Annotated in this window: 215 protein-coding genes, 1 tRNA gene and 1 pseudogene (3 of these 217 only partly in view); 95 read left to right on the forward strand and 122 right to left on the reverse strand. The window is 71.6% G+C overall.

All coding sequences use genetic code 11. The features are described 5' to 3' along the window. Window positions 1–136, forward strand: partial view of a VOC family protein gene (locus ACZ7PG_RS23565; RefSeq protein WP_470241244.1) — the 3' portion only. 218 nt of this gene lie to the left of the window's left edge; 136 of the gene's 354 nt are visible here — the last part of the coding sequence; its start codon lies off the left edge, out of view; its stop codon occupies window positions 134–136. A 3-nt stretch (window positions 137–139) separates the two neighbouring features. Here the strand turns inward: ACZ7PG_RS23565 and pdxR are convergent, their stop codons facing one another. After that, on the reverse strand, window positions 140–1,525 hold the full coding sequence (gene pdxR, locus ACZ7PG_RS23570) for a MocR-like pyridoxine biosynthesis transcription factor PdxR (RefSeq protein ID WP_470241245.1): 1,386 nt from the start codon (window positions 1,523–1,525) through the stop codon (window positions 140–142). Between the two features lie 47 nt (window positions 1,526–1,572). On the opposite strand from pdxR, the gene ACZ7PG_RS23575 reads away from it, so the two are divergent. Beyond that, window positions 1,573–2,031, forward strand: a complete 459-nt coding sequence (locus ACZ7PG_RS23575) for a carboxymuconolactone decarboxylase family protein (protein WP_470241246.1) — start codon at window positions 1,573–1,575, stop codon at window positions 2,029–2,031. Window positions 2,032–2,159: 128 nt separating this feature from the next. Here ACZ7PG_RS23575 and ACZ7PG_RS23580 read toward each other — a convergent pair whose 3' ends face one another. Further along, window positions 2,160–3,620, reverse strand: a complete 1,461-nt coding sequence (locus tag ACZ7PG_RS23580) for an MFS transporter (protein WP_470241247.1) — start codon at window positions 3,618–3,620, stop codon at window positions 2,160–2,162. 86 nt (window positions 3,621–3,706) lie between these two features. Between ACZ7PG_RS23580 and ACZ7PG_RS23585 the strand changes: the two genes are divergently transcribed. Beyond that, window positions 3,707–4,081, forward strand: a complete 375-nt coding sequence (locus ACZ7PG_RS23585) for a MarR family winged helix-turn-helix transcriptional regulator (RefSeq protein ID WP_470241248.1) — start codon at window positions 3,707–3,709, stop codon at window positions 4,079–4,081. Between the two features lie 16 nt (window positions 4,082–4,097). Here ACZ7PG_RS23585 and ACZ7PG_RS23590 read toward each other — a convergent pair whose 3' ends face one another. The 9 genes from ACZ7PG_RS23590 to glyA all read right to left on the reverse strand — a co-directional run bounded on the left by ACZ7PG_RS23590 (window position 4,098) and on the right by glyA (window position 15,194). Further along, a complete protein-coding gene (locus ACZ7PG_RS23590; protein WP_470241249.1) occupies window positions 4,098–5,477 on the reverse strand; it encodes a S1C family serine protease in 1,380 nt (459 codons plus the stop codon). Between the two features lie 114 nt (window positions 5,478–5,591). Further along, window positions 5,592–6,107: a cyclodeaminase/cyclohydrolase family protein gene (locus tag ACZ7PG_RS23595; protein ID WP_470241250.1), complete on the reverse strand. Its 516-nt coding sequence runs from the start codon at window positions 6,105–6,107 to the stop codon at window positions 5,592–5,594. Between the two features lie 17 nt (window positions 6,108–6,124). Continuing rightward, window positions 6,125–8,560, reverse strand: coding sequence for a GcvT family protein (locus ACZ7PG_RS23600; protein WP_470241251.1), 2,436 nt, complete (start codon window positions 8,558–8,560; stop codon window positions 6,125–6,127). A gap of 30 nt (window positions 8,561–8,590) precedes the next feature. Further along, entirely contained in the window at window positions 8,591–9,433 is an 843-nt protein-coding gene (gene purU, locus ACZ7PG_RS23605) for a formyltetrahydrofolate deformylase (protein WP_470241252.1), read from the reverse strand. Then, window positions 9,430–9,897 carry a sarcosine oxidase subunit gamma gene (locus ACZ7PG_RS23610; RefSeq protein WP_470241253.1) on the reverse strand — a complete coding sequence of 156 codons (468 nt, stop codon included), beginning with the start codon at window positions 9,895–9,897 and terminating at the stop codon, window positions 9,430–9,432. The genes purU and ACZ7PG_RS23610 overlap by 4 nt, the downstream gene beginning before the upstream one ends. Further along, entirely contained in the window at window positions 9,887–12,424 is a 2,538-nt protein-coding gene (locus ACZ7PG_RS23615) for a 2Fe-2S iron-sulfur cluster-binding protein (protein ID WP_470241254.1), read from the reverse strand. Before ACZ7PG_RS23615 ends, ACZ7PG_RS23610 begins: the two co-directional genes overlap by 11 nt. Further along, window positions 12,421–12,699 carry a sarcosine oxidase subunit delta gene (locus ACZ7PG_RS23620; protein ID WP_470241255.1) on the reverse strand — a complete coding sequence of 93 codons (279 nt, stop codon included), beginning with the start codon at window positions 12,697–12,699 and terminating at the stop codon, window positions 12,421–12,423. The genes ACZ7PG_RS23615 and ACZ7PG_RS23620 overlap by 4 nt, the downstream gene beginning before the upstream one ends. A gap of 9 nt (window positions 12,700–12,708) precedes the next feature. Continuing rightward, the gene (locus ACZ7PG_RS23625) at window positions 12,709–13,923 is read right to left on the reverse strand and encodes a sarcosine oxidase subunit beta family protein (RefSeq protein ID WP_470241256.1); all 1,215 of its coding nucleotides are present in this window, start codon (window positions 13,921–13,923) and stop codon (window positions 12,709–12,711) included. Next, window positions 13,920–15,194 carry a serine hydroxymethyltransferase gene (gene glyA, locus ACZ7PG_RS23630; protein ID WP_470241257.1) on the reverse strand — a complete coding sequence of 425 codons (1,275 nt, stop codon included), beginning with the start codon at window positions 15,192–15,194 and terminating at the stop codon, window positions 13,920–13,922. The genes ACZ7PG_RS23625 and glyA overlap by 4 nt, the downstream gene beginning before the upstream one ends. A 58-nt stretch (window positions 15,195–15,252) precedes the next feature. On the opposite strand from glyA, the gene ACZ7PG_RS23635 reads away from it, so the two are divergent. Further along, window positions 15,253–15,900 (forward strand): GntR family transcriptional regulator, encoded by a 648-nt coding sequence (locus ACZ7PG_RS23635; RefSeq protein ID WP_470241258.1) that lies wholly within the window; start codon window positions 15,253–15,255, stop codon window positions 15,898–15,900. A gap of 6 nt (window positions 15,901–15,906) precedes the next feature. Here the strand turns inward: ACZ7PG_RS23635 and ACZ7PG_RS23640 are convergent, their stop codons facing one another. Both ACZ7PG_RS23640 and ACZ7PG_RS23645 read right to left on the reverse strand, forming a co-directional pair. Further along, entirely contained in the window at window positions 15,907–17,028 is a 1,122-nt protein-coding gene (locus ACZ7PG_RS23640; RefSeq protein WP_470241259.1) for an aromatic ring-hydroxylating oxygenase subunit alpha, read from the reverse strand. 260 nt (window positions 17,029–17,288) lie between these two features. Continuing rightward, window positions 17,289–17,867, reverse strand: a complete 579-nt coding sequence (locus ACZ7PG_RS23645; protein ID WP_470241260.1) for a TetR/AcrR family transcriptional regulator — start codon at window positions 17,865–17,867, stop codon at window positions 17,289–17,291. Window positions 17,868–17,958: 91 nt separating this feature from the next. Here ACZ7PG_RS23645 and ACZ7PG_RS23650 point away from each other — a divergent pair, with 91 nt between their 5' ends. The 6 genes from ACZ7PG_RS23650 (at window position 17,959) to ACZ7PG_RS23675 (ending at window position 24,830) form a co-directional block, all read left to right on the forward strand. Next, window positions 17,959–19,386 carry an aldehyde dehydrogenase family protein gene (locus ACZ7PG_RS23650; RefSeq protein ID WP_470241261.1) on the forward strand — a complete coding sequence of 476 codons (1,428 nt, stop codon included), beginning with the start codon at window positions 17,959–17,961 and terminating at the stop codon, window positions 19,384–19,386. Window positions 19,387–19,422: 36 nt separating this feature from the next. After that, window positions 19,423–20,991: an amino acid permease gene (locus ACZ7PG_RS23655; protein ID WP_470241262.1), complete on the forward strand. Its 1,569-nt coding sequence runs from the start codon at window positions 19,423–19,425 to the stop codon at window positions 20,989–20,991. 9 nt (window positions 20,992–21,000) lie between these two features. Then, entirely contained in the window at window positions 21,001–22,659 is a 1,659-nt protein-coding gene (gene betA, locus ACZ7PG_RS23660) for a choline dehydrogenase (RefSeq protein ID WP_470241263.1), read from the forward strand. 184 nt (window positions 22,660–22,843) lie between these two features. Next, entirely contained in the window at window positions 22,844–23,164 is a 321-nt protein-coding gene (locus ACZ7PG_RS23665) for a bifunctional 3-phenylpropionate/cinnamic acid dioxygenase ferredoxin subunit (protein WP_285475999.1), read from the forward strand. Next, the gene (locus tag ACZ7PG_RS23670) at window positions 23,161–24,291 is read left to right on the forward strand and encodes an NAD(P)/FAD-dependent oxidoreductase (RefSeq protein ID WP_470241264.1); all 1,131 of its coding nucleotides are present in this window, start codon (window positions 23,161–23,163) and stop codon (window positions 24,289–24,291) included. The genes ACZ7PG_RS23665 and ACZ7PG_RS23670 overlap by 4 nt, the downstream gene beginning before the upstream one ends. A 38-nt stretch (window positions 24,292–24,329) precedes the next feature. Further along, window positions 24,330–24,830 carry a putative immunity protein gene (locus ACZ7PG_RS23675; protein WP_470241265.1) on the forward strand — a complete coding sequence of 167 codons (501 nt, stop codon included), beginning with the start codon at window positions 24,330–24,332 and terminating at the stop codon, window positions 24,828–24,830. 5 nt (window positions 24,831–24,835) lie between these two features. On the opposite strand, the gene ACZ7PG_RS23680 is transcribed toward ACZ7PG_RS23675, so the two are convergent. Genes ACZ7PG_RS23680 through pdhA form a run of 6 tightly spaced genes read right to left on the reverse strand, consistent with a single transcriptional unit; the run spans window position 24,836 to window position 30,728 of the window. Continuing rightward, a complete protein-coding gene (locus tag ACZ7PG_RS23680; RefSeq protein WP_470241266.1) occupies window positions 24,836–25,861 on the reverse strand; it encodes a class I SAM-dependent methyltransferase in 1,026 nt (341 codons plus the stop codon). Between the two features lie 45 nt (window positions 25,862–25,906). After that, window positions 25,907–26,893, reverse strand: a complete 987-nt coding sequence (locus ACZ7PG_RS23685; protein WP_470241267.1) for a hypothetical protein — start codon at window positions 26,891–26,893, stop codon at window positions 25,907–25,909. Then, on the reverse strand, window positions 26,890–27,438 hold the full coding sequence (locus ACZ7PG_RS23690) for a hypothetical protein (protein WP_470241268.1): 549 nt from the start codon (window positions 27,436–27,438) through the stop codon (window positions 26,890–26,892). Before ACZ7PG_RS23690 ends, ACZ7PG_RS23685 begins: the two co-directional genes overlap by 4 nt. Window positions 27,439–27,494: 56 nt before the next feature. Continuing rightward, a complete protein-coding gene (locus tag ACZ7PG_RS23695; protein WP_470241269.1) occupies window positions 27,495–28,670 on the reverse strand; it encodes a dihydrolipoamide acetyltransferase family protein in 1,176 nt (391 codons plus the stop codon). Then, window positions 28,663–29,658: an alpha-ketoacid dehydrogenase subunit beta gene (locus ACZ7PG_RS23700; RefSeq protein WP_470241270.1), complete on the reverse strand. Its 996-nt coding sequence runs from the start codon at window positions 29,656–29,658 to the stop codon at window positions 28,663–28,665. Before ACZ7PG_RS23700 ends, ACZ7PG_RS23695 begins: the two co-directional genes overlap by 8 nt. After that, entirely contained in the window at window positions 29,658–30,728 is a 1,071-nt protein-coding gene (gene pdhA, locus ACZ7PG_RS23705) for a pyruvate dehydrogenase (acetyl-transferring) E1 component subunit alpha (protein WP_470241271.1), read from the reverse strand. The genes ACZ7PG_RS23700 and pdhA overlap by 1 nt, the downstream gene beginning before the upstream one ends. Before the next feature lie 98 nt (window positions 30,729–30,826). Between pdhA and ACZ7PG_RS23710 the strand changes: the two genes are divergently transcribed. After that, a complete protein-coding gene (locus ACZ7PG_RS23710; RefSeq protein WP_470241272.1) occupies window positions 30,827–31,330 on the forward strand; it encodes an Lrp/AsnC family transcriptional regulator in 504 nt (167 codons plus the stop codon). Window positions 31,331–31,748: 418 nt separating this feature from the next. Further along, window positions 31,749–34,340, forward strand: a complete 2,592-nt coding sequence (locus tag ACZ7PG_RS23715; RefSeq protein WP_470242390.1) for a glycoside hydrolase family 3 protein — start codon at window positions 31,749–31,751, stop codon at window positions 34,338–34,340. A gap of 40 nt (window positions 34,341–34,380) precedes the next feature. Here the strand turns inward: ACZ7PG_RS23715 and ACZ7PG_RS23720 are convergent, their stop codons facing one another. From ACZ7PG_RS23720 to ACZ7PG_RS23730, 3 genes are read right to left on the reverse strand one after another with little or no spacing between them, the layout of a single operon-like run. After that, window positions 34,381–35,829 (reverse strand): sugar ABC transporter ATP-binding protein, encoded by a 1,449-nt coding sequence (locus tag ACZ7PG_RS23720; RefSeq protein ID WP_470241273.1) that lies wholly within the window; start codon window positions 35,827–35,829, stop codon window positions 34,381–34,383. 1 nt (window position 35,830) lies between these two features. Then, window positions 35,831–36,877 (reverse strand): sugar ABC transporter substrate-binding protein, encoded by a 1,047-nt coding sequence (locus ACZ7PG_RS23725; protein WP_470241274.1) that lies wholly within the window; start codon window positions 36,875–36,877, stop codon window positions 35,831–35,833. Then, entirely contained in the window at window positions 36,819–37,862 is a 1,044-nt protein-coding gene (locus ACZ7PG_RS23730) for an ABC transporter permease (RefSeq protein ID WP_470241275.1), read from the reverse strand. The genes ACZ7PG_RS23725 and ACZ7PG_RS23730 overlap by 59 nt, the downstream gene beginning before the upstream one ends. A 105-nt stretch (window positions 37,863–37,967) precedes the next feature. On the opposite strand from ACZ7PG_RS23730, the gene ACZ7PG_RS23735 reads away from it, so the two are divergent. The 5 genes and pseudogenes from ACZ7PG_RS23735 to ACZ7PG_RS23755 all read left to right on the forward strand — a co-directional run bounded on the left by ACZ7PG_RS23735 (window position 37,968) and on the right by ACZ7PG_RS23755 (window position 42,754). Beyond that, on the forward strand, window positions 37,968–38,711 hold the full coding sequence (locus ACZ7PG_RS23735) for an SDR family NAD(P)-dependent oxidoreductase (protein WP_470241276.1): 744 nt from the start codon (window positions 37,968–37,970) through the stop codon (window positions 38,709–38,711). Window positions 38,712–38,729: 18 nt separating this feature from the next. Beyond that, a complete protein-coding gene (locus ACZ7PG_RS23740) occupies window positions 38,730–40,106 on the forward strand; it encodes a GMC oxidoreductase (RefSeq protein ID WP_470241277.1) in 1,377 nt (458 codons plus the stop codon). A 53-nt stretch (window positions 40,107–40,159) separates the two neighbouring features. After that, window positions 40,160–40,930: an IclR family transcriptional regulator gene (locus ACZ7PG_RS23745; protein WP_470241278.1), complete on the forward strand. Its 771-nt coding sequence runs from the start codon at window positions 40,160–40,162 to the stop codon at window positions 40,928–40,930. Window positions 40,931–41,006: 76 nt separating this feature from the next. After that, window positions 41,007–42,556: pseudogene (locus tag ACZ7PG_RS23750) on the forward strand (DUF885 domain-containing protein). 102 nt (window positions 42,557–42,658) lie between these two features. After that, window positions 42,659–42,754, forward strand: a complete 96-nt coding sequence (locus ACZ7PG_RS23755) for a hypothetical protein (RefSeq protein WP_470241279.1) — start codon at window positions 42,659–42,661, stop codon at window positions 42,752–42,754. A 106-nt stretch (window positions 42,755–42,860) separates the two neighbouring features. Here ACZ7PG_RS23755 and ACZ7PG_RS23760 read toward each other — a convergent pair whose 3' ends face one another. The 3 genes from ACZ7PG_RS23760 to ACZ7PG_RS23770 form a co-directional block, all read right to left on the reverse strand. Further along, window positions 42,861–43,286 (reverse strand): hypothetical protein, encoded by a 426-nt coding sequence (locus tag ACZ7PG_RS23760; RefSeq protein ID WP_470241280.1) that lies wholly within the window; start codon window positions 43,284–43,286, stop codon window positions 42,861–42,863. A gap of 7 nt (window positions 43,287–43,293) precedes the next feature. Next, on the reverse strand, window positions 43,294–43,782 hold the full coding sequence (locus ACZ7PG_RS23765; RefSeq protein WP_470241281.1) for a hypothetical protein: 489 nt from the start codon (window positions 43,780–43,782) through the stop codon (window positions 43,294–43,296). A 99-nt stretch (window positions 43,783–43,881) separates the two neighbouring features. After that, entirely contained in the window at window positions 43,882–44,994 is a 1,113-nt protein-coding gene (locus ACZ7PG_RS23770; protein WP_470241282.1) for a PucR family transcriptional regulator, read from the reverse strand. A gap of 115 nt (window positions 44,995–45,109) precedes the next feature. Here ACZ7PG_RS23770 and ACZ7PG_RS23775 point away from each other — a divergent pair, with 115 nt between their 5' ends. Then, the gene (locus tag ACZ7PG_RS23775) at window positions 45,110–45,970 is read left to right on the forward strand and encodes an esterase/lipase family protein (protein ID WP_470241283.1); all 861 of its coding nucleotides are present in this window, start codon (window positions 45,110–45,112) and stop codon (window positions 45,968–45,970) included. A gap of 4 nt (window positions 45,971–45,974) precedes the next feature. Here the strand turns inward: ACZ7PG_RS23775 and ACZ7PG_RS23780 are convergent, their stop codons facing one another. Beyond that, window positions 45,975–49,112, reverse strand: coding sequence for a GH92 family glycosyl hydrolase (locus ACZ7PG_RS23780; protein ID WP_470241284.1), 3,138 nt, complete (start codon window positions 49,110–49,112; stop codon window positions 45,975–45,977). Between the two features lie 157 nt (window positions 49,113–49,269). Here ACZ7PG_RS23780 and ACZ7PG_RS23785 point away from each other — a divergent pair, with 157 nt between their 5' ends. Both ACZ7PG_RS23785 and ACZ7PG_RS23790 read left to right on the forward strand, forming a co-directional pair. Beyond that, complete coding sequence (locus tag ACZ7PG_RS23785) at window positions 49,270–49,965, forward strand: response regulator transcription factor (RefSeq protein WP_470241285.1); 696 nt, start codon at window positions 49,270–49,272, stop codon at window positions 49,963–49,965. After that, window positions 49,955–51,859, forward strand: coding sequence for a sensor histidine kinase (locus ACZ7PG_RS23790; protein ID WP_470241286.1), 1,905 nt, complete (start codon window positions 49,955–49,957; stop codon window positions 51,857–51,859). The genes ACZ7PG_RS23785 and ACZ7PG_RS23790 overlap by 11 nt, the downstream gene beginning before the upstream one ends. 1,743 nt (window positions 51,860–53,602) lie before the next feature. Here ACZ7PG_RS23790 and ACZ7PG_RS23795 read toward each other — a convergent pair. The 9 genes from ACZ7PG_RS23795 to ACZ7PG_RS23835 form a co-directional block, all read right to left on the reverse strand. Next, complete coding sequence (locus ACZ7PG_RS23795) at window positions 53,603–54,430, reverse strand: carbohydrate ABC transporter permease (RefSeq protein ID WP_470241287.1); 828 nt, start codon at window positions 54,428–54,430, stop codon at window positions 53,603–53,605. Beyond that, complete coding sequence (locus tag ACZ7PG_RS23800) at window positions 54,420–55,304, reverse strand: carbohydrate ABC transporter permease (RefSeq protein WP_470241288.1); 885 nt, start codon at window positions 55,302–55,304, stop codon at window positions 54,420–54,422. Before ACZ7PG_RS23800 ends, ACZ7PG_RS23795 begins: the two co-directional genes overlap by 11 nt. Continuing rightward, window positions 55,301–56,593 carry an ABC transporter substrate-binding protein gene (locus ACZ7PG_RS23805; protein WP_470241289.1) on the reverse strand — a complete coding sequence of 431 codons (1,293 nt, stop codon included), beginning with the start codon at window positions 56,591–56,593 and terminating at the stop codon, window positions 55,301–55,303. Before ACZ7PG_RS23805 ends, ACZ7PG_RS23800 begins: the two co-directional genes overlap by 4 nt. Before the next feature lie 73 nt (window positions 56,594–56,666). Then, entirely contained in the window at window positions 56,667–57,722 is a 1,056-nt protein-coding gene (locus ACZ7PG_RS23810) for a LacI family DNA-binding transcriptional regulator (protein ID WP_470241290.1), read from the reverse strand. Window positions 57,723–57,770: 48 nt separating this feature from the next. Further along, the gene (locus ACZ7PG_RS23815) at window positions 57,771–59,390 is read right to left on the reverse strand and encodes an FAD-dependent oxidoreductase (RefSeq protein ID WP_470241291.1); all 1,620 of its coding nucleotides are present in this window, start codon (window positions 59,388–59,390) and stop codon (window positions 57,771–57,773) included. Between the two features lie 208 nt (window positions 59,391–59,598). Next, window positions 59,599–60,750 (reverse strand): 4-hydroxybenzoate 3-monooxygenase, encoded by a 1,152-nt coding sequence (locus ACZ7PG_RS23820; protein ID WP_470241292.1) that lies wholly within the window; start codon window positions 60,748–60,750, stop codon window positions 59,599–59,601. Between the two features lie 71 nt (window positions 60,751–60,821). Further along, complete coding sequence (locus ACZ7PG_RS23825; RefSeq protein ID WP_470241293.1) at window positions 60,822–61,559, reverse strand: IclR family transcriptional regulator; 738 nt, start codon at window positions 61,557–61,559, stop codon at window positions 60,822–60,824. Between the two features lie 46 nt (window positions 61,560–61,605). After that, entirely contained in the window at window positions 61,606–63,372 is a 1,767-nt protein-coding gene (locus ACZ7PG_RS23830; protein WP_470241294.1) for a chitinase, read from the reverse strand. A 437-nt stretch (window positions 63,373–63,809) separates the two neighbouring features. Beyond that, window positions 63,810–64,361 carry an AAA family ATPase gene (locus tag ACZ7PG_RS23835; RefSeq protein WP_470241295.1) on the reverse strand — a complete coding sequence of 184 codons (552 nt, stop codon included), beginning with the start codon at window positions 64,359–64,361 and terminating at the stop codon, window positions 63,810–63,812. A 282-nt stretch (window positions 64,362–64,643) separates the two neighbouring features. On the opposite strand from ACZ7PG_RS23835, the gene ACZ7PG_RS23840 reads away from it, so the two are divergent. Then, complete coding sequence (locus ACZ7PG_RS23840; protein WP_470241296.1) at window positions 64,644–65,066, forward strand: hypothetical protein; 423 nt, start codon at window positions 64,644–64,646, stop codon at window positions 65,064–65,066. Here ACZ7PG_RS23840 and ACZ7PG_RS23845 read toward each other — a convergent pair. The 3 genes from ACZ7PG_RS23845 to ACZ7PG_RS23855 form a co-directional block, all read right to left on the reverse strand. Continuing rightward, window positions 65,044–66,873, reverse strand: coding sequence for a serine/threonine-protein kinase (locus ACZ7PG_RS23845; RefSeq protein ID WP_470241297.1), 1,830 nt, complete (start codon window positions 66,871–66,873; stop codon window positions 65,044–65,046). The genes ACZ7PG_RS23840 and ACZ7PG_RS23845 overlap by 23 nt on opposite strands. After that, window positions 66,870–67,676: a hypothetical protein gene (locus tag ACZ7PG_RS23850; RefSeq protein WP_470241298.1), complete on the reverse strand. Its 807-nt coding sequence runs from the start codon at window positions 67,674–67,676 to the stop codon at window positions 66,870–66,872. Before ACZ7PG_RS23850 ends, ACZ7PG_RS23845 begins: the two co-directional genes overlap by 4 nt. 256 nt (window positions 67,677–67,932) lie before the next feature. Then, window positions 67,933–68,379 carry a hypothetical protein gene (locus ACZ7PG_RS23855; RefSeq protein ID WP_470241299.1) on the reverse strand — a complete coding sequence of 149 codons (447 nt, stop codon included), beginning with the start codon at window positions 68,377–68,379 and terminating at the stop codon, window positions 67,933–67,935. Between ACZ7PG_RS23855 and ACZ7PG_RS23860 the strand changes: the two genes are divergently transcribed. From ACZ7PG_RS23860 to ACZ7PG_RS23880, 5 genes are all read left to right on the forward strand, one after another. Then, complete coding sequence (locus tag ACZ7PG_RS23860; RefSeq protein WP_470241300.1) at window positions 68,372–68,620, forward strand: hypothetical protein; 249 nt, start codon at window positions 68,372–68,374, stop codon at window positions 68,618–68,620. The two genes, ACZ7PG_RS23855 and ACZ7PG_RS23860, sit on opposite strands and share 8 nt — an antisense overlap. A gap of 78 nt (window positions 68,621–68,698) precedes the next feature. After that, window positions 68,699–69,481 (forward strand): ArsR/SmtB family transcription factor, encoded by a 783-nt coding sequence (locus ACZ7PG_RS23865; RefSeq protein ID WP_470242391.1) that lies wholly within the window; start codon window positions 68,699–68,701, stop codon window positions 69,479–69,481. A 204-nt stretch (window positions 69,482–69,685) separates the two neighbouring features. Beyond that, window positions 69,686–70,843 (forward strand): EfeM/EfeO family lipoprotein, encoded by a 1,158-nt coding sequence (locus ACZ7PG_RS23870; RefSeq protein ID WP_470242392.1) that lies wholly within the window; start codon window positions 69,686–69,688, stop codon window positions 70,841–70,843. Window positions 70,844–70,901: 58 nt separating this feature from the next. Continuing rightward, entirely contained in the window at window positions 70,902–72,140 is a 1,239-nt protein-coding gene (locus tag ACZ7PG_RS23875; RefSeq protein WP_470241301.1) for a Dyp-type peroxidase, read from the forward strand. A gap of 30 nt (window positions 72,141–72,170) precedes the next feature. Next, window positions 72,171–73,793, forward strand: coding sequence for a phospholipase C (locus ACZ7PG_RS23880; protein WP_470241302.1), 1,623 nt, complete (start codon window positions 72,171–72,173; stop codon window positions 73,791–73,793). A 56-nt stretch (window positions 73,794–73,849) separates the two neighbouring features. Here the strand turns inward: ACZ7PG_RS23880 and ACZ7PG_RS23885 are convergent, their stop codons facing one another. The 6 genes from ACZ7PG_RS23885 to ACZ7PG_RS23910 are packed head-to-tail and all read right to left on the reverse strand — an operon-like array spanning window position 73,850 to window position 78,343. Next, window positions 73,850–74,350 (reverse strand): alpha/beta hydrolase family protein, encoded by a 501-nt coding sequence (locus ACZ7PG_RS23885; RefSeq protein WP_470241303.1) that lies wholly within the window; start codon window positions 74,348–74,350, stop codon window positions 73,850–73,852. Then, on the reverse strand, window positions 74,347–74,766 hold the full coding sequence (locus ACZ7PG_RS23890; RefSeq protein ID WP_470241304.1) for an ATP-binding protein: 420 nt from the start codon (window positions 74,764–74,766) through the stop codon (window positions 74,347–74,349). Before ACZ7PG_RS23890 ends, ACZ7PG_RS23885 begins: the two co-directional genes overlap by 4 nt. 20 nt (window positions 74,767–74,786) lie before the next feature. Continuing rightward, complete coding sequence (locus ACZ7PG_RS23895; protein ID WP_470241305.1) at window positions 74,787–75,146, reverse strand: STAS domain-containing protein; 360 nt, start codon at window positions 75,144–75,146, stop codon at window positions 74,787–74,789. Between the two features lie 46 nt (window positions 75,147–75,192). Beyond that, window positions 75,193–75,633 carry a response regulator gene (locus ACZ7PG_RS23900; RefSeq protein ID WP_470241306.1) on the reverse strand — a complete coding sequence of 147 codons (441 nt, stop codon included), beginning with the start codon at window positions 75,631–75,633 and terminating at the stop codon, window positions 75,193–75,195. Next, complete coding sequence (locus ACZ7PG_RS23905) at window positions 75,630–77,150, reverse strand: sensor histidine kinase (RefSeq protein WP_470241307.1); 1,521 nt, start codon at window positions 77,148–77,150, stop codon at window positions 75,630–75,632. The genes ACZ7PG_RS23900 and ACZ7PG_RS23905 overlap by 4 nt, the downstream gene beginning before the upstream one ends. Beyond that, window positions 77,147–78,343, reverse strand: a complete 1,197-nt coding sequence (locus ACZ7PG_RS23910; RefSeq protein WP_470241308.1) for a PP2C family protein-serine/threonine phosphatase — start codon at window positions 78,341–78,343, stop codon at window positions 77,147–77,149. Before ACZ7PG_RS23910 ends, ACZ7PG_RS23905 begins: the two co-directional genes overlap by 4 nt. Window positions 78,344–78,539: 196 nt before the next feature. On the opposite strand from ACZ7PG_RS23910, the gene ACZ7PG_RS23915 reads away from it, so the two are divergent. After that, window positions 78,540–78,887 carry a hypothetical protein gene (locus ACZ7PG_RS23915; RefSeq protein WP_470241309.1) on the forward strand — a complete coding sequence of 116 codons (348 nt, stop codon included), beginning with the start codon at window positions 78,540–78,542 and terminating at the stop codon, window positions 78,885–78,887. Here ACZ7PG_RS23915 and ACZ7PG_RS23920 read toward each other — a convergent pair. From ACZ7PG_RS23920 to ACZ7PG_RS23935, 4 genes are all read right to left on the reverse strand, one after another. Next, entirely contained in the window at window positions 78,874–80,097 is a 1,224-nt protein-coding gene (locus ACZ7PG_RS23920; protein ID WP_470242393.1) for an RNA polymerase sigma factor, read from the reverse strand. The genes ACZ7PG_RS23915 and ACZ7PG_RS23920 overlap by 14 nt on opposite strands. Next, complete coding sequence (locus tag ACZ7PG_RS23925) at window positions 80,094–80,432, reverse strand: YciI family protein (RefSeq protein ID WP_470241310.1); 339 nt, start codon at window positions 80,430–80,432, stop codon at window positions 80,094–80,096. The genes ACZ7PG_RS23920 and ACZ7PG_RS23925 overlap by 4 nt, the downstream gene beginning before the upstream one ends. A 79-nt stretch (window positions 80,433–80,511) precedes the next feature. Next, window positions 80,512–81,564, reverse strand: a complete 1,053-nt coding sequence (locus tag ACZ7PG_RS23930; protein ID WP_470241311.1) for a DUF6801 domain-containing protein — start codon at window positions 81,562–81,564, stop codon at window positions 80,512–80,514. Between the two features lie 65 nt (window positions 81,565–81,629). Then, window positions 81,630–82,856 carry a DUF6801 domain-containing protein gene (locus ACZ7PG_RS23935; RefSeq protein WP_470241312.1) on the reverse strand — a complete coding sequence of 409 codons (1,227 nt, stop codon included), beginning with the start codon at window positions 82,854–82,856 and terminating at the stop codon, window positions 81,630–81,632. A 317-nt stretch (window positions 82,857–83,173) separates the two neighbouring features. Between ACZ7PG_RS23935 and ACZ7PG_RS23940 the strand changes: the two genes are divergently transcribed. Both ACZ7PG_RS23940 and ACZ7PG_RS23945 read left to right on the forward strand, forming a co-directional pair. Further along, entirely contained in the window at window positions 83,174–83,737 is a 564-nt protein-coding gene (locus tag ACZ7PG_RS23940) for a hypothetical protein (protein ID WP_470241313.1), read from the forward strand. Then, window positions 83,734–84,918, forward strand: a complete 1,185-nt coding sequence (locus ACZ7PG_RS23945) for a lipase family protein (RefSeq protein ID WP_470241314.1) — start codon at window positions 83,734–83,736, stop codon at window positions 84,916–84,918. Before ACZ7PG_RS23940 ends, ACZ7PG_RS23945 begins: the two co-directional genes overlap by 4 nt. Here ACZ7PG_RS23945 and ACZ7PG_RS23950 read toward each other — a convergent pair whose 3' ends face one another. Beyond that, a complete protein-coding gene (locus tag ACZ7PG_RS23950; protein ID WP_470241315.1) occupies window positions 84,919–85,512 on the reverse strand; it encodes a hypothetical protein in 594 nt (197 codons plus the stop codon). Window positions 85,513–85,551: 39 nt separating this feature from the next. Between ACZ7PG_RS23950 and ACZ7PG_RS23955 the strand changes: the two genes are divergently transcribed. Then, window positions 85,552–86,085, forward strand: a complete 534-nt coding sequence (locus tag ACZ7PG_RS23955; protein ID WP_470241316.1) for a GtrA family protein — start codon at window positions 85,552–85,554, stop codon at window positions 86,083–86,085. Here ACZ7PG_RS23955 and ACZ7PG_RS23960 read toward each other — a convergent pair. Next, window positions 85,975–86,670, reverse strand: coding sequence for a GNAT family N-acetyltransferase (locus ACZ7PG_RS23960; protein ID WP_470241317.1), 696 nt, complete (start codon window positions 86,668–86,670; stop codon window positions 85,975–85,977). The two genes, ACZ7PG_RS23955 and ACZ7PG_RS23960, sit on opposite strands and share 111 nt — an antisense overlap. A gap of 611 nt (window positions 86,671–87,281) precedes the next feature. Further along, complete coding sequence (locus ACZ7PG_RS23965) at window positions 87,282–88,478, reverse strand: PucR-like N-terminal domain-containing protein (protein WP_470241318.1); 1,197 nt, start codon at window positions 88,476–88,478, stop codon at window positions 87,282–87,284. Between the two features lie 196 nt (window positions 88,479–88,674). On the opposite strand from ACZ7PG_RS23965, the gene ACZ7PG_RS23970 reads away from it, so the two are divergent. The 4 genes from ACZ7PG_RS23970 to ACZ7PG_RS23985 all read left to right on the forward strand — a co-directional run bounded on the left by ACZ7PG_RS23970 (window position 88,675) and on the right by ACZ7PG_RS23985 (window position 93,945). Beyond that, on the forward strand, window positions 88,675–89,883 hold the full coding sequence (locus ACZ7PG_RS23970) for a PucR family transcriptional regulator (RefSeq protein WP_470241319.1): 1,209 nt from the start codon (window positions 88,675–88,677) through the stop codon (window positions 89,881–89,883). A 335-nt stretch (window positions 89,884–90,218) separates the two neighbouring features. Continuing rightward, window positions 90,219–91,151, forward strand: a complete 933-nt coding sequence (locus ACZ7PG_RS23975; RefSeq protein ID WP_470241320.1) for an alpha/beta fold hydrolase — start codon at window positions 90,219–90,221, stop codon at window positions 91,149–91,151. 216 nt (window positions 91,152–91,367) lie between these two features. Beyond that, complete coding sequence (locus ACZ7PG_RS23980; protein WP_470241321.1) at window positions 91,368–92,723, forward strand: PucR-like N-terminal domain-containing protein; 1,356 nt, start codon at window positions 91,368–91,370, stop codon at window positions 92,721–92,723. A 28-nt stretch (window positions 92,724–92,751) separates the two neighbouring features. Further along, window positions 92,752–93,945: a PucR family transcriptional regulator gene (locus ACZ7PG_RS23985; RefSeq protein WP_470241322.1), complete on the forward strand. Its 1,194-nt coding sequence runs from the start codon at window positions 92,752–92,754 to the stop codon at window positions 93,943–93,945. A gap of 150 nt (window positions 93,946–94,095) precedes the next feature. Here the strand turns inward: ACZ7PG_RS23985 and ACZ7PG_RS23990 are convergent, their stop codons facing one another. From ACZ7PG_RS23990 to ACZ7PG_RS24050, 13 genes are all read right to left on the reverse strand, one after another. After that, window positions 94,096–99,087 carry an acyltransferase domain-containing protein gene (locus tag ACZ7PG_RS23990; protein ID WP_470241323.1) on the reverse strand — a complete coding sequence of 1,664 codons (4,992 nt, stop codon included), beginning with the start codon at window positions 99,085–99,087 and terminating at the stop codon, window positions 94,096–94,098. A gap of 191 nt (window positions 99,088–99,278) precedes the next feature. After that, window positions 99,279–99,878 carry a hypothetical protein gene (locus ACZ7PG_RS23995; protein WP_470241324.1) on the reverse strand — a complete coding sequence of 200 codons (600 nt, stop codon included), beginning with the start codon at window positions 99,876–99,878 and terminating at the stop codon, window positions 99,279–99,281. Beyond that, window positions 99,875–100,372: a hypothetical protein gene (locus tag ACZ7PG_RS24000; RefSeq protein WP_470241325.1), complete on the reverse strand. Its 498-nt coding sequence runs from the start codon at window positions 100,370–100,372 to the stop codon at window positions 99,875–99,877. The genes ACZ7PG_RS23995 and ACZ7PG_RS24000 overlap by 4 nt, the downstream gene beginning before the upstream one ends. Further along, window positions 100,369–101,475 carry an MlaD family protein gene (locus tag ACZ7PG_RS24005; protein WP_470241326.1) on the reverse strand — a complete coding sequence of 369 codons (1,107 nt, stop codon included), beginning with the start codon at window positions 101,473–101,475 and terminating at the stop codon, window positions 100,369–100,371. The genes ACZ7PG_RS24000 and ACZ7PG_RS24005 overlap by 4 nt, the downstream gene beginning before the upstream one ends. Then, window positions 101,475–102,446 carry an MCE family protein gene (locus ACZ7PG_RS24010; protein WP_470241327.1) on the reverse strand — a complete coding sequence of 324 codons (972 nt, stop codon included), beginning with the start codon at window positions 102,444–102,446 and terminating at the stop codon, window positions 101,475–101,477. Before ACZ7PG_RS24010 ends, ACZ7PG_RS24005 begins: the two co-directional genes overlap by 1 nt. Continuing rightward, entirely contained in the window at window positions 102,443–103,441 is a 999-nt protein-coding gene (locus ACZ7PG_RS24015; RefSeq protein ID WP_470241328.1) for an MCE family protein, read from the reverse strand. The genes ACZ7PG_RS24010 and ACZ7PG_RS24015 overlap by 4 nt, the downstream gene beginning before the upstream one ends. Next, entirely contained in the window at window positions 103,441–104,451 is a 1,011-nt protein-coding gene (locus ACZ7PG_RS24020; protein ID WP_470241329.1) for an MCE family protein, read from the reverse strand. Before ACZ7PG_RS24020 ends, ACZ7PG_RS24015 begins: the two co-directional genes overlap by 1 nt. After that, complete coding sequence (locus ACZ7PG_RS24025; RefSeq protein WP_470241330.1) at window positions 104,448–105,464, reverse strand: MCE family protein; 1,017 nt, start codon at window positions 105,462–105,464, stop codon at window positions 104,448–104,450. The genes ACZ7PG_RS24020 and ACZ7PG_RS24025 overlap by 4 nt, the downstream gene beginning before the upstream one ends. Then, entirely contained in the window at window positions 105,461–106,651 is a 1,191-nt protein-coding gene (locus ACZ7PG_RS24030) for an MCE family protein (RefSeq protein WP_470241331.1), read from the reverse strand. The genes ACZ7PG_RS24025 and ACZ7PG_RS24030 overlap by 4 nt, the downstream gene beginning before the upstream one ends. Continuing rightward, window positions 106,648–107,463, reverse strand: coding sequence for an MlaE family ABC transporter permease (locus ACZ7PG_RS24035; protein ID WP_470241332.1), 816 nt, complete (start codon window positions 107,461–107,463; stop codon window positions 106,648–106,650). Before ACZ7PG_RS24035 ends, ACZ7PG_RS24030 begins: the two co-directional genes overlap by 4 nt. Next, window positions 107,464–108,249, reverse strand: coding sequence for an MlaE family ABC transporter permease (locus tag ACZ7PG_RS24040; RefSeq protein ID WP_155541429.1), 786 nt, complete (start codon window positions 108,247–108,249; stop codon window positions 107,464–107,466). Beyond that, window positions 108,246–108,974 (reverse strand): hypothetical protein, encoded by a 729-nt coding sequence (locus ACZ7PG_RS24045; protein WP_470241333.1) that lies wholly within the window; start codon window positions 108,972–108,974, stop codon window positions 108,246–108,248. The genes ACZ7PG_RS24040 and ACZ7PG_RS24045 overlap by 4 nt, the downstream gene beginning before the upstream one ends. Window positions 108,975–109,023: 49 nt before the next feature. After that, window positions 109,024–110,565 (reverse strand): DUF6801 domain-containing protein, encoded by a 1,542-nt coding sequence (locus ACZ7PG_RS24050; protein ID WP_470241334.1) that lies wholly within the window; start codon window positions 110,563–110,565, stop codon window positions 109,024–109,026. A 253-nt stretch (window positions 110,566–110,818) separates the two neighbouring features. Between ACZ7PG_RS24050 and ACZ7PG_RS24055 the strand changes: the two genes are divergently transcribed. Continuing rightward, window positions 110,819–111,751: an ATP-binding cassette domain-containing protein gene (locus tag ACZ7PG_RS24055; protein WP_470241335.1), complete on the forward strand. Its 933-nt coding sequence runs from the start codon at window positions 110,819–110,821 to the stop codon at window positions 111,749–111,751. After that, window positions 111,748–112,581: an ABC transporter permease gene (locus tag ACZ7PG_RS24060; RefSeq protein ID WP_470241336.1), complete on the forward strand. Its 834-nt coding sequence runs from the start codon at window positions 111,748–111,750 to the stop codon at window positions 112,579–112,581. Before ACZ7PG_RS24055 ends, ACZ7PG_RS24060 begins: the two co-directional genes overlap by 4 nt. On the opposite strand, the gene ACZ7PG_RS24065 is transcribed toward ACZ7PG_RS24060, so the two are convergent. From ACZ7PG_RS24065 to ACZ7PG_RS24085, 5 genes are read right to left on the reverse strand one after another with little or no spacing between them, the layout of a single operon-like run. After that, window positions 112,578–113,684, reverse strand: a complete 1,107-nt coding sequence (locus ACZ7PG_RS24065; RefSeq protein ID WP_470241337.1) for a glycosyltransferase — start codon at window positions 113,682–113,684, stop codon at window positions 112,578–112,580. The genes ACZ7PG_RS24060 and ACZ7PG_RS24065 overlap by 4 nt on opposite strands. Next, window positions 113,681–114,457: an alpha/beta fold hydrolase gene (locus ACZ7PG_RS24070; protein ID WP_470241338.1), complete on the reverse strand. Its 777-nt coding sequence runs from the start codon at window positions 114,455–114,457 to the stop codon at window positions 113,681–113,683. Before ACZ7PG_RS24070 ends, ACZ7PG_RS24065 begins: the two co-directional genes overlap by 4 nt. Beyond that, a complete protein-coding gene (locus ACZ7PG_RS24075) occupies window positions 114,445–114,729 on the reverse strand; it encodes an acyl carrier protein (protein WP_470241339.1) in 285 nt (94 codons plus the stop codon). Before ACZ7PG_RS24075 ends, ACZ7PG_RS24070 begins: the two co-directional genes overlap by 13 nt. Further along, complete coding sequence (locus ACZ7PG_RS24080) at window positions 114,726–118,553, reverse strand: beta-ketoacyl synthase N-terminal-like domain-containing protein (protein ID WP_470241340.1); 3,828 nt, start codon at window positions 118,551–118,553, stop codon at window positions 114,726–114,728. Before ACZ7PG_RS24080 ends, ACZ7PG_RS24075 begins: the two co-directional genes overlap by 4 nt. After that, window positions 118,547–124,384: an SDR family NAD(P)-dependent oxidoreductase gene (locus ACZ7PG_RS24085; RefSeq protein ID WP_470241341.1), complete on the reverse strand. Its 5,838-nt coding sequence runs from the start codon at window positions 124,382–124,384 to the stop codon at window positions 118,547–118,549. The genes ACZ7PG_RS24080 and ACZ7PG_RS24085 overlap by 7 nt, the downstream gene beginning before the upstream one ends. 215 nt (window positions 124,385–124,599) lie before the next feature. Between ACZ7PG_RS24085 and ACZ7PG_RS24090 the strand changes: the two genes are divergently transcribed. After that, the gene (locus ACZ7PG_RS24090; RefSeq protein ID WP_470241342.1) at window positions 124,600–125,388 is read left to right on the forward strand and encodes an SDR family oxidoreductase; all 789 of its coding nucleotides are present in this window, start codon (window positions 124,600–124,602) and stop codon (window positions 125,386–125,388) included. A gap of 1 nt (window position 125,389) precedes the next feature. Then, window positions 125,390–126,364, forward strand: coding sequence for an aldo/keto reductase (locus ACZ7PG_RS24095; protein WP_470241343.1), 975 nt, complete (start codon window positions 125,390–125,392; stop codon window positions 126,362–126,364). On the opposite strand, the gene ACZ7PG_RS24100 is transcribed toward ACZ7PG_RS24095, so the two are convergent. The 3 genes from ACZ7PG_RS24100 to ACZ7PG_RS24110 all read right to left on the reverse strand — a co-directional run bounded on the left by ACZ7PG_RS24100 (window position 126,356) and on the right by ACZ7PG_RS24110 (window position 131,078). After that, window positions 126,356–128,965: a CHAT domain-containing protein gene (locus ACZ7PG_RS24100; RefSeq protein WP_470241344.1), complete on the reverse strand. Its 2,610-nt coding sequence runs from the start codon at window positions 128,963–128,965 to the stop codon at window positions 126,356–126,358. The genes ACZ7PG_RS24095 and ACZ7PG_RS24100 overlap by 9 nt on opposite strands. A gap of 90 nt (window positions 128,966–129,055) precedes the next feature. Continuing rightward, window positions 129,056–129,238, reverse strand: a complete 183-nt coding sequence (locus ACZ7PG_RS24105) for a hypothetical protein (protein ID WP_470241345.1) — start codon at window positions 129,236–129,238, stop codon at window positions 129,056–129,058. Between the two features lie 691 nt (window positions 129,239–129,929). Next, window positions 129,930–131,078 (reverse strand): serine hydrolase domain-containing protein, encoded by a 1,149-nt coding sequence (locus ACZ7PG_RS24110; RefSeq protein WP_470241346.1) that lies wholly within the window; start codon window positions 131,076–131,078, stop codon window positions 129,930–129,932. 101 nt (window positions 131,079–131,179) lie between these two features. Here ACZ7PG_RS24110 and ACZ7PG_RS24115 point away from each other — a divergent pair, with 101 nt between their 5' ends. The 5 genes from ACZ7PG_RS24115 (at window position 131,180) to ACZ7PG_RS24135 (ending at window position 134,833) form a co-directional block, all read left to right on the forward strand. After that, a complete protein-coding gene (locus ACZ7PG_RS24115; protein WP_470241347.1) occupies window positions 131,180–131,602 on the forward strand; it encodes a hypothetical protein in 423 nt (140 codons plus the stop codon). A gap of 30 nt (window positions 131,603–131,632) precedes the next feature. Beyond that, window positions 131,633–131,995 (forward strand): VOC family protein, encoded by a 363-nt coding sequence (locus tag ACZ7PG_RS24120; protein ID WP_470241348.1) that lies wholly within the window; start codon window positions 131,633–131,635, stop codon window positions 131,993–131,995. 81 nt (window positions 131,996–132,076) lie between these two features. Next, on the forward strand, window positions 132,077–133,747 hold the full coding sequence (locus ACZ7PG_RS24125; protein WP_470241349.1) for a hypothetical protein: 1,671 nt from the start codon (window positions 132,077–132,079) through the stop codon (window positions 133,745–133,747). A 15-nt stretch (window positions 133,748–133,762) separates the two neighbouring features. After that, entirely contained in the window at window positions 133,763–134,158 is a 396-nt protein-coding gene (locus ACZ7PG_RS24130) for an NUDIX hydrolase (RefSeq protein WP_470241350.1), read from the forward strand. Between the two features lie 306 nt (window positions 134,159–134,464). Further along, on the forward strand, window positions 134,465–134,833 hold the full coding sequence (locus ACZ7PG_RS24135; protein WP_470241351.1) for a VOC family protein: 369 nt from the start codon (window positions 134,465–134,467) through the stop codon (window positions 134,831–134,833). Window positions 134,834–134,846: 13 nt separating this feature from the next. Here the strand turns inward: ACZ7PG_RS24135 and ACZ7PG_RS24140 are convergent, their stop codons facing one another. Both ACZ7PG_RS24140 and ACZ7PG_RS24145 read right to left on the reverse strand, forming a co-directional pair. After that, a complete protein-coding gene (locus ACZ7PG_RS24140) occupies window positions 134,847–135,569 on the reverse strand; it encodes a dihydrofolate reductase family protein (RefSeq protein ID WP_470242394.1) in 723 nt (240 codons plus the stop codon). Between the two features lie 217 nt (window positions 135,570–135,786). Then, on the reverse strand, window positions 135,787–136,086 hold the full coding sequence (locus ACZ7PG_RS24145; protein ID WP_470241352.1) for a YciI family protein: 300 nt from the start codon (window positions 136,084–136,086) through the stop codon (window positions 135,787–135,789). 212 nt (window positions 136,087–136,298) lie between these two features. Between ACZ7PG_RS24145 and ACZ7PG_RS24150 the strand changes: the two genes are divergently transcribed. Genes ACZ7PG_RS24150 through ACZ7PG_RS24170 form a run of 5 tightly spaced genes read left to right on the forward strand, consistent with a single transcriptional unit; the run spans window position 136,299 to window position 140,961 of the window. Beyond that, window positions 136,299–137,207 (forward strand): hypothetical protein, encoded by a 909-nt coding sequence (locus tag ACZ7PG_RS24150; protein WP_470241353.1) that lies wholly within the window; start codon window positions 136,299–136,301, stop codon window positions 137,205–137,207. 33 nt (window positions 137,208–137,240) lie between these two features. Next, window positions 137,241–138,422, forward strand: coding sequence for a pyridoxal phosphate-dependent aminotransferase (locus ACZ7PG_RS24155; protein WP_470241354.1), 1,182 nt, complete (start codon window positions 137,241–137,243; stop codon window positions 138,420–138,422). A gap of 11 nt (window positions 138,423–138,433) precedes the next feature. Beyond that, window positions 138,434–139,363, forward strand: a complete 930-nt coding sequence (locus tag ACZ7PG_RS24160; protein WP_470241355.1) for a phosphotransferase enzyme family protein — start codon at window positions 138,434–138,436, stop codon at window positions 139,361–139,363. Between the two features lie 28 nt (window positions 139,364–139,391). Next, complete coding sequence (locus ACZ7PG_RS24165) at window positions 139,392–140,081, forward strand: TetR/AcrR family transcriptional regulator (protein ID WP_470241356.1); 690 nt, start codon at window positions 139,392–139,394, stop codon at window positions 140,079–140,081. A 28-nt stretch (window positions 140,082–140,109) separates the two neighbouring features. Beyond that, the gene (locus tag ACZ7PG_RS24170; RefSeq protein ID WP_470241357.1) at window positions 140,110–140,961 is read left to right on the forward strand and encodes a TIGR03620 family F420-dependent LLM class oxidoreductase; all 852 of its coding nucleotides are present in this window, start codon (window positions 140,110–140,112) and stop codon (window positions 140,959–140,961) included. 10 nt (window positions 140,962–140,971) lie between these two features. On the opposite strand, the gene ACZ7PG_RS24175 is transcribed toward ACZ7PG_RS24170, so the two are convergent. Beyond that, the gene (locus tag ACZ7PG_RS24175; protein ID WP_470241358.1) at window positions 140,972–141,688 is read right to left on the reverse strand and encodes a nitroreductase/quinone reductase family protein; all 717 of its coding nucleotides are present in this window, start codon (window positions 141,686–141,688) and stop codon (window positions 140,972–140,974) included. Between the two features lie 171 nt (window positions 141,689–141,859). Continuing rightward, complete coding sequence (locus ACZ7PG_RS24180; RefSeq protein WP_470242395.1) at window positions 141,860–142,696, reverse strand: hypothetical protein; 837 nt, start codon at window positions 142,694–142,696, stop codon at window positions 141,860–141,862. Window positions 142,697–142,757: 61 nt separating this feature from the next. Here ACZ7PG_RS24180 and ACZ7PG_RS24185 point away from each other — a divergent pair, with 61 nt between their 5' ends. Both ACZ7PG_RS24185 and ACZ7PG_RS24190 read left to right on the forward strand, forming a co-directional pair. Next, window positions 142,758–144,281: an AMP-binding protein gene (locus ACZ7PG_RS24185; RefSeq protein ID WP_470241359.1), complete on the forward strand. Its 1,524-nt coding sequence runs from the start codon at window positions 142,758–142,760 to the stop codon at window positions 144,279–144,281. A gap of 34 nt (window positions 144,282–144,315) precedes the next feature. Beyond that, complete coding sequence (locus ACZ7PG_RS24190) at window positions 144,316–144,618, forward strand: hypothetical protein (protein ID WP_470241360.1); 303 nt, start codon at window positions 144,316–144,318, stop codon at window positions 144,616–144,618. Here the strand turns inward: ACZ7PG_RS24190 and ACZ7PG_RS24195 are convergent. The 8 genes from ACZ7PG_RS24195 to ACZ7PG_RS24230 all read right to left on the reverse strand — a co-directional run bounded on the left by ACZ7PG_RS24195 (window position 144,615) and on the right by ACZ7PG_RS24230 (window position 151,681). Beyond that, window positions 144,615–145,718, reverse strand: coding sequence for an epoxide hydrolase family protein (locus tag ACZ7PG_RS24195; protein ID WP_470241361.1), 1,104 nt, complete (start codon window positions 145,716–145,718; stop codon window positions 144,615–144,617). The genes ACZ7PG_RS24190 and ACZ7PG_RS24195 overlap by 4 nt on opposite strands. Then, window positions 145,715–146,251, reverse strand: coding sequence for a dihydrofolate reductase family protein (locus tag ACZ7PG_RS24200; RefSeq protein ID WP_470241362.1), 537 nt, complete (start codon window positions 146,249–146,251; stop codon window positions 145,715–145,717). The genes ACZ7PG_RS24195 and ACZ7PG_RS24200 overlap by 4 nt, the downstream gene beginning before the upstream one ends. A gap of 24 nt (window positions 146,252–146,275) precedes the next feature. Next, a complete protein-coding gene (locus ACZ7PG_RS24205; RefSeq protein ID WP_470241363.1) occupies window positions 146,276–148,591 on the reverse strand; it encodes a molybdopterin-dependent oxidoreductase in 2,316 nt (771 codons plus the stop codon). After that, complete coding sequence (locus tag ACZ7PG_RS24210) at window positions 148,588–149,613, reverse strand: LLM class flavin-dependent oxidoreductase (protein ID WP_470241364.1); 1,026 nt, start codon at window positions 149,611–149,613, stop codon at window positions 148,588–148,590. Before ACZ7PG_RS24210 ends, ACZ7PG_RS24205 begins: the two co-directional genes overlap by 4 nt. Next, complete coding sequence (locus ACZ7PG_RS24215; RefSeq protein ID WP_470241365.1) at window positions 149,610–150,101, reverse strand: SRPBCC family protein; 492 nt, start codon at window positions 150,099–150,101, stop codon at window positions 149,610–149,612. Before ACZ7PG_RS24215 ends, ACZ7PG_RS24210 begins: the two co-directional genes overlap by 4 nt. A 69-nt stretch (window positions 150,102–150,170) precedes the next feature. After that, on the reverse strand, window positions 150,171–150,674 hold the full coding sequence (locus ACZ7PG_RS24220) for a winged helix-turn-helix transcriptional regulator (RefSeq protein WP_470241366.1): 504 nt from the start codon (window positions 150,672–150,674) through the stop codon (window positions 150,171–150,173). Window positions 150,675–150,706: 32 nt separating this feature from the next. Further along, entirely contained in the window at window positions 150,707–151,282 is a 576-nt protein-coding gene (locus ACZ7PG_RS24225) for a GNAT family N-acetyltransferase (protein ID WP_470241367.1), read from the reverse strand. Window positions 151,283–151,291: 9 nt separating this feature from the next. Then, the gene (locus ACZ7PG_RS24230) at window positions 151,292–151,681 is read right to left on the reverse strand and encodes a cupin domain-containing protein (protein WP_470241368.1); all 390 of its coding nucleotides are present in this window, start codon (window positions 151,679–151,681) and stop codon (window positions 151,292–151,294) included. Window positions 151,682–151,724: 43 nt separating this feature from the next. Between ACZ7PG_RS24230 and ACZ7PG_RS24235 the strand changes: the two genes are divergently transcribed. Then, window positions 151,725–152,690, forward strand: a complete 966-nt coding sequence (locus tag ACZ7PG_RS24235; RefSeq protein WP_470241369.1) for a helix-turn-helix domain-containing protein — start codon at window positions 151,725–151,727, stop codon at window positions 152,688–152,690. On the opposite strand, the gene ACZ7PG_RS24240 is transcribed toward ACZ7PG_RS24235, so the two are convergent. Further along, complete coding sequence (locus ACZ7PG_RS24240; protein ID WP_470241370.1) at window positions 152,687–153,271, reverse strand: TetR/AcrR family transcriptional regulator; 585 nt, start codon at window positions 153,269–153,271, stop codon at window positions 152,687–152,689. The two genes, ACZ7PG_RS24235 and ACZ7PG_RS24240, sit on opposite strands and share 4 nt — an antisense overlap. Window positions 153,272–153,335: 64 nt before the next feature. Here ACZ7PG_RS24240 and ACZ7PG_RS24245 point away from each other — a divergent pair, with 64 nt between their 5' ends. Next, window positions 153,336–153,797, forward strand: a complete 462-nt coding sequence (locus tag ACZ7PG_RS24245; RefSeq protein ID WP_470241371.1) for a GNAT family N-acetyltransferase — start codon at window positions 153,336–153,338, stop codon at window positions 153,795–153,797. A gap of 122 nt (window positions 153,798–153,919) precedes the next feature. Beyond that, entirely contained in the window at window positions 153,920–154,852 is a 933-nt protein-coding gene (locus tag ACZ7PG_RS24250) for an NHL repeat-containing protein (protein WP_470241372.1), read from the forward strand. Here ACZ7PG_RS24250 and ACZ7PG_RS24255 read toward each other — a convergent pair. After that, window positions 154,792–154,965 (reverse strand): hypothetical protein, encoded by a 174-nt coding sequence (locus ACZ7PG_RS24255; protein WP_470241373.1) that lies wholly within the window; start codon window positions 154,963–154,965, stop codon window positions 154,792–154,794. The two genes, ACZ7PG_RS24250 and ACZ7PG_RS24255, sit on opposite strands and share 61 nt — an antisense overlap. Before the next feature lie 440 nt (window positions 154,966–155,405). Between ACZ7PG_RS24255 and ACZ7PG_RS24260 the strand changes: the two genes are divergently transcribed. After that, complete coding sequence (locus ACZ7PG_RS24260; RefSeq protein ID WP_470241374.1) at window positions 155,406–155,753, forward strand: hypothetical protein; 348 nt, start codon at window positions 155,406–155,408, stop codon at window positions 155,751–155,753. A 62-nt stretch (window positions 155,754–155,815) separates the two neighbouring features. Here the strand turns inward: ACZ7PG_RS24260 and ACZ7PG_RS24265 are convergent, their stop codons facing one another. Then, window positions 155,816–157,300 (reverse strand): FGGY-family carbohydrate kinase, encoded by a 1,485-nt coding sequence (locus ACZ7PG_RS24265; RefSeq protein WP_470241375.1) that lies wholly within the window; start codon window positions 157,298–157,300, stop codon window positions 155,816–155,818. 96 nt (window positions 157,301–157,396) lie between these two features. On the opposite strand from ACZ7PG_RS24265, the gene ACZ7PG_RS24270 reads away from it, so the two are divergent. From ACZ7PG_RS24270 to ACZ7PG_RS24285, 4 genes are all read left to right on the forward strand, one after another. Next, window positions 157,397–158,392: a LacI family DNA-binding transcriptional regulator gene (locus ACZ7PG_RS24270; RefSeq protein ID WP_470241376.1), complete on the forward strand. Its 996-nt coding sequence runs from the start codon at window positions 157,397–157,399 to the stop codon at window positions 158,390–158,392. Between the two features lie 238 nt (window positions 158,393–158,630). Beyond that, window positions 158,631–159,992: an MDR family MFS transporter gene (locus ACZ7PG_RS24275; RefSeq protein ID WP_470241377.1), complete on the forward strand. Its 1,362-nt coding sequence runs from the start codon at window positions 158,631–158,633 to the stop codon at window positions 159,990–159,992. A gap of 83 nt (window positions 159,993–160,075) precedes the next feature. Next, entirely contained in the window at window positions 160,076–161,572 is a 1,497-nt protein-coding gene (locus ACZ7PG_RS24280; RefSeq protein WP_470241378.1) for an alpha/beta hydrolase, read from the forward strand. A gap of 81 nt (window positions 161,573–161,653) precedes the next feature. After that, on the forward strand, window positions 161,654–162,466 hold the full coding sequence (locus ACZ7PG_RS24285; protein ID WP_470241379.1) for an SGNH/GDSL hydrolase family protein: 813 nt from the start codon (window positions 161,654–161,656) through the stop codon (window positions 162,464–162,466). Window position 162,467: 1 nt separating this feature from the next. Here the strand turns inward: ACZ7PG_RS24285 and ACZ7PG_RS24290 are convergent, their stop codons facing one another. Beyond that, entirely contained in the window at window positions 162,468–163,253 is a 786-nt protein-coding gene (locus tag ACZ7PG_RS24290; protein ID WP_470241380.1) for a DeoR/GlpR family DNA-binding transcription regulator, read from the reverse strand. A 200-nt stretch (window positions 163,254–163,453) separates the two neighbouring features. Beyond that, window positions 163,454–163,675: a hypothetical protein gene (locus ACZ7PG_RS24295; RefSeq protein ID WP_470241381.1), complete on the reverse strand. Its 222-nt coding sequence runs from the start codon at window positions 163,673–163,675 to the stop codon at window positions 163,454–163,456. 136 nt (window positions 163,676–163,811) lie between these two features. Here ACZ7PG_RS24295 and ACZ7PG_RS24300 point away from each other — a divergent pair, with 136 nt between their 5' ends. Then, window positions 163,812–164,252 (forward strand): GNAT family N-acetyltransferase, encoded by a 441-nt coding sequence (locus ACZ7PG_RS24300; RefSeq protein WP_470241382.1) that lies wholly within the window; start codon window positions 163,812–163,814, stop codon window positions 164,250–164,252. Between the two features lie 2 nt (window positions 164,253–164,254). Here ACZ7PG_RS24300 and ACZ7PG_RS24305 read toward each other — a convergent pair whose 3' ends face one another. Together ACZ7PG_RS24305 and ACZ7PG_RS24310 are read right to left on the reverse strand one after the other, a co-directional pair. Further along, entirely contained in the window at window positions 164,255–164,815 is a 561-nt protein-coding gene (locus ACZ7PG_RS24305; protein WP_470241383.1) for a hypothetical protein, read from the reverse strand. Window positions 164,816–164,916: 101 nt separating this feature from the next. Further along, complete coding sequence (locus ACZ7PG_RS24310; protein ID WP_470241384.1) at window positions 164,917–165,612, reverse strand: SDR family oxidoreductase; 696 nt, start codon at window positions 165,610–165,612, stop codon at window positions 164,917–164,919. 104 nt (window positions 165,613–165,716) lie between these two features. Here ACZ7PG_RS24310 and ACZ7PG_RS24315 point away from each other — a divergent pair, with 104 nt between their 5' ends. The 3 genes from ACZ7PG_RS24315 to ACZ7PG_RS24325 all read left to right on the forward strand — a co-directional run bounded on the left by ACZ7PG_RS24315 (window position 165,717) and on the right by ACZ7PG_RS24325 (window position 168,231). Beyond that, window positions 165,717–166,631, forward strand: coding sequence for a LysR family transcriptional regulator (locus ACZ7PG_RS24315; protein ID WP_470241385.1), 915 nt, complete (start codon window positions 165,717–165,719; stop codon window positions 166,629–166,631). A gap of 194 nt (window positions 166,632–166,825) precedes the next feature. Further along, entirely contained in the window at window positions 166,826–167,971 is a 1,146-nt protein-coding gene (locus ACZ7PG_RS24320) for a lytic transglycosylase domain-containing protein (protein ID WP_470241386.1), read from the forward strand. A gap of 5 nt (window positions 167,972–167,976) precedes the next feature. Then, on the forward strand, window positions 167,977–168,231 hold the full coding sequence (locus tag ACZ7PG_RS24325) for a hypothetical protein (RefSeq protein ID WP_470241387.1): 255 nt from the start codon (window positions 167,977–167,979) through the stop codon (window positions 168,229–168,231). A 398-nt stretch (window positions 168,232–168,629) separates the two neighbouring features. Here ACZ7PG_RS24325 and ACZ7PG_RS24330 read toward each other — a convergent pair whose 3' ends face one another. Then, window positions 168,630–169,400 (reverse strand): TetR/AcrR family transcriptional regulator, encoded by a 771-nt coding sequence (locus ACZ7PG_RS24330; protein ID WP_470241388.1) that lies wholly within the window; start codon window positions 169,398–169,400, stop codon window positions 168,630–168,632. 67 nt (window positions 169,401–169,467) lie between these two features. Here ACZ7PG_RS24330 and ACZ7PG_RS24335 point away from each other — a divergent pair, with 67 nt between their 5' ends. Continuing rightward, complete coding sequence (locus ACZ7PG_RS24335) at window positions 169,468–169,881, forward strand: DnaJ family domain-containing protein (RefSeq protein ID WP_470241389.1); 414 nt, start codon at window positions 169,468–169,470, stop codon at window positions 169,879–169,881. Here the strand turns inward: ACZ7PG_RS24335 and ACZ7PG_RS24340 are convergent. Both ACZ7PG_RS24340 and ACZ7PG_RS24345 read right to left on the reverse strand, forming a co-directional pair. After that, complete coding sequence (locus ACZ7PG_RS24340; RefSeq protein WP_470242396.1) at window positions 169,864–170,514, reverse strand: YidC/Oxa1 family membrane protein insertase; 651 nt, start codon at window positions 170,512–170,514, stop codon at window positions 169,864–169,866. The genes ACZ7PG_RS24335 and ACZ7PG_RS24340 overlap by 18 nt on opposite strands. A 63-nt stretch (window positions 170,515–170,577) precedes the next feature. Beyond that, a complete protein-coding gene (locus ACZ7PG_RS24345; RefSeq protein WP_470241390.1) occupies window positions 170,578–170,850 on the reverse strand; it encodes a DUF6412 domain-containing protein in 273 nt (90 codons plus the stop codon). 94 nt (window positions 170,851–170,944) lie between these two features. Between ACZ7PG_RS24345 and ACZ7PG_RS24350 the strand changes: the two genes are divergently transcribed. From ACZ7PG_RS24350 to ACZ7PG_RS24370, 5 genes are all read left to right on the forward strand, one after another. Next, entirely contained in the window at window positions 170,945–172,066 is a 1,122-nt protein-coding gene (locus ACZ7PG_RS24350) for a metallophosphoesterase (protein WP_470241391.1), read from the forward strand. Between the two features lie 97 nt (window positions 172,067–172,163). Next, window positions 172,164–172,823: a DUF998 domain-containing protein gene (locus tag ACZ7PG_RS24355; protein WP_470241392.1), complete on the forward strand. Its 660-nt coding sequence runs from the start codon at window positions 172,164–172,166 to the stop codon at window positions 172,821–172,823. Then, window positions 172,820–173,611 carry an alpha/beta fold hydrolase gene (locus ACZ7PG_RS24360; RefSeq protein ID WP_470241393.1) on the forward strand — a complete coding sequence of 264 codons (792 nt, stop codon included), beginning with the start codon at window positions 172,820–172,822 and terminating at the stop codon, window positions 173,609–173,611. The genes ACZ7PG_RS24355 and ACZ7PG_RS24360 overlap by 4 nt, the downstream gene beginning before the upstream one ends. Beyond that, entirely contained in the window at window positions 173,611–174,120 is a 510-nt protein-coding gene (locus tag ACZ7PG_RS24365; RefSeq protein WP_470241394.1) for an O-acetyl-ADP-ribose deacetylase, read from the forward strand. Before ACZ7PG_RS24360 ends, ACZ7PG_RS24365 begins: the two co-directional genes overlap by 1 nt. A gap of 28 nt (window positions 174,121–174,148) precedes the next feature. After that, entirely contained in the window at window positions 174,149–174,796 is a 648-nt protein-coding gene (locus ACZ7PG_RS24370; protein ID WP_470241395.1) for an HAD family hydrolase, read from the forward strand. Here the strand turns inward: ACZ7PG_RS24370 and ACZ7PG_RS24375 are convergent. After that, window positions 174,782–175,249, reverse strand: coding sequence for an NUDIX hydrolase (locus ACZ7PG_RS24375; RefSeq protein WP_470241396.1), 468 nt, complete (start codon window positions 175,247–175,249; stop codon window positions 174,782–174,784). The two genes, ACZ7PG_RS24370 and ACZ7PG_RS24375, sit on opposite strands and share 15 nt — an antisense overlap. 113 nt (window positions 175,250–175,362) lie before the next feature. On the opposite strand from ACZ7PG_RS24375, the gene ACZ7PG_RS24380 reads away from it, so the two are divergent. Continuing rightward, on the forward strand, window positions 175,363–175,794 hold the full coding sequence (locus ACZ7PG_RS24380; protein WP_470241397.1) for a DoxX family protein: 432 nt from the start codon (window positions 175,363–175,365) through the stop codon (window positions 175,792–175,794). A 25-nt stretch (window positions 175,795–175,819) separates the two neighbouring features. Here ACZ7PG_RS24380 and ACZ7PG_RS24385 read toward each other — a convergent pair whose 3' ends face one another. The 5 genes from ACZ7PG_RS24385 to ACZ7PG_RS24405 all read right to left on the reverse strand — a co-directional run bounded on the left by ACZ7PG_RS24385 (window position 175,820) and on the right by ACZ7PG_RS24405 (window position 180,951). Next, a complete protein-coding gene (locus ACZ7PG_RS24385) occupies window positions 175,820–176,422 on the reverse strand; it encodes a GTP-binding protein (protein ID WP_086674902.1) in 603 nt (200 codons plus the stop codon). Then, window positions 176,403–176,774: a DUF742 domain-containing protein gene (locus tag ACZ7PG_RS24390; RefSeq protein WP_155541361.1), complete on the reverse strand. Its 372-nt coding sequence runs from the start codon at window positions 176,772–176,774 to the stop codon at window positions 176,403–176,405. The genes ACZ7PG_RS24385 and ACZ7PG_RS24390 overlap by 20 nt, the downstream gene beginning before the upstream one ends. Beyond that, window positions 176,771–177,190, reverse strand: coding sequence for a roadblock/LC7 domain-containing protein (locus ACZ7PG_RS24395; RefSeq protein WP_284745731.1), 420 nt, complete (start codon window positions 177,188–177,190; stop codon window positions 176,771–176,773). The genes ACZ7PG_RS24390 and ACZ7PG_RS24395 overlap by 4 nt, the downstream gene beginning before the upstream one ends. Next, the gene (locus tag ACZ7PG_RS24400; protein ID WP_470241398.1) at window positions 177,190–179,697 is read right to left on the reverse strand and encodes a sensor histidine kinase; all 2,508 of its coding nucleotides are present in this window, start codon (window positions 179,695–179,697) and stop codon (window positions 177,190–177,192) included. Before ACZ7PG_RS24400 ends, ACZ7PG_RS24395 begins: the two co-directional genes overlap by 1 nt. 597 nt (window positions 179,698–180,294) lie before the next feature. After that, entirely contained in the window at window positions 180,295–180,951 is a 657-nt protein-coding gene (locus tag ACZ7PG_RS24405; protein ID WP_470241399.1) for a transcriptional regulator, read from the reverse strand. 197 nt (window positions 180,952–181,148) lie between these two features. Here ACZ7PG_RS24405 and ACZ7PG_RS24410 point away from each other — a divergent pair, with 197 nt between their 5' ends. After that, window positions 181,149–183,005: an AMP-dependent synthetase/ligase gene (locus ACZ7PG_RS24410; RefSeq protein ID WP_470241400.1), complete on the forward strand. Its 1,857-nt coding sequence runs from the start codon at window positions 181,149–181,151 to the stop codon at window positions 183,003–183,005. On the opposite strand, the gene ACZ7PG_RS24415 is transcribed toward ACZ7PG_RS24410, so the two are convergent. Then, window positions 183,002–183,901 (reverse strand): SDR family NAD(P)-dependent oxidoreductase, encoded by a 900-nt coding sequence (locus ACZ7PG_RS24415; RefSeq protein WP_470241401.1) that lies wholly within the window; start codon window positions 183,899–183,901, stop codon window positions 183,002–183,004. The two genes, ACZ7PG_RS24410 and ACZ7PG_RS24415, sit on opposite strands and share 4 nt — an antisense overlap. Window positions 183,902–184,287: 386 nt before the next feature. On the opposite strand from ACZ7PG_RS24415, the gene ACZ7PG_RS24420 reads away from it, so the two are divergent. Together ACZ7PG_RS24420 and ACZ7PG_RS24425 are read left to right on the forward strand one after the other, a co-directional pair. Beyond that, complete coding sequence (locus tag ACZ7PG_RS24420; protein ID WP_470241402.1) at window positions 184,288–185,502, forward strand: MFS transporter; 1,215 nt, start codon at window positions 184,288–184,290, stop codon at window positions 185,500–185,502. A 330-nt stretch (window positions 185,503–185,832) separates the two neighbouring features. After that, a complete protein-coding gene (locus ACZ7PG_RS24425) occupies window positions 185,833–187,305 on the forward strand; it encodes a sensor domain-containing diguanylate cyclase (protein ID WP_470241403.1) in 1,473 nt (490 codons plus the stop codon). Here ACZ7PG_RS24425 and ACZ7PG_RS24430 read toward each other — a convergent pair. Further along, a complete protein-coding gene (locus ACZ7PG_RS24430) occupies window positions 187,283–188,179 on the reverse strand; it encodes a hypothetical protein (protein ID WP_470241404.1) in 897 nt (298 codons plus the stop codon). The two genes, ACZ7PG_RS24425 and ACZ7PG_RS24430, sit on opposite strands and share 23 nt — an antisense overlap. 162 nt (window positions 188,180–188,341) lie before the next feature. Here ACZ7PG_RS24430 and ACZ7PG_RS24435 point away from each other — a divergent pair, with 162 nt between their 5' ends. The 3 genes from ACZ7PG_RS24435 (at window position 188,342) to ACZ7PG_RS24445 (ending at window position 193,028) form a co-directional block, all read left to right on the forward strand. Next, window positions 188,342–190,504, forward strand: a complete 2,163-nt coding sequence (locus ACZ7PG_RS24435; RefSeq protein WP_470241405.1) for a phospholipase A2 — start codon at window positions 188,342–188,344, stop codon at window positions 190,502–190,504. Between the two features lie 144 nt (window positions 190,505–190,648). Further along, complete coding sequence (locus tag ACZ7PG_RS24440) at window positions 190,649–192,304, forward strand: LCP family protein (RefSeq protein ID WP_470241406.1); 1,656 nt, start codon at window positions 190,649–190,651, stop codon at window positions 192,302–192,304. Between the two features lie 253 nt (window positions 192,305–192,557). Then, on the forward strand, window positions 192,558–193,028 hold the full coding sequence (locus tag ACZ7PG_RS24445; RefSeq protein ID WP_470241407.1) for a helix-turn-helix domain-containing protein: 471 nt from the start codon (window positions 192,558–192,560) through the stop codon (window positions 193,026–193,028). A 57-nt stretch (window positions 193,029–193,085) separates the two neighbouring features. Here ACZ7PG_RS24445 and ACZ7PG_RS24450 read toward each other — a convergent pair whose 3' ends face one another. Beyond that, window positions 193,086–194,543: a flavin-containing monooxygenase gene (locus tag ACZ7PG_RS24450; RefSeq protein WP_470241408.1), complete on the reverse strand. Its 1,458-nt coding sequence runs from the start codon at window positions 194,541–194,543 to the stop codon at window positions 193,086–193,088. Window positions 194,544–194,657: 114 nt separating this feature from the next. On the opposite strand from ACZ7PG_RS24450, the gene ACZ7PG_RS24455 reads away from it, so the two are divergent. Next, window positions 194,658–195,215 carry a TetR/AcrR family transcriptional regulator gene (locus tag ACZ7PG_RS24455; protein ID WP_470242397.1) on the forward strand — a complete coding sequence of 186 codons (558 nt, stop codon included), beginning with the start codon at window positions 194,658–194,660 and terminating at the stop codon, window positions 195,213–195,215. A gap of 209 nt (window positions 195,216–195,424) precedes the next feature. Next, window positions 195,425–195,886, forward strand: coding sequence for a hypothetical protein (locus ACZ7PG_RS24460; protein WP_470242398.1), 462 nt, complete (start codon window positions 195,425–195,427; stop codon window positions 195,884–195,886). Window positions 195,887–195,890: 4 nt separating this feature from the next. Here the strand turns inward: ACZ7PG_RS24460 and ACZ7PG_RS24465 are convergent, their stop codons facing one another. After that, on the reverse strand, window positions 195,891–196,112 hold the full coding sequence (locus ACZ7PG_RS24465) for a DUF3618 domain-containing protein (protein WP_470241409.1): 222 nt from the start codon (window positions 196,110–196,112) through the stop codon (window positions 195,891–195,893). 116 nt (window positions 196,113–196,228) lie between these two features. Between ACZ7PG_RS24465 and ACZ7PG_RS24470 the strand changes: the two genes are divergently transcribed. After that, window positions 196,229–196,302, forward strand: a tRNA-Leu gene (locus ACZ7PG_RS24470). A 160-nt stretch (window positions 196,303–196,462) separates the two neighbouring features. Here ACZ7PG_RS24470 and ACZ7PG_RS24475 read toward each other — a convergent pair. Further along, window positions 196,463–197,410, reverse strand: a complete 948-nt coding sequence (locus ACZ7PG_RS24475; protein WP_470241410.1) for a saccharopine dehydrogenase family protein — start codon at window positions 197,408–197,410, stop codon at window positions 196,463–196,465. A gap of 70 nt (window positions 197,411–197,480) precedes the next feature. Here ACZ7PG_RS24475 and ACZ7PG_RS24480 point away from each other — a divergent pair, with 70 nt between their 5' ends. Further along, window positions 197,481–198,398: a helix-turn-helix domain-containing protein gene (locus ACZ7PG_RS24480; RefSeq protein WP_470241411.1), complete on the forward strand. Its 918-nt coding sequence runs from the start codon at window positions 197,481–197,483 to the stop codon at window positions 198,396–198,398. Between the two features lie 8 nt (window positions 198,399–198,406). Beyond that, on the forward strand, window positions 198,407–199,156 hold the full coding sequence (locus ACZ7PG_RS24485; protein ID WP_470241412.1) for an NAD(P)-binding domain-containing protein: 750 nt from the start codon (window positions 198,407–198,409) through the stop codon (window positions 199,154–199,156). On the opposite strand, the gene ACZ7PG_RS24490 is transcribed toward ACZ7PG_RS24485, so the two are convergent. Continuing rightward, the gene (locus ACZ7PG_RS24490) at window positions 199,150–200,229 is read right to left on the reverse strand and encodes an aldo/keto reductase (RefSeq protein ID WP_470241413.1); all 1,080 of its coding nucleotides are present in this window, start codon (window positions 200,227–200,229) and stop codon (window positions 199,150–199,152) included. The genes ACZ7PG_RS24485 and ACZ7PG_RS24490 overlap by 7 nt on opposite strands. Before the next feature lie 141 nt (window positions 200,230–200,370). Between ACZ7PG_RS24490 and ACZ7PG_RS24495 the strand changes: the two genes are divergently transcribed. The 5 genes from ACZ7PG_RS24495 (at window position 200,371) to bcp (ending at window position 203,739) form a co-directional block, all read left to right on the forward strand. Beyond that, window positions 200,371–201,264, forward strand: a complete 894-nt coding sequence (locus ACZ7PG_RS24495; protein WP_470241414.1) for an AraC family transcriptional regulator — start codon at window positions 200,371–200,373, stop codon at window positions 201,262–201,264. Window positions 201,265–201,313: 49 nt separating this feature from the next. Further along, the gene (locus tag ACZ7PG_RS24500) at window positions 201,314–202,201 is read left to right on the forward strand and encodes a hypothetical protein (RefSeq protein WP_470241415.1); all 888 of its coding nucleotides are present in this window, start codon (window positions 201,314–201,316) and stop codon (window positions 202,199–202,201) included. Window positions 202,202–202,335: 134 nt separating this feature from the next. After that, the gene (locus ACZ7PG_RS24505) at window positions 202,336–202,518 is read left to right on the forward strand and encodes a hypothetical protein (RefSeq protein WP_470241416.1); all 183 of its coding nucleotides are present in this window, start codon (window positions 202,336–202,338) and stop codon (window positions 202,516–202,518) included. A 192-nt stretch (window positions 202,519–202,710) separates the two neighbouring features. Continuing rightward, on the forward strand, window positions 202,711–203,250 hold the full coding sequence (locus ACZ7PG_RS24510) for a hypothetical protein (protein ID WP_470241417.1): 540 nt from the start codon (window positions 202,711–202,713) through the stop codon (window positions 203,248–203,250). A gap of 15 nt (window positions 203,251–203,265) precedes the next feature. Next, window positions 203,266–203,739: a thioredoxin-dependent thiol peroxidase gene (gene bcp / locus ACZ7PG_RS24515; protein ID WP_470241418.1), complete on the forward strand. Its 474-nt coding sequence runs from the start codon at window positions 203,266–203,268 to the stop codon at window positions 203,737–203,739. 95 nt (window positions 203,740–203,834) lie between these two features. Here bcp and ACZ7PG_RS24520 read toward each other — a convergent pair whose 3' ends face one another. From ACZ7PG_RS24520 to ACZ7PG_RS24530, 3 genes are all read right to left on the reverse strand, one after another. Further along, the gene (locus tag ACZ7PG_RS24520; RefSeq protein WP_470241419.1) at window positions 203,835–204,044 is read right to left on the reverse strand and encodes a hypothetical protein; all 210 of its coding nucleotides are present in this window, start codon (window positions 204,042–204,044) and stop codon (window positions 203,835–203,837) included. Between the two features lie 74 nt (window positions 204,045–204,118). Next, entirely contained in the window at window positions 204,119–205,879 is a 1,761-nt protein-coding gene (locus tag ACZ7PG_RS24525) for a sensor histidine kinase (protein ID WP_470241420.1), read from the reverse strand. After that, on the reverse strand, window positions 205,869–206,561 hold the full coding sequence (locus tag ACZ7PG_RS24530) for a response regulator transcription factor (RefSeq protein WP_470241421.1): 693 nt from the start codon (window positions 206,559–206,561) through the stop codon (window positions 205,869–205,871). Before ACZ7PG_RS24530 ends, ACZ7PG_RS24525 begins: the two co-directional genes overlap by 11 nt. A gap of 79 nt (window positions 206,562–206,640) precedes the next feature. Here ACZ7PG_RS24530 and ACZ7PG_RS24535 point away from each other — a divergent pair, with 79 nt between their 5' ends. From ACZ7PG_RS24535 to ACZ7PG_RS24550, 4 genes are all read left to right on the forward strand, one after another. Continuing rightward, window positions 206,641–207,678 (forward strand): efflux RND transporter periplasmic adaptor subunit, encoded by a 1,038-nt coding sequence (locus tag ACZ7PG_RS24535; RefSeq protein WP_470241422.1) that lies wholly within the window; start codon window positions 206,641–206,643, stop codon window positions 207,676–207,678. Further along, window positions 207,675–208,346 carry an ABC transporter ATP-binding protein gene (locus ACZ7PG_RS24540; RefSeq protein WP_470241423.1) on the forward strand — a complete coding sequence of 224 codons (672 nt, stop codon included), beginning with the start codon at window positions 207,675–207,677 and terminating at the stop codon, window positions 208,344–208,346. The genes ACZ7PG_RS24535 and ACZ7PG_RS24540 overlap by 4 nt, the downstream gene beginning before the upstream one ends. After that, window positions 208,343–209,506 carry an ABC transporter permease gene (locus tag ACZ7PG_RS24545; protein WP_470241424.1) on the forward strand — a complete coding sequence of 388 codons (1,164 nt, stop codon included), beginning with the start codon at window positions 208,343–208,345 and terminating at the stop codon, window positions 209,504–209,506. The genes ACZ7PG_RS24540 and ACZ7PG_RS24545 overlap by 4 nt, the downstream gene beginning before the upstream one ends. Before the next feature lie 176 nt (window positions 209,507–209,682). Next, window positions 209,683–210,105: a hypothetical protein gene (locus ACZ7PG_RS24550; RefSeq protein ID WP_470241425.1), complete on the forward strand. Its 423-nt coding sequence runs from the start codon at window positions 209,683–209,685 to the stop codon at window positions 210,103–210,105. A gap of 9 nt (window positions 210,106–210,114) precedes the next feature. Here ACZ7PG_RS24550 and rdgB read toward each other — a convergent pair whose 3' ends face one another. From rdgB to ACZ7PG_RS24575, 5 genes are read right to left on the reverse strand one after another with little or no spacing between them, the layout of a single operon-like run. Continuing rightward, window positions 210,115–210,723, reverse strand: coding sequence for an RdgB/HAM1 family non-canonical purine NTP pyrophosphatase (gene rdgB, locus ACZ7PG_RS24555; protein ID WP_470241426.1), 609 nt, complete (start codon window positions 210,721–210,723; stop codon window positions 210,115–210,117). Beyond that, window positions 210,720–211,496 carry a ribonuclease PH gene (rph, locus tag ACZ7PG_RS24560; RefSeq protein ID WP_155541338.1) on the reverse strand — a complete coding sequence of 259 codons (777 nt, stop codon included), beginning with the start codon at window positions 211,494–211,496 and terminating at the stop codon, window positions 210,720–210,722. The genes rdgB and rph overlap by 4 nt, the downstream gene beginning before the upstream one ends. Before the next feature lie 24 nt (window positions 211,497–211,520). Beyond that, window positions 211,521–212,288: an MBL fold metallo-hydrolase gene (locus ACZ7PG_RS24565; RefSeq protein ID WP_470241427.1), complete on the reverse strand. Its 768-nt coding sequence runs from the start codon at window positions 212,286–212,288 to the stop codon at window positions 211,521–211,523. A 29-nt stretch (window positions 212,289–212,317) separates the two neighbouring features. Then, window positions 212,318–213,124: a glutamate racemase gene (gene murI / locus ACZ7PG_RS24570; protein WP_470241428.1), complete on the reverse strand. Its 807-nt coding sequence runs from the start codon at window positions 213,122–213,124 to the stop codon at window positions 212,318–212,320. Continuing rightward, window positions 213,121–213,765: a rhomboid family intramembrane serine protease gene (locus tag ACZ7PG_RS24575; RefSeq protein WP_470241429.1), complete on the reverse strand. Its 645-nt coding sequence runs from the start codon at window positions 213,763–213,765 to the stop codon at window positions 213,121–213,123. Before ACZ7PG_RS24575 ends, murI begins: the two co-directional genes overlap by 4 nt. 92 nt (window positions 213,766–213,857) lie before the next feature. On the opposite strand from ACZ7PG_RS24575, the gene ACZ7PG_RS24580 reads away from it, so the two are divergent. Then, the gene (locus tag ACZ7PG_RS24580) at window positions 213,858–214,706 is read left to right on the forward strand and encodes an arylamine N-acetyltransferase family protein (protein WP_470241430.1); all 849 of its coding nucleotides are present in this window, start codon (window positions 213,858–213,860) and stop codon (window positions 214,704–214,706) included. Here ACZ7PG_RS24580 and ACZ7PG_RS24585 read toward each other — a convergent pair. Beyond that, window positions 214,696–215,418, reverse strand: coding sequence for an aspartate/glutamate racemase family protein (locus ACZ7PG_RS24585; RefSeq protein ID WP_470242399.1), 723 nt, complete (start codon window positions 215,416–215,418; stop codon window positions 214,696–214,698). The two genes, ACZ7PG_RS24580 and ACZ7PG_RS24585, sit on opposite strands and share 11 nt — an antisense overlap. A 10-nt stretch (window positions 215,419–215,428) precedes the next feature. Here ACZ7PG_RS24585 and ACZ7PG_RS24590 point away from each other — a divergent pair, with 10 nt between their 5' ends. Next, window positions 215,429–216,256, forward strand: a complete 828-nt coding sequence (locus ACZ7PG_RS24590) for an MBL fold metallo-hydrolase (protein ID WP_470241431.1) — start codon at window positions 215,429–215,431, stop codon at window positions 216,254–216,256. Between the two features lies 1 nt (window position 216,257). Here ACZ7PG_RS24590 and ACZ7PG_RS24595 read toward each other — a convergent pair whose 3' ends face one another. The 3 genes from ACZ7PG_RS24595 to ACZ7PG_RS24605 form a co-directional block, all read right to left on the reverse strand. Beyond that, window positions 216,258–217,208, reverse strand: coding sequence for a PLP-dependent cysteine synthase family protein (locus ACZ7PG_RS24595; protein ID WP_155541332.1), 951 nt, complete (start codon window positions 217,206–217,208; stop codon window positions 216,258–216,260). A 3-nt stretch (window positions 217,209–217,211) separates the two neighbouring features. Next, a complete protein-coding gene (locus tag ACZ7PG_RS24600; protein ID WP_086679767.1) occupies window positions 217,212–217,484 on the reverse strand; it encodes a MoaD/ThiS family protein in 273 nt (90 codons plus the stop codon). 67 nt (window positions 217,485–217,551) lie between these two features. Beyond that, window positions 217,552–217,959, reverse strand: a complete 408-nt coding sequence (locus tag ACZ7PG_RS24605) for a M67 family metallopeptidase (protein ID WP_284749739.1) — start codon at window positions 217,957–217,959, stop codon at window positions 217,552–217,554. Between the two features lie 71 nt (window positions 217,960–218,030). On the opposite strand from ACZ7PG_RS24605, the gene ACZ7PG_RS24610 reads away from it, so the two are divergent. Next, a complete protein-coding gene (locus ACZ7PG_RS24610) occupies window positions 218,031–218,408 on the forward strand; it encodes a hypothetical protein (protein WP_470241432.1) in 378 nt (125 codons plus the stop codon). A gap of 1 nt (window position 218,409) precedes the next feature. Here the strand turns inward: ACZ7PG_RS24610 and ACZ7PG_RS24615 are convergent, their stop codons facing one another. From ACZ7PG_RS24615 to clpS, 3 genes are read right to left on the reverse strand one after another with little or no spacing between them, the layout of a single operon-like run. Further along, entirely contained in the window at window positions 218,410–219,390 is a 981-nt protein-coding gene (locus ACZ7PG_RS24615; RefSeq protein WP_470241433.1) for a P1 family peptidase, read from the reverse strand. Next, complete coding sequence (locus tag ACZ7PG_RS24620) at window positions 219,387–219,944, reverse strand: DUF2017 domain-containing protein (protein ID WP_155541329.1); 558 nt, start codon at window positions 219,942–219,944, stop codon at window positions 219,387–219,389. Before ACZ7PG_RS24620 ends, ACZ7PG_RS24615 begins: the two co-directional genes overlap by 4 nt. Next, window positions 219,941–220,240: an ATP-dependent Clp protease adapter ClpS gene (gene clpS, locus ACZ7PG_RS24625; RefSeq protein ID WP_470241434.1), complete on the reverse strand. Its 300-nt coding sequence runs from the start codon at window positions 220,238–220,240 to the stop codon at window positions 219,941–219,943. The genes ACZ7PG_RS24620 and clpS overlap by 4 nt, the downstream gene beginning before the upstream one ends. A gap of 74 nt (window positions 220,241–220,314) precedes the next feature. Between clpS and ACZ7PG_RS24630 the strand changes: the two genes are divergently transcribed. The 3 genes in view from ACZ7PG_RS24630 to ACZ7PG_RS24640 are tightly spaced (at most 14 nt apart) and all read left to right on the forward strand, a layout consistent with a single transcriptional unit that may run on beyond the window. Beyond that, window positions 220,315–221,619 (forward strand): nicotinate phosphoribosyltransferase, encoded by a 1,305-nt coding sequence (locus ACZ7PG_RS24630; RefSeq protein ID WP_470241435.1) that lies wholly within the window; start codon window positions 220,315–220,317, stop codon window positions 221,617–221,619. A 14-nt stretch (window positions 221,620–221,633) separates the two neighbouring features. Then, window positions 221,634–222,212, forward strand: coding sequence for an isochorismatase family protein (locus ACZ7PG_RS24635; RefSeq protein ID WP_470241436.1), 579 nt, complete (start codon window positions 221,634–221,636; stop codon window positions 222,210–222,212). After that, window positions 222,209–222,844: the 5' portion of a bifunctional 4-hydroxy-2-oxoglutarate aldolase/2-dehydro-3-deoxy-phosphogluconate aldolase gene (locus ACZ7PG_RS24640; protein ID WP_470241437.1), read on the forward strand. Its footprint extends 12 nt past the window's final position; 636 of the gene's 648 nt are visible here — the first part of the coding sequence; it begins with the start codon at window positions 222,209–222,211; its stop codon lies off the right edge, out of view. The genes ACZ7PG_RS24635 and ACZ7PG_RS24640 overlap by 4 nt, the downstream gene beginning before the upstream one ends. Next, on the reverse strand, window positions 222,843–222,844 hold a 2-nt sliver of the coding sequence (locus ACZ7PG_RS24645) for a choice-of-anchor P family protein (RefSeq protein ID WP_470242400.1). 616 nt of this gene lie beyond the right edge of the window; only 2 of the gene's 618 nt are visible here; its start codon lies beyond the right edge, outside the window; only part of the stop codon is in view: it crosses the right edge, with 2 bases visible at window positions 222,843–222,844. The two genes, ACZ7PG_RS24640 and ACZ7PG_RS24645, sit on opposite strands and share 14 nt — an antisense overlap.

The following is a 222,844-nucleotide window of genomic DNA, read 5'->3' on the forward strand; positions in this document are numbered from 1 at the left end:
CGACGCCATGCTCGCCCAGCTCCGCGAGAAGGGCGCCGACGTGGCCGAGGAGACCCAGGACATGGACGGCGTCGGCCGGTTCGGCTGGGTCACCGATCCCGAAGGCAACCGCATCGAGCTGTGGCAGCCGGCCTGACCGTCACGCGGGTGGCAGCGCGCGGCACAGCGCGTCCACCGCCGCCGGGTACGCGTGTTCGGACGGGGTCGCGTAGCCGACCACCAGTCCGTCCATTGTGGACATCGTGCTGGCCGGGTGCCGGAACGCCGCCAGGCCGTCGAGCGCGAGTCCTTGCCACGTAGCGGCTTTCACCGCGGACCGCTCGGTGCCGGGTGGCAGCCGCAGCACCGCGTGCAGGCCCGCGGCGATGCCGGTCGGCACCACGTGCGGTGCCCGTTCGGCCAGCGCCCCGACGAGGAGGTCGCGGCGGCGCCGGTACCGCTGGCGCATGCGCCGGATGTGCTTGTCGTACGCGCCCGAGGCCAGGAACTCCGCCAGCGTCAGCTGGTCCAGCACGCCCGCCCACGCCTCGCGCTCGCCCTTCACCGCCAGCACCGCGTCGACGAGGTGCTCCGGCAGCACCAGCCAGCCGAGCCGCAAAGCGGGTGACAGGCTCTTGCTCACCGAACCGGCGTAGACGACGTGCTCGGGGTCCAGGCCCTGGACCGCGCCGACCGGCTTGCGGTCGTAGCGGAACTCGCCGTCGTAGTCGTCCTCGATGAGCAGGCCGCCGGTCGCGCGGACGTGGTCGACCACCGCGGTCCGGCGGTCGTGGTGCAGCGGGCCGCCGGTCGGGAACTGGTGGGCGGGGGTCAGCAGCACCGACGGCACGTCCAGCTCCGCGACGCGGGCACCTTTCTCGTCCAGGGCAAGGGGAATCGTCTCGACGCCCGCCGCGGCGAGGATCGCGCGGTGGAACGCCAGGCCGTACGCCTCGACCGCGAGCGGGCCGGGCAGGACCGCCGGGAACAGCAGCCGCAGCGCGTGCGCGAACCCCGAGCACACGACGATCCGCTCCGGCGCCGTCCGCACGCCGCGGGCCCGCGCGAGGTAGCCGGCCAAGGCCTCCCGCAGTTCGCGCCGGCCGCGCGGGTCGCCGGGGCCGAAGGCGTCGTGCGGGGCGACGCTCAGCGCGCGGCGCGCGGCGGCGAGCCATTCGGGACGCGGGAACGACGTCGCGTCCGGCTGACCCTGGCGCAGGTTGTACCGCGGCGCCGGAGCACCCGGAGCGGTCTTCGGCGTCCGGGCGGCCGGGAGCGGCTCGGCCCGTGAGGCGACGCGGGTGCCGGAGCCCTGGACGGCGGTCAGCCAGCCTTCGGCGACCAGCTCGGCGTAGGCGTCGGCGACGGTGTTGCGGGCCAGCCCGAGGTCGGCGGCCAGCGACCGGTAAGGCGGGAGCCGGGTGCCCGGGGCGAGCCGGCCACCGCGGACGGCGTCGCGCAGCGCGGTGATGAGCGCGGCCCGTTTGCTCCCGCCCGCCAGCTCCAGGTGGAGGTCGACCCCGGAATTGACCCACGAATCTGCCACGGAAATGCACCCTACACGGCGGTCAACCGGGCCCTAGATTTCTGGTCATGACGAACTCCCGCCTCAACTTCGCCAAGTCCGCCCCCAAGGCCTTCAAGGCCCTGATCGGCTTCGACGCCGCTGCCCGCGCCGGCCTCGACCCCGCGCTGGTCGAGCTGGTCCAGATCCGCGCGTCGCAGCTCAACCGCTGCGCCTACTGCCTGCACATGCACACCTCGGACGCCCGCAAGGCCGGCGAGAGCGAGGAGCGGCTGCACATGGTCGCGGTGTGGCACGAGGCCGGTCACTTCTTCAGCGAGCAGGAGCAGGCGGCGCTGGCCCTGACCGAAGCCGTGACGCTGATCGCCGGCGGTGTCCCCGACGACGTCTACGCCCGGGCCGCCGGCCAGTTCGGCGAGGAAGAGCTGGCCCAGCTGCTCGCACTGATCTTCACCATCAACACGTGGAACCGCATCGCCATCACGACGGCGAAGGTGCCCGGCACGGACGAGCGGGTGGCCCGGTGACCCGCCGGCCGGGCGCGGTGACGGCCCTGGCCGCACTCCGGTTCAGCGGTTCCCGGCGGGCCGAGGTCGTCCCGGCGTGAAATGCGGAAGAGCCACCATCCCCCGAGATGGTGGCTCTTCCGCTTCCCTCAGTCCGCGAGAGCCAGCAGGTCCTCGCGCTCGACGATTTCTTCTTCGACGGCTCGCTTCCGGGCCACCAGGCCGCTGATCGCGATCAGCAGGCCCAGCACCGCGATGCCGGTGACCACGCTCAACGCCGGCGTCAAGCCGGTGAGCAGCGCCGCCGGGGAGGCCTCACGGCCGCCGTTGGCGGTCAGGACCGCCGTCACCACCGCGAGCCCGATCGCGCCGCCCACCTGCAGGGACGTGTTCAGCAGGCCGCCCGCCAGGCCCTGCTCGCTGTCCGAGATCCCGGCCGTGGCCTGGATGTTGAGCGAGGAGAACGCCAGCGTGAAGCCGATGCCGAGCAGGATCATGCTGGGCAGCACGAAGGCCGCGTACCCCGAGTGCTCGTCCACCCGCAGGAACAGCGCGTACCCCAGCACGTGCGCGACGACGCCCGCGAAGATCGTGCGCGGGGTGCCGACCCGGTCGATCAGTGGCTCGATGCGCGGGGAACCGAACGCCACGATCAGCGCCGCCGGCAGGAACCCGAGCGCGGTCTGCAGCGCCGACCAGCCGAGCACCCGCTGCAGGTACAGCATCACGACGAACTGGAACCCGATGTACGCGCCGAAGAACAGCGCGCCGCCGAGGTTCGCCCTCGCGAGCGGTCCCGAGCGAAGAATTCCCAGGCGCAGCAACGGGTGACTGCTGCGCTTCTCGATGACCACGAACGTCACCAGCAACGCGAGCGCGACGGCGAACGTGATCAGCGTGCGCGGCGCGGCCCAGCCGATCTCGGGCGCCTCGACGACGCCGAACACCAGCAGCAGCGAGCCGGCGGCGCCGGTGATCGCACCCGGGAAGTCGTAGCCGCGGCCCTCTTCCCGCGCGTAGCTCGGGATCAGCTTCCACGCGGCGGCGAACGCGACCAGCGCGATCGGCGCGGGCAGCAGGAACGTCCAGCGCCAGCCGACCTCGGTCAGCAGGCCGGAGAACACCAGCCCGGCGGAGTACCCGCTCGCCCCGAACACGGCGAAGATGCTGATCGCCTTGTTGCGGGCCGGGCCCTCCTGGAACGTCGTGGTGATGATGGACAGCGCGGCCGGGGCGGTGAACGCGGCGGCCAGGCCCTTGATGAAGCGGCTCGCGATGAGCAGCGCGCCGTCGTCGACGAGCCCGCCGAGCAGCGAGGCCAGCGCGAACACGGCGACGGCCACGAGGAACACGCGGCGGCGGCCGAGCAGGTCGGCGGTGCGGCCGCCGAGCAGCAGCAGCCCGCCGTACCCCAGGACGTAGCCGCTGACGACCCATTGCAGCGCGTTGGTGGACAGGCCGAGGTCGGCCTGGATCGCGGGGAGCGCGACCCCGACCATCGACACGTCGAGCGCGTCGAGGCCGATGACGATCGAAACGGTGAGCAGGACACCCCAGAGACGTGCGTCCCACCGGGTCGAGGTGGTGGACAAGGACACGGAAGAGCTCATGTCGGCGACAGTACATGCACACGCATCTAATGTCTAAGCATTTAATGTATTTGCATCTGATGTGCGTGCATGCTAAGTTGGTCGCCGTGAGCGACGTCGCTGAACAAGGTCTGGTCCAGGAGTGGCACGAGTTGCTGGCCCGCTACTCGGCCGTGTTCACCGCGCTCGAGTGCCGCCTGCAGGAGCGCCACGGGATCGGCGCGAACGAGTTCGAGGCCCTGGAACGGCTCGCGACCTGCGACTTCAAGTGCCGCTCGGCCGACCTCACCGGCGCCATCCACCTCAGCCAGAGCGCCACCTCGCGGCTGGTCGCCCGCCTCGAGAAGGAGGGCCTGGTCGAGCGCGCGCTGTGCGAGCTGGACCGGCGCGGCATCTTCGTCACCATCACCGACGCCGGCCGGGAGCGGTACCTCGCGGCGAAGCGGACGCACCGCGAGGTACTCAACGAGACCCTGCGCTGAGAGACACTGCGCTGACTCAGCCCACGGGCCCTTCGGCCGCCGCGACCTGAACCTGCTGCTGACCGCCGCCGGCCGCGCTGGTCACCGTCAGCGTCAGCTTGTCGCCGGGGTGGTGGGTGTCCATCACGTTCGTCAGCGCCGTCGCCGAGTCGATCGCCTTGCCGTCGATCGCGGTGATCACGTCCCCGGCCGCGAGACCCGCTTGCTGCGCCGGCCCGCGCGCGACGACGTCGCGGATCCGGGCGCCCTGGCCGTCGGAGACCGAGACGCCGATGAACGCCGTCTTGCCGATGTGGATCTTGTCCGACGCCGTGCCCGCGACGATCCGGTGCGCGATGTCGACGGCCTGGTTGATCGGGATGGCGAAGCCCTGGCCGGTGCCGCCGTTGCGGCGCCCGTTGAGCTGGTAGCCGGTCGATGCGGCCGTGTCGACGCCGATGACCTGCGCGTTCGCGTTGACGAGCGGGCCACCGGAGTCGCCGGACTCGATGTTCGCGCGGACCTGGATCAGCCCGGTGAGCTGCTCGGACGACCCGCTGGACTCGTCGGAGGCGGTGATCGACTGGTCGAGCGCGGTCACCGTGCCGGGTGCGGGCACGGGGTCGCCGCCCTTGCCGCCGGCGTTGCCGAGCCCGAGGATCTGGTCGCCGACCTTGACCGTCGACGAGTCGCCGATGCTCGCGGTGGGCAGGCCGGACGCGTCTTCGAGCTGGATGACCGCGATGTCCTCGCTGCGGTCGTAGCCCACGACGTGCGCCTTGTACGTGTCCCCGGTGCCGATGCTGGTGACCTTGATGCTGGTCGCGCCGGCGACGACGTGGTTGTTCGTCAGCACCTCGCCGTCCGAGGTGAGAACGATGCCGGTGCCGGCCGCGGCGGCGCCCTGCAGGCCGAGCTCGGTGTTGACGTTGACGATGGCCGGGTTGACCTTCGCGGCCACGGCGTCGGCGTCGAGTGCGGTGGCCGCGGCGCTGGGCTGCCCGGAGAAGCCGAAGTTCTGGTTGCCGCTCGCGGTCGGGCTGTTCGTGGAGATGAGGTGCCCGATGCCGAGCCCGGCCACGACGGCGAGCGCGACCGCGACGACGGCGACCGTCAGCGCGCGGAGCGGCCGCCGCCGCGGGGGCGGCGGGACGGGCGGCGGGTAGCCGTAGCCCGGCTGCGCGTACTGCGGCGGGTACGGACGTCCCCACTGGTCACGGGCCTGGCCGTACTGGTGGTCGTACGGCTGCTGCCCGTAGAACCGCTGGTCCTGGGGGTACGGCTGCTCCTGGGAGTACTGCCGGTCCTGGGGCTGCTGCCCGTAGTACTGCGGCTGGTCGTAGTAGCCCTGGCCCGGCGGGTAGTGGCCGTACGGGTACTCGCCGCCACCCTGCGGTCCTCGGTCGTACTCGCTCATGCACAGCTCCAGCCCTCGACAAGCCTCCGGCCGCTCCAGGATTCGCCTCGATCCTGAGAATTTCCTGGCGCCGTTCCATGGAGTTGCTGTGGATATACCCGCGAGGAGGAGCCGTTACGCCGGGACCACCGCCCTCCGGACACTGGCGGTCAGACGGTCCGCGCGCTCGGTCACCGCGGCCACCTCCAAGGGGGCCACTCCGGCGTGGATCTCGATACTCACCCCGGCCGTCATCGCCGCGGCGCGGGCCGCCTCCGCGACCGCCGCCAGGTCGGTGGCCACCAGCGGGTCCGGTGGCACCCGGTCCGCGAGGTCCAGCACCGCCGCCGCGGCGGTGATCACCTCGGCCGCCGGTTCGCACGCGCGCCGGCGCGCTTCGGCCACCGCCGAGTCCCGCGCTTCACCCGCCGGCCGCCGGAGCGCCCGGGTGAGGGTGGCCGCCGCGTGCGCTTCCTTCTCCGCCAGCCGCAGTGCGTGCATGCTCAACGCCCGGGCTTCGCGCCCGTCGGGCGACGCCTTGCCGACCAGCGCCGCGGCCTGGGCGACGTGCAGCGCCGCGGTCGCCCCGCCACCCGGGGAAGCGTCGGAGGCGAGGGCCTTGAGGAAGTCGCTCATGATCTGATCACGCATGGGCTGTGCCTTTCCACCTAGCGCCGGATCCGTTCCATGCCGGGGTCGACCAGCGGCTCGGCGGCCACGGTGGCCGCGACCCGGCGGCCGAAGTACTCGATCTCCACCCCGCTGCCGACGTCGGACGACGCCGGGAGCCACGCGTACGCGATCGGCCGGCCGATCGTGTAGCCGTACGCCGCGCTCGTGACGTAGCCCGCCGCGACCCCGTCCACGAACACCGGTTCCTTGCCCAGCACGACCGTGCGGCCGTCGTCGATCGTCAGGCACCGCAGCCGCCGCGACGCGGTGTCCTCGCCGCGTCCTTCGATCGCGTCCCGGCCCAGGAAGTCACCCTTCGCCGGCCGCACCGCGAAGCCGACCCCGGCTTCGTACGGGTCGTGCTCGGTCGTCATGTCGGTGCCCCACAGCCGGTAGCCCTTCTCCAGCCGCAGGCTGTTGAACGCCGCCCGCCCGGCCGCGATGACGCCGAGGGGCTGCCCGGCCGCCCACAGCGCGTCCCACAGCCGCAGGCCGTTGTCCGCGCTGGTGTAGATCTCCCAGCCGAGCTCGCCCACATAGGACAGTCGCATCGCGACGACCGGCACCCCGGCGATCCGCGCCCGGCGGGCCCGGAAGTACTTCAACCCGTTGTGCGAGAAGTCTTCCCCGCTCAGCGGCTGCACGAGGTCACGCGCCAGCGGGCCCCAGACGCCGATGCAGCACGTCCCGCCGGTGATGTCCCGGACCTGCACCCCGGCCGGCGCGTGCTTCACGAGGTGGTCGACGTCGATGTTCCCGTTGATCCCGGCCTGGAACAGCTCCGGCCCGAGCCGCGCGACCGTGACGTCGCTGCGGACGCCGCCCGCCTCGTCCAGCATCAGTGTGTAGGTGACCGACCCGACCGACTTGTCCAGCTGGTTGGTGGTCAGCGACTGCAGGAACTCCAGTGCCCCGCTTCCGCTGACCTCGACGCGCTTCAGCGGCGTCATGTCGTACAGCGCCACCCCGTTGCGCGTGTGCCACGCCTCGGCCGCCGCGATCGGCGAGTGGAACTGCGCCGACCAGGCGTCCCGCGCCGGCGGCAGCGCGTCGTGCGGCAGCTTCTTCAGCAGCGGCGCGTTGGCCTCGAACCAGTGCGGCCGCTCCCAGCCGCCCGCCTCCAGAAACACCGCACCGAGCTCGCGCTGCCGGGCGTGGAACGGCGACACGCGCAGGTCACGCGGGGAAAGCTTGGGCTGCAACGGGTGCAGGATGTCGTAGACCTCGACGAAGTTCTGCTGTGAAGTTTCGCTCACGTAGGAAGGCGAAAGCTGGACGTCCTCGAAGCGGTGGACGTCGACCTCGTGGACGTCCACTTCGGACTGCCCGTCGACCAGCAGCTCGGCGACGGCCTTGGCGATGCCCGCGGAGTGCGTCACCCACACCGCTTCGGCGAGCCAGAAGCCGCGGACGTCGGCGGACTCACCGACCAGCGACTGGCCGTCCGGGGTGAAGGAGAAGATCCCGTTGAAGCCCTCTTCGACCTTGGTCTGCCGCAGCGCGGGCAGCAGCAGCTTGCTCTCCTCCCACGACGGCGCGAAGTCGTCTTCGGTGAAGGGCAGCATCGACGGCATGGCCGTCTCGGTCACCGACGGGTCCAGTGTGGACTCTTCGACCGGCATCGGCCGGTGCGCGTAGGAGCCGATGCCGATCCGGTCGACGTGCTCGCGGAAGTAGAGGTCCTGGTCCTGGTGGCGCAGGATCGGCAGGCTCGCCTCGACCGCTTCGCTGTTGCGCCCGACCAGCTCGTCGACCCGGCCGGTCTTGACGTACTGGTGCGCCAGCGGCAGCAGCGGGACGTCCATCCCCACCATCGCGCCGATCTCGCGGCCCCAGAACCCGGCGCACGACACCACGACGTCGGCCGGGAAGTCGCCCTGGTCGGTCCGGACGCCGGTGACGCGGCCGTCCGCTTGCAGGACGTCGGTCACGCGGGTGGACCCGACGAACCGAGCGCCTCGCGAGGTGGCCCGCTCAGCCAGCACTTCGACGGCCTTCGCGGCGCGCGCCAGCCCGTCGGTCGGCGTGTGCAGCGCGCCGAACACCTGCGAGCCGTCGAGCAGCGGCCACCGGCGGACGCACTCCTCGGCGTCGATGATCGAGCCCGGGACGCCCCACGACGTCGCCCAGCCGTGCTTGCGCTTGAGGTCCTCCCAGCGCGCCGGCGTCGTCGCGACCTCCATGCCGCCCACCTGGAGGAAGCAGTCCAGGTCCAGCAGCTTCCCGACCGTGTACTTGGCGAACTCCGTCATGCTCTTGGAGGTGTTGGTCTGGAACACCAGGCCGGGCGCGTGCGACGTCGAGCCGCCGGTGCGCGGCAGCGGGCCCTGGTCGAGGACGGTGACGTCGGACCAGCCCCGGGTGGTCAGCTCGTCGGCCAGGTTCGCGCCGACGATGCCGGCGCCGATGATCACGACTTTCGGTGCGCTCATGGCGGAACTCCTAACCTCAGGGAAGACGGCTCACCTAAAAACAACTGTGCTGTTGCCGTTGAGCAGGACGCGGCGTTCGCAGTGCCAGCGGACCGCGCGGGAAAGGGCGAGGGCTTCGGCGTCGCGGCCGACGGTCACGAGCTCGCGCGGCGAGTACGTGTGGTCAACACGCGCGACCTCCTGCTCGATGATCGGGCCCTCGTCGAGGTCGGGCGTGACGTAGTGCGCGGTCGCGCCGACGTACTTGACGCCGCGGTCGTAGGCCTGGTGGTAGGGCTTGGCGCCCTTGAACCCGGGCAGGAACGAGTGGTGGATGTTGATCGCGCGGCCTTCGAGCTTCTGGCACAGCTCGTTGGACAGCACCTGCATGTACCGCGCGAGCACAATGAGGTCCACCTCGTACTCCCCGACCAGGTCGAGCAGCCGCTGCTCGGCCTCCGGCTTGGTCTCCGCCGTGACCGGGACGTGCACGAACGGGACTCCGGCCGCCTCGGCCATCGGCCGCAGGTCCTCGTGGTTCGAGACGACCACCGCGATCTCCGCACCGAGGCCGCCGGCGCGCCAGCGGAAGAGCAGGTCGTTGAGGCAGTGCCCGAACTTCGACACCATCACCAGCACCCGCGGCGGCGTCCCGTCGGAGAACCCGAACTCCATCCCGAAGTGCCCGGCCACCGGCGCGAACGCCCGCGTCAGGTCGTCCACTGTGGAGTCTTCGGTGCACGTGAAGGACGTGCGCAGGAACAGCGAGCCGCGGACGTCGTCGTCGAACTGCTGGTGCTCGACGATGTCGCAGCCCTGCCCGACGAGGAACGTCGTGACGGCGTGCACGATGCCCGAGCGCTCGGGACACTTGAGCGTCAAGGTGAAGGTCACGAGACGTACTCCAGACTCGCGTCGGCCAGCCAGGCGTGGAAGTAGTCCGAAAAGGACTGTCGCACGAGGACAGTGAAGCCTTCTTCCCGGACCATGAGCACGATCCCGGTGCGCGCGAACAACGTCTGCACGCAGGTTCCTGGCGGCGCGACCTCCAGGTCGAGGGAACACCCGTGGGCCAGGACGTCCCGCGCGTGCTCCCCGGTGAGCCGCACGACGTTGCGCTGCGCCGAGACATCCACGACGGCGTCGCTTTCCCGGGAAAGCGATGCTTCCAGCTCGGCTTGGCGGCCGGGTTCGGCGAGCACGAGGTACTCGTCGGGACCCATCCAGAGGATGTCGACGCCGTGGCCGCTGGTGAACGTGCACGGCCCGGGCAGGTCGACGCCGAGGAGGGCGTGCCCGTCGCGGAGGCGCACGGTGAGCTGGGTGCGGAACGGTTCTTCGACCGCTTCAGCCGTCACGGCGGGCTCCTTCCTTGTCGAAGAGCACGGATTCGGTCACGGTCACCGGCATGACGTCGTCGCCGACCGGGACGTACAGCGTTTCGCCGACGCGCTCGCGTCCGGAGCGCACCAGGGCGAGCGCGAACGTCCGGCCCAGCGCGGCGCTGTCGTAGCTGGAGGTGACGTGGCCGAGCATCCGCACGGGAGGTTCGGGCACGACTTCGCTTTCGATGATCTGCGAGCCTTCCGGCAGCAGCACCGACGGATCGACCGGCAGCAGGCCGACCAGCTGCTTGCGGTCCGGGCGGTTGTTCTCGGCGCGGGCGAAGGACCGCTTGCCGAGGAAGTCGACCTTCTTCTTCGAGACCGCCCAGGACATCCCGAGGTCCTGCGGCGTCACCGTGCCGTCGGTGTCCTGGCCGATGATCGGGTAGCCCTTCTCGGCGCGCAGGACGTGCATGGTCTCGGTGCCGTACGGCGTGGCACCTTCGTCCACTATGGACTTCCAGAGCGCGAGCCCGTACCACGAGGGGACGTTGATCTCGTAGGCCAACTCGCCGGAGAAGCTGATCCGGCAGACGCGGGCGGCGATCCCGGCGACCTCGGCGTCGTGCCAGGTCATGAACCCGAAAGCCTCGTTGGAGACATCAAGGTCCGGCGCCAGGCGGCCGAGGACTTCCCGCGAGCGCGGACCGACCAGGGGGATGGTGGTCCAGTGCTCGGTGACCGACGTCGCGTAGACCCTCAGGTGCGGCCACTCCGTCTGGAGCCACTCCTCCATCCACTCGAGGACCATCGCCGCGTTGCCGGTCGTGGTGGTGACGAGGAACCGGTCCTCGGCGACCCGGATGACCGTGCCGTCGTCGATCACCATGCCGTCGACGCCGCACATCACGCCGTAGCGGATCCGGCCGACCTTGAGGTTGCTCATCATGTTCGTGTAGAGCATGTCGAGGAACCAGCCGGCGTCCGGACCCTGGACGTCGATCTTGCCCAAAGTGGACCCGTCCATCATCGCGACGTCGGTGCGCGCGGCGCGGCATTCGCGCAGGACAGCGTCGTGCATCGACTCGCCCCGCCGCGGATAGTACCTCGGCCGCTTCCACTGTCCGACGTTCTCGAACTCGGCACCGTGCTCGACGTGCCACGGGTGGATCGTCGTGACGCGCACGGGATCGTGCAGCTCACCGCGGTTCCGGCCGGCCAGCGCGGCGAACGACACCGGCGTGTAGGGCGGCCGGAACGTCGTCGGGCGCTGGGTCGCCAAGTCGACACCGAGCGCTTCGGCGGTGATGCCCGCGGCGAGCATGCCGGACGTCTTGCCCTGGTCGTGCGCGGTGCCGATCGTCGTGTAGCGCTTGATGTGCTCCAGCGACCGCAGCCCGGCGCCGGTGGCACGCAGGACGTCCGAGACGGTCGCGTCCCGCTGCTGGTCCACGAACCTGGTGTCCACATCGGACTCCGGGGCGGGCACCTGCCAGAGGATCTTCGCTTCCGGCAATCCCTCGCCCGCCGCCGCGCCGACGACGCTGACGTTCGGCAGGTCGCCGTCCGGGACGTAGGAACCGAGCTCCGGCGCGTACCGGAGCTTGCCCCGGGCCTGGCTGAACAGGTGCACGGCCGGGTTCCAGCCGCCGGACACGAGCAGCAGGTCACACGGCACCCGCTCCCCCTCCAGCGAGCCCAGCGGAGCGACGTGGGCGGCGGTGATGTGGTCGTCGCCGTCGGTGCCGATGACGCCGTAGCCTTCGCGAGCGTCGACGATCCGTACGATCTCGGCCCCGGCCTCGGCCAGTTCGGAGGCGGCGGCGAGCGCGGAGTCGTTGGTGGTGAACACGACCACGCGCTGCCCGGCGAGAACGCCGTAGCGGTTCAGGTACGTGCGCGCGGCCGAAGCGAGCATGATGCCGGGCCGGTCGTTGTCCGGGAACACGATCGGCCGTTCGTGGGCGCCGGTCGCGATGACGATCTTCTTCGCGCGGATCCGCCAGACCCGCTGACGCGAGATCCGTTCGGGCGCGGCGGGTTCACCCCGGCGCTCCAGGGCGAGCACGAACCCGTCGTCGTACACGCCGAACGCCGTCGTGCGCGAAAGGAACCGGACACCTTCGGGCGCTTCGCCGTCGGGCTGGTCGTCGACGAGCAGCACACGCCCTTCCGCGGAGGCAGCGGTCGCGCGGCCCGCGGGCCCGGCACCGATGACCAGGACATCGCAGTGGGCGTGCTTAGCGTCGTAGCGGGCCGGGTCCGGCTCGGCGGCGAGCCGCCCCTGACCGGACAGGCCGCGCGCGACCAGACCGTCGTACAGCTCGACGGTCGTCGCGCTGAGCATCGGCTCCGGGAACGGCTTTTCGATCTGCACCAAGGCGTTCGAGTCCTCGACGCCGGCGCCGGCGATGCCGCGCGGCCGGCCGTACTTGATGCTGGTCGCGACCCGGTGGATACCGTTGGCCAGCAACGCGGAAGCCAGGGTGTCACCGAGGAACCCGGTCAGCTCGCGGCCGTCGAAGGTGAACTTGAGCGGGACGCCGGACAGTCGGGTCACGAGATCACCGGCCTGGGCTCGTCGAGGCGGTAGACCGCCTTCAGGTCGTGGGTGCGGGTGTCGCGGACGGCGTTGAACCAGCGGCGGCAGCCCGCGGAGTGGCTCCAGCGCTCGGCGAAGGGCCCGCTGGGGTTGTCGCGGAAGAAGAGGAACTTCGCCCACTCCTCGTCCGACATCGCGGCCGGATCCGCGGGGTAGGCGACGTGCGCCTGGCCGCCGTAGTGGAACTCGGCCTCTTCACGCGGCCCGCACCACGGGCAGGGGATCAGCTGCATCAAAGACTCCTAGTGCGCGACGGCGGCGGCGCCGTGCTCGTCGACGAGGGCACCGGTGGTGAACCGGTCGAGCGTGAACGGTTCGGCGTACTCGTGCGGCTTGCCCCGCGCGATGGTCGCCGCGAAGACGTCTCCCACCCCCGGCGTGGCTTTGAAGCCGCCGGTACCCCAGCCGCAGTTGAGGAACAGGTTCTCGACCGGGGTGAGCCCGACGATCGGCGACGCGTCCGGGCTGACGTCGACGATGCCCGCCCACGTCCGCAGCAGGTGCGCCCGCGCGAACACCGGGAACAGCTCCAGCGCGGCGGCCATCTGCTCCTCGATGATGTGGAACGCGCCGCGCTGGCCGTAGCCGGTGTAGCTGTCGATGCCGGCGCCCATCACGAGCTCGCCCTTGTGCGCCTGGGAAACGTAGACGTGCACGGCGTTCGACATGACGACCGTCGGGTGGATCGGCTCCAGCAGCTCGGACACCAGAGCCTGCAACGGGTGCGAGACGAGCGGCAGGTCGAGGCCCACCATCTTCGCGAGTACCGACGAGTGCCCGGCAGCGCACAGCGCGACCTTGCCCGCGGCGATCCGGCCCCTCGACGTCTCGACCGCGGTGACCCGGCCGTCCACTGTGGAGATGCCGGTGACCTCGCAGTTCTGGATGAGGTCGACGCCCAGCTCGTGGGCCGCCCGCGCGAAGCCCCAGGCGACGTAGTCGTGCTTCGCGATGCCCGCGCGCGGCTGGAAGGTCGCGCCGAGCACCGGGTAACGCACGTCCGGGGAGACGTTGACGATCGGGCAGATCTCCTTGACGCCGGCCGCGTCCACCCATTCGGCGTCGATGCCGTTGAGCTTGTTGGCCTCGACGCGGCGGACGCTGTCACGGACGTCCTGCAGCGTGTGCGCGAGGTTCAGCACCCCGCGCTGGCTGAACAGGATCGGGTAGCCGAGGTCCTCTTCGAGCCCTTCCCACAGCTTGAGGGAGTGCTCGTAGATGCCGGAGCTCTCGTCCCAGAGGTAGTTGGAGCGGATGATCGTGGTGTTGCGGGCCATGTTGCCGCCCGCGAGCCAGCCCTTCTCCAGCACGGCGACGTTCGTGATGCCGTGCACCTTGGCCAGGTAGTACGCGGTGGCGAGGCCGTGCCCGCCGCCACCGACGACGACCACGTCGTAGGCCTTCTTGGGCTCGGGGTTGTCCCAGAGGAAGTCCGGGTGCTCCGGCAGGTCGGTCATCGGGTCTCCTCCCCGGGGTACAGCGGGAACGCCTCGGCGAGCGCGGTGACGCGGGCCCGCAGCTTCTCGACGTCGCAACCGGGCTTGAGGGCCTCGGCGATGACGTCGGCGGCTTCGCGGAACTCGGCGTCACCGAAGCCGCGCGTGGCCAGCGCCGGGGTGCCGATCCGCAGGCCGGAGGTGACCATCGGCGGCCGCGGGTCGAACGGGACGGCGTTGCGGTTCACGGTGATGCCGACCTCGTGGAGCCGGTCTTCGGCCTGCTTGCCGTCCAGCTCGGAGTCGCGCAGGTCGACGAGCACCAGGTGGACGTCGGTGCCGCCGGTCAGCACGGAGATGCCGTCTTCGGTCAGCAGCCGTTCGGCCAGGAGCTTCGCGCCGCGCAGGGTCCGCTGCTGGCGTTCCACGAACGCCGGCTCGGACGCCATCTTGAACGCGACGGCCTTGGCGGCGATGACGTGTTCGAGCGGACCGCCCTGCTGGCCGGGGAACACCGCGGAGTTGACCTTCTTGGCCAGCGCGGGTTCGTTCGTCAGGATCACGCCGCCGCGGGGGCCGCCGAGGGTCTTGTGCGTGGTGGTCGTCGTGACGTGCGCGTGCGGCACCGGCGACGGGTGCAGGCCCGCGGCGACCAGCCCGGCGAAGTGGGCCATGTCGACCATGAGGTACGCGCCGACCTCGTCGGCGATCTCCCGGAAGCGCGCGAAGTCCAGCTGACGCGGGTAGGCCGACCAGCCGGCGATGATCAGCTTCGGCCGGTGTTCCTTCGCGAGGCGCTCGACCTCGGCCATGTCGACTCGAAAGTCCTTTTCGGACACTTCGTACGCCGCGACGTCGTAGAGCAGGCCGGAGAAGTTGATCCGCATACCGTGCGTCAGGTGGCCGCCGTGGGCGAGCGAGAGGCCGAGGATCTTGTCGCCGGGCTTGATGAGCGCGGCCATCGCGGCCGCGTTGGCCTGCGCGCCCGAGTGCGGCTGGACGTTGGCGAACCCCGCGCCGAACAGGGCCTTGACCCGGTCGATGGCGAGCTGTTCGAGCACGTCGACGTGTTCGCAGCCGCCGTAGTAGCGACGCCCGGGGTAGCCCTCGGCGTACTTGTTGGTGAGCACCGAGCCCTGGGCCTGGAGCACGCTGAGCGGGGCGAAGTTCTCGGAAGCGATCATCTCGAGCGTCGACTGCTGGCGTCGCAGCTCGGCGCCGATCGCGTCGGCCACGGCCGGGTCGTAGTCGGCCAAGGACCGGTTGAGCACGGGGTCGATCGTCGCGGTCATCCCAAAACTCCGTCTGGTCGACTTCTGATATATCAATCGTCGATGTAGGCTAAGCGGCGTGCACCCCCAGGTCAATCCCCCGTCGCTCGCGGAACAGGCGTACCGCTTCATCCGCGACCGGCTCGTCATGCTCGACATCCCCCCGGGCTCGCCCCTCAACGAGGACGAGCTCGGCACCACCCTCGGCATGGGCCGGACGCCGATCCGCGAGGCGCTGAAACGCCTCGAGTCCGAACGGCTGGTCGTCGCCTACCCGCGGCGCGGGACGTTCGCCACCGACGTCCACATCTCCGACCTCGCGCACATCTCCGAGGTGCGGCGCACGCTGGAGCCGATGGCGACGGCCGCCGCGGCCGGGCGCGCGACCGACGCCGACCGGGCCGCCCTGACCGAGCTGCGCGCGCAGCTCGACGCCGGCGTCCCGGCCGGGGACAACGCCGAGCTGCTGCGCACCGACCTCGCCCTGCACCGGGCGATCTACCGGTGCGTGCACAACCCGTTCCTCGAGGACACGCTGATCCGGTACGACAACCTCGCGACCCGGATCTGGTGCGTGTTCGTGCCCCGGCTGTCCGGGATGGCCGGCCACGTCGACGAGCACGTCCCGCTCCTCACCGCGATCATCGAGGGCGACGCCGAGAAGGCGGCCGCGCTGACGCTGGAGCACGTCACCGGGTTCGAGGCCGCCATCCGGGCGCTGATCTAGCCGTTTTCAGACGCCGAGCCGGCCGCGGACCCAGTCGTGGAACTCGCCGATGTGGTGCTCGCTGGGCACGAGCACCCCGCCGCCGGCGTAGGAGCGTGAGTCCATGGCGAGCTGACAGCGTTCGCACGCCTCGAAGTCCTGCAGGTTGACGCGGTGGAACAGCTCGACCGAGCGCGTGAGGTCGCGGCCGGACTCGACGACGCCGGGCAGGTAGAGCCAGTCGCAGCGCACCAGCGTCCGGTCCGGGGCCAGCGGGAACATCCGGTGCAGGATCACGTGGTCCGGCACCAGGTTGACGAACACCTGCGGGCGGATGGTGATGGCGTAGTACTTGCGGTCCTGGTCCTCGGTGACGCCGGGCAGCCGGTCGACGCCCTCGCTGCCGTCGATGGTGAAGCCCCGGACGTCGCCGCCGAACTCCGCGCCGTGGCCGACGTAGTACTGCGCGGCGTACCCGTCCGCGAACTCCGGGAGGACCTCGGTGAGCTCGGGGTGGATCGTCGCGCAGTGGTAGCACTCCATGAAGTTCTCGATGATCTGTTTCCAGTTCGCCTTCACGTCGTACTCGATGCGCTTGCCCAGCGCGAGGCCGTCGACGCCGTAGGCCTCGATCGCCTCGGCGCCGCCGAGCCGTTCGGTGACCGCGGCGACGACGCTGCCGTCGAACGGCGGCGGCTCGTCGGCCAGGCAGACCCAGGCGTACCCGAGCCACTCCCGCAGGTGGACGCGGGTGAGGCCGAAGGTGGTGCGGTCGACGTCCGGCATCCCGGTGAGGTTCGGCGCGGCGACCAGCTTGCCGTCGAGGCCGTAGGTCCAGGCGTGGTACGGGCACTGGAAGGCGCGCTTGACGGTGCCGCTTTCGGACGTGCAGAGCCGCGCGCCGCGGTGGCGGCAGACGTTGAGGAACGCGTTCAGCTTCCCGTCCCGCCCGCGCGAGACGAGGACGCTCTCCTTGCCGATCTGCACGGTCTCGAACGACCCGGGCCCGACGAGGTCGGCGCTGCGCACGGCGCAGAACCAGTCGGCCTCGAAGATCTTCGCCTGCTCCAGCGCGAAGATCGCCGGGTCGGTGTAGTAGCTGCCGGGAAGCGTGGCGAGCAGGCTCGGCGGCAGATCGGTAGTGGTCACCGGCGTGGTCCTCTCCGCGGATCAGTTCGGGAGTTGCGCAGAACGCGTCTTGTTGCTCACTCCGGAACAGAGTGACTGCCACCCAGACCCGATGTCAACCCACGTTTTTCACTGCCCACCACCGGTTTCGGGACACACGCGTGATTGAGCGGGCATCACCCGTGTCCAGACGGGCATCACGTGTGATTGGGCGGGCATCAGGCGTGATGCCCCTCCAATCACGCGTGATGCCTCTCCAGACACGCGTGTGTCCCCTTCAGTCACATGGCGGGGCCGTGGATGGCTCGGCGGAAGAGGGTTTCGATCTCGTCGCGGGTCGGGCGGGGGTCGGCCAGGGCCGCCTGCATCAGGAGGCCGCAGAACAGGCCGGCCAGGAGGCGGCCGGTCAGGGGGTCCGTTCGGGAGCCGAAGAACGCGATCAGCGCCTCGTCCCAGGCCGCGCTCGCCGCCCGGAGCCGGGGACGGTGCAGGGCCGCGACGTACAGGTCGTACTCGACCACCGTGTCCCGGTACTGCTCGTTGATGTACCCCATGACGAGGTCGGCGAGCGCCGCGGCGAAGTCGGCGTCCGGCGCGAGCGCCGACTCCCACTCCTTCAGCGCGTGGACGTTCTTCTCGGCCGCCTCGTGCAGGGCGACCTCCAGCAGGTCGTCCAGCGTCGCGAAGTGGTAGGTCGTCGAGCCGAGCGGGACGCCGGCCGCCGCGGCGACCGAGCGGTGCGTGAGCCCGTCGATCCCCCGCTGGGCGACCACCTCGATCGCCGCCTTGGCGATCCGCGCCCGCCGTTCGGGGTCGTTCGGACCACGGCGCCGCGTCGCGCCGGGTTCGCTCTTCGCCATCAAGCCCCCTTGTGGACATCTGTACACGCTTCGCGTACAAATGTACGCACTCCAGGCACTGAGCAGCCACTACCGATCCGGGAAGGGCCGCATGACGGACCGCTACCTCGACGTACTGAACCCCTCGACCGGCCAGGTGATCGAGCAGGTCGCCGTAGCCGGGCCCGAGGAGGTCGACGTCGCGGTCAGAGCCGCGAGGAAGGCTTTCGACGACGGCCCGTGGCGCCGGACCACCGCGACCGAGCGCGGCGAACTGCTGCGCAAAGTAGCCGACCTGCTGGTCCGCGACCGCGAGGAACTCGCCCGCACCGAGAGCCTCGACACCGGCAAGACGCTGGGCGAAGGCCGCATCGACATCGACGACGTCACGAACGTCTTCCGCTACTACGCCGACCTCGCCGGCAAGGACGCCGGACGCCTGGTCGACGCGGGCAGCGCGACCGTCGTCAGCCGGATCGTGCACGAGCCGGTCGGCGTCTGCGCGCTCATCGCGCCGTGGAACTACCCGCTGCTGCAGATGTCGTGGAAGGTCGCGCCCGCCCTGGCCGCGGGCAACACGATCGTGCTCAAGCCGAGCGAGGTCACGCCGCTGACCACGATCAAGCTGGTCGCCCTGCTCGAAGAGGCCGGCACGCCGCCCGGCGTCGTCAACCTGCTGCTCGGGCCGGGCCACGTCGGCGCCGCGATGGTCGAGCACCCTGGCGTCGACCTCGTCTCCTTCACCGGCGGCTACGCGACCGGCGAGAAGATCATGACGGCCGCCGCGAAGGGCGTCCGGCGAGTCGCGCTGGAACTCGGCGGCAAGAACCCGAACGTGGTATTCGCCGACGCCGACTACGACACCGCGCTGGACTACGCGCTGATGGCCGCGTTCGTCCATTCGGGACAGGTCTGCTCGGCGGGCGCGCGCTTGATCATCCAGGATGGGATCCATGACCGGTTCGTGGCGGACCTCGCCGCGCGCGCCGACCGGATCCGGGTCGGCGACGGCCTCGCCCCCGCGACCGAGACGGGCCCGCTCGTCTCGGCGCAGCACCGCGCCAAGGTCGAGGGGTACATCGAAAGCGCTCTCAAGGAGGGCGCGACGCTCCGGGCGGGCGGCGAACGGCCCGAAGGACCGGAGTACGAAAACGGTTTCTTCCTGCGGCCGACCGTGTTCTCCGGCTGCACGAGGGACATGGCGATCGTCCGGGAAGAGGTCTTCGGCCCGGTCGTCACCGTGGAACGCTTCACCGAAGAGGCCGACGCGATCGCGCTGGCCAACGACACCGAGTACGGGCTCGCCGGAGCCGTGTGGACGTCGGACGCGTCCCGCGCCCAGCGGGTCGCCGGGGCCCTGCGCCACGGCACCGTGTGGATCAACGACTACCACCCCTACCTGCCGCAGGCGGAGTGGGGCGGGTTCGGGAAGTCCGGCATCGGCCGCGAGCTCGGACCGTCCGGGCTGGCGGAGTACCAGGAGCACAAGCACGTCTACCAGAACATCGATCCGGTTCCGCAGCACTGGTTCAAAGGCTGAAAATCCCTCCCCCACCCACGATGTGAGGACGTAGCCATGACCACGCAAGAAAAGCCGGCGGGCGGGGGGCCTGCCCCGGACGACAGCTCCGACCTCGAGAAGTTCGGCTACCGCCAGGAGCTCGAACGCTCCCTGGGCTCCTTCTCCAGCTTCGCCGCCGGGTTCTCCTACATCTCGATCATGACCGGCGTGTTCCAGCTGTTCTTCTTCGGCTTCGCCTCGGGCGGACCGGCGTTCATCTGGACCTGGCCGCTGGTCTTCCTCGGCCAGCTCGCCGTCGCGCTGTGCTTCGCCGAGCTCGCCGGCCAGTTCCCGCTCGCCGGGTCGGTGTACCAGTGGGCGAAACAGATCGCGAAACCCGCGACGTCGTGGCTCGCGGGCTGGATCATGATCATCGGCGCGATCGTGACGGCGGGCGCCGTCGCGGTCGCCTACCAGATCATCCTGCCGCAGGTCTCGACCGCGTTCCAGATCGTCGGCAGCGACTCCGACGCCGGACTTACGTCGACCCCGGGCGGCGCGCAGAACGCCATCATCCTGGCCCTGGTGCTGGTCGTGTTCGCCACGATCGTGAACGTCATCGGCGTCAAGCTGATGGCGAAGATCAACAACTTCGGCGTCGCGGTGGAGCTGTCCGCCGTCATCCTGCTGATCATCGCGCTGGCCATCCACATCAAGCGCGGCCCGCAGGTGGTCTTCGAAACGCACGCCACGGGTGACGGTCACTCGCTCGGGTACCTCGGGGCGTTCCTGGTGGCGTCGCTGATGAGCGCGTACGTCTTCTACGGCTTCGACACGGCGGGCTCGCTCGCCGAGGAAACCACGCAGCCGCGCAAGCACGCGCCGCGCGCGATCCTGCGGGCGATCACGGCGTCGTTCATCGTCGGCGGTCTGGTGATGCTGGTCGGCATGATGGCCGTCGGCGACATCAACGCCGACGAGCTGAGCACCTCCGGCATGCCGTACCTGCTGAAGAGCACGCTCGGCGAGGGGCTCGGCGACGCCTTCCTGATCTGCTCGGCGATCGCGATCACGGTGTGCTGCCTCGCCGTGCAGACCGCGGCGATCCGGATGGCGTGGGCGATGGCCCGCGACGGCCGGCTGCCGTTCAGCAAGGCCATGGCGAAGGTGTCGCCGCGGTCGAAGACGCCAGTCCTGCCGGCGCTGCTCACCGGCGGCCTCACCGTCGTGGTGCTGCTGATCAACCTGGGCAACCAGCGGGCGTTCTTCATCCTGACCTCGACCGCGATCATCCTGTTCTACATCCCCTACCTGATGGTCACCGGCCCGTTGCTGCTGCGCCGCCTGCGCGGGCAGTGGCCGCGCCCGGACCACGGCCCGTACTTCAAGCTCGGCCGCTGGGGCACGCTGGTGAACCTGGTCGCGGTCCTCTACGGCGCCGGGATGACGGTCAACCTGATCTGGCCGCGCGCCGAGGTGTACGGCGACGACCACTGGTACTTCCAGTGGGGCGCGGTGATCGTCACCGGGCTGATCGTGATCATCGGTGCGATCATGCTGTACGTCCGGCGCCGCACCTGGGGTTCCTCGCACACGAGCCCCGAACACATGCCCGACAACGCTCCGGATTCGCTACCCGGCTGAGGAGGACCCATGAGTTCCGATGCGTATGACTTCGTCATCGTCGGCGGCGGTTCGGCGGGCTGCGCGCTGGCGAACCGGCTGTCGGCGGACCCCTCGAACAAGGTCCTGGTCCTGGAGGCCGGGCGGGCCGACTACAAGTGGGACGTCTTCATCCACATGCCGGCCGCGCTGACCTTCCCGATCGGGTCGAAGTTCTACGACTGGGGTTATCGCAGCGAGCCCGAGCCGCACATGAACCGCCGGCGCATCTACCACGCACGCGGCAAGGTGCTCGGCGGGTCGTCCAGCATCAACGGGATGATCTTCCAGCGCGGCAATCCGATGGACTACGAACGCTGGGCCGGCGACCCCGGAATGTCCACTTGGGACTTTGCCCACTGCCTACCGTACTTCAAGCGGATGGAGAACTGCCTCGCCGATGCCCCCGACGGGCAGTGGCGCGGCCACGACGGGCCCCTGGAGCTGGAGCGCGGTCCGGCGTCGAACCCGCTGTTCCAGGCGTTCTTCGACGCCGCCGAGGAGGCGGGCTACCCGCGCACCGACGACGTCAACGGCTACCGGCAGGAGGGCTTCGCGGCCTTCGACCGGAACGTCCGGAAGGGACGGCGGCTGTCCGCGGCGGGCGCGTACCTGCACCCGGTGGAGAACCGGCCCAACCTCACGGTGAAGACGCACGCGTTCGTGTCGCAGATCCTCTTCGAGGGCACGCGCGCGATCGGTGTCGAGTACGCCGAGGGCCGGGGCATGCCGGGTGAGGTGTACGGCAAGGAGATCATCCTCTGCGGCGGCGCGATCAACAGCCCGCAGCTGCTGCAGCTCTCCGGCGTCGGCAACGCGGGCGACCTGGAGAAGCTCGGCATCGACGTCGTCAAGGACCTGCCGGGTGTCGGCGAGAACCTGCAGGACCACCTCGAGGTGTACATCCAGTACTCCTGCAAGCAACCGGTGTCGATGCAGCCGTCGCTGGCGAAGTGGAAGCGGCCCTTCATCGGGGCGCAGTGGCTGTTCCTGCGGTCCGGGCCGGCCGCGACCAACCACTTCGAGGGCGGCGGGTTCGTCCGGTCCAACGACGAGGTGAAGTACCCGAACCTGATGTTCCACTTCCTGCCGGTGGCGATCCGCTACGACGGTTCGGCACCCACGGAAGGCCACGGCTACCAGGTGCACGTCGGCCCGATGTACGCCGACACCCGCGGCTCGGTGAAGATCACCTCGACCGACCCGCGGCAGCACCCGGCGCTCAAGTTCAACTACCTGTCCACGGAGAACGACCGCAAGGAATGGGTCGAAGCCGTGCGGGTGGCTCGGAAGATCCTCAACCAGTCCGCGATGGACCCCTACAACGACGGCGAGATCTCGCCGGGGCCGTCCGTCGAGACCGACGAGGAGATCCTCGACTGGGTCGCCAAGGACGCCGAGACCGCGCTGCACCCGTCGTGCACCGCGAAGATGGGCGTGGACGAGGGCTCCGTCGTCGACCCGCAGACCATGCGGGTGCACGGCACCGAGGGCCTGCGCGTCGTCGACGCGTCGGTCATGCCCTACATCCCCAACGGCAACATCTACGCGCCGGTGATGATGACCGCCGAGAAGGCGGCCGACCTCATCCTCGGCAACACCCCGCTCGCCCCGATCAAGACGCCGTTCTACCGGCACGGGGAGAACTAGCCCGGACGTCGTAGCGCCCGTACCGCCATCCTCGGTACGGGCGCATCGCGCGTGCCCGGATTATCCGTTAGCGGGTAACGGAAACTACCCGGCCGTAGCCCCTTGACGACGCGCTTCACGGGACTCAGACTTTGTTGCGGATCACAGTCGATGTTCCTCAATGCGCAACTGTCTCGGAGGACTCATGATTCGCGCATGCACGGTGGACGAGCTGCCCCCGGGTGAGTCCGTCCGGATCCCGGGGTCGCCCGCCATCGCGGTGTTCAACACCGAGGACGGCGAGCTGTACGCCATCGACGACACGTGCACCCACCAGGACGCTTCCCTGGCCGACGGCTGGCTCGAGGGCTGCTTCGTCGAGTGCCCGCTGCACGCGGCGCTGTTCGACCTGCGCACGGGCGTGCCGAGCTGCCTGCCGGCGAAGGAGCCGGTGCGCACGTACTCGGTCCTCGTCGACGAAGGCGTCATCTACGTCCAGGGCGTGGCTCGCGAGGACGCCGCGTGAAGCGCATCGCGGTCGTCGGCGCGTCGCTCGCCGGGGTCCGCGCCGCGCAGGAGCTGCGCGCCCAGGGCTACGACGGCGGCATCGTGCTGATCGGTTCGGAGGCGCACCTGCCCTACGACCGGCCGCCGCTGTCCAAGGCGTTCCTCGCCGGGACGGCGTCGCAGGCGTCGCTGGAGCTGCTCGACGCGGGCGACCTCGCTTCGCTGGCCTTGGACTTCCGTCTCGGCGTACACGCCACGGCTCTGGACCCGGCCGCGCGCCGGGTGCTGCTGTCGGACGGCGGGTCGGTCCACGCGGACGGCGTCGTCATCGCCACCGGCGGCCGGGCGCGCACGCTGCCGGGCTTCGAAGGCGCCCACACCCTGCGGACCCTCGACGACGCTCTCGCATTGCGCGCGGCGCTGGTGCCCGGAGTGCGGGTGGCGATCGTCGGCGCCGGGTTCATCGGGGCCGAGGTGGCCTCGACGTGCCGTTCGCTGGGCCTCGACGTCGTCGTCTTGGAAGCTTTGGCTGCTCCCCTGGCGCCGGTCCTGGGCCCGGAGCTGGCCGCGGTGTGCGCGCGCCTGCACGCCGACCACGGCACGGACCTGCGCTGCGGCGTCCGGGTCGAGGGCATGTCCGAGGCGGGCGTCCACCTGGCCGACGGGTCGCTCGTCCCGGCCGACGTGGTCGTCGTGGGCGTCGGCATGACCCCGGCGACCGACTGGCTGGCGGGGTCCGGGCTGACCGTCTCCGACGGGGTGTGCGTGGACGCGGGCCTGGTGACGGAGCTGCCGTCCGTGGTCGCGGTCGGCGATGTGGCCCGGTACGCGGGACGGCGGCACGAGCACTGGACGAACGCGTCGGAGCAGGCGCCGGTCGCGGTGGCGAACCTGCTCGCCGGGCAGACGTCGCGCACGTACTCGCCGAGCGGGTACGTCTGGTCGGACCAGTACGCGGGGACCCTGCAGCTGGCCGGGCACCCCCGCCCGGACGACACGCTTTCGGTGGTCGACGGCGACCTGTCGTCCTCGTCGTTCGCGGCGGTGTGGCAGCGCGACGGCGCGACGGTCGGCGTGTTCGCGCTGAACAACGCGAAGCTGTTCAACCGCCTGCGCCGTCCGCTCCGGCAGCCGGCGGTCGTCTGAAAGTCTCAACCGGCTGTTCAGAGATACGCTTCACCCACATGGAGCTGACTCTCGACGAGCTGCGGGCGTTGACGGGCTGGGCCGCCGACTGCGCTTCGCGAGCGCTGCCGCTGTACGAAACCCGCGTACCCGGCGATCCCCGTCCGGCTTCCGCGATCTCCGCGGCACAGGAGTTCGCTTCGGGCGCTGCGCGGACAAAGCTGCTTCGCACGGTGGCGTGGGCGGCGCTGAAGGCGGCGGGCGAGACTTCCGACCCCGCCGCTTCCGCCGCCGCACGCGCGGCCGTCGGCGCGGCGGGCGCGGCTTACCTGCACCCGCTGGCGTCGCCGCACCAGGTGAAGCACATCGTCGGCCCCGCGCAGCAGGCAGCGCTGGCGTGCGAACTCGCCGGCGGTGACGCGGACGCGGAGATCCGCTGGGCTCTCGACCACGCACCGCCGGCGGTCTCCGACCTCCTCCGCCGCTTCCCGCCCGGCAAGCCGGGCAAGTCCCGGCTCGGCGAGCTGCACCGGCAGCTGGAGTCCGCCCTCCGCGCCTGACTCCCTCAGGTGAGGGTGGGACGTTCCACGACCACGGTGGCCATCAGGGAGTGCCCGGTACCGAGGCCTTGCTGGGCTTGCTGTTCCCACGCGAAGAGCGACGTCGCCAGCTGCTTCGCGCGTTCGGGCGAGCGCACGTCTCCGGTGGCGATGATCCGGTTCCAGCGTTCGGCGAAGGCCGCGAAGAACAGTTCGACCGGCCGGGGCGCGGTCCCGGTGGGCGGCTCGAACCGCAGCCGGGCGGGGTCGACGTCGGTGGTGCCGCGGGCGAGCTCGTTGAGGAGGGTGCGGTAGGGCGGGATCGCCGGGTTGAAGGCGAGGGTGGCGGTGTGCCGGCCGGCGAGGATCGACCGGTCGGTGAACGTCGTCCCGCTCAGCCGGGCCCGGGCCCGGATCGCGGCTTCGACGAGCGCCGCGTCGAGCGACCCGCGGTCGAAGAAGCTCATCCGGTCGTGGAGGGTTTCGGTTGCGTCCTCGAAGAAGCTCATGTTGTAGGACCAGCGGGTCTCCGGCCACTTCGGCGTCCACTCGACGGAGTAGCGGCCGAGGACGTCGACGACGAGCACGGCGCGGTCGCGGGTCTCGACGATCCGCCGCATGACGCCGGTCAGGACCTCGACGACGTCCTCGTGGGGAAGGTGGGAGTAGGGCACGCCGCAGGAGAGGTAGAGGTCGAAGTCGCCCGCGGGCAGTTCGGACCGCATGTCCGCGACGACGAACTCCGCCCGCCGGCCGGCGTGCAGGGCGCGGGCCGTGTCGACCATGTCGGGGTCGATGTCGACACCGAGGTAGTCGAGGGTGTGCTCGCCGGTCAGCGGGGCGAGGGCGCCGTGCCGCTCGGTCAGCAGCGCCAGGCCGTCGCCGGTGCCGCACCCGACGTCGAGCACCCGCAGTGGCCGGCCGGGCGCACGCGGGATCCGGGAGAGGGCATCTCGCAGTACTCGGTGGGTGACCACTTCTTCGAGCATCGTCTTGACCGGATCACGCCTTTTGGGCGAGGTGTAGTGGGCCGTCGCGTCTCGGTAGGACATGATCGAAACGTAGTTCATCGCCGTCGCCGGCCGGTGCGGATTCGGCTAGAGGGCCAGCTCGTCGAGATCGGACTCCAGCCTCGCCCGCCAGGTCCAGCGGCGTTCGGTCGTGTCCGCGTCCTCGCCGGCCGGTGGGCCCAGCGGCAGCGCCGGGTCCTTGATCCCGAACGTCACCCGGTATGCCAGCACCGACGCCGCCGTCCGGATCCACGCGTCGCCGGACGCCCCGGGCGGCGGGGCGACCCCCAGCGCGTGGCCGAACCACGCCGGCAGCAGCGCGTTCGAGCCGAGCGCGTCCGTGATGCGGGTGCGCAGCCGCACCTGCAGGTCGTGCCACGCTCGCTCGGCGCGTTCCAGCTGGGGCATGATCCGCGCCTCGACCGCGTCCGCCTCGCGCAACGCCAGCTTCGCCTGGTCCGCCGCCGCAATCGCCGCCGGGATCTCCTCGTCCAGCAGCGTCCGGCGCCGCGTCGACAGCGCGCGGAACGTCGACTCCGCGTCCCCGCGAGCGCGGGACGCGCGATCCGTCGACGCCAGCACCCGCATCACCTCGACCAGGTCGGCGTCGCACCGGGAATGGGCCGCCCGCACCGAATCCAGCCGGAGCAGCTCCTGCTCATGCCGGGCGCGCTGCTCCTTCGTGACGAGCTCTTTGTGCAGGTCGTCCCAGCGCGCCGCCTCGGCCGCGAGCGCCCGGGTCTCGGTGCCGACCTCGTCGAGGTTGATCCGCGGCACGCCGTCGGCCACGCGCACCGCGCGCTCCAGGGCCTGGACCTGCTGGCGCAGCCGTTCGAGCTGCCGGCCGAGCAGGTCGATGCGGTCCTCCTGCCGGTCGCCGCCGCTCCGCTCGACGCGGTCGGTGAGGTCGGCGACCTCCTGCCGCACGCGGTCGTCGGACTCCTCGACGGCCGCACGCAGCCCGTCGACCGCCGCGAACAGCTCGTCGAGGTCCTGCCGCGTCGAGTCGACGGGCTCGGCGTACTCCTGCGTGAACTCGGGATCGTCGCCGTAGGTCGCGTAGCCGTGGCTCACGGGATCCGGCCCTCCCGCCACAGCAGCCCGCACGTGGCCGCGACGCCCAGCGCCGTCAGGATCGTGGCGACGACGGCCCCGGACCACGGCACCAGCGCGCCCACCAGCAGCGCCGCCGTGACGCTGCCCGCCCACGCCGCCCGCGTCCGCTCGCGGATGACGTCGCCGACGCGCCGGACCGGGGCGAAACCGATCCACAGGCCCGCCGCGAACAGCGGGACGAGCGCCGGCAGCCACACCGGGGACAGCACGTCGAACAGCACCATCGCCGCGGCGGCCAGCGGCACCAGCACCGGCGCGGCCGCGAAGTAGACGACCGCGCGCTGCGTCGCCGCGTGCCGCGACTCGAGCTCGGCGTTCGCGAGCCGATGCTTCGCGTCGTCGAACGCCACCTCGGAGTCGAGCAGCCGGTGGGCCGTCGCGACGAGCTCGTCCATCGCCTCGACGTCGGCGGGCGGGGTCGCCAGCCCGCCGCGCAGGTCCTGCTTGAGCCGGCCCACGCGCGCTTCCGCCTGGTCCCGGTCGTGCTGGGCTGGAGTCGTCACGCGAACACTTTAAGTGCCACAGCCGTCACCACCGACTCACTGCGCACGGTGAGTCGCTACAGGTCGCCCAGTGCCGTGACCGGCGATTCGACACAGTCCGCGACGAACCGCAGGAACCCGCCCGCCGTGCCACCGTCGCAGACGCGGTGGTCGAAGGCCAGCGTCAGCTCGCAGACCTTCCGGACCGCGAGCGCGCCGTCGACCACCCACGGCCGGTCGATGATCCGGCCGATGCCGAGGATCGCGGCTTCGGGGTGGTTGATGATCGCGGCCGAGCCGTCGACGCCGAAGACGCCGTAGTTGTTCACGGTGAACGTCCCGCCGGTGAGGTCCGCGGGCGTGAGCTTGCCGTCGCGCGCGGTGCGGGCGCGGTCGCCGATCGCCGCCGAGAGGTCCCGGGTCGACAGCTCGCCGGCGTCCCGCACGACCGGTACGACCAGTCCGCGGTCGGTCTGCGCGGCGAACCCGAGGTGGATCTCGTCCAGCAGGACGATCTCGTCGCCCTCCACGCGCGAGTTCAGCTCGGGATACTTCTTGAGGCCCGCGACGGCGAACCGCGCGATCAGCCCGAGCAGGCTCACCGGCCGGTCCGTCTTGGCGTTCAGCGCCGCCCGCGCGGCGACCAGCTCGGACGCGTCGACGTCGACCCAGACCGTGGCTTCGGGGATCTCGCGCCGGGACGTCGTCAGCTTGTCGGCGACGGCCTTGCGCACGCCGGTCAGCGGGATCCGCTTGCCCTTGGCGACGGGCTTCTCGAGCGCCGCCTCGACGTCGGCGCGGCGGATGATCCCGTCCGGGCCGGTCGGGGTGAGCTTCGCGAGGTCGATCCCGTTGTCCGAAGCCAGCTTCCGGACGAACGGCGAGATCACGCCGGGCGCCTTCGCCTTGGGGACCGGGGCTTCCACGCGCCGGACACGCTTGCGCCGGGTCGTCGGTGCGGTGCCGTAGCCGATGAGGACGTTGCCGCTGCCGGACGACGTCGTCACCCCGGGCTCGGCGAAGCCGCCGACGGACAGCAGCGGCGCGCCGACCGGCAGCAGCTGCCCCGGCTCGCCGTGCAGCGCGGACACCACGCCGGCGAACGGCACGGGCACCTCGACCGCGGCCTTCGCCGTCTCGACCTCGACGACGATCTGGTCGACCTTGACCGTGTCGCCGATCGCGACGTGCCAGTTGAGGATCGCCGCCTCGGTCAGGCCCTCGCCGAGGTCCGGCAGCAGGAAGTCAGGCACCGGCCACCACCGGGGTGTCGGCCCACTGCAGGCGCGCGATCGTGTCGAGGATCCGGTCGACGCCGGGCAGCATGTGGCGCTCGAGCTTCGGCGCCGGGTAGGGGATGTCGAGCCCGGTCACGCGCAGCACGGGCGCGTGCAGCTGGTGGAAGCACTGCTCCGTGACGCGAGCGACGACCTCGGCGCCGTAGCCGCCGAAGCCGGCGGCCTCGTGGACCACCACGGCCCGCCCGGTGCGGCGCACGGACGCCGTCACGGTCTCGTCGTCGAACGGGCTCAAGGAACGCAGGTCGACGACCTCGACGTCCCAGCCCTCGTCCTTCGCGGCTTCGGCGGTCTCCATCGCCGTGGCGACCATCGGGCCGTACGCGATGAGCGTGACGTCCTTGCCGGTCTTGCGCACCACGGCCTGGTCCATGGCGGGGCCGGTGCGCGTGAAGGAGACCTCTTCACCGGACCAGTAGCGGGCCTTCGGCTCGAGGAAGACGACCGGGTCCGGCGACTCGATGGCGTCGCGGAGCAGGTCGTAGGCGTCCTGCGCGGTGCCCGGCGTGACGACGCGCAGGCCCGGCGTGTGCGTGTAGTAGACCTCGCTGGAATCGCAGTGGTGCTCGACGCCGCCGATGCCGCCGGCGTAGGGGATCCGGATGACCATCGGCAGTTCCAGCGCGCCCTTGGTGCGGTTGCGCAGCTTCGCGACGTGCGAGGTGATCTGCTCGAACGCGGGGTAGGCGAAGGCGTCGAACTGCATCTCGACGACCGGACGGAAACCGCCCATCGCCATCCCGACGGCGAACCCGACGATGCCGGACTCGGCCAGCGGCGTGTCGAAGCAGCGGTCCTCGCCGAAGTCGGCGGTGATGCCGTCGGTGACCCGGAAGACGCCGCCCAGCGTGCCGACGTCCTCGCCGAAGACCAGCACGCGGTCGTCGTCCTTGAGCGCGTCCCGCAGGGCCGCGTTGAGCGCCTGCGCCATCGTGGTCGTCATCAGGCCTCCAGCTCGGCCGCGACCATCGCCCGCTGGCGCTGCAGCTGACGGGTCGGCTCGGCGTAGACGTGGTCGAACAGGGACATCGGGTCGAGCTCGGCGTCGGCGTTCAGGGTGTCGCGGACGGACTGGGCGAACTCTTCGGCTTCCGCTTGGAATCGCTCGACGTCGTTTTCGGTCAGGTCGTCTTTCAGGTAGGTCCCGAGCCGCTTGAGCGGGTCCGCTTCGCGCCACTTCGCGACTTCGTCCGCGTCGCGGTAGCGGGTGGCGTCGTCGGCGTTGGTGTGGGCGTCGATGCGGTAGGTGTGGGCCTCGACGAGGACCGGGCCCTTGCCTTCGCGCGCGTGCTTCACGGCGTCGTCGAGGACGGCGAGGACCGCGACGGCGTCGTTGCCGTCGACCTGCTCCGAGCGCATGCCGTAGCCGATCCCCTTGTACGCCAGCGCGGGCGCGGCGCTCTGCTTCTCGAAGGGGACGGAGATGGCGTAGCCGTTGTTCTGCACGAAGAACACCACGGGCGCCTTGAAGACGGCGGCGAAGTTGAGCGCCTCGTGGAAGTCGCCTTCGCTGGTGGCGCCATCCCCGATGAGCGCGAGCGCGACAGCGTCTTCACCGCGTCGCTGCATCGCGTGCGCGAGACCGGTGGCATGCAGAGTCTGCGTCGCGAGCGGAGTGCACTGGGGCGCTACGCGCGTCTCGGCGGGGTTGTAGCCGCAGTGTGCGTCGCCGCGAAGCAGCGTCAGGACTTCGCCGGGCTTCAGGCCGCGCGCGACGAGCGCGACCGAGTCGCGGTAGGTGGGGAAGAGCCAGTCGTTGTCCCGCAGGGCGAGCGCGGCGGCGACCTGGCAGGCCTCCTGGCCGGCGCTGGAGGGGTAGACGGCGAGGCGGCCCTGCTTGGTGAGGGCGGTCGCCTGGACGTCGAACCGGCGGCCCAGAACCATCAGCCGGTAGGCGGCTTTCAGGCGGTCCTTCGCGGGCTCGGCGTACCGGCCGTGCCGGTCGGCGCGCGTCCCGTCCTCGGCGACGAACCGCACCGGCGTCGTAGACGGCAGGAGGGTTTCCACGGGCACCACCTCTCGCAGACATATGATGCTCGAATGGTGGTTCTCGGCGGCCTTCTGTTCAAGGGTTGGGCGAAATGAGCGACAAACAGTCTTTTCAAGGGCCAATGGGTGACCAAACGTCTTTCCCGACGTCGGCTGTCCCCGGCCTCGCGGGACGAACGGCCCCGGCCCTCGACGAGGTCGACCGGGCGATGCTGGCGGAACTGTCGTCGGACGGCCGCCTGGCGGTCCGGGCGCTGGCCGAAAAGCTGCACATCTCGCGCACGAACGCGTACGCACGGTTGGAGCGGTTGATGGCGGAAGGGGTGATCACGGGCTTCGGCGCGCGGATCGACCCGCGGCGGGCGGGCCTGGGCACGTCGGCGTACATCATGGTGACGGTGGAGCAGACGTCCTGGCGCACGATGGCGACGGACCTGCACGAAATCCCGTACGTCGACCACGTGGCCCTGGTGGGCGGCGACTTCGACATCCTGCTGCTGGTCCGAACCCCGGACAACCAAACCCTCCGCGACGTCGTCCTGGAGCGCCTGCAGGCCCTGGAGGGGGTCCGGTCGACGCGGACGTGGCTGATCTTCGAGGAGCTGCCGGGCTCGGTCCTGCACTGACCGCCGTGTCGACCCCCCAATCACGCGTGATGCCCCTTCAATCACACGTGATGCCCTCCCAATCACGCGTGATGCCGCTTCAAGCACGCGGCCAACGCGGCGCGAGGGCCGACTCGCGGCCGCGTTGAGCCGGACGTCCACCCCGTATCACCCGCACGGACGCATCCTCGCGACCGCCGGGCAGAACCCTTGCCCCGCAGTGCCCTTGACCTTCACCGGCGCACCGGCTAGGCGTGGCCACCCTCCTGCCGACTCTTATTTTATGTCGAGAAATAACCAGCTCGAAACCTATTGACGCCGTCCCCTTCGCCCGGTGAGGATCGGCCGGTCCGCCGCCGTTCACCGCAGAATGGACCAGACCATGGCCAGAAGATCACGCGCGTGGTCCCGTGCGCGCCGAAGTTCGCTCGTCACCCTGATGAGCCTGAGCCTGCTGGGTGGGATCGCCCAAGCGACGCCCGCCCAAGCAGACGCACCGGCCCAGCCCGTCATCGGCCAGCCTGCCAAGGACAAGAACGGCTGCGCCAAGATCGAGAACAGCCTGCCGACCCTGGCGGACTGGCCCAAGGTCGACAGCCGGCTCAAGGGGAAGGCCGGCGACGAGGCGCGCGTCGCCCAGATCCTCGCGGGGATGACCCTCGAGGAGAAGGTCGGGCAGATGACGCAGCCCGAGATCACCTCGATCACCCCCGACGAGGTCCGCCAGTACGCCATCGGCACCGTCCTCAACGGCGGCGGCGCGTGGCCCGGCGGCAACAAGCACGCCACCCAGCAGGACTGGCTGAACCTCGCCGACGCCTACTGGAACGCCTCCAAGACCAGCCGCACGAAGATCCCCGTCATCTGGGGCATCGACGCCGTGCACGGCAACAACAACGTCTACGGCGCCACCGTCTTCCCGCACAACATCGGCCTCGGCGCGGCGCACGACCCGTGCCTGGTGCGCGACGTCGCCGGCGCCACCGCGCGCCAGGTCCGCGCCACCGGCCAGGACTGGGCCTTCTCGCCCACCCTCGCCGTCGTCCAGGACGACCGCTGGGGCCGCACCTACGAGGGCTTCTCCGAGGACCCGCGGATCACCCGCTCCTACGGCTACGAGGACATCAACGGCCTCCAGGACGGCGCCACCAGCCGCATCGGCTACAACGGCGTGATCGCCACCGCCAAGCACTTCATCGGTGACGGCGGCACGATCAAGGGCCAGGACCAGGGCGTCAACCCGTCGTCCGAAGCCGACATGATCAACATCCACGGCCAGGGCTACTACGGCGCGCTCGCCGCCGGCTCGCAGACCGTGATGGTCTCGTTCAACAGCTGGACCAACCCGGACCTCGGCATCAACGAGGGCAAGCTGACCGGCAGCGACAAGGCCATGAACGAGATCCTGAAGGGCAAGATCGGCTTCGACGGCCTGGTCGTGTCCGACTGGAACGCCATCGGCCAGGTCCCCGGCTGCACGAACTCCTCGTGCCCGCAGGCGATCAACGCCGGCATCGACGTCGTGATGGTGCCCGCGGACTGGAAGGCGTTCATCACCAACACGATCGCCCAGGTCCAGAGCGGCCAGATCCCGATGTCGCGGATCGACGACGCGGTCACTCGCATCCTGCGCGTCAAGGTGCGCGACGGCCTCTTCGAGTCGCAGAAGCCGTCCGACCGCTCGTACGCCAACTCCGACGAGGCGCTGAAGGACAACTGGCTGGCCCGCGACGCGGCCCGCGAGTCGCAGACGCTGCTGAAGAACAACGGCAACGTGCTGCCGCTCAAGCCGAAGTCGAAGGTCCTGGTGGTCGGCAAGAGCGCCGACAACATCTCCAACCAGACCGGCGGCTGGACGCTGAGCTGGCAGGGCACCGGCAACACCAACGCCGACTTCCCGAACGCCACCTCGATCCTGACCGGCATCAAGCAGGACCTCGGCGACGCGAACGTCACCTTCGACGCCACCGGCAGCGTGGACCCGAAGGGCTACGACGCCGTCATCGCCGTGATCGGTGAGACGCCGTACGCCGAAGGTGTCGGCGACCTGACCCGCAAGACGCTCGAGGCGTCGAAGCTCTACCCCGAGGACCTGGCCGTGCTGGACAAGGTCAGCGGCAAGGGCACCCCGGTCGTCACCGTGTACGTCGGCGGCCGCCCGCTGTACATGAACAAGGAGATCAACCGCTCGGACGCGTTCGTCGCGGCCTGGCTGCCCGGCACCGAGGGCGGCGGCGTCGCCGACATGCTGGTCAAGGGCAAGGACGGCACGGGCTACCAGGGCACGCTGTCGTACTCGTGGCCGAAGAGCGCGTGCCAGTCGCCGCTCAACCCGTGGTCCCCGGACTACGACCCGCTGTTCAAGCTGGGTTACGGCCTGAAGAGCGGCCAGCGCGTCACGATCGGCCAGCTGGACGAGACCCCCGGCCCGGCGACCTGCGGGTCCACCGGCGGCGGTGGGACGGCGACCGAGGACCTGTCGATCTACGACCGCACGGATGTGGCGCCGTACACCAGCCAGATCGGCTCGGCTTCGAACTGGGGCGGCACCGTGATCGGCCCGGACGGCACGGCCGACCACCCCGAGATCAACACGGTCCCGACCGACGTCAACGTGCAGGGCGACGGCCTGAAGGCGACCTGGACGGGCACCGGAGCGGCCCAGCTCTACATGCAGAACACGGCGGGCACGAACGACCTGCGCAGCTATCTCAACGCGGACGGGGCGCTGGAGTTCGACACGACCGTGCAGCAGGCGCCGGTCAACCGGACGGTGATCAGCATGCACTGCGTCTACCCGTGCTTCTCGGAGGTGAACGCGACGAAGCTGTTCACGGATCTCGCGGGCGGCCCGAAGACGACGGTGAAGATCCCGTTGTCCTGCTTCAACAACGGGCTGGACTTCGAGCACATCAACACGCCGTTCCTGGTGTACACGGACGCGGCGTTCCAGGCGTCGTTCGCGAACGTGCGCTGGGTCCCGAACGGGGCAAAGGATCCTGATGCGAGGCCTTGTTCGAGCTTGACCTAGGTATCCGGCCGGGCCGGGAGCGCGAAGCTCCCGGCCCGGTTCACGTTCCGGCGTTCATCGCCACGCTCAGCGCCCGCTCCGACAGCTCCGACCGCGTCAGCCGCGCCACCACCCGGCCCCGCTGGAACACCAGCACCCGATCACAAAGCTCGCACAGCTCCACCAAATCCGTCGACGCCAGCACCACCGCCTTCCCGGCCACCGCAAGCGACATGATCACCGCGTGCATCTCGGCTCGGGCGCCGACGTCGACTCCGCGGGTCGGGTCGTCCAGGACCAGGAGCACTGGGTCCGCCTCCAGCCACTTCGCGAACACCACCTTCTGCTGGTTGCCGCCGGACAGCGTGGCCACCAGGTCTTCCGGGCCGCCGCGGATGCGCAGCCGCTCGATGTGCCGCTGAGCGGCCGCCACGTGGGACGCTCGGCGCAGCCACCACCCGCCGCGGCCGGCGCCCAGCCAGGCGGCCGCGCTCGTGTTGCGCCACACCGGCTGGTCGAGCATCAGCCCGTAGCGCTTCCGGTCGCTCGGGACGAACGCGATCCCGGCCCGGACCGCGGCCCGCACCGAGCGCGGCGCGGGGCGGCCGCCGATGTGGATCCGGCCGTGGGACGGCGCCCGCCCGGACAGCGCGGCCAGTACCTCCAGGTGTCCCGCGCCCTGCAGGCCGGCCAGGCCGACGATCTCGCCCTCCGCCACGGCGAACGCGGGTTCCTCGACCACGACCGCGGGCGGCCGGGGCCGGGGCGGCGGACGAGAAGCGACGGGCACCACCACGCGGTCCCCCAGCATCGCCGCCACCACGCCGTCCAGGTCGACCGACGCCGTCTCCACGCCCGACAACACCGACCGGCCGTCGCGCAGCACCGTGATCCGTGACGCGATCCGCAGCACCTCCTCCAGGAAGTGCGACACGTACAGCACCGCCACCCCGCGCGCGAGCAGCCGGCGCAGCACGCCCATCAGCCGCGAGACCGCCTCGGCGGGCAACGCCGACGTCGGCTCGTCCAGGACCAGCACCGCCGGGTCCCGCAGCAGCGCCCGCCCGATCTCCAGCAGCTGCTGGTCCGCCAGCGACAGCGAACCGGCCCGGGCGTCCAGCGGGACGTCCAAGCCCAGCTCCGCCAGCACCGGCGCGGCGAGCGACGCCATCCGACGCGGGCTCAGCAGCAACCCCCGCCGGGGCGCTGAAAGCGGGAACAGGTTCTCCAGCACCGTCAGATCGGGGAACACCGCCAGCTCCTGCGCCACCAGCGCGACCCCGCGGCCGACCGCGTCGCGCGCGGAAGAGAACGCCACCGGCGAACCGTCGAGCGCGAGCGAACCCGCGTCCGGCCGCAGCACGCCGGAGAGGATCTTCACCAGCGTCGACTTGCCCGCGCCGTTCTCCCCGACCACCGCGTGCACTTCGCTGCGCCGCACCGATATGTCCACTTCGGACAGTGCGGTGACGCCGCCGTAGCGCCGGGTCAGGCCGGTGGCGCGCAGCACGTCAGCGAGCCTCGGCCAGCGGCCGCATCGACGCGGCGGGGTTGGCCAGGATCCGGTCGATCTCCGGCTTGTAGAAGTCGTACGCCGCCTGCGTGGACGTCTGGCGCTTGAGCACCGCGTCGATGTTCGACGAGTCGACCACCAGGCCCGGCATCCGCAGCCACCCCTGCGGCAGCGGCTTCTTCTCCTTCACCGACCGGATCAGCAGCGCCGTCACGACGTACCCCTTGAGGAAGTGCTCCGGGTCGATGGTGACGAAGTCGAGGCCGTCCTTGACGCCCTGCAACGTCTTCGCGTCGACGTCCGCGCCCGCGACGAGGTACTTGCCGTTCTCCGTCTGCTTGATCTTCGCGAGGTCGTAGCTGTCCGCGTCACCGACGCCGAGGAACGCCAGCGCCGACGGGTTCGCGTGCACCAGCGCGGCCCACGCGCCGTAGTTCTGGTTCGGGTCGCTGTAGGTCTGGAACGGGCCCAGCGTCTTGATCCCGGGCGCCTTCGCGGCGAGCGTCTCCTTGATCCCGCGAGCGCGGCTGTCCAGCACCGGCGTCCCCGGGTTCGGGACGCCGACGACGACCGTCCCGGACGGGTTGGCGGGCAACCGCTTCAGCAGTTCGGACGCGAGCTGGACGCCGAGGTCGTAGTTGTCGTTGCCGACGTAGAACGTGATCTTGCTGCCGTCGGTGGGCGCGGTGTCGAGCGCGACCACCGGGACCCCGCGGTCGATCGCCGTCGCGGCCGGCCGGGTGAAGATCGGCGGGTCGAGGTTCTCCAGCACGACGCCGTCCGGGTTGGTCTGGGTGAGGTTGGTGAACAGCTGCTGCTCGGCGGGACCGTCGGTGTTGGGCGGCCCGACGGCCTTGAAGTCGACGCCGCCCTCGTGCTGGGCCGCCGTTTCCGCGCCCTCGACCATCTCGTGGGCGAAGTTGAGGCTGATGTTCGCGACGGCGATGCCCATCTTCAGCTGACCGCCGCCGCCCGAGTTGCCCGAGCTACCGCAGGCGCTCAGCGTCAGGCACGTGATCAGGATCAGGATCGGGGTGCGTTTCATGTTTCCTCCTCGAGCGGGGGAACAGGCCGTGACCGCGCGTCCGGCGCAGCACGCTGTCGAAGGCGACGGCGACCAGGATCACCGCGCCGGTGGCGAACGTCGTCCAGTTGATCGGCACCTGCAGGAACACCAGGCTGGCCGCGACGGTGGTGAGGATGAGGTTGCCGAGCACCGCGCCGGGCACCGAGCCGCGCCCGCCGGCGAGCGGGGTGCCGCCGATGATGCAGGCGGCGATCGCGGTCAGCTCGTAGCCGTTGCCGACGGTCGGGTCGCCCGCGGTGAAGAACGCCAGCCCGAGCACGGCCGCGACGCCGCCCATGAACCCGGACAGCCCGAGCGCGGCGATCCGCGTCCGGGCGATCGGCAGGCCGCTGAACTCGGCGGCGTCCGGGTTCGACCCGACGGCTCGCACCCGCGCCCCGAACCGGGTCCGGGTGAACACCACCGTGAGCGCGATCGTCGCGATGAGCAGCACCCAGACCGACGCCGGCATGCCGGCCAGCTCGCCGCCGAGCACGCTGAAGAACGGGTGGTCCAGCGGCATGCCGCTGATCTGCTTGCCGTCGGCCAGCGCGAGCGCGGCGCCGCGGAAGAGCAGCGCGGCGGCGAGGGTGACGATGAACGACGGCAGCCGCAGGTACGTCGTGATCGCGCCGTTGAGGCAGCCCAGCACGGTCGCGACCACCAGGATCGCCGGCAGCGCGAGCCACGGCGACCAGCCGTCGCGGATCAGCACCGCACCCAGCACGATGCCGAGCGCGTACTGCCCGCCCAGCGACAGGTCGACCTCGCGCATCGCGAGCGGGAACACCATTCCGCAGGCCATCAGGCCGACGTAGACCGAGCTCTGCGCGGTGGAGAGCAGGTTGACCGGGCGCAGGAAGTCCGGGTGCGCCAGCCCGACGACGCCCACCAGGACGGCCAGGACCAGCACGACGCCGAGCTCGTCGCGCAGGACGTGGCGGTACCACGGGGGCGTGGACATAGCCGCGAAGGTCACCAGCCGGGCCCGGGTTCGGCAAGACGCGCGTTTCGGTGGGTGAAACGGTGACCTTGTCGCGACCCGGCGACGGGCGCCACGCTGCCCGTCATGCCGTCCACCAGCCGGGTCGCCGTCGTCACCGGGGCCGCGCGCGGGCTCGGCCAGGAGTTCGCCGTGGCGCTCGCCGGGCTCGGCCACCGCGTGGCCGGCTGGGACGTGGACGACCAGGCCGAGACGGCCGCGCGGGTGGTCGCCGCGGGCGGGGAGTTCCTGCCGGTGACGGCCGACGTGACGCACCCGGTCGCCGTCGAAGCCGCCGTGGAGCAGGTCGTGGCCGCGTTCGGCGCGCTGCACATCGTGGTGAACAACGCCGGGATCTACCCGCCGATCGCCTTCGACGAGACCACTGTGGACGATTGGCGCGACGTCATGCGCCTCAACCTGGAGGGCCCGTTCCTGGTGACCCGGGCCGCGCTGCCGCACCTGCGGGCCGCCGGCTGGGGCCGGGTGGTGAACATCGTGTCGGCGGTCGTCTTCCTCGGGCCGCCGGACCTGGTCGCGTACACGACGTCGAAGGCGGGCCTGGTCGGGTTCACCCGCGCGCTGGCCAACGCGGTCGGCGCGGAAGGCATCACGGTGAACGCGATCGCGCCGGGACTGACGACGACCGCGACGGCCGCGCGCACGACCGGCGCCGAGGGCGGCTTCGAACGGGTCCGGGCGAGCCAGGCGGTGCCGCGCACCGAAAGCCCGGCGGACCTGGTGTCGACCCTGCGGTACGTGTGCGACGAGGGCAGCGGGTTCCTGACCGGCCAGACGCTGAACGTCGACGGCGGTTCGGCGTTCCATTGAGTGCACCGAGGGGGCCGCGTGAGCCAGTTGCTGGGCGCCGGCGAGGCCGCCGTGGTGACGCGGGTCTGCGAGCTGCTCGTCCCCGGCTCGGCCGCCGCCCGGCCGGACCGGTACCTCGCCGCGACCCTGCCCGCCCTCACCCCCGCCGAGGAGGACGCCGTGCACGCGGCGATCGGGCTCATGGCCGGCGTCTCGGACGCGCCGGCCCTGTCCCGGCTGGCCGGCAGCGCCGCCTTCGACCGGTTCCGGCGCCTCGCGATCGAAGCGGGCTACGGCGACCACGCCCCGCCGGGACGGCGCGGCCCCGACCGGGCGGACGTCGTGGTCGTCGGCGGCGCGTCGATCGCCGCCGACCTGGCCGGGCGCGGTGCCGACGTGCTGCTGGTCGACGGCACCCCGGCGCCGGCCCGGTTCCTGTCCACTGTGGACGAAGAGCCGATCGGGCCGCCCACCGCGCCCGGCCCGGCGAAGGCCGAGCGCGCGCCCGCGTCCGACGTCGCGAAGTTCCACGAGCGCACCGGGCTGCTCGGCGCGGCGGGCCCGTTCGGGCCTTCCGACCTCGAACCGTGGTACGAACGGCCGGTGCCGGCGTCCAGGGCACGGGTGCGCCGGCGGCACGAGGTCCGGCGCGTCCTGGTCGACACGTCGGGGCCGCACCCGAAGGTCACCGGCGTCGCCTACACGTGCGACGGGGGCGACGGAGTGCTGCTCGCCCCGGTCGTCGTGCTCGCCGCCGGCCCGCTCGCGACGCCCCGGATCCTGTTGCACACCCACGAAACCGCCGAGATCGACTCACCGTCGTCGCGGCTGACCGGACGGACGCTGGGCCTGCGTCCGGCCCGGCTGGTGTACGGCCTGCTCGCCCGGTCACCGGACGCCCGCGCGGGCGCCGGGTTCGCCGTCGAACCGGCCGCGCTGCCCGGCCCGGTCGACTTCGCCGCGAGCCTGGTCGACACCGGCCACCGGCCGCTGTGGGGCGGGCGGCTGGCCGAGGTCGTGCGCGGCCATCCGGGCTGGACGGGCCTGCGGGTGCCGGTCACCGACGACAACACCGCCGTCGCCGGCCTCGGCGCCGGGGGCGAGGTCGTCGTGGGCAAGCGGTTCTCGACGGCCGAGCGGCGACGGCTGGCCGCGGCGCTGGAGTTCGCGATCGACCACCTGCGCGCGGCCGGGGCCCGTGACGTCGTGTGGAGCGGCCTGTTCGCGGCGCACCCGCAGGGCGGCGCGCCGATGGGTGACGACCCGGCCCGGTCGGTGGTGGGCCCGGACGGGCGATCCCACGACGTCGACGGCCTGTACGTCGCCGACGCGTCCCTGCTGCCGGCCGTGCTCTCGGTGGCCCCGGACCTGACCGTGCGCGCGCTCGCCGCGAAGGTCGCCGAGGCGATCCGGTGACCGCTCGGCTCAGCGACGTTGCCTCCCCGCCGCCACCGGATCATCATCACGGGATGAGCGGCCCGCCGAAGTCCGTGCTCGCCCGCGGCCTGACGTTGCTGGACGCGTTCGCCTCGGCCGACACGACGCTCTCCCTCGCCGAACTGACGGCACGCACGGGCCTGCCGAAACCGACGGTGCACCGGCTGGCCGCCGAGCTCGTCGGCTGGGGCGGGCTGGAGCGCACCGACGGCCGGTACCGGCTCGGCATGAAGCTGTTCGAGCTCGGCCAGCGCGTGCCGCGGCGGCGTGACCTGCGGGAAGCCGCGCTGCCGTACCTGGAGGACCTGTACGAGGCGACGCACGAGAACATCCACCTCGCGGTCCAGGACGGGCCGCACACGCTGTTCCTGGAGAAGGTGAGCGGCCGCCGGTCGATGCCGATCGAGTCGGAGGTCGGCGGGAAGCTGCCGCTGTACTGCACCGCGACCGGGAAGCTCTTCCTCGCGCTCGGCTCCCCCGACTACTTCCGCCGGGTCGCCGTGGCCGGGCTGGCGCGCTGGACGCCCCGCACGATCGTCGCGCCCGGGCGGCTGCGGCAGGAGCTGGCGCGCGCGGCGGAGAGCGGGTACGGCGTCAACCACGAGGAGTACGAGGTCGGCGTGTCGGCGGTCGCCGCGCCGGTGTTCGACGCCCGGCGCCAGGTGCTCGCGGCCCTGTCGATCACGGGCAACGCGGCGAAGCTGGACCTCGACCGGCTGGCCCCGGCGGTGCGGACCGCGGCGCTCGCGCTGTCGCGGGAGCTGGCGCTCGCCCCGGTGCGAAATCCCCTGGATCGCGGGTGAGCGGCGCCGACAGAATGGGAAGATGACCTCCGCCGCCGCGCTCGCGGACGAACTGCTGGAAGTGCTGGCCACCCTGATGCCGCTCGAGGCGACCTTCGTGGGCATCACCGGTCACGACGCCGACCTGCCGGATCCCGGCGAAGCCGCCCAGCGGGAGATCCGCGACCGGGCCGCCGGCATCCTCGCGCGGGCCCGGGCGTCGGCGGACGCCGACCGGGTGACGCTCGGCGTCGTCGTGCAGCAGGCCGAGGCCGTCGTCACCCAGCTCGACGCCCGGACCGTCGAGTTCACCTTCGCCGACCCGATGTTCGCGACCGGGATCAGCCACCTCACCTTCCTGCCGCAGCTCACGCCGTCCGGCGAGCGGGCCGAGGAGGACTACCTGGCGCGGCTGGCCGCGCTCCCCGCGTTCTACGAGGCGTTGGCGCAACGCCAAGGAGACGGGCTTCGCGCGGGACGGACGCCGGTCGACCGCAACGTGGGCAACGCCATCGCGTTCCTGGACCGCTACCTCGCGCAGGAGGAGCTGTTCGCCCAGCCGCTGACCGGCGGCCGAGGCGAGCGGCGTGACCGGCTGGTGGCCGAGGTGGTCCGGCCGGCGTTGGCGCGCTACCGCGAGTTCGTCGCCACCGAGGTCGCCGGGAACGGCCGTCCCGGCGACCGGCCGGGACTGTGCTGGCTCGAAGACGGCGAAGCGCACTACGCGGCGTTGGCGCGCATGCACACCACCACCGACCACACGCCGGAAGAGCTGCACCGGCTGGGCCTCGAGGTGCTCGCCGGGCTCGAAGCCGAGTACGCCGAGCTGGGCGGCCGGGAGTTCGGGCTGACCGACCCGGCCGCCGTGCGCCGCCGGCTGCGGACCGACGAAAGCCTCCGCTGGCGTGACGCGGAGGAGATGCTGGAGACCGCGCGACCGCCGCGGCGCCGGACTGGTTCCACCGGATACCGCGCGCGGAGTGCGTGGTGCGAGCGGTCCCCGAGGCCGACGCGCCCGTCGCCGCTCCGGCGTACTACTTCCCGCCCGCCCTCGACGGCTCGCGCCCGGGCATCTACTTCACCAACACCCACGAGGTGCGCACGCGCGACCGGTTCATCGCCGAAACGGTGGCGTTCCACGAAAGCGTGCCCGGCCACCACTTCGAGACATCGCTGGCGCTGGAGCTGACCGACCTGCCCCAGCTGCGCCGGATCGCGCCGGTGACGGCGTACAGCGAGGGCTGGGGCCTCTACACCGAGCGGCTCGCGGACGAGATGGGCCTGTTCTCCAGCGACCTCATGCGGCTCGGCATGGTCGCGGAGGACTCGGTCCGCGCCGCACGGCTGGTGGTCGACACCGGCCTGCACGCTCTGGGCTGGACGCGCGAGCAGTGCGTCGAGTTCCTCCGCGCGCACACCGTGCTGAGCGAGGTCGAGGTCCAGACCGAAACGGACCGGTACATCGAGAGCCCCGGCCAGGCGCTGGCCTACATGACGGGGAGGCTGGAAATCCTGCGCCTGCGCCGGTACGCCGAGGAGAAGCTCGGGGAAGCGTTCGACATCAAGGACTTCCACGACGTGGTCCTGGGCGGCGGCCCGCTGCCGCTGAAGGTGCTGGGCGACGTGGTCCGCGCCTGGGCCGGGTAGCGCGGAGTCCGTGCCCCGCCGGCCGGTCGCCAGGCTGCCGAGATCAGTCGGCGAGGAAGGGTCTCAGGGTGAAGCTGCTGGTCACAGGTGGGGCGGGCTAACGTGCGCGGCTCCCTCGCGCTGCTGGAGGCCGCCCGCGCGGCGCGTGTCCGGCGCATGATCTTCTCGTCGACCGGTTCGATGAAGGCGACGCGGTGATCACCGTCGCGAGCGGCGAGAAAGCCCGGAAGGAGCTGGGGTGGCAGCCCGGCCGGCCCGACCTGCGCGACATCGTCGCCGACGCCTGGAGCTTCCACGCCCACCGCTAGTGCTGCATGCCGTAGGACTTCTGGCACGGGTAGCCGTCGCCGGTGGCCGACCAGCTCGCCGGGTAGCCGTTCTGCGCCCAGGCCGCGTACGCCTGCGCGTAGCTGTACCCGGTGGCGTGCAGCCACTGGCACGGCGTCTGGTTCGCGCCCGGGGTGATGGTGATCCAGGGCTGGGCGTAGATCCAGCTCGACTGGGCGTACCACTGGCCGCTCGCCGGCGCGTACACCTTTTGCGGCGCCACGGCGGTCACCGTCTGCGTCGGCGGGGGTGCCACGGTGACGGTCGGCGTACTCGGTGCGGTCGTGACCACGGTCTGGATCCCCGCGGGAACGGCGTTCCCGGCGACCGGCACCCCGCACGCGGCGAGGGCGAGCACGGCGGACAGGGCGGCGGTGGCGGCGGTGGCGCGGAAAAGGCGCATGGCTGGCTCATTTCGTGCGGGTCATGTGGCTGCCGGCGATGACGCCGCCGGAAACGGTGTAGGTGCCGGAAAAGGTCCGGGTGCTGCCATCGGTCTGGACGGCGGACAGCACGACCGACACCGTGCTCCCCCGGACGCCCGTGACGGTCACCGTGTCCCACGACGTCGTCGCGAAACCGTTGACGTACTTGGTGTACCCGCCGCCGCCGGCGATGCGGCTGCCGCCGAGCGACCACGCCGTGGCGAAGTCACGACGGTTGATCGCGTCGTAGTACGCGACGACCGTGCGCGCCTCCGCGGTGTCGGCCGGTGCGACGTACACCGGCGGTTGCTGGACGTACACCGTCCGCGGCGCCGCGGGTACGGCGACCACGGTCGTGCTGGTGGCCGGCGCCGGCGGCACGGCGACCGGCACCGGCACGCCGACGACCGGCGTTCCACAAGCGACAGCACAGACCGAGACCAGGGCGACGACGAGAATTCCGGCGGCTTTCATGGGAATCAACTTCTTCCGTCTCCGCCCCCTGAAATCGGCGGCGCGGACGATTCCGCAACAGATCCGCGAGAACGCGACGCAAGCGTTACCCCGTGGAATTCACCCGTTCTGGCGGACGATGTCGTAAGCCGTCATCGCGGCGGCCAGGTGGCGGGCGTCCGCGGGGCGTGTCGCGTCGTGGCCGGTGATCAGCTGGATGCGGCCCAGCCGGTAGGTCAGCGTGTTGCGGTGGATGTTCAACGCCGTCGCCGCCTCGCCGCGGTTGTAGTCCGATGTCACGAACGCGCGCAGGGCGTCGATCAGGTGCGGGTGGTCCTCGAGCGGGGCCAGCACCAGAGCGAGCGCTTCCCGCGCCGGGCCCGGCCGCGCGAGCTGGTACTCGATGGCCAGGTCGGCGAGCCGGTACAGCCGGGCCGGACGGCGCAGATTCTCCGCCAGGGCGAGGATTTCCACGGCTTCCGCGTGCGCGGCCGGGATGTCCACTCGCGACGGAGCGTGCGAAACGGCCGCCATGCACGGCCGTCCGCAGATCCGGTCGACGCGCGCCGCCAGAGCGTCGACGTCGGACTCCGGCGGCACGAGCAGCACACCTCCGTCACCCTTGAACGTCACCAGGGCTTGACTGTCCAAATCGGACCGGACCGCGCGGAAGAGGTCCGTCGCCGCCCGGGAGCCGGCGTCTGCGGGCAGCGTCGGCAGGTGGAACACGACGACGTGGTAGCTCTCGGCGAGACTGCGGTCCCGCACCGGGCGGCCGGCGAGCAGGCTGGCCGCGAGGTTCTGGCGGTCCTCGCGCCGCTCCCAGTCGAGGTCGTCGCGCTCGCGCAGGTACGCCTCCGCGACGCGCGGCATCACCTCGCCGAGGAAGTCGAGCATCCGGGCGCCCAGCGTCCGGCGGTCGCCGTCCGCCAGCTCCCACGCGACGCTCGCGGCCAGCGGGTACACCTTCAGCACGGCCTCGAGCGGCAGGCCGTCGCGCGCCCGCTCCGCGCCCCACGCGATCGGCAGGGCGAGCTCCTCGGGGGTCGGGCGGCGGTTCTCGGCGACCGTCGTCAGGAACAGCTCGAACACCGCCCGCGCGTTGGCGACCAGGTCGCCCTCCAGGACCGTGGCCGGCAGCAGCCGGTACGCCGGGATCTCGGCCGCGCAGCGGGCCATCATCGCGGCCGCGATCTCACCCGATCGAGGGAACAGCTCGGCCACCGGATCCATGCCACATTGTCACCATGCACAAACGGCCGCGGCAAGTTTCTGCGCGTTCTGCCAGCAGACAGCGTTGATCAGCCGGCGCATGCTGTGCATACCAACCAGACGAAGGGACTCGGCAATGGCGCGGGGAACGAAACGATGGCTGGCCGGGCTCGGCATCGCGAGCCTGCTCGCCCTGGGCGCGGCGGCGCCGGCCCAGGCGGCCGGCGGCGGCAACAACGACTTCGGCTGCCGCCCGGGCGCGGCCCACCCGAACCCGGTCGTGCTGCTCCACGGCACCTTCGCCACCTACTACGAGGACCTCAACTTCCTCCAGGCCGACCTGGCCGCCCGCGGCTACTGCACGTTCTCCCTGACCTACGGCGCCTACCCGCAGTTCCCCTTCGTCGGCGGGCTGAAGCCGGTCGCGGAGTCGTCGCTGGAGATCAAGAACTTCGTCGAAAAGGTCCGCGCGGCCACCGGCGCGGCCAAGGTCGACGTCGTCGGCCACTCCGAAGGCGGCCTCCAGTCGATCTACCTGGCCAAGATGCAGGGCATCCAGAGCGAGATCGGCAAGGTCGTCGCGATCGCCCCGCCGACGCACGGCGCCAACGCCTCCGGCCTCCTGACGCTGGCCTACACCGTGCTCGGCAAGTCCACCTGGGACACCATCGTCAAGACGATCGGCCTGCCGATCTTCGCCGACGAGCTGGACGGCGGCGCCGCGATCGTCGCCCTCAACACCGGCCCGGTCGCCCAGCCCGGCATCGACTACACGATCATCACCTCGCGCTACGACGAGCTGGTGACCCCGACCGAGACGTCGTTCATCCGCGAGCCCGGCGTGCACAACCGCTACGTCCAGGACTCGTGCCCGTTCGACCCGGTCGGCCACATCGGCGAGGCCTACGACCTCAACGTGTGGCACCTCGTCCGCAACGCCCTCGACCCGGCGAACGCCACCCCGATCAGGATCTGCGCGGTGGGTTCGCCGGGCTGAGGGGTCAGGCAAGACCGATCGCGAACACGTGCAGGTCCGCGTCGGACGGCAGGGTCACCGAGGCGATCTGCTTCCCGGCCGGGGCGTCGAACGGCGTCGTCGCGTAGACCGACGCCCCGCCGCCCTGGCCGCCCGGCTGGTTGCGGTGGTCCGTGCGGGCCACCAGCGTGTTGCCGAACACCGGATCGGTGCCGCCGCCCGGGAAGACCCAGTCGCCGAACGACAGGTCCGCCGGGGCGGTGGTGCCGTCGGTGAAGGTGACCGTCGCGGTGCCGCGGTGGTCCCCGTTGGACGCGGTGCCGACGAACGACAGGCGGGTCCCGCTCACCTGGATCGTCTGCCCGGCCGCGACGACGTTGTCCGGCCGCCCGGCCGGCGCGGCGGGCCAGGTGAACGTCGTCCCCACCGCCTGCGACGCCTTCCCGCCGACCAGGCCCGCCGTGGCCAGGGCCTGCCGCGAGAGGCTGTTCCCGGCGCCGTCGATGTCGGCCGAACCGGTGTCGCCGTCGTCGGAGATGCCGACGTTCGCGTACGCCGCCGCCAGCCCGCCGGGCGGCGCGACCAGCACGATCACCGACCCGGGCACCGACGTCGAGCCGCCGCGGACGGTCACCGGCACCTGGTAGTAGCCCTCGGGCGTCCCGGCCGCCACCGACACGCTCAGCTTCGCGGTGCCGCTCCCGGTCCGGTCGTCGAGCCGGAGCTGCCGGGGGCCGGTGACCGTGATCCCCGCCGGCGCCTGCGTGGACACGTCCAGCACCCGGTCGTGTCCGCCGAGCCGCTGCCCGCTCACGGCGGCCACGCCGCTGGTCCCGGGTGCGACGACGACCTGGTTGGTCGCCGACGTCAGGAACGGCTTCTCGTTGTCCTGATAGGACGGTGGGACGGACCCGGCCGCCCACCGCTTGTCCGGAGTGGACACCAGCGAGAAGTCCAGCCGCCCGCCGTCGCGCGCGGTGTTCGCGGGCAGGTACGTGCGGTCCCAGCCACGGCCGTTCAGCGACAGGTCGTGCACGTACGTCGCCGGCGCCTTCGGCGCGTGGATGTCGATCGTCCGTCCATTCGGGAGGGACAGCACCGCCCGCTCGAACAGCGGGCTGGCCACGACCAGGTCCGGCGTGCCCGGGGTCGCCGGGTAGATGCCGAGCGCGGCCCAGACGTACCACGACGACTGCGCGCCGAGGTCGTCGTTGCCCGGCTCGCCGTCCGGGGTCGCGCTGAACAGCGTCGTGGCGATCTCGCGGACCACCTGCTGCGTCTTCCACGGCTGCCCGACGTGGTTGTAAAGGAACGGGACGCCGAAGTCGGGCTCGTTGCCGGCCCACATGTTCGGCTCGTTCGGGCCGACGTTCAGCTTCTGGAAGAAGGTGTCCAAACGGGACGCGACCGCCGAAGGACCACCCATCGCCGTGACGAGACCGGCCGGGTCCTGCGGCACCAGCCAGGTGTACTGCGCGGCGTTGCCCTCGTCGAAGCCGTCCTGGCCGAACTTGCCGGGCGGCGGCGGCACGTACGCCGGGCCGTCCGGGAAGCGCCCGTCCTGCGCGCGCGGCTGGAGGTAGCCGGTCGCCGGGTTGAAGATGTTCTGCCAGTTCTGGCCGCGCTTGGTGAACTCGCGCGCGACGTCACGGTCGCCGATGCCCTGCGCGAACTGCGCGATGGCGAAGTCGTCGATCGCCCATTCCAGGGTGATCGACGCGCCGACGCGGGCGTGGTCACCACGCGAAGCGTCGTTGTTCGGCATGTACCCGCGGGCGACGTAGTCCGCGATGCCCCAGCGTTCCTGGTACGCGCCTGGAGTGTTGTCCACCGAAGTCGCACCCTTGACCAGGTACTTCAACGCCGTTTTGACGTCGAAGTCGCGGGCGCCGAACGCGTACAGGTTGGAGATCAGCGCGACCGAGCTGTCGCCGGTCATCTGGCCGGTGTAGGCGTTCGCCATCGGCCAGCGCGGCCACCAGCCGCCCTGCACGGCGTCGTTGGTCAGCGACTGCGCCATGTCGCTGGCTTCCTTCGGGAACAGCATGGCGTGCAGCGGCGCGAGCGAGCGGTAGGTGTCCCAGTCGGAGAAGTTCGCGTACTGGTGCCGGCCCTTCGGCAACGTCCGGATCTGGTTGTCGAAGCCGATGTACCGCCCGTCCACGTCGTCGAACGTGTTGGGGTGCATCAGCGAGTGGTACAGCGCGGTGTAGAACGTCTTGAGCTGCGCGGTGTCGCGACCCACGACCCGGATCTTGCCGAGCGCCTGCGTCCACTTGTCGCGAGTGGACTTCCGGACCGACGCGAAGTCGAAGCCCGGGACTTCCGCGGCCGCGTTGGCCTTCGCACCGTCGACGCCCACATAGGACATCGACACCTTCGCGTGCACCACGGCCGCCGAACCGAAGGTCAGGTAGGCGCCCGCACGAGGCGAGTCGACGCTGTCGGTGTCCGGCTTCACCGAAGAGCCGTCCCAGGTCCCGTGCGCGGTGAACGGCTGGTCGAAGGTGACGTCGTAGTAGACGGTGTACTTGTTCCCCTTGCCGCAGAAGTTGCCGGTGGTCGCCGACCCGCTGACCTCGCGGTCGCCGGTGATCTTCAGCGTGGCGGCGGAGTTCCCGGCGAGGCTCGCCCCGCCCTTGACCAGCACCTGCGGCGTCGAGCCGGCCGGGTAGGTGAACGTCGCCAGCCCGGTGCGGGTCGTCGCGGTGAGCTCGGCCCGGACCTTCGAGTCGGCGAGCGTCACGGCGTAGTAGCCGGGCTCGGCCTGCTCGTCGTCGTGGGTGAAGTGCTCGGTGCGGTCCCAGGGCGCGCTGCCGACGTCGCCGGTGATCGGCAGGATCGGCACGTCGCCGAACGCGTTGCAGCCGACCGAGGCGTGATCGAGGCTGAAACCTCGGATCTGATCGGAGTGGTACTGGTAGCCGGCGTAGGCGCCCTGCGTGTCCGGCGAGAACTGCATCATCCCGAACGGGGCCGCCGGGCCGGGGAAGTTGTTGATTTCGCCGACCGAACTGCCGCCGCGGCCCGTGCCGATCAGCGGGTCGACGTAGGCCGAAGGGTCGCCGACCAGCGGTGACATCGTTGTCGGCGCCGCTGAAGCGACGCCGGGTACCCCGATCACCGCCGTCGCGACGATCGCCGCCATGAACCTGTACCGCACCCGGTGCCTCCCAGAGCTGACAGACCTGTCATCCGACCTTTGCCTGTGCCCGGGGCCGGGGTCAACACTTTGACAAAGACCTGGCTCGTGCCCTCAACGTATGAAGATCCGGTCAGGATCGGGTGGCGACGGTGTCAGGGCGCCTAACCTCGACGCGGTGTGCGCACGTGTACTGGTCGCCGAGGACGACGAGAAGCAGGCCGAGGTGCTCCGGCTCTACCTCGAAAGCGAGGGCCACACCGTCGTGCTGGCCCCGGACGGCCGGGCGGCGCTGGACGAAGCCCGCCGCGACCGTCCCGACCTGCTGGTCCTCGACGTGATGATGCCCAAGGTCGACGGCCTCGACGTCTGCCGCATCCTGCGCGGCGAGTCCGACGTCGCGGTGCTGATGCTCACCGCCCGCGCGACCGAGGACGACCTGCTGCTCGGCCTCGACCTCGGCGCCGACGACTACCTGACCAAGCCCTACAGCCCGCGCGAGCTGATGGCCCGCGTCCGGACGCTGCTGCGGCGCACGGCCGTGCGCGACGAACCCCCCGACACGGCGTTGCGCGCCGGCGCGCTGCGGCTCGACCCGGTGCGACATGAGGTGTCGATCGACGGCCGCCCGGTCGAGACGACGCCGGGTGAGTTCCAGCTGCTCGAGACGCTGATCCGGCAGCCGGGCCGGGTGTTCACCCGCCGGCAGCTGCTGGAGCTCACCCGCGGCGACGACCGGTTCGTCAGCACCCGGATCATCGACGTCCACGTGCTCAACCTGCGCAAGAAGCTCGAGCCCGACCCGCAGAACCCCGTCTACCTGCGGACCGTGTTCGGCGTCGGGTACAAGCTGACGGCGGACGATGACGCCTAGTTTTCCGCTGCGACGCAGTCTCGTCGTCCGGCTGACGGCGGTCTCCCTGCTGATCGCGCTGGGCTCGATCGCCGCGACCGCGTGGCTCGCCGTGCAGACGACCACCCGCGCGATCCAGCAGGAACAGGGCCAGGCGCTCTCCGGCGACGCGACCATCTACACCGAGGTGCTCGGCTTCGCGGCGGCCAACCACACCTGGGACCAGGTCGGGCCGAAGCTGAAGACGCTGTCCGAGCAGACCGGCCGGCGGATCGTGCTGACCACCCTCGACCGGCACGTCCTCGGCGACTCCGGCGGCGCGCCGGTCACCCTGCCGGTGAAGGCGACGGCGTCGGTCGACCCGCTGCACGTCGACCCGGTCCTGCTGCCCCAGGCCGGCACCAGCGGCATCGACCCGCGCGCGGTGGGCCCGTTCCGGCTGCCGCCGAAGGAACGCGACGACCTCGACGGGCTGGCCAGGAAGGCCGTCGCCTGCCTCGACTCGCTGGGCATCACCGGCCAGGTGCGGGAGTCCGCGAGCGGGCGCGCGCAGCTCACCGGGGCGGACCCGCTCAGCGTCCGCTACTTCGCGGCCAAGTGCGGGGTCTACGAGCTGGCCACGCCGACCCCGACCGAGGACGCCGCGCTCGGCAGCCTCAACGACGCCGTGAACCGCTGCCTGCGGAACCAGGGCGCGGATCCGGTGAAACTGGACCTCGACCTCGAGATCCTCGCGACTTCCGACCCGGGACCGAGCCAGGGCTGCCTCGACTCCGCCCGCCGCGAGCAGCTCACGCCGTTCGTCGCGCCGCCCGCGCTGCTGTTCACCCTCGGGCCGAGCGGGTCGCCGCTGCCGACGTTCACGCTGTCGCAGGAGAACCTGACGCGGATCCTCGCGGTGACGGGCGGCGTGCTGCTGCTGGCGGCCGCGATCACCGTGCTGGTCGCGCGGCGGCTGGCCCGGCCGCTGCGCGCGTTGACGGAGGCGGCGCAGCAGGACCGGCCGGCACCGGTGAAGTCCCGCGACGAGGTCGGTTACCTCGCCACCGCGTTCAACGACCTCACCGCCCGGCGCGAACGCATCGAGGAGCAGCGCAAGGCGATGGTCAGCGACATCGCCCACGAGCTGCGCAACCCGCTCAACGTCATCCGCGGCCGGCTGGAGGCCGCCGAGGACGGGCACCTGCCGTTCGACCACGCGCTGAGCGCGTCGCTGCTCGAGGAGACCGTGCTCCTGCAGCACATCGTCGAGGACCTGCAGGACCTCGCCGCGGCCGACGCCGGCCGGCTGCGGGTGCACCCGGAGCTGCTCGACGCGGCCGAGCTGGCCGGCCACGTCGCCGCCGCGCACGCCGACCGGGCCGCCGCGGCCGGCGTCACGCTCACCGTCTCGCCCCGCGGCGAGACCGGGCTGGCGGCCGACCCGGTGCGCCTGCGCCAGATCGTCTCCAACCTGGTGACCAACGCGGTCCGGCACACGCCGCCCGGTGGCCGCGTGACGATCCACGTCTCGTCCACTGTGGACGAGGTGGTGATCGCCGTCGCGGACACCGGCGCGGGCATCGCCGCCGCCGACCTGCCGCACGTGTTCGACCGGTTCTGGCGGGCCGAGAAGTCCCGCAGCCGCCAGACCGGCGGCAGCGGGCTCGGCCTCGCCATCGTGCGGCACCTCGTGGAGGCGCACGGCGGAACGGTGACCGTCGAGTCCGAAGTGGACGACGGATCGACGTTCACCGTCCGGCTACCGAAGCCGGATCTCCGTGGTGAGGGTGCCGGGGTGCGGGACGCGCAGGACGTGCAGCCGCCGGGCGCCGTCCCGGAGGAAGGTGACGGCGGTGGCGGTGACGGTCGCGGCGAGGGCGGTGCCCCAGCCGATCGTGATCGTCGTGCGGCCGCGGCGGATCGTCAGGCCTGACGCCGTCGCGCTCGCGTTGACGCCGTGGGCGACCGGTGTGCCGTCGGAGAAACGCACGTCGTCGCCCGGGCGCAGGACCAGCGGGACCTGCTCGGTGAGCGGCGTCGTGCCCCGCACCGCGCGGGTGACGGTGTCGCGCGTGATCGTCAGGTCCGTGCGGATCCGGGTGTCCAGGCCGTACCGGACGACGACCGGCGCGGCGCCGGGCACCTTCCGGCTGCCGTCCCACACGCGGTCGCCGATGGCGTAGGTCGCGTCCAGCAGGCCGCGGGCGTCCGGGCTGCCGTTGGGCAGGAGACTCGCCCAGCACTGCGTGTCGTCCTGTTGCGAGTGGACGACCATGCCGGCCGACGGGTGCCACAGCATGCCCTGCGCGCCCCGGACGTAGGTCGACGGCCGCGTGCCCCAGAACCCGGCCAGGTACAGCTGTGGCCGCCGCACGTAGACGTAGGTCTGGTTCAGCTCGACGTCCCGGCGCTGCACGGCGAAGTCGTTCGAGCGCAGGTACGGGAGCTGCCGGATCGACGCCTGCTTCTCGCCGTGCGACGGGAAGGCCTCGCCGTACGACACGTGCGCGAGGATGCGCGGCGAGGTGTCCTGTTTGGCCGGTCCGACCGCCGGGCCGGGCACCTTCGCCCACTGCCTGCGCGTCTCGGCGCGGTCCTCGCGCGTGGTGAAGAACGCGGCCAGGTCCGGGACCTCCGGCACGAACAGCGAGGCGAGGTTGGTCCGGTCGGGATCCGGGATGACGTCGTCGTAGTAGGAGACGTGGGTGCGGCTCGACGTCGCGACGTAGGTCAGCGAGCCCGAGCCGTCCGGTTCGCGGACGACGTTGTAGCCGAACCAGTCCGCGAACTTCCGGGCCATCCCCACGACCGTGCGGTTGCGGGTGAGCGCGTAGATCTCGGCCAGCTCCGGCAGCATCACCTCGAAGTTGTAGTTGACGTCCATCCCGGTCGGCTCGTAGAAGAAGCCGGCCGGGCTCTGGCCGTTCACCGCCAGGAACTCGATCCGGTCGTGCAGCTGTTTCGAGAGCACGGCGTCCGGGTTCAGCTTCAGCGCCAGCTGCGACGACGACAGCCCGGACGTGTTCTGGTTGGCGAACTCGATCGGGTGGGCCCAGATCGGGTTGGCCGGGTTCAGGAACCACGTCATGCCCAGGTGCAGCGAGGCTTCGAGGTCGGCCCGGCGAGCGGGCAGCGCGTTGACCTGACGCAGGTTGGCCAGCGTCTTCGCGAGGTAGCCGAGGCCGAACCCGGTGGCGGCCTTGGACTTCTCGGTGATCGAGTACTCCGGGAACGAACCGTCGGCGTGCTGCAGGTTCAGGTAGTGCGCGATCGCCGCGTCGAGCCGGTTCCGCAGCGCCGGGTCCAGGTGGTACGGGTTCCACGGCCGCCGGTTCGCGTAGAACCAGCTCAGCGTGTAGACGTGCTCCTGGACGCGGGCGTTGTACGGCTCGCTCGGCGTCCGCCACCAGCCGCCGCCGAAGAACCCCAGGGTGGCGGGATCGGTGCTGACATCGTTGACAATGCCCGGCAAAATGGCGAGGTAGGGCGCGAAGCGCTGCTCCGCGGGCGTGAAGAGCCGCCGCACCGGGGCGCCGGGCGGCAGCGGGGCGAGCGGCGGGTACGGGCCCACCGGCGGGGGCACCGCGGCGGACGCGGTCCCGGCACCGACGATGCCGAGCGCCGCGGCGGCGGTGGCCCCGCCGAGGAAGGTTCTGCGATCGATCACAACTGCCTCCTAGCCTTTGAGGCCGCTCTGGGCGAGCCCTTCGACGAACTGGCGCTGCGCGATGATGAACACGACCAGGACCGGCACGACCGTGGTGGTCGCGGCGGCGAGCTGGACGTTCCAGAGGTGACCGCCGTAGACGTCGACGTACTGCGTCAGCGCCACCGGCAGCGTGAACATGTCCTTGTCGGTCAGGTAGACCAGCGGTTCCAGGAAGAAGTTCCACGTGTTGAGGAACGTGAAGATGGCGACCGCGGCCAACGCGGGTTTCGCGATCGGCATAGCGACGCGGCGGTAGAGCCCGAACCGGGACAGACCGTCGAGCCGGCCCGCTTCTTCGAGCTCGCCCGGGATCGTGATGAAGAACTGCCGCATCACGAACGTCGCGAGCACGCTCGGCGCGCCGAAGATCGGGACGACGATCAGCGGCCAGTGCGTGTTGGTCAGCCCGAGGTCGTCGACCAGCCGGAACAGCGGAATGATCGTGACCTCGCTCGGCACCATCAGCCCGATGAGGATCAGCCCGAACAGCTTCTCGCCGCGGAACCGGATGCGCGCGAACGCGTACCCGGCGAGCGAGGAGAAGAACATCGTGCCGAGCGTGACGAGTACGGCGATGTAGAGACTGTTGAAGTACTGCTGCGCCAAAGGAAAGTCGGTGAACGCGGCCTTGTAGTTCTCCCAATGCGGCTGGTTCGGGAACAGCTTCGGCGGGTACGCGAGCACCTCGTTGGCCGGCAGCAGCGACGCCGTGATCATCCACCAGGTGGGGAACACGAACGGCACGGCCAGCACGACCATCACGACGTAGCTCGCGATCTTGGCCCTACGACTCATGGAACACCCACCGCTTCCGCATCCGCCACTGCAGCAGCGTGAGCACGAGGATGACGAGGAACAGCACGACGGCCAGCGCGGAGCCGTAGCCGAGGTCGTGGTTGGCGAAAGCCTGCTGGTAGAAGTAGAACACCAGCACGTTGGTGCTGTCGGCCGGCCCGCCGAGGGTCAGCACCTGGATCTGCGCGAACACCTGCAACGCGCCGGCGACGGTGATGATCGCCGTCAGCAGCGTCGTCGGGCTGATCATCGGCAGGATCACCGACCGGAACCGCCGCCACGGCCCGGCACCGTCCAACTGCGACGCCTCCATGATGGACGTCGGAATGCCTTGCAGGGCAGCGAGGAACAGCACCATGTTCAGCCCGACGTTCTTCAGCACCTGCACCACGATCACCGAAAGCATCGCGGTGCCGTTGCCGCGCAGCCAGTTCGGCCCGTCGATGCCGACGGTCTGCAGCAGCGCGTTGATCCCGCCGTTGTCCTGCAGGAGGAAGTTCCAGACGATCGTCCACGCGACGAGCGTGACGACCACCGGCGAGAAGAAGACCGTCCGGAACACCGTGGTGCCGCGCAGCTTCAGGTTGAGCAGCAACGCCAGCGACAGCGCGAGCGACAGGTTGAGCACGACCAGGCCGACGCAGAAGATCGCCGTGGCGCGGGCGACCTTCGGCGCGGTCGGGTCGTCGAAGAGCTTGGCGTAGTTGTCCGCGCCGGCGAACGCCGATGTCCCGGCCAGCAGGTTGACGTCCTGGAAGCTGTACCAGACGACCGCGGCGAGCGGCGCCACGACGAAGGCGAGGAAGCCCAGCGCCTGCGGGGCGATGAAGATCCACCCCGCCAGCGCGTCGCGCTTCTTCGACGTCAACGTCATTGGCTCAGCGCCGGGTCGATCGCCTGGCAGACACCGGCCAGCGCGGCGGGCACGTTCGCGTCCGGCTTCCACATCGGGTCCAAAGCGGACTGGACGAGCGACGCGATCCGCGCGCTCCCGGTGTGCGACGGGAGCACCGCGCCGGTCTTGATCCCGTTGACCACGACGTTCTGCAGCTGTTCCTGGCTGAACAGCGGGTTCGCCTTGGCGAGGGTGGCCGCGTTGAGCAGGCTGTCACGGGCGGGCGGGAAGTACTGGCCGAGCTTCGCCGAGTTGGCCGGGTTGGTGAAGAACGCGAGGAAGTCCGCCGCCGCCTTGGCGTGCTTGCCCTTTACCGGGACACCGATCCCGGCCTGGCCGATGACCTGCGCAGCCGCCTTCGGCCCGGCGGGCAGCGGGACGATGCCCCACTCGAACGGCTTGGCCTTGAGCAGCCCGGCCCGGCTGATCTGCGCGATGGTCAGGCCGCTTTCGCCGGCGAAGAAGTCCGCCGTCGTACCCGGGCCCGGCAGCGCCTTGTCGGTGAAGATCGCCTGGTGCAGGAACGTCATCGCGGACGTCATCTCGGGGCTCGCGAACCCGCAGGTCTTGCCGTCCGGGCCCCACGCGTCGGCACCGAAGCCGCGCCACACCGAGGCCAGCAGCACCCACTGCTTGTATTCGAACTCGCGGATCACCAGGCCGGCCTTGCCGGTGTCCTTCGCGGCGACCTGGGTGGCGATCTGCTTGGCGGCGTCCCACGTCCACCGTCCACTCGCGAGCAGCTGGTCGGGCGTCTCGGTGATCCCCGCCTGGGTGAGCAGGTTCTTGTTGTAGAACATGCCGAACGGCGAGGTCGAGAACGGGTAGGCGTAGAGGCCGCTGTCCTTGGTCCACAGCTTCGTGGCCGACGGGACCAGCTCGCCGGCGTTGTACCCGGCGGCCGCGTCCAAAGTGGGCTTCAGGTTCGTGAGCGCGCCGGACTGGACGAAGTCAGGCGCGTCGCGTTCGAGGATCCACGCCAGGTCCGGCGGGTTGCCGCCGGAGAGCTGGGTGGTGAGCGCGGCCGAGTAGGCGCTGGTGTCCCCCGGGACGACGTCGAACTTGACCGACGCGATCTCCGGGTGGGCCTTGCGGTACTCGGTGGCGATGGAGTCGAAGAGGGCGAGCTGGTTCTTGTCGGTAGTCCAGACCGTCATGCGCAGCGCGATGTTCGTGTCGTCGCCGGCGCCGCCGGAGCAGGCGGTCGAAGCCAGTGCGACGGCGGACAGGGCCGCGGCGGCGAGCAGCCGGGTTCTACGGTAGGCCACGATGCCTCCTGGTTATTCGAATTAGCAGGGACGGTAAGCGTCGCCCCGTGCACTGTCAACAGGCCGTTCGGCCTCAGCGGGAGTCTGGTGTGGAGGGTCCCGTCGCGGTGGCGCCCTCGTGGATCTTGCACGGCAGGAGCAGCTGGCGCGACCGGGGGTTCTTCAACAGCTCGACGAGCACGCGCACGGCGTGCACGCCCATTTCGTGGCGCGGGATGCGGAACATCGACCAGTCGGTGGCGGTGCTCGGCACGGCGTGCGCGTGCGGCTGCTGCGACGGGTCGGCGTCGCCCAGCACCACGATCGAGAGGTCCGCGGGCACGTCCAGGCCGAGGTCGTGCGCGCACGCGAGGATGGCGTCGGCCATCGCCGAGCTCTCGACGAGCAACGCCGTGACGCCGGTGTCGAGCACCTGCCGCAGCGCGATCGCCGGGTCCTCTTCGAGGAACACCAGCGGCGGACGGCGTCGCTTGCGCGCCGCCGCTTCGTACCCGCTGCGGCGATCGAGCGTCGGCTCGTTCTCCTCGGTCACGCTGAGCAGGCCGATCCGCCGGTGCCCGAGGGCCCACAGCCGGTCGTGGACCTCACGGGTCGCCGAGACGTAGTCCGCTCCGACGTAGCTGATCGGCCCGGTCGGCGACTCGCGGCGCCCGACGAAGACGAACGGGAACTGCTCCTCGACGAGCTGCGCGAGCTCCTGCGGGTCGTTGTGCCGGCCCAGCAGGATCGAGCCGTCGGCGATGCGCAGCCGGTTCGTGCCCGCCTCGTAGATGCGGCGGCGCCCGTCGCGGCGGCCACCGCTGGTGAACAGGAGCAGGTCGAAGCCCTGTTTCTCGGCCTCTTCCTCGATGCCGAGCAGGAACGGCCGGTAGAAGTCGGCCACCCCGGACGGGAACACCGACTCGTAGGTGAAGACGCCGAGGATCTGGTTGGTCCCGCCGCGCAGCCGGCGGCCCATGATGTCCACGGTGTACCCGGTCTCGCGGAGCACCTGCTGCACGCGGTCGCGGGTCTCCGTGGTGATGCGCAGGCTGTCGGAGCCGTTGAGAACCATGGACACGACGGCCTGCGAGACGCCGGCCAGGCGCGCCACCTGGGCCTGCGTGACCCGGCCCGAACCCGCCGTCATCCGTGACTCCCTCCGGCTCGTCTCCGCCAGACCTTACCGGCGGCCGCATCAGTAGCCCCGCACTTCCGGCCAGCGGCGTTCCACCCCGGCGTGGTCGAGCATCCGGGCGAAGTCCTCGAAGTGCCGCGGGTCTTCCCGCACGGCCCGCGGTTCGACGTCCTCGCCTATGGCGAACGCGGCGAGCAGCCCGGCGACCTCGCCGATGTTCCACTCCACCGGGTGCAGCCGGAAGCAGCCGTTGGTGATGTGCGTGGTGCCGATGTTCTTGCCGGCCGGCAGCAGGTTCCTGGTGCGGACCGGCAGCAGCGCGCCCAGCGGGATCTCGTACGGGACGCTCGCGACGTCGATGTAGTTGTCCCCGCCGGTCGAGGGGTGCAGGTCGATCCGGTAGCTCCCGACCCCGACGGCGTCCTCCCGGCGCACGCGGCCGTCGACGCCGAGGATCTCGGCCGAGACGTCGTGCTCGGTGACGGTCGTGACGGCCTTGATGCGCCGCGCTTCGCGGACGTACGCGGACTTCGCGAGTCCGTCCTTCGTGTCGGTGACGTCGGGGCGGAGCTTGAGCCCGGGGAAGCCGGCGCCGCCGTCCGCGCGGGGCGCTTCGGTCTGCAGCCAGTACAGGACGGACAGGCTCAGCTGCTTGGCTTCGTAGTGCGCGGTCGCCACGTCGTCCTCGGTCGTGTGGCCGGGGATCGTGAGCGCGGGCTTGAGCCAGTAGTCGTTGAGGGGCCAGTTGACGAGCGTGATGTCGGAGTCGAACGCGCCGTCGGTGTGGAGGTTGCGGGCGAGGATGCGGCGGAAGGCCCACAGCTCCTTGTCCCCGGCGTCGGCGCTCTGGTCGGCACTGACGGCCAGCGGGTCGCCGGGCGGGTTGGGGACGAAGGTGCGTTTCCCCGGTTCGAGCGTCCGGGGGTCGGGCGCGACGAAGCCGAGCAGCGGGCCGGGCCAGAAGTCCGGCTGGTAGTCGCGCCAGAAGCCGTACATCGCGGGCTTGTCGATGACGTGGTTCTCCCCCTCGTGGTGGGAAACCGCGAAGCAGTAGGTGATGCCCTGGAGGTTGGCCGGGGCGGCTTCTTCCGGCGCGTGCGGTTCGCCGTGCTCACTGCGGGCTTCGGCGCCGGTGACGTGCTCGGTGCCGGTGAGCGGCAGGAGGTCGCCGTTCTCGGTGGCGTCGAGGACGTACTGGGCCTTGACGGTGACTTTGTCCTGGCCGCTTTCGAGCACCACGGCGTCGACGCGGTCGTGCGTCGTGTGCGCCTCGACCGGCCGGTGGTTACGCAGGACGTGGATCCGCCCGGCGCTGACGTGCGGCGCGAGCATGGCTTCGATGACGGCCAGCGCGACGCGGGGTTCGCCGCAGAGCTTGCTGACCCGTCCCGCGCCCGGGTTGAGCTCCGGCCGCTTCGCAGCCTCGGCGCGCAGCGGGTAGTGCCGGCGGTAGTGGTCGCGGATGCCCTCACGCAGGTCACGGTAGGTGCGGGTGGAGCCGAACCGCTCGATCCAGGGGTTCTCGTCCGGCGGCACGGCCTGGGCGGTGAGCTGGCCGCCGAGCCAGTCGGTCTCCTCGGTGAGCACGACCCGCCGGCCGTGACTCGCCGCGGCCAGCGCGGCGGCGACCCCGCCGAGTCCCCCGCCGACCACCAGAATCTCCGTGTCCAGTTCCCTCATGAAGCCTTCCCCGGCGCTGATAATTCGAATTACTACGCGGGTATGGTGCGCTGGGACCAGGCCGGACGTCAAGAGCCAGATTGTGCGCGAAGAGGCATCACGCGTGATTGAGCAGGCATCACGCGTGATCAGACGGGCATCAGCGCGATGCCCCTCCAGACACGAGTGATGCCTCGCTGATCACGCGTGATGCCCCTTCCGTCACGGGTTACAGGGGGATGCCGGAGTAGTTGTCGGCCAGTTCGGTCGCCGCGGACACCGAACTCACCGTGCGACGGAGCTGGGCGAGCTGGAGCTGGGCGTCGAAGTCGTCGCCGTGGCGGTGCAGCATCGACGTCATCCACCACGAGAAGTGCGTGCAGCGCCAGACCCGCCGCAACGCCGTCTCCGAGTACGCGTCGGCCAGCGTGTCATCGCCGCGGAAGGACGCCGTCAGCGCACGGGACAGCAGAGCGACGTCCGCCACCGCCAGGTTCAGTCCCTTCGCGCCCGTCGGCGGCACGATGTGCGCCGCATCCCCGGCCAGGTAGAGGTTTCCGTGCCGCATCGGCGTCGACACGAAGCTCCGCATCGGCAGCACGCTCTTCTCGGTGATCGTGCCGGTCCCGAGCGTCCAGCCGGAAAAGGCGAGCCGCGTCGACAAGGCCGTCCAGATCCGGTCGTCGCTCCACTCGGCGATGTCCTCGTCCGGCGCCACCTGCAGGTAGAACCGGCTCACCCGCGGCGAGCGCATGCTGTGCATCGCGAAGCCGTCCGGGTGCCAGGCGTAGATCAGCTCGTCCGCCGACGGCGCGACGTCGGCCAGCACGCCCAGCCACGCGAACGGGTACGCCCGCTCCGAGACCTGAGCGTCCGGAATGGACAGCCGGCTCGGCCCGTGGAACCCGTCGCAGCCGACGACCACGTCCGCGTCGACCCGCCGCGCCGCACCGTCGGCGTCCACGAAGGTCACGGACGGCGAGCCCGTCACGTCGTGCAGCTCGACGTCCGACGCCGAGTAGTACACCGGACGGCCCGCCTTTTCCCGCGCCGCCATCAGGTCCTTGGTGATCTCGGTCTGCCCGTAGATCGTCACCGGCCGGCCGACGAGGTCGACGAAGTCCAGGTGGTGCCGCTCGCCGGGCCACTGCAGGTGGATGCCGCGGTGCTCCATGCCCTCGACGTCGAGCCGCGCGCCGAGCCCCACCGAGCGCAGCAGCTCGACCGTGCCGGCCTCGAGCATCCCCGCGCGGATCCGCGCCTGGACGTGCTCGGCCGTCTGCCGCTCGACGAGCACCGAGTCGATGCCTTCGAGGCCGAGCAGGTGGGACAGCAGCAGCCCGGCCGGGCCGGCGCCGACGATGACGACCTGGGTGCGCACGGCAACGTCCTTTCACGCGAGGAGAGCCCGAGCATCTCCCCGCCGGCCCGCGCACTCCAGGCCATTCTCATTCAGTGAGAGAGTGTCCGCGAGATTCCGCGCGCCGCGGCGCGCAACGCCGGGATCTGCATCCGCGCCGAGTCGTCGTTGGGCACGATCACCGACAGCGCCGCGACGACGTCGCCGCCCGGCCCCCGCAGCGGCACGGCGATCCCCGTTGTCTCTTCGTCGATGAAGCCCGCGCAGTACGCGTAGCCGTCTCGCCGGACGTCGGCGAGGAAGCGCCGCAGCCGCGCCGGGTCGGTCAACGTCGTGCGCCGGAAAGCCTCCAGCGGGCCGGCCAGCACCTGTTCCTGCAGGTCAGCGGGCGCATGGGCGAGCAGCACGAGCCCGGACGACGACGCGTGCAGCGGCAGCCGCCCGGCCACGCGCGTCACGTTCACGATCGCGCCGGGCGCCGAAAGCCGCTCGACGAACAGCACCTCGCGGTCCTCAAGCACGGCGAGCTGGGTGTGGTGCCCGACGACGGCGTGCAGGTCCTCCATGAACGGCATCGCCGCTTCGCGCAGCCCCAGCGTCGGCGACGCGCGCGACGCGAGCTCCCACAACCGGACGCCCACGCGGATCCTCCGATCGGGGTCGCGCCGGAGCCAGCCGTGCCCGACCAGCTCCTCGATCAGCCGCGACGCCGTCGCGACGTGCAACCCGGCCCGCCGCGCGATGTCGGTGACGCGCAACGCGGGCGCGTCCGGCTCGAACGTCTCGAAGATCCGGACGACGCGCGTCAGCACGGAGTCGCGTTTCACCACGTCAGGCAGTGTGCCCCACCGCGGGAGCGGGGCACACCGCGACGCGTCACGGCAGCGAGTTCAGGAACGGCTCGTGGCTGTTCTGGAACTCCCAGTTGTAGTACTTGTCCCAGTTGATCGACCACGTCATCAGCCCGCGCAGCGCCGGCGACGTCCCGCCGCGCAGCGTGTACGAGCCACAGCCACTGCCCTTGACCAGGCAGTTGACCGCCGTCTGGACGTCCGCGGGCGAGGTGTAGCCGTTGCCCGCGCTGACCGCCGCCGGCAGCCCGACCGCGATCTGGTCCGGCCGCAGCCCGGGGAAGAACTGCCCGGTGTTCGCGACGGTGAAGCCGGCCTTGAGCATGTCGGTCATCGCGATGTGGAACTCGGCGCCGCCCATGTTGTGGTACTGGTTGTCGAGCCCCATGACCGGGCCGGAGTTGTAGTCCTGGACGTGCAGCACGGTCAGCGAGTCCCGCAGCGCGTGGATCACCGGCAGGTAGGCGCCGGTCCGCGCGTCACCGGCGCTCGTGCCGCCGTAGAACTGGTAGCCGACCTGCACGAAGAACGTCTCCGGCGCCATGGTGAGCACGAAGCCCGAGCCGTACTTGGCCTTGAGCGACTTCAGCGCGGAGATCAGGTTGACGATCACCGGCGTGGTCGGGTTGCGGAAGTCGGTGTCGCCGGCGTTGAGCGAGAGCGAGTGGCCCTCGAAGTCGACGTCGAGGCCGTTGAGGCCCCACTTGTCGATGATCGCCGAGACGGAGCTGACGAACTTGTCGCGCGCGGCGGTCGTCGTCAGCTGGACCTGGCCGTTCTGACCGCCGATGGAGATCAGGACCTTCTTGCCCTGCGCCTGCTTGGCCTTGATGGCGGCGGTGAAGTCGGCGTCGCTCTCGACGTTCGGGCATTCGGTGGCCGGGCACCGGTTGAAGCGGATGTCCCCGGAGGTGACGGACGTCGGTTCGCCGAACGCGAGGTCGATGATGTCCCAGGCGGCGGGGACGTCGGCCATCCGGACGTAGCCGGAGCCGTTCGCGAAGCTGGAGTGCAGGTAGCCGATGAGCGAGTGCTTCGGCAGCCCGGTGTCGACGCAGCCGCTGGTGGTGGCGCTGGTGGTCGCACTCTTCGGCGACTCACCGGCGGAGTTGTACGCGGCGACGGCGTAGCTGTGGGTTGTGCAGGCGGTCAGGCCCGAGATGGTGGCACTGGTGCCGGTCGTCGTCGCGACGACGGTGCCGCCTTCGTAGACGCGGTACCCGGTGACGGTCCCGGCGGCGGCACCCCAGCTCAGGGCGATGGAGGTGTTGGTGATGCCGCCGGTGGCGGGGGTCCCGGGCGCACCGGGCGTACCGGGGGTGCTGCCACCGGGGCCGTCGAGGACGACGTCGTCGGCGTAGTAGGTGCCGGCGCCGTACCAGCCGTGGAGGTAGAGCTGGGCGGAGGTCTGGTTGCCGGTGGTGAAGGTGAGCTGCAGCTGGTTGTAGGCGCCGGAGTTGCCGGACCAGGTGGAGGCACCGCCGGTGATCCCGAGGTAGACGGGGTTCCCGCGCACCCATGCCGAGACGGTGTAGGTGGTGTTCGCCTGAACGGACACGGTTTGCGCGCACTGGGCGTAGTCGGCGCCGACGGGGGTGCCGGCGAGCGCGTAGCCACCACCGTGCACGGGTGAGCTGACGGTGGTGGCGTTGGCACAGGTCCAGCCGGAGAGCGAGCCGGCTTCGAAACCGGGGTTGGTGAGGAGGTTGGCGGCCTCGGCATTCCCGGTCATCAGACCGGAGAGCGCGAGCACGAAGGCGGCGAGGGTTGCGGACAGTCTGGAACGCCTCATCGGGTCCTCCAGTCGGGGAGTTACCGATATTGTCTAGACCAATATGTAAAATGTCCAGACCAGCCGAGGGTGATGGGCGGCTTCGGGGGCTATCGCGAGTGGCCTCCCCGGGTTTCCCGGGCTCCCCCGCCGCTCTGCCCGGCTCGCCTGGCCTCCCGCGCCTGCCCGGCTTGGGCATCTGGCTGACCGCCCGGGCACGCAAGCCGACCATCCGGCACGCGAGGCACGCGAACCGGCCATCGCGGCACGCGTGCGGCCAGGCAACGTCCCTCAGCGCCTTCGCCTTCGCCTCCACCAAGCCCGGAAGCCACACCCCTCGGCACCTCGGCAACACCCGCGCCGGCACCCCGCCCCTCGACCACCCGCCAGCACCGCCTCCGGAGGCCACGCCCCTCAGCGCCTCGGCAACACCCGCGACCCGCGCCGGCACCCACCCCTCAGCAGCCCACCAGCAACTTCGCCACCACCCGCGTCCGCCCGGCCCTCGCCCGGTCGATCACCTGGACGCTGCTCCACCCCACCGGCACCCGCGACGCCAGCAACGCCTCCCGCCACCGCCCGGCCCGCCGCACATGCCGGGCGAACGACCGCGGCCGCACCACGCGGCCGCGGCTTCGCTGACCGGCCAGCGCCTCCGCTGCCGTCACGTCCAAGAACAACAGCCGCACCGGCCGGCCGCTCACCGCTCCCACCAGCGCCAGCAACGCCCGGGTCGAAGCACGCGTCGACGGCTCGTGGACCACGAGCGGCCCCGGCGCGCATGCCCGGCGGACCACCCGGGCGCGGTGCCACGCGTGGACCACCGGCCGGTAGCAGCGGTACGGCACCGACGGCACCGCCGCCGCCAGGCGGGCGCGGACCTGGTCGGAATCCAGCACCACCAGGCCGGGCGCGGCGTGGTTGAGCATCGTCGTCTTGCCCGCGCCCGGCAGGCCCGCCACCACGAGCAGGTCGCGGGGCCCGAGCTCGATCACCGTGGTCTCGCTCATGCCCCGACAACGCCCGGGAAAAGGTAATGGTTCCTTTACCTAAAGCTCACGGAGTGTGACCAAACCAAACGCGGACTCGACCGTGCGGCCCGCGCCACCCGGAAAGACGACCCGATGTCACCTCCCGTGCGGGAAGTCACCCACTCGCCTGAAAACCCATGCGCGGCAAGGCATTCGTCGTTCCGGAACCGCTTCGGGTGAAGATCGTCCGCAGCCCTTCCCGGCGTCCGGATTTTCCCTATCTTCTGGAAGGGACGCACTGCTCGAACAGGGGAACTCGACATGACCCAGTCGCTGGAACTCCCGGTCCAGGAATTCTGTCTCGATTGGACGCTCACCGGCGACGACGGCGGCCGGGTCGGGATCACGCTCTCCGGGCAGGTCTCCCTGCTCGACAACAACCGGTTCTACAAGATCGACGGCGTCGTCTACGTCACCGAGGGCGACGCCGACATCCGCGCGGTCGGGAACCCGTGCCTGTCCGTGCGGCGCAACGGCGTCGAGAAGACCGGACGCCAATGGGGCTGGGAGATGTGTTCGGCCCGCAAGCGCCTCGGCGCGCTGAACACGATGGAAGGCTACTTCGTCCGCACCGGCTACTGGGCGCCCGCCGACCGCGCCATCCAGCTGAGCCTCTGCGCCGAAACCGGGTGGAGCCGGCGCAAGAGCTACAGCCCGCACGTCACCGTCCGGATGGTCGACTGACCACTGTGGACGCCCGGCGCCGCGCCGCCGCGACCACGAGCCCGGCCGCGACCGCGCCCGCCACCGCGCAGCCGGCGCCGAACCCCGGCGACGGTTCGTGCACCCGCAGCACCGACACGCACAGCCACGTCACGGCGCCGAACAGCAGGCCCAGCACCGGCCCGCCGACCGACGCGCCGCGCCAGCGGTGGCCGTTGCGGATGGTCCGCAGTCCGGACTCGAGGTAGGCGAGCGCGAACAGCGCCAGGATGAGACTGCCCGCGCCCATCGCGCTGGCCAGCGGGTGTTGGCTGGTGAGGAGCGTGAACGTCTGCGGGACGGGCCCGGTCTGCACCGTCGCCGTCACCGCGCCGCCGACGACCCACCGCGCGATCGCCGGCAGGGTGAGCTGCGCGGTGAAGCCGTTGCCGGCCGCTTTCGCGTCGGTTTCGGCCGAGCCGAGCGGGATCCCGGCCGCGGACAGCGTGAGCGTGATGTGCCCCGGGTTGCCGGTGCCGGCCAGCGCCAGCGGCTTGCTGAGGTCCACCTCGACCGGCGTCGTGACGGGCTGGGTGCCGAGGAGCAGCGTCGGGGACGCCTGGTGCGGCAATCGTTCCGGGTTGAGCAGCGCGAGGACGACCAGCACGATCGCGGCCGCCGCCGCGGCCAGCCGCAGCCACAGCACCGCGGCCTTCGAGCCCGCCGGACCGGAGCCATCGCCCGTCCAGCCCCCGCTCGGGCCGGAACCCGAGCCGTCACCCGCCCGACCGCCGCCGGCCGGACCGGAGCCGTCACCAGCCCAGCCGCCGGACGGCCCCGAACCCGTGTCCGGCACCCCGCCGGGCGCGACCAGCGTCGCGTTCGGCCCCGACGGCCGCTGGACCGGCCGCGTCCGGGCCTCCCCCGGCGGCGCCGGCGCGGTGGGCGAGTTCAGCCCGGCGATCACCCGCGGCGTCAGGTGCAGCACCGGCACCCCGGACCGCTCGAGCCAGCCCGGCCCGTAGACGGCGGTGGCGGCCCCGGCCAGGTCGGCCGCGAAGGACTCGACCTCGCGATAACGCGAATCGAGCTCGCGCGCGAGGCTGCGCATGATCACGCCGGCGATCGGCATCGGGACGCCCGCGATCGGCCGCGGGTCGGTGAACATGTGCTGGCGCATCATGCTGATCGCGCCGCGCGTGTTGTCGAACGGCAGCTGCCGGGACAGCAGTTCGTAGAGCACCGTGCCGGCCGCGTAGACGTCGGCCGCCGGGCTCAGCGCGTTGCCCATCGCCTGTTCGGGCGCGATGTACGCCGGGGTCCCGAGGATTTCGCCCCCGTGCGTGACGAGCGTGGCACCCTCGCTGATCACCCGCGCGATGCCGAAGTCCGCCACCTTCACGACGCCCTGCATGTTGAACAGCAGGTTCCGCGGCTTGACGTCGAGGTGCAGCACGCCGGCCCGGTGCGCCGCGTGCAGCCCGGCGAGCATCGCCAGGCCGATCGCGCACGCCTGCTCGCCGCTGACGCCGCCGCCGTGGAACCGGCTGTGCACGGTGCCGCCGTCGAGCCGTTCCATCACCAGCAGGTGCTCGCGGCCGGTGCGGACGTAGTCGTACACCGGGACGATGTGCGGGTGGTCCAGGCTGGCCAGCACGCGGGCTTCGCGGTCGAACAGCTCGCTGCTCGCGGCGTGGTTGAGCACGTCCCACGGCAGCTGCTTGATCGCGACGCTGCGTCCCAGCGTCCGGTGCGTCCCGGCGAACACGACGCCCATGCCGCCTTCGCCGATCTCGGCGCCGATGTCGTACTGCGGCAGCGCGGCGACCAGTTCGGCCGGTGCGCTCATCGGGTGAATTCCTGCCTGGGCGGGATCGCCATCCGGACGGTGGTGTCGCGGCCGGTGTCGTCACCGCCGGTGACGACCGGCGGCGGCGCCGGGTGCGGCGTCAGGTAGCCGAGCAGGAACGCGATCGCCGCGGCGCCCAGCACCACCGGGATCTCGATCGCCGGCTCCGGCGGGACCAGCCGCAGCACCGACAGCGTGATCACCGCGACCAGCCCGGTGCCGAACCCGGCGGGCAGGAACCGCAGGCCGCGACGCCAGCGGTTGGGGGCCAGTCGATGCCGGGCGAGCGCGAGCAGCGCGGTCAGCCAGGTGAGGACGGTGAGCACGAGCATCGCCAGGCCGAAGACGCCGTAGACCGACCAGAAGGACCCCCGGACGTCGGCGACCGTCGTCGCCTCGCCGAGCGTCGCGCGCTGGGCGTCGAGCAGCTCGACCGACGACGGCAGCAGCCCGGTCGCCTGTCCGGTGAGATCGCCGAGGTCCAGCACGAACGTCCGGGTGACCGAGCCCCGCGCCGGTACTTCGAACGGCGCGGTGGTGTCGTAGGCGAAGAAGGTGAGGGCGAGCGCGACGCCGGAGAGCCGGACGCTGCGGACCTTGACCGGGGCGCTGCCGGAGTTGGTGGCCACGACCTGCACCTCGACCTGCTTGGCCGGGTCGATCGGGACCGTGGCGTCGGCGATCGGCCGCCGGTCGATCGTCACCTGCACGCCGAGCGAGCCCGCTTCGGCCGATGCGGGTGGCGCGCCGAGCAGCACCCCGCACAAACCCAACGCAACCCCCGCCGCGATGACACGTCCCATTGGGCATCCCCTACTTGCGTTATCCGACTGGTCCGGAATGCTACAGCGAGCACACACCGGGGAGGGACGTCCCAATGCGAATCGTGGTTCGGCTGTTTTTGGGTACCGTGACGGGAACGCTGCTTCTCCTCGCGTTCATGAGCACGGGTAATGCACAAGTTCCACCTTCGGTTAGTTTGACACCATCAACTGGGAAAGCCGGTAGTTCATTCACTATTTCGTGGAATGGATTCCCGACCTGCCGGATCATCAATTTCTACTGGGCAGGCACGCCGCTCGACTCACAGACGGCTCCGAAGGTCAGCGGGTCGCGCTCCACGGCCGTTCCCGCGGACGCGAAGCCCGGCTCGTACACGGTCACCGCGACCTGCACGAGCCAGAAGGAGACCGCCAGCGGCACCTTTGTCGTCACCGGGGTCACCACCACGACCCCGCCGCCGCCGACCACCACCACGACCCCGCCGGTGACCACGCGGCCGAGCAAGCCCAGCCTCACCACGACCCCGCCGGTCACGACCAGCACCACCCCGCCGACGACCACGACCACACCCCCGTCGTCCACCACGCCGACCACCCCCGGCACCACGACCACCTCCAGCACCGAGCCCAAGCCGGGCGAACTGGTGCTCGACCGGCCGAGCGTCCAGCCCGGTGACGAGCTGTCGGCGTCCGGCAAGGGCTGCGAGCCGAGCCGGATGGTCACCCTGACCTCCGACGGCGTCGAGGTCGGCTCCGCCTACACCGACGCTTCCGGCGCCTTCACCGCGCCCGTCGAGTTCACGCGGATCGAGGCGGGGCCGCACACCGTCGTCGCCGAGTGCGGGGTGCGGCTGACCGGCGCGGTCGACCAGGTCGTGACGCGGTCGTCCGGCGGGCAGACCGGCACCCTGGTCATCCTCGTGTTCTTCGTGCTCGCGGGCATCACGGTGGTCCGCTTCCGCTGACCTCCGGTTGACATGCAGCCGTTCGGCTGCCTATCGTGCATAGGCAGCCGAACGGCTGCATGTGCACGGGAAGGCGCGATGGACGAGGTGTTCAAGGCGCTGGCCGACCCCAGCCGCCGTCAGCTGCTGGACGCGCTCAACGAGCGCAACGGCCAGACCCTGCGCGAACTGTGCGCGGGGCTGGACATGGCCCGCCAGTCGGTGAGCAAGCACCTGGCCGTGCTCGAGGCGGCCGGCGTGGTCACGACGACCTGGCGCGGCCGCGAAAAGCTGCACCACCTCGACGCGGCGCCGATCAACGCGATCGCCGAGCGCTGGATGACCCGCTACGACCGGCGGCGGGCCGGCGCGCTGGCCGATCTGAAACGAGCCCTGGAGTCCGAAACCATGAACGAATTCGTCTACACCTCCTACATCAGCACGACCCCGGAAAAGCTCTGGCAAGCGCTTACCGAACCGGCGTTCACCCGGCAGTACTGGGGTGTCGCCTTCGAAACCGACTGGAAAAAAGGCTCGCCGATGGTCTGGGCGGAAAGCGGCGCGAAAACGAGCCACCCCGACCAGGTCGTCCTCGAATCGGACCCGTACCACCGTCTTTCCTACACCTGGCACACGTTCACCGACGAATGGGCGAACGGAAACGGAATCGACGCGGAAACGCTTTCGAAGCTGCGTCAGGAAGGCCGTTCCAAGGTCAGTTTCACCCTCGAACCGCAGGGGGAAACCGTGAAGCTGACGGTGCTGCACGACGGCTTCGAGCCCGGCAGCACGGTCATGGCGATGTGCAGCCAGGGCTGGCCCGCGCTGCTCTCGAGCCTGAAGACGCTGCTGGAGACCGGCTCTCCGCTGCCCGGAGCGTAACCAACCGGACCAATCGTCCCAACCAGACAGATCTGGCACAGGAAATCGTCTGGTTTCTCCCCCTTTCGTGGGCGCCGGGCTGAAGTCCCGGTGAATTCCCTCCTCTCGACGGCATCCGATGCGGTTTTTCGGGCGATAGGCTCGCATAATCCGTGACCGGTGATGGTCCGATCGAGTGACGGGAGAGCGTGCGTGCCGGGGTCAGTGCGTAGCCGCTGGATCGTGGCGGCCGTGGTCGTGGTCGCCGCGGCGGGAGCCGTCGTGGCGTTCTGGCCGGACAGCGCGTCCGCCGGTGATCCCGAGATCGCGGTGTCGCGCTCGGCGTGCGGCACCGGCTGGGCCGACCCGAAGCCGGGACCGCAGACGTTCCGCCTGCACAACACCGGGTCGGTGACCGCCGAGGTCGACCTGATCGACCCCGCGACCGGCGTGATCTACGGCGAGGTCGAGGGCCTCGGCCCGGCGACCACCCGGCCGCTGCAGGTCAACCTCGGCAACGGCAGCTACGCGTTCCGCTGCCTGCCCGAGGACGCCGGCGCGATCGTCGGGCCGGCGGTGCAGGTCAGCGGCGGGGCCGAGCGGACCGGCCCGGGCGTCGCGCCCGTGACGCACAACGACCTGCTCGGGCCGCTCAAGGCGTACCAGCAGCACGTCACGACGGGTCTCGGCGAGCTGGTCGCGAACACGGGCGCGCTGAAGAACGCCGTCCACGGCGGCGACCGTGCGGCGAGCGAGGCCGCCTGGCTGACGGCCCACCTGACGTACGAGCGGCTGGGCGCGGCGTACGACGCGTTCGGCGACTCCGACGGCGCGCTCAACGGCACCGCCGACGGCCTCCCGAACGGCACGTCGGACGAGGGATTCACCGGCTTCCACCGCCTTGAGCAGGGCCTTTGGCACGCCGAAGACCTGGGCGCGCTCGCGCCGGTGGCCGACCAGCTGGACACGGACGCCCGCGCGCTGCAGGCGTCGTTCGCCGACAGCCAGGTCGACGGCAACGACCTCGGCCTGCGCGCGCACGAGATCATGGAGAACACGCTGCAGTTCGAACTGACGGGCCGCACGGACTACGGCAGCGGCACCACCCTCGCGACGGCCCGCGCCAACCTCGACGGCACCCGCGCGGTATTGGACGTCCTCCGCCCGTTGCTGGCACCGAGGTACCCGGATCTGTCCAAGGTGGACAGCTGGCTGACGCGCACCCAGACCACTTTGGACGCAGCCCACCGGCCGGACGGCACGTGGACCCCGCTGGGGCAACTGCCGCAGAGGGAGAGGCAGAAGCTGAACGCCGACGTGAGCGAGCTGACGGAGCTGCTGGCCCCGATCGCCGCGATCGCGGAGCCGAGGAGGGTTTCGTGATGGCCCGGCCTCGCAGGACCGCGCCGCACCGCGCCGCCACCGAGCCGAGGAGGGTCTCGTGACCGACCAGTCTCGTTGTCCCGTTCCCCACCCGGCTTCCGGCGTTCCCCGCCGGTCCTTCCTGCGCCGGGCCGCCGTCGGTGCCGGCCTGACCGTCGCCGCCGGGGCCGGGCTCGGGGCCTCCTCCGGCGGCTCCGCCACCGACAGCACCGCTCCCGTCGCCTTCCACGGCAAGAACCAGGCCGCCATCCTGCGGACCCCGCCGACCCAGACGATCGTCGCCTCCTTCGATGTCGTCGCGCAGAACAAAGCCGAGCTGACCGATCTCTTCCGGGCCATCACCGACCGGGCGCGGTTCCTCACCGGGGGCGGGGCACCCGCCGCCCTCGGGATCAGTGCGCCGCCCGCCGACTCCGGGGTGCTCGGGCCCGTTGTCCCCGGTGGCGATCTGGGCGTGATCCTCGGCGCCGGCGCGTCGCTGTTCGACGACCGTTACGGACTCGCGAAACTCAAGCCCGCCAAGCTGAAGCCGATGACGACGTTCGCGAACGACGCCCTCGACCCCGCCCAGTGCCACGGCGACCTCAGCCTCACCCTCTCCGCGAACTCCACCGACACCGTGCTGCACGCCCTGCGCGACATCGCTCGCGCGACCCGCGGCGGCATGCAGCCGCGCTGGAAGCTCAACGGCTTCAGCTCACCGCCGCGGCCGGAAGGCACCCCGCGCAACCTGATGGGCTTCAAGGACGGCACCGCGAACCCGGAACCGTCCGAAGCGGACAGTCTCGTGTGGACGAACGCCGGCGAGCCCGCGTGGGCCGCGGGCGGCAGCTACCAGGTCGTCCGGCTGATCCGGATGCTCGTCGAGTTCTGGGACCGGGTTTCGCTGGCCGAGCAGGAGAACATGTTCGGCCGCCGCCGCGACACCGGCGCCCCGCTCGACGGCACCGCGGAAACCGACGTCCCCCGCTACGCCGACGACCCGGTCGGCACCGTCATCCCGCTGACCAGCCACATCCGGAAGGCCAACCCCCGCACCCCCGAGACCGACGCCAGCCGGATCCTGCGCCGCGCGGTGAACTACGACCGCGGCGTCGACAGCAACGGCAACCTCGACATGGGCCTGATCTTCGTCTGCTACCAGCAGGACCTCGAGCGCCAGTTCGAGGCGGTCCAGACGCGGCTGGCCGACGAACCCCTGACCGACTACATCTCCCCGTTCGGCGGCGGCTACTTCTTCGCGCTGCCGGGCGTCACCGGCCCGGACGACCACTTCGGCCGCTCATTGCTCGCCTGACAAGCGAACCCACCACGAAAGGAACCCACTGTGGACAAGAGAACCCGCCGGCGACGGCGCGGCCTGCTCGGCGCCGGGGCACTCGCCTCGGTGGCGACGCTGGCCGTCGTCACCGGCTCCGCGGCGAGCACCGCGGACGCCCAGCCGCTGAACCTGTTCCCCGCGCACGGCATCCCGACGGCGACGCCGATCAAGCACGTCGTGGTCATCTTCGGCGAGAACATCTCGTTCGACCACTACTTCGGCACCTACCCGAACGCGGCCAACACCGACGGCACCCCGTTCCAGGCCGCGCGCAACACCCCGAAGGTCAACGGCCTCGACAAGAAGCTGCTGACCGACAACCCGAACGCCTACAACCCCAAGCGGCTCACGCACGAGCAGGCGCTGACCTGCGACCAGAACCACAACTACGGCGCCGAACAAGCCGCCTTCAACGGCGGCAAGATGGACAAGTTCGTCGAGAAGACCGAGACGGACAAGTGCACCGGCCAGCCGGTCCTGTTCGGCGAGCCCGGCCTCGTGATGGACTACTACGACGGCAACACCGTCACCGGCATGTGGAACTACGCGCAGCACTACGCGCTGAACGACAACTCGTTCAACACGGTCTTCGGGCCGTCCAGCCCGGGCGCGGTCGACCTGATCTCCGGCAACACGCACGGCGTCCAGGCGGTCGACCCGGTGACGCACGAGCCGGTCAGCGACGCCTACGCCGTGCAGTCGCCGGACGCGAACGGCGTCGGCACGATGATCAACGACCCGGACCCGGCGTGGGACGACTGCTCGGACAAGAACCACACGAGCAAGGACAACCTGGCCACGATGCACGGCCGCAACGTCGGTGACCTGCTCAACCAGCGCCACGTGACGTGGGGCTGGTTCCAGGGCGGTTTCCGTCCCACCGGCGAAGCGAACGGCTACGCGGTGTGCGGCCAGACCCACACCAACGTGGGCGGCAACGCGGCGGTGGACTACAGCCCGCACCACGAGCCGTTCCAGTACTACCCGTCGACGGCGAACCCGAAGCACCTTCCGCCGTCGTCGGTGCAGGCGATCGGCCAGACCGACCGCGCGAACCACCAGTACGACACCTCGGACTTCGACGCCGCGCTGAAGGCCGGCTCGATGCCCGCGGTGAGCTTCCTGAAGGCCCCGGAGTACCAGGACGGCCACGCGGGTTACTCGGACCCGCTCGACGAGCAGCAGTTCGTCGTCGGTGAGATCAACAAGATCCAGCAGTCCCCGGACTGGAAGTCGACGGCGATCGTCCTGGCCTACGACGACTCCGACGGCTGGTACGACCACCAGCAGTCGAAGGTCGTCAACGGTTCGCACGACGCGGCGCAGGACCAGGCGGTGTGCACGGGCAAGCCGACGAAGGTGGGCACGTACGCGGACCGCTGCGGCTACGGCCCGCGGCTGCCGCTGCTGGTGATTTCGCCGTACAGCAAGGTGAACCACGTCGACCACACGCAGACGGACCAGACCTCGGTGCTGAAGTTCATCGAGGACAACTGGTTCGCCGGCCGGATCGGCGACTCGTCGTTCGATTCGCGTGCCGGGTCGATGACCGGGATGTTCGACTTCTGGTGGCCCCAGGCCAAGAAGGTCACGCTCGACCCGAAGACCGGTGCGGTGACACACAGCTAGTCCGCAGTGGACGACGGGCCCGTGGCGACTCCGCCACGGGCCCGTTTTCCGTCAGTTCAGGTGGCGGGCCAGGAAACCCTCGTCGACGCCGATCCAGCGGAGCCCCCTCCGAAGACGGCCGCCGCGATCCGGGGTTCGGCCGCGGTCAGCGGCACCCCGATCGCGGTACCCAGCGAGATGCCGCCGCCGTAGCCGATCGGCGCGGCCCGGCCGATCTCGGGCAGCCGCCGAAGGGCGTCCAGGGTGGCCTGCCATTCGGGGACGGCCCGCTCCGCCGGCGAGCGGGCGTAGCCGATGCTGATCGAGCGGAACCGTCCGGTGTCACCGGAAGCGTGCGCCCGCCGGAAGCCGGCGCGGACCCGCTCGTCTTCGGCCGAGCGCGGGCGGTCGCCGTGCCCGGGCGCGTCGATGGCCACGACGGAGAAGCCATGGCGGGTCACGGCGTCGCGGGCCCGGGCCGCGAGGGCCGGCGTCTTCTTGTGCAGGCCGCCGCCGTGCCCCATCAGCACCAGTGGCGCGTGTGCCCGGAGCCGGGCCGCCCGACCGGTTTCCCTCACGACGGGTGCACGGGCGCCAGGTCCCAGGCCAGGGTGACAACCGTGCCCGACTCGCCGGACGCGATGTCCGCCCGGTCGGCACTCGCCCGCAGCAGCATCAACCCGCGCCCCCGCGCGGAAACCGGGCGCGGATCCACCACCGGGGTCCGCCACTTGCCCTGGTCGGTGATGACCACCTCGATCCGGTCCGCGTGCACCTCCGCGTCGAGGTCGACCGCCCCGGACCCCGCCCCGTCGTACGCGTGGTCGGCGACGTTGGCCAGCGCCTCGTAGCTCGCCAGCACGATGTCCTGCGCCCGGCCCGCGTCGACGCCCGCCGCGAGGACCCACGCCATCAGGTCGTGCCGGAGCCGCCGCAGGGCCTGGGGCACCGCCTGCACGCCGTGACAGCGGAACGGTCCCGGAGGTTCGTCCATCGGTTGCCTTTCCGGGCCCGTCACTTGGCCAGCGCTTCGTCGACCGTCGCGTGGATGCCGATCCACGTGTCGAGGCCGGTGGTCTTGAGCGGCCCCGACGTCACCGGCGAGTCGCTCACCACCCGCAGTGCGTGCTCGGGCAGCCTGCGGTGCGCCGCCGCGAGCACCTGCAGGCCCGCCGAGCAGAAGAACGTCACCTCGCGCAGGTCGACCACCAGCGTCCGCGGCTCGCCGGCCAGCACGACGCCGACGACCTCCTCGAACTCCGGCGCGCTCACCAGGTCGATCTCCCCCGCGACGCGCAGCACCGCGGCCGTGTCCCGCCAGTCGAGCGTGACCGCCAGCTCGACGGCGGGAAGATCCCGGGATGAAGAGGTCACGGCGCTTTATGGTGCCCCAATCTCCGCCGGCACGCCAACGATGGCCTCACCGGTGCGGCAGCTGGACGACCGTGACCCAGAAGTCGTCGATCTTCCGGACCACCTCGACGAACTTGTCGAAGTCGACCGGCTTGGTGACGTAGGCGTTGGCGTGCAGGTCGTAGCTGCGCACGATGTCCTCGTCCGCTTCGGACGTCGTCAGCACGACCACCGGGATGGTGCGCAGGGACGGGTCCTGCTTGATCTCGCCGAGCAGCTCCCGGCCGTCCTTGCGGGGCAGGTTGAGGTCGAGCAGGATCAGCCCCGGGCGCGGCGCCTGCCCGAAGCGTCCCTTCCGGTTCAGGAACTCGAGCGCCTCGACGCCGTCGCTCGCGACGTGCAGCGCGTTGCGGATCTTGTGGTGCTCGAAGGCTTCCCGCGTCATCAGCACGTCGCCGGGGTCGTCCTCGACCAGCAGGATGTCGATCGGGCCGTGCGTCTGCGTCATGCGTCCCCCTGGTCCTCGCCGGCCGGGATGGTGAAGCGGAACGTGGTGTTCTCGGCCTCGGTGTCGAGCCAGATCCGGCCGCCGTGGTACTCGACGATCCGGCGGCACAGGGCCAGGCCGATGCCGGTGCCGGGGTACGCGGTGCGGGTGTGCAGCCGCTGGAACAGCGCGAAGACCCGTTCGGCGTACTCCGCGTCGATGCCGATCCCGTTGTCCGACACGGCGAAGACCCAGTCGTCGCCGTCGCGCTCCGCGGTGACCCGCACCTCCGGCGGCGTCTCGCCCTTGAACTTCAGCGCGTTGCCGATGAGGTTCTGGAACACCGCCGTCATCAGCGCCGGCTCGACGCGCACCTCGGGCAGCTCGCCGTGCTCGACCTTGCCGGCGCTCAGCGAGAGCGCGACCTCCAGGTTCGCCACGGCGTCGTCGACCAGCCGGGTCGCCTCGGCCACGACGTGCTCGCCCGGCTTGCGCCCGACCCGCGAGAACGCCAGCAGGTCGTTGATCAGGATCTGCATCCGCTTCGCGCCGTCGACGGCGTACTCGATGTACTGTTCGCCGCGCTCGTCGAGCAGGCCCTGGTACCGCTTCTGCAGCAGCTGGCAGAAGCTCGCCACCTTGCGCAGCGGCTCCTGGAGGTCGTGCGAAGCGACGTAGGCGAACTGCTCCAGGTCGGCGTTCGACCGCTCCAGCTCGCGCGTCCGGCGGTCCAGCATCGCGTGCGCCCGCTCGAGCTCGGCGACCTCGTCGAGGATGCGCTGCCGCATCGCCTCGACGTCGGCGCCGAGCTGGGCGATCTCGCGCGGCCCGCTCCCGTGCACCGGCCGGTGGACGTCCTGGTCGGCGACCTGGCGGACCTCGCCCGCCAGCCGCAGGATCGGCCGGGTGATGACCCGCCGCAGCCCGAGGAACAGCACCACGAACAGCAGCACGACCAGTACCGCGACGGCGATGAGCATCGCGGTCAGGAAGCTCGCCGCGCCGTCGAGGTCGGCGCGGCCCTCGTTGCGCAGCGTCGCCAAGTGCGCGGCCTGCGCGTCGAGGGCGCCGCGGACCGCGTCGAACTGGGTCCGGTTGCGGTCGGCCTGCGCCGGGGTGACCGGGGGCGCGGCCGGGGTGATGGTGGGCGCGATCGTCGCCTGCCAGATCGACGCCGCCCGCTGGACGCGCTCGAGGTCGTCGCCGATCTGCGTGCCCGGCGTGGCCCCGAGCCGCCGCAGCTGGGTGACGGCGTCGGCCTGCGCGCGGACGCCGTCGGTGTACGGGGTGAGGAAGTCCGGCTGCCGGCCGAGCTGGTAGCCGCGGACGCCGGTCTCCTGGTTCAGCAGGGCCGTCGACAGCTGGATGGCGGCGAGCCGCTGGGCACCGATGACGTCGAGCAGGCGGTTGCGGGCGTCGGTGAGGTTGTTCATCGCGATCCCGCCGCCGGCCAGCGCCGCGAGCAGCAGGACCGCTTCGACGACGGCGAACAGGGTGAGCCAGCGGCGGATCGTCCAGCCGCGTGCGTCGGCGCTCATCGAACCTGCTTCCCCGGGTCGTGGCTGAGCAGGGCGAGGGCGACGTCGTCGTCGAGCGGGCCGGAGTTGAGCCGTTCGGCGCGGGCGATCAGCTCGTCGAGCAGGTCGGTGCCGTCGAGCCCGGCGTCGTGCTGGATCTCGAGGACGATGGCGGCCATCCGCTCGTGGCCGAGCCGTTCCGACCCGGCGCCGACGCGGCCCTCGAACACGCCGTCGGTGTAGAGCAGCAGTGACCAGCCCGGTTCCAGCGGCACGTCGAGGGCCTCCCACTTCGTGCCTTCGACGACGCCGAGCGGGACGCCGAGGCACCTCCCGGACAGCAGGTGCCCGTCGCCGGGGGTGAGCAGCAGCGGCGGCAGGTGCCCGGCCAGCGACAGGCGCAGGGATCTTCGGTCCGGCGCGACGACGACCATGCAGACGGTGGCGAACAGCGGCTCGATCCGCTCGTGCACCAGCACCCGCTCGACCATGCTCAGCACGTCGGCCATCGGCAGGCCGGCCATCACGAGCGAGCGCCACGCGATCCGCAGTGCGACGCCGAGCGCGGCCTCGTCCGGGCCGTGGCCGCAGACGTCGCCGATCATCATGTGCACGGTGCCGTCGGCGAGCTCGATCGCGTCGTAGAAGTCGCCGCCCAGCAGGGATCCGTTGCGGCCGGGGCGGTAGCGGGAGGCCAGCTCGAGGTGCGGGTCGCGCAGCAGCGGGACGGGCAGCAGGCCGCGTTCGAGCCGCGCGTTCTCGCGGGCGAGCAGCTGCTGCTGCAGGAACTGCTGCTCGACCTGCTCGGCGCGCTTGCGTTCACGCGCGAAGCGCAGCGCCTTCACCAGCAGCGGGCCGTCCACCTGGTCCTTGACGAGGTAGTCCTGGGCGCCGGCGGCGACCGCGGCGACGCCGGTGGCCTGGTCGTGCCCGCCGGTCAGGACGACGATCGCGACGCCGGGCGCGCGCTGGCCGAGCTTCGTCAGGCCGCTCAGGCCCATGGCGTCGGGCAGCTGCAGGTCGAGGAGGACGCAGTCGGCGGTGAGCGGGCCGGCCAGGGCCGCGGCGAGCGTGTCGACGCGTTCGAGCGAGAACGGGACGGAGGTGTCCGCCAGCATCTCCTCGACCAGCAGCGCGTCGCCGTCGTCGTCCTCGACCAGCAGCACGCGCAAGCGGGTGCCGGAGTCCCACGATGAGTCGTGCGCGGCGGTCACCGGCTTCTCCCGTTCGGCTGCTCGTGAGCCAGCACATCCAGACGATCACCCTAGCGGCACCGGCGGCGGCCGCCTACGACCGTGGAACCGGTCCCACGGAGGTAGCGTTTTATAGCACCTCGGTGTGACACCCCGCGGGTAACGGTTCGGGTCGTGACCGTGCCGGAACCGGACGGTCCGGTTTTACGCTGCCGTCATGTCCTCGCGCGCCGCCTTCGCCTGGTGGGGCGCGACCGCGTGCTGGTTCCTCGGTTCGCTGCTGGGCGGCCGGCGGACGGCCGTCGAGGCCGCCGTCCCGTTCCCGGTGGCGATCCTCGCGTACGTCGTCTGCGCCGGGCTGTGGGCCTTGCTGGTCTACGGCGCCTACCGCGGGGTCAGGGGGACGCGCGTCGCGCTGGCGATCGCCGGCGCGCTCGGCATCGTGGAGCTGGTCGTGCAGCTGTTCGGGGACGTCGCCATGGGCGCCGCGCTGCACGGCGGGTTCTTCCTGGCCGCACTGGTCCTTTCGGGCGCCGGGTACGTCCTGCTGTTCAGGCCCCGCTGAGCCGCGCGGCGAGGAACTCCTGCTCGACGGCGTTGTCGCTCAACGCGAGCGCGGCCCGGTAGGCCTCGGCCGCCTCCGCGTCGCGGCCGAGGCGGTGCAGCAGGTCGGCCTTGGTGGCGGGCAGGTAGCGGTAGCCGGCGAGCCGCCCGTCGTCCTCCAGCCGGGCGATCTCGGCCAGCGCCGCCGCCGGGCCGTCGACCAGGGAGATGGCGACCGCGCGGTTGAGCGCCACCACCGGCGAGGGCCACAGCCGCAGCAGCACGTCGTAGAGGGTCAGGATCTGCGGCCAGTCGGTTTCGGCGTAGCTCGGCGCCTGGGCGTGCAGGGCGGCGATCGCGGCCTGCACGCTGAACCGCCCGGGCGGCCCGCCCTTGAGCGCCTCGACGACGAGCCGGTCGGCTTCGGCGACCATCGCGGTGTCCCAGCGGGACCGGTCCTGGTCTTCGAGCCGCAGCAGCCGTCCAGCGGCGTCGGTCCGGGTGGCCCGGCGGGCCTGGTGGACGAGCAGGAGCGCGAGCAGCCCGGCGACCTCGGTGTCGGCGGGCAGCAGGGCCCGCAGCATCCGCGCGAGGTCCAGCGCGCGGGCGGTCAGCTCGTCCCGCACGAGGTCGTCGCCCGACGCCGCGGTGTGCCCGGCCGAGTAGAGCAGGTGCAGCACCGTCAGCACGACGGACACGCGCGCCGGCAGGTCCGCGGCCGACGGCACCGCGTACGGGATCCGTGCGGCGGCGATCTTCTTCTTGGCGCGGGTGATCCGGGCCGCCATCGTCGGCTCGGGCACCAGGAACGCGTGCGCGATGTCGGCGGTCGCGACGCCGCACACCAGCCGCAGCGTCAGCGCGATCTGGGCCTCCTGCGCCAGCGCCGGGTGGCAGCAGGTGAAGACGAGCCGCAGCCGGTCGTCCGGGATCGGCCCGGCGGGCTCGGGCGGCTCGGCGGCGTCCGGCTCGACCAGCAGCGGCAGCTTGCGCCGCAGCACTTCCCGGTGCCGGACGCCGTTGAGCGCGGTCCGGCGAGCGACCGTGGTCAGCCACGCGCCGGGCCGGTCCGGGACGCCGTCGCTCGCCCAGCGCTTCAGCGCCTGGAGGTAGGCGTCCTGGACGGCCTCCTCGGCCTCGTCGAGGTCGCGGGTGACCCGCACCGTCGCGGCGAGCACGTAGGCCCACTCGCGACGGTGCGCCTCGGCGACGGCGTCGGTGACGTCGGTCAGTCCGGCACCACCTGGAAGTCGACGAGCGGCCGGACCTCGACGCCGCCCTCGACGACCGGCGTCAGCTTCGCGCACGCCAGCGCGTGGTCGAGGTCGCGGGCCTCGAGCACGTACACCCCGGCCAGCACCTCCTTGGTCTCCACGAACGGCCCGTCGGTGACCAGGTCGCCGCGGATCGCGGTGGCCGTCTCGTTCGGTTGCAGGGCCAGGCCCGCGGTCACCTTGCCGCCCAGCGCGCCGATCCGGTCCGGCAACCCGAGGTGCCGGTCCATGATTTCCTTCGGCAGGTCCTCCGGGGGCACCCGCTCGTAGATCAGCACCGCGTACTGCGCCATGTCCGGTTCCTCTCGTCGTGGTCCTTTCCTACCCCGTCACGCGGGGATCGGCGGAATCGACAACGCCGGAGGAATCTTTTCAGCGCGGGGTCAGGGTGAGCGCGAACGTGGTGCCGTCCCCCTGGACCAGCGAACTCAGGTACGCCGTGAACGTGCCGCAGCCGGTGAGGGCCGGGATCGCGTAGGTGCCGGTCACCGGACCACCCGTGGCCAGGGAGAACCCGCCGCCGGTGCGCAGGTCGACCGGGATCGGCGCGCTCGCCCGGCAGCCCGCGTCGGCGACCGGCAGCCCGAAGAGCGTCACCTGGGGCAGCGTCAGGGCCAGCCGGGAATGCGCGACGAAGCCGTCGCCGGTCAGCTCGCCGGTCTGCGGACCTTCGGGTGTGAACACCAGGTCGGCCGTCCCGGGCACGAAACCGAAGACCTTGAACTCCGCCCGCGTCCGGTCGAACGCCGGGCTGAACCCCGTGAACGACCCGGTGATCGGCGCGGTCGCCCCGAGCGCCTTCAGCGTCGTCGTGCCGGTGACGCCGTAGTTGCGCGCCGCCGCGCCGACGTCGAAGCTCAGCAGCACCGGGTCCTGCCCCGGGTCGAGCGTGCAGTCCGAGGTGAACGAGCCGAGCCCGGTGAACGAGCCGTCCGCCTTCTTCGGCGTCAGCCGGGTGCTGAAGTCCCCGATCGTCAGCGTTGTGCGGCCAGCGTTCGGCAGTTGCACCGGCGGCACCGACCCGGTCGCCCGCGTGGTGAACGCCCCAGATGCCGGCACGGCCGTCTTCGCCACGGTCAGCGGCAGGGCGAGCGGCAGCGTCGACGAGCCGTTGGCCAGCGTCACCCCTGCGGACGCCGTCCCTTCGATGCTCGCCGCGCCGACCAGTGCCAGGCCGCGGGTGGACTTGTCCGGCACGGTCACCGCGACCGTGAGGTCGGAGGTCGTGAACGTGCCGCCGGGCGCGGACGGCACCTCGAAGGACGCCTTCACCTCGACGTCCAGCTTTTGCTTGCCGATCAACGGGAACGGGCAGGTGAAGCTCAGCACCTCGTCGATCGGCGTCGACGCGTCCGCGGGCGGGGCGGCGAACGGCAGCACCAGGCAGGCGAGGCCCGCCGCGAGCGACGACCGGGCTTTCGGCACGGGCACTCCTTTCCGGGGCGTGGCACCGGCCCCCGCCGCGGCGCGACGGGGGCCGGCAGCTCGGATCACTTCTTGGCGAGCACGAGGTCCAGCGAGTTGCCGTCACTCTTGGCGAACGCGCTGATGATGTCGTTGAACGAGCCGCAGTTCTGCAGCGCGGACAGCGAGTACGTGCCCGACAGCTTCCCGCCCTTGAGCAGGTCGAAGTCGGCGCCGGTGGTCATCTCGCTGGTCGACGAGCTGACCGTGCCGCACTTCGGGTCGGTGCTGATCGGGATGCCGAACAGGTTGACCGTGGTGAGGAACGTGTCGAACTTGATGTGCGCCTTGAAGCCGGTGCCGACCAGCTCACCGGTCTGCTGGCCGTTCTGCACGACCTTGACGTCCGAGCTGCCCTGGATGAACCCGAACAGCTTGAAGTCGGTGTGCGTCGGGTTCAGCTTCAGGTCGCCGGTGAACGTCTTGGCCGACAGGTTGACGTCGGCGTCGAAGGAGCCGGTGATCGGCGCGGTGCTGCCGAGCGACTTCAGCGACGTCGACCCGGTGATGCCGAACGAGTACTTGATGCCGCCGCCCGGCGGGGTCGTGGTGGGCGGGGTGGTCGTCGGCGGCGTGGTGGTCGGGGGTGTCGTCGTCGGCGGGGTGGTGGTGGGCGGGGTCGTCCCGCCACCGTCGGCGATGGTGATCGTGGCCAGGGTGTTGTTCTGGCCGGCGTCCTGCGTGCAGGGCGCGTCGATCGTGCCGTCCGGCGTGATGCCGGTGACCGAGCCGTCGGCCTTGCGCGGGGTGACCTTGAGGTTCAGGTCGCCGACGGTGATCTTCGCCTGGCCGGCCTGGGTGAACGTCAGCGACGGGGTCTTGCCCGCCGCGTTGATGTTCAGCTCGCCCGAAGCCGGGATGTTCGTCTTGTCCAGCGTGATCGGGACGTTGACCGGCAGGTTGAGGCTCGGCGCGGCGACGGTCGCGGCGGCCGTCGCGGTGCCCTCGATGGTCGTGGCCCCGATCAGGCTCAGGCCGGCGACGGTGTCCGCGTTGATGGTGGACACCGCCTTGATGTCGAACGCACCGGTCGGCTGTCCGGTGTTCACCGTGGTCGGCAGGTCGGTGTTGATCACCACCTTCAGCGACTGGGAACCCACCAGCGGCAGCGTGCAGTGGTAGTTCAGCGTCAGCGAGATCGGGTCGGCGGCACTGGTCTGCGCCCCGAGCACCAGTGCGGTGGCGACCAGCCCCACCGCCGCCGTGGCCGCGGCGGCCGCGACCGTCTTCTTCTTGCCTCTTGGGTGACTCACGTTGGTCCTTCCGTGTATCAACAGTGATACGAAACGGCGCGCACTTTCCGAGAATCGCGACCGACCGTAAGCTAACGAGCGCCGATGGCGTCAATCAAGAGCTTTTGGTGAAAACGTCACACGGCATCGGCAAATTGTCACGCCGACACGTCACCCGGCTCGGGTTCCTAGCAGGCACGGGAAGGTTTCCCCAGCACAGCGCGGTCACCGAAGCGCTGACGCGCGTGACAAATCCTCACCGCGAAATGTTGACGCGGGTGCCAATCGGTCTTTCTCTCCTTGCTCGCGCACAACCGCGCCGCGTAGCTTCGAAACCCATGAAAAGAATGCACAGCGCGGTGCTCGCAATGGCGGCGGCCGCACTTCTGTCGTGCGCCGCCTGCGGGTCGGACACCCCGGCCGACCCCGGCCGGCACGCCGACCCCGCGGCGCTGGCCTGGGTCGACAAGGTGTGCACCGGGGTGGCCGCGGGCTCGGCGAAGCTCTCGCAGCCGCCGGCGGTCGACGACGCCGACCCGGTGAAGACCCGGGACGCGATGGTCGACTTCCTCGGCCGCCTGGGCTCGGCCCTCGACGACATGGCGGGCGGCATCCGCGGCGCCGGCGTCCCGCCCGTCCCGGATGGACAGTCCGCTGTGGACAAGGCGACCGGCAACCTCACCCAGACCAGGACGAAGCTCGCCGAGACGAAGTCCAAGATGGAGCAGGCGAAGGTGACCGACCAGGGCAGCCTGCGCCAGGTGATCTCCGAGGCCGACGCGACCATGGGCCAGCTCGCCGACCCGGAGGGCCCGATCAAGGACCTCAAGGCGAACCCCGAGCTGAACCTGGCCTTCAGCGAGTCCGCGACCTGCAAGCGCGTCTACGGGACGGGCTCGTGACGGCCCGCCGGGCGCTCGCCGCGTTCGTCGCACTGGTCGTCGCCGCGGCCCTCGCGCCCGCGGCGTCGGCGGCGCCGGTTCCCGGTCCGTCCGACGACTCCTTCTACACCCCGCCCTCGCCGCTGCCCGCGGGCAAACCGGGTGACGTCATCCGCTGGCGGACGTCGAACGCCGGGCCGCGCAAGGCATCCGTCGACGCGTGGCAGGTGATGTACCTGTCCACGAACGCGCTCGGGCAGCCCGACGCCGTCACCGGAACCGTGCTCGTCCCGAAGAACGCCGACCGCGCGACCGCCCCGATCGTCTCGTTCGACCCCGGCACCCACGGCCCGGCCTTCGAGTGCACGCCGTCGAAGATGATCGACATCGGCGCGTTCTACGAGCAGCCCGGCCTCGACGACCTCCTCGACGCGGGGTACGCCGTCGCCGTCCCCGACTACGAGGGCTACCAGAGCGCGCCGAAGACGACGTACGTCGTGGGCCGGTCCGAAGGCCCGGCGGTGATCGACGGGGTCCGCGCGGCCCAGCGGCTCCCCGCGGCGGGGCTGTCGGCGACGTCGAAGGTGGTCTTCCGCGGGTATTCCCAGGGTGGCGGCGCCGCGGCGTGGGCCGGGGAGCTGCAGCCGGCGTACGCGCCGGAGCTGAACCTCGTCGGCGTCGCGGCCGGCGGGGTGCCGGCCGACCTCGTCCAGGTGACGCTGCAGCTCGACGGCAAGTTCGGGTTCGGCGTGTTCGCCTACGCCCTGCTCGGCCTCGACCAGGCCTACCCGGAGCTGCAGCTGGACTCGTTCCTCAGCGACAACGGCCGCGCGAAACTGGCCGAGATGAAGCAGAGCGCGTGCACGTTCGAGCTGCTCACGACGTACGCGAACCAGAAGATCGCGGACTACACGACCGGCCCGGGCTACATCAAGCCCGCGTGGGTGGCGCGGCTGACCGAGAACAAGCTCGGCGGCAGCCCGCCGCGCGTGCCGGTGTTCCAGTACCACGGGACGGGCGACCAGCTGGTGCAGTTCGCGCAGGCGGACAGCCTGCACAAGACGTACTGCGCGGCCGGCGTCCAGGAGACGTGGAAGACCTACGACACCGACCACATCACGCTGGTCTACACCGGCAACGCCGACGTGCTGGCGTTCGTCAAGGACCGGATCGCCGGGAAGCCGGCGACGTCGAACTGCTGATCAGCGGTTCGGCCGGCCGTGCGGGTGCTGTTGCTGCCACGAGCTGACCACCGAGCTCACGTACTGCTGCCACTGGTCCTCGGCCGGCGGCGCCGACGTCGTGGGGGGCGCGGGCTTGCGTCCCGCGGCGGCCGGCGGGTTCGTGGTCCGGACCGGCGAGTCGTGGACCTCCGCGGTGAGCGGGGGCGGCTCCGCGGAGGCGCTCATCGTCTCCACCGCCTCGCTCGAGGCGGGCGGCGCGGCGGGGGCGGTCGCGCCCGGCGGTGGCGTCGCCGTCCCGCCGACCTGCTGCGGCTGGAAGAGCACGACGGCGGCCAGCCCGAGCGCGACGGCCGCACCGGCGGCGAGGACGTACGGCTTGGTCCGGCGGGAGTCGGCGGGCGGAGCTTCGAGCGGGCGCTCGTCCTCGGGCTCCGGCGCCGCCAGTTCGGCGTCGAGGATGGCGAGCGGGTCGGGCTTGGTCTCGGGCTCGGTCTCGGCTTCCCTGGCGAGCATCGCGTCGAGGTCACCGCGGATCATCAGCGGTTTCGTCTGCGAAAGGTTCACCAGCTCGGCGACCGAGGGGAGCTCACCCTCACCGCCCGTGCGTGCCATCGAAAGACCTCCACCCTGTCGGCATCACCTGGAGGAACCATGCCCGAGCCGCGAGAGCTGCTCCGCTTCGCCGTCGTCGGCCTGGCCGCGTACGGGGTCACCCTACTGGGCGACTACAGCCTGAAGCTCACCGTGTTCCGTGAGAAACCGGTAACGGCGCTTTTCCTCGCGACGGTGGCCGCCACGGCGTTCGCGTACCTGCTGTCCCGCCGCTGGTCGTTCGCCGGCCGCGGCGGCCACCGGCCGATGCGCGAGGCGGCACTGTTCGTCGTGGTCAACGCGGGTGCGGTGGCGGTGAACCTGGTGCCGCCGCTGGTCTCGCGGTACGCACTGCACCTGTCGGTCCCGCACGTGAGCTACCTGGCGCAGGAGGTGACGGACTTCGTGGCGGGGATGGTGCTGGGGACGGGCGCGGGCACGGCGTTCCGCTGGTACGGCTACCGGCGGTGGGTGTTCCCGAGATCAACGCCACCAGTTGGCGTCCCCCAGAGTGGTGAAGCCGAGCTTGTCGTAGAGCGGCTTGCCGGACCGCGAGGCGGTCAGCGTGACGGGACGGTCCTCGAAGTGCCGTAGGACGGCGTGCATGAGCGCTCGCCCGACGCCCTTCGACCGGTGCTCGGGCAGGGTGGTGACCCAGTAGACGCCGGCGACCCGGTCGTCGGCCATGGTGACGCAGGCGCCTTCGCCGTCTTTGAGGAAGCAGGCTTGTTCCAGGAGCGCGGGCGGGAAGACCGCCCCGGCCTCGAGGGGCTGGTACTCCTCCAGCGGAAAGCCATGCACGACGATGTCCTCGGCTTTCCGCAACTCGGCGCGAGTTTCGACGCGGGTGACGGTGGGTTCTTCGGGGACGGGCGCGGGTTCACGCACCATGACGGGCAGCTGCCGCGGGCTCATCCCGATCCCGCCGAGATCGAGGACCCGGAACGGATCCTCGACGACGACGGTCCGCCCGTTTTCCCGCTGCAGTTTCGCGACCGCGATCAGCTCGGCCTGGTCCGGAGCACCGGTGGTGACCATGATCCGGAACCGCCGGCCGTCGACGGCGGTGAAGGTGGAGTGTTCGTGGACGCGGTCCCCGCGAGCGCGGGCAAGGGCGGTCCACATGCCGACGGCGTTCTCGGAGGCCTGCCGAAGACGTTCGGTGAGCAGTCCGGTCATGCGGGGCAGCTTAGGACGCGAGTGGCCTGGCCCCCAGAGCCAATCGACACCGCGCGGACCGGGCCACTTCGCCGCGGTTCGCGAGTTGTCCACAGCCCGGCGCGAATGTGGATGCCTCGGCCGCTCGCCCGGCGATCGCCGGGTTTCGTCGTGCCCCGCCGATAAACTGGACCAGGGGACGCCCCCCAGGGGAAGGGCGGGGCGTCTCCGCCGCCGCCCGGTGCTCGGTGCTCGGTGCTCGGTGCTCGGTGCTCGGAGAACAGCGCCGACCTCGCCTGACCTCCTCCTCGGACGGGGCCAAGCCCCCGGGCTCACTCCTCACCCGGCAACGCCCGCTCCAGCCGCAGCCGCTCCCGTGGATCGTCTAACCGCGCCCCGAACAACTCACCCAGCTCCGGCTCACTCCTCGCCCGGCAACGCCCGCTCCGCCAGCAACGCCAGCTCCAACCGCAACCGCTCCCCCGGATCATCCAACCGCGCCCCGAACAACTCACCCAGCTCCCGCTCACTCCTCACCCGGCAACGCCCGCTCCGCCAGCAACGCCAGCTCCAACCGCAACCGCTCCCCCGGATCATCCAGCCGCGCCCCGAACAACTCACCCAGCTCCCGCTCACTCCTCACCCGGCAACGCCCGCTCCGCCAGCAACGCCAGCTCCAGCCGCAGCCGCTCCCCCGGATCATCCAACCGCGCCCCGAACAGCTCGCCCAGCTTCCGCAACCGGGCCCGGATCGTCTGCGGGTGCAAGTCCAGCAGCCTCCCCAGCTCGGGCGCGCTCCCGCGGGTCTGGACCAGCGCCAGCAACGTCTCCGCCAGCTGCTCCCGGCGCCTTCCGGACAGCTCCGACAGCGGCGCCAGCGTCGTCGATGCCAGCTGGGTCACCAGGAACTCGTCCGCCAGCAGCAACAGCGTCGTCAGGTGGTCGCGGCACCACACCACCGGGCCCGGTGCGTCCAGCAGCCCGCGCGCCGCCAGGTCCAGTGCGCGGCGGGCCACCCGGAACGACTCCGGGGCCGCTGCCGGCGGGACCAGGGGACCGACCGCCGCCAGCCAGCCGGCCGGCAACGACGCCAGCCCCGCCAGGTCCGTGTCCGGGGCCGGGGTCAGTGCGGACGGCGGGGTGCCCGACGGGTCGGCCGGGACGTGCTCGGGCAGCAGCCCGGGCGGGAACTCCGGGGCGCCCGGCAGCGCGCGGAACGCCACCGCCGCCAAACTTGACGGCACCGGCAGCCCGGACGCCGCGACCAGACCGTCCACTTCGGCCGGTGTGCGGCCGCCGATCAGGGCGTGCAGCAGCCGGCGGTGCCGCTCGCCGGTGCCGGACATCGCCGCTTCCGCCGCGCTGTAACCCTCGGCGACCGCCGCCATCGACGTCTCGACGTCGGCGAACATCCCCTCGGCCGCGCCGTACAGGACGTCGCCGGACAGGCCGGCATCCCGGGCGACGTCGGCGATCCACCGCCACGTCACCCGGCTCGACACGCGCACCGCCGCCTGCACCGACTCGCGGCTCAGACCACTGTGGAACGCCTCGCGCCCGTGCCCGCGGAACTCGGCCAGCCGGTCGGCCTGCCACAGCGCGGGCGTGCCGACGCGGTCGATGTCCCGCTCGATCCCGCGCCGCGCCTGCTCGATCGCGGCCGTCCGGGTTGGACCGTGGCCGAAAGCAACGGAATAATCCGGAATCTCGGCGGCGATCCCGTCGACGCAGGCCTGGGCGATCTCCGGGATCCGCGGGCGCACCGCGTCGCCGAGCGCGTGGGGCAGCCGGGCCCACACGGAGCCGTCCGAGGCAGCCGAACCACGCATGCGGAATTCAGTCCTTCACTGGGGAATTGGCGCCCGGAATTGACCCCCACCATCCGACACGGAGCGTAGAACGCCCACCCGTCCGTGTCAAAAGGACGTCATCGCGTCACCCTTTCCGGCCATAGCTCGTTGATTTTTCAGTGACACAACGGTCGGATACGCTCGGCTCCGCCCGGACGAACTCGAAGGGGGATTCGTGGTCGAGTACCGCAGCTTCCGCCTGCTGGCCTCGCTGCCGCGCGCACTCGGCGCGGGCCTGCGCCCGCACGTCGGGCACGCCGCGGCCTCGATGATCCAGGAGGTCCGGCGCACGGTCCCCGCCTACGGCCTGCCGCTCAAGGGCGTGTTCGGGAAAGTCCTGGTCAAGAGCGTCGAGTACGCCGTGCAGCACTGCGTCGACTCGATGGGCGAGCCGAGCCTGTCCCACGAACACTGGGTCGAGTTCTACCGCCGCCGCGGCCGGATCGAGTTCACCGAAGGCCGCAACCTCGACGCCCTGCAGGACAGCGCCACCATCGGGGCCCGGGTCGCCTGGCGGGCGATGCACCCCGGCGTCGTCAACGCGGGGGTCGACCCGGCGGTCATCTCCGTCGCCGCGGAGGCCATCTTCGCCTACGTCGACGAGCTGTGCGCCACCGCGATCGAGGGCTACCAGCAGGCGCAGGCCGAGGCCGAGGGCGCCGTCCCGGTCCGGCGGAGACGGCTCCTGGAGCTGATCGTCCAAGGTCCCGAAGGCGCCGCGAGCAGCATCGCCGGGCTCGCCGGCGGCGCGGGCTGGCCGCTGCCGGAGACCGCCGCGATGGTCGCCCTCGAACGCGGCCCCGACGCCGCCGACTTCCCCGCCGACCTGCTCGGCGACGGCGTCCTGGCCGACCTCGACGGTCCCGGGCCGCACCTGCTCACCCGGGATCCCGACGCCGACCTGGCGCCCCTGGAGGCCAAGCTCGACGGCTGGCGGCTCGCGGTGTCCCCGACCGTGCCGCTGGCCGACGCCCCGGCCGCGCTGCGCACCGCACGCCGAGCCCTGCTGCTGTCCGGCCCGGACATCCCCGGCCCGATCATCTGGTGCCGCGACCACCTCGCCACGCTCTGGCTGCTCGCGGAGGACTTCCTGGCCGCCGAGCTGGCCCGCCAGAGCCTCGACCCCTTCGCCTCGCTCAGCGAGAAGCAGCGTGACCGGCTCAGCGAGACGCTGCTGGCCTGGCTGGAGACGCGCGGCGGGGCGCCGGAGATCGCGCAGCGCCTCGGCGTCCACCCGCAGACCGTGCGCAACCGGCTGCGGCAGCTCGAGGAGCTGTTCGGCGACCGTCTCAAGGACGCCGACGACCGCCTCGGCATGCAGCTCGCGCTGCGTGCCCAGCGGCTCATGCGCGCCCACCGGCCGGAGGGTGAGCGGGAGCGCTGAGGGCGCGGTCGAGCACGCGCACCGGCATCGGCAGCACGCGCCGCCACGGACGGCGGCCCAGCCGCGGCCGGCGCTCCCGATCGGGACAGGAAAAACTCGCGCGGCAGGACATCACGGCGTCCGGTGCGTCATTGCGGCCATACCTTCGAGGAATACGCGGATACCGGCGGAATGTCGATCCGCGAAACAGGTGGAACCGGGGAAAAGCGCACCCGTGATCGCCTTTTCGACCCCGTTCTTGTCATGCCCGCCCGCATTCGGCCGACAGTGGTGTTCGACACATCGGGCGCGAGTAGTCGGATGCCCTATTTTCGGGTTCCCGAGAAAGGCCGCCGATGACACTCGAAACGTACACGCTCACCCTCCACGGCCGCCGGATCCGGCTGCACGAGCACCTGCCCCCGGACGATGCGGGTGACGAAGCGATCGTGCTGCTGCACGGGATCGCGGGCAGCGCCGAGACCTGGGCACCGGTGCTGGCGCGGTGCGCCACGCTCGGCCGCCGCGTGCTGGCGCTCGATCTGCCCGGCCACGGCGGATCCGAGGCACCGCGCGCGGACTACGGACTCGGCGCGATGGCGAGCACCGTGCGAGACGTGCTGGCGGTGTCGGGTGTGCGGCACGCGACCGTCGTCGGCCACTCGCTCGGCGGCGGCGTCGCGATGCAGTTCGCCTACCAGTTCCCGGAAATGTGCGACCGGCTGGTGCTGGTCGGCAGCGCCGGGCTGGGCCCGGAGGTGAGCCCGGTGCTGCGGGCCACGGCGTTACCGGGCGCGCCCGTCGTGCTGGCGCTGACCGTGAACCGGGTGACGCTCGCGATCGCGCGGGCCGCCGCCCGAGTGGGACGCCGGCTCGGCGGGTCGTTGAAAATCGAAACACGGGAGCTGGCCAGGCATTTCGGCTCGCTGGCCGACCCCGCGCGGCGGCGGGCGTTCCTCTTCATCGCGCGCAGCCTCATCGACCTGCGCGGGCAGCGCGCGAGCGCCGTCGACAAGCTCTACCTGGCCGAAGCCGTGCCGACGCTGCTGGTCTGGGGCGCGAAGGACCCGCTCATCCCCGTCGCGCACGGCCGCCGGACGGCCGGGCTGCTGCCGAACGGCCGATTGACCGTGCGGGAAAACGCGAAACACTTTCCACATGTGTCCGATCCGGACGGGTTCTGCCTGCTGCTGAACGAGTTCGTCCGAGAGACCGAACCGGCGCGGCTGACCCTCGACGACGTCGTCGCCCGGCTCACGACCGCCGCGGGCCCGAAAACACCCGCCTGAAAAGTTGTCATCCGCGCACCATCCGCCCCCAGCGGAAGTGTCACCTCGCATCGCGCCGTTCCACCCGTTCGGGTGTAGTCCGGACGGGTTACCCCGAAGTCAGCGGAGAACCCGTTGACAGTGCCGTTCGCGCGAAATTATGTTGCCTGAGCCACAAAATCCGGACCGGCTTCGACGACGAAGAGGCCAGTTTTGTTGCCAGCAAGGATAAAACACATGACCGACGTGGACACCGGGTTCGCCGCCCCCGCACTGCGGACGGGCCGGCCCAACCCCGGCGAGCGCTCTTCCGGACCGGCGTACCGGCAGCAGTCCGTGTCGGCCGACCGGATCAGGACCACCTACCCTCCTACCCAGCGGACCTCGGGGGAACCCCGGCCGGCACGCGCTTCCGGCGCCATCGGGCTGTGGGCGTCCCTGCCCCGCGAGCTGGCGATCCGCTTCAAGCCGCGGGTCGACCCGCTGGCCCGCGCCATCCTGCAGGAGGTCCAGCGGGCGGTGCCCGAGTACCGCCAGCCGCTCGAAGGCGCGTTCGGGCACATCATCACGCAGGGTGTCCGGCAGTCGATCATCCAGTGCCTCGACAGTGTCGGCACCCCCGGTGCCGTGCCGCTCGAGACGTGGACGACCGTGTTCCGCAACCTCGGCAAGATCGAGTTCAACGAGGGCCGCAGCCTCGACTGCCTGCAGACGGCCTACCGGGTCGGCGGGCGCGTCGCGTGGCGGCACATCTCGGAGTTCGGGCAGGCCAACGGCGTCGCCGCGGACACGCTCTGCACCAGCGCCGAGGCCATCTTCGCCTACGTCGACGAGATTTCCGCGCTCTCGATCGAGGGCTACACGGCGGCGCAGACCCGGGCCGCCGGCACCCGCGCGCGCCGCCGGAGACGGCTGCTCGAACTGCTGCTCGCCGACCCGCCGTCGGCGCCGCAGACGATCAGCGCGCAGGCCGCGACCGCGCAGTGGGCGCTGCCCGCCGAGGTCACGGTCATCGCCCTCGAACCCCGCGCCGACCAGCACAGCCTCGCCGCGCCGGACCTGCACACCGACGTCCTCGTCGACCTCGAGGGCGGCGAGCCCTGCCTGGTCACCGGCGACCCGGAGAAGCACCTGAAGAACCTCGCCGAGCGGCTGCAGGGCTGGCGCGCGGTGATCGGCCCGACCGTGCGGCTCACCGACGCGCCGCGGTCGCTGCTGTGGGCGCGCCGGACGTTGAAGCTCGTCCAGCGCGGGGTGCTGCCGGACGCGCCGGTCACGCACTGCACCGACCACCTCTCCACGTTGTGGCTGCTCGCCGACGAGTTCCTGGTCCGCGAGCTGTGCACGCGCAGCCTGGAGCCGTTCCGCGACCTCACGCCGAAGCAGCGGGCGCGGCTCGGCGAGACGCTGCTGATCTGGCTGCAGTCCCGCGGCAGCGCGCCCGAGATCGCGAAGAAGCTCAAGGTGCACCCGCAGACCGTGCGGTACCGCATGCACCAGCTCATCGACCTGTTCGGCGACCGGCTCAACAACGCCGACGACCGGCTCGACATGGAGATCGCGCTGCGGGCGGAGGCCCTGCTCGGCTCCTGAACCGCTTCAAGGGCGAGGTGGGTTTTCCGTGACGGGACCGTCGGGCGAAACGACGTTCGGGCCGATGCTGAGCGGCGACGGGCGGCCGGGACAGCTGTGGGCCATGCTCCCGCGGGAGCTGGCCGGGGTGTTCCGGCCGCGGATGCTCGACGTCGCCGACGAGGTGCTGCGCGAGATCCAGCGGACCATCCCGGACTACGCGCGGCCGCTCGACGGCGCCTTCGGCAAGGCGCTGCGGGCGGGCGTGCAGGCGGCGATCCTGCAGTTCATCGACCGGATCGCCACGTCCGGACCGGTTCCGGACTCGCGCCGGAAGGTGTTCGTCGGGCTCGGGGTGCACGAGCTCGCGCAGGGCCGCAACCTCGACGTCCTGCAGGCGGCCTACCGCGTCGGCGCGCGCGTCACCTGGCGGCGGATGGCCGAAGTGGGGACGCGCGCGGGCGTGCCGTCGGCGACGCTGTGCGTGCTGGCCGAGGCGATCTTCGCCTACATCGACGAGCTGTCGGCGTTGTCGATCGAAGGGCACGCGGCGGCGCAGGCCCGGGCGGCGGGCGCGCTCGAACGCCGTCGCCGCCGGCTGCTGGACCTGCTGCTGGCGGACCTGCCGGCGCCGTCGCGGACGGTCCAGGAAGCGGCGACGGCGGCGGACTGGCCGTTGCCGCACCGGCTGGTCGCGGTCGCGCTGGACGGGCCGGTGGACATCACCGGCCTGGACGCGCTGGAGGACTTCGAGGACGGGACGCCGCGGCTGCTGCTCCCGGCGCCCGCGGACCGTTCTTCGCTGGTCACGGCGCTGGCGGGGCACCGGGCCGCGGTCGGCCCGCCGGTACCCCCGCGTCAGGCGGGACGTTCGCTGGCGACGGCGCAGGAGGCACTGCGGCTGGTCCCCGCGGTCCTGCCGGACGAGCCGCTGACCTGGTGCGAGGACCACCTGGCGACGCTGTGGTTGCGCAAGGAGCCGTTCCTCGCGACGGAGGTGTCCCGCCGCCGGCTGGCGCCGCTGACGGCGTTGACCCCGAAGCAGTACAGCCGCCTGGCGGGGACGCTGCTGGCGTGGCTGGAGACGTGCGGCAACGTCCGCGAGGTGGCCGACCGCCTCGCGATCCACCCCCAGACGGTCCGCGCCCGCGCCCAGGAGCTGGAGACGTTGTTCGCGGACCACCTGCGAGACCCGGACGACCGTTTCGAGATGATCCTCGCCCTCCGCGCCACCCTGACCTGACCGTGTCGACCCGCCAATCACGAGTGATGCCCCTCCAATCACGCGTGATGCCTCCCCAATCACGTCCGATGCCTCTTGCCGCCCGGCCGTCCTGTGCGGAAACGGGACTCTCGTGTGATCAGAGGGGCATCACGTGTGACTGGGAGGGCATCACTCGTGATTGGAGGGTCGACACGGGTCGGGGGACGGGATCTTGGGTTCCGGGCGACCTGGGCCGGAGCGGGTCGGGGGTCGGGTCACGTACTCGGTGAGGTCGTCCAGGCTCGCGCCTCGCAGCAGGAGCGGGACCGGGAGGGTCACGCCGAACTCGCTCTCGGCCGCCGTCCGTGTCCGCATCGCCGTCAGGGAGTCCAGGCCCAGCTCGACCAGCGGCACGTCCGGAGGCACCGCGCCGCCGAGCAGTCCGGCGACGATCGCCGCGAGCCGCTCGGACGCGGTCGGCGGCACGGGAACGGCGGCCAGCACCGTCGAGAAGAACGGCCGCCGGACGAGATCGGGGAACCGTCCGGCGACGCGATCCGCGTCGAGCCGGGCGATCCCGACCGACGGCCGGTCCGACGCGAGCACCGCGGGCAGGGCGTCGAGGCACTCGGCCACCGGCAGCGGGTCCAGCACGGGGTCCGCGCCCCAGTTCACCGTCATCGCGGGCAGTCCCCGCGACCGGCGCCAGGCGGCGAACGCGTCCAGCCACGCGTCCGCGGTCGCGACGGCCGTCCGATCAGGCGCGCCGGACAACGCCGCCGACGACGAGTACGTCAGCCACCACTCCGGCGGAGTGTCCGCGGTCGCTTCGTGCAGCCGTCGCGCGCCGAGCACCTTGGGCCGCCACACGGCCGGGACGTCGTCGCCGGGAACGCCCGCCGCGTGCACGATTCCCCGCAACGGCAGCCCGCCCGCGGTGGCCGCGGCGACGAGCCGTTCCGCGACGCCGGGCGCCGCGATGTCCCCGGCGACGGACACGACGTCCACTCCGGACAGTCCGATGCCGTAACCTGAAGATCCACAAAGGACGATCCGCGTCGCGCCGTTTTCGGCCAGCCAGCGCGCGGTGGCCGGCCCCAACGTGCCGAAGCCACCGGTGACCACGTACGCGCCGGGCCCGGTCGAGACGCCGTCGACGAGCGGCACGCGGGTCAGCCGCGCCGCGTACCGGACGTCGTGGCGCCAGCACACCTCGTCATCAGGCGCGTCCGAGCGCAGCTCACGCGCGAGAACGTCCACATCGGACCGCGTGTCGCAGTCCACAATGGTCGCTCGCAATTCCGGCCGCTCGAACGCGAGCACCCGCACCAACCCGCGCAGGAACTCCACCCCCGGCTCGCCCCTCGACTGCGTGACCAGGTGGAACCGGACGCCGGGACCGACGCGGGTGAGCACCGAGCGCACGGTACGCAGCAGGTACTGGGAGTCGTCGGGGTCGCGGTAGGCGTGCGGCGTCCCGGTGAGGAAGACGACGCCGCGCACCGGCCGTTCGGCCAGGAAGGCAGGCAGCTCGTCGAGGTCGTCCTGCGGCAGGGAAAGCGCTTCGTCCCCGGCCGCGGCCAGCGCCAGGGCGAGCGTGACGGCCCGGCCGAGCGCGGCCGGGTGCTCGTCGGTGAGCAGCAGCCACGAACCCGGTCCCGACGGTGGGACCGGCGGCAACGGCGTCCGCGGCCAGGTGATCCCGAACGCGCGGGCGGCGAGCGGGACACCGCCGGAGGCCTGGACGCGGACGTCGCCGAAGTCGGCGACGACCTCGCCGTCCGCGGTGACGAGCTGCACCGCGCCGGCGCCGTCGGTCAGGCACCGCACGCCCAGGTCCGCGTCGCCGAGCAGCCGGACTCGGCCGAACCCGCTCGCCACGGCACCTTCGGGCAATGCCACGGCGAGGACACCGGCCAGAAGCGGTTGCCTTGGCAGGCAAGCCCGTTCGTCCACATCGGACATGGGCGGCGGGGCGGGTTCGGTGTCGGCCGAGACCCACGCCGTCGCGTACCGCACCCAGGACGCACCGGCCTTCGCCCGCACCACGGCGGTGCCGTCGGCCCGGATCTCCGTGCTGAGCACCGTTTCCCCGGTCACCGCGAGCGTCCGGTGCACCTCCAGACCGTCGACCCGGACACGTCCGGTGCCGAACAGCTCGCGGGCGCCGGCCAGGAACAGCTCCAGGAACCCGGTCGCCGGGAACACCGCGACGTCGTGCACGCGGTGCTCGTTCAGCCACGCGGGCTCCTCCGGCCCGATCGTCGCCTGCCACAGGTGCCGGCCCTCGTCCGGCACCTCGACGCGGACGCCGAGCAGCGGATGGCCGGACGGCCGCCGCGGCGGCCGGAACGTCCGGTGTTCCCACGGGGGCGGGGGCAGGTCGAGCACGGGCGCCTCCGGGTAGCGCCGGTCGAGCACCGCCGAGTGCCCGGCGACGTGGAGCTCGGCCAGCGAGCGCGCGAAAGCGTTTTCTTCGCTGTCGCGCCGGCTGAGGGTGGGCAGCGTCCGGACGCCGGGCGCCGTCTGTTCGACCGCGGGCAGGGCGATCGGGTGCGGCGAGATCTCGACGAACCACCGGTGCCCGTCGCCCGCCGCGGCGGCGACCGCCTGGGTGAACCGGACCGGACGCCGCAGGTTCGCCGTCCAGTAGTCCGCGTCGAAGGCCGGCACCGCGCGCGGATCGTCGAGCACGCTCGAGTAGTACGCCGTCATCGGCGGCCGCGGCCGCAGGTCCCCGAGCCCGGCGCGGAACCGGTCCAGGATCGGGTCAGCGGCGGCCGAGTTCGCGGTTCCCGCCAGCCGGCGCGCCAGCAGGCCGAGTCCGTCCACATGGGACACCAGTGCGGCGATGTCGTCATCGCCGCCGGTGACCGTGCACTGCGCCGGCGACGCGTGGTCGACGACCGTGACGCCCGGGAACCCCAGTGCGAGCACCTCGTCGGCGGACAGCTCGACGACGGCCATCGCGCCGGCCGGCAGTTCCGCGAGGAGGTTCGCCCGGCTGACGACGATGTCAAGCCCGGCGCCGGGGTCGAGCGCACCCGCGACGACGGCCGCCGCGATCTCGCCCGCCGCGTGCCCGACCACGGCGGCGGGCTCGACGCCGTGCGCCCGCCACCACTCCGCCAGGGCGACCTGCAGGCCGTACACCAGCGGCGGCACCACGGCGGGGTCGCCGAGCGGCCGGCGCAGCGCACCCCGCAGCGAGAACCCCGCCTTGGCCAGGAACAACGGCTCGAGCGCGGCCACCGCGGCCCGGAACTCCGGCTCGGCGCCCAGCATCCGCCGTCCCATCGCCGGCCACTGCGAGCCGGCCCCGGAGAACACGAAGACCGGGCGCGGCCACTCACGCCCGGCCGGGTCCCGCACGAGGTCCGCGGTGGCCCCGCCGCCGACCAGCCCGGCACCCGACGTGACAGCGGCAGCCCGCACGACATCCGCCGTCGTCCCGCCGCCAGCCAGCCCGGCACCCGACGACGTGACAGCAGCACCCCGCACGACATCCGCCGTGCTCCCGCCGCCGGCGTCCGCGGTGGTCCCGCCGCCGACCAGCCCGGCACCCGACGACGTGACGACGGCACCCCGCACGAGGTCCGCGGTGGTCCCGTCGCCAGCCAGCCCGGCACCCGACGACGTGACAGCGCCACCCCGCACGACGTCCATCGTGCTCCCACCGGCGGCGACCGCCCGCAGCCCCGCGGCCAGCGCAGCACGGGACGACGTGACGACGGCGGCCCGCAGCGGCAGCTGCTCCCGGCGCCGGGCAAGCGTCGCGGCCAGGTCCCCAGGCGCGGTCCCCCGGCCAGGCCCGGCGAGCCACTCGGCCAGTTCGCCGGCCCGGCGGCGCAGGGCCGGCTCGGACCGCGCCGACACCGTGAACACCTGCGGCCGGCCGTTCCACCGCGAACCCGGCGCGGCGGGCTCCAGGGGCTTCGGCCATTCCTCGAGCACGACGTGCGCGCCCGTGCCTCCGGCACCGAACGCCGAGACGCCGGCGCGGGCCGTGCCGGCGTACCGCGGCCAGCCGGCGGCCTTGTCCACCAGCGGGAGCCGGTCGTGCCAGAGCGCCAGCACCACCTTGATCAGCCCGAGAATCCCGGACGCCGCATCGAAGTCGCCGAAGTCCGCCGCGCCGGCCCGCAGTGGCTGCCGCGGGTCGCGGTTCCGGCCGAGCACGACGTCGAGGGCCTGCGCCTCACCCGGGTCGCCCCGCGTCTCGACGTAGTCCACAGTGGACGGATCGGATCCGGCGACGGCGTGCGCGTCGGCCAGTATCCGCTCCTGCGCGGCCGGGCCGGCGGACCAGCCGGTCGCGCTGCCGCGGATCACCGCCAGCACGCGGTCGCCGTCGCGGCGGGCGTCCGCGAGCCGCTTCAGCACCACCACCCCGCAGCCCTCGCCGCCGACGGTGTCCGGCCGCGCGAACAGCACGTGCACCCCGGCGGCCAGCGCCAGGTCCGCCTCCCCCGCGGCCAGCGCGCGCACCGCGTGGTGGACGGCGACCAGTGCCGCCGAGCCCGCCGTGTCCACCACCAGGCTGGGCCCGCGCAGGTCGAACCGGTCCGACACGCGGTTCGCGATCATCGACGCGCCTTCGTGGCGTCCGGCGTCGGTGAACAGCGCGAAGTCCGCCGCCGAAGCCCCGGCGAACACGCCGGTCCGGGTGCCGCGCAGGGTGCCCGGCGCGATGCCGGCGTGTTCGAGCGCGGCCCACGTCGTCTCCAGGAGGATGCGCTGACGCGGGTCCATCGCCCTCGCCTCGGCCGCGTCGATCCCGAAGAACGCGGCGTCGAACCCGTCGACGTCGGCGAGAAGCGCGTCCGGCCACGGATGGCGCCCGGTCAGCAGCGCGCGCCACAGCCGGTCCGGCGACTCGACGCCGCCAGGCAGCCGGCACCCGACGCCGAGCACGGCGACGGGCTCACCGGCCCGGGGGCGGGGGTCCGATCCGGCCAGAGCCGCGGCCAGCGCGGCGATCGACGGGTACCGCCCGAGCAGGCCGGGGTCGGGGTCGCGGCCGAGCAGCTCCCTGAGCTCGGCCGCGACGGTCACCGCGTCCCGCGACGACAGGCCCAGCTCGACCAGCGGAACGCAGGCGTCGACCGACTCCGGCGCGAGACCGGCGAGCGCGGCGACCCGCTCGGCGAGCCACCGGCGCAGCTCGCCGGGGTCGGTCATCGCGGGCCGTCCACGTCTTCGACGATATCGACTGCGGTCGTGAGCATGAATTCCTCGCGCATTTCTCGCGGTGGATCGTTGATTCACCGTATTTCCCCCGTTGAATCCCTGTCAACGAATCGGGAATGCGCGGAAATACTTTGTCATTTCGCTCACTGCGGCACGGGCAACGCCTGTTGTCAGAGTGATAGTCACGCGGCGGACATGCCGGTGACCCGCCACTTCCCGGCCACGCGTTCTGCCGTGACGCTCAGCTGGGCCGCGCCGGTGCTGTGCTGCCCGTCGCCACGAGTGCCGGTCTGGTCGAGGAACACCAGCAGGGCCGCGCGGTCGCCGTCGAGCAGTTTCACCCCGGACGCGACGGCGGTCGAGGTGACCACGAGCTGCTGGTCCGCGGCGAGCTTGCGGACCTGGCCGAAGAGCTGGTCGTACTGCGCGAGGGCCGGGCCGGCGAGAAGTTCTTTCGCCGCCTGCTCGTTCTTGGCCGGCTCGTCGTAGCGGTAGGAGAACAGCGTGCCGAGCGCGGCACCGATCTGTTTCCCGGCGTCCGCGGTGCCCGCGACATCGGAGAGCGCGGTGTTGTGCGCGACGACGGCGTTCGTGCTCCGCGTTTCGAGCGTGAACCACCCGGCGAGCCCGGCCATCACGACCGCGACCACCGCGAGCACCAGCCGCCCCCGGCGACGCGGTCGCACAACCGGCGCCTCGACCGACGCCGACGCCGAAGCCGGGGCCGGGTCGTGGTGGCGGCCGGCGACCTTCACCGAACGCTTCTTCGTGGGCACGGTCATGGCGCCTCCCCCGTCGGGACCTGGCCCAGCCCGGTGACGCGCCAGCCGTCCGGGCCGCGGGTCAGGTCGGCCTGGAACCGGTTGCGTTTGGTCACGGCGTCGCCGCCTTCGGGCGCCACCACCAGCTCGACCGACGCGATCAGCTTCGCCGTGCCCGCGCCGGTGTCCACTTCGGTCACCGCGGCGTCGGTCACCTTGCCGGTGGTGACGGTCTTCGCCTGCGAGATCCGGTCGAGACTGCCTTGGCGATCGGCCGCCAGCTCGTCGTGCAGCGCGCCACCCGACAGGTCGAGCCAGTGCTGGTACCCCGGTGCCGCCTGCCGGTAGTCCAAAGTGGTCAGTCCGGCGACGGCGGTCCGGCCCGCCGCCAGTGCGTCCTCCCGGACGACCGCCCGCGCGACGCCGTCGTCGTGCGCCGCCTGCCACCAGGTGAACCCCGACCACCCGGCCGCGGCGGTCGCCACGACCGCGGCCAGCCACACGAAGATCCTCACGGCCGTCCTCCCGGTGCGTTCTGCGAACCCCGCACGTTCGTCGGGTCGCCCTTCGGCAACGCGCAGCGCGCGGCCGTGTTCAGCGGCCGGGCCGACGTGTCGAGGCCGTCGCGGTAGGGCGTCGTGTACCCGGTGGTGCACGGCGGTGGGTCGAAGAAGGTGAGCGACAGCCCGAAGTGCGCGCCGTCCGGCCGGATCACCGCCGTGCCCGCGGCGACCGCCTGCGGCGCGGTGATCAGCAGCTGCCGCACCCCGCTTCGGCGCGTTTCGAGGACGTCCGCGGTGGTCAGCAGGTTGGCCAGCAGGACGCCCAGCTGCGGCCCGGAGTCGCGGATCAGCGCGCCGACCTCGTTCGCGGCGGCGGGCACCGCCGGGATGAGCGTGCGCAGGTCGCCGTCGGACTGCTTCAACGTCGAGGCCAGGAGTTTCGCGTTGGCGCCGAACTCGCGGATCGCGCCGGCCTGCTGCACCTGGGTGTCGAGCACGACGTGCGCGTCGGTGACGAACCGGGTCAACGGCGCGACGTGCGCACTCGCCGCCTGCACGAACTCGATGCCGCGCCCGACGAGCTGGTCGAGCGCCGGGCCGGCGTCGGACGTCGCGTTGTACAGCTCGTCGACGACCGTGCGCAGCGCCGGCTTCGGCACCGAGTTGGCGAACGAGTCCACTGTCGACAAGACGACGTCCACCGGCAGCGGGATCTTCGTGTCCGCCTGGGTGATCACCGAGCCGTCCCCCAGCTTCGGCCCGCCGTCGCTGCGCGGCCGCAGGTCGACGTACTGCTCGCCGATGGCCGACCGGTCGGCGACGACGGCCTCGGTGTCGGCCGGGACCGGCGCGGTGCCGGAGTCGATCTCGAGGTCGGCCTCCATTCCGGCCGGGGTCAGCCGCAGCTCGCCGACGCGGCCGATCGGCACGCCGCGGTAGGTGACCTCGGCGTTCGTGAAGATGCCGCCGCCGGTCGGGAACTGCGCCTTCACGGTGTAGCCGCGGTCGAAGAACACCTTGTCGAGGCCGGCGTAGGTGGCCCCGACGTAGGCGACGCCGAGCACCGCGATGACGGCGAAGAGGGTCACCTGAACGCGTACGAACCGGGTCAGCATCAGTGGCCCACCTTGAGGAACCCGTTGAGGTAGTCGCCGCGGATGGTGTCGAGCGCGGCGTCCGGGAACGGGAAGGTGAAGATCATCTCCATCGCCTTGGGCAGCTTGTCCCCGGAGTCGGCGAGCCGCCGCAGCAGCGGTTCGAGGGCCTTGAGGTCCGCGACGAGGTCGTCCTTGCTCTTGTTCACCGTGTCGACGGCGACCGAGGTCAGCCCGTCCAGGGACTTGAGCATCCCGACCAGCGCCTCCCGCTGCTGGTTGAGGACGCCGATGCCGGGGGTCAGGCCGTTGAGCGTCGTGGTGATCTGGTCGGTGTGCGCGTTGAGCGTCTGCGCGAGCTTGTTCACGCTCTCGATGGCCCGCGTGATCTCGGTCCGGTGCTCGTCGAGGCCCTTGACGAAAGCGTCCAAACTGGACAGCAGGCTGCGCGCCGCGGTTTCGCGCCCGCCCAGTGCTTCGTTGAGCTGGTGGCTGATGTTCTGGACCTGAGCGACACCGCCGCCGTTGAGCAGCAACGACAACGCGCCGAAGACCTCCTCGATCTCCGGGGTCAACGTGGACTGGTCCAGCGGGATGGTCGCGCCGTCGAGGAGCCGGCCCGACGGCGTCGCGTCGCCCGGTGCGGCCAGCTCGACGAACTTCTCGCCGAGGATGCTGGCCTGCCGCAGCCGGGCGACGGCGTTGCCCGGCAGGTCGACGTCGCCGTTGAGCAGCAGGTCGACGATCGCGCTGTGCCCGTCCGGCGCCAGCTCGACCTTGACGACCTGCCCGACCGGGACGTCGTTGACCTTGACACCGGACTGCGGCACCAGGTCGAGGACGTTCGTGAAGCTCGCGGTCACGTGGATCGGGTGGTCGCCGAGCGCGGCGCCGCCGGGCAGCGGGATGTCGTAGACGCTGACCCCGCGGCCGCAGCCGGTGGTGACCAGCGCGAGCGTCACGACCGCGGCGAGCTTGACCAGGGACTTCATTTCGGCTCCGGGAACTCGAGGAGGTTGCCGCGGCCGTCGATGGTCCCGTTCGCCTGGTCGTACGCGCCCAGCAGGTTCGACAGGGCGTTCGGCGCCGCTTGAAGTGCCTCGGAGAGCGAATCCTTCTGGTTCACGAGCACCTTCGTGACGTCGGCCAGTTTGTCCACATCGGACTGCACCTTGCCGCGGTTGTCCTTGATGAACCCCTGCACGACGGTCAGCGCCTGGGTCAGTTCGGTCAACGCGCCGGAGAACTGGTCGCGCTGGTCGGCGAGGACCTTGCTGAGCGACGCGATCTGCGAGATGGCCTGCTTCACCTGGCCGTCGTTGGCGGCGAGCATCGCGGTGAACCTGCTGATGTTGTCGACGGACCCGAACAGGTCGTCTTTGGAGTCGCTCGCGGCGCGGGCGAACTCGCCGAGGTTCTTGATCGCCGTGCCGATGGTCTGCCCGTTGCCGTTCAGGTACTCGGCCGACTTGGTCAGCACCTCGCTGACCGCGCCGTCCTTGTTGGCGCCCTGCGGGCCGAGCGCCGTCATCAGCTGGTTCAGGCTGTGCAGCAGGTCGTCGACCTCGACCGGAGTCGCGGTGCGCTCCCGGGGAATCGACGCGCCATCGGCCAGCTGTGGCCCGCCCTGGTAGACGGGCGTGATCTGCACGTACCGGTCGGCGACCAGGCTCGGCGTGATCACGACGGCGCCCGCGCTGGCGGGCAGCTGGACGTCCGGCTTCAGCGTCATCGTCACCTTGACGTCGGTGCCGTTCGGTTCCACTTTGGACACCGACCCGATCGCGACGCCGAGGACACGGACGTCGGAGTTCGGGTAGACGCCGACCGCGGCGGCGAAGTACGCGGTCAGGGTCCGCTCGGCGGGCGCGGTCGCGAGTGGCCACACCGCCGAGACGACGAGCGCGAGCACGACGCCGACCGTGAGCGCCCGCAGGCGAGTCCGTCGGCGTGCCCGGCTTCCCAGGTCGATGAGCTGGTGGGCCATCAGCGTCCCCCGTTCTTCGGCGGCAGGCAGCTGCCCGGCGTGGTGCCGGTGGGGATGAGCCCGCAGATGTAGGTGTCGATCCACCGGCCGTTGCCGACGGCGTTGCCGAGCAGCCGGTAGAACGGCCCGGCCAGGCGCAGGCTGTCCTCCAGCTTCCCCTGGTTCCGCTGCAGCACGGTGGCGACGCGGTCGAGCTGGTCGAGCGCCGGGCCGAGCGTCCGCTGGTTGTCCGCGACCAGCCCGCGCAGCTGGATCGAGAGGTTCTTGATGCCGCTGAACAGCGACGCGATCGCGTCCTTGCGCGCGTTCAGCTCGGTGAGCAGGGTGTTGCCGTCGCGGATGAGGGCCTGGATCTGGTCAGAGCGCTCGCCGAGCGTCTTGGACACCTGGTTGGTGTTCTGAAAGAGCTTGACCAGCTCGTCGTCACGGGACGCAAGCGTTTGCGACAAGGCGGCGATGCCGTCGAACGCGGTACGCACGTCCTGCGGTGCCGACGCGCCGAGCGTGTCGGACAGGACGCGGAACGCCTGCGCGAGCTGGTCGGTGTCGATCGCCCCGACCGTGCTCGCCAGGTCGTTGAACACCTCGGTGACGTCGTAGGGCGAGCTGGTGCGCTCGGCCGGGATCGGCTGGTCCGGGTTCAGCTCGGCGTTGCCGACCGGGTCGAGCACGAGGTTCTTCTGGCCGAGCAGCGTCTTGATCTTGATCGCCGCCGTCGTCCGGTTGCCGACCCAGGTGTCCTTGACCCGGAACAGCACCTCGACGTGGTCGCCGGCCAGCCGCACGTCGGTGACCTCGCCGACCTTCACCCCGGCGACGCGGACCTCGTCGTTCGGCTTCAGCCCGGCTGCCTCGTGGAACTCGGCCTTGTACGTCGTCCCGCCGCCGAGGAACGGGAGGTCGTCGGAGAAGAACGTCGCGCTGCCGGCCAGCGCCATGACCAGCGCGGTCACCGCGCCGACGGCGATCGGGTTCCGGCTGCGGAACGGCTTGATCCGGGGCGGTTTCATCGGCACCTCGCGGCCGTGACGGGGATGCCCGGCGGCGGCCCGCCCGGCGCGGGTTTGGCGTCGGACTCCACCGAGCAGAGGTAGAAGTTCGCCCACGAGCCGTAGGAGAAGAGCGTGCCGATGCGGTCGAGCTTCTTCGGCAGGTTGTCGATGAACTGCTGGAACACCGGGGTGTTGTCGGCCAGGTTCTTCGACAGGTCGCCGAGCGCGGCGATGCTGCCCTTGAGCGGCTGACGTCCTTGCTCCAGCAGCCCGGCGGTGGCGGTGGTCAGCTCGCCGAGCCCGCCGATCGCCTGCCCGATCGGTTTCGCGTCCGCGGCCAGGCCGGTGACCAGCTGCGCGGTGGTGTCGACGAGCGCGTCGAACTGGTCGCCCTGGGCGTTCACGGTGTCGAGCACGGTGTTGAGGTTGCCGATCACCTGGCCGATCACGGCGTCCTTGCCGGCCAAAGTGGACGTCAGCGACGCGGTGTGCCGCAACAGGCTCTCGATCGTGCTGCCCTCGCCCTGCAGGACCTGGATGATCTCGAACGACAGCTGGTTGACGTCGTTCGGTGACAGGGCCTGGAAGAGCGGCTTGAAGCCGTTGAACAACGCCGTGAGGTCGAGCGCGGGCTTGGTCCGTTCGAGGGGGATCTGCGCGTCTTCGCCGAGGGTCGGCGACGTGTCGGTGGCACCCGGGTCGACCGAGAGGTAGCGCTGCCCGACGAGGTTGCGGTAGCGGATGGTGATCGAGGCCGACGCCGTCAGCCGGTGCGTCCGGTCGACGGAGAACGCGACGTCGGCCAGCCGGTGTTCGACCACCTTGACGGAGTCGACCTGGCCGATCCGGACGCCGGCCATCCGGACCTCGTCGCCGGGGTTGACCGACGTCGCGTCGGTGAACCGGGCCGTGTAGCCGATGGTCGCGCCGACGCTGGAGTTGGCGATCGTGATGGCGAGGATCCCGGTGGCGACGACGGTCACCAAGAAGAAGATCAGGCCCTTGATCGCGGGCCCGGCGACGCTCCTCATCGGACGGTCACCTCCGTCCCGCGCAGCGCCGGTCCGATCAGGACACTGCTCCAGTCCGGGACGTCACCCAGCGCCGGCTTCAGCAGCTCGGCGACGAGCTGCCGCTCACCCGCCGAGTTGGCCGGACCGAGGTCGCCGTCTCCTGGGGACGCCGCGCCGCCGCCGTAGCACTTCGGGCCGCCGGTGGCGTCGAACCGCGGGGCGTCACGGCCGGGTACGTACTTTTCGCGCGGGTCCTGCACGGTGAGCGTCACGTGCAGGCCCGGTTCGTTCGTGCCCTTGCCCAGCGCCTTCTCCATCAGCGGCTTGAGCCGGTTGACCGCGTCGAACAGGCACGGGAACTCCGGTGAGTACTGCGACAGCAGCTCCAGCGATGCCCGGCTTTCGGTCGAGACACCGATGATGTTGTCCTTGTTCTTCCGCAGGAAGTCGTTCAGGTGCCCGGTCGCGCTCGTGACGCTGGTGTACAGGTTGTCGAGGTCCGCACGGGTGTCCACAATGGTCTTGGCCGTGGTCGACAGGTCGCTGAGCGCCCGCAGGATGTCCGGCGCGGCGGTCGTGTAGACGTCGGCCGTGTTCGCGAGCCCGGTGATGTCCGCCTTGAACTGCGGCATCAGCGGGTTCACCTGGGCGAGGAGGTCCTGCAGCTTCACGATGCTGTCGCCGATCGGCTGACCCCGGTTGTCGAGGGCCTGGGAGATCGCGCCGAGCGAGCTGTTCAGCTTCTGCGGCTGGACCGCGCGCAGCAGTGGCAGCAGGTCACCGAGGACGCGTTCCAGCTCGATCGCGCTGGACGAGTGGTCCTGCCCGATAACGTCCCCGGCCGCGAGCTTCCCTTGTGGACGGTCCGGCAGCACGAGGTTGACGTACCGCTCGCCGAACACTGTCTTCGGCAGGAGCCGCGCGGAGACGTTCCCGGGCAGCGTCCCGATCTTCGCCGGGTCGAGCGCGAGGTCGATCTCGGCACCGGTGCGTGTGCTGCGGACCGCCCGGACCTCGCCGAACGGCACACCCTTGACCTTCACCTCGGCGGTCGGCGCGAGCTGGTTGCCGACCCGGTCCGCCCGCAGCGTCACCACTTCCGAGTCGTCGAAGTCCTTGTCGTAGAAGGCGACCGCGAGATAGCCGAGCAGGACGAGCACGCCGAGGAACGCGACCCCGGCGAGCTGCGTGCCGAACCGGCTCATCCCGACACCTTCACCGTGGTCGTCGCGCCCCAGATGGCCAGGGACAGGAAGAGGTCGAGGACGCTGATCAGCACGATCGACGTCCGCACGGCGCGGCCCACCGCGACGCCGACACCGGCCGGCCCACCACTCGCGCGATACCCGTAGAAACAGTGCGTCAGAATCACGCCGACGCTGAAGACGAGCACCTTGCCGAACGACCACAGGACGTCGCCGGGCGGCAGGAACAGCGTGAAGTAGTGGTCGTAGGTGCCGCCGGACTGTCCGAAGAAGACGACTGTGGTGAGCCGCGAGCCGAGGTAGGAGATCAGCAGCCCGACGACGTACAGCGGGACGATCGCGATGAACCCGGCGATGATCCGCGTCGTGACCAGGTACGGCATGCTCCGCACGGCCATCACTTCCAGCGCGTCGATCTCCTCGGAGATCCGCATCGCGCCGAGCTGCGCGGTGAACCCACTGCCCACAGTGGACGAAAGCGCGAGCCCGGCGACCAGCGGCGCGATCTCCCGCGTGTTGAAGTACGCCGTCAGGAAGCCGGTCATCGCGGAGATGTTGATCTGGTTGAGCGCGCTGAAGCCCTGCAGCCCCACGGTGACGCCGGTGAACACGCACAGCCCGACCATCACGCCGATCGTGCCGCCGATCACCGCGAGCGCGCCGCTGCCGAACGTCACCTCGGCCAGCAGTCGCACGACTTCGCGGAAGTAGCGCGTCACCGCGACCGGGACGGCCGCGAGCGCGCGGACGTAGAAGAGCAGCTGGTCGCCGAGGTCGAACAGCCGGTCGCCGGGTTTGCCGAGGATGGCCACTCAGGTCCCCTTCGCCGGAACGAGTTGCAGGTACAGGGCGGTGAGCACGGTGTTGACGAAGAACAGCAGCAGGAACGTGATGACGACGGACTGGTTGACGACGTCGCCGACGCCCTTCGGGCCGCCCTTGGGGTTGAGACCGCGGTAGGACGCGACGACCCCGGCGAGGTAGCCGAAGATCACCGCCTTCACCGAGCTGACGACGAGGTCGGGCAGCTGCGCGAGGGCGTTGAAGCTGGCCAGGTACGCGCCGGGCGTGCCGCCCTGGATGATCACGTTGAAGAAGTAGCCGCCGAGCACGCCGACCACACTGACCAGGCCGTTGAGCAGCACGGACGCGCAGACGGCGGCCTGCACGCGCGGCACGACCAGGCGCTGGATCGCCGAGACGCCCAGCACCTCCATCGCGTCGATCTCCTCACGGATGCTGCGCGCGCCGAGGTCGGCACAGATGGCGCTGCCGCCCGCGCCGGCGATGATCAGCGTCGTCACGATCGGGCTCGCCTGCTGCACGACCGCCAGGACGCTCGCCGCGCCGTTGAACTGCTGGGCGCCGATCTGGCTGGTCAGCGAGCCGAGCTGCAGCGAGATCACCGCGCCGAACGGGATGGAGACGAGGATCGCCGGCGCGATGGACACGCTGGCGATGAACCAGAACTGCTGGACGAACTCGCGGACCTGGTACGGCCGCCGGAACATCGCGAGGATGATGTCGAGACCCATCGCGCACATGCGGCCGAACTCGCGCAGGCCGTTGGCGGCTCGCTGCTGCACCTGGATCGTCATGCCTTGCACCCGGCGCTGAAGCACCGCAACGTGAGGTTCGAGACGAAGGTGTTGCCCGGCCCCGAAACCAGGCCGGTGAGCAGCCGGCTCAGGTCCTCGTGCCCGACGCAGCCGGCGAACGACGGCGTGGTGAACGTGGACGTCACCTTCACCGGTGGAGCCGGCAGCGAGATCGGCACCAGCGCCTTGATGGTGACCGCCGCGGGCTGAGCCGTCCGGCAGTCCGGCCCGACGGCGAGGGCCTTGCCGTCCACTTCGACGTCCGAGAGCTTGATGAACACCTTCGCGGTCACGTCCGTGTCGGCGCAGATGTTGGTCTGCGTGGCCTTGCAGTCCTTGTCCTTGCCGGTGTGCACGGTGGCCGTTCCGGTGGCGTCGCCGTCCGGGATGATCTCGACCCGACCGGTGGTGGCCATGAACCGGAACGCCACGAAGTACCCGTCAGTGGGCGGGATGGCCAGCTTTCCGGTGATCGGCACGGTGTTGGTGAGGCCGCCCAGTGTGCCGTCGAAGGTGCCCGGCGGGAAAGCGATGTCGGAACCGAGCTTGGCCACGTGGCTCGTGGTCGGCTGCTGGGCGTCCCCGAGGGTGAACCCGAAGGGGATCTCCGTGGCCGCTTGCGCTTGAGGCACGGTCTCGCCCGGCGCGGCTTCCGCGGCGCCGAGCGAGAACGCGGTCAGGACCAGCACGAGCAGGAGCGGCACCGCGCGTGTCAGCACTGACATCCGTAGTTCCTCATGTCCCGTAGTCACTCACGATTCCTGTTGTCACCCTTCACTTCTTGGTCAGGTTCACTTCCAGCTTGTTGCCGGGGCCGGAGGTGATGCCGGTGATCAGGCCGGTGAGGAAGCCACAGCCGGTGAACTGCGGGATGCCGTACGTCGCGGTCAGCTTGCCGCCCTTGAGCGGGTCGAACCCGGCCGCCGAGGCGAGCGGCACGTCGGCCGGCTTCACCGTGTGGCAGGACGTCGACGACAGGATCGGGAAGCCGAACACGCGGACCTTGGTGAGCTGGACGTCCACCTGCGCGTTCGCCTTGACCGCGCCGGCGGTGAGCGTGCCGTTGATCGCGCCGACCTGGACGAGCTTCACGGTCGCGGACGCCGGGATGAAGCCGAGCACACGGAAGTCCACATCGGACTTCGGCAGCGCGAGCCGCGCCCCGAACCTGCCGGACGCCGCGTCGAGCTTGGCGTCGAGGCTGCCCGGGCCGAGCGGCAGCGTGGCGTGCAGCTGCTTGAGGGTCGACTTGCCCTTCACCGAGTACTTGACGTCGATGCCGCCCGGGGGCGTGGTCGGCTGGGTCGTCGGCGTGGTCGGTTCCGTGGTGGGCGTCGTCGGCTCGGTCGTCGGGGTGGTCGGTTCCGTCGTCGGAGTCGTGGGCTCCGTCGTCGGCGTGGTCGGCTCAGTGGTCGGAGTCGTCGGTTCGGTCGTCGGGGTCGTGGGCTCCGTCGTCGGAGTCGTCGGCTCAGTGGTCGGGGTCGTCGGTTCCGTCGTCGGGGTCGTGGGCTCCGTCGTCGGAGTCGTGGGCTCCGTCGTCGGCGTGGTCGGCTCAGTGGTGGGCGTCGTCGGTTCCGTCGTCGGCGTGGTCGGCTCGGTCGTCGGAGTCGTCGGCTCAGTGGTGGGAGTCGTCGGTTCCGTGGTCGGCGTCGTGGGTGTGGTCGGGGTCGTCGGCGTGGTGGGCGTCGTCGTGCCGCCCGCCGGCTTGATCTCGAACGTGCCCAGCTGCTGGTTCTGGCCCGGCACCGCGACGCAGTCCGAGGTGAACGTGCCGAGGTCGGTCGGCTGGCCGTCGGCGGTGCGCGGGGTCATCGTGGTGCTGAAGTTCCCGACCGTCACCGACGCGGTGCCGGGGCTGGGGAACGTCACGGCCGGCGCCTTGCCGCTGCTCTTGACGTGGAACGCACCCGATGCCGGCACCGGCGTCGAGGCGATGGTCAGCGGCAGGCTCAGGTTCAGCGTCTTGTCGACCGGGTACTTGAGCTGGGCCGCGGCCTTCGCGCTCCCGTCCAGCGAGGTGGCGCCGACCAGCGTCAGCCCCTCGGTCGCGGTCTCCGGCACGGTGACGTCGACGTCGAAGGTGATCGGCGTCGACGCCCCGCCCGCGACGGCGTCGTCGGGCAGGTTCGTGTCGATCTTGACCGTCAGGACCTGGTCGCCGATCAGCGGGAACGGGCAGTTGTAGTTCAGCGTCAGGCTCACCGGCGCGGCCTGGCTCGGCCCCGCCCCGACCAGCGCGACGGTCGCCGCGATGCCCGCGACCGTCGCGACGGCGAGGCCGTAGGCGGGCTTTCTCGACTTCCACGGAAACTTCACGGCTCGTCACCTCGGGGAATGGGGGAATTTCAGCGAAAAGTACCTCCGTAAAACCGGGTTAACAAGCTGCCCCGAATTCTTTGTCACGCGCGGGGGAACGCCCCATCCAGGAAGAGTCACGCAGGTCAGCGGTTGTCACGCGCGTGCTATCCGGCGTCGGCGAAACTGTCACGCGCACGGCGAATGGCGGCCATCTTCTTGCCCATCGACGCAGTGTCCCGATACCTTTTTTCGGGCAGGGAAAGGAGCGGCCATGAACCAGCCGGTCATCGCCGTGACCGACCTCGCGAAGCAGTACGGTGAAGTCACCGCGCTCGCCGGGATCAGCCTCAGCGTCGCCCGCGGCGCGGTGCTGGCGGTCCTCGGCCACAACGGCGCCGGGAAGACGACGCTGATCGACATCCTCAGCACGCGCGTCCGGCCGAGCGCCGGCACCGCCCGCGTCTGCGGCTACGACGTCGTGCAGCGCGGCCGCGCGGTCCGGCGCCGGATCGGGGTGACCGGGCAGTTCGCCGCGGTCGACGACGCCCTGTCCGGCCGCGGGAACCTCGTGCTGATCGCCCGGCTGCTGGGCGCGAAGCCGCGGCAGGCGCAGGCCCGGGCCGCCGAGCTGATCGCGTCGTTCGGGCTGGAGGACGCGGCGGACCGCCCGGCCGGCACCTACTCCGGCGGCATGCGACGGCGCCTCGACCTGGCCGCGGGCCTCGTCGGCGCGCCGCAGGTGCTGTTCCTCGACGAGCCCACCACCGGCCTCGACCCGGTCAGCCGGTCCGGGCTGTGGTCGGTCGTCGAAGGCCTCGCGGCGCGGGGGACGACCGTCGTGCTGACCACGCAGTACCTCGAGGAGGCCGACCGGCTGGCCGACCACGTCGTCGTCCTCGGCTTCGGCCACATCACCGTGTCCGGGACGCCGTCGCAGCTCAAGGCGCGGCTCGGCAACCGGACGGCGACGCTGACCTTCGGCACCGAACTGGCGTTGCGACGCGCGGTGGACGCACTCGCGCGCCTCGGTCTCTTGGCGGGTCGCACCGGGCTGGTGCTCTCGGTGCCGCTGAGCGGGCCGGGCGACATCCCGGTGCTGGTGCGCGCGCTCGACGCGGCCGGCGCGCCGCTGCGGGACCTGACGGTGACCGAGCCGACCCTCGACGACGTCTACCTTTCGCTGCACCGGACGGCGGCGTCGTGACGCAGGCCCGGCACCGCATGGCGGTGGCCGCGCTCGCCGACCCGGCGGCCTGGCCCGAATCCGGCTTCTGGACGCAGGTCCGCGTGCTGGCGGCGAGGTCGCTCCGGACGGCGTTCGGCGACCGGCGGCTGGTCTTCTTCGGACTGTTGCAGCCGGTGGTGCTGCTTCTGTTGTTCAGCCAGGTGTTCAGCGGCGTCGGGGCGCTGCCGGGCGTCGCGGCGTACCAGGGTTACGTGAACTTCCTGGTGCCGGCGACCCTGGTCAACATCGCGATGACGACGGCGATGAGCTCGGGCGCGGGCCTGCTGGCGGAGATCTACGGCGGCTTCACCGGACGGCTGCGCTGCCTGCCGATCTCGCTGTTCTCGGTCCTGGTGGCCCGCACCCTGGCGGACTCGGCCCGGCTGGGCGTCCAGCTGGTGGTGACGGCCCTGGCGAGCGTGGTCTTCCTCGGCTTCCGCCCGGCGGGCGGAGTGGCCGGCCTCGGGCTGGCCCTGCTGCTGACGATGGTGGTCGGCTGGTGCCTGAGCTGGGTGTTCGTCGCGATCACGACGTGGCTGCGCAAGGCCGAGACGCTCCAGGCAGCGTCGTTCGTGGTCATGTTCCCGCTGATGTTCTCCTCGAGCGCGTACATGCCCCTGGACACGATGCCGGCGTGGGTCCGCGCGGTCTCGGCGGTGAACCCGCTGACATACGCGATCGACGCGACCCGGGCTCTGGCGTTGGCCCGCCCGATCGGCTGGTCGGTGGCAGCCGCGCTGGCGATCGCGGCGGTGGCCGCGGTAGCAGGCTCGACGCTGGCGGCCCGCACCTTCCGCTCCCGCGCCTAGGCGAGGGCTTCCAGGTGTGACGCCGCTTCTTCCGCGCCGCCGGCGGCTTCGAACGACTCGCGGATCCTTTCCGCGCCAGGCCGGAACGTATCCGCTGCCTCGATCGCCCTGCGGATGTCCGCCGCCTTCGCGCGGTCGAACCGGATCCGGACGCCCGCCGACGCCGCCGTCACCTGCTGGGCCAGCATCGACTGGTCGTCCCGGATCGGCGCGACCACCAGCGGCACCCCGGCCGCCAGTGCCTCGCACACCGTGTTGTGCCCGCCGTGACAAACCACCACCGACGCGTGCGCCAACACCGAAACCAGCGGAACCCGCCGCGCCAGCTGCACGCTCTCGCTGACCAAACCACCCGTGGGGTCCACGACGAGCCCCTGCACGGAAGGCATCCCGGCCAGCGCGTCCACGCTCTCCGCGAGGAACCGAGCCCCCGCCGAGGCGTTCGACGTCCCCAGCGTCACCACGACCAGCGGCCGATCGTCCACAGGAGACCACTCCCCGGACGCGGCGGGCAGCGCGGGACCGACGTAACACACCGGAGCCGCCAAGCGAGACGAACCGGCCAGCGCCCGCGTCGTGAACGCCAGCACCAGGTGCGGCGAGAACCGCAGGTCACCGAGCAGCACGCCGTGCCTCGCCCGCAACCCGGCCTGCAGATCGGAAACCCAGGACGCGATCTTCGGCAGCGCACCCAGCGGGTCCGCCAGCTCGGTCGACGTCGACGCCGACGTCGCCCACGGCAGCCCGCACCGCGCGGCCACCAGCGCCCCGGCCATCGCCTGCTGGTCGACCACGACCACGTCGGGCTTGAACGAAGTGACGGCCGACAAGACCCCCGGCGCCATCGCGTCCGCCAACGGAACCAGGTACGACTCCCAGAGGTACTTCAGCGCGGCGAACCCCCGCAACTCGGGCGGCCGCAGGGAAAGCGAGAACGGCGTGGAGTCGCCCGCTGGGAACACGACGCCCGAGACCAAAGTGGACACTTCCGGCGAAGGACCGCACCAGGCCACGGAGTGACCGCGTGCGGCCAGAACCGAAGCCACCCCGCGCAACGGCGCCACGTGCCCGGCCAGCGGCGGCACGACCAGCAGGAACCTCACGCCGCGTGCCGTTCGATCCAGCGCAGCACCAGCTCGCGCACCTCCCGGTGCTGCTCGACCAGCACCGAGTGGCCCTGCCCCTCGAACACGTGCAGCTCGCCGTGCGGCAGCAGCGTCGTCAGCGCTTCGAGGTCGTCGGCCTGGTAGCCGTGACTGCCCAAAATGGACAGTACCGGGCAGCCGATCGCCGCCACCTGCTCCCACGTGAGCAACGGCCCGAGCGGCACCTCCTCGGCCATCTTCGTCGACGTGATCCGCTCGGCCGCCATCCGCGCGAGCCGCCGGTGGTGGGCGCTGAAGTTCGCCTCGATCCAGTCGAAGCTCTCCTCGACCTGCAGGAACTTCATGGTGTGCGCGAGGATCTCGGCCATCTTGCCGGCCCACACCTCGGTCGCGGGTTCCGACTCGATGCACACGATGCTGCGCACGCGCGAAGGATTGGCCACCGCGTAGCTGTAGGCGAGCGTCCCGCCGAAGCTGTTGCCCACCAGGTGCACCGGCCGGTCGACGCCGAGCTGCTTCAGCAGGTCGTCGAGGTCGGCGACGAAGTCCGCAAGTGTGTACCCGTGCACCGGCCGCTCGGTCTTGCCGTGCCCGCGCAGGTCGTAACTGATGACGTCGATGCCGGCGGCGGCGACCGGCGGGGCCAGCGTGAGGTAGAAGCTCGCCAGGCTGTCGGTGCCCATGCCGTGCAGGAACACCACGGTCTCGGTGCCGCCGGCCGGCACGAGCTGCACGTTGGTGCGCAGCCCGTTCACGGTCATCGTGGGCACGTGCGCTCCCCCACGAACCGGGCGATGTCGCCGACGGTCAGCCCGATGACGTCGTCGAGGTCCTGCTCCGCCAGGTACTCGGCGAGGTTGACCTCGGCGCCGAAGTGCTCGGCGAGGATGCTCGCGAAGGTCACCAGGTCGATGCTCTCCAGCTGCAGGTCCTCGTGGAACGTCGTCTCGGGCGTGATCTCGATGCCGAGCACGTCGCCGACGAGCTCGGTGAGCAGCTCGGCGACGACGTCGAAGGTCGCGGACGCGTGGTCGGTGGTCATGGCGTGCTCCTGAGGTGGGCGATGGCGGTGTCCCCGGTCAGCTCGACCGTGACGGCGAAGTCCGGGAGCGTCCGGCCGCGGCCGGACACCCGCCCGTCGTCGTGGACGCGGATCTCCGCCGGGTAGACGGGTTCGGTCAGCCGGGACCGGACGGCGTCCTTCGCGGCGATGCGCTCCAGCAGCCAGCCGCGAGCTCGCCGTGGCGGCACGGCGGCGAACTCGGCGCGTTCCTCGGCGCTGAGGTAGATGCCGGCGTAGATGTCCCGCGCGGCGACCGTCGGCCAGCGGTCGGTGACCGCGACCGAGCCGTCGTCCCGCCGGTCCGCGAGCTGGTGGCGGTCCGGGAACGCGTACACGCGGTGGGCCGCGCGGTCGCAGGGGAACCGGACGTCCCGCCAGCCCTCGATGCTCGCGAGCACGCGGCCGTCGCGCACCAGCTCGGCGTCCATCTCGAGCACGTCGGGCCGGGGCAGCCGGACACGCACCTGGCAGCCGACGCGCGTCCCGGGCGCGGGTTCCGGCCCGTGCCAGACGAGCCGGCCGATCGACCGCGGGAAGGCGAGCAGGCCGTCGGAGCGGGCCGCCATCAGCCAGCAGCCGAGCAACTGGCCGACGTTGTCGAGCAGCCCGCCGGGCGCGTCCGGGACGACCAGCTCGCCGCGGATGTGCTGCTCGCCGAGGCCGGTCAGCCGGGACAGGCCCCGGTAGGACGGCCCGTGGAACATCTCCCGCTGCTCGTAGATCTCTTCCGCGGTCAGCGGCGGTTCCGTCTCCGGGCCGGGTATCCCGGCCGGGGACGGCGGCGGAGCGTACGCCCCCAGCTCGACGGTCAGCAGTGCGTACGGTCCGATCTCGACGGTCACGCGGTCGCCCTCACGGCTCATCGACAGCGGCACGTGCTGCGCCGGCGTCGCGATCAGCCACCGCGAGAACACGGCGTCCCGCACAGCGACGGCCGTCACGCCCGGCCAGGTGCGTTCGACGGTCCGGCAGGCGAGGTCCACCAGCGTCGTCGCCGGCACCACGGGCCGGAAGTCGGACTCGTCGGGCCAGCCTTCGCGCTGCCGGAAGAACCGGTGGTCCCGCAGGTACGGCATCGCGGCCAGCGAGACATCCACAGTGGACTCGACGCGCCGGCTCGCGGCCGCCGCCACGACGTCCGCCGCGGTCCGGCGGGTCTCGTCGAGCAGGGCGGTGAACTCGGCGACGATCGCGTCCGGCACCCCGGCGGGCAGAGCAGGCTCGTCGAGCAACCCCCGTGCCGAATCTCCCAGCGACAGCAGGGAGTTCCCGGTGGTGAGCCGGATCCTCCGCGGCTCCAGGGCCGCGAAGTCCGGGTCGCCGCCTTCGGTCCACAACGCGGTCGCCACGCGGCGCAGCTGCGCGAGCCCGGACCGGGTGCCGGACGCGGCCGCGACGACCAGGTGCCGCCGCTCGCCGAGCGTGTCGGTGACGTACGAGCCGAGCTGCCCGGCGCCGACCTGCACGAACGCGCGGAACCCGGCGTCGTGCAGTGCTTCGGTCAGTTCACGGAACCGGACCGGGCGGATCAGGTGCACGAGGTAGAGCTCGCGGACCGCGTCCGGCTCGGCCGGGTAGGGCCGCGCGGTCGTCGCCGACCACACCGGCACCGCCGGTTCGCGCAGGTCCAGCTCCGCGGCCAACCGCGCGAACGGCGCGAGGTGCGGCCGCATCAGCGGGGTGTGGAAGCCGGACCGGAACGGCAGCGTCCGGGCCACGATCCCGAGGCCACGGCACGTCTCGGCGAACTTCGCGACGACGTCGGGCGGGCCGCACACGATCGTCTGCTTCGTCGCGTTCTCGTGCGAGACCACCAGGTCGCCGGGCAGCAGCTCCGCGACTCGCGCGGCCGGGCAGCCCAGCACCAGGTAGTCCGCGTCGGGCAGTTCGAACCCGCCGGGCCAGTAGCGTTCGAGGAGGCCCGGCTCGGCCCGGTACATCCCGGCGGCCTGCATCGCGGTCCACTCGCCGACGCTGTGCCCGGCCAGCGCGTCCGGCCGGATCGCCAGCCGCCGCAGGGCTTCACCGAGCACCAGCCCGGTCGCCGACACGCTCGCCGCGCGGTCGAGCACGCTGTCGGTCGACCACTGTGGATGGTCGAGCCCGAAGTGCTTGGCCACGTCGTCGATGCGCGGTTCCGCACCGGCCTCCAGTCCAGGATGGATGAACGCGGTCTTGCCGCCGGGAAGCAGCGGGTCGACAGAGCACCAGACGTCGCCACCGCCGTGCCACGACCGGCCCTCGGCCGCCACCTTGGCGAGCACCTTCCGGGCCGTGGCCAGCTTGCGGTCGTCCGGTCCGACGATCCCGAGCCGGCAGGGGCCGTCACCCTCGCCGGGCCGGTCGAGCCGGTCCAGGAGCTCCCCGGGGGTGTTCGCGGCCAGCCGCAGCACGCGTTCCGGCTCGTCGACGCGGACCCGCCGTTTCGGCGCAGGATCACCGGCCTCCAGCACGACGTGCGCGTTCACGCCGCCGAAGCCGAAAGCGTTGACCGCGCCGACGCGGGGCAGCGCGCCCCACGGCTCGGCCTCGGCCAGCACCCGGAACCGCGTCTTGTCCAGCAGCGGGTTCGGATCGGCGCAGTTGAGCGTCGGCGGCAGCACGCCGTGGTGCAGGGCGAGCGCCACCTTGACCAGCCCGGCGACGCCGGCCGTCGGCAGCGTGTGCCCGATCATCGACTTGACCGAGCCGATCACCGACCGCGTCCCCGCCGCTTGCCCGAAGAAGTCGGCGACGGTCGTCAGCTCGACGGCGTCGCCGGTGGGGGTGGCGGTGCCGTGGGCCTCCAGCAGGCCGATCTCCGCCGAGTCGAGCCCTTCCCACGCCCGGCGCAGCGCGAGCGTCTGCCCGGCGACGGACGGGCTGAGCAGGCTCGCGGCCCGCCCGTCGCTCGACGTGCCGCTGCCGCGGATCACGGCGTACACGCGGTCGCCGTCGCGGCGCGCGTCGGCCAGCCGCTTGAGCACGACGAGCGCGGTGCCTTCGCCGATGAGCATGCCGTCGGCCGCGCGGGAGAGCGGGCTGATCCGCTGGCTCGGCGAGAGCGCGCCGAGCTGGGTGAACAGCGACCAGAGCGTGTCGTCGTGCGTCTGGTGGGTGCCGCCGGCGAGGACGACGTCGCAGCGGTGCCGGGTCAGTTCCCCGATCGCCTGGTCGACCGCGACCAGCGAGGACGCGCAGGCAGCGTCCACTGTGTACGCCGGGCCGCCGAGGTCGAGCCGGTTGGCGACGCGGGCCGCGGCGAGGTTCGGCACGAGCCCGGCCGCGGTCTCCGGCCGGAACTCGCCGAGGGGTTCCAGCAGCGCGGTCCGCAACCGGTCGAGGACGTCCGGCCCGGGCGCGGGCATGAGCTCGCCGACCGTGCGGGTGATCTGCCGGACGGTGCGGACGCGCTGGTCGAAGCCCCGCAGCCCGGGCGAGAGGTAGCCACCCCGGCCGAGCACGACGCCGATGCGTTCGGGGTCGCCGAGCCGGCCGAGGCCACCGGCGTCGTCGACCGCGGCCACGGCGACGGCCAGCGCCGTCAGCTGGTCCGGCTCGGTGCCTTCGAGCGACGTCGGCTGGACGCCGTGGGCGATCGGGTCGAACTCGAGGGTGTCGGGGGCGAAGCCGCCGCGGCGGCCGTGGGTCCGGTCCTGCGCGGTGGCGTCGTGGCCGTGGAACGCCGGGTCCCGGCGGTGCGGCGGGATCTCGGTGACGGCGTCGACACCGTCGGCGAGGTTGCGCCAGTATTGGTCCACTGTGGACGCGCCGGGCAGGAACACACCCATGCCGACGATCGCGACCGGCTCCTGGCTCACCACAACGACGCCGTGTACAGAACCGCGCGGTCCGTGCCATAGGCGAGTTCGCGCAGCAGCGCGGCGGTGCCCTCGTCCGCGTCGAGCAGACTGATGTCACGGCGTTCGTACTCGCGTGCGAGCTCCGGCGACACCATGCCGCCGTGGTCGTCCGCGGGCGCCCACGGTCCCCAGTGGACGGTCACGGCGCGACCGGGCCAGTCTCGTCCCAAGGCTTCCAGCGCGTCGTTCGCCGCGGCGTAGTCAGTCTGGCCGCGGTTGCCGAGCACCGCGGCGATGCTGCCGAAGAACGCGACGAACCCAGGCTCGACGTCGAGCGTGTCGAGCAAGGTACGTGCACCATCCACTTTGGTCTCGTAGACGGTCCGAAACGACTCCTCGTCCTTGTCCGCCATGAGCTTGTCGTCGATGACCCCGGCCGCGAAGACGACGCCGTCGAGGCGGCCGGGCAGGTTCCCGACGAGGTGGCGCACGGCGTCCGGGTCACGCACGTCGAGCGTCCGGTAGGCCGGGTCCCCGCCGGCGGCCCGGATCTCGTCGAGGGTGCGGCCGATCTCGCGCTGGGCCAGCACGGTCCGCACGCGACGTTCGATGTCGGCGACCGAACCACCGCGCCCGGCCAGCACCGCGCGCATCGCGGTGGGGTCTTCGGGCAGGTCGTCCGGCTCACCGGGCCACGCCGTGCGGCCGGCCAGCTCGATCCGGCAGCCGGACGCGGCGAACGCGATCGCCGCGCGGGCGGTGATCCCGCGGGCGCCGCCGACCAGCAGCACGACGGAGTCCGGCCCGAGCCCGAGCGCGGCCAGCTCACCACCACCCGGCCCGGCGCCGGAGTACGCGATCGACCCGAGATCGACGGGCCGCGGTTCGATCGTGAAGCGGCCGGTCTCGTCGTGGCCGACCACCGAAGGCCCGTCGCTGAGAGCCTCGTCCACCAGGGTCTTCGCGACGTCCTGCGTCAACTCGACGAGCCTGGTGACACCGTCGCGTTCCAGCGCGGCCGACCGCACGAGGCCACGGAGCCCGGCCGTCCCCGGCTTCGCTGCGATCAGCACGGTGCCCTTCAGCGCCTTGAGCTGGGCGAACACGTGCAGGACGTCGTCGTCGAGCACGATCGTGAGGTCCGCGTCGCGGGTGACGATCTCCGCCCCGGCTGCGGCGAACGCGGCCCGCACGGAATCGTCGTCGCCCACGATCGCGACGGACTTGCCGCGCAGCCGCGCGGGATCCGGGTCGAGCGGCACCGGCACGCGCTCCAGGCGGTACCGGCGCGGCGCGCTCGCCCGGGTCAGCCAGCTCTTGAGGTGCGCGGTGAGGGCGTCGGCGGTGCGGTCACGGCTGAGCTGGTCGGTGCGGTCGTCGGCGGGCAGGCCGAGCCGGCCCAGCAGCGTCCCGGCGATCTCGGTGCGTTTGATGGAGTCGATCGAGAGGTCGGCTTCGAGGTCGAGATCGCCGGCGATCATCTCGGGCGGGTAGCCGGTGCGTTCGCTGATCACGCCGATCACGGTGGTGAGGACGTCGGCCGGGGCTTCGGGTTGTGGTTCGGGCTGTGGTTCCGGCTGGGGTTCGGGCTCCTGGATCACGACGGGCGCGGGGGCGGGCGCGCTGCCCAGGTAGCCGAGCATGACCTCCCGCTGGGCGGCGACGAGTTCACGGGTGGTGCGCAGGAAGTCGACGACCGCCTGGTCGCGACCGGGAGCGGGCTGGGTCATGGCGGAACTCCCTTGTTTCACGGAGATTCGTCGAGCCGGGCGAAGAGCGGGCGCCCCGGAACCGGGCGCGCGAGCGGACCGCCCATCGACGGCCCAGGCGGTCGGGGACGGCGCGGGAGGTTTCTGTCGCATCAGACGCTCGACGCGGACGTCGACCCCGGCTCGCGCGAGGCTGCGCAGGGCGGTCAGGAAGGCCGTGAGATCGGGTCCACAGGCGACAACGGTGTGCGGCCGGTCGCTGAGAATCTCGGCAACGAGCTTGGTCAGCACCCGCCCCGGACCCACCTCGACGAACGTCCGCGCGCCGGCGTCGTACATGGCTTCGATCTGGTCGAGGAACCGCACGGGTGCACCGATCTGGGCGGCCAGTTCGCTTTTGACGTCGCCGTCGTACGGTTTCGCGGTCCGGTTCGACCACACTGTTCCGTGCGGGTCCTCAATGGACTCTCCGGCCAGCGCTTTCGCGAAGAGATCACCGGCTTCGGCGACCAGAGGGCTGTGAAAGGCACAGGCAACGGGGATCCGCTGGGCGGCGATGCCGGTCTCACGCAGCCTCCGGATCGCCCGTTCGATGGCGGCGGTCGGCCCGGAGAGGACGGCCTGCTCGGGGGCGTTGTGGTTGGCGATGACGACATCCGGGCCGATGAGGGTCGAGGTGAGCAGATCCCGCGACGCCCTCACGGCGGCCATAGTGCCGGGCTGCGCGACGTCGGCGATGGCGTTCGCGCGGGCTCGGCTCAGCCTCAGCAAAGCCTCGGTGTCAAACGCGCCGGCGACCGACAGTGCGACGAGCTCACCGTAGGAATGCCCGGCAAGGAAGTCCGGCCGGACGCCGACTTGCTCCAGCAGCCACGCGACGGCAGTCTCGACCAACCCGAGCGCGGGCTGGGCCACGCGGGTATCGGTGAGGGCTTGCTCTTGCGCCTCGGCTGCCTCGGGATCGAAGGCTCGGGGCGGAAACGCTTTCGCGGCGACATCGGGGGCGAGCCGGAGCAGGTCGGCGAGTTCGGGGAAGTGCACGAAAAGCTCGCCGAGCATACCGGTGCGCTGGCTCCCCTGGCCGGGGAAGAGGAAGGCAACCTTGCCCGCGCCCACTCCGCCCGCGCTAACCCCGGCCGCACCAGCCATGCCCGCGGCCACTTTGCCCGAGCCGGGCCTGGCTGCGCCGGCGCCGGCGGGCCGGGCCTCCCCGGTCGGCAACCCGGCCGCACTGCGCCCGATTTCGGCGAGCACCTCCTCCGCCTCCGGAGCCCAATCCCGCAGACCATGCCGGCGGTCCGGGGACACCGGTCCCGCCCCGAGCACCGCATGGAAGTTCGTCCCGCCGAAGCCGAACGCGCTGACTCCCGCCAACCGGGCCGGGTTCGCCCATGGGCGGGCCGCCGTCGTGAACGTGAACGGGCTCGCCTCCGGGTCCCACGCCGCGTTCGGCCTGCTCAAGTTGAGCGTCGGCGGCACCACCTCGTGCCACAACGCCAGCGTTGCCTTGATCAGCCCCGCCAACCCCGCCGCGCACTTCGTGTGGCCGATCTGGCTCTTCACCGACCCCAGCACGCACGAACCCGGCGCCGCGCCCGACGATGCGAAGAACTCGGTCAACGTCCGCAGCTCCGTCGCGTCGCCGACCACCGTTCCGGTGCCGTGCGCCTCCACCAGGCCGACGTCCACAGGGGACACTCCCGCGTCCCGGTAAGCCCTTTCCAGCGCCCGGTGCTGACCTTCCGGACGCGGCGCCGTCAACCCCAACGCCTTGCCGTCGCTCGCCGCGCCCACGCCCTTGACCAGCGCGTAAATCCGGTCGCCGTCGCGTTCGGCGTCGGACAGGCGCTTCAGCACCAGGCATGCGACGCCCTCGCCCAGCGCTATTCCGTCGGCCGTCGCGTCGAACGGGCGGCAGCGGCCCGTCGGCGACAGTGCGCCGGCCGCGGTGAACATCAGGTAGTCGTGGATGCCGTTGTGCAGGTCGACCGCGCCGCACAGCACCAGCGAGCTCGTCCCGGCTCGCAGCTCCTTCGCCGCCAGGTCGAGCGCGGCCAGCGACGACCCGCACGCCGCGTCCACGGTGTAGTTCGCGCCGCCGAGGTCGAGCCGGTTGGCGATCCGGCCGGAGATGACGTTGGCGAGCGTGCCCGGGAACGTGTCCTCCGTCGGTGCGGGCAGCTGCGCGAGCAGTTCGGGCGGCACCTCGTCGAGGTAGCCGTCGAGCAGCGACCGCAGCGTGCCCGCGTTCGCGAGGTCACCGCCGGCCTCCGCGCCGAACACGACGCTCGTGTGCTCGCGGTCGAACTTTCGCTCGCCGTACCCCGCGTCGGCCAGTGCGCGGCGCGCGGTCTCCAGCGACACCAGCTGCGCGGGGTCGATATTACCCATGGCCGACGGCGGAATGCCGTAGTCGAGCGGGTCGACGTCCAACGGCGGCAGGAACCCACCCCACTTCGAAGTGGACTGTCCGAAGTAGATGGACGGGTCCCAGCGTTCCGGCGGGACCTCGGTGACCGCGTCCTCGCCGCGCAGGATGTTCGACCAGAACGCTTCGAGGTCGGGAGCGCCCGGGAAGGTGCAGGCCATGCCGATGACGGCGATGTCGTTGCTGTCCGATGTGGACACCGGTTCCGGGCGAGCAAAGGTTTTCCCGGACGTCACTTCGGCATGCAGCTCGACGATCGTCGTCCGGCGGTCGCGCAGCACGGCGACCTGACCGGCCATGAACATGCCCTCGGCGAGCTGGGTTCCGTCGTCCAGCCGCTCGCCGTCGCGCCGGACGCCCTTGCTCGCGACGCGCAGCCGTCCGGTGTTCAGCTCTTCCAGCCGCTGCCACGCCTCCTGCGCGGGCACGTCTCCCAGACCGGCCTTGACCTGCTCGAACTCCGTCGTGTACGGACTCGGCAGGCACCGCGTGCGATGCCCCGGCGCGGTCTCGAGCGTGACGGTCGCCTCGGCGGCGATGGCGCGTTCCTGGAACAGGCCGGTGATCGCGCCGTGCCCCACGGCTTCCTCGGTGAAGAGGTACGCGGTGCCCATCAGGACGCCGACGGCGTCGAGCGGCGCGGCCATCGCGGTGACCATCGCGGCCGACCGGGCGTCGTGGATCCCGCCCGCGAACAGCACTTCGACGTCGTCGGCCGTCCCAAGGACCGCCAGTTGTTCCTCCCACAGCTCGAAACTCGGCCGCGGCCCGACGTGCCCACCGCATTCGGCGCCCTCGAAGACGAACCGGCGGACCCCGGCGTCGAGGTACTGCCGGAGCAGGATCGGCGACGGGACGTGCACGAACGTCGCGATCCCCTCGGCCTCCAAAGCCTTGACCTGCCCCGGTTTCCCGCCCGCGACCAGCACGCACCGCGGCCGCGCCGCACGGATCGCGGCGAGCTGCTCGACCCGCAGGTCGTCGGGGACGAAGCCCAGGATGCCCGCACCCCACGGCCGGTCGCCGAGCCGTTCGGCGGTGGCGGTCAGCAGCTGCGTGGTGCGCGCGCCGTTCGCCGTGGCCACCGCGACGAACGGGAACCCGCCCGCTTCGGCGACCGCGGCCGCGAACCCCGGCTGGTCGCTGACCCGCGTCATCGGTCCCTGGACGACCGGGAGCGCGCTGCCCAACGTCCGGCACAGCCGCTCGGACGTCGCCACAGACACTTCGGCGCCGATGATCCGGCGGACGTCCGCATCCACTGTGGACTCGACGAGCACTCCGGCCGCACCTCCGGCCAGCGCCCCCAACGCCGTCCGCGGGCCGGCCACGCTGCCCCACACCGGGACCTCGAACGCACCGAGAAGCTGTTGCAACAGGACGAAGTCGCTGAGCTCGCCGCCTCGGGCGAGAAGACCCAGCGCGCCGCCCTCGACGGCCTCAGCGGCCGTGGCGACGTCGGACACCTCGGCGAGAGCGCCGGTCCACGGCGCCTTCGTGCGGACAGCGAAGGCGGCCCCCTCGGGAACCGGGCCGTCCGTGCGCACCCCGTAGGGCACCCGGACCCGCGCCGCGACGAGCCGGAGGTCGGCCGGATCGGCGCCGTCGAGCACCCCGAGGCCGCCGCCGCGGGCGACGGCGGCCACCGCGCCGGGATCGCCGATGCCCAGGCACCGCAGCCGTCGAGCGTGCGACGGCGGGACGAGCTCGGCCATCGGCGGACCTCCTGTGCGGGGTGGGGTGATCTTCACGCAGACCAATCACAGGAATAACGCACCCGACCCGTAAAAAGCAATACTCGTGCTAGGGTCGGAAACTGTGAAGACCGCGCGATCATGGCCCTGACCAGCACTTTTATCATACGCATTCTAAATGGTAAATGCTATTCGCTCACCTGCGTAACAATAGCCCGGAAAATACTGGAGCACGCGTGGAACTGACCGGACGGGTCGTCGTGCTGACCGGCGCCGCACACGGAATCGGGGCCGCCATGGCGCGGCGCTTCGCCACCGAGGGCGCGGCCGGGGTGGTCGTGTCCGACGTCGACGCCGCGGGCGCCGGCCGGGTGGCGGACGAGATCGCCGACGCGGGCGGGCGCGCCATCGCCGTGACCACCGACGCGACGTCCAAAAAGGACCTGAAGACGCTGGTCGCGGCGGCCCGCGCCGAGTTCGGCGAGGTGGACCTGTTCTGCGCCAACGCGGGCGCGGCGTTCGGCACCGGCGTCCACGCGGCGGACGAGCAGTGGGTCAGGTCGTGGGAGATCAACGTCATGCAGCACGTCCACGCCGCGCAGGTCGTGCTGCCCGCGATGCTCGCGCGCGGCGAAGGCTACCTGCTGATCACGGCGTCGGGCGCCGGCCTGCTCGGCACCCCCGGCGACGCGCCGTACTCGGTCACCAAGCACGCGGCCGTCGGCCTCGCCGAGTGGCTGGCGATCACCTACCGGCCGCGTGGCGTGCGGGTCAGCGCGCTGTGCCCGCTCGGCGTCCGGACCGCGCTGCTCGAACCCGGCATCGCCGCCGGTCACCCGGCCGCGCTGGCGATCGCCGCGGCCGCGCCGCTGCTCGACCCCGAAGACGTCGCCGAGGCGGTCGTGCGCGGCCTCGGCACGGAAGAGTTCCTGATCCTGCCGCACCCGTCGGTGCGGGAGTCGTTCGTGCGCAAGGCAAGCGCGGTCGACGCGTGGATCGACGAGATGGCTGTCCAAGGAGGCTGACGTGGAGTACCGCAGGCTCGGCGCGAGCGGGCTCGCCGTGAGCGAGATCGCCTACGGCAACTGGCAGACGCACGACGCGCCCGGGTGCGTCGCCGCGGCCCTGGACGCCGGTGTGACGACGTTCCACACCGCGGCGGCGTGGGACGGCGGCGCGGCGGAGACATCCCTCGGCGAGGCGCTCGCCGGCGTGCGCCGCGACGAAATCGTGCTGTGCACCGGGGTGTTCTGGCCCGAAGGCCCGGGGCCGAACGACGCCGGCCTGAGCCGAAAGCACGTGATCGCATCGCTGGAGGGCTCGCTGCGGCGGCTGCACACCGACCACGTCGACGTCCACCAGCTGCTGCGCTTCGACTATCGGACGCCGGTCGCCGAGACGTTCCTCGCGCTCTCGGATCTGGTGCGGCAGGGGAAGGTCCGGTACGTCGGCACGTCGGAGTGGACGGCAGAGCAGCTGCTGCAGGCGCATGACGCGGCGGTGCGGTACGAAGTGCCGTTCATCGCGAACCAGCCGCACTACTCGATGCTGTGGCGGGTGCCGGAGGCCCAGGTGATGCCGGTGGGCGAGCGGATCGGCGTCGGGCAGTTCGCGGCGATGCCGCTCGCGCAGGGCGTGCTGACCGGCAAGTACCGGGACGGGCGCGTCCCGGCGGGCTCCCGCGCGACGGGGCCGGCGCACGCGCGGCCGCTGCTGATGCCGGAGCTGCTGGAGCGAGTCGAGCTGCTGCGCGGCGTGGCGGACGACGCGGGCCTGACGATGGCGCAGCTGGCGCTGGCGTGGACGTTGCAGCACGAGACCGTCGCGTCGGCGGTGGTGGGCGCGAGCACGCCGGAGCAGGTCACGGAGAACGCGAAGGCCGCCGGCGTCCGGCTGGACCTCGACGTGCTGACGCGGGTCGACTACCTGCTCGGCAGCTTCGTCCAGACCGATCCGCGGCTGGTGTGGTCGCCCCCGGCCTTCTCAGCGTCTTCAGCCTGAGCCGAGGCAGACGAAGGGCCGGCGGAACGGGTCGACGGCGATCGCGTCGGCCAGCGCCAGCGCGGGCCTGTCGCGGACGGCCAGCGCGCGGTAGTAGTCGTCCATCGCGGCCGCCGAGGCGAGGTCGCCGACGCGCGACAGCGGCGCGATCACCGTGCGGGAGCCGCTGGCGAGCAGGGCGCTGGCGAAGCCGAGGGCTTCGTCGCCCGGCCGGATCCGGTTCAGCGCGAGCTCGCAGGCGGCGAAGACGACTTGACGCGGCGGTTGCCGCAGTCCGGCCATCTCGTGCCCGAAGAGCGCGCCGTCGGCGAGTTCGAGGCGGGAGAACAGCGCGTTCTCCGGCTCGTGCGCGCCGTGGGCGGCGAAGTGGGCGAGCTTGGCGCCGTCCATCGCGCGCAGCACCGACTTCACGGTGGCCTTGGCGCCGGTCATGGTCGTCGCGCTGCGGTAGTGGGTGGTCAGCTTCTCCAGCTCACCGCGCGCACCGGCCAGCCCGGGCCCACGGACGAGCACGATCTTGCGGGCGCGCGGCGACTTCGTCAGCTCGGCGGCGAGCCAGGCGGTCGCCGACGGCGCGACGACGGTCGGCCGCCCCCGCAGCCCCGGCAGGACGCCCCACGGCACGGCGTAGAGCGGCCCGGTGGGGACGATGACCAGCTCGCGGTCGCCGAAGAGCTCGGCGAGCGGCTGGATGAGCTGGGCGTCGAGCTTGTCGGCCTGCTTGCGCGCGGACGCCATGACGACCTCGGCCAGCCGTTCGGGCAGGTTGTCGGGCGCGAGGGCGTCGAGGTCGACGTTGAGCACGCGCGCGGACTCGGCGGCGGCCCCGGCGGACCCGAGCCGCACGAGCCGGCACTCACCCCCGGCGACGACGATGGCGACGAGCTCGTCCCCGGAGGCGGCGAAGCTGACCAAGGCTCGTTCCCGGAGCTGCGCGACGACCTCACCGAGCCCGGCCACCGGCCGCGGCCGTCCCCAGCGCCCGGTGTGCCAGCCGAGCCGCTGGGCCTCGCGGAGCCGTTCGTTGTACTTGGCCCGCAGCCCGGCGATGGGGTGGCCGTCGTGCTGGGCTTCCTGGATGGCCTGGCCGAGGCCCCGCACCTCGGCGACGCGCGCGGCGAGCTCGGGATCGGTTCCGGCGGAGAGCGGTTCGTAGCGGTAGGTCTGGGCCCGGGTTCGTTCGAGCCAGACGAAGAGGCGCCGGGCATCGTTGCGTTCGAGCACGAGCTTGACGGCGAGGTCGGCGAGCTCCTGGCCGTGGAGGGCGGTCCCGGACACGAGGTCCAGCCCACCCATCCGGTCCCGGACGGCGTCGAGCTCGGTGAGCCCGGACCGGATTTCGGTGAGCGCCTTGGCCTGATTCCCCTGCGCGACGGCGAGCTCGGCCCGGCAGAGGCGGCGCAGCATCCGGTAGTCGATGGGGGTGAGCTGCCCGGGCCGCGGGACTTTCCGGAGGGTCTCGACGGCGCGTTTGAGGTTGCCCCGCCGGATGTCCAAGCGGACGGCCAGCATGCGAGCGGTGGCGGCCTGGTCGGCGAGGAGCGGCGAAGGCATCTTCGCCGCGATGCGAACAGCCCTGGTGGGCAGCGCGGCCGGCACTTCGTCCGAGCGCAGGGCCTCCCGCACATCGGCGTGCAGCCCGATGATCAGGGCGTTGGCCACACAGGTCTGGCAGCCGACGCGCAGCATGCGGCGCCGGGCCGAATCCGCCATCTGCCGCGCGGGCTCGAGATCGTCGGCCAGCAGCGCCGCGGACGCGCGATACAGCTCGGCTCGCGCGAGCTCCTTGCTGATGCTCTGTTCCTCGATGAGCACGGGAAGCACGTCGTCGAGGTGAGAGGCGGCCTCGTCGGCCAAGCCGGCCGCCAGCAGGGCCTCGGCCTGCTCGAACCGCAGCGCGGCCGGCACGTCCATGTCCAGCGCACGGTAGTTGCGCTCGGCCTCCTCGTAGAACCGGAGAGCTTCCGGCACGTCCCGCACGCGGAGCGCGAGCATGCCCATCGTCCGGCGCACATCGGCGGCCACCGACCGGAGTTCGTACTTCTCCGCCAGCTCGAGCGCACGAGCGAGGTCGCCCTGCGCCGCGGAGACGTTGCCCAGCCGCACCTGCACCCAGGCCCTCGACGACAACGTCTGGACGAAGCTGCCCATCCGCGTCTCCGGTGCGGGCCCGTGTGCCAGCCGGTACTCCTGGTGCGCCACCGAGATGTCGAAGGACACGAGGCTGTCTTCGTTACGGCCGACGCTCATCAGCCTCGCCGCGTAGTTGTAGTTCAGGGAGCCGTCGAGCTCGGCCCGCAGCATCGGGTCCGGCACGTCCGCGATCAGCTTCCGCACCTCGTTCAAGCCGGCCAAACCGGCTTCGAGGTCGCCGCTGATCTCCGACGACATGGCCGTCAAGGTGCTCGAAAGGCGGATCCGGGTGACCAGCCAGTCGAGGTGCAGCTGCTCGGTCGACGGACGGACGGTCTCGAGCATGCTCATCCCGCGCTTGAGCAGCCGGACACCTTCGCGATAGCGCCCGAGGCAGGATGCGTCCGTGGCGGCCTTCTGCAGGGCGCGGACCCTCTCGATGACGGAGACCGGGTCCAGGTTTGTCACAGGCACTCTCCTATGACAGCACAGCCTGTTACCAAAGAAGCCCGCCTGCCAGGCGAAGATCGGCAGGCGGGCGTCACAAGTTGGTCAAGGTCAGCGAGCGACCTGGTAGCACGGCGTGCCGCAGTTGGGCGTCACGACCGGGCCGTCCTTGAGCGGCGGGTGGTCGATGTGCACCCAGCCGTGCTCGTCCGGGTCCGGGTGCGGAACCACCGGGCCGGCCTTCTCGACCGGCTCCGGGGTTTCTTCCGGCTTGGTGTCCGTAGGCGTCGACATGGTCGATCTCCTCTCCCCTGGGGATCTACATGGGGCCGCTCACCGTGACGGTGAGTCCCCCTCGCGAGGCCCTCTCCCCGCGAACGGACCAATAGTTCCACAACGGAGCAATGATCGGGAGAGTTTTCGCTACGGAAAGTCAGTCCGACCCGCGTGATCAGGGCAAACGCCGTGGCCGGAACGTCCTAACGAGTGAACTCTGTAACGACGTCCATTACGGACGTGCATCCCGCCGGGTGGCCGAGTGGGAGCCGGGGCCGTCCGGGGTGACGTGTTGCGCCGGGCGCGGACGGCGATGCCGGTGATCGGAGAGCCGGCTCAGGAGATGGGTCGGCCGCGTGCGGGCGAGCCGTCGCGCGGGGCGCCGGGTGGGCCTTCGACCCGACGAGCGCAGCGGGTTCGCGCCGAGTTGGGCACGAACCGGCCGCGCAGCCGGTTCGCGACGGTCCGGGCGGCCCGTTGTACGGCCGGCCGCACCTCGGGGCGGGCGCGCAGTCGCGGCGATCGGCCGCCCGGCGAGTTTCGGGGCGGTCCGGCTCTCCGCGGTCGGCGCGGTGAACCTGCCTGCAGCGCCGAGTGAACCGGAGTTGTAGCGCCAACACCCGAGTGCCGGTGTTAGTGGCCAAGGCGGCGCGCGACCCCGCTCTCCTGGCCGACTGGCCAGGAGAGTCCTTTGTGGACCGCTACTTCGTCACACCCGCTGTTCCTTCACCGCCTTGTGGATTGCGCTTACCAGCCTTGCGTTCTCCGGGGCCGCTCCGCCCGGGAATGCGAAACGGCGGCGGTTGTAGCCGTAGGCCAGGCCGCTTCGGGGGTCTGCGAATGCCTGGGAACCCGCTGCGCCGCTGTGGCCGAATGCTCCCTGCCCCAGGACCGGGTAGTCGTCCGAGACGGCCGCGAAACCGAGGCCGAATGCGTTGCGGTTGCGGGTCGACAGGTCTTCGCCGATCGAATGGATCTGGGCGAACTCCGCCGCCGTCTCCGGGCGTAGGAGCGGGTTGGGGCCGCTGATCGCTGCCGCGTACATTCCGGCCAGGCCGCGTGCCGATGCCACGCCGCCCACCGAGGCCGGGCTCAGGCGGCGAACCACCTTGAGGTTCGGGAGCTCCCAGAGCTCCGGGGCCTTCGGGTGGTTGCGGTTGAACGCGATGCCGGTGATGCTGTCCGGCCCCGTCGCGTTCGCCTCCAGCTCGGCCAGCTGCTCCGGTGTCGGCAGCATCGGCTGCGTCGTCAGGAACCTCGGCTCCAGCTCGTCCGGCAGCCCCAGGTAGAAGTCCAGGCCGAACGGCTGCCGGACGCGCTCCTCGTGGTGCTCCTGGATGCTGCGGCCGGTGACGCGGCGGACCACCTCGCCGGTCAGGGCGCCGATCACCAGCGCGTGGTAGCCGAACTGCGTGCCGGGATGCCAGTACGGCCGCTGCGGGGCGAGCCGCTCGGCGATCACGCGGTCGTCGGCGATCTCGTCGGCCGTGAAGCCGGCGTCCGCGCCCACGACGCCGGCGCGGTGCGCCAGCAGGGTCCGCAGGGTGATCGCCTCCTTGCCCGCCGCGCCGAACTCCGGCCAGTAGTGGCTGACGCGCTGGTCGAGGTCGAGCACGCCGTCCTGGACGAGCAGCGCCACCACCAGGTGCGCCGCCCCCTTGGTCGAGGAGAACACGCCGGTCAGCGAGTCGGCGGTGATCTCGGGGCCGGTCCACAGGTCGACGACGCGTTCGCCGTCGACGTGCGCCACCAGCTGGGCGGCGTAGTCGCCGCCTTCGCCGGACGCGACGGCGGCGAACTCCTCGCGTACCGGCTCGAACCCGTCGGCGACGGTCCCCTGGATGTGCTCGGACGACATGGCGGCTCCCTCAGTGATCTTTCGGTTGCGCTTGGAGTCAACCCGCGCCGCAACGGGGTATTCCGCGTAACGCCGGGGCGTCCCGCCGGGATGTTCCCGGTATGGGGGCACCGGAGCTCGACGCCGAACCGACCGAAACCACGCGGCCCGGCCGCGGACTGGCGATCGCGTCGCTCGCGATCGGCGCGTCCGGGCTCACGCTCGCCGTCGCCACCTGGGCGGCCTGGCTGATCGTCCGGCCGCCGGTGGTGAGCGCGTGGGTGTACTCCTGGGTCGCGCAGGCGTTCGTGCTGGTCCTCGGCGCGCTGTGGTTCGCGCTGCTGCCGATCAGCGTGCTGGCGCTGGTCTTCGGCGTCCACGCCGGGGCGCGCACCCGGCCCGGCCCGGGCCGGATCGGCGCCACGCTCGCCGTCGTCACCGCGCTGCTCGCGCTCTCGGGGGCCGCCGTGTTCGCGACGACGTCGTGGCGGCAGGTCGGCCCGCCCGTCGCCTACTTCGACACCCAAACCGGCTCGCCCCGGTAGAAGGCCCGCACCGGCGGGTACCACCGGACCATGAAGCTGACTTCCACCGTGCTGGGCACGCCGGAGCCGCGTGCGCTCGCCGAGTTCTACTCGAAGCTGCTCGGCTGGCCGATCAAGACCGACGAGCCGGAGTGGGTCACGCTGCGCCCGGACGACGGCAGTGCCGGGTTGTCGTTCCAGCTCGAGACCGAGCACCTCCCGCCGGTGTGGCCGCCCGCCGGTGGCGCCCAGCAGATGCAGCTGCACCTCGACATCGAGGTCGACGACCTCGTCGCGGCCACGGCAGCCGCCACCGCCGCGGGCGCCACGGTCTCGGACTTCCAGCCGCAGGAGGACGTCCGCGTCTGCTTCGATCCAGCCGGGCACCCGTTCTGCCTCTGGACGCGTGAATGAGGTGACGCCCCGCGTTCGTCCGGTCACAGGATCCGCTATGTTCGCCTGAGGTCCTGTTTCCGGCGAACGGAGTTGAGTCCTGTGGGGGTGCACCGGATCTGGCACCACGGACTGGTCCCCACCGAGGGAAAGCGCCCCCTGGACGCGTTGCGCGGCAGGCTGATCGCCCGCCAGCGGCAGCACGACGACTACACGGTCGCCGATCTCGGCTCCTCCGACGACGGCGGTTCGCGCCGGTGCGACCTGAAGTTCGGGTGGACGGGCGGCGAAGGCCGCTACTCCGTTCAGGTATTGCTTTCGCTGTGCTACCACGCCGGCGAGGACCGCGTGGCGTGGTTGCTGGCCGCCGCGTGCACCCGGCCTTGGCGCAGCTGCCACGAAGCGCCGGCGCACCGGATCGGGCTGGAGGAGCTCGGCGCGAGCGGGAGTGACGAGATCCCGATCGAAGCGCCGGTTCTCGCGATGCGCGGCTGGTCTCGCAAGGAGTGCGACCGCGTCGCGGAACTGCTGGGCGAGGCGCTGGTGGCGGAGTGGCGGACGTCGGCGGTGCTGGTGCTCACCGAACCGCCGGACGTGCCTCTCGACGGCTGGCCCGGGCTGGTCAACGTCTTCGACGTCGACGACCGCTTCCGCCGCACCCTCAACCAGCACGTGCCCCTCGGCTACGAGGCGCCGCAGGGCGCGCGGCTGTACGCGCCGCCGTGCGACCAGCTCCCGGACTTCGTCGAGGCCGCCAGCCCCGTGTCCGGCGAGGCGCTCCAGGGCGCGATCACGCGGCTGCTCCAGACGCGCGGCCGGACGCCGCTGCCCGAGGAGTGGGCGGAAGTTCCGAGCGTGAAAGCGTGGTACGCCAACGATCCTTTCGACGCGCCCGAACGGGAACCGGACGCCGAGCTGACGGAGAAGCTGGACCGCGTCGAGCGCGAGCTGGCGGAGGCGCGGGGCGTGATCACGATCCTGCGCAAGAAGTCGAAGGCCGACACCGAGGACCGGGATCGGCACGCCGGCGAGGCGAAGGTGCTCCGCCGCCGGCTCGAGGACCTCTCCGCGATCGACATCGCGTGCCTGCGGACGCAGCTCGCGCGGCTGCAGGGCGAGGTGGACGACTACGCGCGCGCGTTCGAGGAGACGGAGACCGAACGCGACGAGCTGAGACGCGTGAACGGGCTGCTGGCGGGCACGCTCGCCCGGTACCACGACGCCGACGACGAGGTCGCCGCCACCGAGCGTCCGCCCGAGGAGTTCCCCAGCTTCGCCGAGCTGATCGGCGCCGCGACGGCGACGCTCACGCACCTCGCGATCACGGCCGAACCGGCACCGGCCGCGATCCTCGACCACCACCCGAAAGCCGGCGCCTGGCGACGCAAGGCGTGGGACGCGCTCCGCACGCTCGACGCGTACGCCGGCGCGCGGACGACGTTGCTCGACGCGGGTCAGGATCCCGGGCCCGAGCTCTCGGACGTGCTCGCGTTCGCCCGCACCGGCCAGCCGGGTTCGCTGATCAGCGCCAACATCATCGCCCTGGCCGAGTCGGACACGGTGACCACGAACGAACGGCTCCGCCAAGCGCGGACGTTCCGCGTCGACCCGCGGACGAATCCCGCCGGCCGCGACTACTTCGGCGCCCACATCGCCCTGGAGCGCTTCAAATCGCCCGCGCCACGGCTGCACTTCCTCGACGACACCGACCGCACGGGCACGGTGTACGTCGGGTACCTCGGCGCCCACCTGCCGACGTCGAAGACCAACTGAGCGAGAATCGCGCGCATGACGGAGATCGCGCGGAAACACCTGGCCTACTGCTGGATCGCCCGCGGCGACCGGGTGCTGTTCCTCCGGCGCGGGCCCGGTGTTTTCCTGGCGGGACGGTGGGAACTGCCCGGCGGAACCGTCGAGCCCGGCGAAGCTTTCGAAGCCACCGCGATCCGGGAAGCGGCGGAAGAGACGGGGTTGCGGGTCCGGGTCACGGGTGAACTCGCCCGCGATTCCTGGCCGGACGTCGCCGGGCGCGCGATGGAGATCCACGCTTTCGTTTACACGGTGGAAGAAGACGGCGCCGGAGACGTCGTGCTCAACCCGGAAGAGCACGACGACTTCACGTGGCTCACGCCGCGGGAAGCGCGACGCCTCGAGATGGCGGAGCATTTTCGCCGGCTGCTGTGATCGCCGCGGGTGCGGCACCGGTCTTCGGCCGCGGGGCGGGGAAAGAGTGGTCATGCCACCGACATTACCGAACACACGTGCGAAAAACATCGCTGAATCGAGTGAACCCGAGGGCTGCGGAAATTGGGGATTTCCTTTGCCGCACAAAGGAACCGCGCGTAAGAAGCCCCCGATTTCCACACTACCAGCGGGCACCGACAAAACGGGCTCGTCGCAGGAGAGAGCCCGTCGGTTGACTCATGTCAGGTTCCTGACATACAGTGGCTCATGTCAGGAACCTGACACGTGACCAGAAGGAGCGACACCATGCCCGCCACCGGCCCCGACTTCATCTCCCTGCAAGCGCGTGACCTCGACGCTTCGCAGGCGTTCTACGAGCAGTACCTCGGCCTCGTCCGCTCGCCGGCCGGGCCTCCGCACGCCGTCGTCTTCGAGACGAAGCCGATCGCGTTCGCGCTTCGCGATGTCGTTCCCGGTACCGATCTCGACTCCGTCGCCCAGCCCGGCATCGGTGCCGCGATCTGGCTCCACGCCACCGATGTCCAGGCCATTCACGACGCTCTCGTCGCCGATGGGCGCACCATCGTCTCCGCGCCGATCGACGGCCCCTTCGGCCGGACGTTCACCTTCGCCGACCCCGACGGCTACCACGTCACCCTCCACGACCGCGGCTGACCACGACACGGCGCTAGCGGGGAACCAGATACCGCAGCAGCACACTCTTGCCATCGGTGAGCACCGAAGCCAGCTCCAGCGAAGCCGGGTCGATCGCCCCGCCCACCGCCGCGCGGCCGGCCGCTCCCGCCACCAGGAACGGTGCCACCGTCAGGCGGAACTCGTCGATCACGCCCGCCTCGATCAGCGATCCGAACAGCCTGGGCCCGCCCTCGCAGTCGATGCGGCCCAAGCCCTCGGCCACCAGCGTCGAGACCACCTGCGAAGCCGAACCCACCACGAACACCCGGGCCCCGTTCGCCGCCCAGTCCGCGCGCACCGACGCGGGCGCCGCCGCGGAGGTGAACACCAGCGTCGGGACCGCCGCCTTCGTGATCACCGGGGCGTCCGGGGGCAGCGAGCCCGTCGTCACCACCGCGACCGGCGCGATCGGGGCCAGCCCGAACCGGCGGCGGCGGTCGGCGGAACGCTCGTCGGGGCGGCTGCCCTCGAACCCCTCCGCCATCGCCGTGCCCGCGCCCACCAGCACCACGTCCGCCAGGTCGTTGCCCAGCCGGTAGACGATGCGGTCGGCCGGGGTCGACAGGCTCGCCGACCGCCCCTCGACCGCGATCGCGCCGTCCGTGCTGGACACGAAGTTGACGGCGACCCACCGAGGGTCGGCCGGGTAGCGGTAGAGCTGCTCGAGGTCGTGGTCGTCGAGGCCGCGCTCGACCGGCCAGATCTGCCGGATCACTCCCATCGGAGTGCCGCGTCGGGCTCCGGGAGCACTCGGACCAGCGCGTGGTCACGGCTCGACCGGCCGCCCCGGAAGACGACGTCGGGGGTCTTCATCGCACTCTCCCTGCTGGGCATCCGGGCGTCCCGATCATAGGCGAGACCAGCAGGTATGCGTTCTTCGCCGGCAGGTGGCGGGGCCTCGTCGCCGGGCCACCCGACCGTGGCGGAACTCCTCAGGAGGCGATGGCCTCGTTGATCGCCAGCAGCTCCTGTGCGGTGCGCGTGGCGGCGAACTCGATGACCTCGTACCGGGCGAGACGCCGGACGACGAACGGGTCGCTGGCGAGGATCGCGTCGAGCCTGCCGCGCAGCACCGAGCGCGTCAGGATCACGTGGTCGGCCGCGCCGCTCCCCTTTCCGGAAACGAGGAAGACTCCCTTCGTGAATTGCTTGCGCAACCAGTCCGAATGGTCCGGGAGCGCGTAGTCGACTTCTGTTTCGGGTGCCGTGTAGGTCAGCAGGGCTATGTACATGATTCGATGGTAGAACTCTTCCGGCCGCGGCGCATCCGCCTGGCGAGTGTCGCGGCACACGCGTTTTCCCCTTATTCGGTCAAGAACAACGCAATTCCTTTACCAACACTTTTCGACATTTCTCCACGATTGCCGTACGCCCGTCGTCGTACGGCGCGGTGCCGCCACCGGACCGACGCGGTGACGGCCTCGCCGGCGCGACACTAGGCGCCATGAACGCACTGACCCGGATCTGGCACGACGGCAGGCGGACCGAACGGATCGCCTACGCGATCGGCGCGGCACTGTTCGTGAGCGGCGTCGTGCACGCGGTCGTGCTCGTCGCCACCGGCGGCTCGTGGCTGGGGCCGCTGTCGATGCGCAAGGCCGTCACGTTCGGCCTGTCGTTCGGACTGACGCTCGCGTCGGTCGCCTGGGCGACGTCGTTCCTCACCGTCCGCCCCCGCCTGCGCACGATCCTCCTCGGCGCGTTCACGGCCGCGAGCGTCGCCGAGGTCGCGCTGGTCAGCATGCAGGCCTGGCGCGGTGTGCCGTCGCACTTCAACTTCGAGACGCCGTTCGACAACCTCGTGTCGATGACGCTCGCCGCCGGGGGTGGCGTGATCATCCTGACCATCATCGGCTTCACGGCCGCTGCGCTGGTCGAACCCGGTCCGGACGCGCCGAGCCTGCGCCTGGCCGTCCGCGCCGGCCTGGTCGTCCTCCTGGTCGCGCTGGCCACCGGCGCGGTGATGATCGCCCGCGGCGTCGTCGAGGCGCGTGGCGGCGACCCGCAAGGCGCGTACACCACCGCCGGTTCGCTCAAGCCGCTGCACGCGGTCGCGATGCACGCGATCCTGGTGCTCCCCGCGCTGGCCTGGGTCCTGCGGTTCACCCGCTGGCCCGAGGCACACCGGCTGCGCGTCGTGCGGGCGGCGGTCGTCGCCGACGCCCTGCTCACCGCCGTGATCGGCGTCGAGTCCTTCGCCGGCATCGACCCGCTGGCCGCGCCGCTGCCGCTGCTCGCGCTCTCCGTGCTGGCCGGCGCCGCGCTGGCCGGTCTCGGGATCTACGCCGTGACCGGTGTTGAACCGTCCGTCCGATTCACACGTATCCCCATCGGGAAGGCAAGGGGCCGGTAAAGCGGCGGACGGAGACCACGCGTGCGGCACGGTATGACCACCAGAGGCCTTTTCCAGCAGAGTGCGGCCCACAGCCCGTCGTTCTTCTCCGTGGCCAGGGCGATGGGGCAGCACGCCGACGACCTCGCGGACTTCTGCATCCCCTGCAACCCCTACTTCCCCACCGACGAGATGTTCGGCGAGCTGGAGCGCAACCTCCGCACGATCCTCAAGTTCTACCCGAGCGACGCGGGCGCGATCACCGCGCAGCTGGCGCACGTGCTGCGGCTCAACCCGTCGACGATCTCGCTGGCCAACGGCTCGACCGAGCTGATCACCTGGATCGACCGGCTGCTGGTCGACGCCAGCATCGCCGTGCCGATCCCGACGTTCGGCCGCTGGACCGACCAGCCCCTCGAGACCGGCAAGCGCGTCGACATGTTCCTGCTCAAGGAGTCCGACAACTTCGAGCTCCGCGTGGACGAGTACGTCGACTTCATCAAGCGCCGCGGCTCCCGGGTCGCGGTGCTGTGCAACCCGAACAACCCCGACGGCGGGTACCTGCCGCGCCGCGAGGTGATCCGGTTCATGGACGCCCTCGAAGACCTGGACCTCGTGGTGATCGACGAGTCGTTCATCGACTTCGTCGAGGCCGAGATGAGCCCGTCGGTGGCCGCCGAAGCCGTCGTGCGGCCGAACGTCATCGTGCTGAAGAGCCTCGGCAAGAACTTCGGGCTGCACGGGATCCGGTTCGGCTACCAGGTGTCGAACCCGGCGCTGACGCGCAAGCTGTCGGGCGCGCTGCCGAAGTGGAACCTGAACTCGCTCGCCGAGACCGTCATCTTCATGCTCGCCGAGCGCCGCGCGGAGTACGAGGACAGCCTGAAGAAGCTCGCCCTCGACCGGTTCATGATGAACTCGCAGCTGAACCAGTTCCAGGAGCTGACGGTGTTCCCGTCGCAGGCGAACTTCCTGCTGGTCAAGCTGCCCGGGTCGGTCGACGGCGCCGAGCTGTGCGACTACCTGCTCGCCGAGCACCACCTGCTGGTGCGCCAGTGCGGCAACAAGATCGGCATGACCAGCCAGTTCATGCGCTTCGGGGTGCGGCCGGACACCGAGGTCGAGCGGCTGGTCGAGGGCCTGCGCGGGGTCGAGCGGCTGGGTGGCGGCGGGCGCCACACGCCGACGATCGAGCTCGTCGCGCACTCCCGCGAGCCGGAACGGTCGATCAGCTGAGCACGTGGGCCATGGCGGGCGCAGGCGCGAACGAGCGGCCGTTCGCCGGCCTCGACCGCTCCGGCCGCACCCGACGCCTGCGCCGGCTCGCCGAAGCGGCCTTGACCGACTACGACGTGCCGGTGGCCCGGTTGACGCCGCTGGGCCGCGGGCTCAACACGACGTTCCGCGTCGACGGCGCGGACGGCCACCGGTACGTGCTGCGCGTGCAGCGCGCCGACGGCCCGAGCACCGCGCAGGTGCGGGCCGAGATGACGTGGCTCGCCGCGCTGGGCCGCGAAACCGACCTCATCGTCCCGCGGCCGGTGCCGACGCGGGCGCGGGACCTGGTCACCGTCGTCGCCGATCCGGCGGTGCCCGAGCCGCGCACCTGCGTGCTCTGCCACTGGGTCGACGGCCGGTTCGTCGACGAACGGCTCAGCGCGCCGCAGCTCTACGCGGTCGGCGAGTTCGCCGCGCGGCTGCACCTGCACGGCGCGCGGATGAACGGCCTCGACCGCGGCCGCGTCGACGACGTGACCGACTTCGGCCGCTCGCAGGTCGACGGCTTCTCCGACGCCGTGCTCGACCGGGCGGTCGCGCTGGCCGGCGGCGACGAACGGGTGCGCGCCGCCGCCGGGCGCGTGCGCGCGATCCGGAGCGACCTGGGGTGCGGCGCCGACGTCTTCGGCTTGGTCCACGGCGACCTGCGCCAGGAGAACTACCTGTTCCACCGCGGCCGCGTCCGGGCGATCGACTTCGACGACTGCGGGTACGGGCACTTCGCCTACGACCTCGCCGTGGCGCTCGACGAGCTCAAGCACCTGCCGCAGCGGGACGAGCTGCGGGAGTCGCTCCTGGACGGCTACCGGTCGGTGCGCCCGGACGCGGTGACGACCGACCCGGCGGTGCTGAACGCCTTCGCCGGGCTCCGCCGGGTCCAGCTCCGGCTGCGGGCCTGACGTTACACACCGGCGTTACAATTGCTACATGGCCGGACGAACGAGCAACGCCACCAGCACCCGCGACCGCCTGCTGCTGGCCGCGGGGCAGCTCCTGCACGAGGCGCAGGGCGGCCCGGTGTCGACCCGCGCGATCTGCGAACGCGCCGGCGTCCAGGCCCCCACGCTGTACCACCACTTCGGCAGCAAGCAGGGCCTGCTCGACGCCGTCGTGAACTACGGCTTCACGCAGTACGTGCAGGCACCCGCGCCGGGCGGCGACCCGGTCGACCGGATCCGCGCGGGCTGGGACCGGCACGTCGGGTACGGCCTGGAAAACCCGCAGTTCTACGTGCTGCTCTACGGCCAGATCGAGCCGGGCGTGCCGTGCAACCTCACCTCCAGCGCCGAGGCGATGCTGCTGGAGCTGTTCACGCCGCTAGCGCGCGACGGCCGGCTGCGCGTCGAGGCCGCGGAGGCCGCGCGGCAGTTCGCGGCGGCGAACAGCGGGGTCACGCTCAGCCTGATCGCGCAGCCGGAGGAGAGCCGCGACCTGGCGATGTCCACGCAGGTCAGGGAGGCCGTCCTGGCCGGGCTGCTCGCCGAGCGGCCGGCTGAAGGCTCGTCCGTCGGCGCGCTCGCGGTCGCTTTGTCGACCGCGCTCGCGGACGACGTCGACGAGCTGACCACGACCGAACGGCACCTGCTGCGGGAGTGGCTGCACCGCCTCTCGAACTGACGGCGCTACATTTGATACATTGACTCCTATGACGAATGTAGCGAGTCTCGGCACCTTCGGCGTGTTCCTGTCCCCGCACCGCGACGACCCGACCCGCAAGCTCCACGCCATCGCGGCGGACAAGCTGGGCTACGGCACGGCCTGGCTCGGCACCGGGCGCGCGTCGATCAGCGACCTCGCGTTCGTCGAGGACATCCTGGCCTCGACCGAGCGGATCACCGTGGCGACGGCGATCGTGAACGTCTGGGCCGACGAGCCGGAGCCGCTGGCCGCGTCGTACCAACGGCTCGCGGAGCGGTACGGAAAGCGCTTGCTACTGGGGATCGGTGTCGGCCACCCCGAGTCCGTCACCGGCTACCACAGCCCGTACGACACGCTCGTCGGATTCCTGGACCGGCTCGACGCGGCCGGCGTGCCCGCCGAGGCCCGGGTGCTCGCCGCGCTCGGCGACCGCGTGCTGAAGCTGGCCAGGGACCGCACCGCGGGCGCGCACCCGTACCTCGTGCCGGTCGCGCACACGCGGCACGCCCGGTCGGTCCTGGGCGCGGGAAAGATCCTGGCCCCGGAACAGAAAGTCGTCGTCGGCAGCCCCGAGGAGGCCCGCGAAGTCGGCCGCGCCTTCATCCGCGAGCCCTACCTCGGGCTGCGCAACTATGTGAACAACCTGCTGCGCCACGGGTACACCGACGCCGACGTCACCGGCGGCGGCAGCGACCGGCTGATCGACGACCTCGCGGTGCACGGCACGCCGGAAGACATCGCGAAGCGGCTACGGTCCCATGTGGACGCCGGCGCCGACCACGTCGCCGTCCAGGTGATCGGCCGGTCGGCCGAGGTCGAGGCCGAAAACCACCGGCAGCTGGCCGAAATCCTGCTCTGAACAGCTCTGCTCAGCCGGGCGCGGGCAGGAGGGCGTTCAGCGCGTCGACGATCGTGCGCTCCTCATAAGCGAAGTGGTCGTCCAAAGCGGACGCCAGCCGATCGAACTCCGCCCGCAGCCGGGCCGGATCGGTTTCCTCGTCGACGAGCCGCTGGATCTCCTCCTGCAGCCGCGCGACGACGACGTGCTCCTCGCCCAGCTTGTCCAGCGCGGGCGCGAGCGCCGGGAACCGCGTGGCCAGCATGGGGAAGATCGCGGCGCCCTCCCCCGAGTGGTGCCGGGTGAGCGCGGTGCAGAAACCGGAACACCGCGCGCTCAGGCTGTGCGACCCGCCGTCGCGCAGCTTCCGCAGCTCGGCGCGCAGCCAGTCGTGCACCTCGACGAGCCAGTCGCCCATGCGGCGCACGGCGTCGAGCCGGTGCAGCTCCACGACCGGCAGCACGCGAGCCGTTTTCGCCTGGTAGTCCGCGAACCCCGGTTCGCGCGCGACGACCTCGGCGAACAGCGCGTCGCGGTCCGGCGGGAGCGCGGCCATCGCTTCGAACGTCTCGGTGCCGGTTTCCACGGTGACCAGCGGGTTGTGGCGGATGTTGTGGTACCAGGCGGGGTGCTTCGGCGAGCCCATCGCCGAAGCGACGACGACCAGGCGGCCGTCGATGTCCAAGGCTCCCAAGGTGACGCGGTGTTCCCGGCCGGTGCGGGCACCGGTCGTGGTGAGCAGGATCAAGCTGGTCCTTTCCGATGAAGTGATCACCGGAGGCCGTGAACCGACACGGAACGGGCGCGCGGAGGGCACACTCCTGCCAAGGAAGGCAGAACGTGTCGATTCAAGGGGGCTGAGTAGCCACTACCTCCGTGCGTAGGCCCATCCGGGGCGCATCGTCACGCTAGCACGGAATCAGCGTGCTTCGGCGGCTTTTCGCGCTTCCTCGGCGGCGTTGTCGGCCTGCTCGTAGGTCTCCTTCGCCTTCTCGAACTCCGCCGTCGCGCGTTCGGCGCGTTCCTCCGCCTCGGCCAGACGGGCACGCAGGTCGTCGACGCGGGCCGTCGCCTGCTCGGCCGCGCGTTCGGTGCGGACCAGGTCGCGCTCGGCCACCGCGCGCTCCTTGGCCAGCTCGGCGGCCTCCTTGCGCAGGCGCTCGCGCTCGGCCCGGACGCGTTCGCGCTCTTTGCGGTCTTCTTCTTCGCGCCGGTGGTCCTTTTTGGGCTTCGCCGGTTCGGCCTTTTCCACCAGCTTCGCCGGGCGCTTGCCGGTGGACGGCGGGGCGGCGCTCGCGGCGAGGGTGAACCACTGGTCGGTGTCCTGGTGCGCCACCGACGTCAGGCGCCCGGCCACGGCGAGCCCCGCGGTGCCCGGGTCGGCCGCGACGGCTTCGAGGGTCGCCTCGACCTCGCGGGAGACGGTGTCGCTCATCGACGGCAGCCCGTGGAGGATCCGCCGGACCAGGTCGCCGCGGCGCCTGGTCAGGGCTCGCAGGTCGTCGCCGGCCAGGCGGCTGTGCGCGTCGCGCAGTTCGTCGCCCAGCTCGGCCAGCTCGCGCAGCTCGGCGGCATCGTCCCTGGCCAGGCGGTTGACGATGGCCGCGGCGGTGGTCGGCTTCCGCAGCTCGCGGATCCGCGTCGCGAGCTCGGCGTCCCCCTCGGCCTTCGCGGCCTTCGCCGCCGCGTTGCGCGCGCTGATGAACTCCGCGAGGTCACCCCCGTAGAGCTCGCCGGCCACCGTGTCGAAGTCCATCGTGCTCCAGCGAACCACATCGGACTGGTGCGAGCACCTGCGAAGAGTCATCATCGGGAGCATGTTCTTCGATCTGGGTGTCCGGGACTTCCTCGACCGCGCGGAAACGGTGTACTCGGACCGCGTCGCGGTGGTCGACGAGCCGGACCAGCCCGCGCCGAGCTGGGGCTCGCTCACCTACCGCGAAGTGGCGAAGCGGGCGCGGGCGCAAGCCGCGCACCTCGACGAGCTGGGCGTGCCGGTCGGCGGGCGCGTCGCGATGGTGTCGCACAACGCCGCGCGGCTGCTCGTGTCGTTCTTCGGCGTGTCCGGCTGGGGCCGCGTCCTGGTGCCGGTCAACTTCCGGCTGGCGCCGGCCGAGGTCAAGTACATCGTGGAGCACTCCGGGGCCGAGGTGCTGATCGTCGACCCCGAGGTGGAGCACCTGCTGGACACGGTGACGGCGAAGCACGTCTTCGTCCTGGGCCGCGACGACGAAGCGATCTGGGGCGGCGACGGGTCACCCGCGCCGTGGGCCGGCGACGAGTCCGCGACGGCGACCATCAACTACACCTCGGGCACGACGGCGCGGCCGAAGGGCGTGCAGCTCACCCAGCGCAACATCTGGCTGAACGCGGCGGTGTTCGGCCTGCACACGACGTTGAGCGACAACGACGTCCTGCTGCACACGCTGCCGATGTTCCACTGCAACGGCTGGGGCATGCCGTACGCGGTGACCGGGCTGGGCGGGCGGCACATCGTGCTGCGGAAGGTCGACGGCACCGAGATCCTGCGTCGGATCGCCGAGCACGGCGTGACGATCCTGTGTGCCGCGCCCGCGGTGGTGACGGCGGCCCTGGACGGCGCGGCGACCTGGGAGGGCGAGATCCCGGGCCGCGACCGCGTCCGGATCGTCGTGGCCGGCGCACCGCCGCCGACGCGCACGATCGAGCGGGTGCGGGCGGAGCTGGGCTGGGAGTTCATCCAGATCTACGGCCTCACCGAGACGGCGCCGCTGCTGACGGTCAACCGGATGCGCAGCGAGTGGGCGGACCTCGACCCGCACGAGCAGGCCAAGCTGCTGGGCCGAGCGGGGACGCCGGCGCTGGGTGTCCGGATCGCCGTCGACACGGACGGCGAGGTGCTCGCGCAGTCGAACCACAACCTGGACGGGTATTGGGAGAACCCTTCGGAGACCGCGCGGGTCCAGGAGGGCAACTGGTTCCACACGGGCGACGGCGGGACGTTCGACGACGGGTACCTGACGATCGCGGACCGCAAGAAGGACGTGATCATCTCGGGTGGCGAGAACGTGTCGTCGATCGAGGTGGAGGACGCGCTGAACTCGCACCCGGCCGTGCGCGAGGTGGCGGTGATCGGCATCCCGGACGAGAAGTGGGGCGAGCTGGTGACGGCTTTGGTGGTCACTTCGTCGGAGGTGACCGCGGAGGAGCTGATCAAGCACTGCCGGGAGTATTTGGCGGGGTACAAGTGCCCGAAGCGAATAGAGTTCCTCGATGAGCTTCCTCGGACGGCTACGGGCAAGATCCAGAAGTTCAAGCTCAGGGAGCCGTACTGGGAAGGCCAGTCCCGACAGGTCAACTGACCTGCGCTTCTTCTTCTCCGCGGGTTCGGGCGCGGTGCTGTGGGGCTGGATGGGCCCCGCGGACGTCGACGAGCTGCCGATCAGCGCTGATCTCCGCGCCACCCTGGAGAGTTTGGCCGAGCGGTACGACGAGTCGCTGAACTGGGACTATCCGCCGGACCCCGGCCCGTGGCGCGAGGCCCGGTGCGCGCGGTTCAACGCCGACGTCCGAGCGGCGTTCGAGCGGTTGTGGGCCGAGCTGGAACCCGGCTGGTACGTCGCGAACGAGTTCACCGAGCTGCACGAAGATCCGGACTTGGATCGATACCTGGCCGACCCGAAGGGCTTCAAGCGCTAGCGGACCATCCTGAAGAACGTGCGCACCTCCTCGGCGAACAGCTCAGGCTGTTCGTAAGCCGCGAAGTGACCGCCCCTCTCCAGTTCGTTCCAATGCCGGATGTCCGTGTACCTCCGTGCGGCCCACCGGCGTGACGGCCGCGGCATCTCCTTCGGGAAGATCGAACAGCCCGTCGGCACGTCCACCGTGTCGTCGGTCGCCTCCGAGAACCACCGCTGCACCTTCCGGATGCTCTCCCAGTACAGCCGCGCCGATGATGCCGCCGTGCCCGTCAGCCAGTACAGCGTCACGTCGTCCAGTAGCTCGTCGCGGGTGAACGGGAAGCCGTCGGACCACGCGTGGAACTTCTCCACCAGCCAGCCGCACAGGCCGGCCGGGGAGTCCAGCAACCCGTAGCCCAGCGTCTGGGGACGGGTCGACTGCAGCACCGAATACCCGTCCTCCCAGCGCGAAGCGTGGTCCAAGGCCGCGAGCGACTCGCGCTCGGACGGCGTCAGGTCGTCGAACGTCGACGGGTCCGGGGCCGCGATCGGCGGGTTCAGGTGGATGCCCGCCAGGTGGTCCGCGTCCAGCTGGGCGAGTGACGTCGTGATCGACGTCCCCCAGTCGCCGCCCTGGGCGCCGTAACGGGCGTAACCGAGGCCGGCCATCAGGGACGCCCACGCCGCCGCGATGCGCTCGATGCCCCAGCCCGGCGACGACGGCTTGTCGCTGAAGCCGTAGCCCGGCAGCGACGGGATCACCAGGTGGAACTCCGCCGACAGCGGCTCGATCACCTTCGTGAACTCGAGGAACGAGCCGGGCCAGCCGTGCGTGAGGATCAGCGGCAACGCGGCCGGATCGGGCGAACGCACGTGCAGGAAGTGGATGCCCAGGCCGTCGATTTCCGTGCGGTACTGCGGAAAACGGTTCACCCGCGCTTCCAGGGCCCGCCAGTCGTAGCCGGAAGCCCAGTAGTCGCACAGAGAACGCAGATATCCCAGGGGCGTGCCCTGGCTCCAGTCGTCAGGCCCGGCCTCGGGCCACCGGGTCCGGCGCAACCGCGCACGCAGGTCGTCGAGGTCCGCCTCCGGGACGTCGATCCGGAACGGCGTGGTCACGCCGGCACGTAGGACAGCCGGACGACGCCGTTGCCGAACGTCGAAGACTTCTTCAGCGTCAGCGGGAATCCCGGCCCTTCCTCGGGGAACAGCCGCTTGCCCCGGCCCACGACGATCGGGTACAGCAGCAGGTTCAGCTCGTCGACCAGTCGCTCGGCCAGCAGCCAGCGCACCGTGGTCGTGCTGCCGCTGGTGATGATGTCGCCGCCGGACGACGCTTTCAGCGTCCGGACGGCGTCGGCCGGGTCACCGGTCAGCAGCGTCGCGTTGTTCCAGCCGACTTCGGACAATGTCGACGAAAGCACGTATTTCCGCACATTGTTCATGAACTCGGCGCCCTCGTCGGTCTGCCCGGGCCACGCCTCGGCGAACCCTTCGTACGTGACGCGCCCGAGCAGCATCGCGTCGGCCGCGGCCATCCCGCTGCCGACCGCCTGGCCGATTTCGTCGCTCCAGTACCGCAGCGACCACTTGTCCGGTGCTTCCACCACGCCGTCGAGCGAGGTGAACAGGTTCGAGACAATCTTGCGCATGGGTCACTATAAACCGGGGAAAAGTCACGACCGTCCACTCGCGACGGTCTCTCGCACGCGCGCGCTGTCCGTCTCCGCCCGGGTTCGCTCCTCCTCCGTCGCCGGCTCCAGGCGCGCCGGGACGTCCTTGTGGTGCGGCGTGCCCGCGATCGGGTCGCGGTCGAGTGCGTCCGTCAGCAGGTTGATGCGCGGGCCGCTGACCACGCGCCTGCCCTGGGCGTCCGGGTGGGCCATCCCGTAGCCGTGCGGCAGGGAAAGCTGGCCCGGCCGCAGCCCCGGGTCGGCTTCGGCGCGGACGACCACCCGGCCGGCCGGGGTCACCACCGCCACCCAGTCTCCCGCCGCGGCACCGATGGACGAAAGCTCTTCCGGACGCGCACGCAGCGCGCCGTCCGGGTCCGTGCGGCGCCAGCGCGGGTCGCGCAGGATCTGGTTCGCGTTGTGCGCCCGGCGCTGGCCGTTGATCAGCGAAAACGGGAACGCCGGGTCGGGCCGCTCGGCCGCCGGGTCCAGAGATCCCAGCCACTCCAGCAGCTCCGGCACCGCCAACCGGACGCGCGAGCGGCGCATCAGGCTCCACACTTCGTCCTGCTCGTGCGTCGAAAACGGCGTCGGACCGGCCAAAACGCGGGCAAACAGCTCCTCGCCGAGTGCCAAGCCGGACAAGGAGCTGCCCAAAGCGCGTTGCACCGGCACGGTCATCGTCTTCGCCGCCCGGTGGCAACCCGCCCACAGCGGCGCGATCGACGCCGCGCCGCCGGGCAATGACGCGCCCAGCGTCCGGTACAGCAGCACCGGCAGGATCGCGGCCCGCTCCGGCATCGCCTGGACCAGCGCCCCGATGCCGGCCTGCAGCTCTTCACGCGGCCCGGCGGCCAGCGACGCGAGGACGTCGGACGGCGGCAGCACGCCCAGCGCGTCGAACAGCCGCGTGTAGATCTCGGCTTCGACCAGCGTGCCCGGCAGCGGGTCCAGCAACGGCGGCCGCAGCTGGAAGTAGTTCGTCGGCCATTCGAAGGTGAAGAGCGTGAACTCCCACTTCTCGTGCTGGGACGCCGCCGGCAGCACGTACTCCGCCAGCGCGGCCGTCTCGGTGTAGGCGACGTCGACGACCACGGACAGCTCGGCCTCCCGCACCGCCCGTTCGACCTCCCGCGTACCCGCGTAGGTGTTGGCCGGGTTGGACGACTCCACCCACAGCGCGCGCACCCGGTTCGGGTGGTCGGTGAGGATCTCCTCGGCCAGGGTGTTCGCCGGCAGCAGGCCGCCGATGTACTCGAAGCCCGTGACCTCGGATCGCTGCCCGCGAGAAGAGCCCCACAGCGGCAGCAGCCACGAGTGCAGGTTGTTCGTCCCGCGCCGGCCGAAGTGCCCGGTGACCAGGTACACCAGCTTCTCGAGGTAGCTGTTGAGCGTCGAGTGCCGGCCCTGCTGGATGCCCAGCTCGACCCGCACGGTCATCGCCGACGCCGCCAGGATCAGGTCGACCGCCTTGTCGACGTCCACACGGGACACTTCGGCGTGCGCGATCCACTCGTCGACCGGGATCTTCCGCAGCACGGCGGCCACTTCGTCGAAGCCTTCGGTGCGCTCGGCCAGGAAGGCCGAATCCTCGCCGCCGCGTTCCAGCACCAGCGCCAGGATCGCGCCCAGCAGGTAGGCGTCGGTACCCGGCCGCAGCGGCAGGTGCAGGTCGGCGATCTCCGCCGTCTCCGTGCGCCGCGGGTCGATCACGATCATCTTGCGCGCGGGGTCGTTCTTGATCGTGTTGAGGGCGTGCCGCGCGTTGCTGAACCCGTGCGCCTGCCAGGGGTTGCAGCCGAGCACGACCAGCAGGTCGCAGTGCTCGACGTCCTCGGCGGTGTGCACGAGCGCCGAGCCGAACAGCTCGCCGTTGACCCAGAAGTCGCCGGTCTTCTCCTGCGAGAGCGCGTTGAAGTGGCGCGTCGAGTTCATCCACTTCAGCAGCGACGCGCCGTACGCGCCGCCGGAGTGGTTGCCCTGGCCACCGCCGCCGACGTAGGCGAACGAGCCCGGCCGGCCGGCTTCGGTGTCCGCGTCCCGGATCGCCCGCAGCTTCGCGGCGATCTCGCTGAGCGCGGTGTCCCAGCCGATGGGTTCGTGGGTGCCGTCGGGACGCCGGCGCAGCGGCGTCGTCAAGCGATCGGAGTGGTCGCCGTACCAGGTCAGGCGCTGCGCCTTCTGGCACAGGTACCCGGCCGAGCGCGGGTGCGCCTTGTCACCGCGGACACGGGTGATCTTGCGGCCGTCGAGCTGCACCTCCAGCCCGCAGTTGAGGTAGCAGAGGCTGCACGCGGTGCGGTGCCACTCGCCGGTCATATCAGCTCCAATGCGCGGCCGAGCGTCGTGAGACGCGCGTCGAGCGTTTCGCCGGCCGGGTACAGCCGGACGGTGTCGATGCCGGTGTCGCGCCAGACGCGCAGCCGGGCGCGGACCATCTCTTCGGTGCCGATCAACGTCGTGCCGAGCACCATCTCGTCGGTGACGAGCGCGGTCGCGCCGTCGCGGTCGCCGGCCTGCCAGCGCTCGCGGACCTCGGCGGCGACGTCGGCCCAGCCCTGACGGCTGTAGGCGTCGTTGTAGAAGTTCGTGGTGGCCGAGCCCATGCCGCCGAGACTGAAGGCCAGCTCCTTCTTGCGGCTGCCGACCATGACGCGCAGCTCGTCCTCGTTGTCCGCGAAGGCGACTTCGGCGCCCTGACAGACGTCGATGTCCTTCCGCGTGCGGCCCGACTTCGCGAGTCCGGCGTCGAGAGGACCGAAGTACGCGTCGGCGCCTTCGGGGACGAAGCTGGTGCCGAGCCAGCCGTCCGCGACCTCGCCGGTGAGCTCCAGGAGCTTCGGCGACAGCGTCGCGAGGTAGATCGGGATGTCCGGGTTCGGCGGGGTGGACAACCGCATCGGCCGCGCCTCGCCGGGCAGCGGGACCTCGAAAGCCTTGCCGGAGAACGAAATCTTCTCCCCGGCGATGGCTTGACGGATGATTTCGACGGTCTCGCGCATCCGCGTCAACGGCTTCGCGAACGGGACGCCGTGCAGGCCTTCGATCACCTGCGGCCCGGACGGGCCCAGCCCCAGCGCGAACCGGCCGCCGGACAGGTCGGCGAGCGTCACCGCGGCCTGCGCGATGGCGACGGGTGTGCGCGTGCCGAGCTGGATGATGCCCGAGCCGAGCCGGATGCGGTCGGTGCGGGCGGCGAGGTAGCCGAGCGCGGACGGCGCGTCCGAGCCCCAGGCTTCGGCGACCCAGCAGACGTCGAGGCCGAGTTTTTCCGCTTCCAGCACGAAGTCCAGCGTCGTGCGCGAATCCCGGGAGAACTCGACCGTCGTCGCGGTCCTCACCGGTTCTCCACCCGCTCCTTGATCGCGGCGAGGTTGCCGGTCATCGCGGCTTCGAACTCGCGCAGCCGCACGAAGACGATCTTCTGTTCCTTCTCCGGCATGCGGTCGATGGCGAACGACAGCCCCGACCGGCCCGGCCCCATCTGCATCCACTGCGAGAGCCGCGTGCCGCCGTTGTCCGGTTCGAGGGTGAACTTCCAGACCGAGCTCGGCTCGGCCGGGTCCTGCACCGCCCACGAGAACACGCGCGGCTCTTCGCACTCGACGACGTACGACGTCGTTTCCCACTCGCCGAACGCGTCGTGCTTGCTCCGGCCGACGAACTTGCGGCCGGGCTCGCACCACTCGACGGCCTGCAGCTCCGAGCTCAGCGACGGCATCAGCGCGATGTCGGAGACGACCGGCCAGACGTCCTCGGGGACGGCGTCGATCCAGGTCGAGACCTCGGCCGTCGGCTTGTCCGCATACCTCGCGCCCGTCCACTCCATCGTGGTCGCCACTCCTCTCGGTGAGCCTCTGACCACGATAGTTGCGTAGATAGACCTACGCTGTCAACGTCACTCCTGCCGCGCGAACCGCGCTTCGACGTCCGGCCGCTGCGCCAGCCGGGGCGGGAAGCCCGGCCCGCGGCGCATCCGGGTGTCCTCCGGCGTCATCGGTTCGCCGCAGTCCGCGCAGACGATTTCGGCGTGCGTGTCGTGCCCGCAGGCGGTGTGGTGCACGGTGATCGGCGGGCCGGCTTCGCTCGAGAGCCACTTGTCGCCCCAGCGCGTCATCGCGAGCAGCACCGGGTAGAAGTCGCGGCCCTTTTCGGTGAGCACGTAGTCGTAGCGCACCGGCTCGGTCTGGTAGGCGACCTTCTCCAGCAGCCCCTCGTCGACCAGCCGCTTGAGCCGGTCGGCGAGGGTGTTGCGCGCGATGCCGAGCGCCTGCTGGAACTCGTCGAAGCGGCGGACGCCGTAGAAGGCGTCCCGCAGCACCAACGGCGTCCACCAGTCCCCGAGCAGGTCCATGGTGCGCGCGATCGAGCACGGCCACTGCGCGAAGGAGGTCCGTTTCATGCGGCCGAGGATACGCCGTCCTTCAGAAGGACTCAGCAGGTCAGCCGCATGACGACCCGCCTCACGGTCGGACGGCTCACTTCGGTGAACCCCGCGTCGGCGAAGATCCCGGCCGTACCGACGAACAGTTCGGCGGGCCAGGCGACCTTCTGCCCGGGAACGACCAGCATCGGATAACCCTCGACCGCGCGGGCCCCGCGCTCGCGTGCGAAGCCCGGGACCGCCTGCGCCAGCGCGGCGCTCACCCCGCGGCGCCGGAAGCCCTTGCGGGTGACGAAGCAGGTCACCGCCCAGACGCTGCCGTCGGCCGGGTCCTCGTCGCGCCCGGCCCAGACGACGCGACTGCCGAGCAGGTGCGGGTAGGCGGTGCGCGGTTCGACCGCGCACCAGCCGGCGGGCTCGTCGTCGAGGAAGGCGACGAGCCCGGTCGCGTGCTCGGCGGTCTGGACACGCAACCGCTCGGCGCGAGCCTCGGGCGTCCCCGCCTTCCACTGCGCCGGCGTCTCCTTGAAGTACTGACACCGGCAGCGGGCCGGGTCGCCGCGGTCGCCGAAGATCGCCTGCAGGTCCGCCCAGGACGCCTGGTCGACGGGTACGACAGTCAGCATCTCCCGACGTTAGACCAGGTGGCCGGTGGTGACGTCGACGTGGTCCGGCACTTCGTCGTGCTCGTCGCCGACCGAGAGCGTCCCCGCCGGCTCGACCAGCAGCACGCTCGCGCCCGCCTTCGACGACGGCTTGTGGAACGTCCCCTTCGGCACCACGAACACCTGACCGCGGGACAGCGTCACCACCCGCTCGTCCGGGTCGCGCACGCCGATCTCGATCTCCCCGTCGAGGACCAGGAAGAACTCGTCGGTGTGCTCGTGGACGTGCCACACGTGCTCACCGGCGAAACGGGCGAGGCGGATGTCGTAGTCGTTCACGCGGGTGACGATCCGCGGGCTCCAGGCGGCGTCGAAGCTCGCCAGGACTTCGTTCAGGTCGATCGGGTTCATGGTCACCATCGTCGACCTGGTGTTTCCGTCGCGCGAGTGCTAGGAATCGCACATGCCGCAAGAATTCTCGCACCGGGTCGTCGTGCTGGTCGACGAGGGCTCGAACCCCTTCGAGATGGGCGTCGCGACCGAGCTGTTCGGGTTGCGGCGGCCCGAGCTGGACCGGCCCTGGTACGACTTCGCGCTCTGCTCGCCCCACCCGGAAACCACCATGCACCTGGGGATGTTCACGCTTTCCGGCGTGCACGGCCTCGACGTCGCCGACACCGCGGACACGCTGATCGTGCCCAACCGGCCCGACCCGCTGACCCGGCCGTCCCCCGCTGTCCTGGCCGCCGTCCGGCGGGCGGCGGACCGCGGCGCGCGGCTCGTGAGCTTCTGCACCGGCGCGTTCACCCTCGCCTTCGCCGGTGTCCTCGACGGCCGCCGTGCGACGACGCACTGGCGCTGGGCCGACGACTTCGTCGCGCAGTTCCCGGACGTGGACCTCGAGCCCGACGTCCTCTTCGTCGACGACGGCGGCGTCCTCACCGCGGCGGGCAGCGCGGCCGCCCTCGACCTCGGCCTGCACCTGATCCACCGCGACCACGGCGCGGAGATCGCCAACGCGGTCAGCCGGCGGCTGGTGTTCACCGGCCACCGCGACGGCGGCCAGCGCCAGTTCGTCGAACGCCCGGTCCCCGCGGTGCCGGACTCATCGCTGTCGCCGATCCTGACGTGGGCCCGCTCGCGGCTCGACCGGCCCCTGACGGTGACCGACCTGGCGGCGCACGCGGCGATCAGCCCGGCGACGCTGCACCGGAAGTTCCGCGCGGAGCTGGGCACGACCCCGCTGGCCTGGCTGACGACCGAACGCGTGACGCTGGCCTGCCGCCTGATCGAACGCGGCGAGCTGCGGCTGGACCGGGTGGCATCGACGAGCGGCTTCGGGACGGCGGCGAACCTGCGTCTGCAGCTGCGGCGGCACACGGGGCTGAGCCCGAGCGCGTACCGCCGCCGCTTCGGCCCGGCGGCTTAGGACCTCAGCTCGCCGAGCGCCTTGGCCAGCGCGGCTCGCTGCAGCTTCGCGGGATACCCGGCCGGGTCCGCCGCGGCCAGGACGTTGAGGCCTTCGACCAGCGCCACCAGGCTCTTGGTCGTCAGCTCGAGCCGCTCGTCCGTCCACTCCGGACGGCACGCCGCGACCAGCCGGCGGACCCGCGCCAGGAACGAGTGGTTCGCCGCGCGGTGGCGTTCGGCCAGGTCTTCGTCGGCCAGAGCGGCCGCGAGGAAACCCACCCAGACGCGGGATTCGTCGTGGTGGCCGTGGGGCAGGTCGACGGCGCACCCCAGCACCGCCGCCAATGCCTGGCCCGGGTCCGTGGTCGCGGCCTCGGCGGCGTCCGCGCGGACGGCGGTGCGGTCGTAGAGCAGGTCGCGCGCGTGCAGCAGCAACGCTTTCTTCGTCGGGAACGCGTGCATCACCAGGCCGGTCGTGCACCCCGCGCGCTCGGCGACCGCGCGCAGCGTCAGGCCCGGCAGGCCGCCGTCGGCGAGGACCTGCCAGGTCGCGTTCGACAGCAGCTCCCGCTGCGCCTCGACGTCACGCTGCTTCGGCACGGAAACCTCCTTCCCGTGAAGCGTAACAGCTGCTACGGTAACGCTTGTTACGGAAAGGAGTACCGTGCCGACCACCCTCGAGATCACCGCCGTGACCTGGGACGATCCCGACGCCTTCCGGCTGCGCGCGGCCCAGCGCGTCGAACTGGACGCCCGCTACGGCACCGACAACCACGAGCCCGGCGCCCTGCCGACCGCCGACACCGTCGCGGTGTTCCTCGTCGCGCGGGACGCCGCCGGCGCGGCCGTGGGCTGCGGTGGGCTCCGCCCGCTCGGGCCGGGTTCGGGCGAGGTCAAGCGCATGTACGTCGAGCCGGCGGCCCGCGGCACCGGCGTCGCGACCGCCCTGCTGCGCGCGCTCGAAAACCACGCGCGTGACCTCGGCATCGCCCGGCTGCTGCTGGAGACGGGCACCGGGCAGCCGGACGCGATCCGCTTCTACCAGCGCGAAGGCTACGAGCCCATCGACGCCTACGGGCCGTACGTCGGCGAGGCACTCTCGCGCTGCTTCGCCCGCGATCTGTGATCGGATTTCCGATGGCCGCCCCAGCCTGAGCTATTGGTGGCCGGGGGCGCACCGGGCCTACCGTCGAAGGCACGGCGATCTGGGGTTCTTTTCGCCGTTCCCTTCACCCTGACGGAGTTCCTTTGCACATCAAGCAGATCGGCGTCGTGCTGGCCGCGGCCGCCGTCTTCGCCCTGCCGGCCGCACCCGCACTGGCGGCGTCGAGGATCGTTCCCCTCGACCTCGCCGCCGGGCAGCAGCCGGAGAACATCACCCTGGAGCCCGACGGCTCCGCGGACCTCACCTTCGCCTACACCGGCGAAATCGGCCGGGTCACCCCCGGCGGACGCGTGAGCGTCATCGCCCGCATCCCGGTCCCGGACGACGGCGACGTCCCGGTCGTCCACAAGAGACTGTTCCTCGGCGGCATCGTCCGGGCCCCCGGCGGCGACCTGTACGTCGCGGTCTCGACCGGCACCGCGGCGACCGGCCTCTACCGGGTTCGTCCCGGCGCAGCGCCGGTCCAGGTGGCCGCACTGCCGCCGGCCGGCTTCCAGAACGGCGTCGCGCGCGACCCGCGCACCGGCGACCTCTTCGTCGCCGACTCGTTCGGCGCCACGGTCTGGCGGGTCTCGCACGGCCGGGTCACCGCCTTCGCCACCGGCGACCTGCTCGCCCCCGTGAGCGGCTTCGGCGCCAACGGGATCAAGGTCCACGACGGCGCCGTCTGGGTGTCCAACCTGGACCGCGGCACGCTGGTGCGGTTCCCGCTGACCGGCGGACCCGGACGAATCATCGCGACGGGTCTCGGGCCGGTCGACGACTTCGCGTTCCACGGCGGCACCGTCATCGCCGCGATCAACCAGGAGAACCGAGTGGTCACGGTCGGCCGCGACGGCGTGCGGACCATCCTGTCCACTTCGGACGGACTGGCCAACCCGACGGCGGTCGCCGTCCGCGACGACACGGTGTACGTCACGGACGGCGCCTACTTCGGCGGCGCGCCGAACCTCCTTCAGGCGACGCTCGCCGCGAACACGTGCAGCGCCGGGTTCGACGGCAGCGTCGCCGGGTAGGCCGGGCTGGTCCGGGTCTTGCCCAGGACGGTCGTCGCGCCGTACTGGGCGAGATCGGCGCAGCAGTCCCGGTGCCGGCCAGCACGAGCTTCGAGCCGGGCACAGCCTCGCACGTGTGCTGTTTCTGCAATTTGCAATACGCATATAGCAATCCGAAGCTTCCGTTCCCGAACCTACGACTCCATCGCTTCTGACGCTGCGCACCCGGCCGGTCACGCACCGAAGGCTCTCCCGGGGCTTCGATGACGTTCCACCGAATTCGCCTCGCCATTTCGGTGAATATTCAAATGCGGCACACCATGATCGGCACGTGCATCCGCACACGAGTGGTGCACGCTCGCCGCCGCGGACCTTGGCACACCGTGGAAATGGTTGCTGTGCGCCAAATCCGCCGGTATGTTGACGCGGTCCCCGGAGAACCGGCATCGGTCGCGGGGTTGCGCGCTGCTCGGCCGCGGTGGGGAGGCCGTCTCCGGGATAGCGCTTTCCGGTGGTAGGGGTCACCACCGGGGAGCAGGAGGGAAGTAGTGCCTTGGCGTACTCGGGAACGGTCATGGACGATCGGGTGACCGAGCCGTACCTGGTCGGGCAAGAAGCCATCGCGGGTGAGCTGCTGCGCGGAAAGTGGTGCGTCTACCTGCACGAATGGCTCGGTGACGAGCACGATCTCGACACCTGGCGCGACGCGGTGGCGACCCACGCGGCGAAGTCCGGCGTCGAAGTGTGCTTCATGGAGATCCCGCGCAAGGACATGACGCTGGTGGCCAACGTGCACGCGCTGCCGAGCTTCGAGCAGGTCACGCAGTCCGTGGCGGCGCTGGAGCACCACCGGCACGCGGTCGCGGGCCGACGGCCGGCCGCGCGCCGGGGCCGTACGGGCCCGCGACCCGGGTACGACTGACCTCGGCGACCGCGCCGGGCGGAAAGCGCTGTCCCGCCGGAAATAGTCCGAAATAGACCCGGTCAGTCCGTGGCCGCGCGCTGCTGGGCCGCCAGGAAGTGCGCCGTCTCCGACGTCGCCTCGTACAGCGCCCGGTAGTGCCGGTAGAACTCCTCGTACCGCGCGTGGTTCTCCGGGTCCGGCGTCACCGTCGCGGCGATCGGGTTCCCGCGGGCGGCGTCCATCCCCAGCGCCTCGGCGGCCAGCAGCGCGTCACCCAGGCACGCGCCGATCGTCTCCGCCGGGATCTGCTGCGGCAGCCCGGTCACGTCCGAGACGATGCGCGTCCACAGCCCGCCCCTGGTCCCGCCCCCGACCGCGACCAGCCGCCCCGCCGCACCACCCGCGGCCGCCATCGCCTCCAGGTTGTGCCGCACGCCGTAAGCGGTCCCCTCCAGCGCCGCGCGGTAGATCTCGGCCCGGCCGTGCGACGTCGTCAGCCCGGCGAGCACGCCCCGCGCGTCCGGGTCGAACAGCGGCGTCCGCTCCCCCGCGAAGTACGGCAGCAGGAGCAGCCCGCGGCTGCCCGCCGGCACCGAAGCCGCCTCCGCCACGAGGTCGCCGAAGGACGCCCCTACTAATTTCCGCAGCCAGTCGGTCACCGCGCCGGACGTCGCCATGCCCGCCGCCAGCGTGAAACTGCCCGGGACGACCCCGCGCGTGCCCCACAACCCCGCGTGCGGCCGCGGTTCGGTCAGCACCTGGACGAGGAACATCGTCGTCCCGTACATCACCATGACATCGCCCGGCTCGCGGACGCCGACACTGGCGGCTTCGGCCCAGGCGTCGACCGTCCCCGCCGTCACCGGCAACCCGGCGGGCAGTCCCGTCAGCGAAGCCGCGGCCGCGGTGACCTCCCCCGCGATCTCCGTCGGCCACAGCAGTTCCGGCAGCGGCAACCCCGGCGCGACGCGGTCGGCCCAGTCCCCGGCCCAGTCGCCGGCGGCCAGGTCGTACATCGGCGTGCACTGGCTCGCCGAGTGGTGGTCGAGGACGTACCGGCCGGTCAGCCGGTGCACCAGGAACGAGCTCGCCATCAGCAGCTTCTTCGTGCGCGCGTGGACGTCCGGCTCGTGCCGGGCCAGCCAGCGCACCTTCGGCCCGACCGCCTGGCTCGTCAGCGGCGAACCCCCGCGGGCCAGGATCTCGTCCGCACCGAGCTCGTCGTTCAGCTCGGCGATCTCCGCGCCCGCCCGGGTGTCGACGCCGTAAAGGATCGCCGGCCGCAACGGCGTGCCGTCGGCGTCGGCCGGGAGGAGACACGGCCCGATGCCGCTGACCCCGAGCCCGGCGAGCGGCCGCCCCTCGGCCGCGCGCAGCAGGTCGGCGACGATCCCGGTGAAGTCCGCCCACCAGACCGTTTCGGCGTCGTGCTCGACCCAGCCCGGACGCGGTGTCGACACGGTGTGCTCGCGGACCGACCGGGCGAGCACGGCGCCGTCGGGGTCGACCAGCACGCCCTTCGAGCCGGCCGTGCCGATGTCCACGCCGAGCAGCAGTCCGGTCATCCGCCCCTCCACGGGCCAACCCGCGGGAAATCGATTACCACCACGCTATGGTGTGCCGGAAGCACTGTCAACGAACGAAGACCGAACGAGGACGCGGTGGCGACGATCTCCGACGTGGCGGCGCTGGCCGGGGTCTCGACCGCGACCGTGTCGAGAGCGCTCAACGGAAAGTCCACTGTGGACCCCGTACTCGCCGAGCGCGTCGCGATGGCCGTGGCCGAGCTCGGCTACACGCCGAACGGCCTGGCGCGCAGCCTGCGCCGCCGCGAGACAGCGGTGCTGGCACTGATCATTTCCGACGTCGAAAACCCGTTCTTCACGGCGATCGCGCGCGGGGTCGAGGACACGGCGCAGGCCGCCGGGTACTCGGTGATGCTGTGCAACTCCGACGAGAACACCGCCAAGGAGCGCCGGTACATCGAGGTCGCGGCCCAGGAGCGGCGCGCCGGCGTGATCATGTCGCCGACCACCGTCGACAGCGACGTCCGGGCGCTGACCACGCACCGGACGCCGATCGTGACGGTCGACCGGCGCCTCACTTCGGCGGACTGCGACGCCGTGCTCCTCGACTCCCGCGCCGCGGCCCGGGAAGCCGTGCGGCACCTGGTTTCCCAGGGCTACCGGCGGATCGGCTGCATCGCGGGCCCACCGGGCGTCACGACGGCGGACGACCGGCTCGACGGTTACCGCGACGGACTGCGCGCCGCGGGCCGGAAATACTCGGCGAACCTGGTGCACCGGTGCGAATTCCGTGAAGCGGGCGGCCGGGAAGCCGCTGTGCGACTGCTGACGAGACCCGATCCCCCGGACGCACTCCTGGTGTCCAGCAGCACGATGTCGGCCGGCTTGCTGCAGGTGATGGCGGAGCTGGGCCTGCGGTCCGGCCGCGACGTCGGGATCGTGTCGTTCGACGACCCGCCGTGGGCGACGCTGATCTCCCCGGCGCTGACGGTCCTCGCCCAGCCCGCCCACACGATGGGCCGGCTGGCCGCGCGTCTCCTGCTCGACCGCATCGCCGGCGGCGCTTCCCGCGCGCCGGCCACGACGACGTTGACGGCACAGCTGATCGTCCGGGGCAGCTCCACACGCTGATCTACGCTGGGGACGTGCTGGACGCTCTGATCGAAGGTGCGATCTCCCACCGGAGAGCGCGCAAGAGCCGGTCGTCCTTTCGCCGCGCACCACGTCGTGGGCCGGCTCGCGCCCCGCGAAGCCGGCGACAGCCGCTACGAACTCGCCGTCCTGACCCACGACGTCACGTTGCTCCGGCAGGTCTTCGGCGCTCGCCGCAGTTGACTTCGACCTTGCTTCAGCTTTTACCGTCGGAGCCATGACCGCTCCTCCCATCCCGCGCACCGTCTGGATCGCCTCCGGCGTCATGGCGCTCGGCGGCTTCCTCGGCAACATGGACGGCTCGATCGTCGCGGTCGGACTGGAGTCGATGAGGCTGCGCCTGGGGGTCGGCCTCATCGAGATCCAGTGGGTGGCGACGGCGTTCCTCCTCGGCCTCTCGGCCGCCCTCCCGCTGACCCCGTGGCTCGTGCGGAAACTCGGCGCCGGACGGCTCTGGCTGTGGGCGCTGGGAGCGTTCCTCCTGACGTCGGTGGCCTGCGCCCTCGCGCCGGACGCCGGCACGCTCATCGCCCTGCGCGCGGTGCAGGGCATGGCCGCCGGTGTCATGGTCACCGCCGGGCAGACGGTGATCGGGCTGGCCGTCGGGCCGGAGCGGCTCGGCCGCACCATGGGCACGCTCGGGCTCGTCGTCGGGCTGGCCCCGGTCGTCGGGCCGAGCGTCGGCGGGTTCCTGCTCGCGCACTTCTCGTGGCCGGTGCTGTTCTGGCTCAACCTGCCGATCGGGCTGCTCGCGTTCGGCCTCGCGCTGCGGTACGTGCCGCGCGGCGACCGCGGGCAGCCGCCGCCGGTGGACTGGCCAGGACTGCTGCTGGTCTCGCTCGGCCTGCCGCTGCTGGTCTACACGCTGACCGAACTCGACGTCGTGCTCGCGGCCGTCGGCGTCCTGGCGCTCGCGGTGTTCGTCCGGCGCTCGCTGCGCGTGCCGCATCCGGTGCTGGACCTGCGGCTGGCCGCGCGGCCGGTCATGGGCTCGGCGCTGGCGTCCGTGCTGCTGGCCGGCGCCGGGATGTTCGGCGCGGTCCTGCTGCTGCCGCTCTGGTTCCAGGTCCGGCTCGGCGCCGGGCCGGCCGAGGCCGGCGTCCTGCTCGCGCCGATGGGCCTGGCCACTACGGTGTTCGTGCTCGTGGCCGGGCGGCTGACGGACCGCTACGGCGGCGGCACCGTCTCGCTCACCGGGTCGCTGGTCGTGCTGGCGAGCACCGTCCCCATGCCGTGGCTCGGCCCGGACGCGCCGATGTGGCTGGTCCAGGCATTGCTCGTGGTCCGCGGCGCGGGACTGGGGCTGTCGATCATGCCCGCGTCGACGGCGGCGTACGCGTCGGTCCGCGCGCCCGAACTGGGCCACGCGACGGCTTTGGTCAACATCGTGATGCGCGTGGGCGGCGCGGCCGGCGGCGCGGTGTGCGTGATCGTGCTGTCCCGCGGCCTCACCGCCGGCCCGGCGACCGGGTTCGCCTGGGCATTCGGGGTGCTGGGCGTCATCTGCGCGCTCGGCACCGTGGCCGCCGGCCGGCTCCGCCACGCCGAGCGTTCGTCCACAGTGGACGTCACGGGGTAGTCCACCAGGGAACCTGGCGCGATCACCGGTTTGGTGATTTCCTGGAGCCGATCAACCACTGTCGGTAAGGGGAAGGGCTGACGATGTCGGGGGTATCGAAGCGGCTGGTGACGGCCGCGGCAGCAGTGGCGGTAATGGGGAGCGTGCTGGCGGCGACGCCGGCGTCGGCCGCACCGTCGATCGACTGGAAGCCGTGCGCGGACGCGCCCGGGGTGGACTGCGGCACGGTGACCGTGCCGATCGACTGGGCGCACCCGGACCGCGGCACGGCGAGCATCGCGCTCGCCCGGCGGAAAGCGACGGATCCGGGGGCGCGCATCGGGTCGGTCCTGATGGACCCGGGCGGTCCCGGCGGGCCGGGCGCGGGCGGGGTCAAGGACGGCTGGACGCTCTCCCCGGAGATCACCAAACGGTTCGACACGGTGGGCTTCGACCCGCGCGGCGTCGGCAGCAGCACGCAGATCAAGTGCGGGCTCGACGAGCTCATCGCCGACCACCCCGAAGTCCCGCGCAACCAGGCCGAGTTCGAGCAGCTCGCGGCGTACAACCGGAAGCTCGGCGAAAGCTGCAACCGGCTTTCCGGGCCGCTGGGACAGTTCGGTGACACCGAGAGCGTCGCGCGCGACATGGACGCCATCCGCGCCGCGCTCGGCGAGAAGAAGCTGACGTACTACGGGGTTTCGTACGGCACGCTGATGGGCCAGCAGTACGCCGAGCTGTTCCCGGACAAGGTCCGCGCGCTCGTGCTGGACAGCAACATGGACCACTCGCAGCTCACGGCGTTCCAGTTCCTCAACAGCGAAACCCAGTCGGTGCAGGCGGAGTTCGGCGAGTTCGTGGCGTGGTGCGGCCGGACGCCGAGCTGCGCGTTGCACGGCCGGGACGTCTCGAAGCTGACACGCGACCTCCAGGACAAAGCCGCCCGCGGCGAGCTGAAGGATCCGCAGAGCGAAGAGGTCATCACACCGCTTTCGCTCGCCGGGATCTTCCAGGGCTCCTTCTACGGCCCGAGCTGGGATCGGCTGGCGACGGTCCTCAAGTCGTTCGCGGACGGCACCCCGCCCGCCGCGTCCGCGCGGCTGAAGGACGACATCCCGGTCAACACCGTGTTCCAGAGCGTGTTCTGCGACGACTGGAAGCTGCCGGTGCACAACTACGCCGAGCTCGAGGCCTACCGCCGGACGGCCGCGGCCCTCGCCCCGGACGTCAAGGTCAACTCCCTGGGCTGGACGGCGGTCACCGGCTGCATCGGCTGGCCGAACAAGGCGAGCAACCCGCAGCACCCGCTGCAGGTGCACGGCGCGCCGCCGCTGCTGATGCTGAGCAGCAAGTACGACCCGGCGACGCCGTACGCGTGGTCGCAGGCCGCGGCCCGGCAGAGCGGCAGCACGCTGCTCACCTACGACGGCTGGGGCCACGGCGCGTACGGCAAGAACAGCCAGTGCGTGATCAAGGCGACCGACGACTACCTGATCAGCGGAAAGCTCCCGGCGCGCGGCACGCACTGCGCGGCCGTCGAGCCCGGGACCCCCGAAGCCCGGATCGCCGGGCCGAAGCCGCCGCCGGTCATCGGTTTCTGACGCTCCTGACGCTTCCGCCGCGTGGCCGGGACGAGGCACAATCGTTCCGGCCACGCAACGGTGCGGGGAAGGGAGCCGAGGATGCTTCGCCGATTCTTCGTCATGGCCGCGGCGGTCGTCGCGGCGAGTTCCCTTCTCACCGCACCGGCGGAGGCGTCGTCCCGCCACGGCGGGTATCTCGCGCTCGGCGATTCCGTCGCGTTCGGTTACCGGCCCAACGCGGGCGCGGCGTACCTGAACGCGGCCAACTTCAGTGGCTACGCGGAGAAGTACGCGTCACTGCGCGGTCTCCAGCTCGCGAACGCGTCCTGCCCCGGCGAGACGACGGGCAGCATGCTGGTCGTCACCGCGCCGAGCAACGGCTGCGAGAACGGCTACCGGCTGGCGTACCCACTGCACGTCGCGTACGCGGGAGCCCAGATCGACTACGCCGTGCAGTACCTGCGGACCCACCGCGACACCCGGCTCGTCACGCTGACCATCGGCGCGAACGACCTGTTCCTGTGCCGGGACACGACGCCGGACCACTGCACCGGCGCTACTTTCCAGGCCGCGTTGACCCAGGTGAGCCGCAACCTCGCGACGATCCTTTCCGCGGTGCGCGCCCACTACGGCGGCGACGTCGTGCTGGTGTCGTACTACTCGCTCGACTACCGCGACCCGACGCAGGTCGCGCAGGTCAAGGCGATCAACGCGGCGCTGACGCAGGTGACCCGCCGCTACCACGGCAAGATCGCGGACGGCTTCACGGCGTTCTTCCTGGCCTCCCTGCGCGCGGGCGGCGACCCGTGCGCGGCCGGGCTGCTGATCAAGCTGCCGGCCGGCGGCTGCGACGTCCACCCGAGCGCGGCCGGCCACCGCGCGCTGACCGCGGCCTTGGCGTTCGCGCGCTGAGTCAGACGGCCTGAACCTCGACCCCGGCGGCTTCGAAGGCCCGCACCGCTTCGGGGTCGGCGTCGGTGTCGGTGACCAGGGCGTGCACCTGCGTCGTCTCACAGATCCGGGCGAAGGCACGCCGTCCCAGCTTGGAGCCGTCCGCGACGGCGACCACGCGCTCGGCGCGTTCCACCATCAGCCGGTTGATGCTGGCCTCGCCCTCGTGGTGGGCGAACGCGCCGGCGTCGGGATCGAAGGCGTCGACGCCGAGGAACAGCAGGTCGATGGTGAGCTCGCTGAGCACGCGCGTGGCCAGCGGCCCGCTCAGCTCGAACGACTGCGGCCGCGCGACCCCGCCGGTGACGACGATCTTGACGTTCGGCCGCACGGCCAGCTCGTGCGCGATGTTGAGGGCGTTGGTGACGACGGTGATGCCGTGCGCGTCCCCCCGTCCGCCCAGGTCGGACCGGATGGCGAGGGCACGCGCGACGCCCGCGGTGGTGGTGCCCCCGTTGAGGCCGACGACCATGCCCTTCTCGGCGAAGGCCGCGGCGGCGGCGCTGATCCGCTGCTTCTCGGGCACGTGCCGAGCGGTCTTGTAGCGCAGGGGAAGGTCATAGGCGAGATCATTGGCGACGGCACCCCCGCGGGTGCGCGTGAGCAGCTGCTGTTCGGCGAGGTGGTCGAGATCCCGTCGGATGGTGGCGGCGGAGACGTCCAGCTCCGCGGCGACGTCCTCGACATCGATCTTTTCCCGCTGCCCCAGCATGTCCAGCAGGCTGCTCAACCGTTCGTGCCGGGCCATCGGCGGTACTCCCTAGCTCAGCTCTCGGTGGCCTATCGCGCATGACATTGCGCTGTTGGCCGCCGTTTCGAGCAGTATGCTGCATTCGGGGTGGTCTTTGCACGGGGGGCCGGTTCTCCTGATGCGGCTTCGCCAGGACACTCGGGCGCAGCAAAAAGGCCACCCTCGGCGAGGGTGGCCTGCGGAAGAGCGCGGGGGACCTACCGCGGCTTGCGCCGCCAGAGGCCGGTGACCACGGCCAGCGCGCGCGAACGCGGCGTCGGGGTGACGACCGGCTCGGGGCCGACCCGGCGACGCATCCGGTAGGCGAGCTCGAGCACCTCCAGGTCCTCGGGCCGGCGTCTGCCGTGGACGTCCGGCCGGAGCATCAGCTCTCCCACCGTGACGGGCTTGCGACTGGCACGGTGCGCCGTGCGCGCCATCGGGAACCTCCGCTGAATCGGACCTACCGGGATCTGCGGGCTGATTCTATGAATCTGATTCGGGTTCGTCACCTTACTGGCCAGTTGTGTCCGGTGTGGTCCTCGAACCGGTCAGCCGGCGGGTTAGCCTCGGCGCATGATCACCCTTGGGGGCCTCACCGCGGAAGACCGTCCGGCCTGGGAAAACCTGTTCGCCGGCTACAACACGTTCTACGGCAGGACACTCGCGCCCGAACTGATGGACCGCGCGTGGCGCGAGTTCGCCACCGGCGAGCGGATGCACGCGCTCGGCGCGCGGCTCGGCGGCGAGCTCGTCGGCATCGTGCACTTCTTCACGCACGTCAGCACGACGTCCCCCGACGTCTGCTACCTGCAAGACCTGTTCACCGACACCAAAGCCCGGGGACGCGGGGTCGGGCGGGCCCTGATCGAAGCCGTCGCGGACTGGGCGCGCGAACGGGGATGCGTCCGCGTCTACTGGCACACACAGACGTCGAACACCACCGCCCGGCGCCTCTACGACCAGGTCGCCGTCGACAAGGGGTTCATGCAGTACCAGATCCCGCTCGGCTCGTAGCGTCATCGGCGGTGGCGGCCACCGCCGCAGTCGTGGCGGTGCTGCTGCTGGTGGTGCCCGCGCGACCAGGCCGGGACGTCCGGGATCGCGTGGCGCACCGGGGCCGCTTGCTTCGGTTTCGCTTTCCCGACGATCTTGACGGCTTTCGCGAGTTTTCCGCGATGGGCGGGCGTGGTTCCGGAATTCGCCTCCTTCACCACGGCCGCCGGAATGATTCCGCTCGGATCGATCGACGGCGCCACGGATTCCGGAGCCGGCTTCGCGGGCGGTACCACGACTTCCCCGGGAAACGGCACCAGCGGCGCGGCCACGGGTTCCAGGCCGGCCGGCGGCCAGGCCGCACCCGCGCTCCGCTCACCCGGCATCGACACCGCCGTCGCGACCCCGCCGGTCAGCGCCAGCGCGCCGGCGACCACGGACAACACCCGCAGCCGGGCCAGGGAGCGCAACACCGGCGGCTTCTCCCGGTGCCGCGGCGGCGCGTGCTGACGGTCGCCCGTCGCGGATCGGACCAGCAGCTCGGCGACCGTGACCGCCTCGCCGCGGGGAGCCCTGCGTGCCATCAAACCCTCCACCTTGGGCCGACCGGACGCGGGCGCTGCGTCCGGTCGGCCGATCATAGGAATGGCGCGTGATCCTGTAAAGGCTCGCTCACCCTCGGTTTTCAGCCGAGCCTGCCGCCCCCGTCCACGTGCAGCGTCGTGCCCGTGATGAACGGGTTCGCCAGCACCTGCAGGGTCGCCGCCGCGAGGTCCGCGGGGTGCCCGACCCGGCGCGCCGGGTTCGTTTCCGCGGTCCGGCGGAAGAAGTCCTCCTTGCCGGCGCCGAGGCGGTCCCACGCACCGGAGTCGACGATGCCCGGGGAGATAGCCGTGACGCGGATCGGCGCGAGGTCGACCGCGAGCGCCTGCGCGAGGAACGCGACCGCGCCGTTCGTCGTGGCCATGACCGTGCGCTCGGGCGCCGGCCGCCACGCCGCGACCCCGGAGAACAAGACGATCGCGCCGCCGTCGCGGAACCGCGGGGCGAAGTGCTTGGCCAGCATCAACGGCCCGATCACCTTGGCGTCGAAGGCCCGGGTGACCGCGTCCCGCTCCAGTTCCGCGACCGGCCCGTTCGCCGGCGCCCCGGCGAGGGTGACCAGGTAGTCGAGTTCGCCCACGGTTTCGGCAAGCGCTTTCAGCGACGATTCGTCCCCGAGATCCGCGAATGCGGCGCGAATACCGGGAACGGCGATCCGCTCCGGATTCCGCCCGGCCGAGGTGACTTCGGCGCCGGCCACGAGCGCGTCCGCCGCGATCCGGCGCGCGATCCCCGATCCACCGCCGACGACGACCAGCCGCTTTCCTTCGAACGACATTTCCGTGCTCCTTTCGTTTCGCACACCGGGAGTCAGCGCGCAACACCACTGGAACAATCCCTTCGTGGCACGAATGTTTTCGATGGCTGCGATAGAATCCGCGAATGCCTACGCTGCGCGCGCTCGAGTGCCTGGTCGCGGTGCTGGACGCCGGGTCGATCACCGAGGCGGCCGCGCGGCTGCACCTCTCACAGCCCGCGCTGTCGCACCAGATCGGCGCGCTCGAACGGGAACTGGGCACGCCGGTGCTCGAACGGCTGCCGCGCGGAGTGCGGCCGACGGCCACCGGGCGCGCGGTATTGGCCGACGCGCGGGCGGCGCTGGCCGCGGCCGAGCGCGTGGTCCGGACCGGCCGCGCGGTGGCAGGCGGCGGCGAGGGCACGCTGCGGATCGCGTGCGCGGAGAGCATGACCGCCGGGCTGCTCGCGCCCGTGCTGCGGAGCTGGCACCGGCACCGTCCCGGCGTGCTGATCACCCTCACGGAAACGACGAGCGCGGACGCGCTGGTGGCGGCGCTGGAAGCGGGCGAAGCGGACGTCGCGGTCGGACCGCGGCCGAGCCGCTGGACCGGGCCGCTGGAGGTGGTGGGGCGCGAGGAGATCGTCGTCGCGCTGGCCCAGGATCACCCGCTCGCCACCCGGGCGGCGGTACCGATGACCGACCTCGCCGGGGTGCCGGTGGTGCACTACCACCCGGACAACGGACTCGGCGGCTGGCTGGACGAGCAGTTCGCACAGCGCGCGACCGTGCTCGAGGCGGTGATGCGGACGAAGCAGGCGGCGACGGCGGCGCAGCTCGCGGCGGCCGGGCTGGGCGTGGCGCTGGTCCCGACGACCGCGCTGGCGCGCACGTTCACGGGTGCGCTGCGGCGGCTGAAGCCCGCTCTGCACCGCGATGTCGTCACGTTCACCGCGACGCCGTCGGATTCGCTCGTCCGGCGGTTTTCTTCGGACGTGGTGCACCGTGGGATCGCCGTACCCGGTGTCCTGGTGGACAAACTCTCCTCAGCCACCCGTTAAGTCCTGGTGAATGTGACAGATTCCCTACGAAGGTTTTGTGCCATCAGGACGAACTTCTCTTCGCGGCCCCGATTTCGCTGTGCCATTCGCCAAAGTTTGCTTCCATCGGATAGCTTGCTCCTACCGGTCAGTACCGGTGGGTGGGGCCGATCGGTGAGGCGATCAGCGAAGATCGAGGGAAGCGGGGACGCAGCATGCCGAAGCACCGGCCACGTCGCAAGGGCTCGCGCGGGGTCCGCCGCACCGCCGTCGCGCTCGCCGGTGGCGCGCTCGTCGTGCTGCCCACGCTGACCACCGGCCTGCCCGCACCGGTCGTCATCGCCGGCGCCGGCGAGGCACTGCCCGACCAGGCGGCCCCGCTGCAGCCGCCGAACATCGTCATGCCGCCGATCGCCGTGGACGGCAGCCTGCCCCAGCCGCCGCTGCCCACGCCGCTGGTCGTCCCCGGCGGGCACGCGGGCTCGGCGGGCATCTCCGGCCCGCTCGGCATCCCGGGGAGCATGCTGAAGGCGTACAAGAACGCCGCCGACATCCTCGCCAAGGAACAGCCGAACTGCCACCTCGACTGGGCGCTGATCGCGTCCATCGGCCGGATCGAGTCGAACCACGCGCGCGGCGGGTACGTCAACGCCAACGGCGACACGCTCGAGCCCATCCTCGGCCCGGTGCTCAACGGCGCCGGCGCGTTCGCGGCGATCCCGGACACCGACGGCGGCAAGTACGACGGCGACGCCGTCTGGGACCGCGCGGTCGGCCCGACGCAGTTCATCCCGGCCACGTGGAAGGGCTACGCCTCCGACGGCAACGGCGACGGCGTCTCGAACCCGAACAACATCTACGACGAGGCACTGGCCACCGGGCGCTACCTGTGCTCCGGCGGGCTCGACCTCTCGACCGACGCGGGCCAGCGCATCGCGGTCCGCCGGTACAACAACTCCCAGTCCTATGTGGACACTGTGATGGCGTGGGCCGCGGCCTACCGCGGCGGTGTCGCGCAGCTGCCCGACAGCCAGGTGCCGATCGGCACCCCCAACGCCCCGGACTCCGCCGCCGCGGGCAGCCCGGTCGGCATTCCCGCCCCGCCGGCACCCCCGGTGACCGAGCCGCCGCCGGACTCGTTGCCGGGCACGTCGACGCCGCCGACGAGCGAGTCGCCGACGTCGTCCACCCCGACGACGGACCCGACGACCACTCCGCCGTCGACCACCCCGCCGCCGTCGACGACGCCGCCTCCGGAGACGACACCGCCCGCGACGACGAGCACCACGGCGCCGTCCAGCACCGCGGCCGACTCGCCGAGCACGCCCACCGAAACCACCACGACCAGCCCGACGGGGTGAGCCCGGTGGAGCCGTTCCTGGTGCACATCCGCTGCGACACCGACGGCTACACCCACGCCGTCACAGAGGAAGAGTTCGCGGCGGGCCGCCACGACGGCCGCTTCCGAGCGGTGTGCGGCCACGTGGTCCTGGCGGCCCCGATGATCGAGGCCCCCGGCCGGTTCGACCCCGTGTGCCGGGACGTCTTGCGTGAGGCTCCGGTCGAGCCGTCGGTACCTCGGCAGGAACGCCGGCGGTCCCGGTGGCGTACCCGCCGTTAGCCGCTCGGGCCGGTTCAGCCGGGTCGGCGCTCGCTCGCCTACCGCAGGGCGAGCCCGAGTCGGCCGGCTCCCGGCAGAGCCACCGATCAGGTGCCGCCCACCGGAACCCCCGGCGGCCCGGCACGAACGCCGCCGGTCGAGGTGATGTACCCGCCGCTAGCCGCTCCCGCGCGTTCAGCCGGGTCGGCATTGCTCACCTACCGCAGGGCGAGCGCGAGTCGGCAGGCTCGCGGCAGAGCCGCCGTTCAGGTGCCCGCCCACCGGAACCCCGGCGGCCCGGCAAGAACGCCGCCGGTCCAGAAGCGCTACCGCCGCAGCGCGAGCCGAGCCGACCGGCCACCCCGGGTGTTCTCGGTACCCCGGCAGGAACGCCGGCGGTCCAGGTGGCGCAGCCGCCGTTAGTCCACCAAGGCCTGGATGCCGTCGAGCATGCGGTCCAAGCCGAACTCGTACGCCTTGTCCCCTTGAGCCTTCGCGCTCTCGTCGAAGCCGCCGCCCAGCCAGATGCGGTTCATCGCCGGGTGGGCGTCGACCACGAAGTAGTTCTCCCAGAACGTCGAACGCTGGTGCCACCAGGCCTCCGTCGACTGGCCGGTGCTGCGCTCGAGGCGGGTGTTCTCCGCGCCGAGCGCCGCGTTCGCGTCGATGTACGTGCCTATCCCGTTGGCCGCCGCCACCGCATGGCGCGGGGGCAGGCCCAGCGCGTCCATGATGGACAACAGATACTCCTGCCCGGCCAGCTGACCGGGCCCGAGCGGCGGCCGGACGCGCGAAACCTCGCACAGCCACGGGTGGGTGCGGTACGCCGCCCGCGTCCGCTCCGCGTACAGCGCCACCTGCTCGCGCCAGTCCGCCGGGCGGGGCTCGCCCGGGCCGGGCAGCCTGCGCTCGACCAGCACGTCGTCGACCATCAGGTCGACCAGCTCGGCCTTGCCGGGCACGTACGTGTAGAGCGTCATCGTGCCCGCGCCGAGCTCCTTCGCGACGCGGTGCATCGACGCGGCGGTGAGCCCGTCGGCGTCCGCGACCGCGATCGCGGCGGCGACGATCCGCTCGATCGACAGCGTCGGGCGGCGGCCCCTGGTCGGCTCGGTGACGGCGCCGCGGGCGCGCCAAAGCAACGCGAGCGTCCGGTCGACTTCTTCGGCGCCAGTGCGTTCGGCGGTCATGCGTTCCCCTCGCTCCTCCGCCGGCGATCCTACCCGGACCGGCCGTCCGACCTGGCATTCTGGAAGCATGACCGGACGCAAACCGCCCAAGGTCTCCTTCCGCTGGTGGGTCGACCGGCAGATCGGCGAGGCCCGCGACCGCGGCGACTTCGACGCGCTGCCCGGCGCCGGCAAGCCGCTGCCGAAGCCCACCGGCAACGACGCCGCGACCGACTGGGTGCTGCGGGAGGTCCGCAAAGGCGGCCACGACACCAAGGCGTTGCTGCCGCCGGCGCTCGCCCTCAAGCGCGAGGTCCAGGACCTGCCCGAACGGCTCGCCGGCGAGCGGACCGAACGGCAGGTGCGGGAGGTCGTCGAGGACCTCAACGAGCGGATCCGCCTGGCCTACCTCAACCACCACACCGGCCCGCCGCTCACGGTCGCGCCGGTGGACGTCGAGGAAGCCGTCGAAGACTGGCGGCGCTCACGAGCCGCGTCGTAGCAGCGCCCGTTCCGCCACGGTCCACGCCGTCGTCGTGAGCAGGTAGATCCCGGCGGCCTGCGGTACGACCAGCGTCGCGAGCACCGTGCCGTAGGGCAGCAGCCGCAGCCACTTCCCGCCCGGGACCTCGGCCGCGCCACCGCGGTTCTGCAGGCGGACCGAGAACCACGCGACGATCGCCAGCCCCGCCGCGATCACGAACACGAGCGGGCTGCCGGCCAGGCCGTGCGCGCCCAGCGGCGTCCCGAACAGCGTCGCGCCGAGCAGCGAGTTGGGTTCGCCGCCGACCGTGGGCGTCGTGAAGAGCCGGTACATGACCGTGAAGAACGGCAGCTGCAGCAGCATCGGCAGGCAGCCGACGAACAGCGACGTCCCGGACTCCTGCTGCAGCTTCGTCATCTCCGCGGCCAGCCGCTCCCGGTCGCCGCCGTGCCTGGCCTGCAACGCTTTGATCTCCGGCAGCAGGGTGGCCCGGGCGCGCTCGCCGCGGGCCGCCGACCGGGCGAGCGGGTGCAGCAGGAGCCGCACGCCGAGGGTGAACAGGACAATGGCCAGCGCCGTGGACAGCGGGCCGGTGAACGCGTGGATCAGGTGGTACGCGCCTTCGACGGGCACGTCGAGAAAGCCGAACATGGGCAGCACTCCGCAAGAGTGGAAGGGGTGGGGGTACGCGGAATGGCTGCGCTGAAGGGGTTCCTACGCAGCCGTGCTGCGGGAACCGGGTGCTCGTGGCCTGCTGCTGCCCGGCCGGCCGGGGTCGCGCAGGCGGATCGACTCGGCGCGCCGGGCCCGGCGGCGCAGGGCGGCGACGCGGCTGCGCACCGGCGCCGACCACAGGGCGACCTCGCTGCGGTGCGTGCTGCCGACGAGCAGCACGACCAGGAGGCTCGCGGCGGCGAGGGAGGCGAAGGCGACCAGCACGGTCGGGCTGGTCACGACGGGGAACACCAGCTCCAGCACCGTGTTCACGGCAGTGGTCCCCCTTCCTCTCCGACCCCAGGGTAGCGGAACCGGGACCCCTGCCTTCCGGAGGTAACAGCCCGATGGGCTGTAACCTGGTTCGATGAGAGGCCAATTCGTCGTCGTGCCGATCCTGGCGCTGATCCTGCTGTTCACCGTGCCCTGGTGGACGCTCGTCCTCGCGCCGGACTGGGGCACGGCGGCCACGATCGCCGGCACCGCGGTGTTCGCACTGGGCCTGGCCACGATGCCGGTCGCGATGTTCCGCGGCCACTCCCGGCACCAGAGCGACGCCGCCGCGCGCGTCGGCGACTCCCTGCTGGCCGTGATCTGGGTGCTGTTCAGCTGGTCCGTGCTGAGCCTGGTGCTGCGCGCCGCGCTGCTCGGCGTCGACGACCCGGCGCGCTCGCGGATCGTCGCGGGCGTGACCTTCGTGGTGGCGGCCGGCCTGCTCGTGCACGGCAACCGCGTCGCCATGCGGGTGCCGCCGGTGAAGGCGACCGACGTCGTCATCCCGCGGCTCGGCCCGGGCCTCGACGGCCTGCGCGTCGCCGTGCTGACCGACACCCACTACGGGCCGATCGACCGGACGAAGTGGTCGGAGCAGGTCGTCGCGGCGGTCAACGCGCTGGAGGCGGACGTCGTCTGCCACGCCGGCGACCTCGCCGACGGCGCGGTGGCGAAGCGCCGCAAGCAGGTCGACCCGCTCGGCGGCGTCCAGGCCGCGCTCGGCCGGTTCTACATCACCGGCAACCACGAGTACTTCGGCGAGGCCCAGGCGTGGATCGACCACATGGAAGGGCTCGGCTGGGAGACGCTGCACAACCGCTCGACGCTCCTGGAACGCGACGGCGACCGCATCCTGTTCGCCGGCATCGACGACCCGACCGGAGCGGCGTCCGGCCTGCCCGGCCACGGCCCCGACCTGCCCGCCGCGCTGGCCGGCCGCCCCGCCGACGTGCCGGTGGTGCTGCTGGCACACCAGCCGAAGCAGGTGCGCCAGGCCCGCGAGGCCGACGTCGACCTGCAGATCTCCGGGCACACGCACGGCGGTCAGATCTGGCCGTTCCACCTGCTGGTGCGGTTCGACCAGCCGACGCTGTCGGGCCTGACCCGGCACGGCCCGACCCAGCTGTACAACAGCCGCGGGACCGGGTTCTGGGGACCGCCGTTCCGGGTCTTCGCGCCCAGCGAGATCACGCTCCTCACCCTGCGCGCGGCCTGATTTCAGAGCGCCCCCAGGCCACTTCGGGACGCTCTTCCGCCACCGACAACTTTTTTTGTCTTGACAGTTTCAACCGTCGGGTGCCACGCTGTTCGCCATGACCACCACCGCGATCCGCCCCCAGTCCCTCGCCCCTTCGACCACCCGCGGCCTGCTGACCTGCGGGATCCTCGCCGGGCCCGTCTTCGTGCTCACCGGTGTCGTCCAGGGCCTGACCCGCGCCGGGTTCGACTTCACGCGGCACCCCGCCAGCATCCTGTCGAACGGCTCGCTCGGCTTTGTCCAGATCACGAACTTCCTGGTCACCGGCCTGCTGACGATCGCGGCCGCCGCCGGCATCCGGCGGGTCCTGCCCGGGCGGTGGGGGCCGCGGCTGCTGACCGTCTACGGCGTCAGCCTGCTCTGCGCGGGCGTCTTCCGGGCCGACCCGCAGGACGGCTTCCCGCTCGGCACGCCCGCCGGTCCGCCGTCGGCGATCAGCTGGCACGGGACGCTGCACTTCGTCGCCGGTGGCGTCGGCTTCGCCGCACTGGTCGCGGCCTGCTTCGCGATCGGCTCGCACCTCACGCCCGCGCGGGCGTGGTACTCGCGGATCAGCGGGTTGCTGTTCCTCGCGGGCTTCGCCGGCGTAGCGTCCGGCTCGGCGAGCCCGGTCGTCACCCTCGGCTTCTGGGCGGCCGTGACGATCGCCTGGACCTGGCTCGCCACCACGTCCGCCCACCTGATCCACCCGATGCCGCGAGGAGAGTCCCGATGAGCACCACGGTTTCCGCCGACGGCACGAAGATCGCCTACACCCGCGCCGGGTCCGGCCCCGCGCTCGTCCTCGTCGACGGCGCGATGTGCTACCGCGGCTCGTCCCCCAACGACGGGATCGCGAAGGAGCTGGCCGCGCGCTTCACCGTGTACACCTACGACCGCCGCGGCCGGGGCGAAAGCACCGACACCGGGCCCTACGCGGCCGAGCGCGAGGTCGAGGACATCGCCGCGCTCGTCAAGGAGGCGGGCGGGGAGGCGTTCCTGTTCGGCATCTCGTCCGGTGCCGCGCTGGCCCTCGAAGCCGCGCGCACTCTCCCGGTGACGAAGCTGGCGCTGTACGAGCCGCCGTTCGTCGTCGACGGCACCCGCCCCCGCGTCCCGGCCGACTACGTGGCCCGCCTCGACGCCGCGCTGAAGGCGGGCAAGCGCGGCCAGGCGGTCAAGATGTTCATGACCGAAGGCGTCGGCCTGAGCGGCACGATGGTGGCGATGATGCGGATCATGCCGTTCTGGCCGAAGCTCAAGCGCATCGCCCACACCCTCCCGTACGACACGGCTCTGGTCGTCGAGCACCAGTCGGGGACGCCGCTGCCGGCGGCGTGGCCGGAGGTGAAGGTCCCGACGCTGGTCGTGGACGGCGGCAAGAGCCCGGACTGGATGCGCAACGGCGTCGCGTCGCTGGCGAAGGTGCTGCCGTCGGCGGAGTACAAGACGCTGCCGGGCCAGACGCACATCGTGAAGGCCGCGGCGCTCGCCCCGGTCCTGACGGACTTCTACCTCGGCTGATGCGCATCCGGATCCTCGACGCCGATATCACCACCCTCGAGGTCGACGTCGTCGTCAACGCCGCCAACTCCTCGCTCCTCGGCGGCGGCGGGGCCATCCACCGCAGGGGTGGCCCCGAGATCCTCGCCGCGTGCCGGAAGCTGCGGGCCGGGCACTACGGGAAAGGGCTCAAGACCGGGCAGGCCGTCGCCACCACCGCCGGGAACCTGCCCGCGACCTGGGTCGTGCACACCGTCGGGCCCGTGTGGTCGGCGACCGAGGACCGCTCGGGGCTCCTCGCCGACTGCCACCGGAACTCGCTGAAGGTCGCGCGGGAGCTCGGCGCCAAGACCGTCGCCTTCCCCGCGATCTCGACCGGGATCTACCGGTGGCCCCTCGAGTCGGCCGCCGAGATCGCCCTGACCACCGTCAGCCAAGCCGACCCCGGCGGGATCGAGGAAGTCGTTTTCGCGCTGCGTGGCGAAGAGGCCATGGCCGCCTTCCGGGCTCGTCACAACTCCCTTGCCTGAACGATCACCGACCGGGCAGGGTGCAGGCGTGCCCACCCGCGCCCTGGTCTTCGACTTCGACGGCACCCTCGCCGACACCGAGTCCGCCGTCCTGCAGTCGTGGCAGGAGGTGTTCCGCGAGCACGGCGTCGAACTGCCGATGGCAGCCTGGTACGCCGTCATCGGCACGCAGCACACCACGCCCGCGATGTTCGCCCTGCTCGCCGAGCACGTGCCCGGCATCGACCCCGACGCACTGCGGCCCAAGACGAAAGCCCGCGTCTACCGGCTCCTCGAGAAACTCGGCCCGCGCGAAGGCGTCCACAGCTACCTCGAGAGCGCGAAGGAGCACGGCCTCAAGCTGGCCGTCGCCTCCAGCTCGTCCGGGGCCTGGGTGAACCCGCACCTCGAACGGCTCGGCATCGACGGCTACTTCGACGCCGTCCTCACCGGGGACCTCCACAAGGCCAAGCCGGACCCGGACCTCTACCTCGCCGCGCTCGACGCCCTCGGCACCGAAGCGGCGGACACCATCGCCTTCGAGGACACACCCCACGGCGTCACCTCGGCCAAGGCCGCCGGGCTGACCTGCGTCGCCGTGCCGAACGCCATCACCGAAAGCCTCGACTTCGGCCAGGCGGACGTCGTGCTGCCATCGTTCACCGCCAAACCGCTCGAGGCCCTACTGACCCACTAGCCCGAGCAGCCGGTCCAGGAACGGCAGCTGGCCCTTCACGAGCTTCTCGCGCGCGACGTCGAGCGAGAACCATTCGACCCGGTCCACCTCGGGGAACTCCTGCTGCTTGCCCGAGCGGGGCGGCCACTCCATGGAGAACGTCCCCGGGACCACCGAAGCCGGGTCGAGGTCGCCTTCGACCGCCCACGCCGTGACGACCTTGCCGCCCGACTGCTTCACCTCGCCCAGCGGGACGTACTCACCGGTGGGCGCGGGCAGGCCCAGCTCCTCCTCGAACTCGCGCCGCGCCGCATGCTCCGGCGGCTCGTCCGGGTCCAGCTCGCCCTTCGGCAGCGACCACGCCGCCGCGTCCTTCTTCGCCCAGAACGGCCCGCCCATGTGCCCGAGCAGCACTTCGACGTCCTCGCCCCGCCCGCGGTGGAGCAGGAGCCCGGCACTGCGTTTGCCCGCCATGAGGTTCAGTCTCCCGAAACTCTCCGAAGATTTTTCCGCGGGGTTGTCGATCCGGTGAGAACCCACTCGACGCGTAGGCAGAAGGCAAGGAAGAACCCAGGGAAGGAACCCCGATGACCACCACGATCGCCCGCGAGACCCAGACCACCGCCACCAGGACCGCCCCGGCCAAGGGCATCGTCGTCGGCGCGAGCCGGATGGTGATCTCGTTCCTGTTCGGCTTCCACGGCCTGCAGGGATTCGGCTTCTTCGGTGGCATCGACGGCCAGGGCGGCGGCGTCCCGTTCGGCTCGTTCCCCGGCTGGTGGGGCAGCGTGATCGAACTCGTCGGCGCGGTGCTGCTGTTCGCCGGGCTCGCCAGCCGGCCCGCCGCGGTCGTGCTCTCCGGTGTGATGGCCTACGCCTACTTCACCGTGCACGCCCCGATGGGCCTGCTGCCGCTGCAGAACATGGGCGAGCCCGCCGCCGTCTACGCGTGGATCTTCCTGCTGTTCGCCGCGATCGGCCCGGGCCGGTTCGCGCTCGACAACCTGCGCAAGCGCTGACGGAAGAACACGCGCGCGGTCCGATCTAGTAGCCGCCCTGGGCGGCCGCCAGGTCGGACCGCGCCATCACGTGTTCCATCAGGCTGGTCAGCACCTGCTTCGTCGACTCGCGCTCGCGGGCGTCGCACAGCAGCAGCGGGACGTCCATGCCGACGTCGAGCGCCTGCCGGACCTCCTCGGTGCCGTAGCGGTACGCACCGTCGAAGCAGTTCACGCCGACGACGAACGGCAGGTTGCGGCGCTCGAAGAAGTCGACCGCCGCGAAGCAGCTGTCCAGCCGGCGGGTGTCGGCCAGCACGACCGCGCCGAGCGCGCCCTCCGCCAGCTCGTCCCACATGAACCAGAACCGGTCCTGCCCCGGCGTGCCGAACAGGTACAGGATCAGGTCCGGGTTGATCGTGATGCGGCCGAAGTCGAGCGCGACCGTCGTGGTGGTCTTCTGCTCGATCCCCGAGAGGTCGTCGACGCCCTCGGACGCGGTCGTGATGACCTCTTCGGTACGCAGCGGCGGCACTTCGCTCACCGAGCCGACCATCGTGGTCTTGCCGACCCCGAAGCCGCCGGCGATGAGTACCTTGACCGCGGTCGCGGTCAGGTTCCGCCGGGGATCAGAGTTTCCGGATGCCATCAAGGACCGCCTGCAATACGTGTCGGTTGGGGGATTCCTGAGCCGGTGCCGCGGTACGGAACAGCACCAGGTTCTGCTCGATGAGGTCGCTGAGCATCACCTTGACCACGGGCAGCGGCAGGTCGACGCGGGCGGCCACCTCGGCCACCGAGACCGGCCGCTGGCACAGGGCGATGATGCGCGCGTACTCCGGTTCGAGCATGCCCGCTTCGTGCGCGGTGCGCAGCGCGACCACCAGCGTGATGAGGTCCAGTCCGAGCGTGTCCGACCGGGTGCGGCCGCCCGTGACCGCGTAGGACCGGACCAGCGGGCCGGCCTCGTCGTCGAACCAGGCTTCGTGCCGTCCGCTCATGGCGACGTGGGCAGGACGCCGGCACCGGTCCGCGGGGCCGAGGTGAGTACCTGGCCGACGCGCTTCACCATCAGGTTCATCTCGTACGCGACCAGCCCCATGTCCGCGTCCTCGCGGGCCAGCAGGGCGAGGCAGGCGCCTCGGCCGGCCGCCGTCACGAACAGGAAGGCGTGGTCCATCTCCACCATCGTCTGACGGACGTTGCCGCCGCCGAAGTGCCGTCCGGTCCCGCGCGCCAGGCTTTGGAACGCCGAAGCGACCGCCGAGAGGTGTTCGGCGTCCTCTTCGGAGAGGTTCCCCGACCGCCCGATGAGCAGGCCGTCCGAGGACAGGACCACCGCGCGGTCCGCCCCGGCGACCCGCTTGACGAGGTCGTCCAGCAGCCAGTCGAGCTCACTGACGCCTGAGTTGGCCATTACTCGCGCTCTCCGTACCTGTCGTCGTTCTCGGCTGGTTCTTCGTCACGGCCGCGGCGGGTGCCCTGCTGGAAGGCGGACAGCCGGCTGCGGGCGCTCTCCGGCGAGTCCAGCCTGACCTCTTCCCGCTCCTGCGTGGCGGGCTTATCTTCCCGCAACTGCGGAACGAGGCTCTGCTGACGTCGCCGTTGGGGCAGCGGCGGGCGGCCAGGGGCCTCCGGGCGGCGCGGTTGCTCCGGCCGGCCCTGCGGCATCGCGGGCCGCGGCTCGGACGGCGGCCACACCGGCGGCTGCGCGGCCGGGCGGGCCGGGCGCGACGTCCGGGTGGGCGGCGCGGGCGGGCGCACCGGGGCGACCGCGGGCTGTGCCTGCGTCGGCTGGCTGATCGGCTCGGACACGGACCCGACGGGGACCGGCGTCGGCGCGGACGGCGGCTGCGCCGGGGACGGCTGCGTGACCGGCATCGGCGGGGCGACCGGGTCGGGCTGCGACACCGGCATCGGCGGCTCGGTCCGGTGGCGGGCCGGGCGGCGGACCGGCCGGCGCAGCGGCGCGACCTCGTCGTTCACCTGCTCCGGCTCGACCGGGTTCGGCACGAGCTCCGGCTTCGGCGGGGTGATCGGCTGCTCCGGCTCGGACTCGGCGAGCGGGGCCAGCAGGTCGGTGCGCACCAGGACGATGGCCCGGGTGCCGCCGTAGGCCGACTCCCGCAGGTGCACCTGGATGCCGTGGCGGGCGGCCAGCCGCGCGACCACGAACAGGCCGAGGCGCGGTTCGTCGGACAGCGCCATGATGCCGAAGTCCGGCGGGCCGGCCAGCATCGTGTTGATCTCTTCGGTCTGGTCCGGCTCGAGCCCGAGGCCCTGGTCCTCGACCTCGATCACGACGCCCTTGCCGACGACGTTGCCGCGCACCTCGACCCGCGACTGCGGCGGCGAGAACGACGTCGCGTTGTCGATCAGCTCGGCCAGCAGGTGCACGAGGTCGCCGACGACCGGGCCGCGGATGGCGATCTGCGGCAGCGCCGCCGTCTTGACCCGGGCGAAGTCCTCGGTCTCGGCGGACGCGCCGCGGACCAGCTCGGCCAGCCCGACCGGGTTGCGCCACTGCCGGCCCGGCTGCCCGCCGCCGAGGATGATCAGGTTCTCGGCGTTGCGGCGGGCGCGGGTGGAGAGGTGGTCGAGCTGGAACAGGGTGTCCAGCTGCTCCGGGTCCTCCTGCTTGCGCTCGGCCTGGTCGAGCACCTTGAGCTGGCGGTGCACGATGACCTGGCTGCGGTGGGCGATGTTGAGGAACACCGTCTTGGTGCCCTCCTTGATCTTCGCCTCGTCGATGGCGGCCGCGATGGCGGTCTGCTGCGCCTTGTTGAACGCGTCGGCGACCTGGCCGATCTCGTCGGTGCCGTGGTCGAGGAAGTGCCCGCCCTCTTCGAGGTCGACGGGCTCGCCCGCCTGGACCCGGGCGACCAGCTCGGGCAGCCGGACCTCGGCCGCGTCGAGGGTGTCCTCGCGCAGCCGGTGCAGGCGGCCGATGAGCCGGTTCGACAGCCGGACGGCGACGAACACCACGAAGACCGCGAACAGGACCGCGATCACACCGGCGATCAGCGACTCGGTGAACGTCGAGTCGGCGTCGTTGATCGCGGCCTGGCTGGCGTTGGAGCTCTGCAGGACGAAGATGCCGGACAGGGCGTCGCCGACCAGCTTGGCGCTGGTGCGCCACTGCTCCTGCGACACCGGCAGCTTGGTCAGGTCACCGCGCAGGAAAGCGGTTTCGACCTGGTTGACGACCTGCCACGGCTGGCTGGCCAGCAGCTGGTCGTACTTCGCCTTGACCTCGGGGATCATCTTCGGCGCCGACGCGTCGAGCTGCGCGTGGTAGGCACCGACCTGGCTGACGTAGTTGCGGAAGTCGTCGCTGCTCAGCCCGCCCGCGGCGAGCCCGGCGGCGGCGAGCGCGTCACTGCGCTGCATCGACTCGGCCGCGCTGAACATCGGGATGGCGGTCAGCCGGTCGAACGCGTTCTGCGCGCCACGCGCGTTCTGCGCGAGCCCGGCCAGGCCGTCGGTGAACTGGTCGATGATCTTGTTGTAGAAGGTGAAGGCCTGGCCGATCTGGATCTGGCCGCTGTCGACCGCCTGCCGCGTCTGCGGGAGCTGCTGGAAGAGCGCGAAGAACGTGGCGATGTTCTTCTGCACGCTCGGCGGGGTGTCGTCGTAGCCCGCGAAGCTGTCCTTCAGGTACTCGATCGTCTTCGCGGCGTTCTGGTCCGTCTTCGGACGGACGGCCGCGAGCACCGCGCGCTGGTTGCCCTGGCCCGCGAGGAGGCTCAGGGTCGCCAGGCGCTCCTGCTGGAGCGCGCCGAAGAACGGGATCGACGGGGCCTCCGAGCCCCGGATCCGGTTGACGTAGTCACGGCCCGTGACGGCGTCGTAGATGAGGTAGCCGGCGAGGGCCACACCCACGAGGAGCAAGGCCACACTGGGGATCAGCGCGATCGTGAGCACGCGCCTGCGAATCGAGGATCCCCGGTTGCGTCGAAGAGAAATCTGCTTCACCTGGGTCCGTATTCCTTCCGGCAGTACATGGTTTCGGGTCGCCCGAGGCGGTCAACACCCGGATTCCGACCAGCCGGATCAACATCACCGTGGTCTGCTTCGCCCGCGACGACGGTATGCAGCCCTTCAGGGCGCGTCAAGTCCGTGGCGATAACGTGATCTTGAAACGGTGACCCGTCCACAGTTGCTGCCTGCGCTTGGAAAGTCCACCACCGAAAGTCGTGAGGTTCGTCCCAGCCCTGCTTCCGTTTGGCCCCATGGGTGCAGGCTCTCCGGTGGTGCGATCGACCCAAGCGCCCGGACAGCATCCGCTACGTACGACAGAGCCGGATGGTTCGGTGAGAAAGGTCACGAGCCTGCCACGACAGCCGGGTGCGACCGCTTCGTCCGGAGTTCGCGGCCTCGGCAAAGCGGAATTGCATGGCATTCGACACCTTCGCCACGGATTCCCCGGACGGCGAGGCCGAATTCCCGCCATTCCGCATGCGAAGTGGTTCGACCACTCCCCGTGGCACCCGCCGGGGGCCTGGAACCGGTTCCGCGGCTTCAGCCCCGGAACTCGGCGGCGAGGGTGTTCCAGAACTGCAGCTCGTAGCTCTGGAAGAGCCGGGCGTAGAGATGGGCTTCGCGTTCGTCGAGCCGGCGCGCGTCGAGCCCGGCTTGGATCGCCGCGAGTGCTTGTTCCTCAATTTCCGGAACATCCGCGGCGAAGAAGTCGAAGAACGCGCATTCGTCGTCGGTGAAGCCGTAGTGCTCGCGCATGCCGGCGGCGACGTCCGCGCAGTACCGGCCGAAGGCGGCGAAGTTCGCGTAGATCCCGGCCGCGGTCGCCGACGATTCGCCGTTCAGCGCGAGCCAGGCGACGTAGGCGGGGTAGGCCTGACAGCCGGCCCGCGGCCGTTCCTTCCCGTGGTCCGGACCAGTGGCCCGGAGCAACGCGTCCAGCATCCCGTTCGCCTGCTGCTCCCCCGGCGCGAGGCCGCCGAAGAAGGTGCGCGCGTTCGGTTCGTCGGCCCGGGCGGCGAGCGCGTGGAAGCTCCGCCAGTCGCTGATCGTGATCCGCTTCTCCTCCGCGGCGAGCGCGGCGAACACCGCGCGCGGCGCGCGGCCCGCCTTGATCAGCGGGACGAGCCGGTTGTCGTCGTCGCGCGGAGCGAGCTCCTTCTGGATCTCGTCGAGCAGTGCACGAGCCGTGCGCGTCATCGCATCCCCCCGGAGTCGGTATCACCTCCATTGAAGCGTGGTTCGCGCGCCGACGCCCGTGTGCACTGTGGACAGTCGTGGGGAGCTGACCGCAAAAGGCCGGGTAAAGGGGGCGTTTGACGTGGCCGCGATTCTCTATCCACCCGGCCGGGGAGCCAATACAGTGTGGCCATCCGCAGCACCCGAGGAGGCCAGCGTTGACCACCCCGTCCGTCGCCGAGCAGACCGAAGGCCTGACGATCCCGCGGTTGCTGCACCGCAACGCGGTCGACTACCCGGACCTGCCGGCGATCACCTCGCTCGACCTCGAAGGCAAGCCGACGCTCAGCTGGCTGGAGTTCCGCACCGCGATCGCCGAGGTGTCCCGCGGCCTCGCCGGGCTCGGGCTCGCCAAGGGCGACCGCATGCTGATCATGGCGCCCGGCTGCCCGGACCACATCGTCGCCGACCTCGCCGCGACGCACCTGTCCGCGATCCCGTGCACCGCCTACGCCACGCTCAGCCCGGACCAGATCCGGTTCGTCGCGCGGCACAGCGCGGCGCCGGTCGTGGTGCTCGGCGGCGAGTCCGAGCTGGCGCGCTGGCGGCCGGTGCTCGAAGACCTCCCGGCGCTGCGCCACATCGTCGTCATGGACGCGGCGGCGATCCCCGCCGGCGACGACCGCTTCCTCTCCTTCGCCTCATTGCGGGACCAGGGCCGGGAAGCGCTCGCCGCCGACCCCGACGCCTTCGAGCGGTCCTGGCCGGAGATCAAGCCGGACGACCCGCTGTCCATGATCTACACCTCCGGCACGACCGGCGACCCCAAGGGCGTCGTGCTGTCGCACCGCAACGCGATCCACCAGGCGTACGCGGTGACCGAGCTGCACCACCCGCCGATGCACGCGACGAACATCGCGTACCTGCCGCTCGCGCACATCGCCGAGCGGGAGCTGTCGATCTACCTGCCGATCGTGTGGGCCGGCCACGTGCACACGCTCGCCGACCCGTCCGGCGTCGTCGCCGCGCTCGGCCAGGTGCACCCGGAGAGCTTCTTCGGCGTCCCGCGCGTGTGGGAGAAGATGGTCGCCGGGCTGAAGAACATGCTCGGCGGGGTGCCGGAGGACCGGCGGACCGCGTTGCTGCAGGCGAACGAGCTGCTGCAGCAGGGCTACAAGCTGCGCAGCGCCGGGCAGCCGGTGCCGGCCGAGCTCGCCGAGAAGATCAAGCAGACCGACGAGGCCGCGCTCGCCCCGATCCGCTCGCTGCTGGGCCTGGACAAGGTGCTGGTCGCCTCCAGCGGCGCGGCCGCCCTGCCGGTGGAGATCATCTACTTCCTGGCCGGTCTCGGCCTCGAGATCTGCGAGGTCTGGGGCCTGTCGGAGACGACCGGGGCGGCGACGTCGAACTCCGGCGAGGCGTTCCGCGCGGGCACGGTCGGCAAGCCGCTGGACGGTGTCGAGGTGACGCTCGCCGAAGACGGTGAGCTGCTGGTGCGCGGGCCGATCGTCTTCCTCGGCTACCTGCAGGAGGACGGGACGATCAAGGACGCCACCGACGCCGACGGCTGGTACGCCACCGGCGACATCGGCACGATCGACGAAGACGGCTTCGTGACGATCACCGACCGCAAGAAGGAACTGATCATCACCTCGAGCGGCAAGAACATCGCGCCGACCCGCGTCGAGGGCCTGCTCAAGGAGCACCCGCTGATCGGCCAGGCGGTCGCGATCGGCGACGACCGGCCGTACGTGACCGCGCTGATCGTGCTCGACGACGAGATCGCGCCCGGCTGGGCCGCGGCGAACGGCGTCGAGGCGAAGCCGGACGAGCTCGCCAACCACCCGGCCGTGCGCGCCGAGCTGGAACGCGCGGTCGAGTCGGCGAACAGCAGGCTCGCCCGGATCGAGCAGATCAAGCGCTATCACGTGCTGCCGAAGGCGTGGACGCCCGAGTCCGGTGAGCTGACCCCGACGCTCAAGCTCAAGCGCCGGGTCATCAACGACCGCTACTCGACCGACATCGAGGCCCTCTACGCGGCGACCCGCGACCCGGAACCGGCCGCCGGCGCCTAAGCCGTCCGGGGCGAGGTCGACTCCGTCCACTTGCGCAGCCGCGGCGGGACGCGCTTTTCCAGGCCGTAGTTCTCCAAGTGGGCGGAGAAGACCTCGTCGAACGCCTTCTGCACCGTCTCGGTGTCCCACACCGGGCGCTCGAGGATGGGCTGCTTGAGGAACGGCTGGCCCATGACGTGCAGCTGCGGGCCGTTGCACCGGATCATCTGGCCGGTGATGCCGTGCGAGCCCTCGCCGAGCAGGAACAGCACGACCGGCGCGATCCGCGACGGCGTGCGGTCGGGCGGGCACGCGCGCAGCGAGCGTTCGGACTTCCACACCATCCGCGTGTGCGCGAGCGGGCAGACAGCGTTGACGCGGATCCCGGACTCCTCGAGGTCGAGCGCCCACGAGTAGGTCAGGGACGCGACCGCGCCCTTGCTCGCCGCGTACACGCCGAGCTTGCGCTGCCCGAGCGACGCACCCGACGAGATGTTGACGATCGAGCCGCCGGTACCGGCGCCGACCATCGCCTTGATCGCGGCCAGGCCCGTGTTCACCACGCCCATGACGTTGACCTGGACGAGCTCGGCCGCCTGCTCGGCGTCGTCCTCCCAGGGCAGTGCCTCGTAGTTCAGTCCGGCGTTGTTGACCAGCCCGTCGATCCCGCCGAACTCCTTGACGCACAGGTCGACGATCTCCTGCGCCTCCCCGGCCTCGGCCACGCTGTGCCCGCTGGCCACGGCGCGGCCGCCGTGCGCGCGGATGTTCTCCGCCGTGCGCTCGGCCAGCTCGACGTCGATGTCGTTGACGACCACCGACCCGCCGGCCCGCGCGACGTGCACCGCGAAGGCCTCGCCCAGGCCCCGGCCGGCGCCGGTCACCACGACCGCCTTGCCCTGCATCAACCCGTCCATCGTCATCTCCCCGCTCTGCGGCACGCCGACGGCGGCGCGGTCCGTCCACCCCGGCCGGCTCTGCCTCCAGTCTTGGCCCATTCGGTCCAGTGGGAGACGGTCACGACGACGAGCGGCAGCCGCCCTGCGCCGAGCGAATCCGGTTCGATCAGTCCGGAGGTACCCGCGCGCCGGTCACTGCCAATCACGATCCCTCGCCGGCGGGGGTAACCCGATCGGCTCCGAAGAGGGCGGCGAAGCGCGTTCCGATGACATCGGCGTGTAGTCGACGGCATACTGTGAGTGCTTCCGGGCGGTCGACAGTGACTCCCCCGGACGGGGTCGTCACTGGCGAGGCACAATGCGGGCGATCCATATTCACTCGATCGGGGGACGGTGGTTACGAGGTGACGACGCGCGCGACACCCCGCTTCCGGGCCGTCCTGGCCAACCGGGAGTTCCGCGCGCTGTGGTTCGCCGAAACGCAGTCGATGCTCGGCGACCAGCTGACCATCGTCGCGCTGGCCATCCTGATCTTCGACCGGACCGGGTCGCCGCTGCTCTCGGCCGTCGTCTACTCGCTGACGTTCCTGCCCGCGCTCGCCGGCGGGCTCGGGTTGTCCCAGCTCGCGGACCGGTTCCCGCGCCGCGCGGTGCTGGTGACCGGCTCGCTCGCGCAGGCCGTGCTGATCGGGCTGATGGCCGTGCCCGGCATGCCGATGGGCTGGCTGTTCGTCCTCTTCGTCTTCGCCCGGCTGGCGAACGCGCCGGGCAACGCGGCGCAGAACGCGCTCGGCCGGGAGATCTTCACCGACGACGACGTCTACCTGCAGAGCCAGGACCTGCGGGGGATCACGAACAACACGGCGATGCTGGCCGGCCTGGCCGCCGGCGGCCTGCTGGTGACCGGAATCGGCACGTCGTGGGCCCTGGCGATCGACGCGGCGACGTTCCTGGTCGCCGCCGTCGCCGTACGGCTGATGGTGCGGCGGCGAGCGGCCGCGGGGGACGGGGGCGCCCCCTGGTTCGGCGCCATCCGGCAGGTTTTCGGCGACGAACGGCTCCGCGTGCTGCTCTACCTGTCGTGGCTCGTCGGCCTCGCGGTGATCCCGGAGGGCCTCGCCGCACCGCTCGCCGCACAGCTGGGCGCGGGCGACCAGGCGGTGGGCTGGCTGCTGGCCGCCGATCCGCTGGGCTTCGTCGTCGGGACGTTCCTGCTGTCGCGGTTCGTCTCGACGGAGCACCGGCGACGGCTGCTGGGGGTGCTGGCCGCGCTGCCGCTGGCCGCGCTCGCGGCCTTCGCGCTGCAGCCGAACCTCGCGTTCGCGCTGATCCTGCTCGCGCTGGCCGGCGCGACGGGCGCGTATGTCATCACGGTCTCGGCCACGTTCATCACGTGGGTGCCCAACGACATCCGGGGCAGCGCCGGCGGGCTCTACCGGACCGGGCTGCGCGTGGCCCAGGGTGTGGGCGTCGGCATCGGCGGGCTGGTGGCCCAATGGGTCGGTTCCGCGAACGCGACGATCGCGCTCGCGGGGGCGGTGGGACTGCTGCTGGCCGTTCCGGTCGCGTTGTCCTGGCGCCGGGTCGGCGGAGCGGAACCGGAGCCACGGGCGTCATGAGCGGGGAACGGGATCTCCCGGCCGGGACGGTTCACCAGTCACGGTTGGCCATCGGATGCCACCTCTCCGTGCGCAAGATCATGAATCGCATTCGCGGGGGTCGCGGGCGACAATTCAACGGTGGTTCAGAAGTCGCGGTTGCTCATGGGGGCCACCTCCATGCGGGGAGAGTCTCGCAGAACCTTTTGCGCCGCGTTCCCGGCAGTTCCTCCGGGACCTCGGCAGGTCTGTTGCTGTGGGATGGTACCCGGCCGCGGAATGTGTGAACACTCTGCCAGGTACCGATGAGATTACTCAAGACGGCGGCTAGGCTGGAAAGGAGGTGACCAATTGCATCCAGGACCGGACGGTGAGCCGGGCGCGCCGGAGGAGCCGGCGCCGACGCGGCAGGCAGGCACCGGCGAGGACTTCGGCCATGGCGCGGCGGAACAGGGCGTGACCACGGACGGGTCGGCGACCACGACCGGTGGTCCGCTCGCGACCGCCCGGACCGGTCACGCGTACCGGCCGCGCAACTGGGCGCTGTGGCGCCGCCGGCCGGTGCAGATCGCGTTCATGCTCGCCGCCGAAGCGGTCGCGGTCGCGATTCTGGTCGTCGCTTTCGCCCGCTCGCCGATTCCGTCCGGAAACGACTGGATCAATTTCGCCATTCTGGCGGCGGGCGCCACCGTGCACATTCAGCTGACCCAGCGACAGGAAGAACGACGACGGAACCGGACGAAAACGGTCCTGATCGACCTCACCGCCGTCTGGACGTTTTCCGCCGCGATGATCCTGCCGATTCCGCTGATTCTCTTCGTCATCGCGGTGATTCGGGCGCAGCACTGGTTCATCGCGCGCCGCCCCGCCCACAACTTCGTTTTTTCGTCGATCACGCACGGCCTCGCGGCCACGCTCGCGCACGTCACCTACACCTCGCTCGGACCGCACCTCCTGGGCCCGCCGGACTGGAGCGGCTTCCTCCGCGAGTTCGGCACGATCGTGCTCACCGGGGCCATCTACGAGGCCATCCAGATCGCGTACGTGGGCGGGGTCCTGCTGCTCGGTTCCCCCGCCGGGCGCACGGTTCGTAACGTGCTCGGCAGCCCCGCCGACAACACCCTCGAAGCGATCACCATCGGCCTCGGCGCGGTGACCGCGATCCTGCTCGCCGCCGTGCCGCCGATGGTGGCGGTGATGGCCGTGGTCACCGTGGTCTTCAATCGCCTCGCGGAACTCGACCAGCTGCAGAACGACGTCCGGACGGACCCGAAAACCGGGATTCTCAACATGCGCGGCTGGTCGGAGTCGGCCGAGCGAGCACTGGAACGGACCGCTCGATCGGGTGATCAACTGGCGCTGCTGATGGTCGATCTCGACCACTTCAAGTGGATTAACGACACCTATGGACATCCGGCGGGTGACGACGTGCTCCGGACGGTTGCGCAAACCCTCGACGAAGTGACGCGGCCGAGTGACTTGGTCGGCCGTTTCGGGGGTGAGGAATTCCTCATTCTGCTCCCGGACATCGACGAGGAGTCGACCTGGGACGCGGCCGAGCGGATACGGGTCGCGATCGCCAAGTTGCACATCGTGACCACTGACAAACGCGGCGATCCGGCCACGATCGCCGACCGGACCACCTCGATCGGGGTGGCCCGCCACCCCCGCCACGGCGACACGCTGGAGCGGCTGCTGCAGTCGGCGGACGCGGCGGTCTACCTGGCGAAGGAGAACGGGCGCGACCAGGTCTGTTTCGCGCCGGACACCCCGGGCGGCGGACTCCCGGAACCGGCGCCGGTCACGCCCCCAAGAGAACCGTGAGCTCGAGCTTCACCAGCACTTCGGCGGACGTCCCCGGTGCGGCCGGGTCCAGCCGCAGGCGCTCGCCGCGGTAGCCGGCCGACTCCAGCCGCAGCACGCGGGCGCCCGGCGCCGGGCGGGGGTGGCACCAGTGCCGGACCACGCCGGTGCCGTCCGGATCCTTGGCGAGGATGAGGTACTCGTGGCCGAGGTCGTCACTCACCCGGCCGAGGCCGTTCCACCACAGCGCGCGCAGGGCGAGGCTCGCGCCGTCGCGCACCAGCTCGACCGGCGGATCGGCCCGGACGTCGACCCGGAACCCGCGCTCGCCGGCCCGCACCGAGCGGACGTCGAGGAAGCCGGCGGAACCGAGGCGCCGCACACCGTCCCGCCGCGGCACCAGGACCTCCCGGCCACCGTCCTCCGGCCGCGGCAGCAACGCGGCCACCACCAGCTCCGCCGCGGACCGGCCGTCCGCACCGTCCGGGACCGGCGGGACCCCGCGCAGCTCGTCCGCGAGGAGCCGCCCGCCGGCCGCCTCCGCCCAGCCCAGCGCCGCCGCGCGCAGTCCCGGCTCCGCCTTCAGCCGGTCGAGCAGCGCTCCCCGGCACCGCCCGCTGAAGCGCGCCGCCCGGACCAGCCGGGCCGCCGCCGGGCCGCGGACCTCCGGGCCGAACACCCCCGTCATCGCCCGGCCGAGCGCCCGCAGCTGCGCGGCCAGCACCACCCGCACCACGGCCGCCGGACACCGGACGGCCAGCTCCTCGGGCGAGCACTCCCGCAACGCGGCCGCCAGCACCCCCAGCTCGGCGGACACCGGGCGCAGCGCGGCACCCGGAGCCAGCCGGTGCAACGCGCAAACCGTGTTCTCCACAGGCACCGAACGCGAGCCCACCGCACGCCTCCTGGTCCGCCGCACCCCCGCGACCAGTGTCACGGGCGCACCGCCGCCGCGGAACGTAAGAAGGGGCAGCCCCCCGCGCCACCCGATCGGGCAGAACCGGACTGGGGGGTTAGCCCCGTGTCGCCGCCGTGACGGGGCTGGCACCCTGGGACCATGCCAGCCCCGACCGAGCCGTCTCGTGTCCGCCGACCCTGGTCGACGTCCGGCTGGTTGCTGCTGGTCCTGCTGGTCGTGTTCGCCTTCGGCCTGATCTCCTCGCGCCCGCCGGCCCCACCGGACCAGGGCCCGCCCACCGGCGACGTGCTCGCCGCGCAGAACGCGATCGAGGCGCTGGTCCACCCGGGCCCGCACCCCGACGCCCTCGCGCTGCTGCCGAAGGACTTCACCGCGCTCAGCGGCGTCACCCCCGGCGCGATGCCGGCCCGCGACGGCACGGTCCGCGCCGTCCACGTCGACGGCGGCTGCTCGACGCCGTGGGGCGACGACAACACCAAGTGGGACTACGCCGTGCCGTGCAAGGCCCACGACCTCGGCTACGACCTGCTGCGCTACGCCGACCGCAAGGGCCACCCGCTCGGCCCGGAGGTCCGCGAAGCCCTCGACAACCAGCTCTCGCACGACATGCACCACGCCTGCGACCTCAACCCGATGAACTCCGCGGGCACCTGCCGGGTCGTCGCGTCGTTCTATTCGGCCGGCCTGGTCGTCAACTCGTGGCACCAGCGCTGGGGCCCGCCGGTCGGCGACCCGATCGGCCCCATGGTCGCCGGCGTGCTCGTCATCGCCTGCCTGCTGGTGGTCCGGCTGCGCGGCTGGCTGCGCGCGCGTCGCGAGCCGCGGCTCCCGGCTCCCACCGGCACCACCGCCGTCCCGGCGCCGGTCAGCCGGTGGGCGCTGCTCGGCACCGCCGGGGTCGTCCTCCTGCTCGTCGGCGAGTCGGTGACGGCGCTCGCGCTGTGGGCCGGAGCGCCCGAGGTGTCGGTCTGGCCGCTGACCTGGCTCGCCCAGCTCGTCCCGCTGATCTTCTTCGCCGGCGGCCACGCCAACGCGGCCGGCTGGCGCTCCGAACAGGCCGACGGCGGCGGTTACCGCCACTACCTGGCCGAACGCGCCAGCCCGCTGCTGCGCCCGGCGCTGATCTTCGCCGTCGTCGCCCTCCTGACGCCGCTCGCGCTCGAGCTCCTCGGCATCCCGGCCGGGACGACCGCGACGGTCATGCGGATCGCGCTGCACCCGCTGTGGCTGCTCGGGGTCTACCTGCTGACGATCGTCTGCGCGCCCCCGTTGCTGGCCCTGCACCGCCGCGCCCCGGTGAGCGCGGCGGCCGGGCTCCTCGCGCTGGTCGTCGGCGGCGAGCTCGCCGCCGACGCGACCGGCTCGCCGCTGCCCCGCTTCGCGGCGACGTTCGCCCTCGCGCTCCTCGCCCAGCAACTCGCCTTCGCGCACGCCGACGGCGTCCGCCCGTCACGACGGCTGCTCGCCGCGGCCGCCGCGACCGGGGTCGCCGGGCTGGTCGTGGCGAGCGTCCTGCGGGACGGGCCACCCGTCCTGCTCGGCAGCCCGGGCGCCCCGGCGGCGTTCTCGGCCCCGCCGTGGGGCGTGCTGCTGCTCGGCCAGGTCCAGCTGGGCGTGCTCGGGCTCCTGGCCGGCCCGCTCGCCCGGCTGGGCGACCGCCCCCGCGTCGCCGCCGCGAGCCGGTTCGTCCTGCGCGCGCCGATGAGCCTCTACCTGGCCTTCCTCGCCGGGATGCTGCTGCTGGTCGCCGTCGTCTACCTCCCGGGCCGGATCGCCGACGGGCTGAGCTGGCTGGTCCGGCCGCGCACGCTGGTCGCGGTCGGGCTGCTCGCGGTGCCCGCGACCCTGGTCTTCTGGTGGTTCGAGCGGCACGGCCACGGCGTCCGGCGGCCCCGCGCGGCCGAGCTCCCCGGTCGCCGGGCGGTGCTGCTGACCAGGGCCGCGGCCGGGTTCGGCATCGGCTACGCCACGCTCGGCGTGTTCGGCTTCGCGCTGACCCGCTTCGGCGGGGTGGCCGCCGACGCCGACCTGCTGGGCCTGCGGCTCGACCCGATCCAGAGCCTGGTGCACCTGCTGCTCGGGGTGTTCCTGCTGCACACGATCCGGCTCGGCGCGGGCGCGGCGACCGGCACCTGGCTCACCACGGCGCTCGCCTGCGCGCCCTCGCTCCTGTTCGCCGACGGCGGCGGCACGTCCGAGCTCCTCGGCGTCACGCTCCACGCGGCGACGGCCGCGTTCGCCCTGCTCGCGACGGCGGGCACCCTGCTGCCGGCCCGCAGACCGGCAAATGCGACGTCCTGACCAGGCGAAACCGGCGGGCGTGCGGGAAACTGGGTGGTGCGTGCCACATTCACAGGGGGATGTGTAACGCTACGGCAACCACGGGCAGGCACCATGCGTCCCAACCCCTGGCAGTACCGATCGAAGCAGTGAGGAGTCGCCCGCGTGGATCACCCGCCTCGGAACGGGCAAGGCGACCGCCGCCCCGCCCGTCCCCGGCCGGACGAGCCAGGCCGGCGCACCCCACCACCGCGCCGCCCGGCGCCCCGCCGCGAGCCGGTGGACGCGCGTCGCACGGCTCCCCCGCCTCGCCGTCCCCAGCCGCGGCCGGTCCCCCGGGCCCGCCGCAACTCCTTCCGCGGCGCGAAGGTCGCGCTGGCCGTGGTGTCGCTGCTGGTGATGGGCCTGACCGGGTACGCGTGGGCCGCCATGCAGGGCCTGGTCAACGGGCTGAACTACGCGAACGTGATCAGCGACGGCGGCGGTGGCGACAAGCCCGCCGACGGCGCTCGCGACATCCTTCTGGTCGGTCTCGACAGCCGGACCGACGCCCAGGGCAACCCGCTTTCGCGCGAGGTGCTCGACCAGCTGCGCGCCGGCGACTCCGACGGCGAGCTCAACACCGACTCGCTGATCTTCGTGCACATCCCGAACGACGGCAGCAAGGCCGTCGCGATGTCGCTGCCGCGCGACTCCTACGTCGACATCCCCGGCTACGGCAAGCACAAGATCAACTCGGCGTACGCCCGCGCGATGCTGCAGGCCCGCAAGGACCTGCAGAAGCAGGGCGTCACCGACCCGAAGCAGCTCGACGTCCAGGCCAACCAGGCCGGGGCGAAGGAGCTCATCGAGACCATCGAGAAGCTCACCGGGTCGACCATCGACAACTACGCCGCCGTCAACCTGCTCGGCTTCAGCGAAATCACGAAGGCCATCGGCGGCGTCGACGTATGCCTGAACAACAACGTCAAGGACCAGTACTCCGGCGCGAACTTCACCAAGGGGCAGCACACGATCTCCGGTGTCGAGGCGCTCGAGTTCGTCCGGCAGCGCCACGGCCTGCCCAACGGCGACCTCGACCGGGTCGTCCGCCAGCAGGTGTTCATGGCCGGCATGGCCCGCAAGGTGCTCTCGGCCGGCACGCTGACCAACCCGGGCAAGCTGTCCGACCTGATCGACGCCATCAAGAAGTCGGTCGTGCTCAACCAGAACTGGGACGTCTTCGGGTTCGCCCAGCAGATGAAGGGCCTGACCGGCGGCCAGCTCGAGTTCCGGACCATCCCGGTGAAGAACATCGAGTACAAGACCCCCGAGGACGGCACGGCCATCCAGGTCGACCCCGCCGAGGTGAAGCAGTTCGTCCAGAGCCTCGCCGGGCCGCAGCCGGGCCAGACGGCCCCGCCGGCGGACCAGGCCGACCCCGCGAACAAGGCGACCACGGTCGACGTCCGCAACGCCTCCGGCAAGACCGGCCTGGCCGCGAGCGTCGCCAAGACCCTCGACGCCAAGGGCTTCACCTCCGGCGACACGGCGAACTCGACCTCGCGCAAGACCACGGTCATCTGGGTGCCGAAGGGCGGCAAGGACAAGGGCCAGGCCGTCGCGGACGCGCTCGGCGGCTCGCCGACGATCCAAGAGGACAAGAGCGTCCAGGCTGGGCACGTGATGGTGTTCCTCGGCTCGGACTACCAGGGCACGAGCGCCGACTCGGGCGCCGGTTCCGGCGCGGCCGCGGGCTCGCCTTCGCAGGCCGCCGCCCCGCCGCCGACCGCGGCCGAGGACAAGCCGATCACCGCCGAAGGCGTCCCCTGCGTCAACTGACGACGCCGGTCCCCGGACCGTCCATCAGGGACACTGCGATCGCTTGAGTCGCCTGCACACTGCAAATTGCACGCACGGCCACCCTGCCGTTAACCCGATCGGCCTAACTCGCGCAATCGGTATCAAAGACATGCCCGGAATCGCGTAAGGGCCGGGCTCTCGCGCACTTACATACAACGTGAGGGTGCACCTGCACGGGAATGTTGTCACCACCGTGAGGGTGCCGCGGGAGAGCACGGCAGGGGACATTGATGTGCTGATCGACGCTGAGGACTATCAGCGGATACTCGGAGACGAGCTCCGCAAGCTCAGGCGCAGCCGAGGATGGACGCGCAAGGAGCTGAACCAGCACCTGCAGAGCGAGATCTCGCTGCAGACGCTGGCCACCTACGAACTGGGCACCAGACAGTGCTCGGTGGTGCGCCTGGTCGAACTGTGCGTCGCGATGGACGAGCTGCCCCAGGACCTGCTGGCCAAGGTGCACCGCCGGGTCTTCGTCGACGAGCCCGGCCGGGTCCGCGTCGACCTGCGCAAGGTCGTCGCCGACGCGTCGGCCGACCTGCAGCCGTTGCGCCGCTGGGCCGAAGACCGGCTGCGGCAGGCCGGCGAGCAGGGTGCCGCCGAGGTCGCGCTCGACCTGCCGGCGCTCGAGCGCATGGCCGAACTGTGCGAGCTGCCGACCGTGGACCTGATCGGCCGCCTCCGCCGCTACGTCTCCCGCTGATCCGCCGCGGTCGTGAGTGAGAAACAGGGTTAGAACACTGTTTCTCACTCACGACCCTCAGCCGACCCGGAAGTCCTCGCGACGCACCTTCCGCGTGTCCAGCCAGTACCGCCAGGTGAAGCCCGGCCAGATCGTCCGGTTGACGCCCTTCGCGTCCAGGTACCAGCTCTTGCAGCCCCCGCGCGTCCAAATCCCCTTCGCCAGCTTGCGCTGGATCGCGGTGTTGAACCGCTCCTGCGCCTCGGGCTTCGGCTCGATGGCCTGGCCGCGGGCCAGCCGCAGCGCCTCGGCGACGTAGGAGATCTGCGCCTCGATCATGAAGACGACCGAGTTGTGGCCGAGGCCGGTGTTCGGGCCGAGCAGGAAGAACAGGTTCGGGAAGCCGGCGACGGTGATCCCGAGGTGCGTCCGCATCCCCTCGGTCGCCCACTCCTTGCCCAGGTTGCGCCCGTCGCGCCCGACGATCTCCAGGTCGTCGAAGGCGTCGGTGACGTGAAAACCGGTGCCGTAGACGATGACGTCGGCCTCGTGCTCGACCCCCGCGGCGTCCACGACGCTGTGCTCCCGGACCTCGCGCACGCTGTCGGTGACGACGTCGACGTTGTCCCGGGCCAGCGCCGGGTAGTAGTCGTTGGAGATGAGCACGCGCTTGCAGCCCATGGTGTAGTCCGGCGTCACCTTGCGCCGCAACGCGGGGTCGGTGATCGCGCGGTCGATGTTGCGCTTGGCCAGTCGCTGGCCGAGCTTCATCACCCACGACTGGCCGTTGAAGCCGATCGCGCGCGCTTCGAGCAGCCAGTACAGGACGTTGCGGTAGGCGCGCTGGGCCGGCGGGAACGCCTTGAACAGCGCGCGCGTGCGCCCGGACATCTCGTGGTCGGCCTTCGGCATGATCCACGGCGGCGTGCGCTGGAACAGCGTCAGCTCTTCGACGTCCGGCGCGATCTTCGGCACGAACTGGACCGCGCTGGCGCCGGTGCCGATCACGGCGACCTTCTTGCCCTTCAGGTCGACGTCGTGACGCCACCGCGCCGAGTGGAACGCCGGGCCCGCGAAGTCCTCGATCCCGGGCAGCTCCGGGATCTGCGGCAGGTGCAGGGCCCCGACCCCGGCGACCAGTGCGTTTCCGACGAACTCGTCGCCGCCCCGCGTGGTGACGTGCCAGCGGTTCTCGTCGGCGTCCCAGCGGGCGCCGGTCATCTCCTGGCCGAAGCGGACGAAGCGCCGCAGGTCGTGCTTGTCGGCGACCTCGCGCATGTACCGCCAGATCTCCGGCTGCGGCGAGTACGCCCGCGACCAGCCGGGGTTCTGCTCGAAGGAGAACGAGTACATGTGCGACGGGATGTCGCAGGCGCACCCGGGGTAGCTGTTGTCGCGCCACGTGCCGCCGACGTCGTGCGCCTTCTCGAGGATGACGAAGTCGTCACGCCCCTCCTTGCGCAGCTGGATCGCCATTCCGAGACCGGAGAACCCCGTCCCGACGATGACGACCCCGGTCTCCGTGCGGTTGCCCATCGCGCCTCCCGGTTTCCTGTTACTCGTCGTCCAGCTTACTCAGAGTAGGTTACTACCGGTAGAGTGTTCCTCGTGACCACCGCGAAGCGCAAGCGCATGCCCCGGGCCGAGCGGATGCGGCAGATGGTCGAGGTCGCCGAGCAGGTTTTTTCGGCGCGCGGCTACGCGGCGGCGTCCATGGACGAGATCGCCGAACTGGTGGGCGTCTCGAAGCCGATGCTCTACGAGTACTTCAACTCGAAGGAAGGCCTGCTGCTGGCCTGCATCCGCGAGTCACGGTCGATCCTGCGTGAGGTCACCGAGCAGGCGACGGTCGGCGCGACCACCGCCGAGGACGCGCTGCGCCGCGGCCTGCTGGCCTTCTTCGTCTTCATCCGGGAGCGGCGTCAGGCGTGGTCGCTGCTGCGCCACGAGATGGCACTGATCGGCACGCCGGCCGCGGACGAGGTCGAGGAGACCCGGCGCCAGCAGACCGACCTGATCGCCGCGCTGATGAGCGGCTACTTCGACAGCGGCGACGACCTGCGGGCCGAAGCGGCCGCGGAATTCGTGGTCGGGGCGTGCGAACGGCTCGCGATCTGGTGCGAGCGACACGATGAGGTGAGCCCCGAAATGGCCACCGAATACGCCATGGACGTGCTGTGGAGCGGCCTGCGGAGCCGTGCACGGTAACCTGCGCGTGCATTAGGCCATTCGGTCGTTACTCAGCGCTGTCGTGTCGTGTGACACAGAGTTGCTCTACGGTACTGAAGACACGGTAGAAAGTGTGCTGGACCTTCACGACCGAGAGGGGGCGCGGACAACGTGATCCGAAAGCAGCGTCATGGAATCGCGACGACCGCGTCACGGTTGTGTAAGGCATCGAGAGGGGCGTGAGGCAGATGGTGGAAGCGATCACGGCGGCGTACGTCCGCGAGGACGCCGACTGGGCGATCACGGTCAGCGGCCGCGGCAAGGAGCTGACCGCTCGCGCGCCCGGCATCATCGCCGCGCGCGACCGGGCCGACCAGCTGGTCGAGGAGCTCGGCGGCGACGGCCGGAACACGGTCGTGCACCTGCTCAACGGCAGTGCGCTCGAATTCACCCAGACCTACATGACGGCCCGGCTGACGCTCCCGAAGCAAGCGCCGCTCGAGGTCCCGCCGCCCGGCAGCGTGCCGAAGCAGCAGACCACCGAGAAGGAGCCGGCCGTGGCGCCGGCGGCTCCGGCGGCTTCGGCGGCTTCGGAGAAGAAGCCGCAGCTGCCGCCGAGCAAGCAGCTCCCGAAGGCCGTCGAGGAAAGCAAGCCGGCGGCCGAGCCCGCCCCCGCCGCCGAGAAGACGGCGGAGCAGGCCCGCGCCTGAGCGCTTACTTGAGGAGCTTGCGCACCAGCAGGACGAGCACCAGGATGCCCCCGCCGATCAGCGGGTACTTGACCTTGGGGTTGTCCAGCTTCGCGCGCACACCGTTCTTCGCCGCGTCCGCGAGCTTCTTCGGGTCAGCCTTGACGGTCAGCTGATCGAGCGTCGCCGCCAGAGCAGTCCTGGCCTGCTCGATCTCACGCTCGATCGTCTCGGGATCGCGGGCCACGTGTCCTCCTCGCCGCAGTGACTTCCAGGCCCCAACCTAGTCGACCGCCCCACCGCCGCCGCAGGGGCCACGCCGCACGCTACGCTTCCTCCTGCAGCGGGCCCGTAGCCTGCAGCGGGCCCGTAGCCCAATTGGCAGAGGCACACGGTTTAGGTCCGTGCCAGTGAGAGTTCGAGTCTCTCCGGGCCCACTCCGCTCATGAGCCCCTTCTCCGCGCTTCGCGCCTTCGCCGGGCTCCCTCGCTTCGTCGTATCTCCTGGGGGTGCGACCCCCAGACCCCGCCCGGCGGGCTCCGCCCCCGGACCCCCGGCCGCGGTCACCTTTGGTCGTCGGCTGTGGGTTTCCTTGGCTCAGGGCAGTTCGACCGTGACGTGCGGTGCCAGTGCCCGCAGGAAGTCCTTCGCGTCGAAGATCTCCCCCGCCGCCGCGACGCCCTTCACCTTCGTCCGTCCACTCAGGATGCGGTCCACCGCCTCCACCGCCAGTGGTGCGCTCACCGCGTAGATGTCCTCGCCGCGGGCGGTCGCCCGGCGCTCTTCGCCGTTCGCGCGGACCACCACGTCGACCACGAAGCTCTCGGCCGAGTCGCGCTCTCCGCCCGCGAACAGGTCCTTGGCCGCGTTGACCGTCATGTAGCTCGTCACGCTGGGAACCGTCAGGTGACGGGGGATCGTGACGATGTCGGCCATCGAGAACTCGCCGAAGACCGGCTGGGCGCCCAGCGGCTCGGGGAACGTCCAGTCGAGCGTCGGCAGGGCGTCGTCGCGGTGCTCCAGGCGGCCGTTCGCGTAACGGACGCGGCGGCCGTCGCGGCGTTCGCGGGACACCTGACCCGCGTTCAGCGTCCCGGCCGTCGGGCGCCAGCTGCTGAGCGCGTACGCCACGTGGATCTCGTCCGCCGACCGCCAGTCGCCCATCGCCGCCGTCGCCAGCAGGTCGGCCAGGCCGCCGAAGAACGCCATCGCCGGCACCACCACCGTGTCCACCTCCAGGGCGAACGTGTCCAGGTTGGCTTCGATCTCGGCCGCGACGTCGACGTACGGGACGCCGGCGCGTGCCGCCGCCTCGATCAGGGGGATGGCCGTCGCCGCGAACGGGCCCGCGCAGTTGATCAACGCCGCGACGCCGTCCAGCGCGCGGTCGAGGGCGGCCGGGTCGCCGACCGAAGCGGGCCGGCCGCCGGGCAGCTTGGCCGCGTCACGGCCGGACGAAATCGGCTCGAAGCCGCGGCTGCGCAGCTCCGCCACCACGAAACGACCTGTGTGCCCGTAGGCGCCGTACACCAGTACCGAAGTCATGAATCCATCTTCGTGACGGCTGCGCGCCGGCGACAGTGTCCGGAACGACGGGATGCGTACACTTTCGGACATGCACGCAGTCGCGCTCGCCGCCACCGACGGGATGCTGCCCTTCGAGCTGACGATCGCGTCCGAAGTGTTCGGCGAGGATCCGCGGTACGACTTCGCCGTCTGCGGCTCGGGCCCGGTGCGGGTCGGGCGGTTCCTCCTCGAACCCGACCGCGGGCTCGACCGGCTCGCGCGCGCCGGCACCGTGATCGTGCCCGGCTGGGCCGACGTCGACGCGGACCCGCCGGCCGACCTCGTCGAGGCGGTGCGGGCGGCGCACGCGGCCGGCGCGCGGGTGGCGTCGCTCTGCACGGGCGCGTTCGTGCTGGCCGCGGCCGGCCTGCTGGACGGCCTCCGCGCGACCACCCACTGGGCGCACACCGACGTCCTCGCCGCCCGGTTCCCGCGGGTGACGGTGGATCCGGACGTGCTGTACGTCGACAACGGCAGCGTGCTGACGTCGGCGGGCAAGGCCGCCGCGATGGACCTCTGCCTGCACCTGGTCCGCGCCGACCACGGCCCGTCGGCCGCCAACGCGGTCGCCCGCCGGCTGGTCGTGCCTCCGCACCGCGCCGGCGGGCAGGCCCAGTTCGTGCCGGCCCCGGTCCCCGCCCGGGACGACCACCCGCTCGCCGCGCTGCTCCCGTGGATCACCGCGCGGCTCGACCAGCCGCTGACGGTGGAGGACCTGGCCAAGCAGGCGAAGGTCAGCACCCGCCACCTGACCCGCCACTTCCACGCCGCGACGGGCACGACCCCGCTGCGGTGGCTGCTGGTCCAGCGGATCCGCCGGGCGCAGGAGCTGCTCGAGAAGACGGACTCGGGAGTCGACACGATCGCGGCGGCCGTCGGCATGGGCACGGCGACGACGTTGCGCAGGCACTTCAACCGCACGGTCGGCGTGCCCCCGGACACCTACCGGCGCACCTTCCGCGGTTAGGGTTCGCCATGCAGTCGTACGGGTTCCTGGGCACCGGCGAGCTCACCGCCGCCATCGTCGAAGGCCTGAGCACCGGGGCACCGCGGGTGTTCCTCTCCCCGCGCAACCACGCCATCGCGCACGACCTGGCCGCCCGGTTCCCGAACGTGCGGGTGTGCGGCAGCAACCAGGAAGTGCTCGACAACGCGACCACCGTCGTCGTCGCCGTGCGGCCGCAGGTCGTCCGGGAAGTGCTGGGGGAAATCACCTTCCGGCCGGAGCACGTCGTGGTGAGCGCGGTCGCCGGGGTGCACCTGGACCGGCTCGAGGAGTGGGTCGCGCCGGCCACGCGGATCGTCCGGTCCATCCCGCTGCCGACCGCGAGCCGCCGCGCCAGCCGCACCGCGATGTACCCCGACGACGTCGATGCGCGGGCGCTCCTCGAGAGCGTCGGTGACGTCGTCGTCCCCGCGGACGAAGCGACCCTCGACACCTTCAGCGCCGCGACCGCCACCTTCGCCGCGCACCTCGGCCAGCTCGCCACGATCGCGGGCTGGATGGCCGAGCACGGCGTCACGCCCGCCGACGCCGACGGCTACATCGCCCACGTCTACGGCGAACTCGGCCGCACCCTCGCCGGCCACGACGGCACCCTCGAAGAGCTGGCGCGCAAGCACGAGACACCCGGCGGGATCAACGAGCAGTTCCGAGCCGCGATGCGGGACGCCCCGACGCGGCAAGGCCTCGACGAAGTCCTGGCCCGCCTCAAGAGTCAGTAGCGGACGTCGCTCTGCAGCAGCGGCGGGTACACAGTGGACGGTTCGCCGTCGACCGTCGTGCCCGCGAACTGGAGCATCGCGCGCTGGGCGCCGTGCATCGGGGCCGGGTAGTCGAGCGTCGGGGCCGAAACCTCGTCCAGGCGCGCCAAGTCCGACGGCGAGAGCGTCACGTCCAGCCCCGCGAGGTTGCCGGTCAGGTGCTCCAGCCGCCGGGCGCCGACGATCGGGACCACCGTGCCCGGCCGGGCCCGCAGCCACGCCAAGGACACCGCCGCGGACGTCGTGTCCAGCTCCGACGCGATCGCGGCCACCACGTCGATCACGGCGAACTCCTCCTCCGTCGGGCCGCCGACGAAGGCCGCCCGCGCCGAGTCGACGGCGCCGTCGCGCCGGTACTTGCCCGACAGGAACCCGTTCTTCAGCGGGCTCCACGGCGTCAGCGCGATGCCCTGGTCGAGCGCGAACGGCGCCAGCTCCCCCTCCACCGTCCGCGCCAGCAGGGAGTACTCCACCTGCAGCGCGACCAGCGGCGTCCAGCCCCGCAGCAGCGCCGTCGTCTGGGCCTGCGCGGTGACCCACGCCGGAGTGTTCGAGAAGCCGATATAGCGGATCTTGCCCGCGCGCACGAGGTCGTCGAGGGTCCGCAGGGTCTCCTCGATCGGCGTGTGGCGGTCCCAGTTGTGCAGCCAGTACAGGTCGAGGTGGTCGGTCCGCAGTCGCCGCAGCGTCTCCTCGAGCTGGGCGATGATCGACGCGCGTCCCGCGCCGCCGCCGTTGGGGTCGCCCGGGTGCATGTTGCCGAAGAACTTCGACGCGAGGACCACGTGCGAGCGCAGGCCCGGCCGCGCCGCGAAGAAGTCGCCGAGGATCTTCTCCGAGTGGCCGTTCGTGTAGAAGTTGGCCGTGTCGACGAAGTTCCCGCCGAGGTCGAGGTAGGTCTCGAGGATCTTCTCGGACTCTTCGACGCTGCAGCCCGCGCCGCCGGGGTCCTCGCCGAAGGTCATCGCGCCGAGCGCGAACGGGCTGACGCGCAGCCCGGACCGGCCGAGGGTGACGTAGTGGTCGAGTGACATGGAACTCTCCTCAGGTGTCGGATTGACCACCACCAGGAAACCGCGAAACCCCAGCTCGACGGTAGATCGATCGACTCTGCCTCTTGCACGATCCGCTCGACTTCGATTGCCAGCAACAAACCGGCGTGCTTCCCTGAGGAGGTGCTGACCGAGCTCCGCGACCTCGTCGCCACCCACGCGCGCGCCGACCTGCGCACGCCGATCCCGGGCCTGCTGCTGTCCGAAGTGGACACCAGCGAGCCGCACCACTCGCTGGCCGAGCCGCTCCTGGTCGTCATGGTCCAGGGCGGCAAGCGCCTGCTGCTCGGCGAGCAGGTGCACGAGTACCGCGCCGGGCAGTACCTGCTGGTCAGCACCGATCTGCCGGTGACCGGCCACTTCGTCGGCGCGACGCCGGAGACGCCGGCGCTGGGCGTGGGGCTGGCCCTGCGGCCCGCGGCCATCGCCCCGCTGCTGCTCGAAGCCCCGCCCGGCCGGTTCGCGCGCACCCCGCCGTCGTCGCCGATCGCGACCGGGGACGCGAGCCCCGAGCTGCTCGACGCCGTCGTCCGGCTGGTGCGGCTGGTCGGCCACCCCGCCGACGCGCGCGTGCTCGCCCCGCTGATCGAGCGGGAGATCCTCTGGCGGCTGCTGACCGGCCCGCATGGCGGCCTGCTCCGTCAGATCGGCCTGGCCGACAGCGGGCTGGCGCACGTCGGCCGGGCGATCCGGTGGATCCGCGAGAACCACGCCGAGCCGATGCGGGTCGACGAGCTCGCGAAGCTGAGCGGGATGAGCCCGTCGGCGTTCCACCGGCACTTCCGCGCGGTCACGGCGATGAGCCCGCTGCAGTTCCAGAAGCGCATCCGCCTGCAGGAGGCGCGCTCGCTGCTGCTGGCCGACGCGGGCGACGTCGCGGGCATCGGGCACCTCGTCGGCTACGACAGCCCGTCGCAGTTCAACCGCGAGTACCGCCGCCTGTTCGGCGCCCCGCCCGGCCAGGACGCGGCCCGGCTGCGCGCGGCCGTCGCCCCGGCCGGGCCGCGGTTGCCGTGAGGTCCGATCCGTTCAAGACCCGCGGCCGCGACGGTGCGACGCTGACCGCATGGCTGTGAACCTTTCCGCGGCGGCGTCGTTCATGGCGACGCACGCCCGGCTCCTGGACCGACGCCGCTTCGAGCTGCTCAGCGGCGAGACCGGCGCTGACGCCGTGCTGGCCGCCGTCGACGGCTACCGCAATCCCGACGGGGGCTACGGCTGGGGCCTCGAGCCCGACCTGCGGGCGCCGGAGAGCCAGCCCGGCGGCGCCCTCCACGCCTTCGAGGTGTTCGACGAGATCGGGCCGGTCACCTCCCCGCACGCGGCCCGGCTCTGCGACTGGCTCGCTTCGGTCTCCACCCCGGACGGCGGCCTGCCGTTCGCCCTGCCCGTGGCGGACCCGGCGGGCTGCGCGCCCTTCTGGGTCCAGGCCGATCCGACGCGGGCCGCGTTGCAGAGCACGGCGTTCGCCGCGAGTGTCGCCCTGCGCGTCGCCCGCCACGACCGGGCCGTGCGCGAACACCCGTGGCTCGCCGCGGCGACGGAGTACTGCTTCCGCGAAATCCGTGCGCTGACCGAGGCGCCGCACGCGATCGCGCTGTCGTTCGCGGTGGGTTTCGTGGACGCGGCCCACGACTTCCACGCCGAAGCGGCGACGCTGCTGGACCGGCTGGCGCCGTTCGTCTCCCCCGACGGCCTGGTCCCGGTGGCCGGCGGCTCGGCGGGGGAAACCCTGCGCGCACTGGACTTCGCGCCGCTGCCGGACCGCCCGGCCCGCGCGCTGTTCAAGGACGACGTGATCGACGCGGAGCTGCGGCGGCTCGCCGGTGAGCAGCACGACGACGGCGGCTGGCGGGTCGACTTCGCCAGTTATTCGCCCGCGGCGGAGCTCGAGTGGAGCGGTTACGCGACCGTCCGTGCGGTCTCGATCCTGCAGCGCAACGAAGCACTCTGAAGATCTACACGAGAGACGTCGGCGTTCACCCGCCCGTGGCACGTCAGGTCACGGGCGGTGAGCGGTCACTCGCCTTCCGGCGAGCACGGCCGTACCCGTACTGTGACGGGTAGGCCGGTGCCCGGAGGTGAAGCATGTCGTCGCGCAACCCGTTGAGCTGGTTCACCCGCTGGGCCGACTGGTTCGAGGAGCGTGGCGTCTACGTGCCCGGCGAGGAGAGCCGCGCGGTCGACCCCATCCGGGATTTCGGCTGGTTGATGGCCGCCTGGGTGGCCGGCGTGGCGATCTTCATCCTGCTGTTCGCACTCGCCGTTTAAGTGGCATGTCGGCGGTGATTGTCACCACCCGTGCCGTTCCGGTCACGGATTGGCCACGGCGCGGCACCAGGTGCGCGACAACCCCCCGTGTCCGCTCGTAACCACGCGCGATCACGGCCAGAGTGGAGCGGGTTCGCCCGGCACGCCCCGTTGCCGAACGGCACCCCCGACCCGCCGACTGGAGTACCTGCGATGGCGCTCGCGCGCACATGCAAGATCATGTTCACCACAGGACTGCTTTCCCTGGCGGTGGCGTGCGGGGTCCCTTCGGCAAAGGACGGGACCGCGGCCCTCGGGGCGGGCGGCGGCCAGGCGGGCGCCAGCGCGGCGCAGGCGGGCAACGACCTCAAGTTCGGCGCCGACCACCGGTTCGCCAGCGGCGTCACCATCTCGGTCGGCTCGCCGGAGTCGTTCAAGCCCAGCGCATCGGCGTACCCGAGCAGCCCGCGCGGCGCGGCCTTCGACGTCGAGCTGACGAACGACGGCGCGACGACGTACAAGCTCTCGGGCCTCACCGTCGCCGCCACCTCGGCGGGCACCCCGGTCAAGCAGGTCGTGGACACGACCCAGGGGTTCACCGGCATCACCGACGCGGGCAAGGACGTCCTGCCCGGCCGCTCGGTGCACGTCACGCTGGCCTTCGCGGTACCGCAGGAGCCGACGCAGCTGCGGCTGCAGATCCGCCCGAGCGCGACCGAGGCCGCCGCGGTCACCTACTGCGGACCCGCCTGACGTTACGCTCGGCATATGACCGAGCGACTTTCCCCCGGCGACGAAGCCCCGGACTTCACCCTGCCCGACAGCGAGGGCAAGGACGTCTCGCTGCGCGACTTCCGCGGCAAGTCCGTCGTCGTGTACTTCTACCCGGCGGCGAGCACTCCGGGCTGCACCAAGCAGGCCTGCGACTTCCGCGACAACCTCGCCGAGCTGAACGACGCCGGCTACCAGGTGATCGGCATTTCGCCGGACAAGCAGGCGAAGCTCGCGAAGTTCGTCGAGACCGAGAAGCTGACGTTCCCGATGCTGGGCGACCCCGACAAGGGCGTCATCGAGGCGTGGGGCGCGTACGGCGAGAAGAAGAACTACGGCAAGACGTACCTGGGCGTCATCCGCTCGACGTTCGTCGTCGACGCCGACGGCAAGATCGCCCACGCCTTCTACAACGTCCGCGCGACCGGTCACGTGGCGAAGCTGATCCGCGACCTGGGTCTGGCTTCCTGATCACCCGCTGACCGCTCGCTCACCGGTTCCCCACACCCTTTCGCGACGCTGCCTGGGCCACGAAAGGGAGGTTCTCGTGGCCCAGGCAAGGAAAGTCACCGCGCTCGCCCCTTCGGCTCGTTCGTCGCGCGGAGCGCGTTCGCCGACGCGACGTGGGTCGCGACGACCAGCAGAGCGGCCACGACCAGGCGTTCCTCGTGCTCAACCCGGACGCCCGCGGCCGTCACGCCGCCGACGTCACGAAAGCCGCCCAGCCGCTCGGCCTTGACCTGCCGGGGAACCGGCCCGCGAAACAGCCCGGCCACGGCGCCAGCGGCGGCCCGCGGCTGACGTCGTGCGGGCCGGTCGTGAGTGAGAAACAGTGTTCTAACCCTGTTTCTCACTCACGACCACTGGCACCGGCGGGCAGCCGCAGCGTGAACGTCGAGCCCTGACCGGGCACGGAGGCCGCGGTCACCGTCCCGCCGTGGGCCTCCGCGAGCTTGCGGACGATCGCCAGCCCGAGGCCGCTGCCGCCCGTCCCCCGCGTCCGGGCCTTGTCGGCCCGCCAGAACCGGTCGAACACGTGCGGCAGGTCCTCGGCAGCGATCCCGGCGCCGGTGTCGGCGACTTCGATCACGACGTCGTCGCCGTCCCGGCGTCCGCGGACCTCCACCGACCCGCCGGCCGGGGTGTGGCGGACGGCGTTGGACACCAGGTTCCCGACCGCCTGCCGCAGCCGCACCGGATCGGCGGTCATCTCCAGCGAAGAAGCCGACGCCGTGAGCGCGACGTCGGCCGGCCGGAAAGCCGCGAGAACCTGGGTCAGGAGCGCCGCCGCGTCGACGGGCTCCGGGTGCAGCCGCAGCGCGCCGGCGTCGGCGAGCGCGAGGTCCTGCAGGTCGTCGACGATGTGCTGCAGGTGGACGGCCTCTTCGAGCAGCGAGTCGACCAGCTCGTCGTCGAGCCGGCTGATGCCGTCCTGGGTCGCTTCCAGCCAGCCGCGGATGTTGCTCAGCGGTGTGCGCAGCTCGTGCGCGATGTCGCTGACCATCGCCTTGCGGGTCTCCTCCAGGCGTTCCCGGTTCGCCGACATGGCGTTGAACGCGGTCCCGAGCCGGGCGATCTCGTCGCGGCCGCGCACCTTGACCTGCGCGCCGGTCTCGCCGCCTTCCATCCGCCGCGCCGCGCCGGTGAGCGCGCGCAGCGGCCGGATCAGCCGGAGCCCGGCGAACGCCGTGACCAGCAGCGTCAGCAGCAGGATCCCGCCGGCGACCTGGAAGAGCCGGACCTGGTTCTCCGGCGAGAGCGTGAACCCCGCGGGCGGTTCACCCGACGACGCCGTGAGGTAGAGCGACGCGGCGGGCGCGACGTACGGCGTCAGCTGCTCCCGTCGGGCCGCGTTCAGGCACGACCGCACGGCCTGCTCGGTCTCCTCGGCCGAGACGCCCTTGTGCACCCAGGTGAAGTCGAGCAGCACCTGCACCTGAGCCAGCGGCTTCGACTCCGGCCCGCGGTTCAGGCAGGCGTTGACCAGCGTGGACAGCTGGTCCAGCGCGGCCTGTTCGGTCTTCGTCGGCAGGCTGAGCGCGGAGCCCCTGCACGCGGACAGCACGAACGGGTCGGCGCCCTCGATCCGCGGGTGCCCGCCCGGCGACGTCTCGATCGTGCCGGCGCCCGAGCGGCCCTGCACGCACCGCAGCACCCGCTGGGCGACGGCGGCGAGGTTCGCGCGGTCGGCCTCGGCCAGCGCGTACGGGCCGACCGCGTCCGGGTCGATCCGGTCCGCGGTGGTGTCCTGGCCGAGCCCGGAGTCGACCGACAGCGGGTCGACGACGATCGAGGGCCGCAGCGGCAGCGGCCGGCCGTCGGTGGCCGAATCGGCGACCGGAGTGCCGTCGGTCAGCGTCAGCGCGATGCGGCGGCCGGAGATCGCCGCGGTGCCGCGCAGCTGGTCACCGACGTCGTGCCAGTCCGGATGGGTCGCGGCGTACTTCAGCAGCCCCCGGTAGATGTTCCCGTCGTCGGCCAGGGCCTGGCCCTGCTCCTGCTGGATCGCGCCGGACGTCGTGCGCGCGGCGAGCCACGCCGTCGCGGCGATCGAGGCCACCGCGACCAGCGCCGACAGCACGAACAACCGCAGGAGGAGGCTACGGCGCATCGGCGCCCGCGGTCAGCTTGTAGCCGACTCCGTAGACGGTCAGCAGCCGCGCCGGGCGCCGCGGGTCGGCCTCGATCTTCTTGCGCAGGTTCATCACGTGCACGTCGATCGCGCGCTGCGTGATGAACCGGTCGAAGCCGTGCAGGTGTTCCAGCAGCTGGCCACGCGTGAAGACGCGGTCGGGCTGCGTCGCCATCAGTTCCAAGAGCCCGAACTCGCCCGGCGTGCAGTCGATCGGCCGGCCCTCGACGGTCACCTCGTGGCGCAGCGGGTCGACGGTCAGGCCACCCACCCGCGCCGTACCGCCGGGACGCGCGGGGGCGGCCCGCCGCAGCAGCGTCCGGATCCGGGCCATCAGCTCGCGCGGGCTGAACGGCTTGGTGACGTAGTCGTCGGCGCCGAGGTCGAGCCCGGCGAGCAGATCGTCCTCTGTGGACCGTGCGGTGAGCATGAGCACCGGCAGGTCGGACTCCGCGCGCAGCGTCCGGCAGATCTCCAGCCCGTCCACCCCGGGCAGCATGACGTCGAGCACCAGCAGGTCGGGCGGGTGCCGGCGGACGAGGTCCAGCGCGACGGCGCCGTCGCCGACGACGACCACGGTGTGGCGCTCCCGCTCGAGGTAGCGCCGGACGAGCTCCGCCTGCTTGGCGTCGTCCTCGGCCAGCACGATGTGGGCGCACATGATCCGAGCATAAGCGCGGCTACCGGAAGACCACGCTTTCCTGACCGGTCCCTGACATTCCGCTGCGAGCGTGACGCCCATGAAAACCCGATCGGGTGGCTTGTGGGCGGCCGTCGCCGTGGTCGCCGTGCTGGGCGCCACGACGTACTTCGTCGTGGACCACGGCCGTGGGACCGCCGCCCCGGCCGCGCCGCCGCCCGCCGTGACCACCGTCGCCGTCCGGAAGACCGACCTGGCGAACACGCAGTCGTTCACCGGCACCCTGGGCTTCGGGACGCCGGTGCCGGTGAAGGGCACAGGTTCCGGCACCGTCACGAAGCTGCCCGCCGTCGGCAACGTCGCCCAGCGCGGCAAGGCACTGTACTCAGTGGACGGCCGCGGGGTCCCGGTGTTCTTCGGCGACACCCCGCTGTTCCGCAAGCTCGACAACCCGGACCTCACCGGCCCGGACGTCGCCGTCGTCGCCGCGAACCTGGCCGCGCTCGGCTACAAAGTGGGTCACCCCAAGGCATTCACGTTCGCCGACGCCCTGAAGAAGTGGCAGAAGAAGGCCGGCCTCGAGGAAACGGGAGTCCTCGACGTCGGCCAGGTCCTCGTGCTGCCCGGCCCGGTGCGGGTCAACTCGGTGACCGCGCAGCCCGGCGACCCGGTCGCGGGGCCGCTGCTCACCGTCAGCGCGACGACGAAGGTGGTGGTCGCGCCGGTGTCCGCTTCGGACGTCGCGGCGATCAAGACCGGCGCGCCGGTGACCGTGGCCCGGCCGGACGGGACGACGGTCCCGGCCAAGGTGACGTCGGTGAGCACGGACGTCACGGGAACGCCGGAAGGCGGGCCGCAGGGGCCGGCCAAGGTGAACGTCACGGTCACCCCCGACGACCCGAAGTCCGTCGCCGACCTCGATTCGGCGGCGGTCGAGGTGCGGATCGCCACCGAAACGCACGCCGGGGTGCTCGCGGTGCCCGTCGGCGCGCTGCTGGCGCTGCGCGAAGGCGGGTACGCCGTGCAGCTGCCGGACGGGACGCTTCGCGCGGTCAAGACCGGGATGTTCGCGCGCGACCTCGTCGAGATCAGCGGCGACGGGGTCACCGAAGGCCTGAAGGTGGTGACGACGTCGTGACGCCGGTGCTGGCCCTGCGCGGGGTGAGCAAGCGCTATCCCGGCGACGTCGTCGCGCTCGACGACGTCACGCTGACCGTGTCCGACGGCGAGCTGCTGGCGATCGTCGGGCCGTCGGGCTCGGGGAAGTCGACGTTGCTGCACATCGCCGGGACGCTCGACCGCGCGACGGCCGGCACGGTGGAGGTCGGCGGCGACGACGTCACGACGTTGTCCGACCGGCAGCTGTCCGCGCTGCGCGGGCGCCGGCTGGGGTTCGTGTTCCAGCAGTTCCACCTCACCGACGGGCTGTCCGCTGTGGACAACGTGGCCACCGGCCTGCTGTACGCCGGGGTGCCGCGCCGCCGTCGCCGTCCGCTCGCGCTGGAGGCGCTGGGCCGGGTCGGGCTCGCGCACCGCGTCGCCCACCGGCCGCACGAGCTCTCCGGCGGCGAACGCCAGCGCGTCGCGATCGCGCGTGCTGTCGTCAACGACCCGGCGCTGGTGCTGGCCGACGAGCCGACCGGGGCGCTGGACACCGCGAACGGCCGGGCCGTGCTGGACCTGCTGACCGGGCTGCACGCCGAGGGCACGACGATCGCCGTCATCACGCACGACCGGGACATCGCGGCCGGGCTGCCCCGGCGCGTCGAGTTCCGCGACGGCCGGATCGTCGGGGACTCGGCGTGACGCCCGCCGACGTGCTCGGCGTGGGCCTGCTGGGCATCAGGACGCGACCGCTGCGGGCGGTGCTGTCGGCGCTGGGGATCTCGCTCGGCATCGCGACGCTGATCCTGGTCACCGGCATCCCCGCGTCGAGCCAGGCGGCGCTGCTCGACCGGCTGACCGCGCTGGGCACGAACATGCTGCGCGCCGAGCCGCAGCCGAACCAGACGCCGCCGGTGGTACTGCCGGAGTCGGCGGTGGGGAGCGTGCGGCGGATCGGGCCGGTGACCACGGCGGCGGCCGTGGCCAACACGCACGCCGTCGTCCGGCGGTCCGACCGGATCGACCCGCAGGACGGCTCGGGACTCGCGGTGCTGGCCGCGTCGCCCGACCTGCTGCCGGCGTTGAACGGGACTGTCCAATCAGGACGGTTTGACGCGTCGGACCTGCCGGTGGTGGCGCTGGGCTACGTCGCTGCGTCCCGGCTCGGCATCCCGCGCGTGGTGCCGGGGCAGCCGCCGCCGGTCGTCCTGATCGGGACGACGTGGTACACGGTCACCGGGGTGCTCGCGCCGATGCCGCTGGCGCCGGACGTCGAACGCGCGGTGCTCGTCGGATGGGAGTCCGCGAAACGGTTCCTGGGCTTCGACGGGCACCCGACGGTGGTGTACGTGAAGGCGCGCGAGGACGCGATCGCCGACGTCCGCGCGGTGCTGCCGGCGACGCTGAACCCCGCGTTGCCGGGCTTGGTCCAGGTGTCCCGGCCGTCGGACGCGCTGGCGGCGAAGCAGGCGACGCAGACGGCGTTCTCCGCGCTGTTCCTGGGGCTGGCGGGGGTGGCGCTGCTGGTCGGCGGGGTCGGCGTCGCCAACACGATGTTCGTCTCGGTGCTGGAACGCCGTCGCGAGATCGGCTTGAGGCGTGCACTGGGTGCGACGCGGGGAAACATCCGCGACCAGTTCCTCACCGAAGCCGTGGCACTTTCGGGTCTCGGCGGCTGTGCGGGGACGGCGCTGGGCGTGCTCGTGACCTTGGGCTACACGACTTACCAAGGCTGGCCACCGGTGATTCCGGTCGCTTCGGTGGCGGGCGGGGTCGTCGGGGCGCTGGTGGTGGGGGTCCTGGCGGGACTGCACCCGTCGCTGCGGGCGGCGCGGATGCCGCCGACGCAGGCGCTGGCATGAGTCGCTCACGGCGTGCTGACGAGTTCCTGAAAAGCGCCGGTCATGCTTCCGGTATGGCTCTTCGTCTTCTGGCTGGTTCGGTGTTATTGCTCGGCTTGGCCGCGTGTTCGTCTCCGCCCGCAGCGCCCCCGCAGGTGGCTTCACTGTCGACGCCGGCGTCGTCTTCTTCGGCTTCTGTGGCTCCCTCGACAGATGCGGACGGCGGCCGCCCGCGTCACCGCGTCGACGAGACGGCGGAGGAGTCCAACCGCCTGATCGAGCCGTGGCGCACGTGCATGAAGGACCACAACGCGGACGTCGACACGCAACCGAACACCATCGAGGGAGCAAAGAAGTGGAGCACGGACCACAAGGACGCGGGCGACGCGTGCCGGTCGAAGTTGCCACTGCTGCCGTGGGGAATGGACCGCGAGAACCCGGCGTACCAGGACAACATGCACAGGTGGGTCCAGTGCATGAACGACAAGGGCATGCACGTGGCGGAGACCCCGGACAACGACGAGTCACCCTGGACGTACTCGAGCGATTCCCAGCCCCCGAACGCGGACAAGATCGAGCACGACTGCGAGGTCGCGATCCTCGGCCCGAGTGACAAGTGACTCGAGCGACTAGCCCTCCGCCAGCTCCCGCAACGCAGGCACCAGCGCCCGCAAGGCACGCCCCCGATGCGAAACCGCGTCCTTCTCCGCCGGCTCCATCTCCGCCGACGTCCGCGACTCCCCATCAGGCTGGAAGATCGGGTCATACCCGAACCCATTCGCCCCCCGCCGCGAACGGACCATCGTCCCGCGCCACTCGCCACGCACGACGGTCTCCTCGCCCGACAGCAGCACCAAAGCCGCCGCGCAGACGAACTGCGCCCCGCGGCGCTCGTCCGGCACATCCCCGAGCTGGGCCAGCACCAACTCGAGGTTCGCGGCATCGTCGCCGTGACCACCAGCCCACCGAGCCGACAACACCCCCGGCATCCCGTTCAACGCGTCGATCGCGATGCCCGAGTCGTCCGCGATCGCGGGCAGCCCACAAGCCGCCACCGCGTCGCGGGCCTTCGCCACCGCGTTGCCCTCGAAGTCCGGCGCGGTCTCCGGTGCCTCCGGGAACGGAGGCACGTCCGCGAGCCCGATGACCTCCAGGCCGGAGATGCCTTCCGCGACCAGGATCCGCCGCAGCTCGCCAAGCTTCTTCTCGTTGCGCGTGGCCAGAAGCAGCTTCGTCACTTCGAGCCCTTCTTCTTGTCCGGACGCGGCTCCGGCAACTCGCCCGGGTACGGCAGCGCCAGCGCCTCGTTCTGCAGGCGGGTCAGCTCTTCGCAGCCGGCCTGGGCCAGGTCGAGCATCTTGTCCAAAGTGGACCGCGCGAAGGTCGCGCCCTCGCCGGTGCCCTGGACCTCGATCAGCGTGCCCGCGTCCGTCGCCACCACGTTCATGTCGACCTCCGCGCGCGAGTCCTCCTCGTACGGCAGGTCGAGGCGGACCCGGCCGTCGACCACGCCGACGCTCACCGCCGCCACCGACGACGACAGCGGCTGCGGGTCGTTGAGCCGGTTCGCCGCGCCCAGCCACGTGATCGCGTCCGCCAGCGCGACGTACCCGCCGGTCACCGCGGCCGTGCGGGTGCCGCCGTCGGCCTGGATGACGTCGCAGTCGATGACGATCGTGTTCTCGCCCAGCGCCGCCAGGTCGATGCAGGCACGCAGCGAACGGCCGATCAGCCGCGAGATCTCGTGCGTGCGCCCGCCGATGCGGCCCTTGACCGACTCGCGGTCACCGCGCGTGTTGGTCGCGGACGGCAGCATCGCGTACTCGGCCGTCACCCAGCCGAGCCCGGACCCGGCCCGCCAGCGCGGCACGCCTTCGGTGACGCTCGCGGCGCACAACACCCGCGTGTTGCCGAATTCGATCAGCACCGACCCCGCCGGCCACTGCTGGAATCCCCGGGTGATCTTGATGTCACGGAGCTGGTCGTCGTTCCTGCCATCTTTTCGAGCCACGGAGAGCACTCTAGGACCGGCGGCTCAGACGTCGTAGACGGCACCCTGCTTGACGACCTCGGCCCCGGGGAACTCCGCCGACGCCTCGGCCAGAACCGCGCCCGCGTCCGTCCACGGCGCGATGTGGGTCAGCAGCAGCCGCCCGACCGCGGCGTCGCGCGCCAGTTCGCCCGCCTGCTTCCCCGACAGGTGCACCCCGGCCGGCCGTTCGGCCGAATCCGTCCACGACGCCTCCGCGAGCAGCAGGTCGACGCCGTCGGCGAGCTCGTTCAGCGCCGCGCACGGCCCGGTGTCGCCGGTGAACGCGAGGATCCGGCCGCCGTAGGAGATGCGCAGGCCGTACGCCGGGGTCGGGTGGTCGACCGCGACCGCGACGACCTCGAACGGGCCGATCCGGAACGGCTCGGCCCGCAGCGGGTGGAAGGCGTAGACGTCGGTGAGGTCGGTGGTGGCCCGCTCGGTCTCGTTGGGCGCGTACGCGTTCGCGAGCCGCAGCGGCGCGTCGTGCGGCGCGTAGAGCGGCAGCAGGCGCGGGCGGGCGGGGTACGGCGGCGCCGGGTGGTAGCGCCGCAGGACGGTGAGCGCGCTGACGTCGGCGCAGTGGTCGGGATGCAGGTGCGTGAGCACCAACGCGTCCAGGTCGAACGGGTCGGCCACGGCCTGCAGCTGCGCCAGCGTGCCGTTGCCGAGTTCGAGGCCGAGCAGGAAGCCCTCCGCCTCGACCAGGTAACCGGACGCGGCGGTGTTCGGCCCGGGGATGCTGCCGGAGCACCCGAGGATGGTCAGTCGCACTTCGCCACCCTAAGCGTCCGGACGTCTGATCACGCGGTGGTGGGAGCCAGGACACCCGGGGCGAACCCCATGAACCGCGCCGCGAGCCGCGTGAACGGCTCGGCCGAGCCGGTGGCCAGGAACTCGTGCCGCGGCGGCGTCTCCCGAGTCGTCAGCAGGTCCCGTTCGGTGAGGACGCGGACGACGTCCTTGGCCGTCTCCTCCGCGCTCGACACCAGGGTGACCTCCTGGCCCATCACGATCTGCAGCACGCCCTGCAGGAGCGGGTAGTGCGTGCAGCCGAGCACGAGCGTGTCGACCTCGGCGTCGAGCAGCGGCTGGAGGTAGCCCTGCGCGAGCCCGAGGACCTGGCGCCCGGAGGTGATGCCGCGCTCGACGAAGTCGACGAACCGCGGGCAGGCGACGCTGGTGAGTGTGATGCCGGGTGCGGCGGCGAACGCGTCCTCGTAGGCGCGCGACCGCACGGTGCCCTCGGTGCCGATCACGCCGACCCGGCCGGTGTGCGTGGCCACGACGGCGCGGCGCGCGGCGGGCAGGACGACCTCGATGACCGGCACGTCGTAGCGCTCGCGGGCGTCGCGCAGGCAGGCCGCGGACGCCGTGTTGCACGCGATGACCAGGGCCTTCACGCCGCTCTCGACGATCTCGTCGAGGGCCTCGAGCGCGTAGCTGCGGGCGGTGGCGATCGGGAGCGGGCCGTACGGGTTTCGCGCCGTGTCGCCGACGTAGCGGAGCTGCTCGGCGGGCAGCTGCTCGAGCAGCGCCCTCGCGACGGTCAGCCCGCCGACGCCGGAATCGAACACGCCGATCGGGGCATCAGCGGGCGAGGACGTCACCCTTCGAGGTTACCCGGGGCCGCGGGCTCGGCTTTGCGCGACTTGCCCGTGCGGCCGGTCAGCCACGCCGCGAGGACGCCGGCCAGCGCGCCGAAGACGTGTCCCTGCCAGGAGACACCGGGGTTCCCGGGCAGCAGGCCGGCGAGCATGCCGCTCCACACGCCGAGCAGGACGACGGCGACCAGGATCTGCCCGGCCGCGCGGTTGAAGATGCCGCGCACCAGCAGGTAGGCGAGCCAGCCGAAGGCCAGCCCGGACGCGCCGACGGTGACCGTGTTGGCCGGCCCGATCAGCCACACCCCGAGCCCGGACACCACCCAGATGATGGCCGTGACCAGGGCGAACCGGCCGATCCCGGCGGCCATCGCGAGGAAGGAGAACAGCAGCACCGGCACGGTGTTGGCGAACAGGTGCGACCAGCCGGCGTGCAGCAGCGGCGCGAACAGCACGCCGTCGAGGCCGGACAGCATCCGCGAGTGGATGCCGCCCTGGTCCAGGTCGCCGGGCAGGATCACGTCCACCAGCTCGACCAGGTAGAGCAGCAGGGTGAACGAGAGCGCGACGAGCGCGGCCGCCTTCGGTTTCGGCGGCAGCACGCGCTTGGCGGCGTCGGTTTCCGGGGCGGGGTTCAAAGTGCTCACGTATTCGACGCTACGTCGATCCGAGCGGGTCCACCTCGGGTGAAATCCCTGATCCCGGCTTTTTGTCGGTACCCACCGCTAGCGTCTCGGGCATGGGGAACTTCGACGTCCACGGATACCTGAAGCGGCTCGGCCTCGACGCCGAGCCGCCGAGTGTCGCGGCCTTGCGGCGCCTGCACGCGGCGCAGGTCGAGCGCGTGCCGTACGAGGCGCTGGAGGTCCAGCTCGGGCGGCCGACGCCGCTGGAGCCGTCGGCGTCGCTCGCGCGGATCCTGCGGGGCCGCGGCGGGTACTGCTACCACCTGAACGGCGCCTTCTCCGAGCTGCTGGCCGAGCTCGGTTACCAGGTCACGCGCCACCTCGGCGGGGTGCAGGGCGGTGCGGGCGACGCGCCGAACGTCGACCGCAACCACCTGGCGCTCACCGTCACCGGCGTGCCGGACGAACCGGAGACGACGTGGCTGGTCGACGCGGGCCTGGGTGACGGCATCCACGAGCCGCTCCCCCTACGGGAAGGCACCTACTCGCAGGGTCCGCACACCTACCGGCTGCGGCCGTCGGAAGTGGCGCCGGGCGGCTGGCGGTTCGACCACGACCCGTCGGGCAGCTTCGCGGGCTTCGACTTCGCGCCGGGCCCGGCCGAGATGGCCGACTTCGCCGAGAAGCACGCGTGGCTGTCGACGGCGCCTGAGTCCGGGTTCGTCCGGGTCTGCGTGCTGCAACGCCGCGACGCGACGGGCGTCGACACCCTGCGGGCGCGGACCCTGAACCGCCACGGCACCAAGGAGTTCGTCGAGTCCCCGGCGGACTGGTGGACGGCCGCGGCGGACGTCTTCGGCATCACGCCGGACCTGTTCACGGCCGAGGAGCGCGAGCGGCTGTGGCGGCAGGTCGTGGCGCAGCACGAAGCCCACACGGGAGGACCGGTGGTCAGCGTGTGACCGGAGCAGGCGGCAGCGGGGCCTTGCCGAGCGCGAAGTCGACGGCGGCATCGGCGTGCAGCCGCGTCGTGGGGAAGGTCGGCACGGGCGAGTCCTCCGGGCCGACCAGCAGCTCGATCTCCGTGCACCCGTAGATCACGCCCTCGGCTCCCGCGTCGACCAGCCGGGCGATCACCTCGCGGTAGGCCTGCCGCGAGGTGTCCTCGACGACCCCGAGCACCAGCTCGTCGTAGATGACGCGGTGGACGAGGTCGCGGTCTTCGGCGCCCGGCACGAGCACGTCGAGGCCGTGCGCGGCGAGCCGGTCGCGGTAGAACGGCTGCCCCATGGTGAAGCCGGTGCCGAGCAGCCCGACCCGGCGGATCCCGGCGGCCTCGACGGCCGCGGCGGTGGCGTCGCCAAGGTGCAGGAGCGGGATGCCGAGGCCGTCGGTGAGCCGGTCGGCGACCTTGTGCATGGTGTTGGTGCACAGCACGACGAAGTCGGCACCGGCGGCCTCGAGCGCACGGGCCGCCCGGTTCAGCTCGGCGCCGGCGTCGTCCCAGCGGTCTTCGGCCTGCATGGCTTCGATCGCGGCGAAGTCGACGGAGTAGAGCACGGTGTGCGCGGAGTGGAAGCCGCCGAGAGCGTCTTTCACCCGTTCGTTCACGAGCCCGTAGTACTGGGCGGAAGATTCCCAGCTCATCCCGCCGAGCAACCCGATGACCTTCATGCTGTTCAGCATGCCCGAACTGCGCACGGCTTTCGCCGGGGTGTCGAACGTCCTGGTCACCGACGGCACCTCGGCCGTCCTGGTCGACGGCTTCTTCTCGCGACCGTCCCTGCTGAAGATGGCGACGCGCGTGGCGCCGGACCGCGGCCGGATCGACGACGCCCTGCGCCGCCTCGGCGTCACGAAGCTCGACGCCGTCCTGGTGGCGCACTCGCACGTCGACCACGTCCTCGACGCGCCGGTCGTCGCCGAGCTGACCGGCGCCACGCTGGCCGGCTCGCCGTCGACCCGGAAGGTCCAGGAGGGCTACGGCCTGGCCGCCGAGCCGTTCGAAGAGCTCGTCCCGGGCAAGCCCGTGGAGTTCGGCGCGTTCACCGTGACCCCGGTCGACACCAAGCACAGCGACGGCGACCGGGTGCCGGGCGAGATCACCGAGCCGGTCCGGCTGCCGGCCAAGGCGAAGGCCTTCAAGACCGGCCGGTGCTACTCGTTCCACATCGCGCACGCGGCGGGCAGCGTCCAGGTCCACGCGTCGGCGAACTTCGTGCCCGGCGCACTGGCCGGCTACTCCGCGGACGTCGTCTACCTCGGTGCCGGAGCGGCCGGGAAGCAGACGGAGGAATGGCGGGAGGAGTACTGGCGCGAGACCGTCGGCGCGCTCGGACCGCGCAAAGTCCGGCCGATCCACTGGGACGCCTTCTGGCGACCGCTGTCCAAGCCGCTCAAGCTGCTGCCGAAGGTGTTCGACGACCTGGAGACGACCATGGCCACCTTCGGGCGGCTGGCCGAGGCCGACGGCGTCGACCTGGCTCTGCCCGAACTGTGGAAGGCCGAGTGACTCAGGCCCAGAGCTGCCCGTCGAGCCGCGCGGCGGCCTCGTCGAGCGACCCCGCGTAGGCACCCGTCGACAGGTACTTCCACCCGGCGTCGGCGACGACGAAAGCGACGTCCGCCTGCTCGCCCCGGGCCGCGGCCTTCTCGGCCACCGCCAGCGCCGCGTGCAGCACCGCGCCCGTCGAGATGCCCGCGAAGATGCCTTCGTTCTCGAGCAGCTCACGCGTGCGGCGCAGCGCGTCGTACGCGCCCACGGAGTACCGGCCGTTGAGCACCGAAGCGTCGTACAGCTCCGGGACGAACCCCTCGTCGAGGTTGCGCAGGCCGTACACCAGCTCGCCGTAGCGCGGCTCGGCCGCGATGACCTGGACGTCCGGCTTCGCCTCGTGCAGGTAGCGGCCGACGCCGACCAGGGTCCCGGTCGTGCCGAGGCCGCCGACGAAGTGCGTCAGCGTCGGCAGGTCCTTCAGCAGCTCCGGACCGGTGCCGCGGTAGTGCGCGTCGGCGTTGGCCGGGTTGCCGTACTGGTAGAGCATCACCCACTCGGGGTTCGCCTCCGCCAGCTCCTTCGCCCGCCGGACGGCCTCGTTCGAGCCGCCCGCGGCCGGCGAGAACACGATCCGCGCACCGTAGGCCTGAAGCAGCTGCTTGCGCTCGGTCGAGGTGTTCTCCGGCATGACGCAGACCAGCCCGTAGCCCTTGAGCTTGGCGGCCATGGCCAGCGAGATGCCGGTGTTGCCCGACGTCGGCTCCAGGATCGTGGAGCCGCGCCGCAGCTTGCCTTCACGCTCGGCGGCTTCGATCATGGCCAGCGCGGGGCGGTCCTTGATCGAGCCGGTCGGGTTGCGGTCCTCCAGCTTCGCCCACAGGCGCACGTCGTGCGTCGGCGAGAGCCGGGGCAGCCCGACCAGCGGGGTGCCGCCGAGCGCGTCGAGCAGGGACTCGAAGCGAGCCATCGATCAGCCACCGGCCACGGCGGGGAGGATGGTCAGGGTGTCGCCGTCCTTGACCTCGGCCTCGAGCCCGCCGGCGAAGCGCACGTCCTCGTCGTTGACGTAGACGTTGATGAAGCGGTGCAGCTTCTCCTCCTTCACCAGGCGGCCCTTGATGCCCGCGTGGCGGGACTCGACGTCGTCGATGACCTCGAGGACGGTCGCGCCCTTCGCCTCGACGGACTTCTCGCCGCCGGTGTGGGTGCGCAGGATCGTCGGGATGGAGACGGTCACGGCCATGGGTTCTTACCTCCGGTGGGTTCTTACACGCAGACGCCGGTGGCGCGGCGGTTTATTCCGACGGGGCTCAGTCGACGATCTCGACCGGCTCCTCGGTGATCTCGGCGTCCACGATCCGGTACGACCGGAACTCGTGCACTTCGGGGTCGCGGGTGGAGACGAGCACGTAGTGCGCGTCCGGCTCGGCCGCGATGTTCGCGTCGGTCCGCGACGGGTAGGCCTCGGTCGCGGTGTGCGAGTGGTAGATCACCACGGGCACCTCGTCGTTGGCGGCCATCTCCCGGTAGAGCTTCAGCAGGTCACCGGAGTCGAACTCGTAGAACGTCGGCGAGCGCGCGGCGTTCAGCATGGGGATGAAGCGCTCGGCCGAGTCGGACCCTTCGGGCCCGGCGATGACGCCGCAGGCCTCGTCGGGGTGGTCACGGCGGGCATGGGCGACGATCTCGTCGACGAGTTCACGGCGGATCCGGAGCACATCCACATCTTAGGTGGTGGACACAAGCTGTCCAGATGATGAGATATTGCGCTCACCAGGACAATCGAGGCATGCCGATGCCCGCGAACGCCCGTGAACGCTGCCGCGAGTTCCTCGAAGACGGCGAGGTGATCCAGTACCTCATCCCCGGCGTCTCGCTCTACGTCGACGGCGTCCGCACGCGGGCGGCGTTCTTCATCGTGGTCACCGACCGCGCCATCACGGTGCTCTACGGCGGTCGCTTCCGCCGCTACACGCCGAAAGCCGTCTACGACCGGGTGTCGCGGCGCACCGAGATCGGCCCGGTCGAGGTCCACCCGTCGCTCGGTCCGGTGCTGTCCTTCGCCCGGCTGCACCTGGAGATCGACGAGGAGTACGTGAGCGCGGTCCGCGCGGCCAACCTCGAAGGCGCCCACGACCTGCCGCCGGACCCGCTCCCGGACCTCTGACTCAGGCGAACGCTTCCGGCCACACGTCCCGGTAAGCCGGCACCCCGCCGGCCGTCGTCGCCGCCAGCAGGCCGTGCACCATCGCCCGCGCGAACACCCGCGCCGCCGCCGAGCAGAGCGCGTCCAACGCCACCGTGCGCGCCGCCGCGCCGAACGGGCCGCTCGCGTCCGGCAGCTCACGCGCGCCCGTGGCCAGCGCGAACACCGTGTCGCCGTCGAACATCGTGTGCGCGGGACGCACCGCGCGCGCCAGGCCGTCCTGGGCCGCGACGGCGATCCGCCGTGCCTCGGCCTTCGACAGCGCCGCGTCCACCGCGACCACGCCGATCGTCGTGTTCAGGTCGGTCCGCCGCGACGGCAGATCCGCGGGACGCGAAGGCCACGTCACGCCGAAGTCGCCGTGGTCGGCCGCGTACGCCCGGCCCGTCGAGAGGTCCACGGCCTCGCCCGCCGCGTTGACCGCCGCGACCGCGCCGACCGTGAACTCGCCGACGACCTCGCTCGCGGACCCGATCCCGCCCTTCAACGACCCCACGGCCGCCCCCGCACCGGCGCCGACCGTTCCCTGCGCGAAGGAGTCCGAAGCTGCTTCGCAGGCCGCGTAGCCGAAAGATGCGTCAGGCCGGTTGCCCCACTCGCTGCGCGGCAGGTCGAACAGCACCGCGGCGGGCACGATCGGCACGACCTCGTACGGCTGGGCGCCCACCGGGAACCCCAGGTTCCGCTCGGCGAGCCACCGCATGACGCCGTCGGCCGCGGCCAGCCCGTACGCCGACCCGCCCGAGAGGCAGACCGCATTGACCCGCTGCACCAGGTTCTCCGGCTCCAGCAGGTTCGTCTCCCGCGTGCCGGGTGCGCCGCCGCGCTGGTCGACCGCGCCGACCGCGCCGTCGGGCACCAGGACCACCGTCGTGCCGGTCGCCCAGCCGTCGCCGACCCGCTCGTGGTGCCCGACCAGGACACCCGGCACGTCGGTGATCATCCGGTCAGCGCCTGGATCAGCGTCTCCTGCACCCAGGTCAGCCAGTGGTAGACGCCCAGGTGCGGCGCCCGCGGGTCGTCCTCGGGCAGCTCGTCGGGCATGTCGTCGGTGACGTCGAGCGCGGTGCCGAGCGCCAGCCGGACGTCGTTGAGCGCGCCCAGCCAGGCGTCTGCCTGCTCTTCGGTCAGCCGGACGTGGCCGCCGTCGCGGGGCAGTGTGTCGAGCACGATCTTGGCCACGCCGACCTTCATGTCGAGCAGCTCCGGCTCGTGCAGTGACCGCATCGCCGCGGCGGAGTCGAGGTCCTCGCGGGTCGGGTTGTCCGGGTCGAGCTTGTGGAAGTCCGGGAGCAGCCGCGAAAGCACCGGGTCGTCCGGAGACTCGGTCGGCCCGATCCGGATGCCGGTCAGCTCGGCGAGCTCGTCCTGCGGCGCCTCCTCGGCGCGCGCGGTGAGCATGTCCTCGAGCTGGCTGACCAGCCCGCGCAGCACCGCGGCTTCCTGCTGCTCGAAGCCGGCGTGGATCACCGCGCCCTTGCGCCGCCAACCGTTCACGAGGTCTGCTCCATCGTGGCCCACAGGCCGGCCGCGTGGAGCTTCGCCACGTCGGTCTCCACCTTCTCCTTGGTGCCGGACGAGACGATCGCCTTGCCCTTGTGGTGCACGTCCAGCATGAGCTTGGTGGCGTGGTCGCGCCCGTACCCGAAGAGCTTCTGGAAGACGTACGTGACGTACGACATCAGGTTGACCGGGTCGTTCCACACCACGGTCCGCCAGGGTGTGTCCGACTCGGTCACCTCGGCACCGGCCGGCTCGACCTGCGTCTGCTCGGCTGCGACAGGCATGGACATGCACCCCATGGTGTCACGGGGGCGACGGGGTACGCCGCGCCAGGTCCGGCCATGTGGGTGAATAGGCTGACCCCATGGGTTCACCGGAGTCGCCGACGGCCAGCACGGCGCTGCTCACCGACCACTACGAGCTGACCATGCTGGGCAGCGCGCTCGCCGACGGGACGCACGCGCGGCCCTGCGTCTTCGAGGTGTTCGCCAGGAGACTCGCGGACGGGCGCCGCTACGGCGTCGTCGCCGGCACCGCCCGCGTCCTCGACGCGATCGCGGACTTCCGCTTCACCGACGCCGAACTGGCGCAGCTGGAGGCCACCGCGGTCGTCGACGACGCGACGCTGGCCTGGCTCGCGGACTACGAGTTCTCGGGTGACGTCGACGGCTACCCCGAGGGCGAGCTGTACTTCCCGGGCTCGCCGTTGCTCACCGTCTCCGGCTCGTTCGCCGAGTGCGTGCTGCTCGAGACGCTGGTGCTGTCGATCCTCAACCACGACAGCGCGATCGCCTCCGCGGCGGCCCGGATGTCCGGGGCCGCGCACGGCCGCCCGATCATCGAGATGGGCGGGCGCCGCACGCACGAGTACGCCGCGGTCGCGGCCGCGCGGGCCGCCTACCTGGCCGGCTTCGCGACGACGTCCAACCTCGAAGCCGGGCGCCGCTACGGAATCCCGACCCGCGGCACCGTCGCGCACGCCTTCACGCTGCTGCACGACAGCGAGGAAGAGGCGTTCCGCTCACAGGTCGACAAGATGGGTGCGGACACGACGCTGCTCGTCGACACCTACGACATCACCGCCGGCATCGAGACCGCGGTCCGCGTCGCCGGGCCGGAGCTGGGCGCGATCCGGATCGACTCGGGCGACGTCGGCCCGCTCGCCCGCCGCGCCCGCGAGCAGCTGGACTCCCTCGGGGCGAAGGACACCCGGATCGTCGTCTCCGGCGACCTCGACGAGCACGCCATCGCGGCGCTGCGCGCGGAGCCCGTGGACGCGTACGGCGTCGGCACCTCGGTGGTCACCGGGTCCGGCGCGCCGACCGCCGGGATGGTCTACAAGCTGGTCGAGGTGGACGGCAAGCCGGTCGCCAAGCGCAGTGCGCACAAGGAGTCCCGCGGCGGGCGCAAGTCCGCGCTGCGGCGCTACCGCGGCACCGGCACGGCGGTCGAGGAGGTCGTCTGGACCGCGAGCCCGGGCACCGCGCCCGAGCTGGGTGCCGACGACCGCCCGCTGCAGATCCCGCTGATCCGCGGTGGCCGCGCGGAGGCGGACCTGCCTACGCTCGACGACGCGAGGCAGCGGCTGCGCCGCGGCCTGGTCAGCCTGCCGTGGGAGGGCCTCAAGCTCTCGCACGGCGAGCCCGCCATCCCCACCCTCTTCCTCTGAAACGGAGACCGGCCATGGGAACCGCGCTGATCGTGGTGGACGTGCAGAACGACTTCTGCGAAGGGGGTTCGCTCGGCCTGCCGGGCGGGGCCGCCGCGGCCGCCGCCATCTCGAAGCAGGCCGCCGAAGGTGGCTACAGCCACGTCGTGGCCACCCGGGACAACCACATCGACCCGGGCGCGCACTTCAGCGACACCCCGGACTTCAAGGACAGCTGGCCGGTGCACTGCGTCGCCGGCACGCCGGGCGCGTCGTTCCACCCCGCGCTCGACGTCGTCCCGATCGGCGAGGTGTTCTCCAAGGGCGAGTACAGCGCCGCCTACTCCGGCTTCGAAGGCGCGGCCCGCGACGGGAAGTCCCTGGAGACGTGGCTGCGCGAGCACGACGTCACCGATGTCGACGTCGTCGGCATCGCGACCGACTTCTGCGTCCGCGCGACGGCGCTCGACGCGGCGAAGGCGGGCTTCGGCGTACGGGTGCTGCTGGACCTCACCGTCGGCGGCTCGCAGCCGACGGTCGACGCGACGATCGAGGACTTCGCCAAGGCGGGGGTCGCCCACACCGGCACGGCGTTCGTCGGGTCGGCCGAGTGAAGGACCTGCAAGCTCTCCTGGCCGAGCACCGGCTGGTCGCGATCCTGCGCGCGGCCGACGCGTCACGCTTCGCCGACGCGGCGATGGTGCTGCACGCGGCGGGCATCCGCCTGCTCGAAGCGACGCTGACGACACCCGGCGCACCGGCGGCCATCACCGCGTTGCGCCTGGCGCTCGGCGACGACGCGCTGATCGGCGCGGGCAGCGTCCGCGAACCGTCCGATGTGGACATCGCGGTCGACGCGGGCGCGGCGTACCTGATCACGCCGACGGTGAACCCGGCGGTCCTGGAACGCGCGGCCGAGCTGGACACCCCGGTGGTCTGCGGCGCGCTGACGCCGACGGAGATCGACCAGGCCTGGCGCCTCGGCGCGGCCGCGGTGAAGGTCTTCCCGGTCGCGGCCGTCGGCGGGGTCGCCTACCTGCGCGCGATCCGCGCCCCGCTGCCGGACGTCCCGCTGGTCCCGACCGGCGGCGTCCACCTGGCCGACGTCGAGGGCTACCTGCGCGCGGGCGCGATCGCGATCGCGGCGGCGACCCCGCTGCTGGGCGACGCGCTCTCGCCGTCCGGGAGCCTCCCGGACCTGGCTACGCGGGCCGGCGAGTTCGTCGCGGCGGCAGGCCGCTTCGCT

The sequence above is a fragment of the Amycolatopsis sp. NPDC114504 genome (assembly GCF_055633595.1).

Excerpts from the sequence above, each read along its gene's own strand:
- ACZ7PG_RS24230 (WP_470241368.1), bottom strand. The coding sequence starts at position 151,681 with ATGGTGACCATGAACCCGATCGACCTGAACGAAGTCCTGGCGAGCTTC.
- ACZ7PG_RS23950 (WP_470241315.1), bottom strand. The coding sequence starts at position 85,512 with ATGGCACGCACGGGCGGTGAGGGTGAGCTCCCCTCGGTCGCCGAGCTG.
- ACZ7PG_RS24200 (WP_470241362.1), bottom strand. The coding sequence starts at position 146,251 with ATGCGCAAGATTGTCTCGAACCTGTTCACCTCGCTCGACGGCGTGGTG.
- ACZ7PG_RS24635 (WP_470241436.1), top strand. The coding sequence starts at position 221,634 with ATGGGAACCGCGCTGATCGTGGTGGACGTGCAGAACGACTTCTGCGAA.
- ACZ7PG_RS23955 (WP_470241316.1), top strand. The coding sequence starts at position 85,552 with ATGCCCGAGCCGCGAGAGCTGCTCCGCTTCGCCGTCGTCGGCCTGGCC.
- ACZ7PG_RS24005 (WP_470241326.1), bottom strand. The coding sequence starts at position 101,475 with ATGCTGACCCGGTTCGTACGCGTTCAGGTGACCCTCTTCGCCGTCATC.
- ACZ7PG_RS24295 (WP_470241381.1), bottom strand. The coding sequence starts at position 163,675 with ATGGCGCGCACGGCGCACCGTGCCAGTCGCAAGCCCGTCACGGTGGGA.
- ACZ7PG_RS23845 (WP_470241297.1), bottom strand. The coding sequence starts at position 66,873 with ATGAGCGCACCGGCCGAACTGGTCGCCGCGCTGCCGCAGTACGACATC.
- ACZ7PG_RS24355 (WP_470241392.1), top strand. The coding sequence starts at position 172,164 with ATGACCACCACCGCGATCCGCCCCCAGTCCCTCGCCCCTTCGACCACC.
- ACZ7PG_RS24455 (WP_470242397.1), top strand. The coding sequence starts at position 194,658 with ATGCGGCAGATGGTCGAGGTCGCCGAGCAGGTTTTTTCGGCGCGCGGC.
- ACZ7PG_RS24610 (WP_470241432.1), top strand. The coding sequence starts at position 218,031 with ATGCCGATGCCCGCGAACGCCCGTGAACGCTGCCGCGAGTTCCTCGAA.
- ACZ7PG_RS23680 (WP_470241266.1), bottom strand. The coding sequence starts at position 25,861 with ATGTCCTACCGAGACGCGACGGCCCACTACACCTCGCCCAAAAGGCGT.
- ACZ7PG_RS23865 (WP_470242391.1), top strand. The coding sequence starts at position 68,699 with ATGGACGAGGTGTTCAAGGCGCTGGCCGACCCCAGCCGCCGTCAGCTG.
- ACZ7PG_RS24475 (WP_470241410.1), bottom strand. The coding sequence starts at position 197,410 with ATGACTTCGGTACTGGTGTACGGCGCCTACGGGCACACAGGTCGTTTC.
- ACZ7PG_RS23625 (WP_470241256.1), bottom strand. The coding sequence starts at position 13,923 with ATGACCGACCTGCCGGAGCACCCGGACTTCCTCTGGGACAACCCCGAG.
- ACZ7PG_RS23765 (WP_470241281.1), bottom strand. The coding sequence starts at position 43,782 with ATGAAAGCCGCCGGAATTCTCGTCGTCGCCCTGGTCTCGGTCTGTGCT.
- ACZ7PG_RS24130 (WP_470241350.1), top strand. The coding sequence starts at position 133,763 with ATGACGGAGATCGCGCGGAAACACCTGGCCTACTGCTGGATCGCCCGC.
- ACZ7PG_RS23975 (WP_470241320.1), top strand. The coding sequence starts at position 90,219 with ATGACACTCGAAACGTACACGCTCACCCTCCACGGCCGCCGGATCCGG.
- ACZ7PG_RS24600 (WP_086679767.1), bottom strand. The coding sequence starts at position 217,484 with ATGGCCGTGACCGTCTCCATCCCGACGATCCTGCGCACCCACACCGGC.
- ACZ7PG_RS23905 (WP_470241307.1), bottom strand. The coding sequence starts at position 77,150 with ATGAGCGCCGACGCACGCGGCTGGACGATCCGCCGCTGGCTCACCCTG.
- ACZ7PG_RS24615 (WP_470241433.1), bottom strand. The coding sequence starts at position 219,390 with ATGATCACCGACGTGCCGGGTGTCCTGGTCGGGCACCACGAGCGGGTC.
- ACZ7PG_RS23590 (WP_470241249.1), bottom strand. The coding sequence starts at position 5,477 with ATGAGCGAGTACGACCGAGGACCGCAGGGTGGCGGCGAGTACCCGTAC.
- ACZ7PG_RS23575 (WP_470241246.1), top strand. The coding sequence starts at position 1,573 with ATGACGAACTCCCGCCTCAACTTCGCCAAGTCCGCCCCCAAGGCCTTC.
- ACZ7PG_RS24535 (WP_470241422.1), top strand. The coding sequence starts at position 206,641 with ATGAAAACCCGATCGGGTGGCTTGTGGGCGGCCGTCGCCGTGGTCGCC.
- ACZ7PG_RS24435 (WP_470241405.1), top strand. The coding sequence starts at position 188,342 with ATGCCAGCCCCGACCGAGCCGTCTCGTGTCCGCCGACCCTGGTCGACG.
- ACZ7PG_RS24315 (WP_470241385.1), top strand. The coding sequence starts at position 165,717 with ATGCCTACGCTGCGCGCGCTCGAGTGCCTGGTCGCGGTGCTGGACGCC.
- ACZ7PG_RS24280 (WP_470241378.1), top strand. The coding sequence starts at position 160,076 with ATGTCGGGGGTATCGAAGCGGCTGGTGACGGCCGCGGCAGCAGTGGCG.
- ACZ7PG_RS24390 (WP_155541361.1), bottom strand. The coding sequence starts at position 176,774 with ATGAGCGGACGGCACGAAGCCTGGTTCGACGACGAGGCCGGCCCGCTG.
- ACZ7PG_RS24215 (WP_470241365.1), bottom strand. The coding sequence starts at position 150,101 with ATGGAGTGGACGGGCGCGAGGTATGCGGACAAGCCGACGGCCGAGGTC.
- ACZ7PG_RS24350 (WP_470241391.1), top strand. The coding sequence starts at position 170,945 with ATGAGAGGCCAATTCGTCGTCGTGCCGATCCTGGCGCTGATCCTGCTG.
- ACZ7PG_RS23790 (WP_470241286.1), top strand. The coding sequence starts at position 49,955 with ATGACGCCTAGTTTTCCGCTGCGACGCAGTCTCGTCGTCCGGCTGACG.
- ACZ7PG_RS24015 (WP_470241328.1), bottom strand. The coding sequence starts at position 103,441 with ATGGCCCACCAGCTCATCGACCTGGGAAGCCGGGCACGCCGACGGACT.
- ACZ7PG_RS23795 (WP_470241287.1), bottom strand. The coding sequence starts at position 54,430 with ATGAGTCGTAGGGCCAAGATCGCGAGCTACGTCGTGATGGTCGTGCTG.
- ACZ7PG_RS24225 (WP_470241367.1), bottom strand. The coding sequence starts at position 151,282 with ATGCTGACTGTCGTACCCGTCGACCAGGCGTCCTGGGCGGACCTGCAG.
- ACZ7PG_RS24360 (WP_470241393.1), top strand. The coding sequence starts at position 172,820 with ATGAGCACCACGGTTTCCGCCGACGGCACGAAGATCGCCTACACCCGC.
- ACZ7PG_RS24135 (WP_470241351.1), top strand. The coding sequence starts at position 134,465 with ATGCCCGCCACCGGCCCCGACTTCATCTCCCTGCAAGCGCGTGACCTC.
- ACZ7PG_RS24340 (WP_470242396.1), bottom strand. The coding sequence starts at position 170,514 with ATGTTCGGCTTTCTCGACGTGCCCGTCGAAGGCGCGTACCACCTGATC.
- ACZ7PG_RS24155 (WP_470241354.1), top strand. The coding sequence starts at position 137,241 with ATGACCACCAGAGGCCTTTTCCAGCAGAGTGCGGCCCACAGCCCGTCG.
- ACZ7PG_RS23645 (WP_470241260.1), bottom strand. The coding sequence starts at position 17,867 with ATGGCGAAGAGCGAACCCGGCGCGACGCGGCGCCGTGGTCCGAACGAC.
- ACZ7PG_RS24595 (WP_155541332.1), bottom strand. The coding sequence starts at position 217,208 with ATGGCTCGCTTCGAGTCCCTGCTCGACGCGCTCGGCGGCACCCCGCTG.
- ACZ7PG_RS23800 (WP_470241288.1), bottom strand. The coding sequence starts at position 55,304 with ATGACGTTGACGTCGAAGAAGCGCGACGCGCTGGCGGGGTGGATCTTC.
- ACZ7PG_RS24265 (WP_470241375.1), bottom strand. The coding sequence starts at position 157,300 with ATGACCGGACTGCTGCTCGGCGTGGACATCGGCACGGCCGGCTCGAAG.
- ACZ7PG_RS24185 (WP_470241359.1), top strand. The coding sequence starts at position 142,758 with ATGTTCTTCGATCTGGGTGTCCGGGACTTCCTCGACCGCGCGGAAACG.
- bcp (WP_470241418.1), top strand. The coding sequence starts at position 203,266 with ATGACCGAGCGACTTTCCCCCGGCGACGAAGCCCCGGACTTCACCCTG.
- ACZ7PG_RS23850 (WP_470241298.1), bottom strand. The coding sequence starts at position 67,676 with ATGGGACGTGTCATCGCGGCGGGGGTTGCGTTGGGTTTGTGCGGGGTG.
- ACZ7PG_RS23650 (WP_470241261.1), top strand. The coding sequence starts at position 17,959 with ATGACGGACCGCTACCTCGACGTACTGAACCCCTCGACCGGCCAGGTG.
- ACZ7PG_RS23980 (WP_470241321.1), top strand. The coding sequence starts at position 91,368 with ATGACCGACGTGGACACCGGGTTCGCCGCCCCCGCACTGCGGACGGGC.
- ACZ7PG_RS24110 (WP_470241346.1), bottom strand. The coding sequence starts at position 131,078 with ATGTCGTCCGAGCACATCCAGGGGACCGTCGCCGACGGGTTCGAGCCG.
- ACZ7PG_RS24105 (WP_470241345.1), bottom strand. The coding sequence starts at position 129,238 with ATGTCGACGCCTACGGACACCAAGCCGGAAGAAACCCCGGAGCCGGTC.
- ACZ7PG_RS23815 (WP_470241291.1), bottom strand. The coding sequence starts at position 59,390 with ATGAGGGAACTGGACACGGAGATTCTGGTGGTCGGCGGGGGACTCGGC.
- ACZ7PG_RS24290 (WP_470241380.1), bottom strand. The coding sequence starts at position 163,253 with ATGGCCCGGCACGAACGGTTGAGCAGCCTGCTGGACATGCTGGGGCAG.
- ACZ7PG_RS23890 (WP_470241304.1), bottom strand. The coding sequence starts at position 74,766 with ATGGACGAACCTCCGGGACCGTTCCGCTGTCACGGCGTGCAGGCGGTG.
- ACZ7PG_RS24505 (WP_470241416.1), top strand. The coding sequence starts at position 202,336 with ATGTCGTCGCGCAACCCGTTGAGCTGGTTCACCCGCTGGGCCGACTGG.
- ACZ7PG_RS24010 (WP_470241327.1), bottom strand. The coding sequence starts at position 102,446 with ATGAAGTCCCTGGTCAAGCTCGCCGCGGTCGTGACGCTCGCGCTGGTC.
- ACZ7PG_RS24150 (WP_470241353.1), top strand. The coding sequence starts at position 136,299 with ATGAACGCACTGACCCGGATCTGGCACGACGGCAGGCGGACCGAACGG.
- ACZ7PG_RS23840 (WP_470241296.1), top strand. The coding sequence starts at position 64,644 with ATGACCCAGTCGCTGGAACTCCCGGTCCAGGAATTCTGTCTCGATTGG.
- ACZ7PG_RS23915 (WP_470241309.1), top strand. The coding sequence starts at position 78,540 with ATGTCCTCGCGCGCCGCCTTCGCCTGGTGGGGCGCGACCGCGTGCTGG.
- ACZ7PG_RS24055 (WP_470241335.1), top strand. The coding sequence starts at position 110,819 with ATGAACCAGCCGGTCATCGCCGTGACCGACCTCGCGAAGCAGTACGGT.
- ACZ7PG_RS24120 (WP_470241348.1), top strand. The coding sequence starts at position 131,633 with ATGAAGCTGACTTCCACCGTGCTGGGCACGCCGGAGCCGCGTGCGCTC.
- ACZ7PG_RS24330 (WP_470241388.1), bottom strand. The coding sequence starts at position 169,400 with ATGACCGCCGAACGCACTGGCGCCGAAGAAGTCGACCGGACGCTCGCG.
- ACZ7PG_RS23700 (WP_470241270.1), bottom strand. The coding sequence starts at position 29,658 with ATGACGACCACGATGGCGCAGGCGCTCAACGCGGCCCTGCGGGACGCG.
- ACZ7PG_RS24490 (WP_470241413.1), bottom strand. The coding sequence starts at position 200,229 with ATGTCACTCGACCACTACGTCACCCTCGGCCGGTCCGGGCTGCGCGTC.
- ACZ7PG_RS24040 (WP_155541429.1), bottom strand. The coding sequence starts at position 108,249 with ATGACGATCCAGGTGCAGCAGCGAGCCGCCAACGGCCTGCGCGAGTTC.
- ACZ7PG_RS24260 (WP_470241374.1), top strand. The coding sequence starts at position 155,406 with ATGGACGATCGGGTGACCGAGCCGTACCTGGTCGGGCAAGAAGCCATC.
- ACZ7PG_RS23770 (WP_470241282.1), bottom strand. The coding sequence starts at position 44,994 with ATGGATCCGGTGGCCGAGCTGTTCCCTCGATCGGGTGAGATCGCGGCC.
- ACZ7PG_RS23965 (WP_470241318.1), bottom strand. The coding sequence starts at position 88,478 with ATGCGTGGTTCGGCTGCCTCGGACGGCTCCGTGTGGGCCCGGCTGCCC.
- ACZ7PG_RS24580 (WP_470241430.1), top strand. The coding sequence starts at position 213,858 with ATGGGGAACTTCGACGTCCACGGATACCTGAAGCGGCTCGGCCTCGAC.
- ACZ7PG_RS24365 (WP_470241394.1), top strand. The coding sequence starts at position 173,611 with ATGCGCATCCGGATCCTCGACGCCGATATCACCACCCTCGAGGTCGAC.
- ACZ7PG_RS24405 (WP_470241399.1), bottom strand. The coding sequence starts at position 180,951 with ATGACGCGCACGGCTCGTGCACTGCTCGACGAGATCCAGAAGGAGCTC.
- ACZ7PG_RS23810 (WP_470241290.1), bottom strand. The coding sequence starts at position 57,722 with ATGACGGCGGGTTCGGGCCGGGTCACGCAGGCCCAGGTGGCGCGCCTG.
- ACZ7PG_RS23775 (WP_470241283.1), top strand. The coding sequence starts at position 45,110 with ATGGCGCGGGGAACGAAACGATGGCTGGCCGGGCTCGGCATCGCGAGC.
- ACZ7PG_RS23835 (WP_470241295.1), bottom strand. The coding sequence starts at position 64,361 with ATGAGCGAGACCACGGTGATCGAGCTCGGGCCCCGCGACCTGCTCGTG.
- ACZ7PG_RS24320 (WP_470241386.1), top strand. The coding sequence starts at position 166,826 with ATGCCGAAGCACCGGCCACGTCGCAAGGGCTCGCGCGGGGTCCGCCGC.
- ACZ7PG_RS24450 (WP_470241408.1), bottom strand. The coding sequence starts at position 194,543 with ATGGGCAACCGCACGGAGACCGGGGTCGTCATCGTCGGGACGGGGTTC.
- ACZ7PG_RS24510 (WP_470241417.1), top strand. The coding sequence starts at position 202,711 with ATGGCGCTCGCGCGCACATGCAAGATCATGTTCACCACAGGACTGCTT.
- clpS (WP_470241434.1), bottom strand. The coding sequence starts at position 220,240 with ATGTCCATGCCTGTCGCAGCCGAGCAGACGCAGGTCGAGCCGGCCGGT.
- ACZ7PG_RS24020 (WP_470241329.1), bottom strand. The coding sequence starts at position 104,451 with ATGAAACCGCCCCGGATCAAGCCGTTCCGCAGCCGGAACCCGATCGCC.
- ACZ7PG_RS24385 (WP_086674902.1), bottom strand. The coding sequence starts at position 176,422 with ATGGCATCCGGAAACTCTGATCCCCGGCGGAACCTGACCGCGACCGCG.
- ACZ7PG_RS23830 (WP_470241294.1), bottom strand. The coding sequence starts at position 63,372 with ATGAGGCGTTCCAGACTGTCCGCAACCCTCGCCGCCTTCGTGCTCGCG.
- ACZ7PG_RS23730 (WP_470241275.1), bottom strand. The coding sequence starts at position 37,862 with ATGTCCACGCCCCCGTGGTACCGCCACGTCCTGCGCGACGAGCTCGGC.
- ACZ7PG_RS23595 (WP_470241250.1), bottom strand. The coding sequence starts at position 6,107 with ATGCGTGATCAGATCATGAGCGACTTCCTCAAGGCCCTCGCCTCCGAC.
- ACZ7PG_RS23735 (WP_470241276.1), top strand. The coding sequence starts at position 37,968 with ATGCCGTCCACCAGCCGGGTCGCCGTCGTCACCGGGGCCGCGCGCGGG.
- ACZ7PG_RS24380 (WP_470241397.1), top strand. The coding sequence starts at position 175,363 with ATGACCACCACGATCGCCCGCGAGACCCAGACCACCGCCACCAGGACC.
- ACZ7PG_RS24170 (WP_470241357.1), top strand. The coding sequence starts at position 140,110 with ATGACGAATGTAGCGAGTCTCGGCACCTTCGGCGTGTTCCTGTCCCCG.
- ACZ7PG_RS23960 (WP_470241317.1), bottom strand. The coding sequence starts at position 86,670 with ATGACCGGACTGCTCACCGAACGTCTTCGGCAGGCCTCCGAGAACGCC.
- ACZ7PG_RS24460 (WP_470242398.1), top strand. The coding sequence starts at position 195,425 with ATGGTGGAAGCGATCACGGCGGCGTACGTCCGCGAGGACGCCGACTGG.
- ACZ7PG_RS24165 (WP_470241356.1), top strand. The coding sequence starts at position 139,392 with ATGGCCGGACGAACGAGCAACGCCACCAGCACCCGCGACCGCCTGCTG.
- ACZ7PG_RS24480 (WP_470241411.1), top strand. The coding sequence starts at position 197,481 with ATGCACGCAGTCGCGCTCGCCGCCACCGACGGGATGCTGCCCTTCGAG.
- ACZ7PG_RS24485 (WP_470241412.1), top strand. The coding sequence starts at position 198,407 with ATGCAGTCGTACGGGTTCCTGGGCACCGGCGAGCTCACCGCCGCCATC.
- ACZ7PG_RS24305 (WP_470241383.1), bottom strand. The coding sequence starts at position 164,815 with ATGGCACGCAGGGCTCCCCGCGGCGAGGCGGTCACGGTCGCCGAGCTG.
- ACZ7PG_RS24590 (WP_470241431.1), top strand. The coding sequence starts at position 215,429 with ATGCCCGAACTGCGCACGGCTTTCGCCGGGGTGTCGAACGTCCTGGTC.
- ACZ7PG_RS24630 (WP_470241435.1), top strand. The coding sequence starts at position 220,315 with ATGGGTTCACCGGAGTCGCCGACGGCCAGCACGGCGCTGCTCACCGAC.
- ACZ7PG_RS23580 (WP_470241247.1), bottom strand. The coding sequence starts at position 3,620 with ATGAGCTCTTCCGTGTCCTTGTCCACCACCTCGACCCGGTGGGACGCA.
- ACZ7PG_RS23925 (WP_470241310.1), bottom strand. The coding sequence starts at position 80,432 with ATGGCGCAGTACGCGGTGCTGATCTACGAGCGGGTGCCCCCGGAGGAC.
- ACZ7PG_RS23990 (WP_470241323.1), bottom strand. The coding sequence starts at position 99,087 with ATGACCGACCCCGGCGAGCTGCGCCGGTGGCTCGCCGAGCGGGTCGCC.
- ACZ7PG_RS24375 (WP_470241396.1), bottom strand. The coding sequence starts at position 175,249 with ATGGCGGGCAAACGCAGTGCCGGGCTCCTGCTCCACCGCGGGCGGGGC.
- ACZ7PG_RS23665 (WP_285475999.1), top strand. The coding sequence starts at position 22,844 with ATGATTCGCGCATGCACGGTGGACGAGCTGCCCCCGGGTGAGTCCGTC.
- ACZ7PG_RS24235 (WP_470241369.1), top strand. The coding sequence starts at position 151,725 with ATGCCGCAAGAATTCTCGCACCGGGTCGTCGTGCTGGTCGACGAGGGC.
- ACZ7PG_RS24335 (WP_470241389.1), top strand. The coding sequence starts at position 169,468 with ATGACCGGACGCAAACCGCCCAAGGTCTCCTTCCGCTGGTGGGTCGAC.
- ACZ7PG_RS24220 (WP_470241366.1), bottom strand. The coding sequence starts at position 150,674 with ATGAAACGGACCTCCTTCGCGCAGTGGCCGTGCTCGATCGCGCGCACC.
- ACZ7PG_RS24395 (WP_284745731.1), bottom strand. The coding sequence starts at position 177,190 with ATGGCCAACTCAGGCGTCAGTGAGCTCGACTGGCTGCTGGACGACCTC.
- ACZ7PG_RS24275 (WP_470241377.1), top strand. The coding sequence starts at position 158,631 with ATGACCGCTCCTCCCATCCCGCGCACCGTCTGGATCGCCTCCGGCGTC.
- ACZ7PG_RS24525 (WP_470241420.1), bottom strand. The coding sequence starts at position 205,879 with ATGCGCCGTAGCCTCCTCCTGCGGTTGTTCGTGCTGTCGGCGCTGGTC.
- ACZ7PG_RS24160 (WP_470241355.1), top strand. The coding sequence starts at position 138,434 with ATGGCGGGCGCAGGCGCGAACGAGCGGCCGTTCGCCGGCCTCGACCGC.
- ACZ7PG_RS24085 (WP_470241341.1), bottom strand. The coding sequence starts at position 124,384 with ATGGCCGAGCTCGTCCCGCCGTCGCACGCTCGACGGCTGCGGTGCCTG.
- ACZ7PG_RS24145 (WP_470241352.1), bottom strand. The coding sequence starts at position 136,086 with ATGTACATAGCCCTGCTGACCTACACGGCACCCGAAACAGAAGTCGAC.
- ACZ7PG_RS24030 (WP_470241331.1), bottom strand. The coding sequence starts at position 106,651 with ATGAGCCGGTTCGGCACGCAGCTCGCCGGGGTCGCGTTCCTCGGCGTG.
- ACZ7PG_RS24285 (WP_470241379.1), top strand. The coding sequence starts at position 161,654 with ATGCTTCGCCGATTCTTCGTCATGGCCGCGGCGGTCGTCGCGGCGAGT.
- ACZ7PG_RS24180 (WP_470242395.1), bottom strand. The coding sequence starts at position 142,696 with ATGGACTTCGACACGGTGGCCGGCGAGCTCTACGGGGGTGACCTCGCG.
- ACZ7PG_RS23620 (WP_470241255.1), bottom strand. The coding sequence starts at position 12,699 with ATGCAGCTGATCCCCTGCCCGTGGTGCGGGCCGCGTGAAGAGGCCGAG.
- ACZ7PG_RS23600 (WP_470241251.1), bottom strand. The coding sequence starts at position 8,560 with ATGAGCGCACCGAAAGTCGTGATCATCGGCGCCGGCATCGTCGGCGCG.
- ACZ7PG_RS24045 (WP_470241333.1), bottom strand. The coding sequence starts at position 108,974 with ATGTCAGTGCTGACACGCGCGGTGCCGCTCCTGCTCGTGCTGGTCCTG.
- ACZ7PG_RS23760 (WP_470241280.1), bottom strand. The coding sequence starts at position 43,286 with ATGCGCCTTTTCCGCGCCACCGCCGCCACCGCCGCCCTGTCCGCCGTG.
- ACZ7PG_RS24500 (WP_470241415.1), top strand. The coding sequence starts at position 201,314 with ATGGCTGTGAACCTTTCCGCGGCGGCGTCGTTCATGGCGACGCACGCC.
- ACZ7PG_RS23715 (WP_470242390.1), top strand. The coding sequence starts at position 31,749 with ATGAGCCTGAGCCTGCTGGGTGGGATCGCCCAAGCGACGCCCGCCCAA.
- ACZ7PG_RS23995 (WP_470241324.1), bottom strand. The coding sequence starts at position 99,878 with ATGACCGTGCCCACGAAGAAGCGTTCGGTGAAGGTCGCCGGCCGCCAC.
- betA (WP_470241263.1), top strand. The coding sequence starts at position 21,001 with ATGAGTTCCGATGCGTATGACTTCGTCATCGTCGGCGGCGGTTCGGCG.
- ACZ7PG_RS23725 (WP_470241274.1), bottom strand. The coding sequence starts at position 36,877 with ATGAAACGCACCCCGATCCTGATCCTGATCACGTGCCTGACGCTGAGC.
- ACZ7PG_RS24415 (WP_470241401.1), bottom strand. The coding sequence starts at position 183,901 with ATGGACGGGTTGATGCAGGGCAAGGCGGTCGTGGTGACCGGCGCCGGC.
- ACZ7PG_RS24310 (WP_470241384.1), bottom strand. The coding sequence starts at position 165,612 with ATGTCGTTCGAAGGAAAGCGGCTGGTCGTCGTCGGCGGTGGATCGGGG.
- ACZ7PG_RS23940 (WP_470241313.1), top strand. The coding sequence starts at position 83,174 with ATGAAAAGAATGCACAGCGCGGTGCTCGCAATGGCGGCGGCCGCACTT.
- ACZ7PG_RS24300 (WP_470241382.1), top strand. The coding sequence starts at position 163,812 with ATGATCACCCTTGGGGGCCTCACCGCGGAAGACCGTCCGGCCTGGGAA.
- ACZ7PG_RS24075 (WP_470241339.1), bottom strand. The coding sequence starts at position 114,729 with ATGACCACCGACCACGCGTCCGCGACCTTCGACGTCGTCGCCGAGCTG.
- ACZ7PG_RS23675 (WP_470241265.1), top strand. The coding sequence starts at position 24,330 with ATGGAGCTGACTCTCGACGAGCTGCGGGCGTTGACGGGCTGGGCCGCC.
- glyA (WP_470241257.1), bottom strand. The coding sequence starts at position 15,194 with ATGACCGCGACGATCGACCCCGTGCTCAACCGGTCCTTGGCCGACTAC.
- ACZ7PG_RS23900 (WP_470241306.1), bottom strand. The coding sequence starts at position 75,633 with ATGACGCAGACGCACGGCCCGATCGACATCCTGCTGGTCGAGGACGAC.
- ACZ7PG_RS23710 (WP_470241272.1), top strand. The coding sequence starts at position 30,827 with ATGGGTGACCAAACGTCTTTCCCGACGTCGGCTGTCCCCGGCCTCGCG.
- ACZ7PG_RS24585 (WP_470242399.1), bottom strand. The coding sequence starts at position 215,418 with ATGAAGGTCATCGGGTTGCTCGGCGGGATGAGCTGGGAATCTTCCGCC.
- ACZ7PG_RS24205 (WP_470241363.1), bottom strand. The coding sequence starts at position 148,591 with ATGACCGGCGAGTGGCACCGCACCGCGTGCAGCCTCTGCTACCTCAAC.
- ACZ7PG_RS23655 (WP_470241262.1), top strand. The coding sequence starts at position 19,423 with ATGACCACGCAAGAAAAGCCGGCGGGCGGGGGGCCTGCCCCGGACGAC.
- ACZ7PG_RS24530 (WP_470241421.1), bottom strand. The coding sequence starts at position 206,561 with ATGTGCGCCCACATCGTGCTGGCCGAGGACGACGCCAAGCAGGCGGAG.
- ACZ7PG_RS23860 (WP_470241300.1), top strand. The coding sequence starts at position 68,372 with ATGGTCACCCTGACCTCCGACGGCGTCGAGGTCGGCTCCGCCTACACC.
- ACZ7PG_RS24025 (WP_470241330.1), bottom strand. The coding sequence starts at position 105,464 with ATGAGGAGCGTCGCCGGGCCCGCGATCAAGGGCCTGATCTTCTTCTTG.
- ACZ7PG_RS23745 (WP_470241278.1), top strand. The coding sequence starts at position 40,160 with ATGAGCGGCCCGCCGAAGTCCGTGCTCGCCCGCGGCCTGACGTTGCTG.
- ACZ7PG_RS24115 (WP_470241347.1), top strand. The coding sequence starts at position 131,180 with ATGGGGGCACCGGAGCTCGACGCCGAACCGACCGAAACCACGCGGCCC.